This window comes from Paenisporosarcina indica (assembly GCF_001939075.1).
GTDB classification, from domain to species: domain Bacteria; phylum Bacillota; class Bacilli; order Bacillales_A; family Planococcaceae; genus Paenisporosarcina; species Paenisporosarcina indica.
The window spans coordinates 1-230686 of the sequence record NZ_MPTA01000003.1 but is presented as its reverse complement, the minus strand read 5'-3'; the positions used below and the strand labels follow the sequence as shown (position 1 = coordinate 230686).

General features: G+C 38.1%; 204 protein-coding genes, 5 pseudogenes, 2 riboswitches and 1 other annotated feature. Of the genes and pseudogenes, 140 read left to right on the top strand and 69 right to left on the bottom strand.

The features are described from left to right. The first annotated feature begins 62 nt into the window (after positions 1-62). The 7 genes from GY23_RS10405 (at position 63) to GY23_RS10375 (ending at position 5242) form a co-directional block, all read left to right on the top strand. A complete protein-coding gene (locus GY23_RS10405) occupies positions 63-575 on the top strand; it encodes a hypothetical protein (protein WP_161487595.1) in 513 nt (170 codons plus the stop codon). 32 nt (positions 576-607) lie between these two features. Continuing rightward, positions 608-1477 carry a protein kinase domain-containing protein gene (locus tag GY23_RS10400; RefSeq protein WP_075619154.1) on the top strand — a complete coding sequence of 290 codons (870 nt, stop codon included), beginning with the start codon at positions 608-610 and terminating at the stop codon, positions 1475-1477. A gap of 30 nt (positions 1478-1507) precedes the next feature. Next, positions 1508-2338, top strand: a complete 831-nt coding sequence (locus GY23_RS10395) for an alpha/beta hydrolase (RefSeq protein ID WP_075619242.1) — start codon at positions 1508-1510, stop codon at positions 2336-2338. A 55-nt stretch (positions 2339-2393) separates the two neighbouring features. Then, complete coding sequence (locus tag GY23_RS10390; protein ID WP_075619153.1) at positions 2394-2867, top strand: GNAT family N-acetyltransferase; 474 nt, start codon at positions 2394-2396, stop codon at positions 2865-2867. A gap of 32 nt (positions 2868-2899) precedes the next feature. After that, positions 2900-3640: an alpha/beta hydrolase family protein gene (locus tag GY23_RS10385; RefSeq protein ID WP_075619152.1), complete on the top strand. Its 741-nt coding sequence runs from the start codon at positions 2900-2902 to the stop codon at positions 3638-3640. 132 nt (positions 3641-3772) lie between these two features. After that, entirely contained in the window at positions 3773-4603 is an 831-nt protein-coding gene (locus tag GY23_RS10380) for a nucleotidyltransferase domain-containing protein (RefSeq protein WP_245827642.1), read from the top strand. Positions 4604-4678: 75 nt separating this feature from the next. After that, positions 4679-5242: an AAA family ATPase gene (locus tag GY23_RS10375; protein ID WP_075619150.1), complete on the top strand. Its 564-nt coding sequence runs from the start codon at positions 4679-4681 to the stop codon at positions 5240-5242. A gap of 178 nt (positions 5243-5420) precedes the next feature. On the opposite strand, the gene GY23_RS10370 is transcribed toward GY23_RS10375, so the two are convergent. Then, on the bottom strand, positions 5421-6881 hold the full coding sequence (locus tag GY23_RS10370) for a protein adenylyltransferase SelO (protein ID WP_075619149.1): 1461 nt from the start codon (positions 6879-6881) through the stop codon (positions 5421-5423). A gap of 298 nt (positions 6882-7179) precedes the next feature. Here GY23_RS10370 and GY23_RS10365 point away from each other — a divergent pair, with 298 nt between their 5' ends. From GY23_RS10365 to GY23_RS10330, 7 genes are all read left to right on the top strand, one after another. Continuing rightward, positions 7180-8160 (top strand): LCP family protein, encoded by a 981-nt coding sequence (locus tag GY23_RS10365; RefSeq protein WP_075619148.1) that lies wholly within the window; start codon positions 7180-7182, stop codon positions 8158-8160. 69 nt (positions 8161-8229) lie between these two features. Beyond that, a complete protein-coding gene (locus GY23_RS10360) occupies positions 8230-8844 on the top strand; it encodes an NUDIX hydrolase (protein WP_075619241.1) in 615 nt (204 codons plus the stop codon). 195 nt (positions 8845-9039) lie between these two features. Then, a complete protein-coding gene (locus GY23_RS10355; RefSeq protein ID WP_245827641.1) occupies positions 9040-9801 on the top strand; it encodes a class I SAM-dependent methyltransferase in 762 nt (253 codons plus the stop codon). Positions 9802-10321: 520 nt separating this feature from the next. Further along, positions 10322-19447 carry a carboxypeptidase regulatory-like domain-containing protein gene (locus tag GY23_RS10350; RefSeq protein ID WP_075619147.1) on the top strand — a complete coding sequence of 3042 codons (9126 nt, stop codon included), beginning with the start codon at positions 10322-10324 and terminating at the stop codon, positions 19445-19447. Between the two features lie 366 nt (positions 19448-19813). Further along, positions 19814-20083 (top strand): hypothetical protein, encoded by a 270-nt coding sequence (locus GY23_RS10345; RefSeq protein WP_075619146.1) that lies wholly within the window; start codon positions 19814-19816, stop codon positions 20081-20083. Positions 20084-20287: 204 nt separating this feature from the next. Continuing rightward, positions 20288-20713 carry a ferritin-like domain-containing protein gene (locus tag GY23_RS10335; protein ID WP_075619144.1) on the top strand — a complete coding sequence of 142 codons (426 nt, stop codon included), beginning with the start codon at positions 20288-20290 and terminating at the stop codon, positions 20711-20713. Positions 20714-20959: 246 nt separating this feature from the next. Continuing rightward, positions 20960-22630, top strand: a complete 1671-nt coding sequence (locus GY23_RS10330) for a M4 family metallopeptidase (RefSeq protein WP_075619143.1) — start codon at positions 20960-20962, stop codon at positions 22628-22630. 359 nt (positions 22631-22989) lie between these two features. Here the strand turns inward: GY23_RS10330 and GY23_RS10325 are convergent, their stop codons facing one another. Then, a complete protein-coding gene (locus tag GY23_RS10325; protein WP_075619142.1) occupies positions 22990-23808 on the bottom strand; it encodes a protein-glutamine gamma-glutamyltransferase in 819 nt (272 codons plus the stop codon). A gap of 439 nt (positions 23809-24247) precedes the next feature. On the opposite strand from GY23_RS10325, the gene GY23_RS10320 reads away from it, so the two are divergent. The 13 genes and pseudogenes from GY23_RS10320 to GY23_RS10265 all read left to right on the top strand — a co-directional run bounded on the left by GY23_RS10320 (position 24248) and on the right by GY23_RS10265 (position 39822). After that, positions 24248-25147: an acetamidase/formamidase family protein gene (locus GY23_RS10320; RefSeq protein WP_075619141.1), complete on the top strand. Its 900-nt coding sequence runs from the start codon at positions 24248-24250 to the stop codon at positions 25145-25147. A gap of 367 nt (positions 25148-25514) precedes the next feature. Beyond that, positions 25515-26090, top strand: coding sequence for a copper resistance CopC family protein (locus GY23_RS10315; RefSeq protein ID WP_075619140.1), 576 nt, complete (start codon positions 25515-25517; stop codon positions 26088-26090). Beyond that, positions 26087-27181: a copper resistance D family protein gene (locus GY23_RS10310; RefSeq protein ID WP_075619139.1), complete on the top strand. Its 1095-nt coding sequence runs from the start codon at positions 26087-26089 to the stop codon at positions 27179-27181. Before GY23_RS10315 ends, GY23_RS10310 begins: the two co-directional genes overlap by 4 nt. A 424-nt stretch (positions 27182-27605) precedes the next feature. Further along, positions 27606-29147 carry a sensor domain-containing diguanylate cyclase gene (locus GY23_RS10305; RefSeq protein ID WP_075619138.1) on the top strand — a complete coding sequence of 514 codons (1542 nt, stop codon included), beginning with the start codon at positions 27606-27608 and terminating at the stop codon, positions 29145-29147. Positions 29148-29778: 631 nt separating this feature from the next. After that, positions 29779-31713 carry an FUSC family protein gene (locus GY23_RS10300; RefSeq protein ID WP_245827640.1) on the top strand — a complete coding sequence of 645 codons (1935 nt, stop codon included), beginning with the start codon at positions 29779-29781 and terminating at the stop codon, positions 31711-31713. Positions 31714-32048: 335 nt separating this feature from the next. Then, positions 32049-32726: an LbetaH domain-containing protein gene (locus tag GY23_RS10295; protein WP_245827639.1), complete on the top strand. Its 678-nt coding sequence runs from the start codon at positions 32049-32051 to the stop codon at positions 32724-32726. A gap of 583 nt (positions 32727-33309) precedes the next feature. Then, positions 33310-34227, top strand: coding sequence for a fumarylacetoacetate hydrolase family protein (locus GY23_RS10290; protein WP_075619135.1), 918 nt, complete (start codon positions 33310-33312; stop codon positions 34225-34227). Between the two features lie 46 nt (positions 34228-34273). After that, positions 34274-35866 carry a Na+/H+ antiporter NhaC family protein gene (locus GY23_RS10285; protein ID WP_084544105.1) on the top strand — a complete coding sequence of 531 codons (1593 nt, stop codon included), beginning with the start codon at positions 34274-34276 and terminating at the stop codon, positions 35864-35866. 61 nt (positions 35867-35927) lie between these two features. Beyond that, positions 35928-36593, top strand: coding sequence for a FadR/GntR family transcriptional regulator (locus GY23_RS10280; RefSeq protein ID WP_245827638.1), 666 nt, complete (start codon positions 35928-35930; stop codon positions 36591-36593). A 448-nt stretch (positions 36594-37041) separates the two neighbouring features. Further along, the gene (locus GY23_RS10275; protein ID WP_075619132.1) at positions 37042-38373 is read left to right on the top strand and encodes an FAD-containing oxidoreductase; all 1332 of its coding nucleotides are present in this window, start codon (positions 37042-37044) and stop codon (positions 38371-38373) included. A gap of 40 nt (positions 38374-38413) precedes the next feature. Further along, positions 38414-38524: pseudogene (locus GY23_RS18750) on the top strand (hypothetical protein); the annotation flags it as partial. A gap of 173 nt (positions 38525-38697) precedes the next feature. Further along, complete coding sequence (locus tag GY23_RS10270) at positions 38698-39321, top strand: trimeric intracellular cation channel family protein (RefSeq protein ID WP_075619131.1); 624 nt, start codon at positions 38698-38700, stop codon at positions 39319-39321. A 267-nt stretch (positions 39322-39588) separates the two neighbouring features. Continuing rightward, positions 39589-39822: a hypothetical protein gene (locus tag GY23_RS10265; protein ID WP_075619130.1), complete on the top strand. Its 234-nt coding sequence runs from the start codon at positions 39589-39591 to the stop codon at positions 39820-39822. Positions 39823-39846: 24 nt separating this feature from the next. Here GY23_RS10265 and qoxD read toward each other — a convergent pair whose 3' ends face one another. The 4 genes from qoxD to qoxA all read right to left on the bottom strand — a co-directional run bounded on the left by qoxD (position 39847) and on the right by qoxA (position 43777). Next, on the bottom strand, positions 39847-40128 hold the full coding sequence (qoxD, locus tag GY23_RS10260; RefSeq protein ID WP_075619129.1) for a cytochrome aa3 quinol oxidase subunit IV: 282 nt from the start codon (positions 40126-40128) through the stop codon (positions 39847-39849). A 1-nt stretch (position 40129) separates the two neighbouring features. Next, complete coding sequence (gene qoxC, locus GY23_RS10255) at positions 40130-40726, bottom strand: cytochrome aa3 quinol oxidase subunit III (protein ID WP_075619128.1); 597 nt, start codon at positions 40724-40726, stop codon at positions 40130-40132. Continuing rightward, entirely contained in the window at positions 40723-42672 is a 1950-nt protein-coding gene (gene qoxB / locus GY23_RS10250) for a cytochrome aa3 quinol oxidase subunit I (RefSeq protein WP_075619127.1), read from the bottom strand. Before qoxB ends, qoxC begins: the two co-directional genes overlap by 4 nt. A 181-nt stretch (positions 42673-42853) precedes the next feature. Beyond that, on the bottom strand, positions 42854-43777 hold the full coding sequence (gene qoxA, locus GY23_RS10245) for a cytochrome aa3 quinol oxidase subunit II (protein ID WP_075619126.1): 924 nt from the start codon (positions 43775-43777) through the stop codon (positions 42854-42856). A 421-nt stretch (positions 43778-44198) separates the two neighbouring features. Between qoxA and GY23_RS10240 the strand changes: the two genes are divergently transcribed. Continuing rightward, on the top strand, positions 44199-45644 hold the full coding sequence (locus GY23_RS10240; protein WP_245827637.1) for a GMC oxidoreductase: 1446 nt from the start codon (positions 44199-44201) through the stop codon (positions 45642-45644). A gap of 99 nt (positions 45645-45743) precedes the next feature. Here GY23_RS10240 and GY23_RS10235 read toward each other — a convergent pair whose 3' ends face one another. Beyond that, entirely contained in the window at positions 45744-46520 is a 777-nt protein-coding gene (locus GY23_RS10235) for a 3-hydroxybutyrate dehydrogenase (RefSeq protein WP_075619124.1), read from the bottom strand. Positions 46521-47065: 545 nt separating this feature from the next. Beyond that, positions 47066-48475 carry a hypothetical protein gene (locus GY23_RS10230; protein ID WP_084544104.1) on the bottom strand — a complete coding sequence of 470 codons (1410 nt, stop codon included), beginning with the start codon at positions 48473-48475 and terminating at the stop codon, positions 47066-47068. A 912-nt stretch (positions 48476-49387) separates the two neighbouring features. On the opposite strand from GY23_RS10230, the gene GY23_RS10225 reads away from it, so the two are divergent. From GY23_RS10225 to GY23_RS18935, 5 genes are all read left to right on the top strand, one after another. Beyond that, entirely contained in the window at positions 49388-50371 is a 984-nt protein-coding gene (locus GY23_RS10225) for a ring-cleaving dioxygenase (RefSeq protein WP_075619122.1), read from the top strand. A gap of 18 nt (positions 50372-50389) precedes the next feature. Beyond that, entirely contained in the window at positions 50390-50995 is a 606-nt protein-coding gene (locus GY23_RS10220; RefSeq protein WP_075619121.1) for an NADPH-dependent FMN reductase, read from the top strand. A 162-nt stretch (positions 50996-51157) separates the two neighbouring features. Further along, entirely contained in the window at positions 51158-52099 is a 942-nt protein-coding gene (locus GY23_RS10215) for a ring-cleaving dioxygenase (RefSeq protein WP_139311108.1), read from the top strand. A 124-nt stretch (positions 52100-52223) separates the two neighbouring features. Beyond that, a complete protein-coding gene (locus tag GY23_RS10210) occupies positions 52224-53162 on the top strand; it encodes a ring-cleaving dioxygenase (RefSeq protein WP_075619120.1) in 939 nt (312 codons plus the stop codon). Then, entirely contained in the window at positions 53155-53277 is a 123-nt protein-coding gene (locus GY23_RS18935; protein ID WP_281251496.1) for a hypothetical protein, read from the top strand. Before GY23_RS10210 ends, GY23_RS18935 begins: the two co-directional genes overlap by 8 nt. 436 nt (positions 53278-53713) lie before the next feature. Here the strand turns inward: GY23_RS18935 and GY23_RS10205 are convergent, their stop codons facing one another. Next, positions 53714-54484, bottom strand: a complete 771-nt coding sequence (locus GY23_RS10205) for an SDR family NAD(P)-dependent oxidoreductase (protein ID WP_075619119.1) — start codon at positions 54482-54484, stop codon at positions 53714-53716. A gap of 628 nt (positions 54485-55112) precedes the next feature. Between GY23_RS10205 and GY23_RS10200 the strand changes: the two genes are divergently transcribed. Beyond that, positions 55113-55670 carry a TetR/AcrR family transcriptional regulator gene (locus GY23_RS10200; RefSeq protein ID WP_075619118.1) on the top strand — a complete coding sequence of 186 codons (558 nt, stop codon included), beginning with the start codon at positions 55113-55115 and terminating at the stop codon, positions 55668-55670. Between the two features lie 54 nt (positions 55671-55724). Then, positions 55725-56240: a DUF2798 domain-containing protein gene (locus GY23_RS10195; protein ID WP_075619117.1), complete on the top strand. Its 516-nt coding sequence runs from the start codon at positions 55725-55727 to the stop codon at positions 56238-56240. 147 nt (positions 56241-56387) lie between these two features. Here GY23_RS10195 and GY23_RS10190 read toward each other — a convergent pair whose 3' ends face one another. Beyond that, the gene (locus tag GY23_RS10190) at positions 56388-56759 is read right to left on the bottom strand and encodes a VOC family protein (RefSeq protein WP_075619116.1); all 372 of its coding nucleotides are present in this window, start codon (positions 56757-56759) and stop codon (positions 56388-56390) included. Between the two features lie 448 nt (positions 56760-57207). Here GY23_RS10190 and GY23_RS10185 point away from each other — a divergent pair, with 448 nt between their 5' ends. Continuing rightward, positions 57208-58260: a serine hydrolase domain-containing protein gene (locus GY23_RS10185; RefSeq protein WP_075619115.1), complete on the top strand. Its 1053-nt coding sequence runs from the start codon at positions 57208-57210 to the stop codon at positions 58258-58260. A 401-nt stretch (positions 58261-58661) separates the two neighbouring features. Next, positions 58662-58889 carry a hypothetical protein gene (locus tag GY23_RS18020; RefSeq protein ID WP_139311107.1) on the top strand — a complete coding sequence of 76 codons (228 nt, stop codon included), beginning with the start codon at positions 58662-58664 and terminating at the stop codon, positions 58887-58889. Positions 58890-59392: 503 nt separating this feature from the next. On the opposite strand, the gene GY23_RS10180 is transcribed toward GY23_RS18020, so the two are convergent. After that, on the bottom strand, positions 59393-60304 hold the full coding sequence (locus tag GY23_RS10180) for a LysR family transcriptional regulator (RefSeq protein ID WP_084544103.1): 912 nt from the start codon (positions 60302-60304) through the stop codon (positions 59393-59395). 130 nt (positions 60305-60434) lie between these two features. Here GY23_RS10180 and GY23_RS10175 point away from each other — a divergent pair, with 130 nt between their 5' ends. From GY23_RS10175 to GY23_RS10160, 4 genes are all read left to right on the top strand, one after another. Beyond that, positions 60435-60878: a lipocalin-like domain-containing protein gene (locus tag GY23_RS10175; RefSeq protein ID WP_075619114.1), complete on the top strand. Its 444-nt coding sequence runs from the start codon at positions 60435-60437 to the stop codon at positions 60876-60878. A 37-nt stretch (positions 60879-60915) separates the two neighbouring features. Continuing rightward, the gene (locus tag GY23_RS10170; protein ID WP_075619113.1) at positions 60916-62235 is read left to right on the top strand and encodes a GntP family permease; all 1320 of its coding nucleotides are present in this window, start codon (positions 60916-60918) and stop codon (positions 62233-62235) included. A 66-nt stretch (positions 62236-62301) separates the two neighbouring features. Then, positions 62302-63063: a 3-hydroxybutyrate dehydrogenase gene (locus GY23_RS10165; protein ID WP_075619112.1), complete on the top strand. Its 762-nt coding sequence runs from the start codon at positions 62302-62304 to the stop codon at positions 63061-63063. 369 nt (positions 63064-63432) lie between these two features. Continuing rightward, the gene (locus GY23_RS10160; protein WP_075619111.1) at positions 63433-65235 is read left to right on the top strand and encodes a M3 family oligoendopeptidase; all 1803 of its coding nucleotides are present in this window, start codon (positions 63433-63435) and stop codon (positions 65233-65235) included. A 649-nt stretch (positions 65236-65884) separates the two neighbouring features. On the opposite strand, the gene GY23_RS10155 is transcribed toward GY23_RS10160, so the two are convergent. The 6 genes from GY23_RS10155 to GY23_RS10130 form a co-directional block, all read right to left on the bottom strand. Next, positions 65885-66118, bottom strand: a complete 234-nt coding sequence (locus GY23_RS10155; protein WP_075619110.1) for a hypothetical protein — start codon at positions 66116-66118, stop codon at positions 65885-65887. A 135-nt stretch (positions 66119-66253) separates the two neighbouring features. After that, the gene (locus tag GY23_RS10150) at positions 66254-68209 is read right to left on the bottom strand and encodes an ABC transporter permease (RefSeq protein WP_075619109.1); all 1956 of its coding nucleotides are present in this window, start codon (positions 68207-68209) and stop codon (positions 66254-66256) included. Continuing rightward, positions 68199-68960: an ABC transporter ATP-binding protein gene (locus GY23_RS10145; protein WP_075619108.1), complete on the bottom strand. Its 762-nt coding sequence runs from the start codon at positions 68958-68960 to the stop codon at positions 68199-68201. The genes GY23_RS10150 and GY23_RS10145 overlap by 11 nt, the downstream gene beginning before the upstream one ends. A 106-nt stretch (positions 68961-69066) precedes the next feature. Beyond that, positions 69067-70071: a sensor histidine kinase gene (locus tag GY23_RS10140; RefSeq protein WP_075619107.1), complete on the bottom strand. Its 1005-nt coding sequence runs from the start codon at positions 70069-70071 to the stop codon at positions 69067-69069. Next, entirely contained in the window at positions 70061-70759 is a 699-nt protein-coding gene (locus GY23_RS10135) for a response regulator transcription factor (RefSeq protein WP_075619106.1), read from the bottom strand. The genes GY23_RS10140 and GY23_RS10135 overlap by 11 nt, the downstream gene beginning before the upstream one ends. 173 nt (positions 70760-70932) lie before the next feature. Next, positions 70933-71973, bottom strand: coding sequence for a glutathione S-transferase family protein (locus tag GY23_RS10130; protein WP_084544102.1), 1041 nt, complete (start codon positions 71971-71973; stop codon positions 70933-70935). Positions 71974-72466: 493 nt separating this feature from the next. Between GY23_RS10130 and GY23_RS10125 the strand changes: the two genes are divergently transcribed. Further along, positions 72467-73738 carry an ATP-binding protein gene (locus GY23_RS10125; RefSeq protein WP_075619105.1) on the top strand — a complete coding sequence of 424 codons (1272 nt, stop codon included), beginning with the start codon at positions 72467-72469 and terminating at the stop codon, positions 73736-73738. 211 nt (positions 73739-73949) lie between these two features. On the opposite strand, the gene GY23_RS10120 is transcribed toward GY23_RS10125, so the two are convergent. From GY23_RS10120 to GY23_RS10110, 3 genes are all read right to left on the bottom strand, one after another. Further along, on the bottom strand, positions 73950-74441 hold the full coding sequence (locus GY23_RS10120) for a hypothetical protein (RefSeq protein WP_075619104.1): 492 nt from the start codon (positions 74439-74441) through the stop codon (positions 73950-73952). 216 nt (positions 74442-74657) lie between these two features. Beyond that, complete coding sequence (locus tag GY23_RS10115; protein WP_075619103.1) at positions 74658-75518, bottom strand: YwqG family protein; 861 nt, start codon at positions 75516-75518, stop codon at positions 74658-74660. A 502-nt stretch (positions 75519-76020) separates the two neighbouring features. Continuing rightward, positions 76021-76599 (bottom strand): vWA domain-containing protein, encoded by a 579-nt coding sequence (locus GY23_RS10110; protein ID WP_245827645.1) that lies wholly within the window; start codon positions 76597-76599, stop codon positions 76021-76023. Between the two features lie 101 nt (positions 76600-76700). Between GY23_RS10110 and GY23_RS10105 the strand changes: the two genes are divergently transcribed. From GY23_RS10105 to GY23_RS10075, 8 genes and pseudogenes are all read left to right on the top strand, one after another. After that, positions 76701-77195 (top strand): hypothetical protein, encoded by a 495-nt coding sequence (locus GY23_RS10105; RefSeq protein ID WP_075619101.1) that lies wholly within the window; start codon positions 76701-76703, stop codon positions 77193-77195. A 127-nt stretch (positions 77196-77322) separates the two neighbouring features. Beyond that, positions 77323-78021 (top strand): nicotinamide riboside transporter PnuC, encoded by a 699-nt coding sequence (gene pnuC, locus GY23_RS10100; RefSeq protein ID WP_075619100.1) that lies wholly within the window; start codon positions 77323-77325, stop codon positions 78019-78021. A 79-nt stretch (positions 78022-78100) separates the two neighbouring features. Then, positions 78101-78619, top strand: coding sequence for a hypothetical protein (locus GY23_RS10095; RefSeq protein ID WP_075619099.1), 519 nt, complete (start codon positions 78101-78103; stop codon positions 78617-78619). Between the two features lie 96 nt (positions 78620-78715). Further along, a pseudogene (locus GY23_RS18745) lies at positions 78716-79054 on the top strand (VOC family protein); the annotation flags it as partial. Positions 79055-79408: 354 nt separating this feature from the next. Continuing rightward, the gene (locus tag GY23_RS18740; protein ID WP_245827644.1) at positions 79409-79783 is read left to right on the top strand and encodes a VOC family protein; all 375 of its coding nucleotides are present in this window, start codon (positions 79409-79411) and stop codon (positions 79781-79783) included. A 119-nt stretch (positions 79784-79902) separates the two neighbouring features. Then, on the top strand, positions 79903-80622 hold the full coding sequence (locus tag GY23_RS10085; RefSeq protein WP_075619097.1) for a 3-ketoacyl-ACP reductase: 720 nt from the start codon (positions 79903-79905) through the stop codon (positions 80620-80622). Positions 80623-80718: 96 nt separating this feature from the next. Further along, a complete protein-coding gene (locus GY23_RS10080; RefSeq protein WP_075619096.1) occupies positions 80719-81015 on the top strand; it encodes a DUF3219 family protein in 297 nt (98 codons plus the stop codon). 18 nt (positions 81016-81033) lie between these two features. Next, complete coding sequence (locus tag GY23_RS10075; protein WP_075619095.1) at positions 81034-82032, top strand: LLM class flavin-dependent oxidoreductase; 999 nt, start codon at positions 81034-81036, stop codon at positions 82030-82032. 158 nt (positions 82033-82190) lie between these two features. Here GY23_RS10075 and GY23_RS10070 read toward each other — a convergent pair whose 3' ends face one another. Next, positions 82191-82658, bottom strand: coding sequence for an SRPBCC family protein (locus tag GY23_RS10070; RefSeq protein WP_075619094.1), 468 nt, complete (start codon positions 82656-82658; stop codon positions 82191-82193). 1021 nt (positions 82659-83679) lie between these two features. On the opposite strand from GY23_RS10070, the gene GY23_RS10065 reads away from it, so the two are divergent. Beyond that, positions 83680-83889: a hypothetical protein gene (locus GY23_RS10065; protein ID WP_075619093.1), complete on the top strand. Its 210-nt coding sequence runs from the start codon at positions 83680-83682 to the stop codon at positions 83887-83889. Between the two features lie 398 nt (positions 83890-84287). On the opposite strand, the gene GY23_RS10060 is transcribed toward GY23_RS10065, so the two are convergent. From GY23_RS10060 to GY23_RS10040, 5 genes are all read right to left on the bottom strand, one after another. Next, positions 84288-85193 carry a glycine betaine ABC transporter substrate-binding protein gene (locus GY23_RS10060; protein WP_245827636.1) on the bottom strand — a complete coding sequence of 302 codons (906 nt, stop codon included), beginning with the start codon at positions 85191-85193 and terminating at the stop codon, positions 84288-84290. A gap of 31 nt (positions 85194-85224) precedes the next feature. Further along, on the bottom strand, positions 85225-85827 hold the full coding sequence (locus GY23_RS10055; protein WP_245827635.1) for an ABC transporter permease: 603 nt from the start codon (positions 85825-85827) through the stop codon (positions 85225-85227). Positions 85828-85966: 139 nt separating this feature from the next. Continuing rightward, entirely contained in the window at positions 85967-86959 is a 993-nt protein-coding gene (locus GY23_RS10050) for an ABC transporter ATP-binding protein (protein WP_075619091.1), read from the bottom strand. 18 nt (positions 86960-86977) lie between these two features. Next, the gene (locus GY23_RS10045; RefSeq protein ID WP_084544101.1) at positions 86978-87631 is read right to left on the bottom strand and encodes an ABC transporter permease; all 654 of its coding nucleotides are present in this window, start codon (positions 87629-87631) and stop codon (positions 86978-86980) included. 188 nt (positions 87632-87819) lie between these two features. Beyond that, positions 87820-88887: a DctP family TRAP transporter solute-binding subunit gene (locus GY23_RS10040; protein WP_075619089.1), complete on the bottom strand. Its 1068-nt coding sequence runs from the start codon at positions 88885-88887 to the stop codon at positions 87820-87822. Positions 88888-88963: 76 nt separating this feature from the next. Here GY23_RS10040 and GY23_RS10035 point away from each other — a divergent pair, with 76 nt between their 5' ends. From GY23_RS10035 to GY23_RS10020, 4 genes are all read left to right on the top strand, one after another. Next, positions 88964-90565, top strand: coding sequence for an ATP-binding protein (locus tag GY23_RS10035; RefSeq protein ID WP_075619088.1), 1602 nt, complete (start codon positions 88964-88966; stop codon positions 90563-90565). Next, a complete protein-coding gene (locus GY23_RS10030; protein ID WP_075619087.1) occupies positions 90555-91250 on the top strand; it encodes a response regulator in 696 nt (231 codons plus the stop codon). The genes GY23_RS10035 and GY23_RS10030 overlap by 11 nt, the downstream gene beginning before the upstream one ends. Before the next feature lie 119 nt (positions 91251-91369). Next, positions 91370-92653, top strand: a complete 1284-nt coding sequence (gene dctP, locus GY23_RS10025) for a C4-dicarboxylate transporter DctP (protein WP_075619086.1) — start codon at positions 91370-91372, stop codon at positions 92651-92653. Positions 92654-93003: 350 nt separating this feature from the next. Beyond that, the gene (locus GY23_RS10020) at positions 93004-93789 is read left to right on the top strand and encodes a DUF308 domain-containing protein (RefSeq protein ID WP_075619085.1); all 786 of its coding nucleotides are present in this window, start codon (positions 93004-93006) and stop codon (positions 93787-93789) included. 189 nt (positions 93790-93978) lie between these two features. Here the strand turns inward: GY23_RS10020 and GY23_RS10015 are convergent, their stop codons facing one another. Further along, positions 93979-94659 carry a hypothetical protein gene (locus tag GY23_RS10015; RefSeq protein ID WP_075619084.1) on the bottom strand — a complete coding sequence of 227 codons (681 nt, stop codon included), beginning with the start codon at positions 94657-94659 and terminating at the stop codon, positions 93979-93981. Between the two features lie 562 nt (positions 94660-95221). Here GY23_RS10015 and GY23_RS10010 point away from each other — a divergent pair. Further along, on the top strand, positions 95222-95977 hold the full coding sequence (locus GY23_RS10010; protein WP_075619083.1) for a SurA N-terminal domain-containing protein: 756 nt from the start codon (positions 95222-95224) through the stop codon (positions 95975-95977). Between the two features lie 60 nt (positions 95978-96037). Here the strand turns inward: GY23_RS10010 and GY23_RS10005 are convergent, their stop codons facing one another. Both GY23_RS10005 and GY23_RS10000 read right to left on the bottom strand, forming a co-directional pair. Then, complete coding sequence (locus GY23_RS10005; protein WP_075619082.1) at positions 96038-96274, bottom strand: small, acid-soluble spore protein tlp; 237 nt, start codon at positions 96272-96274, stop codon at positions 96038-96040. 116 nt (positions 96275-96390) lie between these two features. Beyond that, positions 96391-96687 (bottom strand): hypothetical protein, encoded by a 297-nt coding sequence (locus GY23_RS10000; protein WP_075619081.1) that lies wholly within the window; start codon positions 96685-96687, stop codon positions 96391-96393. Positions 96688-96861: 174 nt separating this feature from the next. On the opposite strand from GY23_RS10000, the gene GY23_RS09995 reads away from it, so the two are divergent. Beyond that, positions 96862-97785: a patatin-like phospholipase family protein gene (locus GY23_RS09995; RefSeq protein WP_075619080.1), complete on the top strand. Its 924-nt coding sequence runs from the start codon at positions 96862-96864 to the stop codon at positions 97783-97785. Positions 97786-97997: 212 nt separating this feature from the next. On the opposite strand, the gene GY23_RS09990 is transcribed toward GY23_RS09995, so the two are convergent. Beyond that, positions 97998-98597 carry an IclR family transcriptional regulator domain-containing protein gene (locus GY23_RS09990; protein ID WP_075619079.1) on the bottom strand — a complete coding sequence of 200 codons (600 nt, stop codon included), beginning with the start codon at positions 98595-98597 and terminating at the stop codon, positions 97998-98000. Between the two features lie 792 nt (positions 98598-99389). Between GY23_RS09990 and GY23_RS09985 the strand changes: the two are divergent. The 5 genes and pseudogenes from GY23_RS09985 to GY23_RS09965 all read left to right on the top strand — a co-directional run bounded on the left by GY23_RS09985 (position 99390) and on the right by GY23_RS09965 (position 104774). Continuing rightward, positions 99390-100469, top strand: a pseudogene (locus GY23_RS09985) (thiolase family protein). A gap of 21 nt (positions 100470-100490) precedes the next feature. Continuing rightward, the gene (locus GY23_RS09980) at positions 100491-101756 is read left to right on the top strand and encodes an Nramp family divalent metal transporter (RefSeq protein ID WP_342742404.1); all 1266 of its coding nucleotides are present in this window, start codon (positions 100491-100493) and stop codon (positions 101754-101756) included. Positions 101757-101882: 126 nt separating this feature from the next. Continuing rightward, on the top strand, positions 101883-102758 hold the full coding sequence (locus GY23_RS09975; protein ID WP_084544100.1) for a proline iminopeptidase-family hydrolase: 876 nt from the start codon (positions 101883-101885) through the stop codon (positions 102756-102758). Positions 102759-102982: 224 nt separating this feature from the next. Beyond that, positions 102983-104248 (top strand): MFS transporter, encoded by a 1266-nt coding sequence (locus GY23_RS09970; RefSeq protein WP_075619078.1) that lies wholly within the window; start codon positions 102983-102985, stop codon positions 104246-104248. Positions 104249-104462: 214 nt separating this feature from the next. Continuing rightward, positions 104463-104774: a GRAM domain-containing protein gene (locus GY23_RS09965; RefSeq protein ID WP_075619077.1), complete on the top strand. Its 312-nt coding sequence runs from the start codon at positions 104463-104465 to the stop codon at positions 104772-104774. Between the two features lie 162 nt (positions 104775-104936). Here the strand turns inward: GY23_RS09965 and GY23_RS09960 are convergent, their stop codons facing one another. After that, complete coding sequence (locus tag GY23_RS09960) at positions 104937-105263, bottom strand: YflT domain-containing protein (protein ID WP_075619076.1); 327 nt, start codon at positions 105261-105263, stop codon at positions 104937-104939. 192 nt (positions 105264-105455) lie between these two features. On the opposite strand from GY23_RS09960, the gene GY23_RS09955 reads away from it, so the two are divergent. After that, positions 105456-105701: a hypothetical protein gene (locus tag GY23_RS09955; RefSeq protein WP_075619075.1), complete on the top strand. Its 246-nt coding sequence runs from the start codon at positions 105456-105458 to the stop codon at positions 105699-105701. A gap of 98 nt (positions 105702-105799) precedes the next feature. On the opposite strand, the gene GY23_RS18480 is transcribed toward GY23_RS09955, so the two are convergent. Beyond that, positions 105800-105976, bottom strand: a complete 177-nt coding sequence (locus GY23_RS18480; protein ID WP_169834563.1) for a hypothetical protein — start codon at positions 105974-105976, stop codon at positions 105800-105802. Between the two features lie 387 nt (positions 105977-106363). Further along, a riboswitch (Lysine riboswitch) is annotated at positions 106364-106546 on the top strand. Between the two features lie 137 nt (positions 106547-106683). On the opposite strand from GY23_RS18480, the gene GY23_RS09950 reads away from it, so the two are divergent. The 3 genes from GY23_RS09950 (at position 106684) to GY23_RS09940 (ending at position 109142) form a co-directional block, all read left to right on the top strand. Next, complete coding sequence (locus GY23_RS09950; protein WP_075619074.1) at positions 106684-107520, top strand: transporter substrate-binding domain-containing protein; 837 nt, start codon at positions 106684-106686, stop codon at positions 107518-107520. 97 nt (positions 107521-107617) lie between these two features. Further along, positions 107618-108388: an amino acid ABC transporter permease gene (locus tag GY23_RS09945; protein ID WP_075619073.1), complete on the top strand. Its 771-nt coding sequence runs from the start codon at positions 107618-107620 to the stop codon at positions 108386-108388. 19 nt (positions 108389-108407) lie between these two features. Further along, complete coding sequence (locus tag GY23_RS09940) at positions 108408-109142, top strand: amino acid ABC transporter ATP-binding protein (protein WP_075619072.1); 735 nt, start codon at positions 108408-108410, stop codon at positions 109140-109142. 73 nt (positions 109143-109215) lie between these two features. Here the strand turns inward: GY23_RS09940 and GY23_RS09935 are convergent, their stop codons facing one another. Continuing rightward, positions 109216-110406 carry an SLC45 family MFS transporter gene (locus GY23_RS09935; protein ID WP_075619071.1) on the bottom strand — a complete coding sequence of 397 codons (1191 nt, stop codon included), beginning with the start codon at positions 110404-110406 and terminating at the stop codon, positions 109216-109218. Between the two features lie 274 nt (positions 110407-110680). Between GY23_RS09935 and GY23_RS09930 the strand changes: the two genes are divergently transcribed. Together GY23_RS09930 and GY23_RS09925 are read left to right on the top strand one after the other, a co-directional pair. Beyond that, complete coding sequence (locus tag GY23_RS09930; protein ID WP_075619070.1) at positions 110681-111886, top strand: MFS transporter; 1206 nt, start codon at positions 110681-110683, stop codon at positions 111884-111886. A gap of 56 nt (positions 111887-111942) precedes the next feature. Beyond that, the gene (locus GY23_RS09925) at positions 111943-113220 is read left to right on the top strand and encodes a purine/pyrimidine permease (RefSeq protein WP_075619069.1); all 1278 of its coding nucleotides are present in this window, start codon (positions 111943-111945) and stop codon (positions 113218-113220) included. A gap of 587 nt (positions 113221-113807) precedes the next feature. On the opposite strand, the gene sda is transcribed toward GY23_RS09925, so the two are convergent. Continuing rightward, positions 113808-113936 (bottom strand): sporulation histidine kinase inhibitor Sda, encoded by a 129-nt coding sequence (sda, locus tag GY23_RS09920; protein ID WP_075619068.1) that lies wholly within the window; start codon positions 113934-113936, stop codon positions 113808-113810. A 526-nt stretch (positions 113937-114462) separates the two neighbouring features. Here sda and GY23_RS09915 point away from each other — a divergent pair. From GY23_RS09915 to GY23_RS09865, 9 genes and pseudogenes are all read left to right on the top strand, one after another. After that, a complete protein-coding gene (locus GY23_RS09915; protein WP_075619067.1) occupies positions 114463-116358 on the top strand; it encodes a PrkA family serine protein kinase in 1896 nt (631 codons plus the stop codon). Positions 116359-116704: 346 nt separating this feature from the next. Further along, the gene (gene yhbH / locus GY23_RS09910) at positions 116705-117868 is read left to right on the top strand and encodes a sporulation protein YhbH (RefSeq protein ID WP_075619066.1); all 1164 of its coding nucleotides are present in this window, start codon (positions 116705-116707) and stop codon (positions 117866-117868) included. 54 nt (positions 117869-117922) lie between these two features. Next, on the top strand, positions 117923-119344 hold the full coding sequence (locus tag GY23_RS09905; RefSeq protein ID WP_075619065.1) for a SpoVR family protein: 1422 nt from the start codon (positions 117923-117925) through the stop codon (positions 119342-119344). 238 nt (positions 119345-119582) lie between these two features. Beyond that, positions 119583-119756, top strand: coding sequence for a hypothetical protein (locus tag GY23_RS18265; RefSeq protein WP_161487594.1), 174 nt, complete (start codon positions 119583-119585; stop codon positions 119754-119756). Positions 119757-119918: 162 nt separating this feature from the next. Then, entirely contained in the window at positions 119919-120503 is a 585-nt protein-coding gene (locus GY23_RS09900) for a YndM family protein (RefSeq protein WP_075619064.1), read from the top strand. Between the two features lie 311 nt (positions 120504-120814). Then, positions 120815-121905, top strand: a pseudogene (locus GY23_RS09895) (threonine aldolase family protein). A gap of 559 nt (positions 121906-122464) precedes the next feature. Next, positions 122465-127486, top strand: a complete 5022-nt coding sequence (locus GY23_RS18570; protein WP_084544098.1) for a S8 family serine peptidase — start codon at positions 122465-122467, stop codon at positions 127484-127486. A gap of 189 nt (positions 127487-127675) precedes the next feature. After that, on the top strand, positions 127676-129022 hold the full coding sequence (locus GY23_RS09870; protein WP_075619063.1) for a 3' terminal RNA ribose 2'-O-methyltransferase Hen1: 1347 nt from the start codon (positions 127676-127678) through the stop codon (positions 129020-129022). Positions 129023-129024: 2 nt separating this feature from the next. Then, a complete protein-coding gene (locus GY23_RS09865) occupies positions 129025-131616 on the top strand; it encodes a polynucleotide kinase-phosphatase (RefSeq protein ID WP_075619062.1) in 2592 nt (863 codons plus the stop codon). A gap of 317 nt (positions 131617-131933) precedes the next feature. Here the strand turns inward: GY23_RS09865 and GY23_RS09860 are convergent, their stop codons facing one another. Further along, positions 131934-132827 carry a DMT family transporter gene (locus GY23_RS09860; RefSeq protein WP_075619061.1) on the bottom strand — a complete coding sequence of 298 codons (894 nt, stop codon included), beginning with the start codon at positions 132825-132827 and terminating at the stop codon, positions 131934-131936. Between the two features lie 507 nt (positions 132828-133334). Here GY23_RS09860 and GY23_RS09855 point away from each other — a divergent pair. The 5 genes from GY23_RS09855 to GY23_RS09835 all read left to right on the top strand — a co-directional run bounded on the left by GY23_RS09855 (position 133335) and on the right by GY23_RS09835 (position 137741). Continuing rightward, entirely contained in the window at positions 133335-133679 is a 345-nt protein-coding gene (locus GY23_RS09855; protein WP_075619060.1) for a PadR family transcriptional regulator, read from the top strand. Further along, a complete protein-coding gene (locus GY23_RS09850; protein ID WP_075619059.1) occupies positions 133666-134337 on the top strand; it encodes a DUF1129 family protein in 672 nt (223 codons plus the stop codon). Before GY23_RS09855 ends, GY23_RS09850 begins: the two co-directional genes overlap by 14 nt. Before the next feature lie 52 nt (positions 134338-134389). Further along, entirely contained in the window at positions 134390-135199 is an 810-nt protein-coding gene (locus tag GY23_RS09845; protein ID WP_075619058.1) for a DUF2785 domain-containing protein, read from the top strand. A 138-nt stretch (positions 135200-135337) separates the two neighbouring features. Beyond that, positions 135338-135611: a binding site (T-box leader), on the top strand. 63 nt (positions 135612-135674) lie between these two features. Beyond that, complete coding sequence (locus GY23_RS09840; protein ID WP_075619057.1) at positions 135675-136889, top strand: MFS transporter; 1215 nt, start codon at positions 135675-135677, stop codon at positions 136887-136889. 48 nt (positions 136890-136937) lie between these two features. Continuing rightward, on the top strand, positions 136938-137741 hold the full coding sequence (locus GY23_RS09835) for a hypothetical protein (RefSeq protein WP_075619056.1): 804 nt from the start codon (positions 136938-136940) through the stop codon (positions 137739-137741). A gap of 171 nt (positions 137742-137912) precedes the next feature. Here GY23_RS09835 and GY23_RS09830 read toward each other — a convergent pair whose 3' ends face one another. The 4 genes and pseudogenes from GY23_RS09830 to GY23_RS09815 all read right to left on the bottom strand — a co-directional run bounded on the left by GY23_RS09830 (position 137913) and on the right by GY23_RS09815 (position 142968). Beyond that, positions 137913-138797 (bottom strand): DMT family transporter, encoded by an 885-nt coding sequence (locus GY23_RS09830; protein ID WP_075619055.1) that lies wholly within the window; start codon positions 138795-138797, stop codon positions 137913-137915. A gap of 88 nt (positions 138798-138885) precedes the next feature. Then, positions 138886-140100, bottom strand: coding sequence for an amidohydrolase (locus GY23_RS09825; RefSeq protein WP_075619054.1), 1215 nt, complete (start codon positions 140098-140100; stop codon positions 138886-138888). Continuing rightward, positions 140097-141338 (bottom strand): amidohydrolase family protein, encoded by a 1242-nt coding sequence (locus GY23_RS09820; RefSeq protein ID WP_075619053.1) that lies wholly within the window; start codon positions 141336-141338, stop codon positions 140097-140099. Before GY23_RS09820 ends, GY23_RS09825 begins: the two co-directional genes overlap by 4 nt. A 58-nt stretch (positions 141339-141396) precedes the next feature. Further along, positions 141397-142968: pseudogene (locus GY23_RS09815) on the bottom strand (glutathione ABC transporter substrate-binding protein). 196 nt (positions 142969-143164) lie between these two features. Here GY23_RS09815 and GY23_RS09810 point away from each other — a divergent pair. From GY23_RS09810 to GY23_RS09780, 7 genes are all read left to right on the top strand, one after another. Further along, positions 143165-144070, top strand: a complete 906-nt coding sequence (locus tag GY23_RS09810; protein ID WP_084544097.1) for an ABC transporter permease — start codon at positions 143165-143167, stop codon at positions 144068-144070. A 13-nt stretch (positions 144071-144083) separates the two neighbouring features. Further along, a complete protein-coding gene (nikB, locus tag GY23_RS09805) occupies positions 144084-145004 on the top strand; it encodes a nickel ABC transporter permease (protein WP_075619052.1) in 921 nt (306 codons plus the stop codon). Between the two features lie 11 nt (positions 145005-145015). Further along, positions 145016-146032, top strand: a complete 1017-nt coding sequence (locus GY23_RS09800) for an ABC transporter ATP-binding protein (RefSeq protein WP_075619051.1) — start codon at positions 145016-145018, stop codon at positions 146030-146032. Further along, entirely contained in the window at positions 146029-147027 is a 999-nt protein-coding gene (locus tag GY23_RS09795; protein WP_075619050.1) for an ABC transporter ATP-binding protein, read from the top strand. Before GY23_RS09800 ends, GY23_RS09795 begins: the two co-directional genes overlap by 4 nt. Positions 147028-147106: 79 nt before the next feature. Continuing rightward, positions 147107-147862, top strand: coding sequence for a sensor histidine kinase (locus GY23_RS09790; protein WP_139311105.1), 756 nt, complete (start codon positions 147107-147109; stop codon positions 147860-147862). Positions 147863-147884: 22 nt separating this feature from the next. After that, the gene (locus GY23_RS09785; protein WP_075619048.1) at positions 147885-148592 is read left to right on the top strand and encodes a response regulator transcription factor; all 708 of its coding nucleotides are present in this window, start codon (positions 147885-147887) and stop codon (positions 148590-148592) included. Beyond that, on the top strand, positions 148589-149896 hold the full coding sequence (locus GY23_RS09780; protein ID WP_075619047.1) for an SLC5/6 family protein: 1308 nt from the start codon (positions 148589-148591) through the stop codon (positions 149894-149896). Before GY23_RS09785 ends, GY23_RS09780 begins: the two co-directional genes overlap by 4 nt. Before the next feature lie 133 nt (positions 149897-150029). Here the strand turns inward: GY23_RS09780 and GY23_RS09775 are convergent, their stop codons facing one another. From GY23_RS09775 to GY23_RS09755, 5 genes are all read right to left on the bottom strand, one after another. Then, on the bottom strand, positions 150030-150305 hold the full coding sequence (locus GY23_RS09775; RefSeq protein WP_075619232.1) for a 2TM domain-containing protein: 276 nt from the start codon (positions 150303-150305) through the stop codon (positions 150030-150032). Positions 150306-150326: 21 nt separating this feature from the next. After that, positions 150327-151097: an amino acid ABC transporter ATP-binding protein gene (locus tag GY23_RS09770; protein ID WP_075619046.1), complete on the bottom strand. Its 771-nt coding sequence runs from the start codon at positions 151095-151097 to the stop codon at positions 150327-150329. A gap of 31 nt (positions 151098-151128) precedes the next feature. Beyond that, positions 151129-152328: an amino acid ABC transporter permease gene (locus GY23_RS09765; RefSeq protein WP_075619045.1), complete on the bottom strand. Its 1200-nt coding sequence runs from the start codon at positions 152326-152328 to the stop codon at positions 151129-151131. 5 nt (positions 152329-152333) lie between these two features. Beyond that, the gene (locus GY23_RS09760; protein WP_075619044.1) at positions 152334-153512 is read right to left on the bottom strand and encodes an amino acid ABC transporter permease; all 1179 of its coding nucleotides are present in this window, start codon (positions 153510-153512) and stop codon (positions 152334-152336) included. Between the two features lie 119 nt (positions 153513-153631). Beyond that, entirely contained in the window at positions 153632-154672 is a 1041-nt protein-coding gene (locus GY23_RS09755; protein ID WP_075619043.1) for an amino acid ABC transporter substrate-binding protein, read from the bottom strand. Between the two features lie 586 nt (positions 154673-155258). Between GY23_RS09755 and GY23_RS18015 the strand changes: the two genes are divergently transcribed. Further along, entirely contained in the window at positions 155259-155411 is a 153-nt protein-coding gene (locus GY23_RS18015; protein ID WP_075619042.1) for a YfhE family protein, read from the top strand. 53 nt (positions 155412-155464) lie between these two features. Here GY23_RS18015 and GY23_RS09745 read toward each other — a convergent pair whose 3' ends face one another. The 5 genes from GY23_RS09745 to GY23_RS09725 form a co-directional block, all read right to left on the bottom strand. Continuing rightward, positions 155465-156196: an ABC transporter ATP-binding protein gene (locus GY23_RS09745; protein WP_075619041.1), complete on the bottom strand. Its 732-nt coding sequence runs from the start codon at positions 156194-156196 to the stop codon at positions 155465-155467. Beyond that, complete coding sequence (locus tag GY23_RS09740) at positions 156189-156962, bottom strand: ABC transporter ATP-binding protein (RefSeq protein WP_075619040.1); 774 nt, start codon at positions 156960-156962, stop codon at positions 156189-156191. The genes GY23_RS09745 and GY23_RS09740 overlap by 8 nt, the downstream gene beginning before the upstream one ends. Then, positions 156934-157914: a branched-chain amino acid ABC transporter permease gene (locus GY23_RS09735; RefSeq protein ID WP_075619039.1), complete on the bottom strand. Its 981-nt coding sequence runs from the start codon at positions 157912-157914 to the stop codon at positions 156934-156936. Before GY23_RS09735 ends, GY23_RS09740 begins: the two co-directional genes overlap by 29 nt. Positions 157915-157918: 4 nt before the next feature. After that, positions 157919-158803 (bottom strand): branched-chain amino acid ABC transporter permease, encoded by an 885-nt coding sequence (locus GY23_RS09730; protein ID WP_075619038.1) that lies wholly within the window; start codon positions 158801-158803, stop codon positions 157919-157921. Between the two features lie 167 nt (positions 158804-158970). After that, positions 158971-160128, bottom strand: coding sequence for an ABC transporter substrate-binding protein (locus GY23_RS09725; RefSeq protein ID WP_075619037.1), 1158 nt, complete (start codon positions 160126-160128; stop codon positions 158971-158973). 427 nt (positions 160129-160555) lie between these two features. Here GY23_RS09725 and ilvE point away from each other — a divergent pair, with 427 nt between their 5' ends. The 11 genes from ilvE (at position 160556) to GY23_RS09670 (ending at position 170501) form a co-directional block, all read left to right on the top strand. Further along, positions 160556-161458 (top strand): branched-chain-amino-acid transaminase, encoded by a 903-nt coding sequence (ilvE, locus tag GY23_RS09720; RefSeq protein ID WP_075619036.1) that lies wholly within the window; start codon positions 160556-160558, stop codon positions 161456-161458. A gap of 275 nt (positions 161459-161733) precedes the next feature. Next, positions 161734-161925, top strand: coding sequence for a hypothetical protein (locus GY23_RS09715; protein ID WP_075619035.1), 192 nt, complete (start codon positions 161734-161736; stop codon positions 161923-161925). Positions 161926-162044: 119 nt separating this feature from the next. Then, positions 162045-163991, top strand: a complete 1947-nt coding sequence (locus GY23_RS09710; protein WP_075619034.1) for a GTP-binding protein — start codon at positions 162045-162047, stop codon at positions 163989-163991. A 15-nt stretch (positions 163992-164006) separates the two neighbouring features. After that, on the top strand, positions 164007-164618 hold the full coding sequence (locus tag GY23_RS09705) for an SAM-dependent methyltransferase (protein WP_075619033.1): 612 nt from the start codon (positions 164007-164009) through the stop codon (positions 164616-164618). A 55-nt stretch (positions 164619-164673) separates the two neighbouring features. Continuing rightward, positions 164674-164964, top strand: a complete 291-nt coding sequence (locus tag GY23_RS09700; protein ID WP_245827634.1) for a hypothetical protein — start codon at positions 164674-164676, stop codon at positions 164962-164964. Positions 164965-165002: 38 nt separating this feature from the next. Further along, positions 165003-165260, top strand: a complete 258-nt coding sequence (locus GY23_RS09695; RefSeq protein ID WP_075619032.1) for a zinc ribbon domain-containing protein — start codon at positions 165003-165005, stop codon at positions 165258-165260. Positions 165261-165416: 156 nt separating this feature from the next. Then, positions 165417-167090 carry a ribonuclease J gene (locus GY23_RS09690; protein ID WP_075619031.1) on the top strand — a complete coding sequence of 558 codons (1674 nt, stop codon included), beginning with the start codon at positions 165417-165419 and terminating at the stop codon, positions 167088-167090. Positions 167091-167306: 216 nt separating this feature from the next. Continuing rightward, the gene (locus GY23_RS09685) at positions 167307-168071 is read left to right on the top strand and encodes a GTP cyclohydrolase II (RefSeq protein WP_075619030.1); all 765 of its coding nucleotides are present in this window, start codon (positions 167307-167309) and stop codon (positions 168069-168071) included. Then, the gene (gene ribD, locus GY23_RS09680; protein WP_075619029.1) at positions 168058-169152 is read left to right on the top strand and encodes a bifunctional diaminohydroxyphosphoribosylaminopyrimidine deaminase/5-amino-6-(5-phosphoribosylamino)uracil reductase RibD; all 1095 of its coding nucleotides are present in this window, start codon (positions 168058-168060) and stop codon (positions 169150-169152) included. Before GY23_RS09685 ends, ribD begins: the two co-directional genes overlap by 14 nt. Positions 169153-169172: 20 nt before the next feature. Beyond that, the gene (locus tag GY23_RS09675; protein WP_075619028.1) at positions 169173-169733 is read left to right on the top strand and encodes a 5' nucleotidase, NT5C type; all 561 of its coding nucleotides are present in this window, start codon (positions 169173-169175) and stop codon (positions 169731-169733) included. 324 nt (positions 169734-170057) lie between these two features. Further along, positions 170058-170501 (top strand): HEAT repeat domain-containing protein, encoded by a 444-nt coding sequence (locus GY23_RS09670; RefSeq protein WP_075619027.1) that lies wholly within the window; start codon positions 170058-170060, stop codon positions 170499-170501. Positions 170502-170633: 132 nt separating this feature from the next. Here the strand turns inward: GY23_RS09670 and GY23_RS09665 are convergent, their stop codons facing one another. After that, positions 170634-171557, bottom strand: coding sequence for a S66 peptidase family protein (locus GY23_RS09665; protein WP_075619026.1), 924 nt, complete (start codon positions 171555-171557; stop codon positions 170634-170636). Positions 171558-171705: 148 nt separating this feature from the next. Between GY23_RS09665 and GY23_RS09660 the strand changes: the two genes are divergently transcribed. From GY23_RS09660 to GY23_RS09645, 4 genes are all read left to right on the top strand, one after another. After that, the gene (locus GY23_RS09660; protein WP_075619230.1) at positions 171706-172902 is read left to right on the top strand and encodes a class I SAM-dependent rRNA methyltransferase; all 1197 of its coding nucleotides are present in this window, start codon (positions 171706-171708) and stop codon (positions 172900-172902) included. Between the two features lie 185 nt (positions 172903-173087). After that, positions 173088-174173 carry a GGDEF domain-containing protein gene (locus tag GY23_RS09655; protein WP_075619025.1) on the top strand — a complete coding sequence of 362 codons (1086 nt, stop codon included), beginning with the start codon at positions 173088-173090 and terminating at the stop codon, positions 174171-174173. Between the two features lie 188 nt (positions 174174-174361). Then, positions 174362-175654 (top strand): sensor histidine kinase, encoded by a 1293-nt coding sequence (locus GY23_RS09650; protein WP_075619024.1) that lies wholly within the window; start codon positions 174362-174364, stop codon positions 175652-175654. Positions 175655-175745: 91 nt separating this feature from the next. Continuing rightward, positions 175746-177050 (top strand): S-layer homology domain-containing protein, encoded by a 1305-nt coding sequence (locus GY23_RS09645; RefSeq protein ID WP_075619023.1) that lies wholly within the window; start codon positions 175746-175748, stop codon positions 177048-177050. A 247-nt stretch (positions 177051-177297) separates the two neighbouring features. Here the strand turns inward: GY23_RS09645 and GY23_RS09640 are convergent, their stop codons facing one another. Further along, positions 177298-178440: a CAP domain-containing protein gene (locus GY23_RS09640; RefSeq protein WP_075619022.1), complete on the bottom strand. Its 1143-nt coding sequence runs from the start codon at positions 178438-178440 to the stop codon at positions 177298-177300. Between the two features lie 196 nt (positions 178441-178636). On the opposite strand from GY23_RS09640, the gene GY23_RS09635 reads away from it, so the two are divergent. The 6 genes from GY23_RS09635 to GY23_RS09610 all read left to right on the top strand — a co-directional run bounded on the left by GY23_RS09635 (position 178637) and on the right by GY23_RS09610 (position 184668). Beyond that, the gene (locus GY23_RS09635; protein WP_075619021.1) at positions 178637-179212 is read left to right on the top strand and encodes a VanZ family protein; all 576 of its coding nucleotides are present in this window, start codon (positions 178637-178639) and stop codon (positions 179210-179212) included. Positions 179213-179258: 46 nt separating this feature from the next. After that, positions 179259-179411: a Fur-regulated basic protein FbpA gene (locus GY23_RS09630; RefSeq protein ID WP_075619020.1), complete on the top strand. Its 153-nt coding sequence runs from the start codon at positions 179259-179261 to the stop codon at positions 179409-179411. A gap of 223 nt (positions 179412-179634) precedes the next feature. After that, positions 179635-181086, top strand: coding sequence for an amidase family protein (locus GY23_RS09625; protein WP_075619019.1), 1452 nt, complete (start codon positions 179635-179637; stop codon positions 181084-181086). 296 nt (positions 181087-181382) lie between these two features. Further along, positions 181383-182534: a DEAD/DEAH box helicase gene (locus GY23_RS09620; RefSeq protein ID WP_075619018.1), complete on the top strand. Its 1152-nt coding sequence runs from the start codon at positions 181383-181385 to the stop codon at positions 182532-182534. Continuing rightward, a complete protein-coding gene (locus GY23_RS09615) occupies positions 182531-183760 on the top strand; it encodes an aminopeptidase (protein ID WP_075619017.1) in 1230 nt (409 codons plus the stop codon). Before GY23_RS09620 ends, GY23_RS09615 begins: the two co-directional genes overlap by 4 nt. An 11-nt stretch (positions 183761-183771) precedes the next feature. Beyond that, entirely contained in the window at positions 183772-184668 is an 897-nt protein-coding gene (locus GY23_RS09610; protein WP_075619016.1) for an SGNH/GDSL hydrolase family protein, read from the top strand. 211 nt (positions 184669-184879) lie between these two features. On the opposite strand, the gene GY23_RS09605 is transcribed toward GY23_RS09610, so the two are convergent. After that, on the bottom strand, positions 184880-185233 hold the full coding sequence (locus GY23_RS09605; protein ID WP_075619015.1) for a magnetosome magnetite crystal formation protein family: 354 nt from the start codon (positions 185231-185233) through the stop codon (positions 184880-184882). A gap of 39 nt (positions 185234-185272) precedes the next feature. Beyond that, positions 185273-186361 (bottom strand): M20 family metallopeptidase, encoded by a 1089-nt coding sequence (locus tag GY23_RS09600; RefSeq protein ID WP_075619229.1) that lies wholly within the window; start codon positions 186359-186361, stop codon positions 185273-185275. A gap of 129 nt (positions 186362-186490) precedes the next feature. Further along, positions 186491-186595: riboswitch (TPP riboswitch) on the top strand. A 99-nt stretch (positions 186596-186694) separates the two neighbouring features. On the opposite strand from GY23_RS09600, the gene thiT reads away from it, so the two are divergent. Next, positions 186695-187279: an energy-coupled thiamine transporter ThiT gene (gene thiT / locus GY23_RS09595; protein WP_075619014.1), complete on the top strand. Its 585-nt coding sequence runs from the start codon at positions 186695-186697 to the stop codon at positions 187277-187279. A 330-nt stretch (positions 187280-187609) separates the two neighbouring features. Further along, positions 187610-188359, top strand: a complete 750-nt coding sequence (gene map / locus GY23_RS09590) for a type I methionyl aminopeptidase (RefSeq protein ID WP_075619013.1) — start codon at positions 187610-187612, stop codon at positions 188357-188359. A gap of 135 nt (positions 188360-188494) precedes the next feature. Here map and GY23_RS09585 read toward each other — a convergent pair whose 3' ends face one another. Continuing rightward, positions 188495-189220 (bottom strand): TspO/MBR family protein, encoded by a 726-nt coding sequence (locus GY23_RS09585; RefSeq protein ID WP_075619012.1) that lies wholly within the window; start codon positions 189218-189220, stop codon positions 188495-188497. 393 nt (positions 189221-189613) lie between these two features. Here GY23_RS09585 and GY23_RS09580 point away from each other — a divergent pair, with 393 nt between their 5' ends. Next, complete coding sequence (locus tag GY23_RS09580) at positions 189614-191416, top strand: M3 family oligoendopeptidase (protein WP_075619011.1); 1803 nt, start codon at positions 189614-189616, stop codon at positions 191414-191416. Positions 191417-191422: 6 nt separating this feature from the next. Continuing rightward, positions 191423-191968: a GNAT family N-acetyltransferase gene (locus GY23_RS09575; RefSeq protein ID WP_075619010.1), complete on the top strand. Its 546-nt coding sequence runs from the start codon at positions 191423-191425 to the stop codon at positions 191966-191968. Between the two features lie 228 nt (positions 191969-192196). Here the strand turns inward: GY23_RS09575 and GY23_RS09570 are convergent, their stop codons facing one another. From GY23_RS09570 to GY23_RS09560, 4 genes are all read right to left on the bottom strand, one after another. Next, complete coding sequence (locus tag GY23_RS09570; RefSeq protein WP_075619009.1) at positions 192197-192751, bottom strand: beta-class carbonic anhydrase; 555 nt, start codon at positions 192749-192751, stop codon at positions 192197-192199. 276 nt (positions 192752-193027) lie between these two features. Then, entirely contained in the window at positions 193028-194035 is a 1008-nt protein-coding gene (mreBH, locus tag GY23_RS09565) for a rod-share determining protein MreBH (RefSeq protein WP_075619008.1), read from the bottom strand. Positions 194036-194282: 247 nt separating this feature from the next. Next, on the bottom strand, positions 194283-194423 hold the full coding sequence (locus GY23_RS18465; RefSeq protein ID WP_169834562.1) for a hypothetical protein: 141 nt from the start codon (positions 194421-194423) through the stop codon (positions 194283-194285). A gap of 100 nt (positions 194424-194523) precedes the next feature. Beyond that, positions 194524-195756: an aminopeptidase gene (locus tag GY23_RS09560; protein WP_075619007.1), complete on the bottom strand. Its 1233-nt coding sequence runs from the start codon at positions 195754-195756 to the stop codon at positions 194524-194526. A 163-nt stretch (positions 195757-195919) separates the two neighbouring features. Here GY23_RS09560 and GY23_RS09555 point away from each other — a divergent pair, with 163 nt between their 5' ends. Beyond that, positions 195920-197014: a carbohydrate kinase gene (locus GY23_RS09555; RefSeq protein WP_075619006.1), complete on the top strand. Its 1095-nt coding sequence runs from the start codon at positions 195920-195922 to the stop codon at positions 197012-197014. Continuing rightward, entirely contained in the window at positions 197015-197929 is a 915-nt protein-coding gene (locus GY23_RS09550; RefSeq protein WP_075619005.1) for a pseudouridine-5'-phosphate glycosidase, read from the top strand. Between the two features lie 105 nt (positions 197930-198034). Here GY23_RS09550 and GY23_RS09545 read toward each other — a convergent pair whose 3' ends face one another. Continuing rightward, the gene (locus GY23_RS09545; RefSeq protein ID WP_075619004.1) at positions 198035-198256 is read right to left on the bottom strand and encodes a DUF1128 domain-containing protein; all 222 of its coding nucleotides are present in this window, start codon (positions 198254-198256) and stop codon (positions 198035-198037) included. A gap of 146 nt (positions 198257-198402) precedes the next feature. On the opposite strand from GY23_RS09545, the gene GY23_RS09540 reads away from it, so the two are divergent. After that, complete coding sequence (locus tag GY23_RS09540; RefSeq protein WP_245827632.1) at positions 198403-198897, top strand: YtxH domain-containing protein; 495 nt, start codon at positions 198403-198405, stop codon at positions 198895-198897. A gap of 18 nt (positions 198898-198915) precedes the next feature. Then, positions 198916-199890 carry a YihY/virulence factor BrkB family protein gene (locus GY23_RS09535; RefSeq protein ID WP_075619003.1) on the top strand — a complete coding sequence of 325 codons (975 nt, stop codon included), beginning with the start codon at positions 198916-198918 and terminating at the stop codon, positions 199888-199890. Positions 199891-199915: 25 nt separating this feature from the next. Here GY23_RS09535 and GY23_RS09530 read toward each other — a convergent pair whose 3' ends face one another. After that, positions 199916-201457: a fumarate hydratase gene (locus tag GY23_RS09530; protein ID WP_075619002.1), complete on the bottom strand. Its 1542-nt coding sequence runs from the start codon at positions 201455-201457 to the stop codon at positions 199916-199918. 169 nt (positions 201458-201626) lie between these two features. Beyond that, positions 201627-201812: an SE1561 family protein gene (locus GY23_RS09525; RefSeq protein WP_075619001.1), complete on the bottom strand. Its 186-nt coding sequence runs from the start codon at positions 201810-201812 to the stop codon at positions 201627-201629. A 470-nt stretch (positions 201813-202282) separates the two neighbouring features. On the opposite strand from GY23_RS09525, the gene GY23_RS09520 reads away from it, so the two are divergent. The 3 genes from GY23_RS09520 (at position 202283) to GY23_RS09510 (ending at position 206049) form a co-directional block, all read left to right on the top strand. Then, the gene (locus GY23_RS09520) at positions 202283-203461 is read left to right on the top strand and encodes an MFS transporter (RefSeq protein ID WP_075619000.1); all 1179 of its coding nucleotides are present in this window, start codon (positions 202283-202285) and stop codon (positions 203459-203461) included. 426 nt (positions 203462-203887) lie between these two features. After that, positions 203888-204976: an N-acetyltransferase DgcN family protein gene (locus GY23_RS09515; RefSeq protein WP_075618999.1), complete on the top strand. Its 1089-nt coding sequence runs from the start codon at positions 203888-203890 to the stop codon at positions 204974-204976. After that, a complete protein-coding gene (locus GY23_RS09510) occupies positions 204973-206049 on the top strand; it encodes an alanine/ornithine racemase family PLP-dependent enzyme (protein WP_211270665.1) in 1077 nt (358 codons plus the stop codon). The genes GY23_RS09515 and GY23_RS09510 overlap by 4 nt, the downstream gene beginning before the upstream one ends. A 234-nt stretch (positions 206050-206283) precedes the next feature. Here GY23_RS09510 and ypfJ read toward each other — a convergent pair whose 3' ends face one another. From ypfJ to GY23_RS09490, 4 genes are all read right to left on the bottom strand, one after another. Further along, a complete protein-coding gene (ypfJ, locus tag GY23_RS09505; RefSeq protein ID WP_075618998.1) occupies positions 206284-207138 on the bottom strand; it encodes a KPN_02809 family neutral zinc metallopeptidase in 855 nt (284 codons plus the stop codon). A 127-nt stretch (positions 207139-207265) separates the two neighbouring features. Next, positions 207266-208636 (bottom strand): 23S rRNA (uracil(1939)-C(5))-methyltransferase RlmD, encoded by a 1371-nt coding sequence (gene rlmD / locus GY23_RS09500; protein WP_075618997.1) that lies wholly within the window; start codon positions 208634-208636, stop codon positions 207266-207268. A 51-nt stretch (positions 208637-208687) separates the two neighbouring features. Further along, positions 208688-209491: a polysaccharide deacetylase family protein gene (locus GY23_RS09495; RefSeq protein ID WP_075618996.1), complete on the bottom strand. Its 804-nt coding sequence runs from the start codon at positions 209489-209491 to the stop codon at positions 208688-208690. 47 nt (positions 209492-209538) lie between these two features. Continuing rightward, on the bottom strand, positions 209539-210438 hold the full coding sequence (locus tag GY23_RS09490; protein ID WP_075618995.1) for a TIGR01777 family oxidoreductase: 900 nt from the start codon (positions 210436-210438) through the stop codon (positions 209539-209541). 123 nt (positions 210439-210561) lie between these two features. Here GY23_RS09490 and recX point away from each other — a divergent pair, with 123 nt between their 5' ends. The 3 genes from recX to GY23_RS09475 are packed head-to-tail and all read left to right on the top strand — an operon-like array spanning position 210562 to position 211967. Continuing rightward, positions 210562-211374, top strand: a complete 813-nt coding sequence (gene recX / locus GY23_RS09485; protein WP_211270664.1) for a recombination regulator RecX — start codon at positions 210562-210564, stop codon at positions 211372-211374. Continuing rightward, the gene (locus GY23_RS09480; RefSeq protein WP_075618994.1) at positions 211364-211696 is read left to right on the top strand and encodes a YfhH family protein; all 333 of its coding nucleotides are present in this window, start codon (positions 211364-211366) and stop codon (positions 211694-211696) included. The genes recX and GY23_RS09480 overlap by 11 nt, the downstream gene beginning before the upstream one ends. A gap of 1 nt (position 211697) precedes the next feature. Continuing rightward, the gene (locus tag GY23_RS09475; protein ID WP_075618993.1) at positions 211698-211967 is read left to right on the top strand and encodes a YfhJ family protein; all 270 of its coding nucleotides are present in this window, start codon (positions 211698-211700) and stop codon (positions 211965-211967) included. A gap of 63 nt (positions 211968-212030) precedes the next feature. Here the strand turns inward: GY23_RS09475 and GY23_RS09470 are convergent, their stop codons facing one another. Then, positions 212031-213011: a metal-dependent hydrolase gene (locus GY23_RS09470; RefSeq protein ID WP_075618992.1), complete on the bottom strand. Its 981-nt coding sequence runs from the start codon at positions 213009-213011 to the stop codon at positions 212031-212033. A 149-nt stretch (positions 213012-213160) separates the two neighbouring features. Between GY23_RS09470 and mutY the strand changes: the two genes are divergently transcribed. From mutY to GY23_RS09420, 10 genes are all read left to right on the top strand, one after another. After that, positions 213161-214261 (top strand): A/G-specific adenine glycosylase, encoded by a 1101-nt coding sequence (gene mutY / locus GY23_RS09465; protein ID WP_211270663.1) that lies wholly within the window; start codon positions 213161-213163, stop codon positions 214259-214261. Further along, a complete protein-coding gene (fabL, locus tag GY23_RS09460; RefSeq protein ID WP_075618991.1) occupies positions 214224-214970 on the top strand; it encodes an enoyl-[acyl-carrier-protein] reductase FabL in 747 nt (248 codons plus the stop codon). Before mutY ends, fabL begins: the two co-directional genes overlap by 38 nt. A 67-nt stretch (positions 214971-215037) precedes the next feature. Then, a complete protein-coding gene (locus tag GY23_RS09455; protein ID WP_075618990.1) occupies positions 215038-215355 on the top strand; it encodes a gamma-type small acid-soluble spore protein in 318 nt (105 codons plus the stop codon). Positions 215356-215494: 139 nt separating this feature from the next. Continuing rightward, entirely contained in the window at positions 215495-216040 is a 546-nt protein-coding gene (gene ntdP / locus GY23_RS09450; RefSeq protein ID WP_075618989.1) for a nucleoside tri-diphosphate phosphatase, read from the top strand. Positions 216041-216092: 52 nt separating this feature from the next. Further along, positions 216093-217844, top strand: coding sequence for an ABC transporter ATP-binding protein (locus GY23_RS09445; protein WP_075618988.1), 1752 nt, complete (start codon positions 216093-216095; stop codon positions 217842-217844). A 147-nt stretch (positions 217845-217991) separates the two neighbouring features. After that, a complete protein-coding gene (locus GY23_RS09440; protein ID WP_075618987.1) occupies positions 217992-219011 on the top strand; it encodes an ABC transporter ATP-binding protein in 1020 nt (339 codons plus the stop codon). Beyond that, complete coding sequence (locus tag GY23_RS09435) at positions 218986-219978, top strand: ABC transporter ATP-binding protein (protein ID WP_075618986.1); 993 nt, start codon at positions 218986-218988, stop codon at positions 219976-219978. The genes GY23_RS09440 and GY23_RS09435 overlap by 26 nt, the downstream gene beginning before the upstream one ends. 15 nt (positions 219979-219993) lie before the next feature. Next, positions 219994-221604 carry an ABC transporter substrate-binding protein gene (locus tag GY23_RS09430; protein WP_075618985.1) on the top strand — a complete coding sequence of 537 codons (1611 nt, stop codon included), beginning with the start codon at positions 219994-219996 and terminating at the stop codon, positions 221602-221604. A 236-nt stretch (positions 221605-221840) separates the two neighbouring features. Further along, positions 221841-222845 (top strand): ABC transporter permease, encoded by a 1005-nt coding sequence (locus GY23_RS09425; RefSeq protein WP_075618984.1) that lies wholly within the window; start codon positions 221841-221843, stop codon positions 222843-222845. A gap of 17 nt (positions 222846-222862) precedes the next feature. Beyond that, positions 222863-223756 carry an ABC transporter permease gene (locus GY23_RS09420; protein WP_084544096.1) on the top strand — a complete coding sequence of 298 codons (894 nt, stop codon included), beginning with the start codon at positions 222863-222865 and terminating at the stop codon, positions 223754-223756. 49 nt (positions 223757-223805) lie between these two features. Here the strand turns inward: GY23_RS09420 and GY23_RS09415 are convergent, their stop codons facing one another. Both GY23_RS09415 and GY23_RS09410 read right to left on the bottom strand, forming a co-directional pair. Next, positions 223806-224885 carry an FUSC family protein gene (locus GY23_RS09415; RefSeq protein ID WP_075618983.1) on the bottom strand — a complete coding sequence of 360 codons (1080 nt, stop codon included), beginning with the start codon at positions 224883-224885 and terminating at the stop codon, positions 223806-223808. A gap of 166 nt (positions 224886-225051) precedes the next feature. Beyond that, positions 225052-226341, bottom strand: a complete 1290-nt coding sequence (locus GY23_RS09410; protein ID WP_075618982.1) for a glutamate-1-semialdehyde 2,1-aminomutase — start codon at positions 226339-226341, stop codon at positions 225052-225054. A gap of 126 nt (positions 226342-226467) precedes the next feature. On the opposite strand from GY23_RS09410, the gene bcp reads away from it, so the two are divergent. The 4 genes from bcp to perR all read left to right on the top strand — a co-directional run bounded on the left by bcp (position 226468) and on the right by perR (position 228992). After that, positions 226468-226947 (top strand): thioredoxin-dependent thiol peroxidase, encoded by a 480-nt coding sequence (gene bcp, locus GY23_RS09405; protein WP_075618981.1) that lies wholly within the window; start codon positions 226468-226470, stop codon positions 226945-226947. After that, a complete protein-coding gene (locus tag GY23_RS09400) occupies positions 226944-227891 on the top strand; it encodes a D-2-hydroxyacid dehydrogenase (protein ID WP_075618980.1) in 948 nt (315 codons plus the stop codon). Before bcp ends, GY23_RS09400 begins: the two co-directional genes overlap by 4 nt. 1 nt (position 227892) lies before the next feature. Continuing rightward, positions 227893-228444, top strand: coding sequence for a cob(I)yrinic acid a,c-diamide adenosyltransferase (locus GY23_RS09395; RefSeq protein WP_075618979.1), 552 nt, complete (start codon positions 227893-227895; stop codon positions 228442-228444). 104 nt (positions 228445-228548) lie between these two features. Further along, entirely contained in the window at positions 228549-228992 is a 444-nt protein-coding gene (perR, locus tag GY23_RS09390) for a peroxide-responsive transcriptional repressor PerR (RefSeq protein ID WP_075618978.1), read from the top strand. An 80-nt stretch (positions 228993-229072) separates the two neighbouring features. Here perR and GY23_RS09385 read toward each other — a convergent pair whose 3' ends face one another. Continuing rightward, the gene (locus GY23_RS09385; RefSeq protein ID WP_075618977.1) at positions 229073-229420 is read right to left on the bottom strand and encodes a YgzB family protein; all 348 of its coding nucleotides are present in this window, start codon (positions 229418-229420) and stop codon (positions 229073-229075) included. 127 nt (positions 229421-229547) lie between these two features. On the opposite strand from GY23_RS09385, the gene GY23_RS09380 reads away from it, so the two are divergent. Beyond that, complete coding sequence (locus GY23_RS09380; RefSeq protein ID WP_075618976.1) at positions 229548-230432, top strand: nucleotidyltransferase-like protein; 885 nt, start codon at positions 229548-229550, stop codon at positions 230430-230432. Positions 230433-230686: the final 254 nt, after the last annotated feature.

Sequence of the window (230686 nt, the reverse complement as noted above, 5' to 3'; positions counted from 1 at the left end):
TCAAAATAAATGGCATATCACATTGGATAAAGGTTGAAGAATTTACATATGCTTTTCCAAATTTGATTAATAAAGTTGTTCTATCCGGTCCTAGTCTTATCGCTTTAAAGACACAATACATGATTCAAATATCAGGTTTTATGTCGATTGCAGATTTAGATTTGATGGAAAAAATTGAAAACATTCTGAGTGAAGATACCACGATTGAAAATAAATATGAAAAAGTGTGGGAGTCTGTTGATGAAGAAACAGTAAATCGCCTATTCTTTGAGAATCAGAATATCGCCAAAATGTTTCGACAGCTTGTCAAGGAGAGCAATCTTTCAAATACAGGGTTAATGCTAGAGGCCTTCCAAAACAATCCCGCAGATATTCCATTACAAGAACGTCTTGAAAACCTTCCACATAACACGTTAATTATTACAGGTGTTCATGACAGAAATACAGGAATTCCAATTTCAAAAATAATAAATCGAAACCTCCCCAATAGTAATGGATTTTGTTTAATAAAAGCGCTCATTTTCCAGAATCAGAGGAAACCGAATATTTTGTTCGTGAAGTATGTCGTTTTTTGAAAGATTAAACTCTTAATAGTGGGAGGATTTAAATGACCGGTTTGCAAGTAATCAGGTTAGATCATGTTTCATTTCAATTAAAAGAGAAACATGATTTTGAATGGCTTAAATGTCTTGGCGAAGTTTTTTGTGTCTTTGATGAACAAGATTCGGGGAATATATGTTTTGGGATTGAAAAAGGCGGGGTTAAAAAGTTTGTGAAATATGCAGGAGCGAAGACAGTAGAGTATTCCGGAAAACCTGAAGATGCCATAGCAAGACTAAAACGGTCTATTTCTCTATATGAGAATTTAAACCATCCACACTTGGTCAACTTAATAGAATGTTTTGATGTTGAAAATGGTTATGTTTCAGTATTTGAATGGGTTAATGGGGAGTGTCTACATTCTCCAGGTGCTTTTCCTCCTCCGCATAAATATAATCATCCTGATTCCCCTTTTTATCGATTTAAACAACTGCCGGTTGAATATCGACTGGAATCAATAAAGAGAATTTTTGAATTCCATGCTCATGTAGAAAAAATGAATTATGTAGCTGTCGATTTTTATGACGGCAGTATTTTATATGATTTCAAGAATCACATGACAAAGATTTGTGATATAGATTTATATATGGAAAAACCATTCAAGAATAATATGGGAAGACTTTGGGGTTCTTCAAGATTTATGTCACCAGAAGAATTTAAACTTGGTGCTGAAATAGATGAAAAGACAAACGTGTTTAATATGGGTTCAATTGCATTTGGTCTATTAGGTGGAGAACGTGATCATTCATTTTTAAAATGGGATGCAGGGCAGGAACTGTATGAAGTCGCGTTAAAAGCAGTTGAAGAAGATAGAAGTCTCAGGTATTCCTCAGTGGAGGAACTCCTAATTGCTTGGAGTTCTTTTTCAGGAAATTAAAATTCTTCAACTTAGGTGGTACTTATGGATATGAAAAGATATTTTATAAATAACGGTGAAATCGATGTACATATAACAGAATGGGGTCACCATAGTAATCCGGTAATTTTTTGTCTTCATGGATTAGGGAGTACTGGCCTTAGTTTTATAGAGATTGCAGAGGAATTAAAAGAAGAGTTTAGGTTCATTTCAATCGATGCTCCGGGCCACGGTAAAACTCCTTCTTTTGCAGAATCTGATAAATATGAATATCCAAATCTTGCTTTATGGCTGAATCGCATTCTAGATGTTCTTGAGATAAAGAAGTTCTATTTTCTATCGCATTCCTGGGGAAGTTTTGTATCACTCTATTATTTAGTGAAATTTCCCAAGAGAGTCATTAATACAATCCTCATCGATGGTGGATACCAAACAAAATGGCGTGGGGATAAAACTGTGGAGCAAGAAATCTCCTATTATGAAAAAGATTTCGAAGAATACGTTTTTAACAACTGGGATGATTTCTTCAAAACTGAAAAAGAATCATATTCCAGATGGTCTCCACTATTGGAAGTGGCCGTAGGGGACCTAGGAATAGAAGTGAATAATAGAGTAATCTGGCATGCGAGAGGAAAGACAGCGAGACATATTATTAAAGCGATGTACAAATACGAAACGGAAGACATTTACGAACAATTGCCGGAACATATCTTATTACTAAGGGCATCATTGCCAAAGGAATTGGATGAGAAAAGAACTATTACAGCAGAGATTTTTAAACAGAAAGCTAGGGGTCATGTCAAACTGATTGAGAATACAACACATATGTTACATTGGGATAATCCAAATGTTGTAGTTGAAGAAATTAGAAAAAACTGGTGAGAATTTATGGTTGTCAATAGATATTAAAAACTATCATGTACTGGAGAATTCGAAAATGAAAAATGTTAGTTTGGAAACTGCGATTGTCAAAGACGCAGCAAATATTTTTGATATTCAAGTCAAAGCATTTAGTCCACTATTGGAAAAGTATAAGGATTTCGATACAAGCCCAGCGAACGAATCTGTTGATCGGGTTATTGCTAGGATAACTAATCCTCAAGGCAAGTTTTATAAAATAATGTTAGATCAAGAACTTGTGGGTGCAATCTGTGTCCTTTGGAAAGAAAGTAATCATTATTGGATAAGTCCAATGTTTATTGATCCAGAGTATCAGGGTCAAGGGATAGCTCAAAAAGCGATACTTTTAGCTGAGGAAATGTATCCTAAGGCGATTAGTTGGGAGTTGGCAACAATCTTAGAGGAAGCAAGTAACTGCTATTTGTATGAAAAAATGGGTTATACCCAAACGGAAGAAAAGCGGAAAATCAATGATAATACGACCCTCGTTTATTATGAAAAATCTGTTTGAAAAATTAAGAGTAAAGAGATGAAGAGCTTAATATGAAAAAAGCGATAACGAAACAATTTGTAAGCCATATTTACAATTCGGAACAGAAAAGCGTCGGCAAAACTATCATGATATTTCATGGATGGGGTTCGAGTGTCAATAACTATATTGAACTAGCAAATCTTCTGTCAACGTTTGGTTTTCGGGTTATTCTTCCGGAAATCGTATTTCATGACAGCAGAAATAAACTAGGAAATCATTTCGCGAAAGAAGTTACGCAAGAATATTTTTGGAAAGTCATTATGAAAACGATTGATGAAGCCAACCATATTTTAGAGGAATTAGATATTCGCAAAGAAGAAGTGATACTTATGGGAGTCTCGATGGGAGGATTCATCGCAAATGGTATATTTGTGAATGGCCATAAGTTTGCAGGTTTAATCAATGTTAACGGTTCGGGATCATTTCTGTTGTCTGAAGAAATTTTCAGAGAAAATGATCATCGCCCAGAAATGACGACTGATGAGATAAACGTACTAAGGGAATATGATCCAAAAGGCAAAAAAACGAAATCATCCCCAATATTATTAATGCATGGCGAACAAGATACAGTGGTTTCAATTGAAGGTCAGAAAAATTACTTAACCTATTTAACTGAAGGCAATCGTATACATGATGTTGTTTTCAATACATACAAAGATGTGAATCATTCCTTTTCTGAAGAAATGATTGAAAACTTAATTCAATGGTTAATAAAGAAGTTTCATGTGGATAAAGGCGTTACCTATAATTAGTTCATCATGCGAAAATATACAATTTCATCAATCACTGGAGAAGATAGATTAGTTTAAGAAGGAATTCAACCCAATTCCACCGAATTTTAATACTAATATATCTGAGAGGATGATTAATAATGTGTGGGATTTGTGAGTAGACATTTAGAAAGAGATAATAATTTACCAAAGTATCGAGATACTCTTTTGAAAAATGCATTGATAGATTTAACAGCCGATTCGAATGTTTTGGCAATTTATCTAGGCGGTTCTTTAGCAAAAGGGAACTTTGACATATACTCTGATATTGATTTGCACATTATCGTGACTTCTGAACAGAAAACAGATTTCATAAAAGAGAAACGTAAGAGATCAAGTTCTTGGGGAGAAGTGTTATTTTATGAAGATTTCAATCCTCTTTCTCCTGTAATCGTGACTCACTATGATTGCTTTATTAAAGTGGACAGTTGGTATCACTCACCTGAAGAAGTCGTTCCTTCTATTTGGTTGAAAGATCTGGATGTTCTATATGCCCCCCATAACATAATAAGTGACGTGATAAAGGAATCTTCAATCAGGGAATATAAGCCATCAAAAGAGGAAGTAGAGTTTTGGAGAGGGAAGATCATTGCCTTCATTCACGAAAGCTACCGAGCTGTTATGAGAAATGAAATTTACTATGCCATATCAAATTTAGATCGAGTCCGGTGGCTGATTGCTTCAGGATGGTATATGGAAATAGAGCAACATTTAGACAGTTCCTATGGGGTCTGGTCAAAAGTTGAAGGCAATCGAAGCAAATTAAACAAGCAACAATTGTCCCTATTGGAAAGATGGTATTGTAGTCGTAATCCTCAGGACATTATGCAAACCATGGAAAAAATGATTCCGGAATTTCTTAGACTTAATAAGCTTCTAAGTGAGAGAGTTGAAATAGAGGAAAACGAAGAACATTTCAAAAAGATAATAGAAATGACGATTTAATTCTCAAACAACAGGTGATGGGTAAAAAACGTTGGGAAAGATTAAGCCGGAATTTTTGAGACTGGGGTTGTGTTCATGAGTCGGTTAGCAATTATGACAGTCGGTAAAACCCATAGTGGCAAAACTACATTTGCGAAAGCTTTAGAAAAAGAGCTGCCCAACTCAATTGTGATTGATCAAGATAACCATGCTGAATTCCTCCACACGTATTACCAAACATTATTACCAAAACAAGGAAATAATATGATTAAGTACGCTCTTACACAAACGATTGTTAATTATGCAGTCAATGAGACTAATTGCCACCTCATTCTGTGTAACTCGAATCGTAATCGTAAAGGTCGGTTGAAACTGCTCGAACATTTACATCATAATGGATTTACCAGCATTCTTGTTAATTTTGATTTCCCTGACCATGTTCTTAAAGAGCGGGTTTTGAAAAGCCAGCGTAGTACAACGATATTAAGAGTCGCTTCAAACTTTGAGGAAGTGCTTACCCGTCAGCAGGATGAAACTGATCTAGGGGATGTGATAGCGCCAATAGAAGGTGAAGCGGACCATTTATTTGTAATCGAAAACGCGGATGAAATACGGTCTGTTATTCGGAAAATTGTCAATTGTGCTCAAGTTGGTGAGTAGCGAAAAAATGTTGATTTGAAAAGTGAATTTCAAAATACGCGCGGTATCTTTTTTACCTTTCGTAGTGATTACAGTTGACCTTCACCAAATAGTAATAAACGTGCCTGTCACCGCCCGTACTTTGGATGATGACAGGTACGGTAAATCGTATTAAGCTGTATCAAGAATTCTATATAGATCAAGTACCACAAAAAGTTTGGTAAGAACCATCTGAATGCAAAGGCATAGTGCGGTAATCAGCTTGTTTGTTTGAATGTGCATAAGGATTTGAAAGCACATCAAGAAGCTGCTCCATTACACTATAATCTCCATTAACTGCGGCATCCAAAGCTTCTTCCACTCGGTGGTTACGAGGGATGACGGCAGGATTGCTGTTCTTCATTAGTTGCTGAGAGGCTTCTTTTGCTTCCTTTTGCTTGTCTAGTCTAGCCAGCCAAAGTTTTTCCCACTGAGCAAATTCTGTGCTGTTAAACAGGGCGAAATCTTCCCGCTTGTCAAAAGTAAGTGCACGGAAGGTATTGGTATAGTCTGCACTATACTCCTGCATCATCTTCAGTAAATCTTCAATAAGAGATTCATCCTCTTTTTCTTCATTGAAAATTCCTAATTTTGCTCTCATGCCTGCAAACCAATTAGCGTGATAAAGCTGATTAAATTCTGAGATTGCTTCCTGTGCGAGTTTGAGTGCTTGCTCTTGATCGTCATGTAGCAACGGAATCAGGCATTCAGCGAATCGAGCGAGATTCCATCCACCGATATATGGCTGATTTCCGTAGGCATAGCGACCTTGATGGTCAATGGAACTGAATACCGTTGCCGGATCATAGTCATCCATAAAAGCACATGGACCATAGTCGATGGTTTCGCCACTAATGGTCATGTTGTCGGTGTTCATTACCCCGTGGATAAAGCCAACTAGTTGCCATTTGGCAATGAGTGCCGCATGACGTTTGATTACTCCCTGAAGTAGGGAAAGGTATCGCTGATCATCCGCTTTTATGTCAGGATAATGACGGTCTATGGCATAGTCAGCCAGTATTTTGAGTTCCTCTATTGTGCCAAAATTAGCCGTGAATTGAAAAGTGCCGAATCGTAAATGACTGGCAGCCACTCGGGTAAGAATCGCACCAGGCAGGGCAGTTTCGCGATATACTGGCTCACCAGTTGTCACCACTGCTAGGCTACGTGTGGTAGGAATACCAAGGGCATGCATGGCTTCACTGATGATATATTCACGTAACATCGGTCCAAGTGCAGCTCGACCATCTCCACGACGGGAATAAGGCGTTGGGCCAGAACCTTTGAGTTGAATATCAAAACGTTCACCTGAAGGCGTGATTTGTTCGCCAAGTAGTACCGCACGACCATCCCCTAACATCGTGAAATTCCCAAATTGATGTCCTGCATAAGCTTGAGCAATCGGTGATGCCCCTTCTGGAATCTGATTTCCGCCAAGTTCCGTTACACCATATTGGCTTTTTAGTGAATCGACGTTTAATCCAAGTGATGTTGCTAAGGAATCATTGCTAATAACCAATTTCGGCGAGCTTACAGCGGTTGGGTTAACGGGCGTGAAAAATGAATTTGGCAGTCGTGTATAACTGTTGTCAAAGTTCCAACCAGTATTTTTATTTGTCATCATATTCCCTCCTTTTTCATTATGTTTTCATTTGACGCAGTCTAGTTATCTGCTTTCGCTTCGTATACAAGGCATCCTATTAATGTTTGCTATTGTCCATTTATTATACCCATGCTACACAGAGTTATCTTATTTCAACAATGCAAGAGTGAGTTTCTTGTTGTTTTTAACAATAACATACGAATGATTTTGAATATTGGAACTTTTGTGTTACATAGAACGTACTAATAATGGTAATTGTTTACTAGAATTAATCATCAAGCAGTAATATTTGAAAACGAACTAAAGGAGATTTCTTATGACTCGAAAAGAAGTTAAAACACAAAAAATAAAATCTAAAAAGTCCCTGATCCTAAAAATATCAGTACTTCTAGTAGCTGGAATTCTCATTAGTGGTTCAGCTTATGGATTTTATTTGGTGAAAAAAGCAAAGTCAGCTGCGGAAAAATCGTATGAAGCGGTTGAAAACCGTGATGGTTCCGTTCTTCGAACTAGTGAAGTTACGCCACTTGAAGATCATGTATCCATTCTGTTTATTGGAGTCGACGATAGTGAAACGCGCAATCAAGGAACAGACGAAAGTCGATCCGATGCGTTGATGTTAGCGACGCTAAACAATAATGAAAAAACCGTAAAATTGGTCAGCATCCCACGTGATTCATATGTCTATATCCCTGAAATTGGCTATGAAGATAAAATCAATCATGCCCTTGTCAAAGGTGGGTTAAAGGCGACGATTGAAACGGTTGAGGAGTTATTGGAAGTCCCAGTTGATTATTATGTACTGATGAATTTCAATGCCTTCATTGATGTTGTAGATGCTTTAGATGGGATTAACGTCAATGTACCGTACGATCGATTAGAGAAAGATGAAGAAGATAGATTCACGATTCAATTAAAAAAAGGATTTCAAAAACTCGATGGGCGAGAAGCACTTGCATTGGCTCGTACAAGAATGTTGGACAATGACATTGAACGCGGGAAACGACAACAAGAAATCCTATCTGCCATTGTAAAAAAAGCATCTTCAGCCTCTTCGTTTACGAAGTATGGGGATGTAATCGATGCTGTTGGTGACAACATGAAAACGGATATGACATTTGATGAGATGAAATCATTTTTATCCTATATAAAAGATGGAATGCCTCAAGTAGATTCAATGTACCTGAGTGGATATGATGATACATCAACTAAACCCTATTATTGGAGATTGGATAATGAATCGTTAACGGAAACGCAAAACATACTTAAAAGCCACCTAGAGCTTGTGGAGGATTGATAGCAAATAGCTTCTATTTTCATGATAACATGGGAGTATATGAAACGAAGCGAAGGGGGAGATGATTTCATGTTCTTGGATAAGTTGAAGAATGAGCTAAACCACAATCAACCTTTATTTATTGGAGAGGCGACAGCGATGCGTTCGGCTGTTCTGATTCCACTTATTCAAGTGAATGAAGAATGGCATGTCCTGTTTGAAGTACGTTCAATGACCATGCGAAGTCAACCTGGTGATATTAGTTTTCCAGGTGGGCGTATCGATCCAACAGATGCATCACCAATGGACGCAGCCATCCGAGAAACACATGAAGAGCTAGGGATTCCAATGGAAGCAATTCAAGTGCAGGGGCAAATGAGTGCCTTTATTCCAACGTCGTCATTTATTATCTATCCATTTGTAGCAACCATCGATCAATATCCAACCGATTCATTCAACAAACAAGAGGTAGAAGAGATCTTCACGATACCAGTCAATTGGCTGTTAGACCATGAGCCATATGTACATAAAGTACCCGTACAACCAATGCCCTTAACCGATTTCCCTTACGATAAGATTGCGAACGGCAATCAGTACCAATGGAAATCAAGAGTGATCGAGGAATGGTTCTATGATTACGAGCAATATACGATTTGGGGGTTAACTGCCCGGATCTTAAAACATTTTATTGAGACGATTAAATAAAAGAAAATAGAATCCAAAAAAGCCAGAGATTCAATAGGAATCTCTGGCTTGAGCTATTTATAAAAGAAGATATGCCTCTATCTACATGATACAAAAAAATTAATTATAAGTCTATTTCTTTTTGATTCTACATGTGAAAATTAGGTGTGCACAAAGAGCGTAACGTTACGAATTCAATTGAAATGAGGACGTAAAGTGAAGAAACAAATGACGACAGATGAAGCCATTCAAAGATGGGATCAGCATGCCGAAGTTTTCACCGTAAATTATAATGAACACGGAGATGTTCATCGAGAAGTTTTACTTAATCCTGCTATATTTTCGTTAATTGAACAAACTTCAGGAGTATCTATACTGGATGCAGGGTGTGGAGAAGGGTATTTGAGTAGAATACTTGCTCTACAAGGAGCCCGTATTACAGCAATTGATTACTCCAAGAAAATGCTTGAGATAGCGGAAAGAAAAACACCCACTGAACTTGGCGTTCAATTCTTTCATGGTAATTGTGAAAGGCTGGATGATCTAAAGAGTTGTACATTCGATATGATCGTATCCAATATGGTCATACAAGACTTGGCTGATTATGAAGCAGCATTTAGTGAAATGTATCGCCTCTTGAAAGAAGGGGGCTATTATATTTTTTCCATCCTGCATCCATGCTTTGTGACACCGAAAAGCGGGTGGATCAGAGATGAAAATGGGAAAAAAACGCATTGGAAAATAGATAACTATTTTTATGAAGGGGTGTATGAGCAACAGATTCCAGTTGATTCGGAAGAAAAAATTGTATTTTACCATCGTACATTAACGAGTTATTTTCAGGCTATTCAACAAGCAGGATTCATTGTGGAAGTGTTGGTTGAACCAAAACCATCACAAGAGATGCTTTCCAAGTACCCACATTTTGAAGAAGACTTTAATATTTCGAATTTTATCGTGTTTAAGTTAAGAAAGTAACCATTTTGTATAGTCCAATAAAGCATTTGTAGCATTAATCCAAGCATATAAACATGATAAATAACCTATCCTTGAGTTTACGCTCAGATGGGTTATCTCTATTTTAGCCACTCCCCTTGAAGGGAACCATCTGTTACGTTGACCGTTTGGATTAGACCCCCAAACGGTCTTTTTTATTGGACTCAAATTCTGATTTCATCAAACCAAAGGAATTTACGTGTATCAATCAATAGAGATAGTAGAGTTCAACTCATGGAAAGGACAAGCAACTCCACAGCTGCCAATGGTTTGCCAATAGGAAAAAGAGACGATCCAATTGATTCGATCACTTTTAATTTTAGGGAGAAAATATGTAGGACTCCACATTAAACCGTGTGTCTTTTATCCTTAACCAAATAGTTAAACTAGTACTATCGAGTCATCTTTATCTGAATAGTTTAAAAATTCAACAAATTATAAAGGTATATTTCAAATTTTGCAGTATTCCCTCTATAACATAATTTTTGGAGGTGCAAGATTATTGAAATGGTGTAAGAAGAAAAATGCACGGAAGTATTTTGCTGTACTGTTGGCCTTTCTATTAGTAGTTTCCACATTTGTCCCTGAGCTCGCATATGCAGCCGAAGAAAAGACGAAAAATTACTCTGAAGAAGAACTGTTGCTTGAGAAACAGCGCGAAAATGAATATGAATCGGGAGAGACTGTACAAGAATCAGATGAAGGTTATGAAGATAGTAGTGGACTCACCAACCTTCTAACAGGTTTGGGAATCGAAACGCCACCTCTTGATGGTGAATCGAAGCATAGTAATCCTAAAGGTGAGTCAGAATCGAAACTTTTAAAAGCTTTTGAAAAGGAAAAAGAGATTGATGTCATTATTAGGATGAAAGATCGACCTAATCTAGATAAGGTCTATGGGCAAGTAAAAGCAAAAACGAACCGTACTGAGAACATTACAACAATCAACAAACATCTGAAGGAAAAAGCAAACGCATCTCAAATAGGAATTCAGAAAGCATTAGCTGTCTTAGAAGGTAAAGGAAAAGCAAAAAAGAAAGAATCACTATGGATCATCAATGGGTTGACAGCTACAGTCACGAAAGATGCCTTGGATGAGTTGAAGAAGCGTGATGATGTTGCTGAGATTGTACTAGATGAAACATTGAGTCTGCCGGAGGTAACAGTTGAAAACAACCCGCCAAAACTTCCGCAATGGAGTCTTGAAAAAATATTAGCTCCAAAGGTATGGGGCCAATATGGATTGAAAGGGGAAGGTATTGTAGTCGGTATCATGGACTCCGGAGTGGATGGCAGCCATGAAGCGCTTAAGCAAAACTATCGAGGACGTGATGGCAACCATAAATATTCCTGGATTGATCTATCAGGACAAAATTACGCTACTCCGAATGATGGAAATGGTCATGGAACCCATGTAGCTGGAACGGCAGTTGGAGGAGGAGCGGGTGAACCCATAGGGGTAGCTCCTGAAGCAGAATGGATTGCTGCTAAAATCTTCAATGATAATGGCTCAACTAGCTTATCAACGATACACCAGGCGTTCCAATGGTTCTTGGCTCCAGGGGGCGACCCTTCCAAAGCGCCGCAAGTCGTCAATAATTCATGGGGCAACGCCAATACGTATAGTCTAGAATTCTATGATGATGTGAAAGCTTGGGTTTCAGCCGGTATTTTCCCATCGTTTGCGGCAGGCAATGACGGACCGGGAGTCCAAACAATTGGATCACCGGGAAGCTTCCCCGAAACCTTTGCTGTCGGCGCAACGGATATTTACGACCAGACAGCCTCCTTTTCAAGCCGAGGACCGGTATTTTGGGAACATAAGAATGGTGAAACCGAACGTCTGATCAAACCGGATATCTCTGCACCAGGCCATAACATTTACTCTGCTTGGCCTGCTAAGTTGAATAAAGGTAAATATAATACAATCAGCGGAACATCAATGGCCACGCCTCATGTAACAGGTGCAATCGCCCTTTTATATCAAGCAAATCCGAAACTAACGATTGATGATGTGAAAGAAACGTTAAAGGAAACTGTCAGCATAATGCCGCATATGGGGACATTACCAAATGATTCTTATGGAAGCGGGATTATCAACATTTATCAGGCAGTGACCGAAACAGCATTTGCCGGGGAACTGAAAGGAACATTAAAAAATAAACAGGGTGAGCCGATAACAGGAAGACTCGAAATTAATGGAGAAGGCCTCTCATATGACGTCTCTGAAAAAGGCGAATTCAATTTTAAAATTCGCGAGGGTATTCATAAAATAAGTATTAGCTCTTTTGGCTACAAGATTTACGAAAGCACCATTGAAATGACAAAGGGAGAAACCCTATCAGTTAATTGGGTGCTCGAAAATGCCCGAATTTATTCGATAAAAGGAAAAGTCTCAGATGAATCCGGAAAGGCAATTCCATATGCCTATGTCCGAGTAAAAGGAACTCCACTCTTACCATTAAGAACAGATGAAAAAGGGAATTTTGAAATAAATAGCATCCCTGAAGGTATGTATGACATGCAAGTAACGGGAGAAGGCATTAAGGGATTAATTAAAGAACTGGATGTTAACGAAAATAAGACAATCGAGTTGAAAACTAAACTGATAGAGTCTGCTTTCACGAGAGAATGGGGCATGGCAAACGGAAATATACATCGAAACGCAGTTTCCGCCAATGCCATAGATCTTCAAGGTCTAAAGAGCGGTTGGGCCTACACGGCTTCTGGTAAAGGAAGTATCTTGTTCTCAACTCCTGCAGCCGCGAACGATCGGGTTGTATTGGTGACGGACCGAGGCTATGTAGTTGCGTTAGACTCGACTAATGGGAAAGAAATATGGACAGTAAGGGTAGGAAACAAGAACCGTTCATCACCAACCATACAAGGAAATACGGTCTATCTTTCAGGTGGTGAGGATGGAAAAATCTATGCCTTGGACCTTGAATCCGGAGGCATCAAATGGATAACCCAGGTTGGTATCATGACCATCTATGAATCTCCAGTTGTCCAAGATGGAACACTGTTTGTTTCTTCTAATCTCACAAAGGATGCAAAGTTGACTGCACTTAACGCAGAGACTGGAGCGGAAATATGGAGTAGCCCGCTTGGGGCCGCGACATATTCTGGGCCAAGTGTCGGAGATGGAATGGTTTATATCGGCAGTTATGAAAATCATACAATTCGTGCCTTCCGCATTGAAGACGGTACGGAGGTATGGAGTAAGACACTTAAAAATGAAAGAATCACTTCGAAGACAGTATTTGATAATGGCACACTTTATTTTGCAGGATCCAATTTTGAAGCAGGTACAGGAACTCTTTACGCATTTGACGCCAAAACTGGTGAACAAAAGTGGAATGCTACGGGGATTGGTGACACCCAGGCCGGTTCACCGATTGTGTATGAGGAGATTGTCATAATCGGTTCAGCAACACTGCCAGTATTGCGGGCCTTTGACCGCACGACTGGTAAGGAACTATGGAATAACCGGTCTGTTGGAATGTCTTTAAATAACGGATCAGTATCTGCAAACGGACTGTTGTTTTACGCGGGGACAAACGGGAGTCTATCTGTGATTGATGTATATACTGGCGAACGCTTAAAGGATTTTAGTCTCCCGGATTACAGTACATCGGGTATCCCGCTACTGCCTGGACAGGTAATTGTTCCTCATCAATCAGGAGTCAGAAGCTATGATTCTCCTGGGATTTTATCAGGCGTATTAACAAATGAAAAAGGCCAGCCTGTTGAAGGGATGGTAACCATTGTTGAAACTGGAGAATCTATCACCTCGAATACAGATGGAAGTTACGAGTTAAAACACGCTCCTGGCGAATACACAATTCAAATCTATCAATATGGCAAGAAACAGGTCACTGAAAAATCAACATTTGTGTCCGGCTATAGTAAGACGAAAAATGTGGAGTTAAAAGATGCACAGTCAGGCTCAATTTCTATTACTGTAAAAGATAATAGGACGAAAAAACTGCTAGAAAATGTCGAAGTTACGCTAAAAGAAACGCCTGTAAAAGGGAATACCAACAGTTCTGGTGAATTTTTTAGTGAAGGGATTTTTGAAGGTACCTTTAAGGTCAGCTTCACATTAACAGGCTATAAAAATGGTGAGGGTGAAATCACTGTAAATCCTGGTGAAAAAGCGGACATCACATTGAATCTACAGCCGATTGACGTGGCTGTTTTGAACGATTATAAAGGTGAAATAACTCGATTTTTAGGAGCGAACGGTTATACAGCAGAGGAACGTGGCTGGGATGTGGGTGAAGATATCGGAAGCTACAAAGTGCTCTATCTCAATGGAGCATACGGGACAGGTGGTGTGCAGCCTACAAAAGAAGAATTCGATGCATTGATAAAAAAAGCAAAAGACCATGACGTCAGTGTCATATTTGCGGATCAATGGGGTTCTGGATACGGGTCGATTGAACATCTGAGGGATTTCGAGCAAAATCCAAAAGAAATTGGCCAGGATTATGGTGGTGGCGAAGTCAAGATTCAGGTAGAAGCAGAACATCCAATTCTAAAGGGATATAAAGCAGGCGATCGAATTAATGTATTGGTTAATGATGCGGACTTTGCATGGTTCAACCAATATTCAGGAAGAACGATTGGTAAGATTGGCAACACTGAACTAGGAATGGTTGGGTCGGGGATTGCTTATAATGCTGTTTCTGAAACAAGCGCACATCTATTGTTATCAAGCCACGCATCAGTACCGTGGGAGACGACGCAGGGCTGGTTAATAGGTCAACAACAGATCCTGCTGAATAGTCTTGACTATTTATACAGCTCAACATTCGGTGAAATTTCTGGTTCAGTTCAGAATTCAGCTGGGGAGCCTGTTGAAGCAAGTATTGAGGTCCTTGAAACAGGAGTGAAAACCACTAGTGATGAAAATGGAAGATTCGAACTTTTCCATGATGAAGGCTCATTTACAATTGAAGTACGTGCGAAAGGACTCGGTTCGAAAACAGTTGATGTAACGACTGCTTCAGGTATACCGGGCATTGTCAGTGTGACGCTTGGGAAATCAGAAAAAGGCATTCTAACAGGAGCGATTACTGATGCTCAATCAAGAATTAAGCTCAGTGGCGTTAAGGTAGAAGTGAAAAATGAATCAGGAGAAAAAGTTGCTGACACACAGACAACCACAAATGGTCGTTATGAAGTAACAGGGCTTGAAGAAGAAGTATACCAACTAAGCTTTACAAAAGAAGGGTACATTGGAAGCAATCAAACAGTTGATCTTGCTCACCTAGATGGTGACATCGACGTTACACTTCGTACGATGCCGTCAGTGGCGGTTGTGGGAGACTACACTACTTCTGGTCAAAACTTTAAAGCCATGTTGCAACAAGCGGGTATACCTGCAACAGATCTACAACCAGTAAATCTGGTAAATAGAATGCAAGAATTTGATGTTGTATTCTTTAATGAACCAAGCACAGCTACACTTACTAAAAAGGTATTCGATGAGATGATGATCGCTGCGGATAAGGCTGAGACAAGCTTGATTTTCGGAGATGCTTACTGGAGTGGATCAGGCATTAACCATCTCGTTCTTCATAGGAAAGATCCGAAAGAACGTGGGACAGTCAGAAACACCAATGCTTCTGCACAGTATAAAATCCTGGAAGACCACCCAATCTTCAGTGGTGCAAACCAGGGTGACTCAGTGGGGATATTAACTCCGGGAGCGAGTATCATCGGTTATTTTAATGATTACAGCGGCTATCCGCTAGCTGAAATCAAACATGAAGGTTCGGATACATCGCATGGGCTTGGAATAGCTTATAAACCTAGAACCTCCGGCAGCGTCGAATTGCTGATGAGCGGCCATGGCTTTAACATGTACCATTCATTAAAGGATTACACGGAGGAAGGCAAGGAGATGCTAGTCCAATCTGTTCTTTGGGCTACAGATGCAAAATTCCCAGTCATAAGTGGATCAGTATTGAATGAAAATGGGGAGCCATTACAGGCAGAAGTAAAGGTGAAAGATGAGAATTTTTCAACTAATTCAAACGGTGAAGACGGCGGTTTCTCCATTGCAATAGTAGAAGGTGACTATGAAGTAGAAATAAGTTCATATGGTTATAAAACTAAAGTTGTTCAAGTGAGTGCTGTTACGGGTAATAAGCCTTTGACCATTTCAATGGAGGGGGCTGACAACGTCGGTACATTTAAAGGAATTGTTGAAAATGAAAAAGATGGGAATGCGGTAGAGGGTGCCAAGGTTTCGATTATTGGCAAACCAAGAGAAACAATTACAAGTTTACAAGGACAATATAGCCTGACAAAAATAGAACCTGGCGACTATATAGTCCGTATCGAAAAAGAAGGATTTGTCAGAAAAGATGTTGAGCTGACGATTACTGAAGGGGTAAATGTGGACTTGAATGTCACGTTGAAACCAACCCCAACGATTGGGATCATTGTCGATTTAACCGCCTCCGGTACGAATCTTACGCAATATCTGGTGGAGCGGGGATATAAAGTAGAAAACATGACTTACAAGGACATTGATAAATTGGATCAAGTCGATTTAGTATTTGCCAATTCAGACTATGCACCAAACATGGTACCAAAAAAATCAGAGTTCGAAGCTTTCCAGAAAGCGTTGGATGAAAAGCGGGTTTCCGTTATTTGGACAGGTCAGGCAGGTGGAAGAGGCTCAATCGATTTCTTGAATGAATATCTTGATGACCCGACAACAATCTTCAAAGGAACGAATAAGTCAGGAACACAAGGTATCATCAAGGAGGAACACCCGATTACAGCTGGATTTGAAGTTGGTGACGTGTTCGAAATTCCTTCAAAATCGCGTTACTATTACGGATTTGAAGGATATTCTGGAAAAACGATCATTGATTTTTCCCAAACAATTACTGGTGAAAGTGGAAGCATGATCGCCTATAAAGGACGTACAATTGACTCGCTTGAAATCCTTATGGCAAATATGGTCATAAGCCAAGAGTTCAAGCCGGATTCATTTGATCCGGTAAGGGAGAGGCTCCTAAACAATGCGATAACTTGGGCGTTAGATGAAAAACCTGCGCTAGTTGGGGAATTACACGGAGTCGTCCAAAATGAAAATGGTCCGGTAAAAGGCGAAGTAACCATCAAAGAAACAGGCAAGAAGTATAATGCTGATGAAGCCGGCCAATTCTATACTGGGCTTGAAGCAGGGACATACACCGTTACAGTCGAGGCATTTGGACATCAGTCAAAAGATTTTACTGTCACGATTGAAAACGGACAAACCTTGAAAAAATCCTTCATCATACAATCTGAAAATTCTGGAACACTTGGTGGTAAAGTTGTCGATGTGGAAACTAAGCAGCCAATCTCCGGAGCAAGTATAGACATTGTTGGTACACCAGCGGGAGTGAAGACAACGGAACAAGGGGAATACCAGATTACCTTGCCAGCTGGAACATATGATGTACGCATTATGGCAACTGGCTACTCTCCAATCTATAAGACTGTCGAGATTATTGAAGGAGAAGCTGCGTCGTTAAACTTGTCGATGGTCGTTTCGAATAAAGTTGCTGTCCTTGCTAACCCGACAAATGAGGCTCGTATAGTACCGTTCCTTCAGGCAAATGGATATGAAGTAGATTTCTATCCATATGGAGAATTCGAATCTTTAATTGAAAATATACCCAATTTTAAATTGATTATTGCAAACGATATTTCCTACTCGATGAAGGAAGACCGTTTTAAAGCTATGGTCAATACGGCCAATGAAAATGAAGTAAGCATGATTTTCGCTGGACAAAGTAATTTTGGCACACTTGGAAATCTGTCAGTTGCATACGAGGATCCTAAACAAGTACTCTCAAGCTTTGCAGAAAAAGAAATTAAAATGCGAGTGGATGAAGAGCATCCAATTTTCCGCGGTTTCCAACAAGGTGATGAATTGTCACTGCTTGTGAATGCAAAAGGTGCTACACAATATCAAGTTTACGCTAATTATAGTGGGACGACCGTTGGATCACTCGGGCATGTGGTTAAAGGGGAACTTGGCAGTTCGGTTGGTTACAAATTTACTTCATCCAACAGTGTCCAAATCCTTCTTTCTACTCTGCATGTTGGAATATATGGAAACCCGAACGACCGCTGGACTGATCATGCTAAACAAATTTATTTGAATGCGGTAGATTTTGCCTTAACAGCAAGCCAAGGAGAAATCAAAGGTGAAGTAAAAGATGAACAAGGTAATCCAATAGCCGATGCACTTGTCACAATTCCGGATAAAAACTTGAAAACCACAACAAATGCGGAAGGGTTTTATCGCTTTAGCATCGGGGTTGGAAAATATGAAGTGAAAGTGAAAGCAAAAGGGTTTACAGACCAAATTAAACAAGTCAACGTTGCAGAAGTTGGCAACAGTGTTGACCTTCATTTTACACTGGAAGCAATCAACGGATCCGACCTTAAAGGCGTCATTGCTGACAAGAGTGGTGATGCTGTTGAAGGGGCGATCTTAACGCTCATTCCAAAAGATGACCCTGATTATAAAGATATAGTAGTAAGTGGTAAGGATGGTTTGTATACGTTTGAAAACCTTCTTCCCGGTGAATACATGCTTGAAGTGGTTGCCGCAGGGTATCTTCCAAAAACAGTTGAAGTATCCATTGGGAAAGAAAACGCGGAATATAATCTTAAATTGAGTGCCTATGAGGCAGCGGTCCTCGGAGACATGAATCAAGAGTTGACCAAGTTTTTGAACGAACAGAATATCCTTGCAGAAGAAAAGGACTGGAACATACTTGGAAACCTCTCTAAATATGAAGTAATTATCGTGAATACAAACAAAGGTACAAAAGAGCAAGTCCAACAGTTGATTAACGAGAGCGATGAACATCAAGTAAGCCTTGTATTCACTAGTACTTGGGGTCTAAATGAAGGCTCGATTCAATTGCTTAAAGAAGCTGAGGGAAGTCCGGAATTAGATAACCACGGTTATAATGAAGGTGCTGTTTTTGTAAGTGCAATAAATGAGCATCCATTGTTTACAGGAATTGAAGCAGATGAAAACAATCAAATTAAGATCCATACAGAAAAGAGTCCATACGCAACTTTTAAAAATTATAAGGGGATACCACTTGCTAATTTGATAGTAGACGGAATGGACAAAGGAAAATCGATCGCATACGAGTATAGAAGCAAAAATCACGTCCATTTACTTCTCTCCTCATTTGCGGTAACAAACATCATTGGACCTGAGCATGGCTGGACGAAAGAAGGGAAGCAGCTCTTTACAAATGCCATGCACTGGTCGATGGATACAGAACAACAGCTGCCACTAGTGCCAGTTTGGGACAATGAGGATCAAAAGGTAAAAGAAAATCAATTAACAGTCACGGGTACAGCAGAGTTAGGTACGACAATAAATATTTATGAAAAACATGGCAATAAACATACACTGCTGGGATCAGTTAAAACCGGACAAGATGGAATATTCTCCATTGAGCTTGACGTCGATAATGGTGCACATTTTTTGAAGGCAGAAGCTCAAAACTTTGCAGGTAAATCCAAAACGCTAGCGGAAATGAAACTCATCGTGACTGGCAAACCTAAGCGGAAAGACAAAGCAAGTTAAAAATAGTGAATAGGTTCATGATAGAGGCTTCCCATAGTGGAAGCCTCTTCGTGATATATATGGATTCGTTTCTTAAGTTTTATGAAAGATGGATGCATATGCCAAGCTGAATTGCTATACGCTTATTACGTGGGACCTCTGCATAAAGTAACTCATGTATGCTTTTATAAAAAATGGAGGAAACTGAATGATTCACAAAACTTACAAACCAATGCCACCACTCGTCAATGCCATTGTTGAATAGGGATTATATGCATTTGGCATGACAACAGTGGATTGAAGGTTTACCTAGTTATATCAAGGTTTATTTAATTTCACTGTGCGAAAGTTGAGATTAACCATTTTAATATAAAGGATGTGTAACTAATGAATTACGGAAATAATAATCAAAATGGTCAAAATACTGAATCACCAGAAATTTATGCTGCTAGGCTCTCATTAATCGGAACTGCACTTTCCACATTAGGTGATGGTCTCCAGACAGTCGCAGCAGGAATTACGCTACAAGAATTAGAAAACCCAAATACTCAAGATTCACAAAAACAATTAGATCTATCAAGTCAATTAGAATTAATGCAAAAGCAAATTGATCAATTATCTAGAAAAATAGATAAAATGGAACGAAAAAATAGGTGAAGAAATTATTTTGCTTAAAGTCTTTCCTCATTTTTTGATACTCAGCATCTCTATTATTAATTTGGGCAATGTAAAGGGTTATTCAACTGGTCAATTCCTAACAACAAATCTCAGCCAAACTATGACTAATTTTTTCAATAAAGCATCGGACAAGATTATTCTAAGTACATCCCTTCATAAACTGATAATGGAGGTGAAAACGAAATGAATCAAAACTCTATGCAGCCTTCTACTAATACGGAATTCATCAATGATATTTCTAAAACCCTTAATGGGGAATATCAAGCAATTTATTGTTATGAAATATTAGCCAATCAAGCTACGAATGCTGAGATAAAAAGCAGAATTCTCGAAATAAGAAATGATGAAATTAGGCACTTTCAAACTTTTTCTCACATTTATTTTTCATTAACAGGAAGTCAACCAACTCCAAAATTAACTAAACAGTGCCCGAATGATTATAAAAGTGGAATACTAGCTGCATTTACAGATGAACAGGAAACCGTAGATTTTTATCATGAAATCGCTAGAAAATACAGTAATGCTGTTATTAGAAATGCATTCACGCAAGCGTCTGCCGATGAGCAAAACCACGCAGTTTGGTTTTTGTATTTTATGAATCATCATTAAATTTGTATCCGCCGGCTTCCAGGTCGGTTTTTTTTTGTCAATTAGTTGTAAGGTGCTAAGTAAAGTTGTGAGTAGGTGCGAATCTATATACTACATATTAGGATAATATACCTACACAAACAAACCATTTAGGTATATTTTACATTATTTATAAAAATTATAAAATTTAAATAATTCTAAGTATTCATTCAAATCATTTTATACTAATCTATAATTAAAATTATCTAATGAAGGAGGTATAAAGTATTGAAGAAAAAGCTTATTGCACCTGTATTTCTGTCGTCTGCATTGTTGATTGGATCTATCCCAGTAAGTAGTGTATTTGCCCACTCGGTTGATTCTAGTGAGGTTAGTAGGGTACAAGCATCTAAGGAGTGGAATGAGAAAGCAAGCGTTCCATTATTTGTGAAGGAGCGATTTGAACAGAAATTCTCTACTAGCACCCCTACCAATGCATTAAATTATTTGAAGAAAAACCAAAGTAAAACTGGAATTACAAATCCGGATAAAAACCTAAAAGTGAAAAGTGTACAAAAAGATGAACTGGGTATGACTCACGTCCGTTTTAATCAAGCAATAAATGGAGTTAACGTAGAAGGATCCGAAGTTATTGTTCATTTTAATGAGAATAATGAATTAGTATCAGTGAACGGAAGAATAAATCAGACGATTGTCGAGCATGGGGTGGACACGACTGCCACTTTAAGTAGTGATGCTGCTCTAAAGGTGGCGTTAACCTCTGTCAATGCCACTGAAGAGCTGACATATGAACCAACTACTGAGCTTGTTGTCTATCCTTTTGACAAGGAAAATCATACAGCTTTTAAAGTGAATGTTAACTTCATGGGTGATGAACCTGGAAACTGGTTTGTGTTTGTGGATGCAAATACGGGTGAAGTAATCGATAAGTATAATGGCTTAATGCATGCACAAGAAAATAAAACACAAAAAGGCGTTGGAAAAGGCGTTCATGGCGAACACAGGGAATTGCATATTACCAAAGTGAAGGAACCGAAATCTGGAACTAAGTTTGCGTTAGCAGATTATTCTCATGAAAATCTTGAAGGTATTTTTACCTATGATGCTAAAAATGATGGAAGTTCAGGGAATGATACTCTATATGTTGGGAATTCAGCTTCATTTAAAGGCGACTATGATCGAGCTGCTGTCGATGCACACTATAATTCCGAGAAGGTATATGAGTATTTTCTTAATGAACATGGCCGTAATTCCCTGGATGGGGATGGAATGGCAATCGTTTCTAAAGTTCACTATGGCGAAAATTATAACAACGCATTTTGGAACGGCAGTTATATGACATATGGAGATGGTGACGGTGAGTTCTTTATTTCACTATCAGCAGGCCTTGATGTTGCTGCTCACGAAATGACTCACGGTGTCATCTCTAAGACTGCAAATTTAGTATACCGCCATCAATCTGGAGCCCTAAACGAATCATTTGCTGATGTTTTTGGTGTACTGGTTGACGATGAAGATTGGGAAGTGGGCGAGAATATTATGGCACCGGCTGCAAAAGCTGGAGGTGTAACAAGATTGCGGAGCTTAAGTGATCCAAACAGTGTTGTCGTTAGTAATGCGCAAAGAGCAGCATATGGCAGTGGGGTCTATCCGGCTCATATGGATGAATATTATAATATGCCAACTAATGTAGATAATGGCGGTGTCCATGTTAACTCCTCCATTACCAATCATGCTGCATACTTGATAGGTCTAGAAATTGGAAGGGAAAAATTAGGACAAATTTACTATCGTGCTTTAACTGTTTATTTATCCCCTAATTCAAACTTTAGCGACGCACGTCAAGCTATCGTTCAGTCTGCAATCGATATTTATGGTGAAGGCAGCGCAGAAGAAGTAGCAGTTCAATCTGGATTTGATGCGGTAGGAATTTACTAAGTAGATAATTGGAACGTATGCAGAAAAAATAAAAGTGTCTGTCCCCGGCCGCATTATTGCGGTAGTGAATAAGGGGACAGGCACTTTTTTTCGGCTGTACTAGTTGTAGTAGACCTTCAACTTCTGGGTGTATCTGGAATGGCTAAAATTTTCCCGGCAATCGTTTTTAGTTTGTGTTCTTCGCGTCAAAAATGGAAGATTCACGAAAAATAAAATGAGTCTAGATTTAGAAAAATAGGGATTATTATTGCAGAATTTATTCTTGTCCCTAGATAGGAAAGGAATTCTCGAAGTGCACTGGGAAATGTGGTAATTGATACTGTGTTTCACGGTATGTCTTAGCGGACGATGCGATTAAATTAGAGAACATAACGATCAATTGGAACCGAACTTTCGTTATGATGGACGATATATGGATATTTATTAAACGAATAACCTGGATTCGACATCAAAAGTGTCGCCAAATGTTTAAAAGATGGTCTTCCAACTATATTTGTCAGATAGGCTGATCGATTTGTCCCTGGACTTCTCGCTTGATTCAGAGCATGAATAATTTGTTCAGCTGTCATTATTCCCAACCCATGACCAAAATAAGTACCGTCTCCTAAAACAACAGCATTTTCTCCTCTCCAATATGGGGTTTGTGGGTTGAAGTCCGGGTTTTCAAAATAGATGACATCTCCAGGCAGAAAATGGGTTGTATAAATTGGTTTTATTCCGAGGTCAGAATCAGCATGCCAACTGTATAAGTAGATGTTTGGAAAAAATTGATTAAATAAGGCTTCTCCCATAGAGTTTAGGACCGCATGGTAAATGATAATTACCTTTGCTGTAGCACATTCAAAAGCATATTGTGAACTGTTCAAGTAGATATCCTGAATCGCATCAGATGGTTTTACTCCATGCCGCAGCAGGAATCCGCCGGTTCTAGTCAAATCCCAGTATTGAGGATTACAACGGGAATTTGCAAAACTTTCAAACCTTACATTGCTTTGATTCATGGCTCTTGCACTTAGAATAATATTTTTTCGCAAATTAACTTCAAACGATAATTCACCTATGGACTGATACGAGTAAACGGCTGTATCTTCATTCATCCGTTGAATAATCATTCTTTCTAAGCTCCCTGACGACCACAAGTCACTTTGTTGAAAGGGCAACCCCGATAGTTGAATCATAATAAACCTCTTTTCAAGATCGAGAATAAATTCATATTATTACCTAGCATATTCAAGAATCGTTTTATTGTGTAGCTTTCAAAAATTACCCGCTGAAATATGGTGGAAGATTTGTGACTTGAATTAAATGATTTTCATAGTAATTTATGTGCTGCCATAGTTTTGTTTTTATTAAGACCTTTTGAAATATCCGTGCTTCTTTATATCAGATTAATAGTTACGAGCCCCTGTCCAAAACAATCATGAACTTTTAAACAATCACAATAATTCAAACTAACGTGATTGTATTTGACACAGCAGACATTAAAGAAGAAATTAGTGCAATTAGAGGAATGGTTTATAACTCTAGATATTAATAATTATTAGTATAAGCTATAATAGAATTAATAGAGTATTATGATAATTAGCGAGATTATCATTCAGGAAATGAGGAATGAACATGGAGACATTGACACGTGAGTCGGGAATTATATATGAATTCAATAAAGAAAATACATATAACAAGAAAGTTGCATCTGGTACAACGATCAAAATTGAAACATATGATTGTTTTCAAAATCAAATTCAATCAGAAGAAACAGTTGTAGATGAAATAAATTGGAATAACATTAACCCAGCGACTGGTCCCATTTATGTTGAAGGCGCAATGCCAGGAGACGTATTGAAAGTGAAAATTGACGAAATTGAAATTGGTAATCAAGGTGTCATGGTAGTAGGTCCAAATTTGGGGGTCATGGGCCATCGAATTGAAAAGATGACAGCAAAGATTCTACCCATAGAAGGTGGAAAAGTCCGATTCAATCATATTGAAATTCCAGTAAACAAAATGATTGGTGTCATTGGTGTTGCTCCCGCAAACGAAGGCATAAATTGTGGGACACCAGGGCCACACGGTGGAAATATGGATAACAAAATGATTACAGAAGGAGCAACATTGTACTTCCCTGTATTCACCGAGGGTGCACTTTTTGGCTTGGGAGATTTGCATGCCGCTATGGGTGATGGAGAAGTCAGTGTTTCTGGAGTAGAAGTACCTGGGGTAGTTACGGTTTCGCTAGAAGTTATAAAAGGAGAGTCACTCCAACATCCAATGCTTGAAAATGAAGAGGTATTTACACAAATTGTTTCCGCTTCAACACTGGACGAGGCGGCAAAGGTAGCAACGGAAGAGATGATTCAACGAATCGTTCATAAATCCGAATTAACAGTAGATGAGATAACGATGTTAATGAGTGCTGCAGGGCATACCGAGATCTGTCAAATTGTCGATCCTTTGATGACGGCAAGATTTGTCGTCCCGAAGTGGTTACTGAAGCAGTTGAACGTAAAGTTAATTTAATTGACAAGCCAGACCTAAAACAATATAGGAAACCACAAGCGACCGAATCGTATTTCGGTCGCTTGTTTTGTATGATAGCAGCTCAACGAACACTATTTGTATACCTATTACCTGTTACAGAAACTATTCTGTACAAGTAAACTATGATGCATTCAATGGTCAAAGCGGGAGCGGGAAGAACTACTAAGGCTAGCCAAGGAAGTTTAATAAGCCGCTACATTTACTGGTTTTATTTATCATATGCTTAAGTAAAGTATTTTTTATGCATGAGTTGGTAGCCATCTCCACCAAAATGTCATAGGCTAATGGTTTAATCTGTTGAAATCTTGGTAGAATAAATGAATAGCTAGTAAATGGAGGTAACATAATGAAGAAGATTTTCTTAACGATTTTATTCTTTGTACTATTTTCAAATTCAGTTTCGGCCCACTCAACCATAATAAATTCCACTCCGTCTGATGGAGAGACGGTTAAGGAACAATTATCAGTGATAGATATGCAATTTAATACCAGTATTGAAAATATGAGTACATTTACATTGAAGGATGTAAGTGGGGGAGAAATCCCAGTAAATACTTCGGTGAATGGTGACCGACTTAGCGGGACAGTTGAATCTCCTCTTCAAAATGGAGAGTATACCGTAGACTGGAATATTATAGGGGATGATGGTCATCCAATCACGGGTTCATATTCCTTCTCGGTAGCACTTCCAGAATCACAAATATCCACTCCTGAGACATCAAAACCTGATGAAGAGAGTGCAATAATTGAAAATAAGGTCCCCGCAAATGATGAAGAGAGTGAAGCAATCGAAAACAAAGCTTCGGCAGATTCAGATAATGATGCAGGTTCATCGAATAATTTTATGACCATCGGGATTGTCGTGTTGGCTGCCATTGTAGTAATCACTTTATTTTCTATGGTTAGAAAAAGTAAGAAATGATTTGGGTTTATATTAGTGAGCTTTTGCTTTATCTTTCCTTTTCCATCTTAACTGGTACTTTAATTATTCAATTAGTCCCAAAGAGCTTGAAGCCCACGATCTTATTAAATAAACGGATAGTCCAATTATCGATTATCGGGATTATGGTGTTTTCAGCTGCACCAGTGTTACGACTTGTTCAAATCTTTTATAAAGACCAAGGTTTGCTTGAGGCAATGTTAAATGTCATTAGAAGTTTTGAAGTTGGAAGGGCGTGGAGTCTAACCGTAGTGATTGCCTTATTCTTCTTTCTACTTGTGACGTTTTTTCCTGTTTTTCAGAATCGAAAATTGACCATTCTCTCTATGGCTTATCTATTTGCTCTTATTCTTGTTTTCGCATGGGCAAGCCATTCTACTTCAATTGCTAATTGGTCTGGGTTTGTGTTTCATACACTACACTATGCAGCTGTCATAACATGGGTAGGAATCCTGTTGGTTGTAGGGTGGTTTTCGATAGATTCACGGAATTGGCTTCAATTCCTGAGCTGGTTTACATCAGTAGCAGTCATATGCCTGATGTTCATCTTTGGTTCGGGAATAATCCTTATGCAATTTGTGCTCGATACAAAGGATTATGGGAATGCTTGGGCGATTCCATATGGACAGGCTTTGTTAATCAAGCATCTCTTGATTTTACCCGTCTTGATCTTCGCTTTTATCAATGGCATTTGGGCGAAAAGGAAGTTGGAACAGAAAGAGAAAGTGAATCCACTTCCGTGGGTTAAAGTGGAAAGTGTGGCTCTGCTCTTGGTATTCGCTGCTACTGCCGTACTTGGACAGCAAGAACCGCCATTAAACATAGATCAAACACTTCTGAACAATGGACCATCTGCTCTTTTTGACTTCTTTTATGCAGGAACAATTGATACTGTTGAAAATATACAGATTAATTTTAGTAACATTAGTGTGATTTTGTTTATTTTATCTGCAATATTTGCGTTAATCATGTTATATGCATTCAAAATGAGAGCATCCACGGTCGTTTCCTTTGTAATGGGGCTTCTTTGTACGCTCTGCCTGTATCTTGGCTTCATGTCGAGTATTCAATAAACGGGTTTCACTAGAAGGAACTACACGTTACTAGGGTGAAAAAGGTCTAGCCAAAAAGCGCTTGAAAATATATATAAGAAAGGGGCTGTCCCAAAGGTCATAGAAAATGACTTTTAGGGCAGCTCTCTTCATATTTTATAAAAATCAAATTACAGGTAAGTTCAGCTGAATAATCTGAATGTTGTTTCAAATCCATTGGTAGCAAATACATTAACCTTTCCACTCACAAACAAAATTCTTAGCCGAATGTTTTTCGAAATGTATGGGTACCGATTTCTTTCCGTCTCACTTGTTTTGCAGTGTCACTTACTAGTTGTCACAATTATTACCTAATATGTGGGGAATTGAAAATAGAGAGTTACATTATTAAAAACTAATGCTATATTTTTATAATGAATAATTTTACTTTTAAGGATGTAATGAAATGAAAACTTTGCGATTTTGGATATTGCTACTGATTTCCGTTACCATGGTATGCATGTTAGGGATAGGTTTAATTTCAGCTTACTTTGTAATTAAAAATAACTTAGTTAATGATTCTCAAATAGTCAATAAGGAGTACTCTGAAAGTGTAGCTCAAAATACCGAAAAACTGTTTGACAGAATGCTATCAACCTTAACTATTGTTGCAGAACAAATTCCACATACTATGCATGATCCTACTCTTGTTGAAGAACGTTTGAAACGACTATTAATTAGTGGAAATCACTTCAATTCAATGTCCGTTGTAAATTCTGATGGTGTTGTCATTGCCACATCTCCTGATGTAGGAATAACGGGGGCAAAACTTAAATCTACTGGTACTCTGGAAGCCCTTGCTAACAGAATACCAACAGTTTCTAGTCCATATACGGCTACTACAGGACGTCTTATCATATTAGTCTCAGCCCCTTTATGGAGTGAAGAGCATGAATATTTGGGTTTTATTGCTGGAACTATTTATCTACAGGAGGAAAATTCTCTGCAAGAGGTTATTGGCACACACTTTGCTAATAACGGTTCATATATATGGGTAGTGGATGAAAAAGGAAATCTTATATATCATCCTTCAGAAGAAAGAGTCGGAGATCCTGTTAAAAATAACCCGATTACTCAAAAAGTACTCAGAGGTGAAAGTGGTTCTCAGCGTGTAACAAATACCTTAGACCAAGACTTTCTTGCAAGCTACACATATTTGCCAACGTCCAGGTGGGGAATCGTTTCACAGACTCCTTATGAAGTTGTCGTGAACCCGGTTGGAGGAATCATTCTTAAAATGTTTTGGCTTGCAATCCCACTTATCTTAATTACAATGGGACTCGCGGTTTATGTCGCAAATAAAATTGTTTTTCCAATACGAGATTTAGCATTTTTTTCACAACAATTAAGAGAGCATGGGTTAACCAAGAGACCAATTATTCCAACCTGGTATTATGAAGTTAAACAATTAGACGAAACTATCCATGCTTATGCCTTAGAGCAGAAAATTAAATTAGATAGATTCGAAGAAACTTCTCTTACAGACACTTTAACAGGATTAAAAAATAGAAGATTCATGGAAGACATCAAACGTAAATGGCTAGAAACCGAACAGGAATTCTCTGTGATTATGATTGATATTGATAAATTTAAACTTGTCAATGATACTTACGGACATCAAGTTGGAGATGAAGTTCTCCAATTTCTATCAAGACTGATGATTGATACAATAGCGAGCGAGGGATTCCCACTACGCATTGGGGGAGAAGAATTCCTAATTCTTTTGCCGGATAAAGATTTGGAAAAAGCAACAAGTATTGCGGAAACGTTGCGCCAACGTCTTGAAGTGACCGATAGCCCAACAGGTAGACCAATCAACATTTCAGTTGGTGTCGGCGAGTACTCTAAAGGAGAAAACTACTCAGATTTCCTTAACCGTATAGATCTCGCTCTTTATGTAGCAAAATCAAATGGCCGAAACCGAGTGGAACAATCAATCAATAAATAAAATAACTAGATTGGTCTCAGGTGTTGTTTTTTGTCTGAGAAATGGAACGTATTTTTTATTGAGTAGATGACTCAGTATTTTAGAGACCTTAAACAATATAAATAAAAAGACAGTGATTCAGGTGAAATACCTAAACCATTGTCTTTTTTAATTATAAATGGGATTAACGAAGTAAGTTCGAATGCTGTATTTGTTCTAAAAAAGAGCTTGGAACAAACAATTAATCGATGATTTCCATTCCATATTAATAGGTAATACAAATCAACTACCCGAAAATAATGGGTGGTTGATTTTCATTATTGCTCTTCTTTAAGCTCAGTTATATCGATTTCGGATCGTTCATCTAATAAATGTCTAAATGCACAGTCGCTGTTTTTTCATCTTCGTGGATTTGTACTTACGAAGCATTTTCTTTCAATAGGGATGATAAAATTATAGGACAGCGGCAAAATATTGCCCTTTCAAGATTCTTCGGTATAGTGTGACAAAAGTGATTATAACTGATCATGTAACATCCAAAAAAGGGATGCAGCCGTCATTAATTTGAATAGTTGCATTTCCCCTTGTTCATAATTTTTGTTATCACCCAGTTTCAGCGGTATAATTACTAATTAAAAAAGAGGAAATCCACTTGAGAAATATCCCTTCCGAATCCATCTTTTCCACACTTTTATTGACCATCAAACAAGCTTTTGCAGTAAACAAGATTCCCCTTCCTTGGATGAAGGCTTTTAGTGCAGGTATTTGTGCTGGTTTACCAGTACTAATCGGTTATTTGTTGGGTAGTTTAGAGTACGGACTTATTGCAGGTCTCGGAGGCTTAACGTATCTTTATGTATTTAACATTCCATATGCATTTCGAGCTAAAAAATTATTTTTTGCATTAATCGGATTATCGATTGCAATGGGGCTAGGCACGTTGTTTGCGCCTTATCCTTTTGTATCAGCGTTTGTAGTTGCGTTAATTGGATCGATTGGTACGTTCCTGTTTGGGGCTTTACGAATTACAGGCCCGGCGGCAATCTTTTTTGTTTTAGTTTTTTTAATGGGCACGGGAATGCCTGTGGATCCATCATTAGCCCCACTACGTGCAGGACTTGTTTTTCTAAGCGGAGCATTTTCTTGGGTCATTGGTATGATTGGCTGGTTTAACAACCCACATGGACCAGAGAAAGTGGCAGTGAAGAAAGTATACGCTGAACTTGCTGTTTTAATCGAATCGGCTGGAACTGAAGGTTTCGATGGTTCCAAGCAAAAAATCAAAGCTTCTTTAAAATCAGCAGAAGAACTTCTCTTGTCTGGATACATTCCTTGGCGGGTTTCGGAAACCTTTAAACGTCTTGTTTTATTGAACGAAGAGGCAAATAATATGTTTCTATATGTTCTCGAAAATGTTGGGAAGCTAGAAGGGAAATTGCCTAACGAAATTGGAGCGACCCTTCGATTTATTTCCGGTATCATTGACAAAAATGAGCAGGAAATTCTTCCATCACTTGAAGTGCCTAATAATCAGCTTGCCCGTTTGTATGAAATGGTAAATGAAGCTAGCATGCTTCTAAACGATCCATTATCCAATATCCACCACCGAGAGATAAGCATTTCGAAGTCTTCTCTTCGTGTCGTACTTGGGGGAGCATTCGATAAGAATTCTGTTGTGTTTTTGAATACAATACGTTACGGTTCAGTTCTTTTTGTAGCTGCAATTATTGCACAATCATTTGATTTTAATCGCTCGTATTGGGTAACTTTATCGTGTGCCGCTGTCTTATCAGGAGCAACTATTATGGGGACATTCCACCGAGCAATTCAGCGTTCACTTGGGACAATTGTTGGGATATTAACCGCTACAGCCATTCTCTATTTTCAACCAGATGGCTATGTCATTGTGATCGCTATTTTTCTTTTGACATTTTTGACAGAGCTAGCTATTGTTTTGAATTACGGAATTGCTGCATTATTTATTACTCCGAATGCATTATTGCTTGCAGAAAGTACGACAAAAATACATGATATCTCCTATTTTGCTTCTGCTCGTGTATTTGACGTACTCATCGGGTGTGCAATTGGTCTAATTGGGACTCTCGTCATGAACCGGAAAAGTGCAGCTAGCATAGTTCCCCATACAATGGCAAAAACAATTCGAAGTCAACAACAATTTTTTCTCACACTTTTTTCGAAAGAATCTAGTCTAATAAAACCTGAACATTCAAGAGAACTAAGCAAAATGCAGACAAACCTTACGAATTTAAAAATTGTCTATACGACTGCTTTAGGAGAAATTTCTAGAGATAAAGCACGACTGGATCTTCTATATCCTGCGATCCACTCGATTGAACAGCTTGGTTATTTACTAGATACCTCGGCTAAATATAAAGATCGGCCAATACTCCCTGATAGCGAACTTTCGCAAATGTTACTCGTTTTTGAGATGATGGCAAAATCAGCAGAACAGGAACTAGAATTTTCTAAAAAATCTATTCCTGAGATAAGAGGATTTAATAAAATACAAACGGAAGTCCATCGTCTGCAGGATTCACTGTATGCAAGTGGATTGAAGGTTAAATAGAATAGAAATAGGAGTGCAGGATTAGATGAACCCGTTACGAATCCTATCTCAAACATTGAAAATGCAATATTAAATGGCTATCAATTTGTATATAAATTGGATAGCCATTTATTGTTGATGTATAGGGATTTTAGTAATTTAAACTGCGTTGATAATCTGGTGATTAGTCCTTTAAATCTTATTGAGGATTCAACTATGGAGGCATATTGGTGGTGCATTCCTTCTGCATATAAGGATTGCTACCTAACATCATCTTTATTAATAATTGTCCATTCCTCACGCAATCTTCTGCATAAAATAAGTAGATGCCAATAGATTGTGAAGGAGGTGATTACGTGATAGAAAAAAATGAATCAAACTCCTCTTCTTATAACCATTCTCACTGTTTTGAACCATTCATTAGTCCCAACCCTAAAACTTCATTTAATCCTGTTCAAATTTTCCCTAAAATTGACAAAACCTCGTTTATAAGTCAGTTTTCCAGTGTCATAGGTGATGTTACCATTAGAAACAATGTATATGTAGCTCCTAATGTAAGCATACGTGCGGATGAAGGAACTCCTTTTTATATAGGTTCTAATACAAATATCCAGGACGGAGTAATTTTACATGGTTTATTAAATAAAAGGATTTCAGTTGGAGGAAAAAGGTATTCTATATTCATTGGAAATGAAGTGACCATCGCTCATGGTGCCCTTGTCCATGGTCCATGTTGTATCGATGACAAAGTATTTGTTGGTTTTAATGCCATTGTTTATAGAGCAATTATAGGCAGAGGCTCATTTATTTCTTATAATGCAGTAGTAACTAATGGTGTTCGAATTCCACCTAATAGGTTCGTCCCACCTGGAGCTAATATTGATTCTCAAGAAAAAGCGGATGCACTTTCACCAGTGCCAGAGGATAGTAATGAATTTGCACGTGAAGTTCAACGGGTCAATCAGGAATTCCCCGCATCTTATCATTTGTTATTTGGGAATAATCGTTGCTCATGTGGAATTGCCTATGACTAACATTTAAAGTGTGAAATGTATGCTCGTTCGAGTCCTTTTCGTAGAGGACTCTTAATAGAAATGCGAAGCTGTCATCGAGGCAGCTTTTCTTATTGTAAAGGGAAAGGGGCGTTGGAAAATGTACATAACATATGAGATTGTGAGCCCCTTGTCCGAAACAATCATGAATTTTACACAATCACGTAAGTTCAAACTTACGTGATCATTTTTGACTCAGGGGCGAAACACTCAGGAGATCTAGAATCCTCTTACCTGTCAGCACATCTAATCCTGATGTCGACCCATCAATCTAAAGAAGATTTATATTTTTTGAATTTTATCGTATTAAAGTTTAGAAATTAACTCTTCACTAAATGTGTTTTTGGAAACGAAGAAGGAGGGAAATTCTCCTTCTTTTTTGATGCGTTTTTTTCGCGGTTGATTTCAAGCAAGAACATTTTCACTGATTAATTTTTTAATCAATTCTTTATTACGGGTTATTTAAAAAAAGTGGAGGTTCTTAATTTAAATAAGCAAGAATATATTTTTTTAAATACGTGGTCTGACCGTAGGACCAGATTGATGTTAAGAAGGAGTGGGAGATTTGCGATTATGTTCATTCTGTTCATTCGTTGGTTCCGCTGAAGTAAAGTTAGGGGTTCGGACGGGGAGTGGTGTTGTGGATGTGGCTGCGACTGCAGCTAAGAGTGGATTGGTGGTTCCGAGTAGTCTTCAGGAATTGATTGAGGCTGGCGAAATTGGGTATAAGCAGCTGCAAACTGTGCTCGAAAAGGAGTTGGTAGTAGTCTCAGAAGAGAAACTTCAGTTTGCACCGCCGTTAAGCTCACCGGAAAAGGTGATTTGTGTAGGGTTGAATTATGAGAAGCATGCGAAAGAGGGCGAAATGCCAATTCCGGAGTATCCGATTTACTTTGCGAAGTATGCGAACAGCTTGGCCGGCCATAAGGAAGAGATTGTGCTGACAGAGTATGTGAAGAAAGTAGATTACGAGGTTGAGCTTATTGTCGTAATCGGCAAGGAAGCGAAGGATGTATCGAAGGAAGAGGCACTCGACTTTGTGTATGGTTATTCCACTGGAAATGACTACAGTGTCCGGGAGTTGCAAAGCCGCAATAGCCAGTGGATGTACGGAAAGGCGATTGACCAGTTTGCACCGTTCGGTCCTTATATCGTGACTGCCGATGAAGTTCTGGATCCGCAGGCTCTTGATTTGAAGCTTTGGGTGAATGGTGATCTTCGCCAAAACTCGAATACAGCAGATATGATCTTCACGGTTGCAGATATAGTGAGCGATTTGTCAAAAGTCATGACATTGAACCCGGGGGATGTCATTTTCACTGGAACGCCTGAAGGGGTAATTTTAGGAATGGAAGAGAAAGTGTGGTTGAAGGCAGGAGATAAAGTTGTTTGTGAAGTAGGTGACTTCGGACAATTGGAGAACGAATTAATCAGCCAAGAACAAGTGAAAGAAGTTTCGGAGGAATTAGTAGCCAAGACTTAAGGACAAAGGCTATTCATTTAATTGTAAGCGCTTTCTAAAGAGTCGGGTGGGTACGAAATGTGTTGCAATCAAAACGAAAAGGGGAATTAACTTGGAAGGTACGATTTTATCACTGTTACCGCCAGTCATTACGATTGCATTAACAATTTTAACAAAACGGATTGTTTTGTCCTTAGGGGTAGGGATTTTGTTCGGCGCCTTGACGGCAAATAGCTGGAACATTACCGGATCCGCCGGAACCATTTGGGAAATTGCACTCTCCGTGTTAGGTGAAGGTTGGATTTTGCTATTAGTGTTGCTCATTGGAGCATTGAATGCACTCATTTATATTTCCGGGGGGGTAAAATCCTTCGCTGAGTGGGCGATAAAGAGGGTGAAAACACCATTCCAGGCTCAGTTGGTCGCACTAGTGTTAGGTTTCTTCTGTTTCTTCGATGATGCGTTCAGTTGTTTATTCCGTGGAAGCTTGGTTCGCCCGGTGACGGACGAGCATAAGGTATCACGTTCGAAGCTGGCTTACTTGCTTCACTCGACATCGGCCCCAGTCATCATCATCACGCCGTTCTCTGCGTGGGCAGGTTTCATTGCTGCGCTGATTGGTACAATTTTAATTGATAACAACATTACCGAGTATGGTGCTTATCAGACGTACTTGATGACCATCCCAACAAACTATTATGCAATAACAACGATTCTTCTTGTGTTCGCTGTAGCATACTTCAAATTGAACATCGGTCAAATGAAGCGCGATGAAAAGCGTGCTTCTGAAGAAGGGATTCTGTTTGATACATCCAGAGGGGTAGTCCCTGGTCAAGAAGAAGGTGCTCTGAAGGTTCAACCAGGAGGTCGGCTTCGAGACCTAGTCATTCCTGTTGTAACGTTAGTTGGTTTGACGTTGATCTTTGCAACGTATATGGGGATTGTGAATACAGAAGGTACTATTACGCCTCTACAAGTATTGATGAATACTGACGTCATTCTTGCACTTGTGTATAGTGCAGTAATTGCTGTTGGGGTTGCGATCATCAGTTTATTCAGCAGAAAGATTGCTGGAAACGAAGTGGCAAAGGCAGTAGGTTCTGGAATGAAGGCTGTACTTCCAAGTGTAACAATTCTTTTCTTAGCTTTGATGACAGCAAATGTCATCAGTCTGTTGGGTGTAGGACAATATTTGGCATCTCTAATCAATAACAACATGTCCCTTGCATGGTTGCCTGTAATTTTCTTCGTCTTATCGGCATTCATGTCATTTTCAATGGGAAGCACATTCGGTACATTCGGACTCATGCTACCAATAGGTGCTGAGATTGTGGCGATTATCGATGTAACGTATTTGATTCCGGTATTTGGTGCAGTTTTGGCAGGCTGTATCTTCGGTGAACACAGTTCTCCTCTATCTGATACAACGATTCTTGCTTCAATCGGTGGAGGTGTGCATATGATGGACCACCTGTTGACGCAGATGCCTTATGCCATTATTTCAAGCGTAGTATCAATTGTAGGGTATGTAACCCTCGGTTTCACGAAGAGCATTACTGTCGGGTTCATTGCTACATTGGTAATGTTGATTGTTATGATTTTCTTGTTATTCAGAGCGAATAATCGAACGGTCGGCAAAGGAAGTGGCGCGACCGTTTAAGTTAGGATAGGTGATTCTGTTGATTGAGCCGGTGAAGAGATTGAAAGTCGGAGACCATATAGTGAACCAAATAAAAGACCTGTTCTTAAGCGGACACTTGAAGGCGGGAGATCGCCTTCCACCAGAGCGGGATATGATGGATATGTTCGAAGTCGGACGGACGACCTTACGTGAGGCGCTCAAAGGATTGGAATCAATCGGACTAATTGAGCGCTCACCGAAAGGTACTTTCATTTCCACAAACTTCAATAATGCCTACGCCGAATCGCTGGTCTATCAATTCTACGTATCCGAAGCTGAGTGGGATGAAATCTACGAAGCTCGGAGGATGATTGAGAAAGAAATGGCTTATCTCACAGCGCGGCGGTCAACGGAAGAAGAGTTGGCAGGAATTCGAATGACCGTCGAACTGATGGAAAAAGCTGTTTTGTCGGGTGACCAGGCTAACTATGTAGAGTCCAACGTCCTTTTTCACGAGCGGATAGCTAATGCTGCGGGAAATAAAGTACTTCTGGATATCTATCATTCCATCAGTAACTTAGTAGTCCAATCACAAAAGGTGCTTGGCATGCACCAGGAACAAACACTGGTCAAGAGTGTCATGAAGGATTCATTAGAATACCACCAGCAAATTTGTAAGGCACTGGAGGGGCGGAACGCTGAAGCAGCTCGTAAGTTGATGGAGGAGCATATAGGGATTGTTCAAGGGTATTTTAAGAAGGCATAAAGAAGATGCATCTCGTCTGAGGTGCATCTTTTTTTGAGGAGAATTTAGGGTGGTGAAGTAGTTCGGTTTTTTAACGGATTCAAGATCCCAAAGCTACCACATCTAAGCAATGTGCCTAGGTCTGCTCTGCTGATTTAATATGTTTTCTTATGGAGTAATAAAGGTTGATGACTTTCTACTCCGGATGTTATGTCAACTATATTCATTGCTTCATGAAAACTACATAAAATACCCATTAGTTGCCTTGGGACTTACCAATGCTATCCCAGCCAATGTTTCAGACTATAGACAAAGTTGGATACTATCGACTTCGTTTCAAGTCTTTTTGTTTATGATGCTTACCTCATCCATTAACAAGAAAACCGTTTGCTTACACCCCTTTAGGGTAAAGCTTATAGAAAACAAAATGTATATCCGAAACGACTTAAAGACGGAAAGGTGATTATTTATGATAACTTTTGATGCCCTCATTATCGGGTTTGGCAAAGCTGGCAAGACATTGGCCGGGGAACTTGCGGCAAAAGATTGGAAAGTGGCGCTGGTTGAAAAAGATTCTAAAATGTATGGCGGGACTTGTATCAATATCGCTTGCATCCCAACCAAAGTACTCGTCCATGATGGCTTGCACCAGGTGCCTTATGCAGATGCAATTGAACGGAAAAACGAAGTCGTGGAAAAACTCCGGAACAAGAACTACAAAAGCCTCGCAAATAATAAGCAGGTCACCATTTTCAATTCCACCGCAAAATTCCGCTCCGACAAAGAAGTTGAAATCACAGTTGACGGGCAGCAAGAAGTATTGACCGCTGAACATATCTTCATCAATACTGGCGCAACGAGCATTGTCCCACCGATCAAAGGAGATATCAAGTCGGATAAGGTCTACACCAGCACGACATTGATCGAACGGAAACAATTACCCGGAAAATTGGCCATTATCGGTGCCGGCTATATCGGCCTTGAATTTGCTTCAATGTACAATAATTTCGGTGCAGATGTCACATTGATTTCACCAGATGAAGAATTATTGCCCCACGAAGATCGGGAAATTATTGCCGAAATGCAAAAGGAAATGGAAATAAAAGGGATCCGCTTCATCTTCGGCAATCACGCCGAAGAAATAACGGAAAGCAGAAAAGACTCAGTCACTGTGGTTTTGTCAAACGGAGAAAACCTCAATACGAATGCGGTATTGCTTGCAACCGGCCGAAAACCGAATGTGGAACATCTGGGCCTTGAGAATACTACGATTGTACTGACAGAAAGAGATGCCATCAAAGTGGACGACCATCTCGAAACTACAGCAAAGAATGTCTGGGCGCTCGGTGACGTAAAGGGTGGCATGCAATTTACCTATATCTCACTCGACGACTCCCGCATCGTGATGGATAGCCTTTTTGGGGGGAAACAATATTCGCTAGCCAAACGGAAAAACGTTCCCTACTCTGTCTTTATCGATCCGCCTTTGTCGAGAATCGGATTAACGGCGCAAGAAGCAAAACAACAAGGTTTCGACATATTGGAAGGAAACCTCTCGATTGTGGATCATCCACGAGCGCATGTCATCAATGACTTGCGTGGAATCTTCAAAGTCGTCATCGATAAAAAAACAGATCAAATTTTAGGTGCTAGCTTATTCGGTCCGGAGTCTCCCGAATTAATCAATCTGGTGAAACTGGCGATGGATTTGAATGCTCCTTATACCTTCCTGAGAGACCAAATTTACAATCACCCAGTGATGAGTGAAACATTTAATACCCTATTCGATATCAACGTATGAGCGGAGCGGTTATGGGCATAACTTTTTTACTGACCTTACTTATACAATCATCGTCATCGTTGGATTTGCACTATTTGGTCTTGGACTTGGATTATATGCAACTCCAACGACAGATACATCAGTATCGAATGCTCCTGTTGACAAAGTCGGTGATGATGCCCTTATCGTGGTAGCAAACAGTAGGATATGTTGTTTGCGGTTATTATGAGTTAGATTAGAAAAAAGGATAGACTTGTTAGTTTGGTGTGGAATAGATGTCCACAGGCTTTGGTGTATTACGATTGAGTTTTTGACTATGGGACTATTGGGAAAGGAGGGTGCGCTTTGATATGGGACATTCTTAACATCATTGGTACCCTTGCTTTCGCTATAAGCGGTGCCCTTATCGCAAGGGAAGAAGATTATGATGTATTAGGAGTTTACTTTTTAGGGTTTACGACAGCATTCGGAGGAGGTCTTGTTCGCAATCTATTAATTGGAATACCTATTGAAAACATTTGGAAGCAAGATTATTTATTTGAATTTGCCTTTTTAGCTATTACCAGCGTTTTTATCTGGCCGAATAAATGGATTGGCCATTTGAAAAAGGGTGTGGTATTTTTTGATGCGATTGGTTTGGCGGCATTCGCCATTCAAGGTGCAAACTATGCGGTTTCGATTGATGCACCATTCATTGCCGTAATCGTAGCAGCTACCATGACAGGAGCAGGTGGTGGGATGATACGCGATATATTTGCAGGTCGAAAACCAATGATTTTCCGTTCGGAAATTTATGCCTTATGGGCAGCATTTGCGGGTTTTATCATTGGTTTAGATTTGATACGTGGACCCTATGCGACAATTTTTCTCTTAATCGTAATCGTTTTCTTTAGGATTTTATCAGTCTACTTTAAATGGAATTTACCACACAACATTCAAAATGATAATAATAGAAGTTTGGATAAATAAAAAAATCCACCCTTTTTGCAGGATATATATCTTGGAAAAGTTCAACGATCTTTAAACAGTTGTATTTATGGGTGGTTAACGTTTCCTTAAAGTAATGAGATGGATCCTAAAGTAGGTCATCAAGAACTTGATTTTGCGATTGCCTAAGTGATGATTATTTACGGTATAGTCCATAACCCCTTCATTTCTTGTTCACAAAACAGTCATAATTTGTTTGACAATATTGTGAACGAGGTGAATAATATAATAAAGGGAAGGGTGGTTAATATGGAATCAAATTCAAAAATGTTACAAGTTACAAGCTATATAGGTAGCGCACTATTAACTGTAGGAATTGTGATTTTTTTATATGGCGCTTTTGGAACTGGTTTAACTACTACAATTGGAATAGGTATTGGAACTGTCATGGGAGCTGTGTTTGTTTTTTTAATGGGTATTTTTCTTGTGGTTACAGAGGAAATGATTTTGAATTCTAGAAGTTGCAAAAAAGAGAGCGTCTAATAAAAGACACTCTCTTTTCATTTTTTACATATCCCAGACCATGACTAATAATGTACCGAAGATTGTAATTAAGGCAATAAGTACTCCGTAATATATATTAGTGTAAATTGACTTTTTATCATTTGTCTCTCCAGCATGCATGAATACAACTATTTGAAGACCAGCTTGTATAAATGCTGTCAGGAGAAGAATAGTCATGCCTAACGAGAATGACATATCAGTGAAGTAAGCTATTAGTGCCACTGCCGTGAGTACTAAAGAAAATACAAAGCCCATTACTTGTTTTAAAGGGAATAATTCTTTCATATTACATCATTCCTTTCAAGTAGATGAAGCTAAATATAAATATCCAAATGATATCTAAGAAATGCCAATATAGTGAGAAGATAAATGATTTATTGGCTGTTTCTGGCGTCAATCCACGTTTTTTAATCTGAATAAGGATAAATAATCCCCAGACTAAACCAAATGTTACATGTAAACCATGTGTTCCCAGTGTAGTTAACAGAATGGCAGTGAATGCACTTGTTTGTAAAGTTGCACCTACATGAACATAGTGTATAAATTCATATATTTCGAAGCCTAAAAATCCAGCACCCAGTAATAGGGTGATTGAAAAAAAGATCATCATTGCCTTTTTGTTACCTAACCGCATAGCATGAATCCCGAGACCAATAACGAAACTACTCGTTAAAAGTAAAATTGTTTCAACTAAGACTGGTGAGATCTCAAAAATTTCTGCACCAGAAGGGCCATTGCCTATACGATTTTCTAAAGTGAAATATGCAGTGAAAAGCGTTGCGAATAGCATGATTTCAGCACCTAGGAATATCCAAAAACCTAAGATTTTCAAGCTATTTTCTTCCGTACTATATTCAAGCGGAAGCGAGTTATCTACCTTCATTTTTTAGCACCTCGCAATTTTGCTTCAGTTTCTTCAATTTCCTCAACGGAGATATAGCGACCATGATCCTTTTCGAATGAACGATAAGTCAGACAAGCCAAAATACCGATCAAGGCGATAATCGCCACAGGCCATATGCTGAATACCATAGAGAATCCAAACACAAAGAAAATACAACTCATAATAAACGGTAACGGACTGTTATTTGGCATATGAATTTTTTCGATTTTACCTTTAAATAATTCATGTCCTTTTTTCTTGGAATCCCAAAATGCTTCTGTTGATGCTACTTCGGGAATAATTGCAAAGTTATATTCTGGTACTGGAGTGTGAGTAGCCCATTCAAGCGAGCGTGCATCCCAAGGGTCACTACCAATATCTCTAGAAGCATATCGAATACTATAGTAAATATTGTAAACAAGTAAAGCAAACGCAACTGCCATAATTGCAGCACCGATAAATGAAACCATATTTAACGTACTAAAACCAGTTGATTCAGAGTACGTATACATACGTCGTGCTTGACCATCTAATCCAGTAATATACATTGGTATAAAGGCTAATACAAAGCCGACTGAAAGTAGCCATGCAGTCCATTTACCCAGTTTTTCGTTTAGCATGAAGCCAAACATTTTAGGCCAGTAGAAAGTTAAACCAGCTATCATAGCGTAAACAACTCCAGGAATAATTACGTTATGGAAGTGGGCAACCAAGAACATTGTATTATGATATTGATAATCTGCAGCTGACATCGCGAGCATAACTCCTGTAACTCCACCTAATGTGAACAAAGGGATGAAGAGTATGGAGTATAACATTGGGGTTGTAAATACAATCTTCCCTTTCCAAAGCGTGAATAGCCAGTTAAATATTTTAACCCCGGTCGGAACAGCTATCGCCATTGTGGTGATAGAGAATATACTGTTAGTAAGTGGTCCTTGACCCATTGTAAAGAAATGGTGAGCCCAGACGAGAAATGAGAATATTGAGATGACGACCATAGATGCAACCATGGATTTATAGCCATAGAGATTACGACGTGCAAAGGTTGAAATGATCTCACTATACAGACCGAATGCAGGTAAGATTAAGATATACACCTCAGGATGTCCCCAAACCCAGAACAAGTTCGCCCATAGCATATCCATACCACCATTGTCAGTTGTAAAGAAATTAGTTCCGAATAGTCGATCCATTGTTCCCATTGCAAGAAGAACTGTTAAGACTGGGAAAGCGAAAACAACTATGACATTAGCAATAAATGCCGACCATGTGAACATTGGCATTTTCATTAATTTCATACCAGGTGCTCTCATTTTAAGAATAGTAGTTATAAAGTTTATACCAGTCATTAATGTACCCATACCAGCTATTTGAATAGCTATCATATAATAATTCGTACCTACTGATGTACTGAATTCATTGCCTGCAAGTGGGAAATAAGAAGTCCAACCTGAATCAGGTGATCCACCTACTACAAAGGACATATTAAATAGCATTGCACCCATAAAGAATAACCAGAAACTAAGTGCATTTAAACGAGGGAATGCTACATCACGAGCTCCAATTTGTAACGGAATAAGATAGTTAAAGAAGAACGTGATGAACGGCATAGCCATAAATAGGATCATGACGATCCCGTGTGTAGTGAAAACTTCGTTATAATGCTGTGAATCTAGAAATGTGTTATCAGGCATTGAAAGCTGATAGCGCATCATTATTGCATCTACTCCACCACGGAATAGCATAAGTAGAGCAACTATTAAATACATAATACCAATTCGCTTATGATCTACTGTAGTTAGCCATTCGCGCCAAAGGTATCCCCATTTCTTAAAGTAAGTGATTCCTACGACTACGGCTATCATTGCTATAGCAATAGAAACCATTGCTCCGTATATTAAAAAGCTTGGATGTGGTACGGCAAAGCGATTAAAGAAATCCATACTTTTGTAGCTCCTTTCAGGAATATGTTGCTTGTATCTTGAAGATTTAAGTTGGCAAGATTGTCTAACTTAAGCTTGCTGTTTTCCCCTCGAGGGAATAAGAATAATTGGTGAAAAACTTCAATACTCAATTATTCGTTTTACTCCTGTCGGGGCGGACAGATCTGTAATCGATTACTGATTAATGATTGTCATGATTTGTTTGCTTTCCAGATTCATGATCTGTATGATCTTCTTGTTTTGGTTCTTCAACTTCAGAATCAGTTGAGCCATGGTCATGTTCAGGAGCTGGTGAGAACTCTAAGTGAGTACCAGTATAAGTTGAACGACCAAGATGTCCTGGCTCTAATAACTCTTCAAATTTTTCATCTGTAAGTGGGTCAGCTGTTTCATGTACTTCGTCTACCCATTCATCAAAATCAGCCTGAGACATGGAAGTAACTTCAAATGTATTTTCCGCAAATCCAGCACCGCTGAAGTTTGCATTTCTACCCATAAATTCACCTTCTGCATCAGCTGCTAAATGTAAAGTAGTGACCATATCGGACATAGCATACTTTTGTCCACCCAATTGTGGAATCCAGAAGCTAGTAATTGGTCCATAGGAATACAATTTGAATTCAATTGCACGGTTTGCAGGAATGTATAAGTAATTAACTGTTTCGATATCCTGTTCGGGATAACTAAAATGCCATTTCCAGTTTGAAGAAGAAGCGTAAATGACAATTGGTTCTTGATCCTCATATCCTGCAGGAGTTGCCTCTACTTTATAGTTACTTTCCACAGAAACGATTGAAAGGAAAATAACGATAATAATTGGAATCCCAATACAGATTGCTTCTACAAGAGGACTTCCTTCAATATGTGGTGGTTCGTAATCTTCACTTTGATTAGAAGCACGGTATTTAATTAAAACAAATATTAATATCGCTAAAACGACAATGACTATAGCTGACATAAGCCAAATGGAAAGCATAATATCATCAGCCTGCGTTTTTGCTTGAGGACCTTTCGGATCTAAAACTAGCAATGGTTCACAACCAGCTAACACAGTGGCAATCGTACAAACTATCGTTAAATACATTAACTTCATTTTTATTCTCATAGTTGAACCCCTTTCTAATCTATTCATATATACATAGCTGTTTAGAGAAACGAAAAGCAAACAGATGTTTTCTCTCTGTGCCTCTATCATATTCTCGAAAATTAAATAAACATACCGATAAAATCTTACTTCACACAATGTTCATTAAGGTATGAACAAATTAACATAGTTCCGTTACACATTTGTGAACTTTAAAGATATATGTAAAAAATATACATATATACCATAGGATTGAATGAAAAATGTCCCAAAACAATTTTATATTGTTCTGGGACAAGACATTCTTTTATAGAAGAAACTCATGGGAAAAGAGTTAGGAAGTTCTTTGAAAAATTGTTTTTAATTATTGTCATTCAGGACAAACAGTAGAACATACCTTAAAAAGGATGTGAAATGTGAAGGGGTGTGCACGTCTACTGTGGTGAAATATAAGAATAATTGGATTCCAACCAAAACACTTGAAGAAATGGCAGGGACAAATTACGATGTTCTCATTGTGGGAAGCGGTCCTGGTGGAGGAGCGACCTTGCAGAGGCTTTGTGAACTGTGGAAAAATCAAGGTGCGAAAAAAATTGGAATTATTGAAATGGGAGATAAGTTATTTCATTCTCATTCACTTAACATCCCTACGCAGAATGTATATACTGCGAGAGACGAACTACTACCTGATAATTCAACTCCGATTGGTGAACGTTTACCACAATTTTCAGGAGCCAGAATGGTATACGCTCTTGGGGGAAGGTCATTATTTTGGAATGCGGCAACTCCAAGACCAATTCGAGAAGAGCTAAATAAATGGCCGATTCATCCTCGTGAAATTAATGTCTATTACGGGATGGCCGAGAAATTATTGCATGTAACAAACGATTATGCCAAGGGTTCATCATTGCAAAATACTCTTTTAAAGAGGCTCCATTCAGGTGGTGTACTCGAAGCAAATGATATGCCAGTTGCTTTTGACATGACACCTTCCGGACAAGGGGAAGTCCATTCAAATCCTTGGTTCAGTTCAATTAATGCGCTAGCTGCAGCCCTTTTTGATCGACCATATGATCTCGCTGTAAATGCCTTTGCCTCTCGAGTAATTGTTGAAAATGGAAAAACAGTTGGTGTGGAAGTATTTTCCTCGGATAAGAAAGCTCACATTATTCGGGCGAAAAATGTAGTAGTGTCTGCGAGTACTTTAGAGACTCCACGTCTATTGCTTAATTCTGGAATTCGGGGACTTGCTATTGGCCGTTATTTAACAGGGCATGTGTCCATCATCGCGGTTGGAACAATAAGTAGAAGTCAGTTTTCTGATAAACTCGGCAATTTATCTATTTTGAAATTTGAAACAAGGGAGTCTCCATATCAAATTCAAATTTTGGGTCCAGATCAATACTTTTCATACCAGCAATTTGAAGATAAAGTGCTAAAAGATACTCTTGGGGTCGCATACGCTGCCTTTGGTAGGGTTGAGCCTCGGGCTGAGAATAGAGTGTACATTGACCCATCTACAAGGGATGAATTTGGTGTACCTTTACAACAAGTTCAATATTCTTTAAGTAATAAAGACCGTCAAGTAGCTGAACAAGTTAAGCAAGGAATTATCCAATCTGCTGCCGCAATGGGAGTTACTTTAGATACTTCTTCTCTAACTCTTCGTCCACCTGGAAGTGACATGCACGAGGCTTCCACTTGCAGAATGGGTGACGATCCAAATACTTCAGCTACAAATCGCCACGGTCAGATACATGGTGTTCAAGGTTTATTCGTAGCTGACAACAGTGTTCTTCCTTCACTGACTGCAGCTGGACCTGTTCTTTCCAATGTTGCTTTAGCTATAAGGTTAGCAGATCACATTGTTCGTCAATCAGGGGAATAGTTCATTCTTTTTACCAAATCTATTTTTGTTCTGAAATAAAAAGTGAACCTTTCTGTCAATAAGTTATTTGACGGAAAGGTTCACTTTTTTATTTTTCAGTTATTGAGCTGTGTAACCACCATCAATTACAACAGCTTGCCCTGTAATACTCTTCGCTTTGTCACTTGCTAAGAACAATGCATAGTCAGCAATTTCACTAACATCTAATAAACGTTTTTGAGGAACTAAAGGAAGAAGAACTTCTGCTAATACATCCTCAATAGGTACATTACGAGTTTTGGCTAAATCAGCCATTTGCCCACGAACTAATGGAGTATCTACATAGCCAGGCGCAATCGCATTTACTGTAATGCCATGTTCAGCACCTTCTAATGCAGCAACTTTTGTTAAACCAATTACTCCGTGTTTTGCACTATTGTATGCTGCTTTACCTGCAAATCCGATTAAACCGTTTATTGAAGCAATGTTAATAACACGTCCAAATCCTTGTTCTTTCATAATTGGGAAGACTGTTTTTGTAAGAATGAAAGGAGCAGTCAACATGATTTTTATCATCAATTCGAATTTTGCTGTTGGAAATTCTTCGATTGGTGATACATGTTGTAAACCAGCATTGTTAATCACGATATCCACGCGACCATAAGTTTTTTTAGTTTCAGCGACTAAATTTTGAAGTTCTTCTTCATTTGTTACATCTGCTTTGATACCAATTACTTCATAACCAAGTTTTTTTAGTGATTCGGCCGATTCTTGTACCACTTCGTTATTAATGTCAGAAAGTACAACTTTTGCACCATCTGCAGCAAAATGTTTCCCGATTTCAAATCCAATACCACGTGCAGAACCAGTAATAATAACAACTTTATTTTCAACCATAATTATATTCCTCCAATTTAAATTTAAATTTTTATGTAAATCGGTTCTATTTATTAAACTAAACCGATACCTCCCATTATGATACCAATAATTACTGCAATTGTTCGTATTAAAAAAGCTACTATAAATTCATAGGGAACCAACTCTTCACAAATTCAACTGATCCACTCATTAATGCTACAACTCCAGTAGCTAAAGGAGCTACCCAAATAATGGACCATCCTAAATAAGCTAAAGCCATTAATAGTATTAAAACAACAACTATATTTAATAATTGAAATTACCTCATTTCAATTGTGATATGAATAATTTCATTTCTCTAGAATGTATGACTATGAGATCTTCTTTCAAAGTAGATTAAACTATATATTACTGAATTTATGAATATTTGAATAAAGTATCTTGAATACGAGATAATATTTTTCGTTTTGTTATGGAGCAGTCGGGAGACGGCTGTCCTTGTGTCATTCACAAATTGAGAAACACTTGAGTATGACACCGAGACTGTGAAAATGCTTATTTTTTATTATTTTCCAAATCAAAAATCATAAAAGAACCATCGTTTGAATAAACACTTGCACTAGAAAGTAAAATGCAATAGCAAATTTCAAATTGAACTGAATTCCATTCCTAATGCCTGTCAAGCCATTCACGCTGCTCAAAATAATGACCGGCATGACAAATGGCGATAGAATAATTGAAATGACACTTCCTGAAGTAATGGCCAGCACAATCAGTTCAGGGGGGTAAGGCAGTGCAACTCCATTTAATATCCCCGCTACTAAGACGATGACAGGCAAAGGCCCTAACCCAATAAACCCAAGGAAAATAACGATAAATGGGAGCAAGAAAAGAATATTGATTACCGGTACGATATCGGTTAAAAAGTTCATGCCGCCGATTACGTAAAGTCCAACAGGCGATTGGTTCAAGGAAAAAATCAGTAAACCAGCTGCCAGTAAAATACTAAATTGTTGTGCCTGTGTTGCAATCCCTTTTGAGAAATAAAATTTGTTATTCTTAAGCAAGCTCTTTTTTCGTCTCTTGATGAAAAAGTAAAGACAAGTCCACACAAGAATTACCAATGGAATTGCTAGTAAAAATTCCAATCCTGAAATTTCATGGACAAGGAAGATAGTTCCAAACAGCGAGACGAAAAGGAAAACAAATTCTGCTACATCCCGATTCCAATAGCCTCGATTGCGTGAGTTTCTTACTGCTTTATCGATTTCTAACTGTAGAGTAGTTGTGAAATCTGCATTGTATTCCTTTTCCTTAAAATAGGAAAAAACAACGGCAAGCAGTGTTCCTACAAACGCGAAAACAAAGCCCAACAGCATCGACTTCCACAGAGTTGCCCCCAGTGCTTCTACAGCAAATATAAAACTTGGAATGCTGACTACCCACATCGTAGATAAAGCAAAGCTGCGCAAAATGGCCGTTCCTTTAAAGTTTTCCCATGCTTCATCTTTATGTTCACTCAGAAAAGAATCGATGAAACGATACATCATCGGCACTGCTCCGAACAGTAAAAAGTGTGAAATTACTTGTGTCATGGCCATTATTCCAAAATAAAAACGTTGGCTTTTATTGAGCAGGTTATGGAAATAGCTCATGATTTCTTCTATATAAGGCTCTTCTTTTAATACCCAACTGATCATCGGTACAATGAGCAATAGCCCAATCAAATTGCGCATTTGTGTTAAGCCTTCAATTATATCGTTCAACATTGAATCACTAGTGAAAAAAAGTACAAGTAAAGCGACTGTAATTAGAAATAGCTGCAGTTGGAAATATTTCAATGGTAATAGCCAACAGGCAAAAACTAAGATAAGAATGCCGAAAACAGAAATCAAAAAAACCAAAAAGACAGCTTCATAGAAATATGTAATGAAGTGCATTAAAGCATAAATCGATACGGAAAAGGTAAATCCTCTAGATGCGAACAATTTCAAATGGAATCCCCCTTTAATAAGGCTATTCACGTTTGTTTCCATTTTACACCTTATTCCACTAGCATTGTATTAAATAATTCTAAAATTTAAGGTCCAATAGCAAGCAAAACTTTAAGCGGTCCTAAAGATAAAAAAACATTAATCGATGAAGAAAATCACATTTTAAATAGTTAAAATTGTTTCTTTTAAGAATTTCTTTATATTAAAGTATCCTTTTAAGGTAAGTATGTTTGACTAAGTTTCGGGTAAGTTAAAGAGATACACAGGACCTGTATATAAAATATTGAAATGAGATATCTTTACAAAGTCTCAAAACCCTTTTGATTTATCACCACTAAAAAGTGGGAAGTAACTAGGTGCCCGTCACCGTGCATCAATGGGTCCAAAAGATGGAATCCTCTTTCCGATAAGTGTTTCTAGCACTTTATTGTGAACTATTCATAAGAAATAAAAGATTAGCTTCTTGCTGATAAAGACGAGTTGGTTCTTTGTACTCTCAATACCATGCACTTGATAAACAGATGTCTCACAAGTTCTAGTAATGCCATCGATTAAATATTTTTCATCAAATGTTGACAAATGAAATGCATTCATGTTAAATTTACTTTGAATTAAAGATGTTTTAATTAAAGGTAATTTGGATGAGAGATACGATCGGAACAAGTTGCAATATGCTGAATGGTGTTGCAGTTATATTTTGTGCCTCCCAATCGATTCAATAAGTGATTAGAAAAGATGGAGCTTCTAATGAAGATCGAAGAATTTTTGAACTGTTAGGACATGAGGATAATGTTGAAGTTATCGAACCAGATAAATAAAATAGACAACCCTCAAAGTAATCATAAATTTTTTTATTTTAATATCTTGATTCGGAGATATATTAATTCAATATAAAATACAGGAGGAATCATTATGAATCATTTAAAAGGAATTCACCATGTAACAGCTATTACAAGTAGTGCAGAAAAAAACTACGAGTTTTTCACATACGTATTAGGAATGCGATTAGTTAAGAAAACAGTCAACCAAGATGATATTCAAACGTATCACTTATTCTTCGCAGACGATAAAGGTTCTGCAGGTACCGATATGACATTCTTTGATTTCCCAGGTATTCCAAAAGGAACACATGGAACGAATGAGATTTATAAAACTGGTTTCCGTGTGCCATCAGACGTTGCACTTGATTATTGGGTGAAACGCTTTGATAAGTACAAAGTGAAAAATTCGGGTATTAAAGAAGTATTTGGTAAGAAAACAATTTCATTCGTTGACTTTGATGATCAACAATATATGTTGGTCTCAGATGAATTTAATAAAGGTGTTGCATCTGGGACACCTTGGCAAAGTGGTCCAGTACCACTTGAATTTGCGATTACAGGTTTAGGGCCTATTTATGTTCGTATCTCACAATTTGATTATTTTAAAGAAGTATTGGAAAAAGTAATGTTAATGCGCGAAATCGCAAAAGAGGATTCACTGCACTTATTCGAAGTCGGCGAAGGCGGAAACGGCGCTCAAGTAATTGTGGAGCACAATACGATTTTACCAGCCGGTCGACAAGGCTACGGTACAGTTCATCACGCAGCATTTCGTGTGGAAGATACAAAAGTATTATATGAATGGATTGAACACATGCAAGGAGCTGGTTTCGGTACTTCAGGGTATGTTGATCGCTTCTTCTTTGAATCTTTATATGCACGGGTAGCACCTGGCATCCTTTTTGAATGGGCTACAGATGGTCCTGGCTTTATGGGAGACGAACCTTATGAAACAGTAGGGGAAATCTTGTCGTTACCTCCTTTCTTGGAAGGAAAACGCGAACAAATTGAGGCGTCGGTGCGACCGATTAACACAGTACGAAGCACATTGAAACTCGAAAAAGAGTACCTGTAAGGAGGTGAAATAGGAAAAATGGGATTTTTAAATAAATTATTTGGAAAACAACAACAACAACAAGAGGAGGAAATAACAATGACAAAATCAAATATTGGTATTATTTTAGGATCAACACGTGAAGGACGCGTAAGTCCACAAGTAGGGGCATGGGTAAAAGAATTAGCAGATAAACGTGGGGATGCAAACTACACGATTATCGATATCGCTGAATACAAATTACCACTGTTAGGTGAAGCTGGCGGCGACGCATCAGGTGCAGCAGCATGGTCAGAAATCATCGCAAAACAAGACGGATTCGTATTCATCGTTCAAGAATACAATCACTCCATTACAGGCGCACTAAAAAATGCTTTAGATTACTTACGTGATGAGTGGAACAACAAAGCTGCTGGTATCGTATCATACGGTTCAGTAGGAGGAGCTCGTGCAACAGAACATTTACGTGGCATTTTAAGTGAATTACTTGTAGCGCATGTTCGTGTACATCCCGCATTATCATTATTTACAGACTTCGAAAATGGTACAGACTTCAAACCAGCTGCTGTACAAGCAGATTCAGTAAACCAAATGTTAGACCAAGTTATCCCTTGGACAACTGCATTAAATACAGTACGTAAATAATATTGTAGTATGTGAATTTATTTTAAAAAACCAAAATGTGTATGAGAACATGCACATTTTGGTTTTTTAAATAAATAAATTTTGATTAAAACGCTATCAAGTAGATTGAAGGTTTTGCTCAGAATTTATATAAAAAAATTCGGATAGAAAGGAAGGATTAGATTGAACAAAATAGCAGGACATCATCATATTTCAATGATTACTAAAAAAGGACATCAAAATAATCAATTTTATCAAAAAGTGCTTGGTCTTCGCAGAGTGAAGAAAACGGTAAATCAAGATGATCCGACAATGTACCATCTGTTCTATGGAGATTTAACTGGTAGTGCTGGAACAGAGCTGTCCTTCTTTGAAATTCCGATGGCAGGTAGAACAACGCGTGGAACGAATGCCATTACACGAATTGGTCTACTCGTCCCGTCTTATGACAGTTTACTATACTGGAAGAAAAGATTTGAGATACTCGACGTGACCCATGGTGAGCTCACCATGTATGCCGGGCGTGAAGCACTTCATTTTGAAGATTGTGAGGGACTACGCCTTGTCCTTCTAAATAATAACGGGGAAGAAGTACCAGCATATTGGCAGTCTTGGGACGATTCTATCGTCTTAGAAGAACATCATATTCTTGGAATGGGTGCTGTGGAAATGACCGTGCAATCACTGGATAGCTTAGCTATCACATTAGAAAACTTGTTTGGCTATGAACTTGCTTCGCGCACAGAGAACGAGGCACTCTACCAATCTGTAAAAGGACAAGCTTTTGGTGAAATTCTGATAGTCGAGCAAGAAGGCCCAAATGAAAAACCCGGAAAAGGCAGTGTGCATCACGTAGCGATTCGTGTAAAAGACGGCGAGGAGCTGCGAGCATGGAAACAACGTATTCAAGATTTTGGTTTTAAGGTAATGAAAATAACAGACCGCTACTATTTCGAGAGTTTATATTTTAGGGAAGAAAACGGCATATTATTTGAGTTAGCAACAGAAGGTCCAGGCTTTACGGTAGATTCGTCCATCGAATCCCTGGGTAAAGAGCTAGACTTACCACCATTTTTAGAAGGCAAGCGAGCGGAAATCGAGGCGAAATTAGAACCGATTGAGTAAAGGTAAGAAGAAGTTGAATTAGTGATAACAATAGGAAAGAAAGAGAAAGTAGTAGATGTTTACGTGGTTAACGTATGCCAGTCAATGAATTTATGAAATTCATCTTACGAAGGAGGAAATAATAGTGAAAAAACAAACTGCGGGTATTCATCACATATCAGCAATAGTGGGTCATCCACAGGAAAATATTGATTTTTATGCAGGTGTATTAGGTTTACGTTTAGTCAAACAAACAGTGAACTTCGATGATCCTGGCACATACCATCTATACTTTGGAGATGGTGGAGGGAAACCAGGTACAATAATTACCTTTTTTCCTTGGGCAAATGCTTATCAAGGAAAAATTGGGGACGGTCAAGTCGGAGTTACAACGTATGTAGTGCCAACGGGAGCATTTAGTTTTTGGGTCAATCGTCTTGCAACATTTGCGGTTCCATTTACAAAAGCAGAGCGTTTTGGAGAACAAGTAATTCAATTTGACGATCCACATGGCTTACATCTTGAAATTGTAGAACGCGAAGCTGGAGAACAAAACGATTGGACATTTGGCGGAATAAAACCAGAAGTCGCTGTTAAAGGTTTTGGTGGGGCAACACTTTACTCAAGTAGACCAGAAGAAACTGCTAAAACATTAACTGATGTAATGGGGCTTGAACTGGTTGGAACTGATGGTGATTATACAAGATTTAAAGCTTCAGCTAATATAGGCAATATTATAGATTTAAAAATGATTACTGGAGAACTTGGCTCGATGGGTGTTGGAACCGTTCACCATATTGCATGGCGTGCAAATGATGATGCAGACCACCTGGAGTGGCAAGAATATGCAATGAATCACGGTCAACATGTAACGGAAGTGAAGGACCGTAACTATTTCAACGCATTGTACTTCCGTGAATCAGGCAAAATTCTATTTGAAATCGCAACAGACCCACCAGGATTTGCACATGATGAGTCACTTGAAACCATGGGTACTCAGTTGATGTTACCTGCACAATACGAACAACAGAGAGAGCAATTAGTTGACTCGCTTATTCCCATTCAAGTTCGTCCACTTGACTAAGAAAGAGGCTGGGGGAAATGGCTTCGAATCTGATTTAGCTTTAATGGCAATGGCAGCATTCTTAGCCATTGTGGGCAGTCAAATATATGCACTCGATCATCGTGTATTCAATTGATGAAATGTATTTTGTACTCAAGTTCTTATTAAATGGTCAGTTATCGAAATTAGTATTTAGATAACCCTACATTGAAACGTTAAATACTATCAAGTAGCTAAGCTGATCGGTAACCAATCCGGTTAGCTTTTTTATATTTTCAATTTAATCTTTTTAGTCGAGAGTGGAATTTTAAATAATGAAGCGCTCATAGTATCGTGAAAGTCTATAATGAAGTTTCTGGATGGTATGAGGATTTTTACCATCCAATGCCGATTTCCCATGGTACACCGGGTACCACCGACCCTTGTAGACTAGAAGCTACACCAAATAAATAAAGGTTAGAGAGTATGTATTATAAACAAAAAGACTATAAACAAAGTCAGTATTATCCAACTTTGTTTATAGTCTGAAACATTTTCATGTTCACATATACACTTAACTAATTAGTTTATACTTATACGTTATATAATGCCCCATCAATCGTGAATGATGATGAGCTGACGTATGACGCTTCGTCAGATAGTAAGAATGCAATTACATTCGCTACTTCTTCAGGTTCTCCATAACGTTTCATTGGTACAGCATCGTTATACGCTGATTGTGCTGCTTCAGCAGCTCCGGGTGCAACTTTAGCCTCTATATTACGCATCATTTGAGTATTAATAACGCCTGGGTTGACTGTATTAACACGTACATTAAATGGTGCTACTTCAAGTGCTGCAACTTTATTAATCCCCATAACCGCATGTTTCGATGAATTGTAAAGCATCATATTCGGCGAACCGATTAAACCAGCAACTGACGATGTATTAACAACAGATCCTGATTTTTGTTCCTTCATAACTGGTAATACATATTTTAAGCCAAAGAATACGCCTTTTACGTTGATACCGTAAACAAAGTCAAACTCTTTTTCTGTGATTTCTTCAAGATTTTTCGCTGGTCCTTCAACACCTGCATTGTTGACAAAACCATCAATACGACCGAATTTAGCTAATGTTTGGTCTACATAGTTTTTCACGTTTTCTTCATTTGAAACGTCTGCTTTTACGATTAAGCTATTTTCGTCCGTTAATTGAAGTTCTGTTTGAACAGCTTTAATAGCATCTTCGTTTAAATCGACTAGCACGACTTTTGCTTGTGCACTTGCTAATTTGCGTACAACTTCTTTCCCAATTCCACCTGCTGCACCTGTAACAATTACTACTTTGCTTGAAAAACTCATTTTACTCTCCTCCTATTGGATGGTTTCAAATACTGTTAAAAAGCCATGCAGATATCTCGAATTCATTTATCTTTAATTAAAGATATCTATATGATTATTCTATTCCTGTATTGTAATCAAGTCAAAGATATTGCTTTGGCTTAAAATAATCCTGCCCTATAATAATCTTCAAAGTTGCTGTCAAATTTTATAAATTGATTGAGTTTCTTCTCTCTATATATAGTTATACTGAAGTTCAATCTCTATTCTTTCTTTATTTCGTACCAGTTATTACTGCTATTAAGTAGAGAACTGATAGTTTATTCATTAAAGCATCAAGATATTGATTGAGGGGAACGGTATCCGGGATATTCGAAATGCCACTGTTTATGCTGCAAATTAGCCACAACATGTGGACGAGAATGAAATCCTCATTAGACCAACTGATCAATTAACATAATATAGAAAACAGAGTCCAGTGGGTCTATCTCTGGACTCCATTTATTTTCCCAGAAACAAGTCCACTCTGAAGTGTGTCTAAAATGTGAACTCGTTTTCAGCAAGAAAATAAAAAACACTTACATCATTGGTGCGAATTTTGTTATAGTGAAAAACAGACCGGTTGGTATGCTGGGAGGAATAATGAAAAATGGATACAAAATCTCTAATGGTCGACATAGCAACAAAGCTTTTCCAGCAAAAAGGATATAAAGGGGCAGGACTAAATGAAATATTAAAAGCTTGTAATATTACAAAAGGTGCCCTCTATCACCATTTTCCAAACGGCAAAGAAGAACTATTGATTGCTTGTCTGCAATCTTTGAATGAAGCGATTACAACGGATATCGAGTCGATTTTCCGGCAACATTCGTCAACACTAGAAGCAATGCATGCAACAATTGAAAAGTTAATTATGATCTTGGAAACAGAAGGGACGATTGCAGGCTATACGTTCAGCAGCATCGTGAGCGAAATGGCATCGTTAAGTGAACCCGTTAGAAATGCGTGTGGAGCACTTTATGAAAAAATCCAAGACATTTACCGTAACAAACTAATAGAAGATGGCTTTTCTATTGAATCGGCTGCATCTGTTTCATTATTCATGACAGCTTCCATCGAAGGAGCGATGCTGCTTTGTCTAACGCAAAAATCAGCGGATCCTTTAAAAACGATTAGCAAACTATTGCCAAATGTATTGATGCCGTAAAAATTTTAAACAAGAAATTAAATCTAAAATAAGCTTTTTGAAAGGAAGAAAAAAATGCAATTTGAAAAAAGGTTACCAAGAAACGGCAAGGAAGGCCTTTTGTACGGCACCATTATTTCTACATTGACGGTTATATTCATGACAACATTCAGTGTTATTCTCGCTGTCGGGGAATTTAATGGGGATGTTGCTTTAACCATCTTGAAGATGATGCCGATTATCTGGGTCATTGTTATGATTATTGAACCAGCTATTTTCGGTCGCATTGCAGAAGCTTTAGCTGCAAAATTCACACAACCAACGGATAGCTTCAATGCCAAAATATTATTCCGTATTCTTTTCACTGTACTAGGAATGTCAGCTGCAATGACGCTTATCGGCGATATTGTAGGAAACGGTTTTCATACTGAAATCTTCAGCAACTGGATACACAATTGGCCACGTAACTTTGTAATCGTCCTTATTGCAGAAAGTTTGGTCATTCAACCGATTGCCCGTTTTGCGATGGTTAAATTACATGAATCACAAGATAAAAAAGCTCAACTAGAAATAAATGCACAAATACAATAATTAAAAATAAGCTCTCAGACGAACGATTTGTCTGAGAGCTTTTATAGTTTATCTTACAACTGTTGCCAAATTAGGGAAAGAGAAGGAAATTTCATTATTCATGTGCAGCACTCTTGGATGCTTGATTTCAATCTGATTATATCTTCTTCATACGTGTTGATCAATAAGAATAGGATTTCCATCTGGATCTTCAATCGTAAAACTTGCAGGTCCAACGCTAGATTCATCTGCTTCAGTCAGCAGTTTGATTCCTTTTGCTTTAAGCTGCTTTTGTAGGTCTCGAATGTCGGTAAATGAATCGAGATTGTCAGCAGTTTGATTCCATCCTGGATTAAAAGTGAGAATGTTCTTTTCAAACATTCCTTGGAATAGTCCAATTACGCAACCTTCATTCCTCATTATCAGCCAGTTTTGAGTGATATCTCCTGCAAAGATTTGAAATCCTAAGTCTTCGTAAAATGATTTTGATTTATTAATGTCTTTTACACTTAAACTAACAGAAGATGCTCCTAGATTCATATTTTCTCCTCCATACAATATAATATTCAGAAACTTAAGTATAAATAAACAATTTTAAATATACAACATAAGCTGCTTTGTTATATAAGATTATAAAATTTGTTGGCCCATGCGGAACCTGCGCAAGCGCAAATATATGATTAATAAACTAGATAGTTTAACAAGGTATAAAGCAAAGAAAGCCCAGGAAATTCCCTGGGCTTTTGTCATGTAAAAAATGGCTGCACTTTCATTTTGAAAGGCAGCCAGCTAGATTTCGTGTTTCTGGCATTTCATTATGGTTGCAAACCGATGAATTGTGTACTTGCTGTTTTTAATGCAGCCTATTTAAATTGTGCTTGACATACGAACAGACGCAGGTAGTTGAACATAAATCTTATTATCCAAATATATGAAAAAGAACGTACATTCGTGTTAAGATTAATTTATATTACAAAAATAGGGGGATTTGGAATTGAAGAGTATAAACATTAGTGAGCGTATGAAACATTATAATGTTTCAGGTTTAAGTGTGACATTAATTGAGAATGGTCAAATTAAAATTACTGAAGATTATGGTTTGCTAGAGACCGGAACCAATAAAAGTGTAAGCAAAAATTCTATTTTTAGTGCTTGTTCAATCAGTAAGTTCCTAACGGCAATGCTAGTTATGAAATTATCGGAACAAGGTCTTCTTGATTTAGATGAGGATGTAAATAAAAGGCTTGTATCGTGGAAAGTACCTGATAATAATTTCACTAAAAATAAAAGAGTTACATTGCGAAACTTGTTAAGTCATCAATCTGGAATTATAGATCCTGAAGATAGTTTCTCTGAACTTAAGTCGACGTTAGATATTCCTTTAATGGTTGAAATATTAGAGGGGAAAACACCTTATTGTAAAGATCATATTGAAGTGAAATATGAACCTGAGAGTGAATTTCACTATTCAGATGCAGGCTATTGTATCATTCAGCAACTAATAGAAGATATTGCTAAAAAACCGTTCAAGCAAGTTATGAATGAACAAGTATTTAAACCATTAAAAATGGAAAACAGTATATTAGATACCACAATCTCAGAAACAAAAAGAGAAAATTTTTCTTGTGGTCATAACAGAAACGGTGAATTAATAGATGGGAAATATCCTATATATCCCTACCCAGCGGCTTCAGGACTGTGGACAACATCTTTAGATTTAGCTCAATTGGTCCTCGAATTATTAAATGCTTTAAAAGGAGAAAGCAAAATTGGAATTACGGCAATTAGAGCAAAAGAAATGATAACCCCACAAGGTAGGGAGTGGACGGGGCTTGGTGTGTTTTTAAATGGTTCAGAAAAAGAATTTGAAATTTCTTCCCTCGGTTGGGGAGTAGGTTTTCAATGTATGATGGTGGCGTTCCCTTATATAGAGAAAGGTGCAGTCATTATGACAAATGCGGATTTAGGTGTTCATCAAATGGAAGGGGTTATTGGAGAAATATATAAATCTCTTATAGCTACTGCATCTTTACCTAAATAATGAGCTAGTGGGATCAATGTGACTTCGTCACATGCTCCCACTAGCTTTTTAGATAAATGTAAGAAGTTACAACTTGTTTTGTAACTTCAAACACCACTGCGGCCACCAAAATAAAGAAAGTTGTGGGAGGTCAAAATTCATCTTTTGACCGATTGTTTGATAAAGGAAGCATCTATTCTCTAGCTGTCCAAATCAAATACACTTTGACAATACAGGTTGCAAAGGTGCGACGGACGTGCACCAGCAACAGGATGATTTGACAAAAGGGATGTGCGTCTAAAGCACTCTGGAATCCTTTAAGTTACAGTGATTAATTAAAAAAATGATCTGAAAAGAGAGGAAGGTGCAGAAATCAGGCAAACATAGCGACCTTAGAACCTGGATATGTAATTGGCATTTTGATGTACGATTTATCAATCAGCGCTGATAATCTTTTGCTCGCGTTTCTCGTATTTGTTTGTATTAATGCCATCCTACTAACAATCTCATCGGGCATTTATTCATTTTTCAATGAAATGAAAAGTCCGCTTGTTTTTTCAATTGTCATTTTTCAAGTGGTCATTTTCACCGGGGACTTTACCATGCCTGTCGAGAGTATGCCGGAATTTGTTCAATTCATGCCAATTTAAACCCTATATTTCATCTGAACCATCTGTTTGTCGCAGTCTGGAACAATGCATTTGAATTGAACAGCGATACAATTAAATCCATTTTCTACATTGCTGGTTTTGTGATTGTTTCATTATTCGCGCTGATGTGGAGAAGGAAGAGATAGTGAGATTGTGCAAGTTACAATTCGAAACATGAACTACAATCGTAAATAAATAAAAGGAAAACCTAGTAATCATTATATGGTTAGGTTTTCTTTTTGAATATCACAGTGCCAACCGATGAAACAACTCTGAAGTAGATAAGAAGGAAATGAATTACAATGTGCAAAAAAGAAAGATCTGTGAGTAAGTTTCAGCTCATAGATCCTTCTTTTTTGTATTAGAGACAGGCACTTCCGATCCCTAAGAAAGGGTAACGTTGAATAAATCGAACGTTGGTAAAATGAATAACGCCATAGGTATAGGATTAGAATCGATTCGCAAGGGTTTTATTCAAAGAAGCTGAATAAGTAGGGAACTCTTCAAATCACATGACTATCAAGAAGTTTTTCCTGCAAAAAATCGATCCATTTCCGAGTGGCAAGTGACACATATCCATTTTTCTGCCATCCGATGCCAATTTCCCAAAATACTTCGGGTGCTTCGAGCGGCACAACTTCGATGCCCTTGTGTTTAACTATGATTTTCGTCAATGTGCTTTGAGGCAAAACGGCGATACCCAAATTAAAGGACACAAGCTCCAAAATGAATTTCCACTGGGAGGTCTCACAAATGATTTGCGGTTCAAATCCTAGTTGCTTGGTTTCCCACATTATCATATCGTAAACGGTAAATCCTTCACGTAACATGATGAATTTTTCGTCTTTAAGTTCTACCCATTCGACAGTTTTTCTGTTTGCGAGGGTATGCCCTTCATGCACTAGAAGCTGCAAGTCTCCTTTCAAAAATGGAAATGATTCAAACTCTTCATTTGTAGGTAAATTCACTACCACCAAATCAAGTTCTCCTTGGATTAATGCTTTTTTTAAATGATCCGCACTATCTTCGACGAAGGTGATGTTGATGTCTGGGTAGATAACGTAAAAATCAGCCATAATTTTTGTTAGAATTTCCGTTCCGACAGAAGTAAAAACCCCCATTTTAATTGTCCCTTTCATACCTCTTTTAATATCATTCATTTCATCATGAAAATGTAGCAGGGAGTTTGTAAGGCTTTGACTATATTGATAGAGCAAACGACCGGCATCAGTCAATTCAAATTTCCGTGTCGTGCGAATAATTAATTTAGAATCCAGTTCGTTTTCCAAATCCTTCACCACATTGCTGATTGTAGGTTGAGATACAAATAAATGTTCTGCGGCTTTTGAAAAGCTGCCATGCTTAACAATTTCAGAAAAATAATGAATCTGTCGAAAATCCAGAATAATCACCACATTTATAAGTTTTTTGAATAAATATTATTAAAAACATGTATTTTTATTATAAAACAGTCAGGCTTACAATGGAAAGGTAAACGCATCGAAGAAACAAAGTGTGTAAGTTTATCGAAGGAGTGGATGAATAATGGAGTTTAAAAAAGAAATGGTGATCGGGGTTTGGAGCTTGGTGTCCTACCATGTAACGGATGCAGAAGGCAATAAAACATATCCGATGGGAGAAGACTGCACTGGTTATATCATGTATCACCATGAAGGGTTTATGTCAGCTCAGATGATGAGCCAAGGTCGCTCAGCGTACGCCTCAGGTGCTTTGCATACTGGGACGAAGGAAGAAATGGCAGCTGCAGCAGAGGGCTATCTTGCTTATTGCGGACCTTATGAAGTCGATGAAGAAAATAAAATTGTAACTCATCATATGGCGGTTAGTATGAACCCAACTTGGCTTGGAGATACACAGCCGCGCTATGTAAATCTAACAGATGACATTCTGGATATTTCTGCCCCACCGATTATCGTAGACGGCAAAGTACAGAATTCAAGTCTCGTGTGGAAACGTTTAAAGGTTTAATAAATAATATCAAAGCAGATATTTAGAGGAGAAACTCATGGAAATTATTCAACCGCTAGGAATTTTATTAGCGATTATAGTAATTATCGCTCTGGCAATGAAAGGTTACAGCATTCTAGTGGTGGCACCATTAGCGGCGATCATTGTCATTGTTACCAATCAAATGAACTTTTTCTCATCCCTTATTGGACAAGAAAATTCCTATATGACAGGTTTGACAGGATTTGTTGTCAATTTCTTTGCCGTATTTTTACTGGGCTCCGTTCTAGCGAAATATATGGAAACAAGTGGAGCAGCACAGTCCATTGCTAAAAAGATTTTAGAGAAGACGGGGACCGATAAGCCATTCCCTGTGCTCGTCGCTTTATTTGTCATCACCTCAATCCTCACATATGGTGGGATCAGTTTATTTGTGGTAATTTTTGTGCTTGTACCTTTGGCAAAACCATTGTTTAAAGAATTGAATATCGCCTGGAATTTGATTTCAATTCCAATCATGCTTGGATTGGGTACTTTTACGATGACGATGTTGCCTGGCGCACCTTCTATTCAAAACGTGATTCCGACTACGTATTTAGGAACGACATTAACTGCTGCTCCTCTACTAGGAATTATCGGCTCAGTAGTATCAATTGCTTTTGGACTTTGGTACATGTGTACAACTTTGAAAAAGAGCATAGCAAGGGGAGAGACTTTCGCTGATTTTAATGTCAGTAATACGAATCAGGAAGTAAAAACCAATATTCCCTCATTTTTCATAAGCATCCTGCCAATCCTAGTGTTAATTCTTATTATATTTGTGGGCAGTATGATGGAAGTACCAAACATTATCTTGATTGGGTTGGGAATTGCCATTGCCATATCGGCTGTAGTGTTCAGGAATTACATTCCGTCCCAAAAGTCCGTCATCAATGAAGGTGCGGTAGGTTCAATTATGCCTGTCTTCTTGACATCATCAGCGGTAGCATTCGGGATTATCGTTATGTTAGCACCGGGATTCACATACGTATCAGAACTAATTTTAGGCATGCCTGGAAATCCCTTGATCAGTCTGTCCATTGCTTCAGGGGCATTTGGAGCGATTACCGGATCCTCATCAGGCGCAATCGGAATTGTCATGGAAGCGTTTTCGCAAAACTATCTGGATATGGGGGTTTCTCCGGAAATTATTCATAAAGTTTCTTCCATTGCTTCATCCGTATTTACGATTATGCCACATACTGGTGTTGTCTTGACCTTCTTTGCATTAACAGGTCTAACGCACAAGAATGGATTTAAGTATACATTTATCGCTATGACAGTTGCCAATTTATTGGCATTGATTGCCGTTGTCATTGCAGCGATATTATTATATTAAAATATAGTCGATTATCAAATAGGTTTAGAAAATAAATGAATAAATCATTTAAGGAGGAAAATTAAAATGTCTACACAAAAAGATCGGACAGTTATCGTAACGGGAGCTGCACAAGGAATCGGATATGCAATCGCACAATCATTTATCGCGGAAGGTGATTTTGTGGCAGTGTTTGATTTGAATCTGGAAGCAGCGGAAAGTGCAGCTGCAAAATTAGGGAATGCTAAAGGCTTTCAAGTCAATGTGGCGAACGAAGAACAAGTGAAAAGTGCCATTGGTCAGTTAGTCGCGGAACGTGGAACTGTTGATGTCATAGTTAATAATGCTGGGCTTCAATACATTTCTCCTGTAGAAGATTTTCCATTGGAGAAATGGAATTTACTATTAGATGTGATTCTGACAGGTACGTTCCTTGTCACGAAACATGCCCTTCCAGTCATGAAAAAACAGCGTAAGGGACGCATCATCAATATTTCTTCTGCCCATGGTAGAATACCAGATGCTTATAAATCTGCCTATGTTGCTGCAAAATTCGGGGTCGTCGGTTTTACACAAACCGCAGCACTCGAAACGGCGAAGGACGGCATCACGGTGAACGCCATCATGCCTGGACCGGTGAGAACCGAGTTAATCGAAAAACAATTACCACAATTGGCAGCGCAAGACGGTACTTCAGTTGAACAAGCATTGAATCATCACATCCTTGGTAAACAGTGGATGAAACGTTTGCTCGAACCTTCTGAAATTGGTGCGACTGCAGTGTTTTTAGCATCAGACGGCGCAGCAGCAATCACTGGTGAGAGTATCGGAGTTACTGGTGGTATTTAATATAACAAATATCATATTGTTGTGATCTTTGAATTTCACCCCAGATAGTAGACACTTGAAAGAGTGTTTTCTATCTGGGGTTTTTGCATGTCTTTATTGTTTCGTACATAGTGGCGGGACTAATTATTTATCAAAAAGTGAAATAATAGAATATTTAATTTAATAGTGGATATATATGTTAAAATAAATTAGAGTTCGTTTAAGGTCAAGACCCTATTAAAGAGTTTCAAGAAGAGATTGAGCCTAATTTAATCATTAGCATTCTGTCGATATTTTCTTGAAATGATATTTTTTATTCAAAGAGACATCTAGAGTTTATCAATGATAACCAGATAAGTTAGAGGGTATTTAACTAGGAGGCCATTTGCGATGGAACAAACGATTAGTCAGAATTGGAATTTAGAATCTTTATATGCTGGTGGAAGCCAGTCGGAAAAACTCAAGGAGTTAATGACCCAACTAGCAAACAGAATCATATTGTTGACCAAAGAAATACAAATATTCAATGCTGCAAATACAAAAAAAGAATTACAACACCTAGTGGGAATTCTCCAGGATACACAGAATGTACTCAGTTGGTGGGAGGAAGTCGATGATTTCTTAATCTGTATCTATGCGCAGAATGTAAAAGATACTGAAGTGATGATTTTAATGGATGAAAGTGCTGTCATAAAATCAGAGTTGACGACTATACAGTCAGAGGTAGATCGAACACTAGCAAGTCTTTCAGAAGAAGCCTGGATTGATTTGTTAAGCCAAAATAAAGTTGAGAATTACTCTTTTTATATAAAAGAAAGAAGGCAGGCTGTTAAGGATCAACTGCCATTGGAATTGGAAAAAATGATCAATGTCCTATCCGTAAATGGATTTGATGGGTGGGAAAAGCATCATGATCAAATGCTAACTAGGTTGAGGATTCCACTTGAAATCGATGGGGAGAAGAAAGAAGTTTCCATTGGTCAAGCGCTAAATCAAGCGATTTATTCCACTGAACGGACCTTGCGTCAAAATGCTGCAAACGCCATTAAGGATGTGTGTGAAAAAAATGCTGACGTATTTGCTTCAGTTCTCAATCGAATAGTCGGGTTTAGACTGGATGTTTATCAACAGCGTGGGTGGCAAAACCTTTTAAAAGAAGCTTTAGAGCAAAACCGCATTAAAGAAGAAACGGTACATACAATGATTTCGGCAATCAATCAAAAGAAAGACTTATTAAGAGCTTATATTCAAAGGAAGATTGAACTGGAACAGTTAGATAGACCAACATGGAATGACCTAGAATTCCCGAGTTTTGCGACTACTAAGAAGATTTCTTATGAAAATGCAGTCGAAATAATCATTAAACAATTCCACAACTTCAGTGAAAAAGCAGGGAGCTTTGCCAAAAAGGCTTTTGAAGCTGGCTGGATTGAAGCTGAAAACCGACCTGACAAAGCGGAAGGGGGATTTTGTGCTTCCCTACCGATAGCTAAAGAAAGTAGAATTTTTTTGACCTTTCGAGAGAATTATCAGGATGTGATAACAATTGCCCATGAGTTGGGGCATGCTTACCATAACAATATATTGCATGAAGAACCCACTTTTGCACAAAAGAAAGGTACAAGTGTAGCAGAAACTGCGTCTACGTTTATGGAAAACTTAGTGCTAGATGCAGTGATTAATCAGACGACAGATGAGAAGGAAAAGCTTGCTTTGCTGGAACTTAAAATTTCTAATGGACTCAAGTACATAGGGACGGTTCCAAATATGTTCCAATTTGAACTGGAACTATATGAAAAGAGAAAAAAAGGAGTTCTGACTGCCGAAGAAATTAATAATTTGATGGCTGAAGCAGAAAAGGATCTGTACGAAGGTTTGATTGAAGAACTGAATGTTTATATGTGGATGTATATCTCTCATTTTTACGACACAGAAAAAGCTTTTTACAACATCCCTTACACGATTGGCTATTTATTTAGCAATGGGATATATGCATTAGCAAAGAGCAAAGGAAATGAATTTACCGAGCAATATGATGAATTATTGCGTAATTCAGGAAGAATGTCAGTAGAACAATTAGCCCATGAATACTTAGAACAAGACTTAACGAAAACTGAATTTTGGGAAGCGGCCTTGCAACCATTAACGGAGACTATTGAAGAGTATTTAAACATGACAGAAAAACTACTGTAGTCATTTTTGCTTTGACTTAACGTGCCCTCTGTAGAAAACTATTCTAAACAATTTTGACATTTATCTACAACTAACATGATTAGGTATGCGGTTAGAAGGTGTTTCATATCGGTTTATACTTCAATTAAATGTGGTTGACACCTCAAACTGGGAATTGTCTAGGGTTCAAATCGAAACTGTATAAGAAATACAAGAGCGGTCGAGATTGCATCTTCGGCCGCTATCTTTATGTATAATATTTTATCATCTTCGCGATGGACAATAATAAGAACAACATCCTCAGGTAGGGAAGCATGTTCAACATCTTTATGTAGTCATTCATTCCATAGAAAAAGCTCCAGCACTAAAAAACTGGAGCTTTTCCTATGCTCTTCTAAAGCTTGCTTAGTGGTTTGTTTCGAGTGAAAGACCGACAATGATCCGCATATCAGATTCAACATTGAATAGAATACATGACGCTAATCATTTGATAGGTGGCATTAGTGTAGTAGAAAGGAATACTAATGTCATGGCAGGCACTTAAATTGACCTCCGATTATGCTTTAAGGTGCATGCGTGGAAATCGAATATGTGGGGATGGTACGTCGGGCAGTTTAGTTTGATTTTGAAGTTATGGCTAGGTTAAACATAACTTCAGATTTCTTCGTCACTAATTACCACAAACCTCGGCAAAAGAAACAAGGATTAAAGCGACGTCCTCTACATGAGCATCTGGATCTGTTTGAAGAACGTTTATTAAACTTGCATTCGTTACGGTTGGAACTTTCATTCCTTTCATTCCTTTGGTCAGTAGGAAAGAACGTTCTTGAACAATTACAACGGTTATTATTGTGATGAATTGGTCGATTATGTCTTGAACAGTTGTTACACATTTAAAATTCACCTCCTTATACCCTATGTTATGAATATTTTTTCATAGTGTCTGGGGAGATTGATAGAATATTGATAGAATATCTATCGCTTTCATTTTTATGTTAAAAAGCTCCAGCGAAAACATACTGGAGCTTTTCCTATGTTCTTATAGTGCTTCCTTGATAACTTTTTTTGAGTATAGAACAGACAGGAGGCCAAAAATCGAATATAGAACGGTATAGATTCCCATAACGATGAACATCGGCGTCCAAAGTTGTGTTCCAAATAGGAACCAGCCTGATTGGACGGCAAAATAGCTGTGGCAAAGCCCAACGATCAAGGGAATGCCGAAATTGAATAATTGCTTGAGCTGTATGCCTTTCAATAAATCTCCTTGCGTGAAACCGAGCTTACGCAGAATCGTGTAGCTTGGTTTTTCCTCATCGCTTTCACCCATTTGTTTGAAGTATAGAATACACCCAGATGTAATGAGAAAGGCGAGTCCGAGAAAACCGACGATAAACATGACGAGACCCATGATGTTTTTTTGATTGTTACTGATGTCGAGTCTTGATTCAGAGTAAAATGGTTCGGATATAAGAAGTTGTTGAATTTTCGCAAACAGTTCATTTGCCTGTTCAAGCTTTTCTTCATCGACGATGTCAATACCAATATAGAGAATGGATTTTTTTTGAATATCCGGGTCCATATCATTTTTCAGTCGGTCGAAAACGGGCTCGTCAACGATGACGATGGGAACTCCACCATTCGTGAAGTATGAGGAAACGACGAACTCTTTTTCCACCCCGATAAAGTTTTGTGGGATGCGTTCTGTTTTCCCCAAAAGCTCGATTGTCCCTGAATCTTTTATCGTGATGATCCGTTCGAGTATATTGCTGGTGCCAGTGAAAAGAGTTTCTTCTGAAGAAACGTCAATGTCTTTGACACTTTTGTCACTGACGACAGGAAGTGTCATGGAATTAGCGTCCTCAACGATTGCTGGTAAATCTGACTCAATGATTTCTGATGCATTAATATCCACTTGAATCACGTCGATAAGAGTTTCGGTATAGTCAATGTCTGCCGTTTCCAAATCTTGCTTGAATTGTTTCGCAGTAGCCGTGTCCGTCAGCGCGAAATCTTCCGGGACATAATCCCTTGCAACCTTGTCCGCAGAATAGTATGAGATGTAACTCAAGGACAGCAAACCGATGGCAAGTGCGGAAACGGACGTGATGATGGTCAATAATAAAGCGTTTGACTTCAGTCGGAACTGGATTGAGGATAGCGATAAAACTTCATGGACGGCCAAATGTCCATCTTTCTTCTTTCTAATCATATTGGCAATGAAACTGACCGATCCTTTATAAAACAAGTAGGTTCCGATAATAACGGAAGCGAGCGTGTAGCCCATGGCAATGAACAATCCCGTCATCCCCGTGAAATCGCCATCGAATAATTGTGAGGACACGAAATAGCCTGATGCGATCAAAAACAACCCGGCAATTCCTATGATGATTTCCAACTTGGATGTTTTTTTGACGTTACTTTCAGTTGAAGAGATTAAATTGAACAACGATAAAATGCTTTGTTTTCTGATGAACAAATAATTCATCAACAGAATGAAGAGATAGATTCCACCGAAAACAACTAGTGTTTGAATGAGTGCATTTGATGAAAATTGAAGAGTAGCCTGCGTGTCCACCGCAGTCACTTTGAACAAAATCATCAGGATTAACTTCGAAAAAGAAAAGCCAATTATAATACCCACGACGACAGAACTAAAATAAAGAATGAAATTTTCGATACTCAGGATGCGGAAAATTTTAGTTTTGGTCATACCAATCAATTGGAACAAGCCGATTTCCCGGCTCCGTCGTTTGATGAAAATTGTATTGGCATATAACACAAAGATGGTGACAATGGCTACGAGTAGAATAGATGCTGCTCGTATCGATGCTCCGCCTTTAACCGAGCCTTTCGTTTCATCTAGCGCTGGATCATATTGAAGGGTAACGAATGAAAAGTACAGTGCCACACTGAAAAACAAAGCGAAAACATAGAGGTAATAATTTTTGAAATTCTTTTTTAGGTTGCGAAAGATGAGGACATTAATGTTCATGTTGCACGCCTCCAAGAACTCCTTGTGTTTTGATAATATCTTCGAAGAAAGTGCGTCTCGATTGCTCCCCTTTATGCAGGTGGGTATACACTTGACCATCCTTGATGAATATTATCCGGTCGCAATAGCTTGCTGCAGTTGGGTCATGCGTCACCATGACAATCGTAGCGTGTCGTTGACGATTTAGTTCGCTCAGCTTGTTCAAGAGGTCTGAAGCGGCTTTTGAATCGAGTGCACCAGTTGGTTCGTCCGCGAAAATGATGCTTGGTTCATGGATGAAGGCCCGTGCCGCAGATGTCCGTTGTTTTTGACCGCCAGATATTTCGTTTGGGTATTTATGTGCGATATCTAGAATGCCAAGTTCTTGTGTCAATGCCTTAAATTTATCTTCGGCCACCTGTTTTGGCATCTTAGTAATTGATAGAGGCAATAGGATATTTTCCTTGACCGTTAGGGTGTCCAGTAGATTGTATTCCTGGAAAATGAACCCCAAGTGATTTTTACGGAATTCAGCCAGTTGCTTCTCTTTCATCGTGGTCATTTCGCTGCCATTAATCGTAATGTTGCCCTGGCTTATCTGGTCGATGGTAGACAGGACGTTAAGCAAGGTTGTCTTGCCCGATCCTGAAGCACCCATAATGCTGACGAATTCACCTTTTTTGATGTTAATGTCAATGCTTTTCAATACTTCCTGTCTATTTGCCTTGTTGCCATAGCTTTTGTGAAGTTTTGTTGCTTCCAAAATGTTCATATGTCCGTACTCCTTTTGGTTTTAGTTGTTGTATTCATTATAGAAATGAATGGCGCTTTTTTCGTGTGATTGGTCGAACAAATGACAAAAGCGTGTGACACTTTTGTCACACGCTCTGTAAGTTAAGAAATTCATTTCTTTTTGGGAACGCTAGTGTGGCAGTTGTCCCTTGATGTAAGGTGGATTTGATGTCTATTTCGATGAGTAGAGGGATTGTGGCTTTTTTCGCCAAATATAGACCAATGCCTGTAGATGCCTGCTCGCGGTGATGGGTAGTCGACGTGAACCCTTTGTCAAAAATTCTTGATATGTCTTTCGGATCGATACCTCTTCCCATATCTGTTACGTCCAAGAATGTCTGGCCATCTTTAGCATAGCTTCGAATAATAATGTCTCGTTTCTCACTATATTTTATGGCATTGGTTACTAATTGCCGGGTGATGAAGGACAGCCACTTGGCATCACTCAACACGTCCGTTATCTCAAGTTGGATATCGAAACCAATCCCTTTTTGAATGCACCAAGATTGAACGGTTTTGATTTCACGGAAAACGATGGATTCAAGATTGATTTGCTCAATGTATAAGTCATTTTCGATGACAGTCAGCCGTTTTTGATGAAGTTGCTGGTCAAGCAGGAGGTGGATTCGCAGCCACTCATGGTTCAATTGGGCTTTCAGTGGTTCATTTTCGATTCGCCCGATCATCAACTGCATGGCGGTCAATGGGGTCTTGACCTCATGGATCCAGGACAGGAGATCATCTTTCTCCTGTTCCAGGGTGATGAGATTTGTCGACAACTCACTTTTCAACCAGGAGGTTTGTTCCGTGATGCTATGCTCCACAATCGTTTCAAATGGGCTGTTCGGTTCTGCCATTTCAGTAAAATCGAGATTGATTTCCCGTTCTATCAGACTTCTGTAAAATCGAGTTTCTTTGAAGTAGCGAGTGACCAGAAAGACAGTAAATAGAACGAGTGACAAAAATGAGACATATAGCATGGACCCGAATGGGATTGTGACGTCCACATAGGCCATGAACAGGCTCAAAACTTGCAAGGAAACGAACAGGAGAATCCAGCTACTTCTTTCTATCAAAAAGTTACGGATCATATGTCTTTGCCTCTTCTAACGCCATGTAACCAAGTCCCACTTTCGTATGTATGTAAATTCCCAGTCCTAGTTCATCAAGACGTTTGCGCAATCGGTTGACATTGACCGTCAACGTGTTATCGCCGATAAAGCGTTTGTCGTCCCAAAGGCTGTTCATCAACTGGTCCCTACTGACAATCTTGTTCTTCTGATCGATGAGAAGCTTCAGGATGAAACTTTCATTTTTGGTCAGTTCGATGGAACCCATTTCATTGGAGACTGTATTCTTTTCAAAATCAACCGCAGCCCCACACCATGTGTGAAGGCTTACCGGCTCGGCATTATAGTTATAGGCACGACGAAGAATCGCCTGGATTTTAGCGATGAGAACCTCGAAATGAAATGGCTTTTGAATAAAGTCATCCGCCCCAAGTTGCATGGACATTACCATGTCCGTTGGATGGTCGCGGGAGGATAAAAAGATAAGCGGAACATTCGAATGCGCCCGAATCAACCTACACCAATGAAAGCCATCGTACTTAGGCAATTGGATATCAATAATGACCAAATCAGGCTTTACGGTTATGAATTCTTCCATGACTTGATTAAAATCAACAATCCCCGAAACTTCGTAGGACCACTGTGAGAGCCTGTCCTTGATTTCGTTAAACAAGGAAGTATCGTCTTCTATCAACAATATTTTAAACAATGAAATCACCACATAACTTTTTAGTATGATATAAATTCTATAGTAAAATCTGCCAGCAGTTCAAAAGCCTATAAACGGTTACCATCTATTAGAAGAGGTATTGATTAATTTGTAGGTTAATGAAAAATATTTGATTTGCAGATGTTCACTGCAAATCAAAGCTTTTCACCTGTCTACTTCTTTTGAATAAGAAATTTCTCATCACTTTTATTTAACTGTTCCCGATGATGGGGTGTATTCCATATTGCTAGATTTGGTCCTTTTGGCAAGATGGTAGGTTCAGTCTTCTCGGGTGAAATGGTGATTGATAGATGGTAATGTCTCTTAATGGCATCAAAATCAGTGGTGTCGCCAAAGCCTGGAGTTTGGTACAAATCACGTGCGTAACCCCATAGACTTGGGAATTCACGAATTAGATTTCGATTCGTATTGAATGCTGAAAAATAGGCGGCATCGAAACGTACTAAAGTGGTGAACAGTCGTACATCTGAATCGGTAATAAAATCGCCGAACAAGAAACGTTGTTTAGATAGGCGGATCTCTAATTCATCCAGTCGATTAAACAGCGTATCATAGGCCTCTTCATATGCTTCCTGCGATTTGGCAAACCCACATTTGTACACGCCATTGTTCACTTCATTGAAGATGAGATTGTTCAGTTTATCGATTTCTTGCCGTAATCGTTCTGGATATAGATCTGGTGCATGTTCTTTATGGAACGGAGCCCAGGCTGTTTCAAAATGATTGGTTAGTTTGAGGTAATCATTATTCACGGCTTTTTGCAGTTTCGTATCGACCATAACTGGCACAGTAGGGCGTCCCAAATAATCGGGATCTGCTTTTTTATAAATTTCGCTCATATATCTGATCCCTAAAACAGGATCCACGCCCTTCTCATCCAATGAAAATTCCCAATCCACATGAGGGAGTCTCGGACGCATGGGGCTAGCAGTCCCTAGACTGATGACATGATCCAAACCCAATACTCTTCTGACAATGACAGAACGATGTGCCCATGGACAAGCGGCAGACCATAAAAGACGATAACGTCCGGCTTCAATTGGCAGTTCACCCGGGTTATTTCCAAAAGGTGTTGTAAAGGCATTGATTTGTCGATTAAAAGAACCATCCGCTGTAATTTCAGTTGATGTTTTTGAAGTACGGGTTGCAGCTTCACCAATCAGGCAGGTGTCTTGTTGTGTGTCTTGAGTCAATTTAAAACATCCTCTCACTTTTTGTATGTAGTTCTAGTATATAGTAGAAACTCTTTCGAGAGAGGTTAATTCTGTTTATTCGGTATTATCCATTTGTCTTCGTGAAAGTTTCATGGGATGGAGAGGAAAGACTTGTTGAGGGAAGTGCTGAAAAAAGAGACGAGCAAAGTAACCAGTGTCATCTCATTCGAATTCGACATGTTTCACGGGAAATGACGACTTTTGGCATATTTTCATGGGAAATAATTTGACAAATTAATGCCAATTTAGACAGAGAGGTATGTTCGGAGAGGGGGGAATTAAGAACTGAGGAAGCATTTGATTTGCAACTCAAAATATGAAATTTAAATGCGCACAAAAAATTGGGCACTATACATGAGATAATCGAAGGAGACCATGTTTTATTATTTTTTATATAATTCCAATTAAATTGCCGAATCATGATTTATATGCGAAAATAACTAATTACTATCTAATATTCTAAGGGGAAAATATGAAAAAAAGCATAGAAATGTTCCGAAAGATACCATATATCTATTTAATCATAGGACCATTTTGGATTCTTGGTACAGACTATTTAATAAGAATGTCAAACATGTCTGCTGAAAAAGTCTTTATCGTAGAAACAATCAAAGGTTTGTTATTCGTTTTCATCACAGCAATACTCTTATTTGTTCTTATAAAAAGTTTAAGCCATTCCAAACAAATTGAAGAAGAAAAAGAGAAGCTAACATTGTTAATTGATACCATGCCCGACTTTGTTTCGTTCAAAGATGGTGATGGAAAGTGGCTGCAAATAAATAAATTTGGTGCTCAGTTATTTGAATTAGAGAACGTCGATTACAAAGGGAAAACAGACGAAGAGGTAGCAAAATATACCGATTTTTATCATGATTCTTTAATTTACTGTATTGATACAGACGAGGAAGCGTGGAAGGAAGGAGGGGTAAGTCGGTGTGAAGAAATTATTCCTTTACGAGATGGTTCAAACAAAACATTTGATGCATTCAAAGTGCCAATTTTTAATAAAGATGGTTCCAGAAAAGCATTACTAGTGATTGGTAGAGATATTACTGATTTAAAAGAAACCGAGAGCATGTTAAGACAATCTGAAAAAATGGCGGTTTTAGGTGAATTAGCTGCGGGTATTGCACACGAAATACGAAACCCACTTACAACGATTAAAGGCTTTATGCAAATGCATCAAGAAAAATCAATTAAAATTGAGGATCATATTGACGTCTTAGTGAGTGAAATTGATCGGATTAATAGCATTTGTTCGGAACTATTACTTGTAGCAAAACCAACTGATATCAATTTTTCCAATCAAAACATAAATACGATTGTTAGGGAAGTTGTTCAATTGATGTCGACGGAAGCGTCGCTTCAAAACTCACAATTAAACTTGATTGAAGACAATCAATTCAATGCATATTGTAATGATAGTCAATTGAAACAAGTGTTTATAAATATAATTAAAAACGCGCTAGAAGCCATCTCTACAAATGGTGAAGTTACGATTACAATCTATGAGAAAAATGAGGATTACTTTGCCATTAAGTTTGAGGATAATGGATGTGGAATTGAAGAGACCCGTATAAAACACATTGGTGAACCTTTCTATAGCGTCAAAGAAAAAGGCATTGGGCTGGGAATGACTGTGAGCTTTCGCATTATAGGAACACACAAAGGTTCAATCCACATCACCAGCCAAGTGAAAATGGGAACTAGCGTTGAATTACTGTTACCAAAATCGAAACAATGATTTTCGGGTACTAATGTTATGATTGCACCCTGTGTTATAAAAAATCAGCCATGCCCCAGCCTGGCACCTTCTATGAAATTATTCGGGTACATAATGGATCGATAAATCAACCAATTGAAAATTTCATCATTATTACCTACTTTGTGAAAAACCCAGGAATATATAAAAACATATATATTTCTGAATTAGTCGTATGTCTACCATGTGGTTTCTAACACCAAACAATAATTTCATAAGGTGTAGTCTGGGCTGGTATGCTTCTGGTTGTCGGTCCATAAATCACAATTAGATTGCGGTTCGCAGGATTCCGTGTGAAGGCTTGCCCATTTATCAAAACGATTGGCGTGAAGGGTGAAAGATTCAATTTTAACTGCCCATCACGACTTTCCAACTGACTATTGAAGTAGTCTACTTTTACATTTTGATTTGGATTGTCTTTTACCATGACAAGTGCCCGATATTGGGGTGGGTAAATAAGGGGAACAGGGGCATTCCCATCATAATATCCAGTTACCCTGTCTCCTACTGAGACCATTACGTGGTCTACAAAATAAGTTGTGGGTGCCACCACGAAATTTACTGATGCCCCCATGCCGTTATCGACCGATAGTAATGTATAGCAACCCTCGTCTTCACCATTTGTACTTATCGGGAAATCACTGATCATGGTGATGGTCCCTTGAAAAGATTGAAAAAGTACCATACGCATTCCTCCATTGTTAATTTACACATATCCATATGCTATGCATACATGAGACTTCGGGTGAATTGTACGGTTTAGCATTCAGAATACTTTTCTTTAGCTGACGATTATCAGGTCGTGACTGTTACCTGTAAATGAAATTCAAAAGTGGCCGAAAATGCATCCTCCGGCCGTGTCAATACGAAAATAATACTTAAATTAATCCGGTATTGGGTATCAGTAACACTGGAGAATAAACTTTACTTGGTCAAATTGTTTTTTGATTAGGTCGGTTTTATATATACAAAAGTAAAGCATTCCTACATCGCCCCACATGACATCTAAATCCTCGTCACTGTCCATTTGAAATAGTAAGGTCATCTTCTTTCTTTTCGAGTCCATTTCAGCTGAATTCCATTCTATTTTTTCGTCATTCTCATAATAAATGACATCTTCCAATACGTTATTTTGTATGTTGAAAGGTTCACCTAGGAGGTAGTGTTTTGGAATAGCCGATTCCTCATCAAGTTCTTGATGGGTATTGTCTGTTTTACGAGGTTGCATGATTGCTTCCCTGAACTCAAAGTAATCATCCAACTCTGATTCGTCCAGTTCCAAGCCTACTGGATCTTCAGGAAAAGTCAGCATTTTTGTGAATTCCACTTTATGCGATGGTAATGGGTAATAGTCTTCCGTTATTTGAGGATAGGAAGTGCGAGATAAGTCATCTAAATCCCCATCGAAATAAAGAACCTTATAACTATCACTGTCTTCTTTTTCAAAGCCCCATGGTTGATTTACTACATCGTAAAAGAAATACAGCATTCCCGTTTTTGGCAACAAATCATCGGTTTCTGAAAATGTAAGATCTTTTAGGTTAAGTTGAGCTAAAAAAGATAAGGGGCCATTATGGTATTGGGGAAAAGAAAAGGAAGGTGGTAAATCAGGAAGTCCTCCAAATTTGGATCCACCAATTTGAATATTTTTATCGTCAGTTTTCTCTTTCAAAATACCAATTGATGAAGCCGCAATCTTTAATATGTCTTGCTTTTTATGAAGGAGGTTGTAATCTTCTACTATTGAATTGAATGTATGCATACCCTATTCATCCTCTCGAAAATTAATTTTTATTATTTCATTACTGAAATATTCTAGGCTGGAGCCTACAAATCCTTTTTTCAAAGATATGTATAACATTGGGGACTCCCCCGAATCCAGTATTCATAGCTTTTCCTATCATTATGGATGTCACTGAAAAAGACACCATTATAGACTGGACTAAGTATTCCCTATAATAATGCTCCGGCTAACACTTGAAAGGCGCCTGCGCTAGTTCTGCCTAGGCATATTGATACCATCTAAATCAGTGTGGTGTCTATAAAAAACTAACGAGTCCTCCCAGGATGTTATCGAGGGAAGACTCGCTTGTTTAGATTGAAAGGACTTTTTAGTAGTCAACTACCTTTTAAGGGGTATTTTTATGAAAGAAATTGGGTGATCGGGTAAAACAGAATGTAAGGGACAACGGACGCATATCCAGCGTAGGAAGGTCTGAAAACAGAGGGATGGGGGGAGTGATGAAGTCACCCGCCGATTGATACTAACGCCGTCGCCGTCTTCTTGACACATTTTCATTCACCATTTCAAACATGGACTCGACACCCACTTCTGATGCGACAAAGTTAAAGGCATTATCTGATTGTATCCCCATGCTGCTGGCTTCTTTTGCCGCATCCATGTTGGCTCCGATGAAAATGAACTCCCAGTTATGTTTCTCTTCCTGATGTTTAATACGTTCTTTCACTTTTTCATACGTGAATTCTCGACTGGCGTTTTCCATCCCGTCTGTGGTGATGACAAATATGACTTTTCCTGGTTTTTGATCAGCATGTGTATGAGTTAATCTGTGATTAACATCAAGTATTGATTTGCCGACTGCGTCTAACAAGGCAGTAGTACCTCTTACATAATAATTTTCATGCGTCAGCTTTGCGACTGATGCATCGATTCCGTTCCATAGGATTTCATATTGATCGTCAAATAGAACTGCCGTGAGTGACACTTTACCGAGTTGGCACTGCTTTGCAATAAATGCATTGAAACCGCCGATGGTATCACTTTCAAGTCCTGACATGGACCCGCTGCGATCGAGAAGGTAAATAATTTCGGTTACATTCACATTCAAAGTCATCATCCTCTTTCGTTTGTTGTTATGATAATACTAGCAATATCTCACCATGATATGGTCGCCTGCAAAGCGACATTTAGGGAGGCAAAACCATGCTCGATAAACAGACTCTGATTGATATACACGACTATATTCAGTCTCACTCGAATATTCAAGAACTGGGTGTTTTAAGCGAAAAAGCGATTTGCCAGGTGAATCAGCTTGAGTCGGAAATTTTCTTAACGACTGATTTGGAGGACTATATTGACAATCATCGCCAACCAACATTGAACGAAGAGTTGTTCCGATTAATCGACATTGCTGGTGTACAGGATACAGAAATCTATCAGAAGGCGGGTATCGATCGAAGACATTTTTCGAAAATCCGCAAACCGGACTATCGGCCAGGGAAAAATACAACTATTGCGCTTGCATTGGCCTTGCAGTTAGACAAAGAGGGAACCGATGCTTTGCTAAGTTCTGCTGGATATTCCTTATCGGGTAGCAGCACATTCGATTTAATCATCCAGTATTGTCTTAAGAATCGCATCCATGATATGCATGCAGTCAATGAAGCGTTGTACCATTTCAATCAAAAAACATTATAGGGATGAAACTCCGCAATATCATGCACACTTGTTTTAGGAAGATAAATAATGGCAAAAGTATTTTTTTTTTTTTCAATATTAAAGATACGTGACCGATTAATTTTTTCTTCCAAAAGGGAGAGTATGAATGTTAAAACGCATATGGCATGAGTGGACAACATTTGAAAAAATTTGGTTGGCAGTTTTTACGGCCATAAACATTTATTTGTTTTTTGCTTTGGGAGATTCTTTGATTGGTTTAATTTCTTCAATTACTGGAATGATTGCCGTAGTATTAATTGCCAAAGGGAAAATCTCAAATTATTTCTTCGGCATTATTCAATCGGGAACTTATTCATACATTTCATTTAGTTACGGTTTGTATGGTGAAGCGATGTTAAACGGACTTTTTTATTTCCCGTTTCAATTTATCGGTATGTATTTATGGAATAAAAACAAAACGCGAGAAAGTACAAAAGGCGAAGATGTGATTGTAAAACGACTAAATAAAAAACAATGGATTCAGTTATCTCTTGTTATTGTTGTTTCTTCTATTATTTATGCATATTTTTTACATTCATTGGGTGGCAAACAAGTTCGTATTGATTCAATCGCTGTTGTTTTGTCAGTGGTGGCACAACTATTATTGGTGAAACGTTATGTGGAACAATGGATTTTATGGATTGCCGTTAATGTTCTTTCAATTACATTATGGGCGATTATCTTGATGACATCTGGCGGAAACGATTGGTCCATGTTAGTCATGTGGTCTGCATTTCTCCTGAATAGTGTGTACGGCTACATTAACTGGATGAAAATCAGCAAAAAACAGCTGGCAAAACAATGAAGCTGTGAATGTTTGGAGGAAAGTTTCTTCACGCACAAAAAATAATGAGTGCACGGGAATATAATCTGGAGGAATCGATATGTATGATCCAACAATATTTGAAAACTTAAAAGTAGCAATAGAAAACCAGGTGTACGATTTAGATAATATAGATCGCAAAATTGCGATTACAAATAGGTTCGATCGAATGGATTTTTCTATCATTAAACGAGATTTTGGTATTCAATTTACACTGGTCGATCAGCAAGACGTGAAAGCAGAAATAATAATAGAAGCCTCTATTGAAGAACTGGCAGCAGAGATATTGGAGCAGCCTGGAAAAAGTCCGGGTTGTTCTATGTACTTGCGATTTTATAAGCGTATTCAAAACGTAACCAACCAGTGTAAAGAAATTGAGGAATCGCTAAACAAGATTTGGGAACCTGACCTCCCGATCACTCAAGCACTGAGTTTCGTATATGTAAAAGATTCACCACCAAGTTACCTGGACATTATTGAAGTGGCATTTAACCATAAAATTAATGAGGAGCATATGGGCGACATTAAAGATTTTCTGGAACATGTGATATCAACGTTGGAAGTGTTGAATGGTATTTAGCGAAATCCAGTATCGGTTTCATTGCTCATCCAAAAGATGTAGAAACCTTTCATCCTTTTGTACATATGGTTTGATTAAGGGCTCTAGTACAATTGAATGGAGGTGTTGAAAATGAAAATTCTTAGAATTGTATTAGAGACCGGTAACCTTGAAAAAATGAGAGAGTTCTATACTGAAATTTTGGAGATGCCAATCGTAAGGGCAAAGGATGGTTTTTTTACAGTACGAGCAGGAAATACTCATATTACGTTTTTACAATCTAGTGACAATGAAGTTCCTTTATACCATTTGGCATTAAGGACTAATCTTGCTTTCTATGACTATATGTTCAAGAAACTGATAGAGCGTCACGTTAATCTCTTACCTGATTCTGATGGTCAATTGAGTGGATATTGGAAGGGCAAGCAACTGTATTTTACCGATCCTAATGGAAACATTCTCGAGATTTTGGAGCGTACTATCCAAATTGGTGAAAATCATGTAGGTTGGGTTGATGTATGTGAGATCGGGCTCCCTTGTGAAAGTGTTGAGGAAATGAGTAAGTTCATGTCTCCAATTAAAAACGTGAATCATTCTTCATCTGATACATTTCGTTTTTATGGTGATGAGTCTGGAAATTTTGTCTTGGTCAAGGAAGGGCGGAATTGGTATCCGACAGATAGACCCGCTACAATCCATCCGCTAGTAGTTGAAGTAGAAGGGGAACACTTTCAAATTTTGAAACATTCGAGCTTACCTTTGACAGTCAAGGTGAAAAAGGCTTGGTCCAATGCACTTCCTGTCGTTCAAATGAGAATCGCAAGACCAACAGATCAACTTGAGAAGGTCATAGCGTTTTACGAAAAGGGTTTAGGGCTAAAGAGAATCGGTGAGTTCTGGGAACATAATGAATTTAATGGTGTCATGTATGGCATGCCTGACGCGAACGTTCACTTGGAGTTTACGAGTCATAGAGCAGGTACACCTTGCCCTGCTCCAACTAAAGACAATTTGCTCGTATTTTATTTACCGAATTGGGATATAATTTCCATCGTTGCTAGTAGGTTGAAGGAAATGGGATATCCTGAAGCTGAAGCAGAAAATCCTTATTGGGGAGACGCTGGAATTACGATTGAAGATCCGGATGGCTGGAGGATTGTCCTGTTTTGCTCGACTGGGTTGTAGTTCAGGTGCCAGTTTGAAGGTCATTGGTTTAAAGTCGACTTTGTTTCATCAATTGCCAGCTTAAGATATACTGACTTTGTGTTTGGAAATTACTTAAGCATTCAGAGGAGGGGAAGTTTATGAGCGTAACTTTAACAGGTAAAAACGCAATCATTACCGGTGCCGGGAGAGGGATCGGACGAGCGATCGCGCTTGCATTAGCTGCTGAAGGAGTGAATGTAGGTCTTTTAGCACAATCTGAAGAAACATTACTGAGTGTTGCGAAGGAAGTGGAAGCACTCGGTGTAAAAGCCTTTATTGCAAAAGCAGATGTATCATCTAATGATGAAGTGAATCTGGCGATCGATTCATTGACAATCGGACTGGGACAAGTGGACATTCTAATCAATAATGCTGGCATAGCGAAGTTCGGTAATTTCATGGACTTGGAAGTATCGGACTGGGAGAAAATCATTCAAGTGAATTTGATGGGTGTGTATTATGTGACTCGTGCTGTTCTTCCTGGAATGATCGAGCAGAAATCCGGCGATATTATTAATATTTCGTCTTCAGCAGGACAAAAAGGAGCGCCTTTGACAAGTGCGTACAGTACCTCCAAATTTGGCGTGTTCGGACTAACCGAGTCATTGGCGATGGAAGTGCGTAAGCATAACATTCGTGTGACAGCTCTAGCACCTAGTACCGTTGCAACGGATCTGGCCATCGAAAATAACTTAACGGACGGCAATCCGGACAGAGTGATGCAACCCGAAGATATTGCGGAGTTTATCGTCGCACAATTGAAACTGAACAAACGAATCTTTATTAAAGAAGCGGGACTTTGGTCCACGAATCCGTAATGCGTAGACAAATTAAATGATAAATGTGAAAGAGAGCATATAAAGTTGATGCTCTCTTTCTTCATCAAACTTAGCTAATGACGGAGGGAATCTAGTATGGATATTGAAGTGATATTGGATGAATTTGTACTCAACGTTTCAAATTTCAAAGAGAGTGTTATTAATAAAGTTGGCAAAGAATTAAGAACAATTCGTTTTGATTTCAAGGTAAGAGGCGGGACAGAATATCATGATGTCACTGTTCACTTATATAAAACAACCTTTGATGTGAAAGTACCGGAAAAAGAGTTGGCTTTTAAAGGAACAATCAATAATTACTCGACTTCCAGAAATGATTTTAAGGATGAACAAACTGTTGCAGATTTCCAACTGGAGCTCATTGAAACTAAGTAGTGATGGGGGGAAACTATCATGAGATTAAGCATATTAGACCAATCACCGGTATCTTTTGGGGCAACGGCAAGGCAGGCAATGGAAGCGTCCATGCAACTTGCACAAAGCGGGGAGAAAATGGGGTATACGCGTTACTGGATTGCTGAACACCATGACTTTTCAGGGCTTGCGTGTTCAGCACCTGAAGTCATGCTCGGATACATTGGAGCCAACACGGAAAAAATCCGCATCGGAGCTGGTGCCATTTTACTGCCACACTATAAACCATTAAAAGTGGCTGAAAGTTTCAATATGCTTGCCACTCTGTTTCCAGGTCGTATTGATCTTGGAATTGGCAGGGCTCCCGGTGGTTCTGCTGAAGTAACGATGGCTCTTTCGGATAATTTCCTGCAAAACGTATTTAACATGCCAGCCACTTTCAAGGAACTGCTTCATTTTATTAATGATGATTTTCCCTCTGAACATATGTACTCGAAAATCACTGCTGCACCCCTTCCCGTTATTTCACCTCAACCATGGATTCTGGGAACGAGTGGCAAGAGTGCAAAACTCGCAGCGGAGAATGGAACGGCCTACGCATTTGGCCATTTCATGAGCGATAAAGACGGGCCAGAAATAATGAAAAACTATATCGATCATTTCAAACCAAATGCCCAGTTGCGAAAACCCGAATCGATCGTGGCTGTGTCAATGATTTGTGCAGAAACGACGGAAAAAGCACAACAACTTGCATTAAGTGGATTCTTATGGAAAATCCAACTTGCAAAAGGTCAAGGTGTTGATGGAGTTCCTTCTATTGAAAAAGCTGAACAATATCCTTACTCCAGCGAAGATCTAAAGTCGTTGGAAGTGATGCGGAGTAAAACGGTGATTGGCAATCCAAAAGAAGTATTGTCAAAACTGACTAAATTACAAGCGTTGTATCAAAATGATGAATTCATGATTGTCACCATCACCCATTCCTACTCAGACCGAACCCGTTCGTATGAGTTGCTTGCCAACGAAGTTTTTACATAATAGCGGAGGTAATGTAAATGAGGCTATGGTAAAGAATGCTGTTGAAAATAAATGAAAAACGAGAGAGTTCATTTGCGCCTTGCATAAAAACAGTTCACAACGAAGCCACCGCATTCTTTTTCTCGGTGGCTTATTCAATTTACGAATACTATTTAAGATCAATAATTCACATTAGCATCCGGAGCTTTATCAGCTACAAGGTTCAAGACAATATTGTGTTCAAGAAGTGCCTTTAATCCGGAAAGAACAATTGTATATCCACCAGTTGAATCAATGACTTGCTCGACGATGGAATCTCGATCACCTGTAAAGCCTGTGTTGATAATCGTGACAAGAGTTTCGTTCTCTGCCCGAGGAGTGAAAATCCATTCGGCGGTGGTGTTGTTCTCAAAATGAATGAATATTCGTTTGTTAATCTCGACTTCTTTAACAACAAGAGTTGCAGAAACGCCGTACATTTCCCAATCCCACTTTACAGTTTTTCCCGTTTCTAATTTCCCACTACTTTTCGTGAACCAAAATTTCGTCGTAATCGCAGGATCGATAAAAGCCTCAAACACTTCTTCAACCGATTTTCTAATAAGCATTTCTACTTTTGCAGAAGGTAAATCATTCAGGGTTGTCATCATATATTCTCCTTAATTGTACAAGATTTCTGATTCCAGACGCATTTCAAAAACATATGTATGAAAACGTTGAATAGAGAGCTGGACATCACTAGTATTCTTAGATATTTAGATTATTGAGCAAGACTACCTTCAAATTGTATCATCGTACTTCAAGACTGAGTGATTCGATTCTCCTCTCTGTCTTTTGAACAATCATAACATTTAAAAAGTCTAAACATTATAATTATTTATAGAAAGACAAAAAGTAGCTAAAAAACTGTGATATTTTCTGGTTAAATCTAGGGAATATAAAGTCATTAACTTTGATTTAGTCGATGTTCGACTAGCTCAACCACATTGTCAATAGTTATAGCTGTTATATCCACGACTAGAACATCAATTTACTGCCCATAAGTTGTTACAATAACTATGTCGAAAGATATGTCATAACGTATAACTAGTGTGAGTAGAATGGCGTTTCCTGCCATTATTTCTCGGGAAATATTTTGACATTTATACGTAATATTAGACAAAATTAATCAATAAGTCACAATATAAGAAGTCGATTTAACATTTTTGACATTTATATCGACCCTAAAACTCATATGAAATTACATAGAATGTTCTTTTATTGCAAAATAAGAAAGATCACGTGGATTTCTCAAGGGTTCTCTTCTGAGGTGCGAAAACTTAAAACACAATATAAAAAGACTATCATTTTGAAATTGAGTTGGTAGTCCTTTGTTAGTGGATATATTAGCTTTTTCACTCTGAAATCTTAATTTTCCCTGTATAATTGGCAGCCGAATTGCATTACAATAAAAGTTGTAATGCAATTAATTATCTTGCTACTTGCAGTGCTAAACCATAGCTCTTTTTATTATCAGAAAATATTATTTTTTCGGTGAAAAAGGAGAGTGTCGGTACTATAAATATAAGAAGATTTTATTTTCTTATTGAACTAACTAGGAATGTTAGTGAAACCATGAAGAAGTGAATAATGTTATCTATTACAGTTACTTATAAGGGGGGATTTGAGATGCTGAGAACCAAGTTTGAATGGATTGGTTTTATTATCGTTGGCATTTCGCTATATGTTAATGGTGCTTTTCGTGCAGATGGTATTACAACTGGTACAGGAATAAACTTAAGCGTAATCGGAATAATTGTGGGAGCAATTCTTACTTTGACTTTCTTCTTTATTAGGATATTTGGAAAGAAAGAAGCACATAATAAATCGGTAAATTAACCTACTATTTTATATCGATTTCTTCACTAACTGATGCTATAGTCAGGTAGAGTAACGTCTTCTAAGACATTGCTCTTTTTACGTTTAAATGTACTTCTGATAATACTCCTTTAGCAGCCTTCCACTCAAGAGAACCCGTTAACGAATTTCAGCGTCCATAGAGAGAGTTCTTTCTTTCTAAAAAAGCGAGCCTTTCCTCGATAAAATCGCGGAAAGACTCGGTAGTTATTTGTATACACTGTAATAAATAGATGTAATTCACATACATAGGCAGGACCAGCGTAGGCACCTTTTAAGTGGTAGCCGAGTGATCTTTTACCTGGCTTCTCGCGGGGGCATCCACAAAGCACCGAAGCGGTATTATAGGAAATACTTAGTCCAGTCTATTTTAGGAATTATTATTCTTTCAACAACCCATTTTCAACAAGCCATTCGTAAGCAACAACTGAGACACTTTCTCCATCTATATCCACACGATAATTTAAGCTTCGCATAATATCACTATCTAGTTTTTCTGCTAATTTCGCGGTAATTTCCTCAATTTCAGGATATTTCTTAACTATTTCTTGGTTTATTGAAACAGCTGCACGATAAGGGGGGAAGAACTGTTTATCATCTTCCAAAATAACTAAATCGTATTGTTTAACGGTAGCATCTGTTTCGAGTGCTACAGAAACATCCACTTGCTCATTGTCTAGTGCACGTTGGGTTAAACCAGCATCCATTTGAATTACCTGATTGGCACCAAACTCAAAACCATAAGTGTGTTCTACACCCTTCAAACCGTCTGGACGGTGAGCAAATTCAGCATTTGCGGCTATCGTTAACTTGCCAGGATTTTTTTTGATATATTCCGCCAAATCACTGATGGATTGTAGCTCAAGTTCTTTTGATTTCTCACTTGTCACGGCTAGGGCGTATGTATTGTTGACATTGGACATGTTCATCCAGTGTATGCCATTCGAAGCATCGATTTCTTTGACCTTTTGAAAGGCTGCTTCAGGATCAGATATTACTTCTTCACCCATATAGGTGATAAGAGCTGTACCTGTATACTCCCACATCATATCCACTTGACCGTTTTCCAATGCAGAACGGAGAACACTGCTCCCAAGATTACTCATTTGATTCACTTTAAATCCTTCTTCTTTCAATAAAAAACCTGTCATTTCAGTTAATAAATATTGCTCCGTAAAGGTTTTGCCACCAATCGTAACTTCTTTTCCTGCAATGCCCAGACTGGAACAGGCTGAAAGTATGAGTGTCATGAGCAACAATGGGATAAGTTTGACTAATAGATTCACTAATGAAATACCTCCTTTCGATTGCAATATGTTACGTATTTGCTTCACGTCTTGAACCTTTTGGAACAAGCACATTTTCTAATTTGCGAAGTAAATAATCAGCCAAAATAGCCAGTAATGTAACGGGAATTGCTCCCGATAATAAATACCCATTATCAAATAGTTGAATTCCTGTAAAAATCCAGACACCTAAACCACCGCCGCCAATTACATAAGCTAGAGCAGCTGTGCCGATATTCAATACGACTGCTGTCCGAACGCCTGCAAGGATTGAATAAACCGCATTTGGAAGTTCGATCCGAAATAATATTTGGCTCGGTTTCATCCCCATCCCTTTTGCAGCATCAATCAAATTTTTATCAATCGAATCTAAGCCAGCTACTGTATTTCTGAAAATTGGCAAGATCGAGTAAAGGAAAAGTGCAAAGACCGCCGTTTTAAAACCAATGCCCAACACACTAATCATCAGAGCAAGAACTGCCAAATTGGGGATTGTTTGCAGGAAATTCACGATAATAGATACTACCCATTCAGCCTTCCTGAACTTGGGTCTTGTTATTAATATTCCAGCGGGTATTGCAATAATAATCGCGATTACTGAAGAAACAACGACAAGTTCAATATGCTGTCGCATTAGGACTAAAAAAGTACTGGATTCACTAAAGATATAATCAAAATAGTGATTTTTTATTATCCAACCAAAAAATAATATGACTAATGCATAGAGTACTAATCTTACACTGTAAGCTATTAACTTTTTACTATTCACCGAATCACCCTTCCTGGGATACGGATAGTTCCCCTTTTATTTCAAAATGAAGATATTTTTGTACATGATCAATCGTTATAGACCCAATATTCTCATCCTGATCGTTTGTTACAACGACTTGATCGGCTTCCTGATTCATTAGCATAGACAATGTGGTACGTAAGTCCTGGTGAACATGAATTGTTTTTGTATCTCGAATTGTTGCATCAATTGGAGCTAATCCGATGATATCTTGTAAATTTTTCACAGTATGTAAGCTTAAACTTTTAAGTGCTCGATCTTTTCCAAAGAACTTAGAAACATATTCGTTTTTAGGATGTGCCAGCATTTCTGAAGGTGTGTCGTATTGCATGATTTCTCCATCACGCATTAACACGATTTTATCCGCCATTTTTATTGCCTCATCGATATCATGACTAACAAATAGAATGGTCTTTTTTACTTCCCGTTGAATTTGCAAAAACTCATCCTGAATTTTTTCTCTAATGATAGGATCGAGTGCTCCGAATGGTTCATCCATTAACATAACAGGGGGGTCCGCTGCGAGTGCACGTATTACGCCTATCCGTTGTTGCTGTCCACCAGACAGTTCATGTGGATATCGTTTCCGGTAATCTTGGGCGTCCAGCCCAATGAGTTTCATTAAATAAGTGAATCGTTCGCGTTTTTTTTGCTTACTCCATCCAAGAAGATCTGGCACAATCATGACATTGTCTTCAATCGTCATATTCGGAAAAAGACCGTTACTTTGAATGACATAGCCAATATTTCTTCTTAATTCAATGGCATCAAGTTCCATGGAATTTTTATTATTAATCATGATTTCCCCGTTTGAAATGGACTCCAGTCGGTTGACCATCCTCAACAGAGTTGTTTTTCCGCAACCAGAAGGACCAAGCAAAACTACAATATGTCCTTTTTCAACGGTTAAATTAACATCTTTTACTGCTATATTGTCTTCACTAAATGATTTTGTCACATGATTGAACGCAATCATTCTTTCACCTCTTTCCAGTTAATTCACTATTTCTTTTGTCGTGAAACGTTTTTGTATCAGCAGTAAAATTGCATCAGCAACGATTGCTAATAAAGCAACAGCCAATGACCCGCTAATAATTAAATAGTTGTCACCTCTGCTGATTCCCTGCGTAATCAGAACGCCTAGTCCACCAGCACCAATATAGGCAGCGATTACGCCAATCCCAATGTTCAGCACCACCGCTGTTCGAATACCGGCCATAATGACAGGTAGAGCATTCGGGATCTCAACACGCAATAAACGTTGATGTGTTTTCATGCCCATTCCGATTGCAGCATCCCGCATGTTTGGATCTACGTTTTTTATTGCCGTATATGTATTGCGGATAATGGGGAGTTGGGAATATAGGACCAGTGCAACAAATGCGGGGAGGAATCCAATTCCTTGATTAATGAGAGAAAAAATGGGAATCATCAAGCCAAATAGTGCGATGCTTGGAATCGTCAATGTAATGGAAGCCGCTTGAAGAATTGTCCCGGCCAGGTATTCGTTCGTGGTTAAATAAATGCCCATTGGGACGCCGATTATTAATGCGACAACAATGGCGATGGTGACAAGCACCGCGTGATCTAATGTCAATTCCAAAATTCGAGGTGTATTTACCTCCAGAAACCTTAACCATTCCTCCAATGTAAAACCTCCTTCTAAGACTTGCATAGACAGGTAATATATACCCATTTTTTTGAAAGATAATCCTGCCAGTGAACTTAAACGTAGAAAAAGAGAGACGATTGAAGTGAACTAGTCACTTCAATCGTTCCTCTTTCAACTTATAGCAAGAAAAAATTGCATTTCTATATAAAAAACCCCACTTGCAACTACTGCTTTTCTACCTCGAAACGCATTCTTAATTCCTGCATTTCCCCCACTAATTCTTCGCCAATTGTTTTTGATAGCTCTTCATATATAGGATCAAGGTCCGTCTTCCATTTCTCTATTTCTGTCTTGGTCAGTTCATGTAACTGTATGGATGAGTTTTGTTTAATGAGTTCCAGTTGTTCTTCGTTTAGTTTGATGGAGTTGAGGTCGTTCCAGGTAGTCGTTTCATTCATTGCTTCAAGAAGGATCTTCTGAGTATTCTCAGTTTGCTGATCCCAAACTTTTTGGTCCATCATGACGGCATAGCCTAAATAACCATGGTTACTAAGTGTTAAATACTTTTGAACATTGTAGAATTTCTTGGAGTAGATATTGGAAATGGTGTTTTCTTCTCCATCCACCGTTCCAGCTTCAATCAAATTATAGGTAGAATTGAATGATTCCTGATGTGATTCGGCTCCTAATAAATCAAACTGGGCTTTGATGACGTCGCTTTGCATGATACGAAAAGTTTGTCCCCTCAGATCTTCTGGCACAACAATTGGTCCATTATTGGTGGTGAATTGCTTGAATCCATTTGACCAATGAGCAAGCCCTTTGATTCCTTCTTTTTCTAAAGAATTCAGCAGTTGATTTCCAATTTTCCCGTGGATTCCTTCTACCATTGCTTCATAATTGGGAAAGACGTATGGTAAATCTAGTACACCCCAATCTGTGGAGAGCATGCCAAGCTTAGAGGTGGAAGGTGCAATTATGTGGACTTGTCCATCTTTTAAGGCATTAATTTCTTCGATATCCGAGAATAAGCTTCCATTAGAAAAGACGACGATTTTAATCGTACCGTTTGAGTTTTTATCGACGAGCTCAGCAAATTTTGCTGCCGCTTGCCCTTTTGGCGTATTTTCCGCCACAACATGGCTAAACTTGAAAACTATTTGATCACTAAGTCCTTCTTGATCATCATCATAGGGAAGGGCGTTTTGAGGGAGTAGAGTGTGATACCCTATAAAGACAGCAAGCACAATTCCAATACTTATCATGAACAGATAAATCCTTGTTTTTTTCATAGGCGACCTCCTGTTGAAGCATTAGTGTAAGCATAAGCAGAAGATGGTTATTCGTAAAGGGAAAGGGGGACGAAACATGAGGCTGCTGCCTATTCGCTGGAAAATTATGATTCTATCCTATGCTATCGTGATTTTTTCCTTATTGATTGGTGGAGTCGTCATTGTAGCCAATATACAACAATCAGAGGAAACAGAATTAAGAATCCGATCGATGAATACTGCAAGAACTGTTGCTGAAATTTCGGAAGTGAAGAAAGCAGTCCAGCAATCAAACGGCTGGAATACTGTGAATCCCGTCGTAGAAGAAATAAGAATCATTAATGAAACAGATTATATTGTGGTCATGAATATGGATAAAATCCGCTATTCCCACCCGATTAAAGAAAAGAACGGCACTCCTTCGATGGGGGAGGATGAAGAACCAGCATTTGCCGAACATATTTATTTTTCTAAGGCAAAAGGAGAGATTGGCACCGTTATTCGGGCATTTGTTCCAATAAAGGATGCTGAGTTAAATCAAATTGGTGTAGTTGTCGTCGGAAATAAAATCCCAACTGTCACTGACATCATGTTGGGCTTAGCGAAAGAAACCCTGTTAATCGTAGTTTTAACGTTGCTGTTTGGCTTAATCGGTTCCATCTTACTTGCCAACCATATCAAAAATCAGATATTTCAGTTGGAGCCACTTGAAATCAAGAGAATGCATGAAGAGAGAACAGCTACATTCCATTCCATGAATGAAGGAGTCATCGCCATTGATAATAAGGAAATCATTACGATATTCAATGATAAAGCCAAAAAGATCTTTCGTGTGTCGGGGAATTTAGTGGGGCAACAGATACGCAACGTGTTAAGGGATACAAGGTTGCCGGAAATTGTAGAGAGAAATCAAGCGGTATATAATGAAGAAATTAAGGTGAGTGGGAAGGTCATTGTCAGTACACGTATTCCAATCAGAAAAGACAATGAATTGATTGGAGCAGTCGCGATCTTCCAGGATCGCACAGAAGTAACGAAATTGGCAGAGGAATTAACAGGTGTCAAAAACTTTGTAGAGGCATTACGGGTCCAAAGCCATGAACATATGAACAAACTACATACCATTGCAGGTTTGATCCAGCTAGGAAAACCAGAAAAAGCGTTACAGCTTGCCTATAATGTAACCGAAGAACAAGAAACGGTCACCAGCTTTTTGAATGAAAAAATCCAAAACGACGCGATAGCAGGTCTCCTCTTGAGCAAAGTAAGAAGAGGGAAAGAATTGGATATCCAGGTGGTGATAGACCCAAATAGCCAATTCGAAACATTCCCAAGTGAGTTGGACCAGCATGATTTTGTTGTGCTGTTTGGGAATCTGATTGAAAATGCATTCGGGGCATTTGAACATAGTGAGATTGAGCATAGACGAATTGATATTAGTATTGAACAAACAGAGGAACTGTGTGCCGTACTAGTTGAGGATAATGGATCGGGAATACTGGAAGAATATATGCCAAGAATATTTGACAAAGGCTTTACTATGAACAAATCACAAGGAACGGGTTACGGTTTATTCCTGGTTAAACAGATTGTTGAAAAAGGGAGAGGTCGAATTCAAGTTTCCTCTCTACCAAGTGAAGGAACTTCTTTCATAATTACCTTCCCAATGGAAGCGGAGGATGAATTGTATGAAGAATAAGAATCAAATAAATGTCCTGTTAATCGAAGATGATCCAATGGTTCGGGAAGTAAATAAAGAATTTATTGAAAGTGTCGAAGGGTTTCGTGTTGTGGAAGTGGCAAGCAATGGAGAGGAAGGTCTTTCTCTAGTGAAAAAGCTACATCCTGATCTCGTGATCTTGGATATTTTTATGCCCAAAAAAGATGGAATTAAGACCTTGCAAGAAATCAGGAAACAAAAATTGGAGACGGATGTTGTTGTCGTGTCAGCTGCAAAAGACAGTGAGACGATTAAACTCATGCTTCAAAATGGGGCAATGGATTATATTATCAAGCCCTTTAAGCTTCATCGAATCCAACAGGCTTTAGAGAAATACCGAAAATACAGAGTCAGCTTAAATAAAACGGAAACAGTATCACAAGAGCAGCTTGATTCTTTGTTGTATTCTGAGCATGTAAAAAATAGACCAGAAACTTTGTTGCCAAAAGGGTTGAATGAATTCACGTTAAATGAAATTAAAGTGTTTGTGCAGACACAAGAAGTTCCCAGGTCTGCAGAAGAAGTAGCAGGAGCTATTGGAATTGCCCGAGTAACAGCCCGACGTTATTTGGATTACTTGGAAAAAAGCGGTGTAATCACTCTCGATGTCCAATACGGAGGCGTGGGGCGACCGGTAAACCGTTATGTGAATATTGAAAAATAATGTAAGACCAAAATGACCAAAATATTCGTTATGACCATAAGCTTTTCCTCTTTCAATGAAAGCGTTATCATCTGAGAATAGAAAAGATGAATTACTATTCAGAAAAAGGAGGAGAAAAAATGAAAAAACAAATATACAAAAATTTAACCTTTCAAGTTTTAACGGCTATCATCATCGGTGTTTTAGTAGGATTGATTTGGCCGAATATCGGAAAAGAAATGAAGCCAATCGGCGATACATTTATCAATGCCATTAAAATGGTCATTGCTCCAATTATTTTCTTAACCATTGTACTAGGAATCGCGAAAATGGGTGATATGAAAAAAGTGGGAAAAGTCGGCGGTAAAGCCTTCATCTATTTTGAGGTGGTTACAACTTTCGCACTCCTAATCGGACTGATCGTTGTTAATGTGTTAAAACCTGGAGAGGGACTTAACTTTAATGAGCTTGAAAAAGGTGATGTGTCTCAATATACGGCTAATGGCGGTCAAAGTATTAACTGGATGGAGTTTGTCACACATATTGTTCCTTCTAATATGGTTGATGCATTTGCTAAAGGTGATATTTTACAAGTATTGTTCTTCTCGGTGTTATTTGGTGTAGGACTAGCGGCACTTGGAGAAAAAGGGAAACCAATCATTGACCTACTAGATCGACTTTCATTGGTCTTCTTTAAAATCATTGGTTATGTTATGAAAGCGGCTCCAATCGGTGCCTTTGCTGCCATGGCATATACAATCGGACATTTTGGGCTTACTTCACTTGTACCATTAGGTAAATTGATGATTTCTGTCTATATGACAATGTTCTTATTCATTTTCGTGGTTCTGAATATCATCTGTAAGATTTATGGGTTTAGTCTTTGGAACTACTTGAAGTTCATCAAAGATGAAATTCTAATTGTTTTGGGAACAAGTTCTTCGGAGTCTGTATTGCCACGAATGATGGATAAAATGGAACGCTATGGAGCATCCAAATCAGTTGTGGGACTAGTTATTCCAACTGGCTATTCATTCAACCTAGATGGTACATCTATTTATCTATCAATGGCTGTAGTCTTCTTGGCCCAGGTATTTGGTGTGGATTTATCAATCGCACAACAAATTACGATTATCTTGGTATTGATGTTAACGTCTAAAGGTGCAGCAGGTGTAACAGGAAGCGGATTTATCGTATTGGCATCTACATTATCTGCTCTGCAAGTAATTCCTCTTGAAGGATTGGCACTACTTCTTGGTGTGGATCGTTTCATGAGTGAAGGACGAGCAATCGTTAACCTAATTGGTAACGGAATTGCAACAATCGTAGTAGCGAAAAGTGTTAATGAGTTTGATGAAACGAAAAGCAAGGGAGCACTTACTGAACTAAAAGCTATGAAGGCACGCGAAGTCGAAGCGCTGTAAAAGGTAAGACTATTTAAGACAATTGATTGGAATCCAGTTACTTTACGATACTGGATTCCTTTTTATTTTTGTGGATTGTTATATCACCTTTCCTAATAACCTGTGATTTATTAGTAAAATCACGTTCTTTCGTCGATTCAATTAAAATCCATGTGGGCAAAAGTAGTTGGAAAGGAAAACTTTGCCTGTCACAATCTCGTAATCTTCTGTTACATAAATGCAATACACATGATAACATGTAATGGTTATATGTTACTCGAATTAAAACATAGGTCTAAATTATAACTTATTTTTGTAGATTCCTATTAAAATCAGAGGGTTAGGACTTACATAGAAAGAAGGACGTAGAAATGGATGCAATTTTTGGATTACTAGGTGTTCTAGGAATAATTATAGGTGTAATCATGTTGGTGGTTGCTTTATTTAAAAAGAGATCCAAAAAAATGGCCGGAATTGTAACAGTTCTTGGTTTGGTCTTTTTCATCATAGGTTTATCACTTCCTTCAAATGAAGTTGAAACTGTTTCCTCAGAAGAAGAAGCTGAAGATGTTCAGGAATCAGATGAAGAAACAGAGATGGCTGAAAAAGAGGCTGAAGAAGCAAAGGCCAAGGCAGATGCTGAGGCACTGGCTAAAGAAGAAGCGGATGCACAAGCCAAGGCAGAAGCTGAAGCACAGGCAATCGCGGATGCTAAGGCCAAAGAAGCCGCAGAGGTTGAAGCGAAAAAACAAGAAGAATCGACTAAATTCAGCAATGCAATACAAGCATTAGATAAAAGCTCAGTTGAAAAAGAAGTATTAGCCCAAGCAGAAATTGATTGGGATGGTGACTATGAAATGCAAGATTACCAGTACGAAAATCAAATGTCGGCGTACGCAAGCTTAGCTAACCTAACAATTGATGAAGAACATGAAGAAGTATTACTAAACAATGCGATTAATGATTGGGATAACGATTACGAAATGATTGTATATCAATACGATAATCAAATCGCTGCTTACAATTGGGTACAGGATCTAAATCTTGATACGGACGTGAAAAAGAATATTTTACAAGCGGCCCTTTCAAATTGGGGTAGTGACTATGAAATGGTTCAATATGAATATGAAAATCAATTAGAGGCATATGAAAACTAATATCTTGTAAAGAGCAAGAGAATCGAAGTGACACTCACTTCGATCCTCTTTTTCATTTCTTCATTCTTTTGGTGATAGGGATTTGTCTAGATATAATTAAAGCTTGTCCAGATATAATTAAACTAGTGGCTTGTGCAGATATCCACACTCTTTATCCAAATATCTCGAGGATTGGAATAATATATTCAATTACAGATTTGAAATTTCATCGTATCCAGTCATTGTATGCATATGGCTTGCAATCATTGCGATAATTGTGCTGGCCTCTTCCTTTGAAAAGGTGAAGGTACTTTCGTCTTCGACAAGCTCTTCGTCTTCAGTCCATACTCGGTTTACCCGTCGGAGAACACCATCGCCATTTGCGCTGTCTACTCCAAATTGATAGGTTACTTCAATTTCATCCTCGATTTGGAAAGCAGTGACTTCAGGGGTTTCCCATTCCACATCAATTACTTCAAGCGTTTCTTCATCGTCAATCACTTCACTTAAGTAATAGCCTTCGACTTCCTCATCCTCTAATATGTTTTCATCTTCATCCACATAATAAACTTCACTATCTTCGCTCATAAAATCATGGAAGCTATGATGGACAGCGTCAACAACCGCTTCAAAATCAGAAAGAATAACTCTTGTTGGCTGTTCGAGAGACAAATCAAAACTCTCAATGTAAAACTCTGTATTGTACGGATCAAAGAGGAGGGTGCAAAAGTAGTCTCTTTCGTCATCTTCTGTCTCAACAAAGAACTCAATTCGCGGATGTTTTGCACTTTGATTGATCGTCATATGACCAGTTTGGTCGTACTCTTCACAAATCGATTTTAAATGATCCTGAAGTTCACTAGTTACTCTGTTAAACCATTCCATGGACATAGCATAACCGCCTCTTGTTATTATTTATTCCTTTTTATCTTCTCCCAATTTTTATAATTATTACGTTCCATTTCTATCCAATTACTTAAAAGATTATCTCGCTTTCCTAGTCTAGAGGTGGCTTTGAGCGGATTAATCGTTTATTGAAATTTAATTCAACTCCTATTGCAAGCCGTGAGCGGAAACGGGCAGCGGTTCCTGCCCGTGGTTTCATGCTGCTGTTCATCAGCGCACTCCCATATAATTCTATATATAAACTGGAGTGAGACAACACATACTGATTAAGTAATCGTTATCACAAGATGAATCCTTATGGATAGTCAGACATTTCAAATGTTTTTTCCTTTACAGTTATAGAACGCTTCAACTTATGAGTTGGCAAATTTAGGATGACTTGTTACGTATATGACCTTCTGTTTTAGAATTGTTAACTAAATGACAAATAGATATTAATTTGATGTATTAGAAGGGTATGGGTTTATCTTTATATGAATATTCGTTATTATACAGAGTAGGCTTTATTAATATGAAGGTCTAAAGATTTGAAAGGGGTTTACATTGCATGAAATTCAAAAAATTATTATTGCCGTTTGCAGTTGGTGCATTAGCATTTACTTTAGCTGCTTGCGGAGACGAAGATAAAGCAACAAAAGAAGAAACACCAAAAGAGAAAACAACGCAAGAAGCAACAACGGATGAAAAAGAAATACAAGCCAAACTGGCTGAGCAACAAGTGGACGAGAGTGAAATTGTGGCAGTTGTTAATGATGAGGAACTGACAGGGTTAATGTATAATTCTGTGTTGTTTTCAATCCAAAGTGAAATGCAGCAAATGGGCCAAGACCCAACTAGCAAAGAAGCAGCCGAACAAATCAAAAAGACAACACTTGATTCGCTTGTAAGCCAAACCTTGATTGTTCAAAAAGCAAAAGAAGCTAATTTAACTGCATCAGAAGCTGAAATAGAAGAAAAATATGCGTCGATTCAAGAACAAATAGGTGGCGAGGAAGCGATGCAAAAATCACTCAAAGCCGAAAAAATGGATGAAAAAACATTGAAAGAACAAATTGGTGAGTCCATTCTATTTGAAAAATATCAAAACAAAGTAGTACCGGCAAAAGAAGTGACAGATAAAGAAATTCAAGAGTATTATGATCAAGCTGCAGCTCAGACTAAGGAAGCTGGACAAGAATTTCCTCCATTAGAAGAGGTCAGTGAAAAAATTAAAGGGTTACTTGTACAACAACAACAGCAAGAAGTATTTGTAAAACATCTTGAAGAGATCAAAGCAGATGCCAAAATTGAGTTGAAAATATAAATTTAGCGGTGAAAACACCTCCATTATTTCAAATAATGGAGGTGTTTTTTGTAAAAATATTTAGAGATACTCGTGATATCCGTTGATTCGAGATTCATTTTGTGTTTTTATTTCACTTTGCAATCCCTCAATACTTTCTTTACGTCGCGCGTTTGCCTTCTTAATTGACTCAAGTTCTTTTCCATCTGCGAATGCCATGGCCTCTTCTGCAGCTTCCATATTACCAATTGTATTCTCTAATCGTTCTTCATTATTAGCTGAATCATTCGGTTGTGGAGTAATTCTTCTATCTGACATTGTTCTACCTCCTTTATTTAACCTTCAAGAGATAGTATTCCCAAGTTCAAAAAAAGTATTTATTTCCGAAAATCAATACTTAGCAAAATCGGCTCATTATATGAAGACTGTTGTTGTTAGCCAGGGAAAGTCTCTAAAAATTCTTCATGACTAATATTAAAAATCCTTTGGTAATTAGTGACCGCGCTGATTCGTTCCACAACGAGTGGATCTGGTGTCATAAACAGTTTCATTTGATGGATTTCTTCTTTGTTTTCTAAATAATGTTTTTCGATTTTTTCGTAAGCAAAGCTAAATAACGTAATGATTTGCTCTTTTTTGTTCGTTGCAGGAATGAACACATAGTAAACATATTCATCTCGAATTCCTAAATATTCGCCTGAAGCGTCTTTAAAATATTTAAATAATAACATCTTATAGCCCCTTAAATTTAATACTATTATTGTAGTCATTTTATATATGATTTATTCCTTTGATGATAGGTAGAGGTATTTAAGAAAAGGTTACCCATTTATTCCGTTCAGGTTCTAATTCTTCGTCTTTCTTCTTAAAGTGTAACAACGACAAGAAAAGGGAGAGCGTAATGAATGTTAATTGATGGGGTGTTTTCAGGGGGAGGTTTAAAAGATTTTGCGCTAGTTGGGGCGTATCAAGTGTTGGAAGAAAAGGGATTCCGCTTTCAACGGGTAGCAGGAACGAGTGCCGGGGCCATACTTGCCTGTTTCATTGCAGCTGGATATACCGCTAAGGAAATGGAAAAGTTGTTGGATGATACAAATTTTAAGACACTCATTGATCCTCGCAAAACCATGCTACCGTTACCATTTATGAAATGGTTCTTTCTTTATTTTCGAATGGGCTTATATCAAGGGAAAGCTTTGGAAAATTGGTTCTTAGAAAAGTTGGCACTCAAAGGGGTTTACACATTTGGTGATTTGCCACCTGGTACATTGAAGCTTGTTGCTTCCGATTTAACGAATGGCAGAATGCTCATTCTTCCTGATGATTTGGTACATTACGGGATAGCGGCTGATACGTTCTCCATTGCTCGTGCTTTACGTATGAGTTGTGGGATTCCATTTTTTTTCGAACCGGTCAAATTGAAAGTTGGATCAGGTGAGAATATTGTTGTAGATGGAGGGGTATTAAGTAATTTTCCATTGTGGATATTTGATGATTCACAAGGAAAAAGAGAACGTCCAGTTCTTGGCTTGAAAATAACTCGAGGCTCTCAGAAATGGAAAAAACATAAAATCGACAATGGCCTGGAATTATTCGAAGCACTTTTTTCTACCATGCAGAATGCACATGATGAAAAGTATATTTCTCGAAAGTATGAAAAAGATATTGTTTTCATTCCTGTTACTGATGCGAGTGCGACTCAATTTGATCTTTCAGATGAGATGAAAACAGAATTAATGGAAAGAGGACGGAAAAGCACCATTCAATTTCTGAAAACCTGGCATGCTCCGGTTGATCAAAAAATCTATCAATGGATGTCTTCAAAATAATTTTCTTTATAAAGAAAAATAATCCCAGTAAGCATCTTCTGGGGTTTTTTTTAATATTGATTGGAAATTGTTACTTTATTGATATAACCAGTTTGCACATTGATTTTATTAACTTCTTCAAAAAGGGCGGGCAAGTAAGTTTCCGCTATTTGCTTTTCCGAGCTTCTCATCAAATTCGTGAAAATATTGATTGCTGCAATGGGTTCACCTTTTCAATTGAAAACAGGCATTGCAATAGAACGTAAGCCGACCTCCAGTTCATCATTACTCTCTGTGTAGCCTTGGGAACGGCATGTTGCCAAATGAGCTTCAAACTCTTCATAAGTAGTAATTGTCTTATTCGTAAATGCTTCGATGGTTGCTGAATCCCATATTTTTTTCTGTCCATTTTTGGGAGCCAAGGGACAAGCGCTTTCCCCAAAGAGGTTGCAAAGTAAGGGTAACCTTGATTCAACTCGTAAATTCGCTCCAATGATCCGCTCCGCAGCATTGACCCTCAATACATATACCACTTCCGGACCATCCAATATGGCCATGTTCGTAGATTCTTTCACTTTTCCAGCTATGTACTCAGGGACAGGTAATGCCAAATCGGGCAAGTTCAGAGATTCCAAGTAATTTGCACCCAACGCCAATACTCTTAGGCTCAGCTCAAATTTATTATCCGGTAAGAGATTGAGGTAGCCCAAATCGACTAATGTCAAAGCGAATTTCCTGACCGTGGCTTTATTGATTCCTGTTTTTATCTCCAAGTCCCGAAGCGACATATTGGTAGAATTCGAATCAAATGCCCGTAATACTTCAAATCCCATGGCAACAGAATTAGCAAAATATGGAGCGTTTTTTCATTTTCCAACAAATTCCCTTCTTTCTTTGTGTTCGATATTTTCTAAATTTTAGACGAGTGAGTATTCTAAATATTTGAGAAATGTCTTGAAAAATAACAATTATCTGTATATACTAAACAAATGGTACACATAACGTATTTTTGTACGCATAGTGTACATTTTATGAGGTGTTTTTCAACTAAATTACCGTTTTTGTATATAGTAATGTAAGGGTTTACATCGGCTCTAAATTAGGAGGATTTCTATTAAATAAGATTGTAACTTCGAATGAAGCAATTTCTCACATGAAAAGTGGTGATATCGTAGCTGTATGAGGTTTTGGATTAGTAGGTTGCCCGCTCCAACTAGTAGAAGCACTGTCCGAACTTTCGGTTTCAGGCTTGACTATTATCAATAATAATTTAGGTGGACCCGGTGGATGGCGAGCCGAAGGTTGTGGAGAGCTGTACGTATCCCGTGATGGCGAAAAATGTCGTAAGCACACTTATTTAGGAGCAGGATTCCGTTTTGTTGATAACAAAATGATATTGGAAGAACTGGCATAAGGTTTGACTGTTGAATGATTGAAAGAAATCACGCCTTCAGACTTTACAGTATCAAAATCATTGACCATCTATTAAACATTACCTAATACCTAAAAAGGAGTCTTGTGAAATGGAACATGAATATGTCATCGTAAGTGCCAATCGTACGGCAATTGGACGTTTTGGTGGACAGTTAAAGAATGTAACTTCAGGAGATTAAGCGGCCTCAGTAATGAAAGACGCAATCAAGAAGGCGGGTTTGACGGCAGACCAAATTAATGAAGTAATTTTGGGTGAAGTAAGACAGTCAACTGAGTCCTCAAACTTAGCTAGAGTGGCTTCATTAAAAGCAGGCATTACTTTGGAAGCTTCTGACTACACCGTGAACCGACTATGTGCTTCAGGTATGCAATCAGTGGTGTCAGGGGTTCAGTATCTGGCTTTTAATCCTGATGATATTGTCCTTGCTGGTGGTGCTGAAAATCTGAGTAGAGCACCTATCTATTTAAGAAACTCTAGATTTGGCGAAGGAAATCCATATTTAGTAGATTCGAATTTAGAGAACGGGCAACAGCCTACAGAAATGTATGGAAAAGACTTAGGAATGGGCATGACAGCTGAAAATGTCGCAAAACAATATGGCATTTCGAGAGAAGATTAAGACTTGTTCGCTTTGGAAAGCCAAAAACGGGCGAAAGCAGCTTGGGACAATGGAAAATTTGATTCCCAGATCGTACCGATTGAGATTAAGGCTAAAAAGGAAACGTTTGTGTTTGCAAAAGATGAACATATGCGCGAGACCACATTGGACAAGCTATCAAACTTGAAACCAGTATTCAAGAATGGCGGAACTTTTACAGCTGGTAATGCTTGTGGACGTAATGATGGTGCAAGTGCACTTATTATTATGACTGCCGAAAAAGCTCAAAAGCTTGGATTAAAACCGTTGGCAAAAATAAAAAATTGGCATGCTACAGGTGTTGATCCACGTTATATGGGAATCGGGCCTGTCCCAGCAATCGAGAAACTATTGCATAAAACAAGCCTTCAAATACAGGATATTGGGTTATTTGAGTTGAATGAAGCATTTGCCGCTCAGTCACTGGCAGTTATTCGTGAATCCAATATTGAAATGGACAAGGTGAATGTAAATGGTGGAGCAATTGCTTTAGGCCATCCACTAGGAGCGTCTGGTGCAGTTATACTTACAAAACTTTTGCATGAAATGAGAAACAGAAATGATCAATTCGGTATTGCAACGCTTTGTGTTGGTGGAGGCCAGGGGATGGCCGTACTGTTAGAAAATACTTAGAATTTTAAAGGGGGTAATACTTTGTCAAACATTAATAAAAATCTAATTCCACCTAAAACAATGGGTGAAAAGCTTAAACAGGTTGGACCTGGTCTTATTGTTGCAGCTACTGGTGTAGGAACAGCCGATTTGATTACATCGATTGTAATCGGTACATCATTTGGCATGACGTTTGTTTGGGCAATCATTGTCGGATCAATACTTAAATATTTCTTAAATGAAGGTGTAGGTAGATGGTATTTGGCCACTGGCAGAACCATATTGGATGGCTGGCATAGCCTGGGCAAATGGGCTACAGGGTATTTTGGAGTATACTCCATTATTTGGGGATTTGTATACGGAGCAGCAGCAGCGTCTACTTCTGGTATGGCCATGCATGCGATGTTTCCCATTATGCCGTTATGGGCATGGGCAATTATTCATTCGATTGGTGGATTTTTATTGATTTGGTCTGGCCGCTATCTTCTATTCGAAAGAGTCATGACCGTTTTAATTGGGGTTATGTTCATCACTATTATCGGGACAGCAGTGTTGTTCCTGCCAAGCATTGGTGACTTTGCAGGCGGTTTTGTACCGAGAATCCCTGATGGATCATTCATGATGATGATTGGATTAATTGGAGGTGTAGGTGGAACAATTACCATGGCTTCATATGGTTACTGGCTTGCAGAGAAAAACTGGAAAGGCAAAGAGTGGATTCCGACCATGCGTATTGATGCCAAGGTAGCTTACACACTGACGGCAATATTTACCTTGGCTGGTCTGGTAATCGGTGCTGAATTCTTAGGTGGCTCTGGTGTTAGTATTCGAGACGATCAAGGGTTACTTAAATTGGCAGATATGTTAGGTGAAGAATTCGGAACACCTATGAGATGGATGTTCTTAGTCGCATTTTGGTCAGCAGCATATACATCATTACTAGGTGTTTGGAATGGTGTTCCTTATCTATTTGCGGATTTCATTAAAACAGTGCGTAAAAAGAAAGCTCCAGGAAAGCAAATTGTATCGGTAACAGAACCAGCTTACCGTTTCTACTTAGCTTGGCTTACTTTCCCACCAATGATTTTATTCTACTTCGGAAAACCAGTAGAACTCATTATTATTTATGGAGCTTTAGGTTCACTATTTATGCCTTTCTTGGCTATTTCACTACTTCTTCTATTAAATTCAAAATCAGTGGCACAAGAATTGAGAAACAAATGGGTTGCCAATATTGTATTAGTGGGTTGCCTAATTATGTTTGTCTATCTAGGTGCAGATCAATTGATCAATATATTAATGAAATAAGTAAATCAAAAGACGATCGCTTACATAGGATCGTTTTTTGATTTAACTTGTAAAGGTATTTCATTAATAAGAAGGAAAAAATACTTTATAAGAAGAAATAGTCTTTATTAAGAAAGGTGACGATATATGATGCAAGTGCAAGAAGGGTTTATCCCGGTTACAGGAGGAAACGTATGGTACCGTAAGTCTGGGGATGGATCGGGTGTTCCTTTGCTCGTGTTGCATGGTGGTCCGGGTGGAAGTAGTAGTGATTACGATCCGATAAGGACACTAGGCGACGAAAGACCAGTGATTCATTATGATCAGCTCGGATGTGGGAAATCAGACCGTCCAACCGATCGTTCTTTGTGGACGGTGGAACGTTATGTGGAGGAATTGGAGCAAGTGAGGGCTGCCCTTGGGTTAGAAGAGCTTCATATCCTTGGTCACTCATGGGGAACGATGCTTGCTGCTGCCTATCTATTAAAAAAGCCAACAGGTGTAAAGAGTGTCATTTTTTCTGGTCCGTGCCTGAGTGCAAAAATTTGGGAACGTGATCAGCGGGAATATATGAAGCAGGACTTCCCTATAGAGACGCAGGAGCTCATTGAACGCTGTGAACGAGAAAAAGCCACAGACTCGGTTGAGTATCAGCAAGCGATGATTCAATTTTACGAACGACATGTATGCCGACTTCTTCCTTGGCCACAAGAACTGTTGGATGGGATGAAGAAAAATAACCACGAAATTTATAGCATGATGTGGGGAGCGTCGGAGTTTACCGTTACTGGAACTTTGAAGGAATTTGATGTAACTGATCGACTAAATGAGATTGTGATTCCAAGTCTCTTTACATGTGGTCGTTTTGATGAAGCAACTCCAGAAACAACGCAGTATTATGCAAGCTTTGTCCCCGGTTCGAAGTTTTATGTGTTTGAAAATTGCTCTCATATGCCAGGCGTTGAAGATCCGCAAGCATATGCCAACAAAATGCGTGAGTTCCTCCATCACCAATCACGCTAAACTTAAAACAAGTCCTTTGTGTTGAAATAAACGCGGAGGGCTTGTTTTTATTTATAGTGATGGCGTGTTGAAAACAAGACTGTTAAATTATGTCAAATTTACTACAAACACGAGTGAAGAAAGAACTTTATTAATCCAAACTTCAGAGAGAAAGACTTCTAAACCCACATGATCGAAAAAAGGAGTATACTATCAAAATAATATAAGGTATAGGAGTAGTGATATTGGAAAAGCAAAATAGTAAATATAGATGGGTAGTATTTGCGACCGTATTGTTTTCTTACCTCTTGATCGTGAGTCAAAGAACGGCACCAGGACTAATCTCGGATCAGTTGATGAGTGATTTTAGCGTGACGGCATCGACGATTGGATTGCTGACAAGTATTCAGTTTTTAGCATATGCTGGTTTACAAATACCCATTGGAATTTTATCTGATCGATTTGGTCCCAATATTTTTCTGATTTTAGGGACCATATTGAATGGTTTAGGGACTTTGATCTATAGCATTGCCCCAAATGAATCCGTTCTATTTCTTGCTCGATTTTTGGTAGGAGTGGGAGACGCGACCATTTGGGTCAATCTAGTTTTAATATTAAGCATCTGGTTTAAAGTAAGTGAATTTATTGGGTTGCTTGGTCTTGCAGGTATGACAGGGAGTCTCGGATTCTTGGTTGCGACGGTTCCGTTTTCGGCTTGGATTTCCTGGACAGGTTGGAGGGCTCCTTTTTTTACGGTGGGTATCGTATTAATTCTTTGGGGCTTACTTCTTTATTATATTCTTGTCAGAAAACCTAGACAAATGGATAAGAACGATATAACTAAAGAGAAAACTCCTGTAAAGGTAGCGATAAAACGTGAGAAAACACGTGTCATACTCCGTCGTATCTTTTCTGATCGACAAGCATGGGCGACGTTCTTATGTCACTTTGGAGCAGTTGGAACATATGTAGGGTTTATTGGTTCTTGGGCTGTTCCATATGGGATGAACATGTATGATATGACGCGATCACATGCCAGTCAATTCATTATGATTGGTCTAATTGGAGCGATCATTGGGGCTCCTTTAACCAGCTGGATTACAGGTCGTATCGGATCGATTAAGCGTCCATATATTATTGTTCATGTTATTATTTTAGTAAGTTGGTTAGCATTTATTTTGTTTGACGGTAAACCTCCTATAGCCGTACTGGCCATTCTCTTCTTTCTAATTGGATATGGGAATGGGGCCAGTGCGTTAACATTTATCATTGTTCGTAAATCTTTTGATATCAGAGTAGTTGGCGTGGTGTCTGGTTTTGCTAATACTGGCGGATTTTTGAGTGCCGTTTTATTACCAAGTATTTTCGGAAAAGTATTGGACCATTTTCAGTCGGCGGATCTTAGTATTGGCTACCATTATGGTTTCATCATACCTCTTATCTTCTCTATGATTGGCTTGGTCGGCGGATTCCTTATTATGGAGCAACGTCTACAAAAAGCACAGACATGAATAATTCCGCCACGACAGTAATTTGTCGTGGTTTTTTGATGTGCGCAGAACTTCTTGTTTTTTGGATAAAAAGGAGAATCAACGGTTTAAAGAGAATGAAGGGTGTTAAGATGGTATTAAATGTGATGTGCACGAAATAAAAAAGCACCATTATTGCATAAATTAATTCGTCTTAAGAAGTTAAGCGACCCCCAAAAAATAACTGGAGAGTGTCATGATAATGAAGCCTGAAACTAAGAAAAAAGAGTTGAATGTGCCTGCAAATTTATTTAGAGGGATTGAAGCGGTTGGTGGAAGAATGAAAATTACAGAAACAGAGATTGTCTTTCATCCACATAAAATCAACGTAAACCGTAATGATTTAACACTTAAGATGAGTGACATTAAAGAAGTTGGGAAACGAAATACACTCTATATTGTACCTAATGGCTTGAGAATTGTAGTGATTAGTGGAGAAGAGTATAAGTTTGTAGTTAATAATCGAAACAAATTAATCAAACGAATCAGTGAACAGATAAGTAAGTAGTTGAAATTAGCTGTAGCTGGTTCTTCCCTATACAACACAACAAACTGACCATTAGGTGTTCATTCACCTAATGGTCAGTTTGTGTATGGTTACATTTGTGTGAAGAAAAACGAAAAAAGGACATCTACGAAGATTACCGTAGATGTCCTATTACTTCTTCATTTATAGGTTTTTGTTGGCGATAATGACGAGTTTGCCTTTATCGAGTTCTTCTTCATATTGAGCAGCTTCTTGTTCTGATAAGCCAACAGATGCCAATTTTGTGCGCAGTTCATCTCCGCGAGATCTCGTCGTATTCTTCAAAGTGTCAAGGAAGCCTTGTTCTTTAAAGCCCACTTTTTCCACTTCCAAGGCATTTGTAATATCTTCCGAACGAGCTCTGTCGTGTGCGAAGATATAAATATCGTCATGTGTGAAACCCTGAGTCTCTAATTTCTCGATTTCTGTTTTGGCTTGTAATGCATTTTCTACTGTTAATTTTACTGTCATAGTAATCCCTCCATTATTGGTTCTTACTACTATGCATACCACCTGCACTGATTGATAAACAAATGAATTAAAATTGCATCCCAATCTTTTCCTTAGTGTACAAATACGGATTATTGGCATGCTAATGTTAAAATTCAACAACTTGGTGGCAATGTTCCGTTAGAAATTATATGATCCGAGGAGGTAATTGTCATGAAAGAATTCAAAATAACTTATTTCTTTGATGAAGAACATTATATCAGGAGATTTATCCATTTGGAGTCTTTTGAAAAAGCAGAAGAGCTGGTTCAAAGCGAGCGAGACCAATACATTGCGTTTCGAGATAGCAGAGATATATATCATGAGCTCAATACACGTAATGTCCGAGTCGTTCAAATATCTGAGTATCACCGAGTCGACAAATCAACTAAGAAATCGTCTGGTCCGAACGAGAGTTGATCAGATTCAGACGGAAGTTGATCAATTCCTGGCTAAAGTTGATGATGTCAGCCTGAAAGTTGATCAATCCGCCTCAAATTGTACGTTTTTGATATAAGTTAATCGTATGATTTCTCTTCTTGACTCTGTTCACGTTGATTTTGAGTCATTGGTTGATGTAAAGGCTTCAAATTCCCAAGCTCGGCTAACTCTAAAGAAATTTCTTCTTTTCCATTTTTTTGGACGGACATAGACCCTTTATTGTTAGTAGCTCCAGTATGATTGTCTCTTGTCATAAAAAAACCTCCTTTCAAACGATTTCCGTTCCTCCTTAACATGGTTTAAAACGTAGTAATAATGTATGTTTTAACTAATTTTATTAACTGTAGTCAATATTCTAATCAGAATCAGCGTAGCGTAGGTGCCTTTCCAGTGGTAGCCGGAGCGAGAAGAATGTCAGTAATTTTCTGTCTGGCTTCTGACAGGAGGCATCACAAATCGCCTTAGCGTGTATTATTGAGATTATTTAGCCCTGTCTAAAATGGTGAACTTATTCGGTGGTCACTTTACATATCAAGGGATAACATTAGCAAATGCTGAAATCCTCTATCTTAGAGTGGTTGACAGCTAGAATACATTATTGTAGAATATGAAACATAATTGAATATTAACCTCACTTTGATAGGTGAGGTAGAGGTGCGATATTTAACAGTCTTTAGAGGAGTTTGAGAAACTTTGATTCTAAGGAGAAGGAACTGTCGCCGAAGTTAGTAATATTTCTCGGTATTACTTGCTGGGTCTGTAGTTAAGAACTGCAGGACTGTCTCAATAGACTTCCCGGTTTATTGCGATGTGCTATCTCATTTGGGAAAAGAAGAGGATTTAGGGCAACTATACATATTGCGACCTGAGTTTATCTCAGGTCTTTTTTTGTGCAAGTTGGCCTTTTTAATATATTCAGATACTACTAATCATATATTTCAAAAAAAGGAGAGATTTACTCATGAGAAAGAATTCATACGTAGTTATTACCATGATTCTTGCTGCCATTTTGCTGTTGGCAGCATGTGGATCTGATACAGATAAAACGGGATCAACAGGAAATAAAGACACTTTCAAGGTTGGTTTAGAAGCAGGTTATGCACCATTCAACTGGACGCAAATGGATGATTCCAATGGTGCAGTGAAAATTGATGGCAATGCAGAATATGCAGGTGGATATGACGTGGAAATTGCTAAAAAAATTGCTGATGCGTTAGGCAAAGAATTAGTTATTGTGAAAACTGAATGGTCTGGTCTTCCTCCAGCATTAACTTCAGGGAAAATCGATGCCATTATTGCAGGTATGTCACCAACAGATGATCGTAAAGAATCAATCGACTTCTCAGACAACTACTATAAATCAAATTTAGTTATGGTTGTAAAAAAAGGTGGAAAATATGAAGGAGCTACTTCTATCCAAGACTTCAAGGGTGCAAAAGTAACTGCTCAAATAAACACTTTCCATTATTCTGTAATTGAGCAAATTGACGGTGTCATTCAAGAAACTGCTATGGACGACTTCCCGGCAATGCGAGTTGCGCTTGAATCAGGAATGATTGACGGATATGTATCAGAACGTCCAGAAGCTATTAGTGCTTCTGCTGCAAACGAAAACTTTGCAATGGTCGAATTTACTGAAGGATTTGTTGCATCCGACGATGATATTGCTGTTGCTGTCGGGTTAGAAAAAGGTAGTGATTTAGCAACGGAAATCAATGAAGCCTTAGCTGAAATCTCGGAAGAAGAGCGTCAAGACATTATGGATACTGCTATTATGAACCAACCTGCTGCACAATAATGTCTATGTGATACCGGTTGCAACTATCTGCAGTCGGTTTTATTTTGTAGGAAATCGAAATAAAGCGTTTAAAGCTTTTCTATATAGGAGGATTAAAATGAGTTTCGAATGGGTTGTAACGATCATTACAAATAACTGGCCAATGTTCCTGCGTGGAGCTGGTATGACTCTATTGATCTCAATGATTGGGACGATTGTGGGTGCAATTGTTGGGTTATTAATTGGAATTATTCATACCATTCCAGTGCCTGAACGTGGTGTTAAAAGAATCTTACTCAAAATAGTAAATGCGATTCTTTCCGTTTATATCGAGTTTTTCCGAGGTACACCTATGATTGTACAAGCTATGGTCATTTATTATGGTTCGGCTATGGCATTCGGAATAAATATGAATCAATTAGTCGCGGCACTCTTTATTGTGTCGATTAATACTGGTGCCTATATGGCAGAAATTGTGCGAGGTGGGATTGTGTCGGTCGACAAAGGACAATTCGAATCTGCACAAGCGATTGGGATGAATCATTTTCAAGCGATGATGCATATTGTATTGCCACAGGTTGTCAGAAACATTTTGCCGGCGACAGGAAATCAATTTGTAATCAATATTAAAGATACTTCCGTTCTGAACGTCATCGGGGTAACCGAATTATACTTCCAAACAAAGTCAGTTGCGGGAAATAACTTCAGATATTTCGAGTCATTCTTTATCGCCTGTGTCTTGTACTTCATCATGACTTTTACCGTCACATGCATTTTGCGCTATATTGAGAGAAGATTAGATGGACCGAAAAACTATAGTATGATTGGTCAACCACCCGTGCAAGTAGAGACTCTAGTAAGTACTAAAGGTAGAAATGACCAACAATAAAAACGAAGGAGGAGGTCACATGGAAAAAGTAATTGATATACAACATTTAAGCAAATCCTTTGGAACTCATGAAGTATTAAAAGACATCGATTTTTCGGTGCATAAAGGTGAAGTTGTCTGTGTCATCGGTTCTTCTGGATCGGGTAAGTCTACCCTTCTTCGTTGTGTGAATCTATTAGAAAAACCAAGCGGTGGACAAATTATATACCAAGGTGAAAATATCTTGGACCACAAACATGACATTCATGCATACCGTACAAAGTTAGGTATGGTTTTCCAACAATTTAACTTATTTAATAATCACAATGTATTAAACAATTGTGTCGTGGGACAAGTGAAAGTGTTAAAGCGTTCAAAAATCGAAGCTGAAAAGGTAGCGATGAATTATTTGAAACTTGTTGGGATGGACCAATATGTAAACGCCAAACCAAGCCATTTGTCTGGTGGTCAGAAACAACGTGTTGCAATTGCTAGGGCACTCTCGATGAATCCCGATGTCATGTTGTTTGATGAACCAACATCAGCCCTTGATCCAGAGATGGTTGGAGAGGTTCTTAAAGTCATGAAGGAACTTGCTAATTCAGGACTTACCATGTTAATCGTCACACATGAAATGGAATTTGCTAAGGAAGTTTCAGACCGTGTGGTGTTTATGGATAAAGGGGTAATTGTTGAAGAAGGAAAACCAGAGCAAATCTTCAATCATCCAACCCATGAACGTACAAGAGAATTCCTGAAACGCACTTTAAAGTAGATTAAAAAACGTAAAAACAACCCGCTAGTCAGCCAGTTTATACTGTGCAAACTAGCGGGTTGTTTTGTTATTTCTAGAGAGTTAGGGGCAATTTTCCAAAAGTCGTTTCATCATGTTTAACCTTAAGCATACAAGTTAATGCAAAGAGCATACTCACTGCGGTCGCATTAAACAGTATGCCAAAACCGAATAAGTCGATAAATAACCCTAAAGTTGGTGGAGAAATGATGGCCGCCAATGAGGATACCAAATAATATAAGCCGGTTCTAGTACCAAAACTGTGTTCACTTCCCATGGAAACAATTAAAGGATATGAATTGATATTAATACATGCCCAAAACATACCGCCTACTAATAAAAGAGAGCGTAACGAAACGACCGATTCTATCCAATTTAATAGGAAGAAGACTAGAAATAATCCGATGATGCCGATTATTATCATTTTCTTCTTGCCGAATTTTGCACCTAATAGTCCACATGGTATGGCTGCAAGGACAAAACTTAGTGAAAAGAAAGCTAAAGAGAAGGCCGAAGCACCTTTAGATAACCCTAGCTCATTTACTCCATATAAAGTGAATAATGCTTCCATTCCCTGGATTGCCATAAACCAGAAGAAGATAGCAGCTAACAGAAAAACGGTCGGTGTGGTTAATTCCTTTTTGTAATTAATTTTCGGCGTTGTAGTTGAAATAGTAAAAGGTATGCCATCCCTGTTCTCCTTAATATGGATGTAGATAACCCATAATGCGACAAAGAAAATAGCGGACACCACTAAAAAGGGCAAGGATTCTTCAATATCAAATAAGTAAGCTCCGACGCTAAATGCTAATATTCCTCCACAGCCACCCATGAAATTAATAACGCCGTTTGCTTTTGTGCGTTTAGATTCTGGGGTAATATCTGGCATTAAGGCGATGGTCGGGGAACGGAAAATGGCCATTGATAAGTTCATGCATACCATGAAAATGATTAATGTAACTAAACTGTTATGAAAGGGAATGAGAGCATAGAATATTGCGGCCAGGGGTATTCCGATAAGTAAATAAGGCATTCGTCGACCAAAGCGGGTAGAGGTTCGATCACTGCGGTTTCCGATATATGGTTGCAAAAAAAGAGCGAAATAATTATCAATTGTCATCAGAAAACCAATTAAAGCTGTGCTAGTAAGATAGTTATCAAGAAAGAATGGAACGAATCCATTGTAAAGCGACCACCCTAAACTGATGCTAAAGAACCCAAACCCTAACAGCCATATCTTTTTCATCGCATTTCTCCCTCGTGATGGATTGTTTGAAAATGCCAATCATAAGAACCAGGAATGACACAGTTATTTAGGCGATTTTAAGCAACACTCTTCCATTTTATGAAAAATAAAAATGAATTAGCATCGTATTTTAAAAATCGTGGAATAGCGATAACTTTGTTATGGTAACATTAGTTTAGAAATGATTAATTTGTTAATCAAAACAATGTATGTAGAAGTTAATCAGAAGCCGCAAGAGCCTATAACGTGAGACTCAAGTAAGGGGAAATAATCAATGCAATCCCAATGGAAAAAGACATTCGCACTCATATTTAGTGGACAAATATTTTCTATACTAACCTCATCCATGGTACAGTTCGCAATTATTTGGCATTTAACAGCTACAACAGAGTCAGCCATCGTGTTAATGATTGCTGCATTGGCAGGTTTTTTACCACAAGCACTACTAGGTCCTTTTATCGGCGTTTGGCTAGATCGCTGGAATCGTAAGAAAACGATGATGCTGGCGGATAGTGCCATTGCATTTTTTAGTTTAGTGCTTGGGTTGTACTTCTTTTTCGGTGAACCAAGTTTAGCGTTTGTCTATCTTATTTTAGTGATTCGATCGGTTGCGTCATCATTTCATGCACCAGCATTCCAGGCTGCCATTCCATTGATTGCACCAGAGGATGAGCTGACACGTGTAGCAGGTTGGCAACAAATGGTCTTTTCGTTTTCAAATATTATCGGTCCTGCACTAGGCATAGCCGTATACTCTACGACCTCATTAGGCGTCGTTTTGTTTTTAGATGTTTTGGGTGCATTGATCGCCAATATCATGTTGTTGTTTGTATCAATCAATCAACCGAAAATAGAAAAACAAGAAGTTCCCTCATTTATTAATGAGTTCAAACTGGGGTGGAACACTTTTATTGAAGTAAAACCAATTGTATTGGTCACCATTGGGATAGCCATTTTTGGTATTGCTTTCATGCCACTGGCCACATTATTTCCGTTCATGACCCTCCAACATTTTGAACGTGGAGGTTTTGGTGCAAGTGTTGTGGAAGCATTTTTTGGGGTTGGAATGATTCTAGGTGGAGTGTTGCTTTCCATAGTCGCTTCGAAATGGAAAGACATTACGTATATGTTTCTGTCACTCGTCGTCATGGGGTTGACCTGTGTCATTAGTGGTGTTCTTACTAAGGACGCTTTTGTTATATTTTTGGTATTATGTTTTGTCATGGGTTTAAGTGCTCCGTTCTTCAATGGTCCATATATGGCAATGATTCAACGGGCTTATGCACCAGAGATGCTGGGGCGAGTCATCTCCATTGTCACGAGTGTGATGTTGTTGGCATCTCCAATAGGACTAGCTATAGCAGGACCAATCGTTGATGCATATGGGGTGCAAATCTGGTTTTTCTGGTCAGGCATTGTAACCATTTTGACTGGGTTCTTTATTTTCATTCAATATAAGAGAATGCACGCAGATATTTAAGAAATGAAATGAAACTAAGTAAGTACTATTATTGCTTAAGAAGGACTGTGGTAAGTATGAAAAATTTAGCGGGTGGTTTGCAATGGGCAGTATTTCTGATTGCATCGTCAATTGCAGCTCCGATCGCAATTGCTCAAGTGTTTGGGATGGATGGAACAGAAACAGCCCTCTTTATACAACGGACGATTTTTACCCTTGGCATTGCTTGTCTTATTCAGTCATTCATTGGGCACCGTTTACCAATCAATGAGGGGGCTGCCGGATTGTGGTGGGGGATCTTCGTTGTGTATGCCGGAATGGTAGGCGTTATATACCCAACTGCTAAAGACTCTTTGCAGGCACTTCAAAGTGGGATGCTGTACAGTGGAGTTCTCTTCATTATATTAGCCTTATTCGGTTTTGTTTCAAAAATGAAGAAACTTTTTACACCGACAATTACGTTTACGTATCTGATGTTACTGATCTTGCAATTGAGCGGGACGTTTGTTAATGGGATGTTTGGGCTCAAAGAAAAAGGGGATCATTTAGATGGAATAGTTGTTGTAGGAAGTATGGTTGTTGTCTTCATAACATTTATAACCATGAACCATAAAATAAAATGGGTTGCGAAGTATTCGGTACTGCTATCAATTGGGTCAGGCTGGATACTATTTCTTTTACTAGGGAAGACTCCTGTTTATACTTCCCATACGACACAGCTGATCGAACTGCCAAGTATGCTGGTTTATGGAAGACCGGTGTGGGACAGTGGAATCCTTGTAACTTCAATCTTTATTACATTACTGTTGATTGCGAACATGATGGCGTCCATCCGTGTGATGGAAAGCGTATTAAAACATTCGTTTTCGATTGAAGTACAAAGCCGTGTGAAAGAGGGGGGAATTGCCTCGGGAATGAATCAACTGGTTGCTGGATTATTCTCTTCGATAGGGCCTGTCCCCATATCTGGTGCAGCTGGTTTTGTCAGTGCGACGAGAATGGTATCGATGAAACCGTTTATTTTAGGAAGCATCATCGTCGTGGCAATCACGATCTTTCCAGACATTATGTCGGTATTCGCGACTCTTCCAGCTGCGGTAGCCTGTGCGGTTACTTTTGTCATTTTTACGAAAATGGTTGAAATGGCCTTTAAGGAATTGGCAATGGAACCGAATCAAGTTCAGGCATTTAAAGTCATAGGCCTGGGGTTAATGATTGGTGTCGGGCTGATGTTCGTCCCTACTGAAAGTTTGGTTGGGTTGCCGAATATTCTTGTGTCCATCCTATCGAACGGGTTGATTACGGGGACAATTGTCGCGATTGTCTTGGAACAGTTTTTATTATGGAAAAAGTAATACAGAAGCATGTTGGCAAATTATTGTCACTTGGTCAAGCAGATATTGTGTATACCCAGTTAAAAGCTGGTGAAGGGATTCTAGAACGTGATTCAAAACGTTGATTTCCTAATTGTGATTCGAAAGGTGTGGTCATGTTCACTGGAGAAAATAAGGAGTATCAATTACAGGAGAATAATTGCCTACATATTGAACCATCCGAAAAGCATACATTGAATGCGGTTGAAGAGATGGACAAATTAGTGTTTCAAATTTAGAAAAAAATGAGATTGCCCAATCAGACTGACTGATGAGGACAGTCTCATTTTTTTATACAATATAAAATTCTGCTAATTGTTAACAAAAATCGCAGCTATCACATCATTGAGTTTTTATTTAGTATCCCATTCTTGAGACTTAACTAGGAACTGTAACTAATTATTACTCAGTAGATCATGTTCACAAATCCAAAAAATAAAAAAGAGACACCACAATCTACCGTTAAGCTGATTGTGGGTGTCTCTTTTATGGTTAATCGACTATCTGAATGCTATTTAATCTATTCACAGTGTCTGGAAAATAGATCAGGCATATAACAATGCTATGATCTATTGAGTGACGGTTAGAGAACGTTTGCGAATTTCAGTTTCTAATAAAGAGATAAATTCTGGACAAAGCTTTAACTCTTTTGCCTTCAGATAGGACTCGATTAATAGTTCAGATGACATTTTACCCATAATTGAATGAACCTCCATTTTTATAAAAAAGCATCATTAGCATCTTTAAATGAAAAAATTATGACTCAAGGACGACTCTATTTTTACGTAGCTTTGCTATATATTTAATCTATCAGATAGTTTTGTTGAGAACAACCGTTCTCTTATTCACAGTGTGCGGTGGATAATCTGTGACTAACTTGTGCATATCTCTTAAAATCATATGCTGAATAGTCGGTATAATGTGAATAACCTTATCCACAGTTAAGAAAAAGTGAAAAATTTGTCGAAACATTTTTTGGGGATTAGATTTATTTGCCTTCGGTCAATAAATTAAATGGAATTACCATTTGAAGAAAAATTGTTAATTCGCTTGTTAGAAAAGTTAGAGAAGATAAACCATAAAGAATTGTAGTAAACAGTGCGAACTACTTATTCGTAAGACTACATATGTGAAAAAGGAATAAAGATGTTCATGTAATAACGGGAATCATAAATACTCTCCTTTCATACTATGTATAAAATACGCCCTGAATGGAGGGGAATAATGGATATATTAAATAAGGTGAGAAGCTACCGTGAAGAAGAAGATAAGATCAAATGGGAAGGTACATTTGCGGAATATTTAGACATTGTAAAGAGAAGACCAGAAGTTGCCCAAACTGCTCATTCGCGCGTTTATAACATGATTAAAAGCTCCGGTTTAACTGAAAGAAACGGCCAGAAATTGTACCATTTTTTCGGAGAGGAAATCTTCGGTCTTGAGGACTCAATTGAACGATTAGTGGAGGAGTACTTTCACCCGGCAGCAAAAAGACTAGATGTACGAAAACGTATTTTATTATTAATGGGGCCAGTTAGTGGTGGGAAATCTTCCATTGTGACATTGCTAAAACGTGGTTTTGAACAATATTCCAAAACTGATGCGGGTGCGGTTTATGCCATAAAAGGCTGTCCGATGCATGAAGATCCACTTCATCTGATTCCGAACCATTTACGTGACGACTTTTTTGAGGAGTATGGAATCCGTATTGAGGGCAGTTTGTCGCCACTAAGTACGATGAGATTAGAACGGGAATACAATGGACGTATAGAAGATGTATTAGTAGAACGTATTTTTTTCTCGGAGGACAAACGAGTAGGTATCGGAACATTTACCCCATCCGATCCTAAATCACAGGACATCGCTGATTTGACGGGAAGTATCGATTTTTCGACGATTGCCGAGTTTGGGTCTGAATCGGATCCGCGTGCCTATCGTTTTGATGGTGAGTTTAATAAAGCCAACCGCGGTATGATGGAATTTCAAGAGATGCTGAAACTAGATGAAAAGTTTCTGTGGCATTTATTATCATTGACACAGGAAGGGAACTTCAAGGCAGGAAGATTTGCATTAATCAGTGCGGATGAGCTAATTGTAGCTCATACAAACGAAACCGAGTATCGCTCTTTTATTTCAAATAAAAAGAATGAAGCACTTCACTCCAGAATTATCGTCATGCCTATTCCTTACAATTTAAAAGTGAGTCAGGAAGAACGTATATATCAAAAAATGATCAGAGAAAGTGATATGAAACATGTTCATGTTGCTCCACATGCCCTGCGAGCAGCTGCTATATTTTCAATTTTGACAAGGCTGGAAACACCAAACAAACAAGGTGTTGACCTTGTGAAGAAAATGCGACTTTATGATGGAGAAAGTGTGGAAGGGTTTAATCAAATGGACGTGGAGGAACTTCAGAAGGAGTTTACGAACGAAGGAATGAAAGGAATTGATCCTCGTTATGTAATCAACCGAATTTCTTCAGCTATCATTCGTAAAGAAGTTCCTTCGATTAATGCACTGGACGTGTTGCGAGCGCTGAAGGATGGACTTGACCAACATGCCTCCATTTCACAAGAAGACCGAGATAAATACATGAATTATATTGCCATCGCAAGAAAAGAATATGATGAGATTGCCAAGAAAGAAATTCAAAAAGCTTTCGTTTACTCTTACGAAGAATCAGCAATCACGTTAATGGATAATTATTTAGATAATGTTGAGGCATTTTGTAACAAAAATAAAATTAGGGACCCGCTTACTGGAGAAGAAATGAATCCAGATGAAAAACTAATGCGTTCGATTGAAGAGCAAATTGGCGTTTCTGAAAATGCGAAAAAGGCATTCAGAGAAGAAATTCTCATTCGAATTTCCGCTTATGCAAGAAAAGGAAAACGTTTTGATTACAATTCCCATGATCGACTACGTGAAGCCATTCAAAAGAAACTGTTTGCTGATTTAAAAGATGTTGTCAAAATTACGACATCATCTAAAACGCCAGATGAATCACAACTTAAAAAGGTAAACGAAGTGGTAGCCAGATTAATTGATGAACATGGTTATAATTCCACTTCCGCCAATGAATTATTACGATATGTCGGAAGCCTGCTTAATCGATAAAGTCATTTTTAAATAAGAAACAAGACTGATACTTTTCCATTAGTCTTGTTTTTTTATAGGCAATGTTAAAGAAAGCTGGCCGATATTTAATGAGACACAAATGAGTGCATTTGCGCTTAGCATATCTATTCTGCGACGAGCTTGCGCAGGAGCAAACCTCAATAGTGTGAAGCGTGTGACCCTCAAGCATGTGGTTTCATGCTTGTTGGCCCATGCTGAACATGTGGCCAATCGCAAATGTGCGATAAAGAGCAATAGGTTCCGTTAAAAGGACGTTTTCCGCATTTCATGCAATAACTTGTTCGTCACCGCATATGATAAAAAAATTAGATAGGTGTGGAAGATTATGAACGAAAAAAGCAATCGTTTTGTCATCTCACAGGAAAACTGGTCCCTCCATCGGAAAGGGCACCAAGATCAGCAACGTCATATGGACAAAGTAAAGGAAGCCATTACAAATAATTTGCCTGATTTGATTAGTGAGGAAAGCATCGTTATGTCCAATGGAAAAGATGTTATAAAGATTCCCATTCGTTCGTTGGATGAATACAAAATTCGCTACAACCACGATAAATCTAAACATGTAGGGCAAGGGAATGGTGATAGTCAAGTTGGAGATGTGATTGCTCGTGGTCCTGGTAATGAACAACCCGCTTCGGGGCAAGGGAAAGAAGCAGGTGATAAAGCAGGTGAAGATTATTCGGAGGCAGAGGTAACCATTGCCGAACTAGAGGAAGTTCTTTTCAAACAATTGGAGTTACCCAATTTGGAACAAAAAGAACAAGCTGAAATATCCACAGATAAAATTGAATTTAATGATATTCGTAAAATTGGGTTGATGGGAAACATTGACAAAAAACAAACAATATTAACAGCTATTAAACGAAATGCAATCAAAGGGAAAGCTGAAATCGCACCCATTCACAATGATGACTTACGCTTTAAAACATGGAATGAAGTGATAAAGCCGGAGTCTAAAGCAGTAGTATTAGCGATGATGGATACGAGTGCATCCATGGGGAATTTTGAAAAATATATGGCTAGGAGTTTCTTCTTCTGGATGACGAAATTTTTGCGGACCAAATATGAAACAGTAGAAATTGAATTTATTGCTCATCATACAGAAGCAAAAGTTGTAACCGAAGAAGACTTTTTTTCAAAAGGGGAGAGCGGGGGAACCATATGTTCATCTGCCTATCAAAAAGCTCTAGAGTTGATTGAAACTAAATACAATCCTGCTCGCTTCAATATTTACCCAGTTCATTTTTCAGATGGGGAAAACATGCCGAGAGATAATGAGAGATGTATCAAGCTTGTTAATGATCTAATGGACGTATCCAGAATGTTTGGATATGGTGAAGTGAATGAACACAGCCGTTACTCAACATTAATGTCTTCCTATAAAAAAATTGATAATCAAAAGTTCCGCCATTATATTTTAAAAGATAAAAAAGACGTTTATCATGCATTGAAAAGTTTTTTCCAAAAAGAAGTAGCTTCTTCTGATTGATCGGATTGATACCAGGTAACCATCACTCAAAAAACTTAGGAGAGGAATCAATTTATGGAAAGAAAGCTTCATCGTGCAATTGACGAAATAACTGAGATTGCGTCTGGCTTTGGTCTTGATTTTTTTCCAATGCGTTATGAAATTTGTCCAGCTGATATTATTTATACATTTGGTGCGTATGGTATGCCAACACGATTTACCCACTGGAGTTTTGGGAAACAATTTCATAAAATGAAGCTGCAATATGACTTTGGATTAAGTCAAATCTACGAGCTTGTCATAAACTCGAATCCTTGTTATGCATTTTTGCTTGATACGAATAGCCTGATCCAAAATAAGCTGATTATTGCACATGTACTTGCCCATTGTGACTTTTTTAAAAACAATGTTCGCTTTTCGAACACACGACGAGATATGGTGGAAAGTATGACTGCTACTGCAGAACGGATTTCAAATTATGAAATGTTACATGGCAAAGATGAAGTAGAACGTTTTATTGATGCTGTTTTAGCCATTCAAGAGCATATTGATCCATCAATTTTAAGACCTAAATTACCAGAGTATGATTTAAATGAGGAAAGTGAAAAGACAAAAATTGTTCGAGTGACACCTTATGATGATTTATGGAATATAGATCAAAAGGAAACTGAAAACAAGTCAACCAGCACACCAAAGCGAAAAAAATTCCCTCCGAATCCCGAAAAAGATTTATTGCTTTTTATTGAAGAATACAGTCGTGAATTAAAAGATTGGCAACGTGACATATTAACGATGATGCGTGAGGAAATGCTTTATTTTTGGCCACAGTTAGAGACCAAAATTATGAACGAGGGATGGGCCTCTTATTGGCATCAACGCATCTTAAGAGAACTGGAATTAACGACTGCTGAAACCATTGAGTTTGCATCATTAAATGCAAATGTTGTTCAACCATCTAAAACATCCATCAATCCATATTATCTAGGATTGAAAATTTATGAAGACATTGAAAGAAGATACAATGACCCGACGGAAGAGATGCGAAAATTAGGGGTGAAGCCAAATTCAGGCAAAGAAAAAATGTTTGAAGTTAGAGAAATGGATTCAGACATATCCTTTATTCGGAATTACTTAACAAAAGATTTGGTAAAGCAGGAAGATCTGTATTTGTTTGAGAAAAAGAATGGAAATTATCAAGTGACGGATAAAGACTATGAAAATGTTAGAGATCAACTTGTCTCTATGAGGGTAAATGGAGGCTTTCCATACATTGTAGTTGATAATGGGGATTATTCCCGAAATGGTGAACTGTATGTAACCCATCAATATGAAGGAACAGAATTGGATCCTCATTATTTGGAGCATGTGCTCCCATATATGTATCAACTATGGGGAAGACCCGTGCATATGGAAACGGTTATTGAAAATAAGCCAATTCTCTATTCATATGATGGGAAAAAGGTAACTCGTCGTGCACTTGGAAATGACTGGAATTAAAATGTCTTAGTAGTCTAGCCTGTTATTTATCGTACATTTACTCTTGCCGCAAATGCACTTTTCCGTTTTATCTTAATTATTTGTAGCTTTCTTTAACTTATCCCCAAAAAAGTGAGTCTGGAGATCATCAAGTGATTTCCAGACTCTTTTTTTATGTTGAACTGAATCTTGAAAGCGATAGGAATAATAAATCGGATTTGACTAAAGATAATGAAAAACGATTGGTGGTGTTTTTCTTATGGAAAAAAGTAGGAATGATCAAGATTTATATACAATTGCTGGGACCAGTATTGATGACGTAATAAGCCAAAATGAACGATCGGGTTTGACATTCAATGAATTAAATAAAATATTTGAAGACGAAGAAATTATTGGGCAACATGTGGATGACAAACGGAAAAATCAACAATAAGTATTAGTATAATGAACCCGCCAATATCTTGTAATTTTTGGTTTTTTTTAATTATGAAATTTTTAGGGGATAGATGTTGCGTACCAGAGAGTCGGATAGAAAATATAATAATGGTTAAGATAAGTGCGATTTCAAAAATGAAGAAAGGAGTTGAGTGCTGATATGAAATCATTCTTAATTAAATGGATAATGGTTTTGGCCGTCTTGTGGATTGTTTTGGGATGGTTTTACGGGGTATCCTTTACTGATATTTTATTTACAAGTGTTGTACTAACAGTAGTAGCATATGTAGCCGATGTTTACATTTTACCCCGAGTTGGTAATGTTTTTGCAGCAATATTGGATTTTATTCTGGCGATGGCCGTAATCTGGTTTATGGGTTCATTTTTATTCGAAGGACCAATTGCCCTAGGAACTGCATCTTTTATTTCTGCAATCATTATCACAATTGGAGAGTTGATGTTCCATCGGTATATGAAAAACCAAGTTTTTGATAAGGAACCTGAACGTACTGAAACAGACAGTACCTATTATGGACGACCTTCAAATCTTCAGACTGAGTTTGGGTCGGAAATTGATGTGGATGCAGCTAAAAAAGCAAGTGAGCAAGGCAGAAACGATGACAATATTCAAAGTTCAAATCTAAGAAATGAGTTTGGATCGGAAGTTGAAATCGTTGAAGTTAAAAGACCAAAAAACAAAAATCAACCCAGTACCAAAAACAAGAACAAAAGGAAAAAGAAATAACCATACAGTAGTATTGGAAAAAGATGGGGACTAAAAGTCCTTTCATTCTTAAATAAACAAGCCTTTCCTTGATAAAATTGAGGAAAGGCTCGTTTATTATTTGTATAGACTGTGCTAGGCAATACCAGCGAAGTCGCCATTCAAGGGGTAGCTGGCTTGTCGCGGAGGTAGGAAATACTTAGTCCAGTCTATAATGGTTCACTTTTTCCGTGGTCCCATTAATCCTTGTTTTTATATTTAGAGCAATTTGAATAAAACATGCTATTATTTATATTGAAAGTATTTTCAGAAAATGATTGGAGTTACATACAATGGTTGAAAAGAAAAATCTAGAGATAGCATACAAACACACTGATTTTCAGGTAGCAGGACACGGAAAACGAGATGTTCAAATACTAAAAGATGCACTACTGGCATATGACGGGGACCAAAATAGTGATATGTATGGTAAAGGGAAAATAATTGAAGATTTTCAAGATAAAATGGCGGAGTATTTAGGAAAAGAATCTGCCGTATTTTTCCCAAGTGGAACGATGGCACAACAAATAGCATTACGGATTTGGTGTGATCAAAAAGATTTAAGGAAAGTAGCCTATCATCCACTAAGTCATTTAGAGATTCATGAGGAAGATGGACTGAAGCAATTGCATCAGATTGAAACGATTTTACTGGCTGATAAAAACCGAGTGATTGAACTAGAAGATGTCTTGAGCATGGAGGAAGAAGTAGCATGCTTATTACTTGAATTGCCCCAACGAGAAATTGGTGGTCAATTACCAGACTACGAAACGCTCGAAGAGATTTCTAGTTATTGTCGTAATAAAGGAATTAAATTGCATTTAGATGGTGCAAGGCTACTTGAAATTCTGCCATATTATCAGAAATCGGCTTCCCAGATTTGTAGTCTTTTTGATAGTGTATATATTTCAGTGTACAAAGGGATTGGTGGAATTGCCGGAGCTATTCTTGCGGGTGACGAAGCGTTTACTAAGGAATCAAAAGTATGGAAAAGGCGCCACGGTGGGGATCTAATCAGTCTATATCCGTATATTATTAGTGCTGATTATTATTTTGATCTGAGATCAGAAAAAATGGGACAGTATTACAAAGAAGCGAAAGAGCTTGCTGAACTTTTCAATTCATGTCATGGAGTTTCAACAATGCCATTAATGCCTGTATCGAATATGTTCCACGTTCATTTCCATGCACCTAAAGAGGAAATGGAATCTTTACTTGTTGAAATTTATGAGGAGACTGGTATCGGATTAACTAGCTACTTAAGAGAAACTAGTAACTTGGCATGCAATTACGAAGTAAGTATAGGCGATCAGTATGCAATGGTTCCAAAAGAAAAATAAAACAGGTATTTGAATTGCTACATAAAAAAATGATGTCCAAGTAGGTACAAGAGTAGTTAGCGAATCTGATAATCATATAGAAAATGAAGTTACCTCCAATCAAGATAACGATGGAGGTGGCTTCATTTTTTTCTAATTACAATACAAGTTCGTATGCCGATTGATAATTCATTTTGGTATTGTGGACTGAGACCATGTGATTGGCATGAATTTTCAACAACTGTCGTTCGACCCATTAATTATGATGGTGTATAAGGATTAATTACATTATTATCGACTAAATTTGGTTGTATTTACTGTAAATTGCCTCCAGAAATATTGAGAATGATGAAATCACCAGAATCCATCTTCATTTCGCCTCATAAATAAATGATGAAAATAGCAGTTCTCTTATCACTATTGAATAGTTAATAGATCATAAGAAAAAGGGAAAATGGACCAATTATTACTCTATTTAAGGGTGTAGGTTATAAATATAGTTAATTATCTTTTTAAACTAAATATTCAGATGGTTCTATATATTTATATTAGTATTGTGTATAATTGGTAATGCCACACTATTTATCCAAGTGTGAAATCAAAGGGAAAAAGGGGAAATGAGATTTGAAGAAAAGTAAGTTCACGAAATACTTCAGTAGTATTCTTGCTTTCGTCATGGTTCTTTCGCTACTAACACCGTTCTCGGTATCTGCAGCAAACACGAGCCAAGAAAAACCATTTAAGCCTAGTGGTCAAAGCGAAAGTACGATGCAATTGAAGTCAGCTATCGCGGAACAGTTGAATGTATTGGAAGGAAAACCCCAGTTACACGAAGCTCTACTTGGTCAATCAGGGAAACAGGAAGTGAATGTTATCGTTCATTTATCTAAAAAACCCGTAGCGCTTGAACAAGGAATCAGTGAATTGGCAGGAAAAACTTTCACTAGTGCACAAGCAGCTCAAGTAGAAGCTGATGTAAAAGCACAACAAACATTCGTGAAGAAAGAAATTAGTACAAAAGGCATTTCAATGAAAGAAGGGTTTACATTCCATACAGTTTTAAACGGCTTTGCTGCAACTGTTAAAGGGGATGACCTTAAAAAACTTCTGACAGTTAAAGGCGTGACACTTGTTGAACCAGATACAACCGTTTACGCATTGGAAGACCCAAAACCAACTACAACAACGACATCATCTGAATTAATTAAAAAAGATGACCAATTGGAAGCAGCGATGAACACAAGCCTTTCATTCTTAGGGATTGAAAGACTTTGGAATGAAGGATATAAAGGGCGTGGAATTAAGGTCGCTGTACTTGATACAGGGATTGATAAACACCACCCGGAATTTGCTGGAATTTTCAAAGGCGGCAAAAACTTTATCCCGAACTCAGCAACATACACTAGAGCAAGAGCTATAGACGATGTCTCTGAGACATTGCCATCTGAACGTCCTGTTGGATCACCTGAATTTAACTCGAACGGCAGTTCATTCTATACATCTCACGGTACTCACGTAGCAGGTACAATTGCTGCTATTGGTGCTAACGAATTCGGCATCAGTGGCATTGCCCCTGAAGTGGACCTATACGCATACCGCGTACTTGGCGCATACGGTAGTGGTTCTACATCAGGTATCATTGCAGCAATCGAAGAAGCGGTAGTACAAAAAATGGATATTATCAATCTATCACTTGGCGGTGGAACGAACACTGAGACGGACAGCGGATCATTTGCAATCAATAACGCGATGATGGCTGGAACAATCGGAGTTCTTGCTACTGGTAACTCAGGTCCTGACCGTGGAACATTGGGTACACCAGCAAGTGCACGTTTAGGGATTGGTGTAGGTAATTCGACTAACCCTGAAACTATGCATAATGGTCAAGTCAATGTAACTGTTGGAAGCTACAATCTTTCTAAACAATTACAATTGATGGGAACTACTTTCGGTAAAGACGTGGCAACACAACTTCAAGGTAATTTCGACTTGGTCGCAGTTCCTGGAAATGGTACTCTAGCTGACTATGCTGGCCTTAACGTTAAAGGAAAAGTGGTACTCGTTTCACGTGGTGCAATCGCATTTGTCGATAAAATTGCAGCTGCAAAAGAGAAAGGTGCAGTTGGGATGCTCATCCACAACTTTGCTGGTGGCACAAATGCTCCAAAAGAATCAGGGACATTCCTTGGTGACTCATTTGCATTCATCCCGACGTTCGATGTGTCTCAAACAGACGGAGATGCAATCCGAGCAGCATTGGCAAGCAAAGCAGGGACAATTTCATTCGGTGACTTTAAATCCGTAAAAACAACTGGAGACGAAGTAAATGAATCAAGTTCTCGTGGACCATCCACTCCGAACTTTGATATCAAACCGGATGTTACAGCACCTGGTACAAACATTATGTCATCAATCGCTATGTATAAAGAGGATTTCCCAAATGTTTCATATGATGAAGCATACGATCGCTATACTGGGACATCAATGGCAACACCACACATCGCTGGAATCGCGGCTCTAGTATTACAGGCAAACCCTGAATGGAACGCGTTCGACGTGAAAGTGGCACTTTCTAACACGGCCAAAGTTCTTGATACAGAAGAATACGATGTCTTCTCTCAAGGTGCTGGTCGAGTTGATGCCTACGCAGCGGCACATCCTGATGCACTTGCATATGCAATCGACGAAGCAGTTCGTGATGCAAGTGGAGCAGTTGTTGAAAACTTGAAAGGGACTGTAACATTCGGTCCACAATCACTTGAAGAAAACCTTTCGGTAACGAAACAAATTCGTGTTAAAGATGTTAAAGGCGACGGAGGAAATTTCAAAGTAACAGTTGATGTTACGAAATCGTTCGGCGATGCAAAAGTGACGGTGGACAAACCAACATTCACTTTGAATGGCGAGCAAATATTGAACATGACTTTGACAGCTTCAGCAGCTGATGCACCAGCTGGTTCGGAACTTCTTGGTTATATCCACATCACTGGTGGGGAAACAGAAATTTCATTACCATTCGCTGCAGAATTTGGTGGAGAATCACTACCAGAAGTTACAAATATGAATATCACTGAAACTGATCTTTCGTTTGATGGTGACGGGGTAAATGACGAAGCTGAACTGACATTCACATTAACTGGTGATGTTTCAGACAACTACATCGAACTTTGGGATATCATGAATCCTGAAGGTGGAGTGTTTGAAGACGGTTATATCGGTTATTTGCATGCAGGTGAATCCCTTGCCGCAGGATCTTACAGATTACCGATTGATGGTATTTACCAACCATGGAGCGATGAGCCTGAAACAACGATTCCTGATGGTTTATATACAGTTGACTTCACAGGATGGGTTGGTGAAGAAAACATCGGTGATTATGTTGGACCGATTGTTGTTAAAACAACAAAACCTGTAATTTCTGGTTCTGTTGCAAGCGGGCAAGTAACAGGTAAAGTAACAGATAAATATTTAGTCTACAATGAAGAGTTATGGTGGTATGATCTGGATTTTGATTTAAATGACAAACTATTTGCTTCATATGTAGTAACTAAAAATGGTGTAGCAGGACAACCTGTATCATTTGATTTAGAACAAGATGGAACATTTGCATTCCCTGTATCAGAATTGAATGTGGAAACAGACTCAGTAAAAGTCATCATTGAAGATGCAGCTGGGAATGTTGGAGAAAAAGTAATCTTCGGTACTGAAGTGGTTAAACCAGAGTTACCAATCGAAGTAACACCTATAACTCCGATTCCATCTAAACCGATTGGCAACTCAAATCCATTCGTAAAATCATTCGGATTTGATAGCATTGCAATCTCTCCTAATGGAGACGGTGTAATGGATTCAACAGGATTCTCATTTGAATTCAAACAACAACCAAAATGGGGCGTAGGCGTCTTCGTTAAGGATCCAGCAGAATTCTCTGGCATACCGGACGAGTATGGCGACATTGGAGTTATCCATTGGGATTCCGCAAAACCAAAAATTGGAACTGGTACATTTGACGGTTCGTACACAACAACTGATGATGATGCCGGTGAATTAAATGACGGCGTATATGGCATGGAACTATATTCTGCTACCGATTCTGAAGATATGATTAGTTTACTAGAACCGATCTTTGTTAAATCAACTGACCCAGTAATCACTGGTGAAGATGCAACTGAGGTTGATGGTACTGAGTTTACATTGGACGGTACAGTAGAAGACCAATTCTTTGAATTTAAATCTGCATTAGTTGCCGACTACGGGGTTACAAACTTCGATATTAACAACTATCTAAAAGGTTCATATGTAGTACAAAACAATGACACAACAGTTGATGAAGGTACATTCACTATCAATGCGGATGGCACTTACTCAGTCAACTTAACAAACCTTGAAAAAGGTAAATCGTATAAAGTGTATGTAATTGTACAAGATATCGCAGGCAACACGGCTGTTGAAACAAATATAGTTACAACAGTTGCGGCACCTGAAGTTGAAGTAACACTTTCTGTAGACCAATCAGAACTTGATTTGAATACAGGCGATACTGCAACTCTTACAGTTACACAAACAACAACTGTTGAAGGTAAAGCAACAACGGAAGACGTAACTGATGAAGCAACATATACAGTTGCGGATGAAGAAATTGTAACAGTTACTAAAGGTGTAGTAACAGCTGTAGCTGAAGGTTCTACAACAATCACTGTTTCTTACGGTGAAAATGAAGTAACGGTTGAAGTAACTGTTACAGACGAAGTAGTAGTACCAGAACCAGTTGTAACATTAACTGTAGACAAAACAAACCTTAATATAACAACTGGATCAAATTCTCAAATTACGGTTAAACAAGTAACAACACCTCAAGATAGTGAAGCTACTGAAAAAGATGTAACTAAAGAAGCTACGTATGTAGTAGCAAATGATAAAGTTGCAACAGTTGCTAAAGGATTAGTAACTGCTAAAGCAAAAGGTACAACAACAGTTACCGTTTCTTATGGTGGTAAAAATGTGACTGTCAATGTGTCAGTGGCAGATCCTGTTATCGTTAATCCACCAGTAGATCCAAAACCAGTGGACCCTAAACCAGTAACACCACCAGTATTCTCGGATATTACAAATATTTTCGCTAAAAAAGAGATTAATATTCTTGCAGCGAAAGGAATTATCCAAGGGAAAACTGAAACTAACTTTGCACCAAACGCACAAATTACACGGGCCGAGTTCGCTGTATTGCTTGCTCGTGCACTAAACCTTCCATTAAATGCTTATGAAGGCACGTTTAATGACGTCAACACAAGCAAGAAGTGGGCATTCGCTGCCATTGAAGCTGCTGCTAAAGCAGGAATCGTTAACGGAACAACGAATGGTTCATTCAATCCGGACGCTCCAATCAAACGAGAAGAGATTGCGGCAATGGTCGTACGAGCAGTTGAATATCAAAACAAAGCAAAACTTGACAACCTTGAAACACCAGCTAACTTTAAGGACCATGGTTCAATTGGTGCATTTGCCATTGAATCCGTCTACAAAGCAACTGCACTTGGTGTAATTCTAGGGAATGAAGGTCAGTTCAATCCTAAGAACAATGCAACACGTGCTGAAGCAGCAGTAATGCTTTACCGTGCATTGGACAAACTTGAACTGCTAAAATAATTTCGAGAAAGAGCCGAATTCATTTCGGCTCTTTTTTTGTGCAAAAAAACTTGAGAGCCACTTCTTCATCTAAAAGTTGTTGGAAAATTGGAAGTAATTCTAGTTAATATCCGAGGGTTTGTCGACAATGTATTATGCTATATTAAACTAAAAGATTAATGGATAGAATGTGCGAAAGGAGTGTTTACTATGCAATTAACGATAAAAGCCACTGGTGAAAATGTGAAAGCCATTTCTTATTTGCTATCAAAGAACCCTGATAATGTATATGAGAGGAATCACAAAGGCCATTTAGTGCGCCTATTCTATAGCAAGTTTACAGAAACAGAGCTAGAAGTGACCATCTTTGTTACACCGGATCCAATAGAATTGATCAAGAGTAGCTCAAATTCCTATGACATTACCCATTACATAAATGATCGGGAATTTGCTGTTAGTAGTATTTTTTGTTCGTTTATTCGTTCTGCATTGGGAACGGCATTAAACGGACAGCCCAAGGAAGAATATATAGATTGGGTCAATCATCTTTTCCCATTCGAGTTTGAATTTGGTCCAGTAGTTTCAACCATTTCTGATGAGGTTTTAAATGAGTTGTTTGAGCCGATAGGTTATCAAGTGACGATTACCCGTCCGGAAATTGACTATTCTTTTCAAATGAAAGAGAAAAGCTCAGTAAGTTATATTTCCCTAAAAGGAACGAAAACGCTACAAGATGGATTAAGACAGCTATTTATCTTAATTCCGGTCATCGATAACTACAAGCATTATTTCATTGACGAAAAAGAAATTGAAAAACTGGAGCGCTATGGGGAAGGCTGGCTTGAAGCGCATCCAATGCGAGACATGATCTACCGCCAGGCACTTAGGTTTAAAGAAGTTTATAGTCAAGTCGAGAACACGAATTTAGAGGAGAAAATCGAAGAACCAAGTGAGAAAATTCGACTCAATGATCTTCGTTACGAAAGAATCGTTGAAACTGTCAGCCTTATGAAGCCAAAAAGCATCGTAGATTTTGGATCAGGTGAAGGAAAGCTTTCAGTACGCCTTGGTTTTGTGACTGGAGTAAAAGAAATTTTGGCGGTAGAGCCATCAGAATCTGCCACTCTCAAAGCATTACGCCGATTCGAAAAAGTGACGAATAAAGAAGGTTTTGTAGTTCCTGAAACACTTTGGGGTTCTCTTTTTTACTACGATGAAAGATTAAAGGGCAAGGATGTCATGATTTTATGTGAGGTGATCGAGCATATCGATGAGTACAGACTACCCAAAGTACTAGATACAATTTTGCATGATTATCAGCCGGGTGCACTAATCATTACAACGCCAAACCGTGAATATAACATGGTATATGATATGGACGATCATTTCCGGCACAATGATCATCGTTTCGAGTGGACGAGAGCGGAATTTTATCAGTGGTGTAATGAGCGAAATCTCCGCGAATCATATGACCTTCATTTTGATGGGATTGGTGAAGAGCATGAAACACAAGGTTTCCCAACACAAATGTGTGTGTTCAAAAGGAAGGTGAATTAACGATGCAAATCAGAATACCATACGCAGGAATTATCTTGTTGGTTGGCCCTTCTAATAGTGGGAAATCTACCATGTTAAAAAATATGATAGATAAGAAAGAAATCCAAGAATCCGAGGTCATCAGTTCAGATGAATTTCGCGTCTTGGTCAGCGATATTGAATTTATGGACTGGGATGGTAGACCTAAGGATGAAGCTGACACATTAATGGACGAATATCATGAGATTTCGAAAGAAGCTTTCGCTATGATGGATTCTGTCATTAATGCTAGATGTCGTTTAAATAAATGCACGTTTGTAGATGCAACTCACCTCCATCCAGATGATCGTAAGAGATACCTGTCAATCGCAAGGGAAAATAATGTACCCATCCTATCCCTCGTTCTTGATACCCCTGAAGAAGAGCTGCTGACAAGGGATGAACAAAGAGACAATCCTAGAGGGAAGAAACGAATTAAACAGCAATACCAGACTTTTAAACGAGAAAAACGTTACCTGAAAAAAGAAGGATACGATTCCGTTTATACCATTAAGGAAACACAAGACCTAGAGTTCGTAAGACAGGCAAACCCTATTGAAAAGGATGTTCAACACGGGATTGACATAATTGGAGATATTCATGGCTGTTACGAGGAAATGATTCTTTTACTTGAAAAGTTAGGCTATCAAAAAAATCACGAAGGACTCTATCTCCATCCTGATGGACGTAAGTTTGTTTCCATTGGAGACGTCATGAGTAGAGGACCTCAATCACTTAAAACGATGCTCTTTTACTACGAACATGTACAACAAAATCTAGCCTACATGATTGACAGCAATCACGGCTGGAAAATTGCCAGATGGTTGGATGGAAGAGACGTTACACTCCACCACGGGGATGAAAAAGTAGAAGAAGAATTCAAAGAATACGAATTACAAGTTGGAAGTGAAAAAGCACAGGAAACGAGACGAGCTTTACGAGATTTTCTCCTACATGCACCTGCTCACTATGTATTTACAAAGAATGGAGTACAAACCTTAGTTTGTGCACATGCAGGAATCAAAGACGAATATATCGGAAAACAATCGCAAGCCATTCGCGATTTTTGCCGTTACGGCGATACCGATGGATTTGATGAGAAAGGAAAGCCGGTCCGGAAAGATTGGTCGATCTCACACAATAAGAGTTCACTTATTGTATGGGGACACGACCCAAAGCCACGCCCATTGCTAATTAATAATACGATTAACATCGATCAAGGAGTTGTCTTTGGTGGAGCACTGACTGCTTACCGCTATCCAGAAGGAGAATTCATCTCGGTTCAAGCAAAACAAGATTACTCGGGAGCGGACGACAATCCGTTGGTAGAGTGGAAGATGAACCGTTTGAATATGCCGAATATCGGCAAATTCATTAATGGATATTCAGTACTTACGGAAGATTTGGGAGAAGTTAAAATTCATCAAGATACCGTAAAACCTGCGATTGATACAGTATCACATTTCACGATTCCTATTGAACAATTAATCTATATCCCGCCAACCATGAGCCCAACTCCTACTCCATCTTCTTTAGATGATTACTTAGAACATCCAAAGGAAGCCATGGATTACTACAGAAAAAATGGGGTCCAGACTATGATTGCTGAAAAGAAACATATGGGTAGTCGAGCCGTTCTTTTGCTGTTTAAAGATCAAGAAGCCTCTAAAAAGCATACTGGGATTGAATCACTAGGAGTTATTTATACAAGAACAGGAAGACGATTCTTTGAACCAAACACTGAGAAAAAATTAATGTTGAAAATCAATCAAGAGTTGCATGATCACGCCTATTTTAAACAATACGAAACGGACTATGTGCTCCTGGATGCTGAAATCATGCCTTGGAATCTGAAAGCAAAAGAATTAATCAGTAGCCAATATGCACACGTATCAGAGAATGCAATACTTGATCGAACCAAGCTGAAGGAGAAAATTAAGTCAGCTAATGGTGGTAATGAAGAATTGAAGGCTTGGTTAGAAGAATATAATCAAAAGCTGAAAAACGCACATACATTCAAAGAAGTGTTCCAAAAATATTGTTGGGAAATTGAAGACGTGAATTCCATTCAAATTGCACCATTCCATGTACTGGCTCATAGCAATCAAACATTCTTTGATCAACCGCATACATGGCATATGGAAATGAACCGTCAGTTTGCAAGTCAATCAAGTCTGTTTGTCGAGACAGAATTCAAAATCATCAAGGGCGAAACAAGCGAAAATGAAGTTATTAAATGGTGGCAGGACATAACAAGTGAAGGTCATGAAGGCATTGTCATCAAACCTGAATTTTATATTGCCAGGAATAGGGGCAAGTTGTTGCAACCTGCAATTAAGGTTAGAGGAAGGAAGTACCTGAACATTATTTATGGGATGGACTACTTGCTGCCGAAAAACCTTGAGAGACTTAAAAATAGAAATACAGGTAAAAAACAAAAATTGGCACTTAAAGAATTTGCACTCGGAGTTGAAGGGATCAATAGGTATGTCAATGAAGAATCGATTGAAAGAGTCCATGAATGTGTACTTGCAACACTGGCAATGGAATCTGACCCTGTAGATCCTAGGTTATAGGAAATAAAAAACACCTTCAAAAATCTTCACTTAAGCTAAGTGTTGATTCCGAAGGTGTTTTTTTCTATTTTGAAGAGTTACTAGACACTTAAAAGGGCATAACCATGGTGTAGAAGTAAAGCGTCCAAAGCATCTGGAATGCTATATGTGTCAGTGTATGATAAAAGCTCTTTAAGGCATGTTGCAGCAATCAGCCATCTATAGAGACCTGAGAACCTGGATGTAAAAGTGATCATTATCAGTTTTCAATTACAATGAGAGACTTGCGACATTTTGCCAGGCTTTTCTTATGGAAGAAATCACATAAAGAAAAACTCTCATCTGTCACCGACTAAATTCTTTGTTTTTGTTCGTAGTGATATGGAAACACCTATAACAATTACTAATGCTCCGACTAATTGAAGGGTTTGAATACTATGCCCCAATATAGGGAGAGCGAAAACCATAGCTATGAATGGTTCCAAATTCAACAGAAGTGCAGCTTTTGTAGCACCGACTTTATAAATGGAATGATTCCACAAGTAAGTACATAACCCATGCATAATGATTGCTGTAAGAATAAGTAACATCCAATAAGAAAATGGAACGGACAATACAAGATGAGTATTTTTCCACGGTACGAATGGAAGTATGCCGATCAGTCCGAAAACATTACTATACCAAGTGATGGTTGCAGGATGAATCGATTTGGATAAATGTTGTACAAAGACGAGGAAAACTGAAAATGATAGCATTGTTAAACCGATTAATAGCTCACCTTTTCCTACACTAGGTACAAGTAATGACCCTTTTGTGATTACTAACCAAACACCTAACAGAGCGACGAATGATCCAACCCAAAATTGAAAAGTTTTCCTCTCTTTAAACCAATAAGAAGAAATTAGGGCAGTGACTATCGGTGACAAAGCAAGGATTAATGCAGCTGTTACCGGTTCGGTGAATTGAAGGCTTGCATAAAAGCTCCATTGGTTCAACGATATTCCGATAAAACCTGCAATCGCTAACCATATAAAGTTGTGTATATTTAACTTCGTACGATAAACGGTTCGAAATGTCATGAAAAATAGGAATATAAGTATAAAAATTAGCCTGAAAAATGCGATTATGCTTGGATCGAATACACGAACCAAAATTGAGCCGAAAACAAAATTGCTTCCCCAAGCAACTACACAAAATAAAAGGATTAAGTATGTGAACCACTGTTTATTCATCAAGTATAAAATTCCTGCCTTTCAGATGGATGAGATAATAGAAGAAGAAAGTGGGAGTCACTTTCTCTTTTTATTATAAAGTAAATTCATATGTCATTTTAATAATTCACCATTAATCATAACTAAACGGCTATTCGAATTTCTAGCAACGACTACTGCTGAGGAAGTTGCATGTAGTAGATGAATATCGACCTCTGCATTATAACGGACTTCTGATCGAACTTAAATTGATTGATAAATGAAAGCCCTTCCTTTAGAGATGTTACCTATTGGGGAATAGATATGAGAAATGTCGGTTACGGATACATATACACGAATAAGAAGAGCGGCAACTTAAACATGATTTCGTCTTTCAAGGCACTGCTCTTTTTCGTGTTTTATGAACTTTATTGGTTGACTAAAGTACCTTTAGAAACATATACTAATGACAACTACTTTGTAAAACAAGGTAGTTAGTTTTTAAATAGCTACCTTGTTTTACAAAATACTGAGAAATGGAGAGGTTCTATGTCATTACGAAGTCAGTTACTAAAAGGAATATTGGATGGATGTGTGCTGGCTGTGATTGAAAAAGAGCTTGTTTATGGTTACGAATTATCACGAAAGTTACAACAGGTAGGCTTATCAGATGTTAGTGAAGGAACCATATATCCAGTATTACTTCGATTACAAAAAAATGGGCTGATTCGAGGGGTGATGAAGCCATCTGAATCGGGTCCCAATCGCAAATACTACTCGTTGACCACAGCAGGTGAGGAAGCGTTGAAAGTGATTTCAGAAGAATGGAAACAAGTGTCGGTTCCGATCAATGCACTTTTATGGAAAGGGGAAGATCTACATGAAAGCGAATGAATTAATTGAACAGAACAATCAGAAGAGAGAATTGCTCACGGAAGAAAATGAGATGTATTACTCTAAGTTATTGATGTATATACGAACAAAATTGAGCTTATCTGAACAGCAATCTGAAGAAGTATTGATGGAAATGTTAGATCATTTACTTGAGGGTCAAGATGAAGGTAAAAGTGCTCGGGAAATCTTTGGAGATGATCCTAAAGGCTATGCAGATGAAATCATCGAACAATTGCCAACAGAAGAAAAGCGGGATATGGTGAAGTTTTTAGGGCAACTCAGCTTTAATTTGATGGGATGGTTTTTGGTTATCCGTGGATTCACATTGCTTCTTTTCTCAATATTTGTAGATGTAAGTGACACGGTTTATATCCTGCCGACAATCATTATTTTAGGATTAATAGCACTTAGTGTATCTTTTGGGGTGAAAGTGATTCTTGGTTTAATTCATCAGTCTTTATTTAATGAAAAATCCAGCGAGAAGAAGGATATGTTAAAAGCTGGACTTTATGGCGCAGGAAGTTTTGCTATTATTTTGGCAGCTAATTATTTCATCCGCGAATTCGGACCATCATTCGAATTTCCTTGGACTGCGTCTCTTGGGTCTGGCGGAATGCTCTTATTAATTTCCTGGTTAATGAAGAGAAAAGTGTTGTAATGGGTGAATTTATAAGTTAACTAACAGAACAAAGAGGAGTGGGAAAAAGAAAATGACAGAGTTGACAAGTGCATTGAAAAATATTCTAAATGGCAAAGAAGAGAGTATTACAAAGGACATTCTTAATGACATGATTGAAAATATAGGTTCAACGGATCCAGTACTAAGGGACCAGCTAATATATAGTGCATTTTGTAAATTAGTAGATCGTCTAAGCAAACAGCAATTGGAATATGTACTAAATCTATTATTATATAAGCAACTACTAACACTAGATATTGAGAAACCTATGACAGATTCCGTTTTCACACGTTCTTTCACGGCTCTTTTCTTTGCGGCAATAGTAGAAAATGATGCTACCAATCAAATAATCGATGCAAAGATCATACGAAAAGTAATGGATGAAGCACACGAATATATGGCAATAGAACAAGATTTAAGAGGATTTGTAGAGCATAAGGGGTGGGCACACGCCGCTGCTCATGGAGCAGATTTGTTAGACTCATTAATAAAACACCCATTATCGACTGAGGAAGATGCTAAAAAAGTTCTCGAAAATATATTCCGGTTAATCTCGATTGCCGAGGGCTACAAGGATGATGAAGAGGAGCGTATAGCTCGTGCGTTTGTTACTTTGACAAAGCATCATCTCACAGAATCACTAATAATCGATTGGTTATTAAAAAGCGAGCAATTCTTTCTTGAAAGGAAAGCATCTTACAAAGGAGATCTTCAGCCATACTACACTCAACTAGCATTTAAGAATTTCTTGAAATCCTCTTACTTTTTATTAGAAAAAGAAGCTATTCAGAAACCGTTGCAAGAAGCAATTAAAAAAATTGTGGTTAGACTGATTTATTAAATGGATGTGTTTAGTGCTTCGAAAAATGAAATATAGCTCGATGTGTGTACGTACGAATATAATTACGATTTTAAATAACTGAGTAATTAAAATTTTGTTATATACATATAGATTTTCTTTATGGTATGATAACCAAAATCATTAGCGATGAAGAGAAGAGTAAGTAATCCGATTTCTTTAACAGAGAGTCCCGGTAGCTGCAAAGGGGCAAGAAAAAGATTATTGAAACAAGTCTCTGAGCTTCACATGGGAACCTTAAAAGGGAAATTACCTGAAGGGGGATTGTGTGACAGGTGCTCCTGTTATCGAGCTATAGTATAAGCATGAAATTTATGCCGTACTTGAAAAGGTGCTGATGGTGACATCAGAACAAACTGGGGTGGTACCACGACATGTTAATCTCGTCCCCAAGACAATTGTCTTGGAGGTGGGATTTTTTTATTTGTTTCAATAAAACATGTCGGAGGTTAAACGTATGAACAAGTTGAAATGGAAGTTTCCGGTCCTTTATTTGAGTGCAGTCGGTATTGCCAATATCGGAGGATGGATATATTTATTAGCGATTAATTTAATGGTTCTTGAAATGACAGGGTCAGCTTTGGCTGTAGCGGGACTCTATATGATTAAACCCGTTGCCCATATGTTAGTGGGGGTATGGGCAGGCAGTTTGATTGACCGGGCTTCAACTAAGCATTTGATGATTAGTTTGGATTTATTAAGAGCAGCTTTCATCCTGATGCTTCCTTTTATGGAGTCCATCTTTCTTATCTATTCAGTTGTCATGATCATTCAAATGGCTGGGGCGATGTTTGAGCCTGCATCTTTTAAATACATGACATTGCTGTTGCCAAAACATGACCGTAAAAGATTCAATGCTTTACTAAGTTTTGTACATTCGGGAGCATTTGTATTGGGACCAGCAGTGGCGGGTTTGTTGTTTATGTTAGGGTCACTTGAAATGGCTTTATTTGTGAATGTTGGAACGTTTGTGATCTCAGGTGGATTAACACTCTTTCTTCCAACTCAATTAACTGTCAGCACTACTGAGAAAACAGGCATAACTTTACATGATATCAAAAATGATTGGAACATAGTTTGGGCTTTTAGTAGGCAGGCGATGCCTTTTGTGCTTGTATATATGGGTTTTCAAGGAGTTATGTTGCTAACAGCTGCTCTTGACTCAATGGAAGTAGCGTTTGCGAAGGAAGTCCTTACCTTATCCGACTCAGCGTATGGTTCGTTGGTTAGTGTGGCAGGAATCGGATTTTTAATGGGTGCAGTATGTACAAACATGCTAATTAGATTCACTTCAGCAAAACAATTAATGGCAATTGGTTCTCTCTTTGTCGCAGTCGGTTATGTCATTTACAGTGTATCGACAACCTATCTAGTTGCCGGTATTGGATGTTTCATCCTCTCGTGTTTTCTTTCCTTTGCCAATACTGGGTTCATGACATTTATCCAATCAACTATTCCTGTCGATATTATGGGGAGAATCTCGAGTTTATATGGGATGGTATCTAGTTCGATTCAATTGTCTGCTGTTCTTTTATTTGGATTTGCTGCACAGTTATTTTCAATAAAGATAGTAGTTATGGGTGGATCCATCCTAATGTTTTTAGTTGCATGTGTTTTACTTGCTACTTTAATTAATTCCAAGTCTTCGTCACAGCTCCAAGTCGATAGTTGAAACTTATTTTAAAAATAAGCGTAATTCAGTGGTAAGGGGGTGAGTGAAGTGAAGAATTTATATGCCAGATATTCTACTTATTCTTTTCGAGCAGGAATTCTTGCAAGTATTGCAGTCCCATTGATTGCATTTTTAACCTATATTAAATTTTTTTCTGATCTCCAACCGCTAATAAATGTACTATTAGTAGGTTTTATTTCTTTTGGAAGTTCAACCTATTTCAAAAAGGCAAGTCGAAAACTTTCAGAAACCATGACAAATACCGAAACTCATGATTTCTCCGTAAATGAATTCAACTTTCAAACAGATATTTCTTTTCATTCTCGCTTGTATCTAGTTTCACACGAAGGTGAGCAATTGTTTGTGGTGGAACCAACAAAGCAAAAACCGATTTCAAGGTATTTGACAGTCTTCTCTCTTGTATCATCGGGTCTTATCATACCGATTACTTACGATGTGATGTCGCTTAATCGTTCTAAGGTTTTTTCATTTACCATGAAAAATGAATGGAAACAATTTCGAGTGACAGTCACGAATGAACAAGATGTAATAATTGGTGAGTACATCCAGCCATGGAGAACTAGCACATTCAAAAATAAAGGTATTTTATATCTCGGTAATCTAAAACTTCCGAGGAAAATCGAATCTAAAAATATGACTGGGGATATTGATATTCATGATGAGGACTCCCTACTAACCGCATCTTATCGTTTTGGAATATTCCCATACGCATTGCATCCAGCGTTTCAAGCCATTTCAACTAATACACATATTAAACTTGGCCCTCATATTTCTACCGATGAGCGTAAAGTCTATCTTGCTATTTTTTATTTTTGGCTGTACGGTAGATGATTTAATTTAAGTCTATAACCGAAAAATCAGTTGTTAAATGTACTGGTTTTCTTTTGATTACCAACCAAAGAAAACCAAAAAGAGGTGGAGAAAAACGATTCGTTTTCCTCCACCTCTTTTATTTCAGGACTTATGTATCCCACAGGGCACTTAAGTTAATTATGCTTCATTTTATCTACTTGCCATGGATTGCGTCCGAAATGACAGTGTAATTCCTACAACAATGATCAGTGCCCCAATCAATTGTAAGGTTTTAATTCCATGCCCTAGTATCACCAAAGCGAAAACCATAGCTATAAAAGGTTCGAGATTTAATAATAAAGCTGCTTTAGTAGCCCCAACTTTATATATAGAATTATTCCACAAATAAGTACATAAACCATGCATGATGATGGCTGTTAGGATAAGGAGTAACCAATAAGAATAGGGAATATCCCATACAAGATAAGTATTCCTCCAAGGTATAAAAGGTAGCAAGCCAACTAATCCAAAAACATTACTATACCAAGTGATTGTAGCAGGATGAATTGATTTAGATAATTGTTGAACAAAGACTAGGAATATTGAAAATGAAAGCATTGTTAAACCGATTAATAGTTCACCTTTTCCTATACTTGGCACTAGTAGTGAACCTTTTGTGATGACTAACCAAACTCCCAGCAAAGCGACGAAAGAGCCCGACCAAAAATGAAAGCTTTTCTTTTCTTGAAACCAATATGTTGAAAGTAAAGCTGTGACAATTGGTGATAAGGCGAGGATTAAGGCAGCAGAGACGGGTTCAGTATATTGAAGGCTGGCATAAAAACTCCATTGGTTTATAGATATACCGATAAAACCTGCAACGGCTAACCATAACCAATGGTGCATGTTAAGCTTGGATTCTTTTACAGTTCGGAATGTCATAAAAATAAGGAAAATCAGAATAAAAATTAACCGGAAAAATGCGATTAAGCTGGGATCAAACTTATTGACCAAAATCGAGCCGAAAACAAAATTACTACCCCATGCAACTACGCAAAATAAAAGAATCAAGTATGTAATCCAATTTCTATTCATTTAATTCCAGCCTTTCATTTTCGGTGCATAATAAAAAGAGAAAGAGGGGACTTCTTTCTCTTTTTATTTGCCTCATATTTCGGTGACGTTATACCAATTCACCATGTATCATAACTAATCGGTCACTTGGTTTTCTTGCAATAACTTCCGCGGAAGAAGCTGCTTCAAAAAATACGAAACTTGCCTCATCTTGGATATTTGGCCAAACTTTATGACCATCAGCATTTAGAGGAACAATCCCGCCTGTGACCCATTTAAGCGAATTTCTTAGCGATTTTTCGTCGATTTTACGTGTAAGTTCACAGAAACGAGAAGCTTTTTCTAATACATCACCCGTTCCATAAGGGCTCCACGAATCATAAAAGCCATCACAACCAAAATGTACTTTCACCCCATGGTCATCTAATAAATCGATTGGTGGTATGACTCTACCAAGATTTATTGGAATGGTAGACATGATGGCCACATCTTCTTCTGCAAGACGGCTTGCGACTAATTTTTGCTGGGCAACCGGAATATCACCTAGACAAAAAGAGTGACTTAAAGCTGAACGCCCTTGGTATTTTGCATCTTTTACAATGTCAATCCATTTATCGGTTGTATAGTATCCAACAAACCCACCGTCATGAAGATGAATGTCGACATCCGCATTAAATTCATTTGCAATGTCCATGATTTCATAAAGTGATTTTTCAATTGCGTTATCAATACCTGCAGGATCTAAACCACCAACCATTGTAGCACCACTTCTCATAGCTTCACGCATTAAGGTTGGAACGGATTCGCGTAAAAGCCCGTGTTGTGGAAAGGCGATGATATCAGCGGTCACTTTACCTTTAAAATTATCAAGTGCTGCAATTACACCTTCTAAGTTCTTTAAACCAATATAAGGATCAATGTTAACATGTGTACGAATATGAGTAGATCCATTTTCAAGAAGAGTCTCTATCATTTTTGTAGCTCTTTGTTGAGTTGTATCTGATAATAAAGTTAACTCGGCAGCTTCAAAAGTTAATCGTTCTTTTAAATTTGCTACAGGTGTGCAGGCTTTCCAATCCAGCGTCATATACGTTTTATCAAGATGGTTATGCATTTCTTTAAACGTAGGAAGGGCAAGTTTTTGTTTCATGTTAATTACTTCTTGTCCAGCTGGAATGGGTTCTTTGACATCTAGCTGTTCAACGATTTTTCCATTTTCAATTTTCAGGTGAAAGATCGCAGTTTCAGTTTCGACTGTCCCATTTTCTAATAATTTTTCTCCGGTTTCTAGCTTAACATTGGATAGCCACTTAATTTTACTCATTTTAAAACCTCCTTCTTAAGAGATTCACCATTATGAAACACTACATTCCCTTGCGATACTACATGTGTAATAGGGCGTCTTCGTGCAATTGCATGAGCTGAGCATTCTGCATCAAGTAAAAGGACATTCGCGAGATCCCCCTTTTGTGGCCACATGACTTCCCCCTTATCACTAAGAGGCATGATCCCTCCAGACGCGTACTTCCAACAACGATTTAATGAATACTCATCAATATATTTAAATCTTTGAGCTAATAGACTGAGTTTTTCGATGGTATCACCAGTTCCAAAAGGTGACCAGTGATCGGTCAAACTATCATGGCCAATAGAAACTGAAACCCCGTTTTCATGCAAGTAAGGGATTGGGATGGTTGGACGATTGATTGGCACAGTTGTCGTAACATCGATTTTGGCTTCAGCCAGTGCCGATACCATTTCTTCTAATTCTTTCCCATATAAATCGCCTAACGCGATAGCATGGCTTATTGTGACCTGGCCTTGTTTATTTGCTTGATTGGTTAACTCGGCAAGTTTATAAAATTCAAATGCACCCAATGAGTTAGGATCATGAATATGAATATCGATTCCTTTTCCGGACTCAACCGCGATATCCATTGTTAAGTTTAAAGAACGATCGATATCACGATCAATTACTGAAGGGTCAACGCCTCCAACTAATGTTGCGCCCATTCTCATCGCTTCTCGAATTAAAGGCTCTACTTTTGATCGTAATAAACCATGTTGAGGGAATGCAACGATGTCATATGTAACCTGTTCCTCAAACTTTTTGAATGCTGCCTTTGTAAGTTCAATATGTTGAGTACCAATTTGTGGATCAACATTACAATGTGAACGAATATGCGTATGACCTTGTGAGATTAACCATTGAATCATATTTTCTGCACGATCTTGAGCATAGGGAAGTTGATTGGGAAGAAGTACCTGTTCCTCTTCGATTCTTGTGAGAATCCCGTTCGTAATCGGTTTACATGCTTTCCATGGACCACTGAAATAGGTTTTATCAACATGAATATGCATTTCTCTAAAAGAAGGCATTAATAATTTCCCATCAGCGTCTAATACTTCATAACTAGATTGCGGTATGTTCTTTTCTATTTCTACAATTATTCCGTCTTTGATTAATACATCATATATGCTTGTCTCTGTACCAACAATACGTGTATTTTCAAAAATAAAGCCTGTTTCAAGACGTGCATTTTTGATTAGTAATGAACACATTCAATGACCTCCAAATTGGATAAAAGAGACCGAGGTTAAGTCAGTCTCTCATCCATTATTATTTTACTGTAACTTCATTCAAAAGAAGGTAATTAGAAGCATCTAAATAGAAGTTGTCTACATTATTATTATAGATCGCTAGATGTTCATAGTTACGAATAGGAATGTACACTGCTTCATCCATTTCAACTTGCATAGCTTGCTTATAAATTTCTTCTCGTTGTTTAGGGTCTGTCTCAACTCGACCTTGTTCAATTAATTTATCTACTGCAGGATTTTGGTAATAGAAATGGTTCCCGGGAGAACCGACAGATGCAGAGTGGAACAAGTTATATTGATTGTAATCTCCATCACCTGTTGCATTACCCCAACCGCCGATAAACATTTGATGCTCACCACTATTAACTTGTTCGATATAAGAACCATATTCCATTACCTGAATCTCTACATCCACACCTATACCTTTTAGTTGGGATTGAATGACTTCAGCCATATTAATTCGTTCTTTTCGATCGCTCGTTAAGAGATTGATTTTCATCCCATTATCAAAACCAGCTTCTTTTAGTAAGGCTTTGGCTTTGTTGACGTCATAAGGATATGCTTCTACATCCTTACTGTATCCAAATACTTTAGGGCTCATCGCTACATTGGCAAGAGTACCGACGTTATTGTAAACCCCATCAATAATTGCTTCTCTTTCAATTGCATAACTGACAGCCTGACGGACCTTAACATTATCGAATGGAGCTTTAGTTGTATTGAAGCCTACATACTCAACTGCTAATCCTTCAGTTCTGAAAAGGTTTAACGAATCAGAGCTTTCAATTCGATCGATCTCTGTTACTGGAACTTGATCGGATATGTGTGCTTCACCGCTTTCAATCATTGCCAGTCGTGTCGCATCCTCAGGAACAACCTTAAATTCAACGGTATCAATTTTGACCTTTTCACCCCAATAATCATCGTTCTTACTTAATGTAATTTGTTGACCTGATTTCCAGGAATCAAATACAAATGGACCCGTTCCTACTGGATGTGTCGCTAATTCTCCAGGACTTTCTTAAATTGATTTAGGGCTGATGATACTACCTTCATTACTAGCTAAAATTGATAGTAATGGAGCATAAGGCTGGGATAATTTAATCGTAACGTGTGTATCGTCTTTTACGATGATTTCAGAAATCATTCCCAGTTTATCTTTTTGTGGAGAACCTGTTGCTGGATCTAGTAAACGTTCAAGCGTTATTTTAACGGCTTCTGCATTAAAAGGAGTGCCGTCGTGGAATTTAACACCTTCTTGTAAGGTGAATTCCCATGTTAGATCATCCAATTGTTTATATTCAGTAGCCAGGCGCGGTTTAATCTTCATGTCCTTGTCAAAAGCAACAAGTGTTTCATAAACTTTGCCGTGAACAACATTTGCTGAAGGTATATCTGTTATGAAATGCGGATCAAGGCCAGTTGCATCCGACAAACGAACAACTACCAAAGTTCCACCCGTTCCATCCCCATTTTCAGTTTTCTTACTTCCTTCATTTGCGTCTCCTGCCGAACCTGTGGAGCACGCTTGCATAAGTAACATCAGAATAGCCACTATAGCAAACCATTTCACCCATTTTATTTTCTTCATAACCTTTCCCCTCCAAAACCGTTATTTGTCTTTCTAAATTGAAGTATAAAGAAAATGAATTGTAAATATTTTCGAAATATTTACATGTTTTTTAAATTTTATGACTAATCATTCTATTTCTATTTACTTTCGTTCTTTTCTTTTCTATCTTGAGATTACCTTATTACGAAAAGGAAGAACCAAGGAGGGGTATTAAATGACAGTAAATGCATCATTAGTGGTGGATACAGCAGAATTGTTGTTGGCTAGAAGGCAAGTTCGAAGCGAGAAACGTAAAGCGTTTTTTTCCGCTATCGGTCAAAATAAAGCGGCTGTTGTAGGAGGGATTATTATCCTTCTATATATTTCAATGACTTTTTTGGCGCCAATCTTGGCTCCATATGATCCCTATGAAATTAATTTGAAGGATAAATTACAGAGCCCATCAGGTGACCATTGGATGGGAACGGATGATAAAGGCCGAGATATACTAAGTCGAATCCTATACGGTTCACGTTTATCTTTAGGTGTAGGTTTTTCTTCCGTCTTTTTCGGGGCAAGTATTGGAATTATTCTAGGACTAGTCGCTGGTTATTATGGTAAGTGGATTGATACAATCATCAGCCGCTGTTTGGATGTCATGTTAGCATTCCCAGGAATTTTATTAGCATTAGCAATCATTAGTGCACTTGGGCCAAGTTTAATTAATGTCACAGTTGCAGTAGGTGTGTTCTCTATCCCTCTATTTGCAAGAATTGTTCGAGGTTCCACGATGGAAGTAAAGCAATTGGAGTATATTGATGCAATCAGAACCTTGGGTGCAAATGATTTCATCATCATTTTCCGTCACATTTTCCCAAACATATTATCACCAATTATTGTTCAAGGCACGATGCGCCTTGCGACTGCTATTCTATCAGCCGCAGGCTTGTCCTTTTTGGGGTTAGGCGCACAACCACCATCTCCTGAATGGGGAGCAATGTTATCAAGCGGGCGTGATTTTATTTTCAGTGCTCCTTATATGGCCATTTTTCCAGGTTTAATGATATCAGTTTTAGTTTTAGGTTTTAACTTATTTGGGGACGGATTACGCGATGCCCTGGATCCAAGAATGAAGAAATAGAAGGAGGATTCTTATGTTCTTATTTATTTTAAAACGTTTAGCACAAATTGTCCCTGTCATTTTGGGAGTCACTTTAGTCGTGTTCTTGATAATGCAAATGGTTCCTGGAGATTCAGCCGTTATATTAGCAGGTGAAGGAGCTTCGATTGAAACCGTTGAAGAATTGAGAGAGAATTTAGGTTTAAATAAGCCTCTATATGAACAGTACTTTTCCTATATTGCAAATGTGTTCCAAGGTGATTTTGGTAATTCTTTGAAAAATAACCAACCTGTTTTGGATGAAATTATGATTCGTTTACCAATAACGATGGAACTAGCATTCTTCAGTATATTGATAACCATTGTTCTTGGGTTGATCGCTGGAATCATCTCAGCAATACGTCCCTATTCACTTTCTGATATAGGGGTCATGGTTGTTGCCTTATTGGGTATTTCTCTTCCAAGTTTTTGGTTAGGATTACTTCTAATGTATGTATTCTCTATTAAATTGCAATGGTTACCTGTTGCAGGCTGGGATAGTGCAGCTCATATTATTTTGCCAGCGATTACACTTGGTGCAGGTGGAGCGGCAATTGTTGCACGGATGACCCGCTCAAGTATGCTGGAAGTTGTAGGGCAGGACTATGTTCGAACTGCACGTGCAAAAGGGCTTAAAGAACATGTGATTATTTATAAACATGCTTTAAGAAATGCATTAATCCCTGTCATCACCGTAGTAGGATTACAGTTTGGTAGTTTATTGGGAGGAACAGTTCTAGTAGAATCAGTATTTGCTATAAATGGAATAGGACGAATGATTGTAGACGCGATTCGCACGAGAGATATCCCAATGGTACAAGGCGGCGTTCTAATAGCCTCATTAGTATTTGTGTTCGTGAATCTGCTGGTTGATATCATGTATAGAGTTTTCAATAAACGAATCGATTTGAACTAGGAGGTATAACGATGAAAAATGAGGTTGTCTTGGAAGTGAAAAATTTAAAAACACATTTCATTTCGAAAAAGGGAATTGCAAAAGCTGTTGATGGTATCGATTTTGTTTTAAGAAGAGGAGAGACTCTTGGAATTGTTGGGGAGTCCGGTTGCGGAAAATCTATGACATCTTTATCAATTTTGCGTCTGATTCCATCACCTCCCGGGAAAATTGTAGATGGTGAAATACTCTTGAATGGCAAAGATTTAGTCAAGATGTCCAATGAGGAGTTACGTAAAATCAGAGGAAATCAAATTTCGATGATTTTTCAGGAGCCTATGACAAGCTTAAATCCAGTCATTCCTGTAGGAGAACAAATTGCTGAAGCATTGAGATTGCACCAAGGGTTATCTAAAAGACAGGCTTGGGATAAATCAGTTGAAATGATTGGTTTAGTCGGGATACCTTCTCCCGAAAAGAGAGCGAAGCAGGAACCTTTTCAACTTAGTGGGGGAATGAGACAGCGAATCATGATTGCCATGGCTTTAGCTTGTACCCCGGAAGTCTTAATTGCAGATGAACCAACAACTGCATTGGATGTAACCATTCAGGCACAAATTTTGGAGATCATGAAAGATCTCCAAAAGAAAATTGGAATGGGGATTATCTTTATTACGCATGACTTAGGCGTAGTAGCTGAGATGTGCGATCAAGTAGGAGTTATGTATGCTGGGCAAATTGTTGAGCACCAAAACTCAGCTACTCTTTTTAGAAATCCATTACATCCATATACACAAGGATTAATTGGTTCACTTCCCAAATTGTACGAAAATCAAGAGGAACTTCAAATTATTGAAGGAACCGTGCCAAGTCCATATGACTATCCAGACGGATGCCGTTTCGCGGAAAGATGTCCTTTCGCACAAAAAATGTGTATCGAAAAGCAACCAGAGTTAATCCAATACGATGAAGACATGAAGGTAAGATGTTGGAAGTATACCGCTCAATGGCAAGAAGAGAGTTCATCAAGAGAGATGGTGACACAATGAAAACTACCGAGATAGAGAAACAACCAATCTTGCAAGTTAGTGGATTGAAGCAGCATTTTGTGTTGAAAAAAGAAGTGATATTTCAGTCCAAACAAGTTGTAAAAGCAGTGGATGGAATCAGTTTTGACCTGTTTCCAGGGGAAACACTAAGCATAGTGGGAGAGTCTGGATGCGGTAAATCAACAACGGGAAGATCAATCTTACGATTAGACGAACCTACAGAGGGAAATGTGTTATTTAAAGGTCAATCTCTCACGAAAATGAATAAAAGAGAATTACGTAATATTCGAGGCGATATTCAAGTGATTTTCCAGGATCCATATGCTTCGTTAAATCCGAGAAGAACGATTCGTCAAATGCTGGAAGAAGCAATGGCTATTCAAAAAGTTCTCCCGCCGAATCAGAGGGAATCCCGTATGCTGGAACTGATGAAGCATGTGGGCTTGAGACCAGAGTATCTTGAACGCTATCCACATGAATTTTCAGGTGGTCAAAGGCAACGTATAGGCATTGCGAGAGCACTGGCTGTCAATCCTAAAATCATTATCTGTGACGAGGCAGTTTCTGCACTGGATGTATCCATTCAAGCTCAAATTTTGAACTTGCTCAAAAAACTTCAAAAGGATTTTGATTTGACCTTTTTATTTATTTCCCACGACTTAAGTGTAGTCCGACATATTTCTGACAGAGTGATGGTTATGTATTTAGGAAAGATAGTAGAGCTTTCGGATACAGCATCACTATTTAAGAATCCACTGCATCCATATACAAAAGCACTATTGTCGGCTATTCCAGTAACAGATCAAACACAAAGGAAAGAACGAATCATTCTGAAAGGTGATGTTCCATCGCCAATAAATCCCCCAGCTGGATGCAGGTTCCATACGCGTTGTCCTTTTGCAACAGATCTTTGTCAGAGCGAAGAACCGATATTAAGAGAATCGCAAAATCAGCATTTTGTTGCTTGTCACTACGCTGAGAATTTATCTTCTTAAGATTTAGATATCGTGTTATATTCAGTCTAGGTAAATTAGTATTGGAAGAAAAATTGTTAAGATTAGAAAGGACGTATGCATGATGATGCCATTGGAATCTTTTTCATTATACGTCTTGATTTGCGTATTAGCTCCTCTAGTAGGGGCTTTTACACTTTCATTTGTCATGATTTTCGAGAGGCAGATAGATAATCTACCAAAAGAAGCGACCAAACTTGAGATGGAAAAGGAATTGCAAAATGCGCATTACGATCAGTTGAATCAGCAAATTCAGCCACATTTTTTCTTTAATACTCTAAATACGATGCTAAGCTTGGCACGTCTAGATAGAAAAGATGAACTGATCAAGGGATTAGAAGTTATGGCCAAGTTCTTTAAGTTTAAGTATATTAACCATCCTTCGCTTATTAAACTGGAAGTTGAATTGACATATGTGAAAAATTATTTAGAAATACAAAGATTGAGATTTGGAGAACGTCTCACGTTGACCCAGGATATTGAAGAGCAATGTGGAACATCTCTATTACCTCCATTTATCATTCAGACCATTGTGGAAAATGCCTTTAAACACGGTTTTGAAAAATATAGTGGCCCTGCTATGTTAAGGATAAATATCTATCATTCTGAAGGGTTTCTATATATCGAGGTTTGGAATACACATCTTATTCAGCCAATTAATGAGAAAATAGACTATAAACCACGCGAAGAAGGTTATGGGATAAGAAATATACAAAAACGACTGGAATTGTTATTTCCTGAACAAGTGACATCATTAGTCATGAGACACATTGGAAATGAAACCGTAGTTGAAGTGAAATTTCCACTTACCAAATAATTAGAGTGGGAGGAGGGTGTACTTGAATATTCTACTTGTGGACGATGAGGCATTGGAATTAGATCAACTAGAATATATTATGAAAGCCCATTTTTCAAATTGGACATTTTATAAGGCAGTGGATGCTTCAATTGCTATTCAGTTAGCTAAAAAAGTCAAAATATCTTTGGCTTTTCTGGATATTCAAATGCCTGGTAAAAATGGGTTGGAACTCGCAAAGGAATTAAAGAAGAACTATGAGATGGATATTATTATTGTTACGGCGTTTCAATCGTTTGAATATGCACAGTCTTCTTTAAGAATTGGTGTTAATGATTATTTAACAAAACCTATAGTGGAAAGTGAACTATTGATGTTTCTTGAAAAGTATAGGAAATGGAGCACGCAGAACGACTCCATTCAAGAAGTTTTACATATTATTCGTGAAGAGTTTCATGAAAAATTAAGTCTAGGTTTAATTGCCAATCGCATTCATATGAATGCTACCTATTTAAGTCGAAAGTTTTATGAGGAAATTGGTATCGGTTTTGCAGATTATTTAAATACGTACAGACTTGAGAATGCAAAGAAATTATTAATTGAAAATAAGAATTTAAGTATGTCGGTTATAGCAGAAAAAACGGGCTTTAATAGTCAACATTATTTTAGTGCAATTTTTAAAAAGCAATTTGGTATGACTCCTTCTGAATATCGTACAAATCCAAAAAGAAAAAAAGACCATATCACATGAAAACCTATCAACACTATATTACTGGTTCGTTAATCTTTGGTGTGTCCACAGGCATGATCAGTCTCTTAGCACGATGGATAACAGGGAATGCCATACTATCATCTCCAGAATCGCTTGTTAAATATGGGCTGTTGGGGGGCATTGGTTATTCACTAGTAGGGGCAATGTCCATTTTTTCTTTTGGGATTATGGCAACAAAAATAAGAAATAGATTTCCTGACTTTGAAACGATTGGCGATTTATTTCAACAACGACTAAAAAAAGATGGATATTGGATTATGACTATCATCGTTCTTTTTCTTGGTTTAGATTCTCTGTTCATGCAAGCAGTTGGGGCGGCCGTGTTGTTTGATTTGTTGTTCGAGATTCCTTTTACAGTTTCTCTTTTTTTATTCTTCCTATATTGTTTTGTTATTGCCGGATTAGGAGGAATGAAATGGATTCACAGATTTGAAGGGGTTTCCGTATTCTTTATCTTTGCCGCCATCATCTTTATTCCGCTATATTTCTTTATACAAGAAGGTGCATTTGCAGTATACGATGGCATTCGCTTATACCATCCATATTTATTGTTCACTAAAAACCAAGAAGGTTATTTATTTATTGTTACGTTCATGTTAGTTGCATTTGGACAAATTTTGACGGACCGTGCTACTTGGCAAAGGCTTTATATGATTGAACAGAAAAAATTACGTATGACTTTCTGGTCTACAGCATTTGTATGGAGTACCATACCAATGGCACTATCAGCGATGTTGATGATTGTTATATTCGACGGTCCTTTTGATGCAACATACTCTCTTTTGTTTCAATTAATAACAAAAATCGATCCAGTGTTCCTATCAGTTCTGTTTTTCTTATTTTTTTTCGGTACTTTATCCACGACGATTCATGCAGAGCTGCATGCGACGACGATTCACGTTGTTAAGCACATCCGGCTCCCATTTAAAAAAGGGATGACGGACAGAAAAATGAGACAGGAATCCTATGTGTTTTCAGGGGTTTTACTAATGTGCCTCTTAATTATTACTCATTTTGTTCAATTCAACTTACTGGAATTTCTTTTTTTCTATGGTCATCTTTATGCTGCCGCGATACCTGTCATGCTAACAATTCTATTATCAAAACGTGTGATTTCCAGGATGCTACCGTATTCAATCATAATTGGGTGGACTTTGGGCGTCACCGTATTTAACGAGTTCAGTCCCCTGCAAACAATATGGATTAGTTTTGCAATTTCATCATTTGTTTCAGTGCTATCGATGTTGTTTGCAGAAGTGGAATTATACGTGAGAAAAAATTAATGGGAAAAATGTTAAAAATAATCACGTGGTTATGTAGTGCTAATTCCCGCCAATACAAAAATATTTGATAATACCGTTCATACTGGCCATAATTCACCCCCCCTCAGGAGCTGAAGGGGGGAATTGTGTTTAATTAGTATTTTTTCTTGTCTTTCTCCATGTATTCCTTGATCTTTCTTGATTCCCAATCAGATCCGAATCCACTTGCAAATGTTGTTAAACCATGTATAAATAGCCCGACTCCCCAGCCGCCAAGTGGATATAAAAACCACCAAATTTCAGGATTGGTCAATAAGTTGATAGCCAAAAGTAGCATATTCACAAAAATATAAACCGTTAAATGAATATAAAATGCTTTTAACATCTCCATCTTTTTTTTTGCTCGTACATACTTCTGGTCTTTTTCTATCTTCATCAGCTCCATTAAACTTTATAAAATCTGAGATAGGAAAAGCTTGGTTCTTTCATGTTTTGGATTGTCAAACAATTCATTAGGAGTGCCAATTTCAATGATTTCTCCAAAATCAAATAGCACAATCCGATCGGCAACTTCACGAGCGAAGTTCATTTCATGCGTAACGACCAACATCGTTATTCCAGATCCGGCTAATGTTTTTATAACATCCAATACTTCCTTTATCATTTCAGGATCTAATGCTGACGTCGGTTCATCAAATAACATGATTTTAGGTTGCATGGCTAATGCTCTGGCAATGGCAACCCGTTGTTGTTGACCACCTGAGAGCTGCCCAGGATATTTATGGGCCTGTTCAGGAATACCCACACGTTCGAGCAATTCCATCGCAACTTTTTCAGCCTTGGCTTTCGGCCATTTCCGAACCCAAATAGGTGCCAAGGTGATATTCTTTAAAATGGTCATATGAGGGAACAGATTGAAAGATTGAAAGACCATTCCTGTTTCTTTACGTATGGATTCGATATCAGCAATATCGTTGGATAAAGGAATTCCGTCAACCGTTATCGAACCTTTTTGAATTTCTTCTAGCCCATTAACCGTGCGGATAAATGTGGACTTTCCGGAACCAGAAGGTCCTAATATTACCACGACTTCTCCTTGTTTCACATTTAGGGAGACATCTTTTAATACATGGAGACTGCCGAACCATTTATTCAATTGATTACAAATGACTATATCTTGTCTCTGATCGAGAGGGGTATCTGATTTGAATTTTTCTAACATACACGTACCTCCTTGGATTGAGTTATTCTACTTATCGTTTGCCAACGCCAAGAGATTGTTCAATTCTGCGGCTGGCGTAAGACATTAAATTACAGAAGATAAGGAAGACGAGTGCAACGAAAATAAATACTTCCATCTGGGTGCCTAAAAACTCCGGATTGGAAATGATGTTCTTACCCATACCGAGTAAATCTGTTAATCCTACAATTGCTACGAGTGAAGTATCTTTAAATATTCCTATAAATGACCCAACCATAGCGGGTATAACAGCTCGCAATGCTTGAGGTAAGATAATAAATGTCATCTTAATCGTGGTATTCAAGCCAAGAGCTTCTGCTGCTTCAAATTGACCCCGAGGGATAGATTGCAACCCACCACGGATATTTTCTGCTAAATAGGCTGCGGTAAATAGCGTGAATCCTACCATGGCTCTGAAGACATTATCGATGTCTATCCCGTTGCCCAAAAACAGAGGTAACATCAATTGAGCTACAAATAATATTGTAATCAATGGAACACCGCGAATTAATTCGATATACCCAATACTGAACCATCGTACGATTGGCAGTTTACTCCTTCTTCCTAAAGCGAGTAACAGACCTATAGGGAAGGAGAAAACAATCGCAACGATAGCAATCAGTAATGTTAGTAAGAACCCCCCCCAAAGATTCGACCCCACATGATTGAGTACGCCAAATCCATTGAGTAGAAATATAGTAATGGGGAACATCAGGAACCATCCAATGAGTGTGGATTTCTTTAACTTTGACCATTTTTTTCCTACTGCATAAGTAGCTCCTATTACTGCAATATTTATGAGCAACCATATGCGGGTTTCCATCAGGATAAAAGGTAAGCAACCTACAATGAAATACATACTAGTCACAGCAATTGTTAGATGACCCATCGTTCCTTTCCATAATCCCCAGGAAAGTCCGATTAGAAAAGAAACAAGAGTTAAACAAATCCAAACTCGCCACAATTCTGCAATCGGGTATTGACCGACTATTAGCAATCTGAAGTTGGCAGAAATAACATGCCAATTGGCCGTTAAGAATATCCATTTTACAGAACCTATTCCAATAAACGTAATAATCGTGGCAAATACAAATGTCAAAATCGTGTTTAACCAACTACTGAATAAGTTTTTCTTTAGCCAATCTAGAGTCCCAGTTGATGGATGATAAGGTGATTTTTGAGGTTTCTTTGTTAGTAATTTATTTTTATCCATATCGATCACCTCTCTACCAGTTGAGAGTATTTGTTAAATATATTCATCAAGAGTGATGTCAATAAGCTCATTGATAAGTAAACGAGAATGACGATTGAAATGACTTCAACACTTTTTCCTGTTTGACTGAGTATCGTAATTCCAACTCCAAATATTTCTGGGTAAGCAACCGCTGCAGCTAAACTTGAATTTTTAATAAGATTTAAATATTGACTCGTTAGTGGTGGAATAATGATTCGAATAGCCTGAGGTAGAATTATGAGCCTGAGTATGGTGGAACTCTTCAGACCCAACGCTTTTGCTGCTTCGACTTGTCCTTTTGAAACGGCCAAAATGCCGCCACGAACAATTTCGGCAATATAAGAAGCGGTGTACATGACAAGGGCTACTAAAAGTGCACAAAATCCTGGTCCAATCGTATAACCACCAACAAACCCACGACCGACGATTTCTGGGATGCTTAGAAGAAGCGGCAATTCGAATGTAATCAACCATGCAATGGCTAATGAGCTAATAAATGAACCGATTGACCAGAAAAATGGGTATTTGTTCTGTCCAGTTTCTACTTGTTGATTGAGTTTAATCTTCCATACAATAACCGATAGAATGAGACCCGCAATGAGGAAAAGGAACCAAACAAATGAAGATGAAGTTAACTCAAACCACGGAATGACTGTCCCTCTATTGCTAAAGAAGAATAATCCAAATGAATTTAAGCTTTTTTCAATAGTAGGAAAGCTTAAGAATACAGCATAAAACCAAATGAAAATTTGGACTAGAAGAGGAGTATTACGGAAAACTTCAACATATACAGAAGCCACTGATCTTGCTAGCCAGTTGTTGGATAATCGAGCAACACCTACGATGAATCCTAGAATTGTAGCAAAGATTATTCCAATAAAGGCCACTCTTATCGTATTTAATATCCCTACAAAAAAAGCCTTGCCATAGGTATCGGTCGAGGAAAACGAAACTATCTTGTCACCTATGTCGAATTGAGCCATCTTGCTTAGAAAGTCATAGCCAAAACTAATTCCGATTTGTCTCATGCTTTCAACGGCATTCAATAAAAAGATGGTTCCAATCAAAATAACAATCATGGCAAATATGGCCTGAAGAAGGAGTGGAATCACTCGTTTATCGCGCCAAAAGGGAGTGGTCATCAAAGTAGAATGTTTTTTCATGTATGGTTCACCTCACATACGAATTTTATTGAAAATAATAGGCCTGCTCCTTCATTCAACAAGGTGTGCAGGCCTTATTTACTTGAAACTACAACTGGTAGTTACACATGAAATGGAATTTATCGGAAAGGTGGTGAATAATGTAGACCACCCTCTGTCCAAAGGCTGTTGAGGCCACGCTCTAAATCAAATATTGTATCTGGTCCAAGATGACGATTATATACTTCTCCATAGTTACCAACAGCCTTGATCACTTGTACAGCAAAGTCCTTAGGTAATCCGAGTTGCTCTCCCAAGTCCCCTTCAACACCCAGGAAGCGACGGATTTCAGGATCTTCGCTATCCAGGAACGTATCAACATTATCTTGGGTAATGCCATACTCTTCAGCTTGAATTAACGTGTAGACGGTCCATGTCACAACGCCTTGCCATTTAGAGTCGCCATCTTTTACGGATGGAGCAAGAGGTTCTTTCGATATGACCTCAGATAAAATAACATGATCATCTGGAACGGATAGGGTAGTTCTGCGTGAAACAAGTGCAGAGCGATCTGTTGTATATGCATCTACACTACCTTGCTCATAAGCAGCAACCGCAGCATCCTGACTATCAAATACGACAGGTTCATAACTGATACCTAATTTACGCATTTGGTCAGCCAGATTGAGTTCCGTTGTAGTGCCGGACTCAACCGAAATACGGGCTCCTTCCAAATCCTCCAAACTTTCAATTCCACTATCTTTACGAACAATCATCCCTTGCCCGTCATAAAACGTAACAGGTGCAAAAGCAAGTCCTACAGACGCATCCCGTGAAGTAGTAAGAGTCGTGTTTCTTGCCAATACATCGACTTCACCTGTTTGAACAGCAATGAATCGTTCTTCCGCGGATAAAGGTCTGAATTCAACAGCGGTTGCATCTCCAAAGACCGCGGCTGCAATTGCTTTTGTAATATCCACATCCATACCTGAATAACTACCATCTGATTCTACATAGCCAAAACCAGGTATATCAGCGTTGACACCGCCAACTACTTTACCACGTTCCTTGATCACCTCAAGTCGTGACTTAGTTACCTTGGCCTCTTTTTCTGAACATCCAGCTAACACAACCGAAAATACGAGTAAAAAACTTAGTAATGCGATTAATCTTCTTCTCATGTGATGCCCCCCATTTTTGTTTGTCTGCACAGTAACTATTTTTCTATTAATCTGTTATCGATTTGTTGGACAAGTAGATTAATAAACCTAGTTAAAACAATAGTATGTTTACAAATGAAAGATAATTCTGAATATTTAATCCGAATCCCGAAATATCAACTGTTTCAATACTCATATCCACACCCAAACACTAAATTTGTTCACAGATTAATGTTTAAGCTGCTAGATAACTTCTATAAAGAATTGTTGGATTAGTAGGTAGCGGCAGAAGAAATATTCAGCGGATTTCTTTTTATTAAAAGCAATGTTATATTATGCGGTTTTTAATCGTACATTTGCGCTAGCCGCCGTTGCGCATGAACATTCAAGTATGAAAATCACATACTTGTGGGCTTCCTGCTGTGCGCACTTTCTTTTTTTTATTCAACATCAACAACACTCCTTAACAAGTCTATAAAATGAAAAAGTAGGGAACTAATGCATTAATTATCCAAAGATATAAATATTTTTTAGAATTCCACTGTATAAAAATGCCGATTGATTGAAGACTAATTATCATTCTGGAATTTTGAAAGGAGCAAAGAAGATGAAGCCGAAGAAAGAACCGCATGAACAGTTGACCACAAAAAACAATGGACTTTCTGCTACGCAAGAAGTTTTGTATGACGAGGAATTCAGAAAATCTGATAAAGCTAATAAAGTTCAGGACAAAGAGGGAAATGAAAAAAGAAATTTATAAAGCAATTTATAGCATGCCAAAAGCCCTCTATTAAGAGGGCTTCTGAATTTACATTATGAACGGACACTTTCAACTGTACTTGCTCTTTTCCCAAGATAAGCTTCCACAATTCTTGGGTCTTCCAATAAATCTTTAGCCTCACCGTTGAAAATTACTTTTCCTGTTTCCATTACATAGCCATAATCAGCAACTTTAAGTGCTTGTTTGGCATTTTGTTCTACCAACAATACCGTCGTTCCATTGTTTTTTATTTCTCTGATCAATTTAAAAATGTCTGCTACGATAAGCGGGGCCAAACCCATGGAAGGCTCATCCAGCAACAATAGCTTCGGTTTTGAAAGCAATGCACGCGCTATTGCCAGCATTTGCTGTTGTCCACCTGAAAGGGTACCACCTAGCTGTTCTCTTCTTTCCTCCAATATAGGAAATTGAGCCATTACAGATTCGATGTCTTTCTTAATTTCATTATCTTTGCGATGATACGCGCCCATTTCCAGGTTCTCATATACAGACATGCTTGAAAGGATTGCACGACCTTCGGGAACAAGTGCAATTCCTTTTCTGAGAAGCTGATCGGGTCTTAGTCCTGTAATATCTTCTCCAAGGAACTCGACTTTTCCGAGTTTCGGTTTTAATAAACCAGAGATGGTTTTCATGGTTGTTGTTTTACCGGCACCATTTGCACCGAGTAGGGTTACTACTTGACCTTCATTTACTTCCAGGCTGATGCCTTTCAAGGCTTGGATTTTCCCGTAATAAGTTTCGATACCTGATACTTTAAGCAATCTGATCCTCCTCCTCCGATCCGAGGTATGCTTCAATGACAGCTTGATTGTTCTGAATTTCCTCTGGTGTTCCTTCAGCCAGTTTTTTACCGAAGTTCAATACAGCAATCCGGTCACAGAGCTTCATGACGAAGGGCATATCATGTTCGATTAATAGCACAGTTACGCCTCTTTTTTGCACTTTTTTAATCAGGTCGAATAGGTCGTCTGTTTCGGACTCGTTCATTCCTGCAGCCGGTTCATCCAACAATAATAATTTAGGATTACTCGCTAACGCACGCGCTATTTCCAGTCTTCTTTGTTGACCGTAGGACAAGTTTTCCGCAATGGTATCTCGGTAATCGGCTAACCCCACCAATTCCAATAGCTCTAGTGATTTTGCATGCATTTCATTTTCTTCATTGCATTGTTTCTTAGTTCGAAACACACTGTGCAGGACACCTGATTTACTTCGGCAATGACCTCCAACCAAAACGTTTTCTAAGACAGACATTTGTGAAAAAAGACGAATATTCTGGAATGTTCGACATATTCCTTTTTCGGTAATTTTATGTGGCTTTATCCCAGAGATGTTTTCGCCTAGAAAACTGATTTCCCCGGAAGTGGGGAGGAACATGTTAGTGATAATATTGAACATGGTCGTTTTACCAGCTCCATTCGGACCGATTAATCCGAAAATCTGTCCTTGTTCAATTTTGAAAGAAACATCGGTTAAGGCAGAGATACCACCAAAGTTCTTAGTTATTTTTGTTAATTCTAGTACCATGGTTGGTCCCCCTTTTCGATTTCAAATTCTTCTTGAACCAATTTAAAACTGACGCATCGATGATCCCTTGTGGTCGGAATGCCATCATCAATACGAGGATAGCACCATAAATCATATAACGATATTCACTGATAAAACGTAATGCTTCTGGTAAAAGTGTTAGGAAAGTGGCTCCAAAGACAGCACCCAATATGACTTCACTACCTCCGAAGACGGAAAAGATCAGGATTTCAATAGCACGGTGATAAGCAAAATCGGCAGGACTGATATAAGCGAGAACATGAGCATATAAAGCTCCTGCAAAACCAGCTAAAACAGCTCCTTGTGCAAAAGATAATACTTTATAGTACGTAATATTCAATCCCATGGCCTCCGCTGCTTTTTCATCCATTTTGATGGCAGCAAAAGCACGTCCAATACGAGATTTGTTTTGTCTTGTAAAGAACCAAATGAGGATAATATTAATTAGAACTAAAATGAGGAGAACGAGTAAATAAATGAACTGATTATTCTTTAAGCCAATCATGTCAGGATCAAAGCCGATATCCTTGAAGAATCTCAGGAGTTCTCTGCCCATATGGGGGATACCAGATAATCCAATTGATCCACGTGTTACGGATTCCCAGTTTACGAAGATGATACGCACGACTTCACCAAAGCCCAGAGTTGCAATTGCCAGGTATACTCCTTGCAATCGTAGGGCAGGAATTCCGATTAAAATACCAATAATACCGGCAACCACGGCACCTGCGAGTATACCGACAATGATTGGCAATTCAAAATGGATGGTCAGTAAAGCAGAAGTGTACGCGCCAATCCCCATAAATCCGGCGCTTCCCAAGGAGAGTTGCCCCGAGGAGAGTGTTATGTAAATGCTGATTGCCAGAATGATATTGATCATGATAAAAGCAGCGACTTGTAAATAATATGGATTTAATATTTCTCCTAACATATGATCACCTTCCTGCCTCAGCTGTCTTTTTACCGAATAAACCTTGAGGTCTCAAGAGAAGGATGAATATGATGGTAATGAAGGCAACTGCGTCACGATAGCCCGAATCCCCGTAAGCCACGATGCCTGTCTCCGCAACCCCAAGAAGTAGACCACCTGCCATAGCTCCTTTGACATTTCCCATACCCCCTAAGATAATAATCGCAAGTCCCTTAAGTCCCATAGACAAGCCCATTTGAGGGTTAACTGAGTTAAATGCCATTCCGACCAAAATACCGGCAATACCGCCCATTGCTGAAGCAATGATGACTGTTGTAGTTATTGTTCGTTTCGTATTGACTCCAAGCAGACTGGCAGTTTCCAGGTTTTCTGCTGTTGCACGAAGAGCTTTTCCTGCTTTGGTTTTTGAAAGCCAGAAGGAAAGAGTTAGCATGAGTGCAATTGATATGACAAATATTAATATTTGTACGAGATAAACCGTAATTGAACCGATTTGAAACTGAATGTCTGCAAATGCATTTCGGAAAGGTTGGTTACCTGCTCCAAATAAATGGTGTGAGAGATTTTCCAGGATAATGGATACACCGATTGTGCTAATTAAAGGGGCAAGATGAGAGACGCCTTGTTTCCCGCGAAGAGGGCGTAAAGCAATACGCTCTAGCAGGTATCCTAAAGCTGCAGTGACCCCAATTGCCGCGATAAATGCAATCCAAAGAGGCAATCCCAACACGCTGGTTGTCACAACTCCGATAAAAGCACCGATCATAAAAATTTCACCATGGGCCATGTTTATGATACCAAGTACCCCAAAAACCAGAGTGAATCCAAGTGCCACGATGGCATAGATACTTCCCAGTGTTATTCCATTGATTAATTGCTCTATTAACATGACATCACTTCCTCAGATTGATAGATTGACGGGGATAGATTCCCTTTAAAAGTTAAGGCAACCAATACACACAGTTAGGAAGTGACAATTAAATTGGCACTGTTAACATTGTGTATAAGTTGCCGTTACCTAACTAGTACTATTTGTGTTTTAACAACATATTAAATTTACTCGAATATTTGGAACTTCCCGTCCTTGATTATAAGAACTGTAGGATCCATAATTACATCGCCATCTTTATCAAACGAGAACTCGCCGAGAATTCCTTCAAGGCCTTTTATTTCTGCAAGACTATCACGGAAAGCATCTCGATCGGCTTCACCTGCATTTTTCAATGCTTCCGCATAAATATAAAGCGCATCATATGCTTGTGCTGCAAATTGGTCAGGAGCCATCCCGTATTTCGCTTTATATTTTTCAACGAACGCTTGTACTTTTGAATTTTCTTTCTCTGCAAACCAAGGAGTTGCTACAATCAGTCCATCAGCTGCTTCACCAGCAATTTCGATTACTTTTGGAGAGTTGAATCCGTTACCACCTAGGAAAGGAGTATCGATTCCCATTTTTCTTGCTTGACCCATAATAACGGCGCCTTCGTTATAAAGTGCAGAAGCTAAAATGAGGTCAGGTTGAAGATCCTTAATTTTAGTTAATTGTGCATTATAGTCAGATTGACCTTTTTGGAACGTTTCAATCGTAACGATTTCAAGATTCATGTCTTCAGCTACTTTTTTCATCGTGTCAAAACCGGACTGAGTAAAGAGATCGTCATTTCCGTAAAGAATAGCAACTTTTTTAACGTCATAAGCAGCTACTGCTTTTTCCAAAGCTGCTGGAATTGCCAAAGACTCAGGAATTGAGTTTCTAAAAACGTAATCACCAATTTGAGGAATTCCTGCAGCCGTCGTAGAAGTACCAAGAATCGAAATTCCATTTATATCAGCTTCAGGTGCAACAACATTCATTTCAGTACTTAAAGTTGGTCCCAATATCGCAACAATCTCATCGTCACTCATTAATTTTTGAGAAACAGTCAAAGCTTGTTCTTGCTTTCCTGCTGAATCTTCCACAACAAGTTCAATGTTTACATCGCCTTTTTCATTCACTTCTTCCAATGCTAAATTAAAACCATTCGTGATTGCTTCACCATACGCGGCCCCAGGACCGGTTAAATAAGAGATGACTCCAATCTTTGCTGATACAGGACCATCGGAACTTCCTTTACTATCAGCACTACCGCTGCCACTACCCTCACCGCATGCTGCTAATAAAACTAGCATTAATGCAGTAATTACTAGATATGACTTTTTAATGACTCTTCTCATCTCTCTACCCCCATAATTGTTAGAATTTTTTAACTATAGGATATATTTTGATTATTGTAAAGGTCTTAAATAGCTTTAAAGGTTTTAAATAGTGTAATAAGAATTATTTGTGAATAATCCTTATTCGCTATTTTAAAAAAAGAGAGAAATTAAGAGATTTGAAATTTTTGAAAATAAAAATCTAACTTATACTGAAAATATTAATTACCGATATATCAACAATGAAAACGTTATCAAAATTTAGGATTAATCAATTACTAGTACCTATTATAAAAATGGTGGTTGATTCTAAAATTATTTGTTGTAATATTAACGACAATATCCAATTTGTACTTTTCAGAATATTTCTCAAAGTTCACTTTTTTCTACATGAGGAATGATTTAGAGAGTCGAAGATGGATCCATTTACAGACAGGAGCGGTTGAATATGAGTAATCAATGGATTTTTTCAGGTGGACAATTCGTATCTAAAGAGGACGCAGTTGTTTCTGTGTACGATCATGGTTTTTTATACGGAGATGGAATATTTGAAGGTATTCGTGTTTATAGTGGCAATATTTTCAAACTCGAAGAACACCTAAAAAGGTTATATGAATCTGCACAATCCATTATGTTAAACATTCCATATACAAAAGAGGAATTGGAACAAATAATTGTTGAAACCATTCGAAAGAATGAACTCCTCAGTGCTTATATTCGTGTTGTTGTATCTCGTGGAATGGGGAATCTTGGACTTGATCCATCGGCTTGTTCGCAACCAAGAGTGATTGTCATTGCGGAAGCTCTTACCATGTTTCCGCAGGAATTATATGAGCGGGGTCTTCGAATTGCATCTGTAGCAACTCGTAGAAATCGACCAGATGTTCTTAGCCCACAAGTTAAATCATTGAATTATCTTAATAATATTCTCGTAAAACTAGAAGCAAATCAGGCGGGTGTCGATGAAGCCCTAATGTTAAATGATCAGGGTTATGTAACCGAAGGGTCGGCAGACAATATTTTTATCGTGAAAAACAATACGATTATTACTCCTCCAGTATACCTAGGCGCTTTGGAAGGAATTACTCGAAATGCCATTATTGATTTAGCAAAGAAAAACGGATACGAGCTTAAAGAATCACCATTTACAAGGCATGATGTGTATGTAGCAGATGAAGTTTTCTTGACTGGTACAGCAATTGAGGTTATTGCTGTTATTGAAGTAGATCAAAGGAAAATAAGCGATGGGAAACCAGGCAAAGTAACAAATCATCTGTTAACCGAATTTAGACAATTGGTCACTACAGATGGGGTTCAATGCTATACTCATAGTCACGCTGTAAGCAGTTAAGTAACATTATAAAGAAGATAATCAATCATAAAATAGAAAAGAGTCTCAATGCACATTGGGACTCTTTCTATTTTGCCAATTTTTATATAGTAGGAAATTGTAAGTCAGAGGAATGAAAGTACTGGACTTGAACATAATAAATCAAATGTTAGTGTAGGAATTTAAAAGTGTAATACTCAAACAAATAACGATTTAAAAATTCTAACGGCAACACTAGCCGTTAGGATTTATAAAATGAACTTTAATGAATTGATAATGGTCGGAGGTGAATTTAATTGGGGAATTTTCAGAAGCCGGACGGATTTACGGTGGTTGGAACAAATATTGATGAAGTGAAAAGAAATAATGAAAACTCAGGCCTGACTTATAATGAAGTAAAGGAATTGCTCGCTAAAACAACAGGAACTCGAGATGAAGGCAGCTATAGTCAAACTGACATTGCGGCTATGAAAAAGATACATGACTAGTTTATGTAACAGGATTGGCTAATTTTAATCTATTTAATGATGCAGGTACCTATTTTTTGGGTATCTGCTTTTATATTTACTGGATTCTAGGATAGTATGAAGGTATGTGAGGTGTCAGTATGAATAAAACAATTGGGGTATTTGCACATGTTGATGCGGGGAAAACCACCTTTGCAGAACAAATTCTATTCCATACCAAGAGTATTAAGCAAAGAGGTAGAGTGGATCATAAAGATACCTTTCTTGATAGTCATGAAATAGAAAGACAAAGAGGGATTACCGTATTTGCAGATCAAGCAACCTTTTCTTATCTAGATTCTACCTATTATTTAATTGATAATCCTGGACATGTGGATTTTTCTCCTGAAATGGAGCGTTCTGTCCAGGTGATGGACTATGCCATTATTATTATTAGTGCTGTCGAAGGGGTTGAAGGGCATACTACCACGATATGGCAGCTGCTGCAAAAACACCAAGTGCCGACTTTTTTCTTTATAAACAAAACAGATCGAGTAGGTGCAGATGTTAAAAGGGTGCTAGATGAAATACGTTCAGAATTAACTGCTAATGTTTGTCATTTAACTGATTCATTTAAACAGGGTGAAATGAATGAGGACCTTATTGAATTTGTAGCTGAGCGCAATGAAATCCTTTTAGAGCACTATATGGTAGAGGGTTATCAAAAGGATTTGTGGTTAAAAACCATGATTGAGTTGACTGCTGAAAAGAAAGTCTTTCCTTGTTCAAGTGGCTCTGCACTCCTAGATATTGGAATCCTCGATTTCTTGAATCAATTCCATCAATTAACCGTTACGAATTACGAATCTAGCGAAGCATTTTCTGGTCGCGTTTATAAAATTCGACATGATGATAAAGGGGCTAGAGTTACTTTTATTAAAGCTCTAAGTGGAACAATGAGTGTACGGGATGTAATAACCTATAATGGAAACACTGAAAAAATCACGCAAATAAGAGTGTATAATGGGAAAAAATACAAGACAGTGGAGCAGGTAATAGCAGGTGAATTATTTGCGGTTATCGGATTATCCTTTGCAGCGATTGGTGATGGATTAGGCACGATCCAAGAAAAAGCAGTGTATGAAATGGTCCCAACCTTAAAGTCCAAGGTAGTCATTGACCCAACCGTGCATATCAAAGAAGCCTTACGCTGCTTTCAACTATTGGATGTGGAAGATCCATCATTAAATGTCACATGGGAAGAACGTTTACAAGAGATTCATATACATGTGATGGGCACAATCCAATTAGAAGTCTTGAAACCACTCATAAAAGAAAGGTTTCGTTTTGACGTCACTTTTGAAGAACCTGAGATTCTTTATAAAGAAACAATTGCCTCAACGGTGACTGGATATGGTCATTTTGAGCCACTGAAACATTACGCAGAAGTTCATCTTAAGTTGGAAGCAGGCAACAGAAATAGTGGAATCACATTTGATAATTCTTGTCATGCCAATGATTTATCGATAGGAAATCAAAACTTAGTACGGAATCATCTTTTTGAGAAATCTCATAATGGCTTACTAACTGGCTCACCTTTAACAGATGTGAAAGTCACTCTTCTAACAGGAAGAGCAGATATTAAGCATACATCTGGCGGCGATTTCCGCGAAGCTACCTACCGAGCATTGAGACAAGGAATGGAAAAAACTACAAACTACTTGTTGGAACCATTCTACAATTTCAAAGTGAAAGTAGACTTGGATCTGATGGGAAAAGTGCTATCTGATATCCAAGTCGCTCATGGATTTTTCGACTCTCCAAAAACAGAAGGAGATAAGGCAATATTGACGGGGAAAGTACCCGTTGCAACATTCATGAATTACGCATCTGAGCTGGCTTCTTTTACACAGGGAAAAGGGGTGCTCAACCTCGTTTTTGGCGGTTACGAGCGATGCCATAACGAAGAAGAGGTTATTGAAAGATTGGCTTATAATAAAGATGCAGATCCCGAATATAGCTCATCATCGATTTTTTGCTCCAAAGGTAAAGGGTACACGGTTTCTTGGGATAAGGCAGAAACTGAAATGCACTGTATAGTGAGATAAGAATAGAGGGTCAACATGAATGAGAAAGAATACGATCAATTTCTTCGTATCAGGACAGTGGGCACGCTGGAGTTACTAAGTCAATCGGTCCACAATAATCGGTATGAAGCAACTCCTTACCAGGCATTGGATGCACTTTTTAATGATTATGAACTTACAAAAATGGATCATGTTGTGGATTATGGATGTGGCAAAGGACGTCTCTCTTTTTATCTTCATCATCATTTTCGTGCATCAGTTACTGGGATTGAGATGAGTGTACGACTGCATCAGGATGCGAATAATAATTTAAATAGCTACTTGAAAACGGCTAAGCAATCAAGCGATACGATAGAATTTGAAAATTGTCTGGCTCAAGATTATGAAGTTAGATCTACCGATAGTATTTTTTATTTTTTTAATCCGTTTTCCATTCAGATCTTCATGAAAGTGGTCGAAAATATTCTTCGCTCAGTCGATTTGCATTTGAGAGCGGTGGATTTAATTCTTTACTATCCCACTACAGAATATATCCAGTTTCTTGAAACTCGAACCACATTCGAATTCTTGAAAGAAGTGAAGGTTCACGGACTTTATGAACATAATGAAAATGAACGGTTTTTGATTTTTCGATTGTGGAAGGTCTGAAAATAATAGAGTATAGTTGAATATATTCCAAATTAATGAAAAGAGGACTATGACAATGACAATGAATGTACCTACTGAACTGGATGGAGCTAAAGTATTAAAGCATACTCCAAATGATGCAAGCAAAAAATTAAGTCTAATGTTTTTTGAAGAAAAAGGTGGGTCAACCACTGAAGTTGCAATCACTGCTTTAGCAATTGCCCAGTATGAAGAAGATAACACGTACTATTTATTTATGTGTGATAAGGATTGGACAATACAAGATGATCAACAACTGGAAACTATTGAAGAAGCCGAAGCGTGGGCTGAAAAGAACTTCGATGTTAGTGAAAAAGATTGGAACTAGGATTGATTTATTAAAGATAAAGAAGGGGGATAGTGTTCATGAAATCAAATAAAAATTGTCAAAGTTGTGGAATGCCTCTTTCAAGGGACGATGAAGGGGGAGGTACAGAACAGAATGGGAGCAAGAGTTCAACGTATTGTAGCCATTGTTTTCAGAATGGTGTCTTTACTTCCCCAGACTTGACTGTAGATGAAATGAAGGAAAGGGTAAAAGCCAAATTGATTGAATTTAAAATTCCAAAGGTCTTTACTGGATTCTTTACTAGAAATATTCATAAACTCGAACGTTGGAAATAAAGAAAAGCTATTTTAAATATTTCATTCATAAATTATGTAAGAGTTGACCCATACAAAGGGCCAACTCTTTTTTTGAAAATTAATACATTCCGTATAATAAAAGATAGTTAAAAGGGAATACTCTGCATAGTAATTGAAAGTGGGAGGATTCTAAAATTGAGTACAACAGAAAATGCATTGTCAGTGTTCGCTTTAGGTGGCATTAATGAAATCGGAAAGAATATGTATGTTTTACAATATGAAGAGGATATTTTTGTAATCGACTGTGGGTCGAAATTTCCTGATGAGAGTCAATTAGGTATCGATTTGATTATTCAAGATATTTCTTACTTACAGGATAATCAAGATAAGATTAAAGCCTTGATTGTTACGCATGGACATGAAGATCATATCGGTGGCATTCCCTATTTATTAAAACAATTGAATATGCCAGTTTATGCAACCAGATTCACGAATGGATTAATTGAACTGAAGTTAAAAGAACATGGATTGATCAGAGATACAAAGCTAGTTAACATCACGTCTGATTCAGACTTGGAGTTTGGACCGGTGAGATTAACTTTTTTCAAAACGAATCACAGTATACCCGATTGTTTAGGAATTGTTTTTCACACGCCAGAAGGTGCCGTTGTTCATACAGGTGATTTTAAGTTTGATTTAACTCCCGTCAACAATGAATATCCTGAAATTCATAAAATGGCAGAAATAGGGATGAACGGTGTCTTGCTTTTATTATCTGAAAGTACCAATGCAGAACGTCCTGGCTTTAATCCCTCTGAAAAACGGATAGGCGGTCTGATTGAAGAAGAATTCCGCAAAGCGAATCGAAAAGTGTTTATCTCAACCTTTGCTTCTAATGTTCATCGTGTACAGCAAGTCGTAGATGCTGCCCAAAAAACAAATCGCAAGCTAGCATTGCTTGGCCGCAGTATGGTCAACGTGGTTACGGTTGCTACGGAACTAGGTTATTTGGATCTTCCTGAAGGGATGTTAATTGATGCAAATGATGTCAGAGGGATGGACCCGGAGAGGGTGGCTATTCTATGTACGGGAAGTCAAGGTGAGCCTATGGCGGCTCTATCCCGTTTATCCAGTTCAAACTTTCGTCAATTAGAAGTCCTACCCGAAGACACCGTGATTTTTGCTTCATCACCAATACCTGGAAATGAAAAAAGTGTTGCTCGCATTATTGATAATCTATTCCAATTGGGTGCGAACGTAATTTATGGTTCGGGAAGTGTAACTGGTATGCATGTTTCAGGACATGCTTGTCAGGAAGAGCTGAAATTAATGCTGACACTGATGAAACCCAAATACTTTATTCCCATTCATGGTGAATTTAGAATGCTGCGTCAGCACCAATTTTTAGCAGAATCTGTGGGAGTTGAGAAAGAAAACATCTTTATTATTAACAATGGGGATGTAGTGGATATTAACGACAAAATAGCTCGTCAGACACGAAAAGTACAAGCAGGTCACGTTTTCGTAGACGGTACTGGAATTGGTGATGTCGGAAATATTGTGATGCGGGATCGTAAACTACTTTCTGAGGATGGAATGTTAGTTATTGTTGTTACGATGAATAAATCGGATGGCAAGATTATTACAGGTCCTGATACGATATCTCGTGGGTTTGTCTACGCACGCGATTCCGAGGAACTCTTAAAAGAAGTAGATCGTATCGTTGTCACAACCATTACTAATTTACAACGAGGAAATGGACCTCAACGTAATATCCAAAAACAAAGCATAAAAGATTCAGTTGGAAAGTATTTATTTGCACAAACCAAACGCAGACCAATGATCATTCCAATCATAATTGAAGTCTAAAATAGAGCGAATTCCAAACGTCAGGAATTCGCTTCTTTAAATAAGCGGGTTACAATCGTAAAATGGTACAATAATACGAAAATAAGGCGAACGTTCTTGACAAATTTAAGTTACAAAAATATAATTACTTACATAAAGTAACTAACAAACGAATTGTTACCTAAATTTATGCGTTTAACTAACGAGAAGAAAAGATAAAAAAAGGGGAAGTTAATAATGAGTAAAACACAGATAGTTCCACAAGAAGCTTTATCTGTTTTGAAAAATAAAATTAAATTAATAAAATTAAATGAGGGTGCCATATATTTAGTAGGACCCATTCGACTACCTGTTAATTTGTATGGGGAGACTGTCGTATTCCAATGGTACTGCTGGTTAAATGCCAAGGAAGAAAGTGAAAATATTCAACAAGTCATCGATAATTTATCTTCAGCAAATTTAGCTGAGTATCAACAATCAAGTGTTCTTGTTTATGGTGATTTTGAACACGAAGAAGAGGCACTCATGAGAATGCACTCGATTTGTCATACGGGTGATATATTCGGCAGCAAACGATGTGATTGTGGTTATCAACTGAAACAGTCGATGCAAATGATTGTTGATCATGGAACAGGAGCTTTGTTCTATTTAGCTAACCATGAAGGCAGAGGAATCGGCCTATTTAGTAAAGCAATGGCTTATATCCTCCAGGAAAATGGCTATGACACAGTTGAGGCAAATGAAAAGCTAGGATTTGTCGATGATTCAAGAAATTATCATGATGCAATACAAGTGCTGAAAGAATTACGTTCAAAACCGGTAACACTTTTAACAAATAATCCTAAAAAGCTTGCTGCATTAATGGATGCAGGACTCCCAGTTTCTGGACGAACACCATTATGGGGAGATGTTTCCGAATTCAATGAGGGTTATTTACAAACCAAAATTAATCGATCAGGTCATTTAAAGGATGAAGGGAAAAATCCACATGACGAATCATGACTTTTATATGGACCTTGCAATAAAAAATGCACAAGCAATGAAAGGTCAGACTGATCCGAATCCTTTGGTGGGTTCAGTAATAGTCAATGACAACCGTATTGTTGGAGTTGGAACACACTTGAAAGCTGGGGAGCCTCATGCAGAAATTCACGCGATTCGCATGGCTGGCGACAAAGCAAATGGTGGAACGATTTACGTCACACTTGAACCTTGTTCTCATCATGGGAGAACAGGCCCTTGTGCCGTGGCAATTGTCGAAGCGGGGATCAAGAAAGTTGTTATAGCGACGCTTGATCCAAATCCGGTTGTTTCAGGCAGAGGTGTCCAGATTTTAGAGGATGCAGGTATTGAAGTAGTGATTGGCGTTCATGAAGAAACATCCCAAAAAATGAATGAAGTTTTTAATAAGTTTATTGTTGAAAACAAACCTTTTGTCACTTTGAAATCCGGTATCACGTTGGATGGGAAAATTGCGTCACATACTTCACATAGTAAATGGATTACATCTGAAGAAGCAAGATATGATGTCCATCGCCTACGAAATGAGAATATGGCGATTTTGGTTGGCGTAAATACAGTAATTGCGGACAATCCAGAGTTAACAACCAGAATACCGAATGGCCGCAATCCCATTCGAATTATTTTGGATTCAACGTTAAAAATTCCTTTAGATGCTAAGGTTGTGACAGACAAACTAGCAGATACATGGGTTTTTACTAGTATGAACTATAATCTAGAGAAGAGAACAGCTTTAGAAAATCTAGGGATTTCTGTTTTCCACACGAGTGGGAAGAAGGTAGTTGATCCTGTAGATGTCGTTCGAATTTTAGGTGAAAAATTGATTTCATCTGTATTAATCGAAGGTGGCGGGACAATCAACGCTGCATTTTTAGAAAACCAATTAATTGATAAGGTCATCCTTTATATCGCACCGAAATTAATCGGTGGTCGACTTGCTCCTACTTTCTTGGAAGGGCAAGGCATTGATCACATGAGTGATGCAGTAGAACTGTTGGAGACTGATATCGTGAAAATAGGAAAAGATTTTAAATTTATTGGCTACCCGAGTTACAAAAATTAGTTGATAGTTGAGGGATTATTATGAAATTTGGATTTGATATAGACGATACACTCATCAATTTAAGAGAACATGCCTTTCATATTTATAATAGGAATTTGAAACAAAATGTTCCAATCGAAGTTTTTCATGAAATAAAACGTGTGGAAATACATGAAGCGTTTGGACTTACAGAAGTCCAGGGCTCTGCTATGTGGAACGACACATTAGAAGAAATCTATTACACATCTTGTCCAGCATATCCTGATGCGGTGGAGACTTTGCAGGAACTGAGCGAGCAAGGTCATGAGGTTTATTATATTACTGCCAGACCGAGTGAACATGGGGCACGTACGAAAGTCTGGTTGAAGGAACAAGGATTTCCTGTGCAGGATGACAGATTTTTTAGCGGAATGAAAGATCAAGAAAAAGTGGGAATTATTCAAGCATTACAATTGGATTATTATTTTGATGATAAGCCAGATGTTTTGAATACACTGTCCGATGATACGCTGAAAGTTTATGTGAGGAATCAACCGTATAACCAACACTTAGAAATTCCACGAATCACCAATTGGTCGGAACTGAAATCAATTATAAAATAGGGAAAAAAGTGAATGGCAAAAAAACTTCGAGCATATTGTATCGAAGTTTTTTAGCGTTTTTATCCCTAGGATGAAGAAATGAGAAGAATAAAACATAAATAGATGAGGATAAGACGTAAATCCTTGTTATAATGATTATTAATCATGATTAATAAATCGTTCTCGTTAAACTCTATTAAGCGGTGGTTTGATAGTGAGTGTATATTTAATAAGCAGCAATTTCTGTAGATTAGTTATATATCTGAGCAGTTCTCTAGGTTACACATTCAATAAAAGGGAATAATAAGAACACGTATTAAATTATGAAAAAGGAGAATGGAATATATGACACAACAAGAATCAAAGAATGAACTACCAGAAAATTATGAGGAACTGAAAAAAGAAGCAAATCGCTCATCTAGTTGGAGAGCTCGTTATGATGCAGTAGAAGAGCTAGGGAAACATAAGCATAGTAAAATTATTGATGTGCTGACATCAAGAATGACTCAAGATCCTGTGTTTAAAGTACAGGAAGCAGCATATCGTCAGCTAAAAGGTTTTGGTGAGGAAGTTGATAAACCAAAACAAACCAAGTTTGACATCATAAAAGGGACATCTAAAATCTTGTTACGCATTAAGAAAAGTCTTCCAGCAGATCATTCTTATGAAGAATTTAAAGAGAAGTTCAAGAAAATGCGTCTTGATGTGTATGATGCGTATGAAGGTGAAAAAGGCGATGACTTTGATAAATGGCTTGAAAACGAATGGAATTCTTTATTGAAAAAGTAAACTTCTCATAAAAAAACCGATTGCATCATTGTGCAATCGGTTTTTTCGATATGTGATACTTGTTACAACAACCTAATTTAGCAATATGGGTTATATTGGTAAAATAACTGATTTGTTTAATAAATAACTGATTCAAGGCCTGACCGTGGATTCCATGACGGTTATTGTCAAGTTTTGAGTATTCAAATTTACAGTTGCACCAATAGGAACAGCGGCTTTATACGTACCATGCCCCGATGCGAAATTTGTCATTAATGGCTTTCCTAAAGGGACAAGAAATTCATCAATGAGTTGAGCATAAGTCACACCATATGCAGGCGCACAATTTGTACATTCTCCCATAATAATTCCAATACAATCGTTAAATTTTCCAGCTAATCGAAGTCTATTTAAGTAACGATAGACGGTATTTATGGGTTCATGTGTTTCTTCCAATAACAAAATCTTCCCTGCGGTATTGACTTCAAATGATGTGCCTAATGTATCTGAAAATGATGTGAGATTACCCCCGACAATTGGACCAGTGACGTTGCCAGGCACTTTGCTGATGAGTTGTAATTCAGGCGGGTTGTTAATTTGCCATGGAACGGTCCTTACAGAGGTGGCACCAAAAAATTGGTTATAATTATAGACTGGCGTATTTAAATTGAAATCCAGAAGGAGTAAACTGTGTAACGTGATTACATTTGCATATTCGTAAATTGCATTGAGCAACACTGTAATGTCACTGTATCCTGAAACTAGTTTAGGATTTGAACGAATGACTGAAAAGTTAAGATATGGAAGAATACCAGCAACACCAACACCACCCCTTGATGGTAGGATTAATTTTACAGCATCATTTTCAACCATTCTCATGAAATCTGCTGCTCGTTCTTGAGGTGTGCCTGCAAGAAATCCATTTTCTACATATACTGAACTTCCAGTAATGACGTTAAACCCTAAACCTTCCAGCGTTTTAATGCCTTCATTAATGACACTTGCTTCGAGCGGACTTCCTAAAGTAACAATTCCAATGGTATCACCTGGTAGAAGTTGAGGTGGTTTGATGGCCATTTTCAAGCTCCTTTCAATGAGAATACGAGCATACAGTGTAGTATATTTATAATAAATAGATGTTAGTACAATACTTATGAAGTAAAGAAACTTCATGTTGCATGACAACACATGTAGAATAAAGAAAAATACTTGAATGGGTGATGACATGAAACAACACATAAAATTAATTGTAAAACCAACTTTTATAAAAAACCTTAAAGCGGGATATCCACTCATCATGGAAGATGCTATTCAAAATAAGAATGATGTAGTAAAAGAAGGGTCTATTATCGAACTTGTTGATGAAAATTCTCGTTTTATTGCAAAAGGGTATTATGGAATTCAAAACAAGGGAAGAGGTTGGGTATTAAGTCGAAATCAACAAGAAGAGTTCAATCAAATGTTTTTTGATTTAAAGCTACAAAAAGCAATCGCCCATCGCTCCTCGCTATTTAATGATCCAAACACCACTGCATTTCGTGTATTTAATGGCGAAGGAGATGGAATAGGCGGATTTACAATTGATTTCTTTGAAGGCTATTATGTCATCAGTTGGTATAGTGAAGGGATCTATCAGTTTAAGGACCTCATTATTGCAGCCCTCAATAAACAAATGGATGTAAAAGGATTGTATGAGAAAAAACGATTTGCATCCAAAGGGATGTATGTAGATGACAATGATTTCATTTTTGGCCAAGAAGCACCATCCCCGTTAATCGTAAAAGAGAATGGCATGAATTTTGCGGTGTATTTGAATGACGGAGCGATGGTCGGGATTTTTCTGGATCAACGGGATGTTAGAAAAACGATACGCAATAAATATTCAAGCGGAAAAACAGTGTTGAATACATTCTCTTATACGGGCGCGTTTTCCGTAGCTGCAGCACTGGGTGGGTCAATAAAAACAACGAGTGTCGACCTTGCCAATCGGAGTAAAAGTAAAACAATCGAACAGTTTAGCGTAAATGCCATCGACTTCGAAGCTCAAGATATTATTGTCGAAGACGTATTTAATTATTTCAAATACGCCGTTCGAAAAGAACTGAAATTCGACTTGGTCATTCTTGATCCGCCAAGCTTTGCTCGTTCAAAAAAACACACGTTTAGTGCAGGTAAAGACTATCCGGAATTACTACAGCAAGCGATTGCCATTACTGAAAAAAATGGAATTATAGTAGCTTCATCCAATTGTAGTACTTTCAGCATGGAAAAATTTAAAGGGTTTATCGACAAAGCATTTAAAGCCACCAAAGGGAAATATAAAATTCATGAAGAATTTTCTCTTCCTCAAGATTTTAAAACGATTGAAGAATTTAAAGAAGGTAACTACCTAAAGGTTGTTTTTGTAGAAAAATTGGTCTAATTACAACGATCCACTGATATCTGAGAAGATACTTTTTTCTTAGATATCAGTTTTTTTGTGGGTTAATACACCCAATTAGCATGAAGGGTTTAGGGAATAAGTATTGAGTCAAATGGTTTACTGAACAGGAAAAAGGGAATAGATGTAACGCTGCAGTCTTTAAATTATCAATAAGGGGGCTAGTAATGATAAGCATCAAGGAGTATCTAATTAACTTTTCCATATTGTTGAGCATTATTTATGTAAGCGGTTTTCTATACAAGCAATTTCTTGTCAATTCAAAGAAAAAATTTATCGAATATACGCTAGTTCTTATTGGTATATTTGCTGGATGGTGCTCGATGATTTTTGGAATTCACATAACTCATGCTGCGATTTTTGATCTTAGGTTAATACCGGTTATTATAGCGGCCATGTATTCACCAAACCTCTTTTACATACTTGTTATTGGATCAGGAATAGGTTTAACCAGGTTTTCATTTGGCGCAACCCCAGCAGCAACCAATGGACTTTATATCATGATCATCATTTCCGTGATTGCCATGTTGCTATCGTGGATATCAAGAGAATGGACGCGTACGAACAAAATGATTTTTCTTGTGGTTGCTTTGAATATTATCAACACGATTCTCATTGCACTCATCGGGGTTGTACCATTCAATATATATATAAGTGTCATTGTCCCTACGGTTTTCCCGGTCAACATAATTTTGAGTTTTGTTCTCTTATGGATGGTAAAGGATTTGAGTGATGAGTACCTCAACAAGATTAATTTATTGAATTCGTCGAGGAAAGATCCGCTTACTCAACTATATAATCGACGTGCTTTCATGACCTATTTTGAAAAATTCACATCCGGAAAAATGGATGCATATCCTCTCTCAATAGTGTTTGTGGATATTGATCATTTTAAGCAAGTCAATGATCGGCACGGACATTTGGTTGGCGATATTGTCTTGCAAAAAGTAAGTCAGGTCCTTTCAAATAATCTTAGAAGCATTGATGTGATTGCTCGCTACGGTGGGGAAGAATTTGTCATTATTTTCCCGAAATGTAATCAAACAGAAGTTCTTCATGTTATTGAAAGAATACGAAAGATTACGGAAGAAACACCATTCATAGTTAACGATCGTCACATCCAGCTTACATTGTCAGCAGGGGTTGCGACAGCACCTGAAATAAAAGCTAGTCAATTACTTAAGAAAGCAGATGAAGCGCTATATATAGCAAAAGGAAATGGGAGAAATCAAATTCAATATGCTACTACCTAAGATTGCTTAATGTCATGAAAGGCACACCAACAATTCGCATTGTTGATGTGCCTTTTTTTGGTTGGAATTTGTTAATTAAAAAGATAGAATAATAGTTAATAGAATTATTTAAACAATGCAAAAAAATAGTGTATAGTATTATTTAAAAGGTAGAATATACCTATAAATCAACTAAAAGAGGTATTCATGTGGAACTAACCATGCATTTTTTATTTAATCTATCTCTATTGATTGTTTTACTCTTTTTTTGTTTACTAGGAGTGGAAAAATCAAACAGTCATCGCGTGTACAAAATAACCGCTGTTCTATATTTTGTTGTTGCCTTAATTATTTGTAATATCTTTAGTTATCGATTAAATGATGAAATGGTATTAGATTTACGTATTGTGCCTTTTTTGATAGGTAGTCTCTATATGGGATTGAGTCCCCTATTGGGTCTAGTATTGGTAAGTATTCGCGGATTGCACGGAATTGATCTTGGATTTTTTGCAGGTTTAATATTTTATGGTTTATTTAGCTTTTTGATCTGGCGTATCTCTCCCTGGTTTTACAAACGTACCTCCAAGCAGCGAATTCTATATTCAGTAAGTACCACAATAGTAGTTAGTTTGATGATCTTAATTGGAATTGAAATTCTTAACGTTCCCATACAAACATTTGACGTTTGGTTTGCATATATGGTAGTCCCCCCACTTGGAGTTGCAATGATTTCATGTAGCATAGAAATTATTAATAAAAACCTTTTAATTCGTAATCACCTTGTTAAATCAAAAAAATTAGAAGTAGTTGAGCAGATGGGAGCAGCGATTTCTCATGAGATACGAAATCCTTTAACATCTGCAATTGGTTTTGTGCAACTAATGGAAGATGATTCGCTTGAGAAAGAAACAAGAGCCCAGTACCTCGCAATCCTCAAAGAAGAACTAGAGTCTGCTGAAAGAGTCATACAAGATTATTTAACTTTTTCAAAACCAGAACTAGAATCGTTGGAAAAACTTAATGTCAATGAAGAACTCAGCAATGTATTAAAGCTATTGTATCCATTAGCAAATCGAAATTCAGTCGAGTTTACTTCGAATTTTTCTGCTGTGGGATTAATTGAAGGAAATCGACAGAAGTTTCTACAATGCTTTATTAATGTAATGAAAAACGCAATTGAATCGATGCCCAGTGGTGGTGTATTGTCTATCAAAACTGAATCCACAACACAAAACATTACAATTATCATCCAAGATACAGGCATGGGTATGACGAAGGAACAAGTCAGTCGTTTAGGTGAACCATACTACACAACCAAAGGTGGTGGTGGTACTGGTCTTGGTATGATGGTTGTTTTTAGTATCGTGAGGGCAATGAAGGGTACTGTCCATGTAAATAGTGATATCGGCACTGGATCAGTTTTTGAATTTTCTTTTAAGCTATGTAAGCCAGAAACCCAGGAAAGTTATGATGAATCAACAGTTTTTTTGGGTAATAGATAAATGTCCATTAATCTAGAGTATTAATTGTAGAGTACAAATTTTTAAATTTAGTATACTTCAACACTCTTCTACATACATTTAGAGGTGCAAAATGAAATGGAGAGTGGCAATCATAATGAGAGAAACATGGAAAAGAAGAATAATCAGTGTGACTTTACTGTTTGTATTAGTACTATCGCTTGTTGTGCCAAATGCATCTGCAAATGCAGGCACAGTGAATTATTTGGCGTTGGGTGATTCACTGGCCGCAGGGTCGACCCCATATAAAACGCTTGATAATGGGTATTCGGATTTTACAGCAGCTGCTTTAAAAGAGAAAAATCTTCTTGGTAGTTATTCGAAGGCATTTGCTGTACCTGGAGATAAAACCAATGATGTGTTAGAAGACTTAACGACGAATGTACAAGTCAGAGAAGCTGTCAAAAGTTCGAATACGATTACTATTTCTGCAGGTGCAATTGATTTGCTGAAAGACGCTAAGCTAGATTCCGAGAAAAAAGTGCTCGTTCTTGATGAGACGAAAATACCTGGAAACTTAAAGAATGTAGCAGTAAATTACTCATTAATATTAAATGCAATTAAAGAATTGAATCCACAAGCACAAGTCTACGTTATGGGATATTATTTCCCTTTTCCTTATGTAGCGGATGTACAAAAGCCTAAATTGATCGAGTTAACACATACGTTGAATAAAACGATTGAAAGTGTTGCAGTTTCACAAGGTGCAACATTTGTGTCTGTATACGAAAAGTTTGGGAATGATCCGAAAGCGTATTTGCCAAACCCATTAGATATCCATCCAAATACGGAAGGATATAAGTTAATGAGTGAAGCCTTATTAGAAAGTTTAGCCAAACGACAAGTAGTTGCGAAAGATGTTCCAGCAGGTCACTGGGCTGAGAAGGAATTGAATTTGTTGCTCGCTAGCAAAGTTTATAATCTAGATGAAAAAGGCAATGTTTATCCTGAACAAGCCATAACGCGTGGTGAAGTAGCCAATATATTGTTCGGATTAATTCCATTAACTAAAAGTATTCCAGTCAACCCAGGATACAAAGATGTATCAGAAACGCATCCATTTTACATGGCGATTGCTAAATTAACAGAAGCGGGAGTATTCACGAAAGATACAAACTTCAATCCTGATGCTCCCTTGACTCGAGTTCAATTGGCAAAAGTTGTTGCACTGGCGTTCCAATTAAAAGGGGATGGCACAACTCCAGCATACAAAGACATTAGCAAATCGTACTGGGCAACTCCATACATCAGTGCGTTGACTTCAACTAAAATTATGAATGGTTATTCAAATGGTGCATTTGGATTACATGACAAGACGACTAAAGCACAATTTGCCGTCATTTTAGTTCGAATACAAGCTAAAACTACTGCACAATAAAAAAACATTATCACATAGGTTTTCGGGAGCTTTGCAAAGCTCCGCACCTTTAAAATGGGAGCAATGTGACTTTGTCACATGCTCCCATTTTGCTTTTTCAGTTAATACTGCATTCAAACCATTTTCTACCCGGTTACACGCGAAGGCATCCCAAAAGTGCCGAAGCGTGTATTAGAGGGAAAACTTAGTCCAGTTTATAATAATGACTTTTTTTAGTGACCTCATATGTCAGTACTCGTTCTTTTCCTCAAGGCTTATAAAAATTCTCCGTATAATACGGTTGATTCTCATCATTAAACGCGACCCCTACACCAAGAAACGTAAAATCGCTTTTCAATAAATTTTTGCGATGGCCAATAGAATTCATTAATCCCTCATGCGCAAAAATACTACTAGATTGTCCATATGCTAAATTCTCACCTGCAACTGAATAGTCAATGCCATCCGAACTCATACGATCAAAAGGAGACTGACCTTCTAAGTTTGTATGATTAAAATAATTTTGTTCAGCCATGTCTAGACTATGCTTATAAGCAGTCCCTCGAATGGTGGATTCCCATCTGACAGGTGGGATGTTATGGTGAACACGTGCGGCATTTGTTAAATCAAATAACTGAAATTCAAAACCTTGTTGTAATGTCTCGCTTGTTTCCCCATAAAGAGCTGGTTTTTGGTTCTCGAGTGATTCAGAAATAATTTGAATCGCAGTTACCGTATTGCTTTCGTGAATGTCATAAAAAACCGTCACAAAGACATTTTCAATTAAGAAAGTATCCATTTCTCCATCATTATTCAAAATATAATTGACGTTGCCTTTCATGATGTGTTTGATCGGATCTCCAAGTGCTTCTTGCACACTTGATTTTGAACTACTTAACTTAATGCCGTAGGTTGACGCAATTAAATCATTATTAGTAAATAAGCCATTCACACGAGAAGATTCATCAAATGAAACCATTAGAAAGTTTTGATAATCTGTGTGGAAGGTGTGCCACTGTGTGCCATATTCGTTCGTTGTAATTCGTTGTGCCTTTCCCAGTTCAGCATTTACTTCGCTCATTGCATCACCAATTTGAACGTTATGTACTGAAAATAAACCGTCAGTTGGGGTTGCTAAAGTGGGTTTATCTACTTTTTTTACAGGCTCATAAAGTGTTTCCCCTGGTTGCAATGTCAACTTTGCAGGAATCGTTGCAACTGTATTTGAAAAGTCATTTAATGTTTTCTCGATAAATGGTTGGTCTTTTATAAAGTTATATCCTTTAATTACTTGAGCATCAATGGCATCTAAAAATGACACATCCACAAATTCACTTGCTGGTTTTTCCCAGAGCGGGCTTGTTAAGTATGCGACAAAAAGTAAACTAAGGATTGTGCTAATGTATCGCATAAATTGCCTCCTTATTTGACTTGCACCATAATTAGTGCGAGTTTGTACCTTGAAAAAGCTTTTATACTATTATAGTATCCATGTATCGATAGTTGAATACGTACTTAAGTTCAATTTGTTTCAAACTTAAATTTTCATTCTCTAGCGAAACACATTAGAATAAGAGTACTATATGAAAGATATTAGGTGTGCTTCTATGAATTCAATTCTGCGATATATCCAAGAAATGGGTTTCTACATGTTATTGATCTTACCCCTCATTATAATCGTAAGGTTTTTCCGAATAAAACGTAAGAAAATCAGGACGACACTTTTACATGAATTCGGCATTGCCGGTTTTTTTATGTTTTTAACCGGTTTGTTATCACAAACAATCTTACCATCCGTATACACGAATGGGGGAGAGGTAATATTTGTAAATGGAAATCACCAAGCGATAAACCTCGAACTTTTCAGAGTGTTTACCTATACGTTTAACGCCATCAAATACTTGGATTTGTGGCAACCATTTGTAATAAATTTTTTAGGGAATATTGTGATTTTTATTCCGATTGGATTTTTACTTCCCTTACTGTGGAAAAAGTATGATCGAGCATGGCGAACGATTGGAATAGGATTCCTTTTGTCATTAACCATTGAGATTCTACAGCTTCCTCAAATGAGAAGTAGTGATATAGACGATTTGTGGCTCAATTCTTTAGGTACAAGTGTTGGATATATAGTGTATAAAAACTTTCCTACAGTAATTAAGGACCGTTTTAAATTGAGATGAGTCGGGTATACAGGATGTGAATCTAATTTTTAAGGAGTTTTACATCATGTTTGTGCCAACAGAAACGAAAATGGATAATAAAAAAATGACCGTTATTGAAGATTTAGTAGAACAAGGTGTTTTTAAAATTGAGGGAAAACAATTATATGAACTAACTTTATATGAATTAATAAAAGAACATCTAGAAATAGAAGAGTAAGAAAGCGTCAGAGTAACAGGGAAACTCCTGATATTCTGATTTTTTTTCGATTATTTTTATGCTACAAAATACACTGAAAATAAACTAAACGACATATGATTTGAAATAGGTTTTACGGAGAAAATAATATTCAGAAATATGAATGTAAAAGCCGAATCACTCGGTAGTTTCAGCTAGAATAACTTACTATAGGTATTAACAAATTCGTAGTGGAGGAAATCACATGAATCAAGCAAAACGTAAAAAATTAATGGAAGAATGGTTAGATGAAGCAACGATTGCACAAATGCAAGAAAAAATGGCTACAAATGAAATGACATCAGAAGATTTAGTCTTCATGTATTTAGAGATAATTGCGGAAAGAAATCCAAATATTAATGCAGTACTTGAAGTTAACTCAAAGGTGATTCAGATTGCACAAGCACTAGATGATGAACGACTAGAAAAAGGTCCCCGTTCGATGCTTCACGGGATTCCTATCCTTATCAAAGATAATATCGATACTGCGGATGATTTACATACAAGCGCCGGTTCTTTATCACTCGCCAACCACTATGCATTGAAAGACGCTACACTTGTGAAAAAGTTACGGGATTCGGGTGCCATTATTTTAGGGAAAACAAATATGACAGAATGGGCCAATTTCATGTCAGACCGAATGACAAATGGTTATAGTTCACGAGGAGGACAAGTGAAAAATCCTTACGGTCCGTTTGACGTAGGTGGTTCAAGTTCAGGATCCGCAGCGGCGATTGCAGCGAATTTGGCTGCAGCGGCTATTGGGACAGAAACATCTGGATCAATACTCAACCCTGCTGCGCAAAATGGATTGGTAGGCTTGAAACCTACTGTAGGTGCAATAAGCAGAACAGGTATTATTCCATTGGCTCATACACAAGATACTGCGGGACCTATGACACGCACCGTAGAGGATGCTGTACATGTGTTTTCGAGCATAATAGGAAAAGATGAATTCGATTCGATTACGCGTAAAAGCAGGCATTTGGATAAGGTTGACTGGATCAATTGTTTGGATTTGAACGCATTACGTGGGAAAAGGATTGGAATCGCTCGTTCCATTTTTGACAGGGAAGTAACAACGGAACGTGCTGAACTGTTCGATAAACAAGTAACGGTATTACGTGAACTTGGTGCAGATATCGTGGACAATGTTGACCTTGCATGCCTGGAAGATGATTTAGGGTACGCTGTTCTTACACATGAATTTAAAGCGGATTTAAATTCATATTTAGGAAAGACGCGTCCATCTAATCCGATACGTTCACTTGCAGACGTTATAAACTTTAATAAGCAACATTCAAAGGAAACACTTCCGTATGGACAGGTATTGCTTGAGAAATCGGAACGTACTACAGGGACATTAATAGAAAAAGAATATATTGAAGCTTTGGAACGCAATCGTTATTTAGCGGGTGAAATTGGATTGAGTAAATCACTAGATGATCTGGAACTTGATGCACTAGTTTTCCCTCAGGACCATGGATGTAGTATTGGAGCAGCGGCAGGTTGCCCATCTATAACAGTTCCAGCTGGTTTTTCCCAAGCTGGCGAACCATTTGGCCTCACATTTTCCGGGAGAGCATGGAGTGAACCTTTGCTCATATCCATAGCCTATGCATTTGAACAAAGAGTACAAGCACGGAGAAAACCATAAGTTAAAGCATTAAGATAAGTTTTAAAATGCAGGATGATCTGAAAAAGAGAGGGGATGCGAAGTCACATTCGTGCCCCTCTTTCTTCTTAGATCATGGTGCAGCATTTAGGCATCCATAGTGACCTGGGAGTCTGGATGTGTCAATGATCATTATCAGTTTTCAATCATAAACAAGGACCTGGTACACTTTGCCTGGTTTATCTTATATTTTGAAACGAATCGTTTTCACATAAAAAGGCTTAAATAAGCGAATTATGTTAAACTAAAATCACGTATGTATAAAGGTGGAATCGACCATGTCATTTATCGAAAACTTAAAACCAGAACTCCAAAATAAATGGAAATTTGATTATGAAATGCCTGTGCAAACGCAGTTAATCCCAAGCATGCTTGAAGGGAAAGACATCGTTGCACAATCTCCAACAGGGTCTGGTAAAACATTAGCTTTCGTTTTACCGATACTCAACCAAGTGGAAGGCTCATTGCAAAAAACACAAGCACTTATTGTTGCACCGTCACAAGAATTATCAATGCAAATTGTTGAAGTTTTGCGTGAGTGGACTGCTGACACGGATATTACAATTGCTCAATTAATTGGTGGGGCCAACATGGCACGCCAACTAGAAAAATTAAAGAAAAAACCTACGATTGTAGTGGGAACTCCTGGTCGATTAAATGAATTAATGAAATCGAAAAAGCTTAAACTGCACGAAATTCGTCATATAGTATTAGACGAAGGCGACCAACTTTTAGCAAGAGAACATCGCAATATTGTTAAATCACTTATAGACGGTTCAAACCATGACCGTCAAATCGTAGTTGTTTCTGCTACAATTACGGAAGAAATCGAGTTAGTAGCAAACCGAATAATGAAAGAACCGGTTCGTATTCACATTACACACGAAGAATTACCTGCCCAAGGAAAGGTTGTTCATTCATTCGTTAAAGTTGAAGAGCGAGACAAAACCGATTTACTAAGACGTTTAGCATACGTCGAGGGATTAAAAGGGTTGGCTTTTGTTAACAATTTAGATCAGTTACTGATGAAGGAAGCGAAATTGAAATTCCGTGAAGCTAAGATCGTTGCGCTACATTCAGATATGAAGAAAGAAGAGCGTAAGCAAGCATTATCGTCGTTCCGAAAGGGAGAAGTAAGTATATTAATTGCTACCGATATTGCAGCACGTGGGCTTGACATTGAAGGATTGACACATGTAATACATGTTGATGTTCCACACGCGATTGAACCGTATCTACATCGTTCTGGGCGAACAGGTCGAGCAGGTGCAGATGGGGAAGTGTTGTCATTATTAACATACACAGATGAAAAAAATTATAAAAAGTGGACAAAAGAATTGCCTTCGAAACCTGTACAGAAAGTATGGGATCAAGGCCATTTAGTTGAAGGCTCTTCCAAAACACTTCAACAAAGGGGGAAAAAAAGATGACATTCGACGAAAAATTGGCTGAATACGCTGATTTAGCAGTGCGTGTCGGACTCAATGTTCAATCTGGACAATACGTGTTAATTAACACAACAACCGATACTCTTGATTTTACGCGAGTAGTTGTTCAAAAAGCGTATGAAGCAGGAGCGAGACGTGTCCATGTAAACTTCACAGATGGAACAATCAGTCGAGCTTTTTATGATATGGCACCGGATTCCGAAATGAATGAATTCCCTGCTTGGATGGTGGCACAACGCGAAGAATTAATAGAGCAACAAGGTGCTCTTTTATGGATTGATGCAGAGGATCCAGATTTATTATCTGGAGTTCCTGCCAAACGGATTTCTACTCAACAAAAAGTTGCTGGACGTGCTTTGGAAAAATATCGTGCAGCAGTCATGTCCGACAAAATCGCTTGGTCAATTATAGCCATTCCTTCTGAAAAATGGGCAGCAAAGGTATTCCCGAATTTGCCAAAAGATGAACAAATCAGCTCTCTATGGGAAGCCATCTTTAAAACAGTGCGAATTGGTGAAGGTACGGCATTGGAGAAATGGAAAACTCATATAGAAGAGTTAGAGTCCCGTGCCACTACCCTAAATAACAAACGCTATAAAAAAATCATTTATAAAGCTCCTGGTACAGAGTTATCAATTGAACTTCCGGAAAAGCACTTATGGATTTCTGGAGCCAGCAGAACTCCTGACCAAACGGCGTTTATTGCTAATATGCCAACAGAAGAAGTATATACTGCACCATTAAAATTAGGTGTAAATGGATATGTACGCAACACAAAACCTTTTGTCTATTCAGGCAATGTCATTGATGGATTTACATTAACGTTTGAAAACGGGAAGATTGTTAAAGCTCTAGCAGATGTAGGTAATGACTTACTTCAAGAACTCATTCAAAACGATGAAGGTTCAGCTTATTTAGGAGAAATTGCATTGGTTCCTCATGAATCACCGATTTCTTCTTCGGGTATCCTATTTTATAATACATTGTTTGATGAAAATGCTTCGAATCATTTAGCAATTGGGGAAGCCTATCCTACATGTGTAGAGGGTGCTCGTGATTTAGAAGAAGCACAACTTCAAGCATTGGGAATCAATACATCCATCACTCATGAAGACTTTATGATTGGCTCTGCCGAAATGGATATTGATGGTGAACATGAGGATGGAACAACAGAACCTATTTTCCGCAAAGGAAACTGGGCATTTTAGAAGGGGATATCATGTTAAATAAACAAGTGGCTATTATACTGATGATCTCTATAATGTTTTTTGCACCTCTTCAAACGAGTGCTCAAGTATATGGGCCTGTTTCGTATGTAGCAATTGGTGATTCCCTTGCTGCTGGTCAAACGCCGAATCGTGAAATTGATACCGGCTATAGTGATTTAATAGCTCAAGAAATTGCACAACATCAACGACTCGTGTTTTTTTCAAAAGATTTAGCATTTCCAGGGTTTACTACTACCGATGTCCTACAACGTGTGCAATCTAAAGAGGCAAAACCCTTGCTCCAAAAGGCAAATGTCATCACGGTTTCAGCAGGAGCCAATGATTTACTGAGGCTGATTGATTCGAATGCGAGGTCTGGATCATTGTCCTTCCAGCAAGTCCCGGCAGACTTCTCGCTAAACGTTGTTAGGAAAAACATGCAGATACTACTTGCCGACTTAAAAGAAAGTGCCCCAAAAGCAGAAATATATGTCATGGGTTATTACTTTGCATACCCTCATGCACGTGATTCTCAAAAAGTAGGGACAGCTAAACAATTAGATCTATTGAATGAAATACTTGAGAAGGTCGCCAAAGAAGCTGGAGTTGCTTTTGTATCGGTTGACGCAGGGTTTGGCGACAAAGCCATAGAAAAGATTCCAAATCCTTCTGATGTTCATCCAAATGCAGAGGGTTACCGAACCATGGCAAATAGTTTCTTCAATGTCTATGCGAAAGGCAAAATGCAAGTTCTACGAGATGAAATCCCACCAGCGAATCCGATATCATTTGAGCAAATCATTGCGCAGCAGAGTGCAACAGATGAGGGAGATGAATCTGCCGTATTGCCATCATCATTCTTAGCAGATGAGTTTTTAGCTTTAACTGAATTAAAACCTGTCATATAAAAAGTTGGAACTCGGGTATGAGTTCCAACTTTTTATTTCCCTGAATATGTGGTTTTTGAGCTCTTCTTAGAATTCATAACTTTTTTTACAATAGGAATTATGATAGGTGCAAACTTGATCGCGGATTTAATTAGTTTACCAATTTTCATGTATATCGCTCCAGTCAGTGTTGATCTATCATTGTAATTCCCGTTTTAAGGTCTAGTTAAACCTAACGAAGCACTTTAATGCCTTGAACGATGTTCCAAATCAATACAATGATTGACAGAATTGCGTAAAGTAACATAAATAATAAAGGCAATCCAGCACTAAGGAAATCAAAAGATGAACTTTGACCAGTTGTGAAATTTGTTGAAATACTATACCTAGAAAATGAACCAATTATTAATACAATAAAACCAATTATCCCAAGTCCAACTGGAATCAGATGCGATATTATCGACCGTTTTGCATGATACTTTACTTCTTTATCAGGGGAAACAAAATAAACGATTATTGGTAATAAGAAAGGAGCAAATAATACACTGAAATAACATAAAGCAGACAAGACTCGACTATTCTCCATTTTATCCCTCCTACAAAAACCTAATTCCTATTAATACGACTAAATGTTCAAATGGTTTCTAGTTAATGCATGTTTCGTCAAAATATCTGCATACTGTTTAACTGAAGAAATTACTACATACTCCTCGGGGCCATGCCAATCATCACCACTAGGACCAAATTCAATGGCCCCTGCACCAGTTTTTGCATAATAGCGAGTATCTGCAGCTCCATGCTGCCCAAACAATATGGCTTCCTTCTGTGTGACATCAGCTGTTATTCTAGCCAAAGTCTGAACGAAGGAATTATCTTCAGTTGTCGTAATGGCTGGACTTTTCCCGCGAACTTTCACGGTATTTAATGGGTTTATTGATCGAGCTAAATCCGTCATTTGTTGTAAAATGTCTTGCCATTTTTGACCTGGTACAAAGCGGATATCATAACCAACTTCGCAATGGTCTGGAACGACGTTATAGCGATCCCCTGCCTGGATTTTAGCCAAATTAATAGAAGGATATTCATAATATGAATTGCTTGCTGTTGTGAATGGTAAAGTCATAAGTTTTTCATGGAAAGCGTAAGATGCTTCAATTGCATTATTTCCTTCCCATGGACGTGAGCCATGTGCAGCTTTTCCTAAGAATGTGATATTTATCTGCACAATTCCTTTTGATTGAACGCTTAATTTTAAGTGAGTAGGTTCCCCGCAAATGACAAAGTCTCCTGAATGACCCAGCTCCACAAGATGACCCGATGTTTTTCGTCCACCGGTTTCTTCATCCGTTACAATGTGCAAGACGATGCGTTGCTGTAATTGATCTTTTAAAGACGAAATGCGACGGAAGGCCTCCATCATAGCGGCCACACCAGCTTTCATATCAGCTGTTCCTCGTCCGTATAATCGATCACCTTCTATATAAGGATTGAATTGTTCGATTTTTCCAGGTACTACATCCACATGACCATTCCAAACGATGGTAGTGGAACCTTGGCCTATCTCAGCATGAATCATGAGTCGACCATCGTTCTCGATTACCTGATGTGGAATATCATGACTTGTCAACCAAGTCGAACAATAACGAAGGGCTTCATTGGCTCCTGACTCAGTATCACTTTTTATTGCGACTAAATTCTTCAACATTTCGATCATGTACACTTCACAGCCTTCCCAAAATGCATTTATCCTAGTATACTACTTCCAAATTCAAAGAACTATCGAATGTTCTTGATTACCTTTCCCTATTTGGGTACAATTAACACGTTAGAATAAATTAGATGTAAGTACCACAAGGGGAGCCTGTAACGGCTGAGAGTGAACGAGAAAAGTTCTAACCCTTAGAACCTGTAAGTTAATGCTTGCGCAGGGATGTGGATAGAAACCGACACCAACGATGTCAGGCTCTGTCCTGGATATCGTTTTTTTTGTTGTTTTTTTTCACCCCCGACATGCGATTTACAGTACATCGCAAGAGGAGGAAGAAAGATGAGGAATCAGAAAGTTTTATTACTAGTAGAGATCTCGATCTTTGCTGCGTTAGGATTTGTATTGGATTTTGTTGCTTTCAAAATGCCACAAGGGGGATCAGTCAGTTTAGTGATGATTCCGATTGTATTAATGGCATTCCGTAGAGGCGTATTTGCTGGCGTACTAACAGGAGTATTAGTGGGATTGTTGCAGATTGTATCAGGATTAATATCTGTAACTCCATTATCATTTAGTTTTGTTGTCATGCAAGTAATATTAGATTACATAATCGCTTATGCAGTAGTAGGATTGGCTGCTCTACTTCGTTCACAATACATCAGTAATGCCCGCAATAATAATCGTGGGAAATTGATTTTCTCGATTGTGATTGCTGTCTTATTTGGATCTTTTTTACGATATATCACGCATGTCATTACTGGCATTTTCTTTTTTGATATGTATGCAGATGAAGGTGCTAATGTGATAATCTATTCAATTGTTTATAATGCGACGTATATGATTCCTGTATTCTTACTTACAGCTTTCATCTGCTCGTTACTATTCTTAGCTGCACCACGTTTACTCGAACCCAAAAAGATTTAAGAAGATACTAGAAAAAACAGAAATGAAACTAACCTGTTGGTTATCGTGCATTTGCGCTGCCGCAGGTTCCGCATGAGCCTACAAGTATGAAGAGTACATACTTGTAGGCTCATTTTCTTCACGCTCCTGCGCAAGCTCGTCGCAGAAAAGTTGTGTTAGCCGTAAATACACTCTTTTGTTTTTTATTTATGTTCAACAGCATTCAATTATGTGGGCCATTATAACAAGATTGGTTTCGTAATGTTCAGAATGATTTTGATGAATGGGAATACGCACTTTCTTATGGTATAGTATGTGGTAGATATTTTGAGAAAGAAGGATTTAACGCATATGATTGCCAAAACCACAGAAGACTTTGAGACGTTAAAAAAAATTGGTCGTATCGTCGCTGAAATTCGAGATGCGATGCGTGCAGCTACAAAACCAGGTGTAACAACGAAGGAACTTGATGAGATTGGTGGACGCATGTTTGAAGAAAAAGGGGCGATTTCAGGACCTAAAGGTGAGTATGATTTCCCTGGATTCACATGCATTAGCATAAATGAAGAAGTAGCTCACGGCATCCCAGGTAAACGCGTAATAAAAAAAGGGGACATCGTGAACATCGATGTGTCTGGATCATATAATGGCTATTTTGCCGACACAGGCATTTCTTTTGTAGTAGGTGAAGGATACGAGAAAAAGGAAAAACTTTGTGAAGTAGCTGAAAGTGCATTTAACCGAGCAATGTTGAAAGTAAAAGCTGGTGCTCGCTTAAATCAAATTGGTAAAGCAGTTGAAAAAGAAGCCAAGCAAAATGGTTTTACAGTCATCATGAACTTAACGGGGCATGGTATTGGGAAATCACTTCATGAAGCACCTTCGCATATTTTGAACTATTTCGATGCATGGGAACCAACCATTTTAAAAGAAGGCATGGTTTTAGCAGTTGAACCGTTTATATCGGAAAAAGCAGAACATATCGTAGAATCTGGCGATGGCTGGACATTTTTAACACCAGACAAATCACTTGTAGCTCAAATTGAACATACAGTTATCGTGACAAAAGGTGCCCCAATATTAATAACAAAAATTGATTGATAGAAAAGCGGAAAGCGCCACTCTAGCCCGACGCCGGCTGCTTGCAGGATGAAAGGCGAAAACTCCGCCTTTCTGACCCCATAAAGAGGCCCGCGGGCTGGCGCCTGGAGCTAGACATACGAAAAGACCAACTGCCTAGGCAGTTGGTCTTTTTTTTATGAAAATTATTCCTACCAGCATCACTGCACACAAGAATAAGGAAGCAGTTGAAACTAGTAATTCATCTAATCCATTGTGCACAATAATACCGATGTATGCCCAAATAAAAACGTATACAACCCAAACATCAAAATAATGGAACCGAATATGTAAAGCAACAGCAGTTCCTATTGTCATCATAATGACAGCCCATAGTGGATCACTTAAACCCCAACCATCCCATTGATAAACGGTTAAGACATAGCTAATATTCACAATCGTCGCTACAAAGATCCATCCTAAATAAATGGATATAGGTAGACGACTCAAAAGATGTTGGTCCGTTATGGGATAAGATAGATAAAGTATAAGTAAGGTAATGAGGAAGCCAATCATAATCACAACTGTTAATAAAAATTGTTCATAATGCCAAAAGTAAATCCATGCAATATTTAAAATACAACTAATGACAAACAGATTTGATTGCTTTTGATAGGAAGCATCACGTTGCTTATTCTTTTTCCACATGCCCATTAACCATATAACTAACAATACATAGATCACAATCCAGATTGAAAAGACATAACCAGCGGGTTTAAATAAGACTGGAAGTCGATTGGAAATGTCCCCAGTAGTTTGATTATTTATAGGTAAGATATTCGCTAGTGCATTAACTACGATTACACCAATCAGAGAAATGACCATAAGTGCGAAACGACCCATAGCGTTCACCTCCTAATTTTAGTATAACGTCATGTGAAGGTAACAACAAATGACGATTTTACGAAATTTTCTGTAAAAACGGTAACAAATGAATAGATTATATGGGTTATTTTCGATTAAATGCACTTTTTATTGAACATAGTTAGGAAGATAAGAAAGACACTCAGCTACTACCAAACGATATATTAAACCCACAACCTTTTAATATCAACCAAAATGTGGAATTTTTATTGATATATCAGTAATAAATAAAATGATTCAACATATTATGCGAGTATATGTGAAATAAGCATATAGTTTGTAAAACGCATATCGATGTTTCGCATGCCGAATAACCATGATATAATTACTTAGTATTTTCGGAAAATTTAGATAGACTATGGGGGAAATAAATTGACTACAAAAACTTACGCGGAAGTTTGGGATCTAGATATATTTTTTAAAGGGGGAAGTTCATCTCCTGAACTTCGAGAGCATTTAGAATCCTTAAAAATAAAACTTGATGCATTTGAACACAGTTTATCTGGATTTAATATACCACAAAGTGAACTGGACGCACCTAAAATAGCTACTATTATCGAGGAAACAAAACAAGTAGCAGAAAACTTATCTCAAGCAGGAGCAGTAGTCGGTTGTTATTTAGCCCAAGATACTACAGATAAACAAGCGAAACTTTTACAAGGTGAGATTGGCTCATTAGGCGCTCGCTTTTCATCGTCAATGCTTGTGGTTCAACAACAATTGTCAAAAACTGATTCCAATGTATGGCAGTCATTGATGGAAGATAAACAGTTAAAAGAATTTTCATTTGTATTAAATGAATGGCGAGATGAAGCTAAGGAAATGCTGTCTGAAAAAGAAGAAGATATGATAACTGCTCTTGGTGTGGATGGGTATCAAGCCTGGGGCCAACTTTATGATTTATTAGTTGGTGATGTAAAGGTCCGTGTAACAGTGGATGGGAAAGAAAAAGAGTTCTCTGTTGGTCAAGCAAGTAACTTAAGTTCACACGCTGATGCAAATGTGCGCAAAGAATCATTTGAAGCACTTGAGCAAGCCTGGACAGATAAGGAAGAGTTTTTTGCCAAAACACTAAATCATATGGCTGGTTTCCGATTAGCGGTGTATAAAAAGCGTGGGTGGGATTCGGTTCTTAGAGAACCATTACAAATCAATCGAATGAAACAAGAAACTTTAGATGCTATGTGGGGGGCGATTAGTGCACATAAAGCGCCTTTTGTTAAATACTTAAAGCGTAAATCCGAATTAGTTGGTGCAGAATCAATGCACTGGTACGACTTAGATGCACCTGTAACTGAATCAACAGAGAAAGTTTCATACCAAGAAGGTGCGGAATTTATTTTGAAGCATTTTGGTAAATTTGGACCTGAGCTAGAGAAATTTTCACGTCAAGCATTTGAGGATGAGTGGATTGAAGCGGAAGATCGCCCAAATAAACGTCCTGGTGGGTTCTGTACAGGCATGCCCTTGTCACAACAATCACGAATTTTCATGACGTATAGCGGAACAATGTCAAATGTTGCAACATTGGCACATGAACTAGGTCATGCTTTCCATTCATATGCACTTCGTCCCGTACATTGGATGAATCGACAATATGCCATGGGGGTTGCTGAAACGGCTTCGACATTTGCTGAAATGATTGTTGCGGATGCTGCAGTTAAAGAAGCAAAGAGTGCGGAGGAGAAATTAGCACTACTGGAAGACAAGATTCAACGAAGTGTAGCATTCTTTATGAACATTCATGCTCGTTTCTTATTCGAAACTCGTTTCTATGAGGAACGCAAAAAAGGGTTTGTGCCAGCTGCTCGTTTAAATAGCTTAATGGAAGAGGCTCAACGTGAAGCTTTTGGAGATGGATTAGGAGAAGTTCATCCTCATTTTTGGGCGTCTAAACTACACTTCTATATTACTGGAGTGCCATTCTATAACTTCCCGTATACTTTCGGATACCTTTTCAGTTTGAGTATTTATGCTAAAGCAATTGAAGAAGGTAGAAGCTTTGAAGAAAAGTACATTTCCTTACTGCGTGATACAGCGATTATGTCTGTAGAAGACTTAGCTAAGAAACATTTAAATGAAGATATTACACAACATGCATTCTGGGAAAAAGGCATCGCACTTTGTGTCAAAGATGTAGAAGAGTTTCTTGAGTTAACTTCATCTAAAGGGTGAACATACATGATTTTACTTGATGGTCAAACATGTTTTTTACGAACATTAAAAGAAGAGGATGCTTCGGATCTAGCAGGTCTTGTTTATCGAAATCGACATTATTGGTCGATTTATGAACCGAAACATCAAGATTCTTATTTTACCGCTGCAGTCCAGCGTGAGAAAATACTAGAATCTTTGCACAATATGAAAAATCATCGAGAATATAGTTATGGGATATATCATAGTGAGTCACATTCTCTTATTGGACATATTTCAATGTACAGCGTTAAAAGACTTCCTTTTTCTAGTGCATTTATCGGTTATTCGATTGATGAAAATTATGTAGGACAAGGAATTGCGACAGAAGCCGTCAAACTAGTGGTTAAACATGGTATGGAAGTTGTCGGTCTTCATCGTATTGAGGCGTATGTTTCACCGCGTAATATCGGCTCCATTCGTGTTTTGGAGAAGGCAAAGTTACAACGTGAGGGATTACTTCGACAATTATTATTCATTAATGGAGAATGGGAAGACCATTATCTGTATTCCATTTTAGAAAATGACTATTGAAAAGGTAAGACCGCATGGCGGAAATGGCGTAAAATGTTGAAAAGCTGGTTTCTCTTTTGAGAGACCAGCTTTTCTGTCGATTTCCCGGGAAATAAGCCGAGAAAATGTTGTTGTCTGATTTGATAAATAAAACCTTCATAATAAAATTTGCATCTAAACTACAACGATATTTTAAAAGCAGAATGGTGGAATGCTAAAAAGCTAAACATGAGCTCTTTATGCAGTTATTCATTTATCTTCTACGATATCCAGTCTTCCGGTAGCGGGGTCAATTACTAAACCATGAACGGGAAAATTTTTCAAAATTAATGGATGATTTCGAACCATATCTACACTATGTCTAACTGCTTCATGAACATCATCAAACCCGCGTAACCACATATTAATATCAACCCCAGAATGGTTCAACATATTAATGGTCTCATGAGCAATCCCTCTATTCACCATTTTTTGTATCATTTCATCAGGCTTAATCGCACTCATACCGCAGTCATAGTGTCCGATTATGTATATTTCGTCTACTTTTAACTCGTAGATTGCTACTAACAAGCTTCTCATAACTGCACCGAATGGATGGTTAATAACGGCACCTGCACTTTTGATGATTTTCACATCACCGTTTTTAAAATTCATTGCCTTTGGCAAGAGTTCAAATAAACGTGCATCCATACATGTTAGTATCGCAATTTTCTTGTCAGGGAATTTGGTTGTTATGTAGGGCTCATATTGTTTTTCGGATACGAATCTTTCATTAAAAGCAAGAATTTCATTTAAATAAGTCATTATTAGTTCCTCCTGAGCTGTAGTTCCTCTACTTATTGTAAATGAAATTCATAAGAACTTGCCACTTTTATGTTACAAAGCTAAAAATGGTGTATTTTAATTAACACTTACTCATCGAGAGGAATTACTATTTTTTATTAACTTTGGAGATGTACATATAGAAAAAGAGTGAATCAAATCATGAAGAATTGTCGCCCAAATTAAATAGACCCCACAACAAAAAATAAGCAAGATGATAGAATCATCTCGCTTATTAGGAGGTTACCAGTGTAGGAATTAACGGGCGATTTTTTGTAATTTGTCCAACATGACAAGTGAGCGACCTGTTCCAATCGCTACTGATTCAAGAGGATGAGGAGCAATGTGAACAGGAACTGAAATTTCGTTGGATAACCATTCTTGCATCCCTTTCAGTAATGCACCGCCACCGGTTAGAACTACCCCTTGATCAACAATATCTCCTGAAAGTTCAGGTGGACAGCTTTCAAGTGTTGCTCGAATGGCTTCTAATATCGATAATAATGATTCCTTTAATGTTTCTTGGACATCTGTAGAACTGATATTAATTGTTTTTGGTAGACCCGTTACCACATCACGACCGCGTACTTCCATTATTTCTGGTGTATGAGGTACAAGTGCGTAGCCAACTTCCATTTTAATTCTTTCCGCTGTACGTTCACCAATTAATACATTAAATTGTTTACGAACGAAATGAGTAATATCTTCATCCATGCGATCTCCTGCAACTTTTACAGTGTTCGAAGAGACAACTCCACCGAATGAAATGATTCCAATTTCCGTCGTACCTCCACCTATATCTACAATTACACTTGCAATTGGTTCACTAACAGGCAAGTCTGCTCCAATAGCAGCTGCAACAGGTTCTTCGATCAAATGAACTTCTTTCGCTCCACTGTTTTTAACCGCGTCATGAATCGCACGTCTCTCTACAGAAGTTGCTCCAGAAGGTGTACACACCATCACGTTTGGTTTGCGTACAGAACTACCTAATGATTTGCCTATTTTCTTCATGACCATTCGTAACATATCAGTTGTGACATCAAAGTCAGCAATAACACCATCTTTTAGTGGGCGAATGACAGTGATTGATCCGGGCGTTTTACCGATCATACTTTTTGCCTCTTCACCAAAAGCGATAACTTGTCTTGTGCGTGTATCAACTGCAACTACCGATGGTTCATTTAATATGATGCCTTTATTTTTAGTATATACAAGGATATTAGCTGTTCCTAAATCTATTCCTAAATCAATACTTGAAAACATGCGGATTCCTCCTTATAAAGCTTGCTACATCATTATAGAGGATAAAACGTGCTATGCCATGTGGTACTTAATGGGAGTTTTCAATTATTGCAGTAATTTGTGAGTCTAAAGAAGTAGATCTAGTCTTGAAAATAAGCAGAAAGTAAGAAGGTGTCATAATTTTGTCATGCTGGTGTATTAAAAGTGTAAACAAAACGATATGAGGTAACAAAAAAAGCAATCGTCCTAAGACGACTGCTTTTCTATATTAGAATTGATTTTTTGGTTTTGGGTCAATTATTTCTGATTCATGAGCAGGTAATGCTTTTCCAATGAAATGCATAACTGCCATTCCAACGATGCCTAGAATAACTATAAAACCCACGACTGTTATTACTCCGATAGCCATTAGAATTCCCCTTTCTACTAACCTATTTGTACAATACTATTAGTATACATGAAATAAGAGAATTTAGAAGTCCTAACAACTAACTGGTTAATATTGACGATTAAAACGCCCAGTTGCCGCCACGGAATATAGGTTCTTTCGAGCCGTCTTCTTTAATACCATCAATATCCATTTGGTCAGAGCCAATCATAAAGTCAACGTGTGTGATACTTTGGTTTAACCCATTTTCTTTTAGTTCTTCTTGTGACATTTTTTTGCCGCCTTCTAAACAGAATGCATACGCACTCCCGATTGCTAAATGGTTTGAAGCATTTTCATCAAATAGTGTGTTGTAAAAAAGTAATCCTGATTGAGAAATAGCTGATTCATGAGGAACTAAAGCAACTTCTCCTAAGTATTTCGACCCTTCATCAGTATCCACCAATTGTTGCAATACTTCTTGTCCTTCTTCAGCCTTAACGCTAACAATGCGTCCAGCCTCAAATGTGACTTGGAAGTTATCAATTATATTGCCACCATAGCTTAATGGTTTCGTGCTAGATACAACCCCATTTACCCCAGTTTTCAAAGGCACGGTAAACACTTCTTCGGTAGGCATATTTGCCATGAATGTTTCGCCTTTTTCATTCACACTACCAGCACCACACCATAGATGTCCACTAGGTAATTCAATAGTCAAGTCAGTTCCTGGTGCTGTGTAGTGAAGTTTGTGATATTTCTTCTCGTTCAAGTAATGGACTTTTTCATGAAGTGTTTCATCATGTTTCAACCAAGCATCGATTGGAGATTCTAAATCTGCACGTACAGCTTTAAAAATAGCTTCCCATAAAGCTGAAACTTGTTTTTCTTCTGGCAATTCTGGGAATACTTTAGAGGCCCAAGCTTTCGAAGGAGCAGCAATAACTGTCCAGCTAATTTTATCTGATTGAACATATTGACGATATTTATTGAGTGCTGTTCCAGCTGCTTTTTGGAAAGCAGCAATACGAGAGGACTCAATTCCTTTTAAAAGATCAGGACTTGAAGATACCACACTCATAAATGCAGCACCTTGTTCTGCCAGTTGTTCACGCTCTTGAACTTTCCAAGCTGGAAACTCACTGAATGAATCACTTGGTGCTAATTCATAACGTGTACGTGAAATAACGTCATCAGACCAATCTACAAATACTTGTTTTGCACCTACTTCATAGGCAATCTTCGTTAATAAACGAACAAATTCAGGATTGTCGATAGAGGCAGCGATGTATAAACTTTGCCCTGGCTGAATGTTTACTCCTACTTTTACAGCTAATTCAGCGTATTTCGTTAATTTCTCATTAAAAGTTGTCATTTGTAAGTCTCCTTCTATACAGTCTATTCCTATAGTAGCAATATTCGAAGGAGTAAATCAATTACAAAATTCGTAAGACGAAAGAACTTTGTAATGAAATTAAGAGTTGCAAAATTCCTAACAAAAGTTTATATTATAAACAAATGTTAAAAAAGGTGATGTAATGAATGAAAAAGAGAAGGCAATCATGGATATGATTGGCCAAAATCCATTTTTGTCACAAAAAGAAATGTCTGAAGCATTAAACATCTCAAGGCCTGCATTAGCCAATTTAATATCCGGTTTAATGAAGCAAGGGAAAATTGCCGGACGGGCCTACATTTTACAAGAAGAAAAAGAAATTCATTGTATTGGTGGAGCAAACGTTGATCGGAAATTTCATTTGCAACAGAATGTTCAGCATGGTACTTCTAACCCCGCAAATGTAACTGAAAGCGTTGGAGGAGTTGCTCGAAATATTGGTGAGAACTTAGGCCGTCTTGGACATAAAGTACGATTATTTACAACAGCAGGAAAAGATGCTGATTGGCAAACGATTGAAACTGCTTCGCAGGGTTTTATAAATTTGCAATCGATTAATCAACTATCCAATCACGGTACAGGTTCTTATTCGGCTGTACTAGATCCAACGGGTGAATTGGTACTCGCAATGGCGAACATGGGTGTATATGAGGAATTAACACCTGCCTACCTTCAAAGATATGAAATGATTTTAAGTGGTTCTACTCTTATAATAATCGACTTAAACTGTCCGAAAGAAACTGTGATGTTCATGAAGGAGTTTGCTCTTTCAAAACAAATTCCATTTGCCATTGTACCCGTTTCATCGCCAAAAATGGATAGAATGCCGGACGATTTGCAAGGAGTGACGTGGCTTATATGCAATCGTGACGAAGCGGAAACTGCTTTGCAAATGAAGATAGATAAGACTGAACATTTTAATCAAGCAGTTATTGCTTTCCTGGAAAAGGGTGTAGAAAATGTTGTAATCACAGCAGGGGGCAATGGGGTTTATGTTGGTACTTCAAATGAAGATGTATTCCATATGCCAGCCCATAAAACATCCTTGATTGAAGATGTTACAGGTGCAGGAGACGCGTTTGTTGGAGCAACACTTCATGGATGGTTAGCAGGAATGCCGGTTAGACAAGCCATTCAGGCGGGACTTATGAACGCATCTAAAACGTTATCTTCGCCTTATACAGTAAGAACTGAACTATCAGCAACACGTTTGAAATTAGAAATGGAGGAATTATAAATGAAACAATATATTTCATATTCAACAGAGGTTAAGGAAGCATTAGAATCAGGCAAAGCCATCGTAGCACTTGAATCGACAATTATTTCACACGGAATGCCATATCCACAAAACGTTATAACTGCAAGAGAAGTGGAACAGATTATTCGTGACAACGGTGCAGTGCCTGCAACCATTGCTATTTTGGATGGTCAAATAAAAATTGGCCTATCAGATGAAGAACTAGAAGTGCTAGGAAATAGCCCAGATGTGGCAAAAGCTTCACGCCGTGACCTAGGTTACTTATTAGCAACTAAACAAAAGGGTGCCACGACAGTTGCTGCTACCATGATTTGTGCAGATTTAGCTGGTATTCGCGTGTTCGTAACGGGCGGTATTGGTGGTGTACATCGTGGTGCTGAAACGACGATGGATATTTCAGCTGATTTAGAAGAATTGGCTCAAACAAATGTAGCTGTTATCTGTGCAGGTGCAAAATCGATTTTGGATATTGGACTAACACTTGAATTTTTAGAAACGAAAGGTGTTCCAGTAGTTGGATACCAAACTGACGCGCTACCAGCATTCTACACACGCACAAGCCCATTTGATGTAAACTTCCGTGCAGATGATGCGGAAACAGTTGCGGCTATGTTAAAAGCGAAATGGGATTTAAAATTACAGGGTGGTGTAGTTATCGCCAATCCAATTCGCGTTGAAGATGCAATGGAGGAGTCTTTTATTACAAATATCATTGAAAAAGCTTTGGCTGAAGCTGATGAAAAAGGTATTGCGGGTAAAAATGTTACTCCTTTCTTACTTGGAAAAGTAAAAGAATTAACAGAAGGAAAGAGCCTAGTTGCAAACATTGCTCTTGTAAAACATAATGCGGTAGTGGGATCAGGAATTGCTGTTGCATATCAAAAGCTTATTTAAATTTTTTACAGTGACTTGTGTAAAACCACTTGCAAAATTTTAGTATATCCAAAAAAGTGAAAAAGAGTGACCCAAATATTTGGGTCACTCTTTTTTTATTTGCATTTATTTACGTAAAGATCCTAATTCAACTGCAATTGCCTGCATTTCACTTGGACTAAATGTATTGCGCTTCATAACCATGGTATATAAATAGTGTAAATCATCATACTGAGTATCATCAAAGTGTTCTGATTTCATTGCGTCTACATTAACCATGCGCAATTTATCTTTGATTTGTTCAATCATATATTCAACATTTTCTTGAGAAGGCTGTATTAAATTCATTTCATTTCCTACCTTTCGAACCATTTGGTCAATCATTTCACTTACCAGAAAATTTGTCAAATTAATATTCGATCTAGTTTTAAAAACGAAAAATTGGGTATATTAAAGCACATTGACGTATCAAAATAATTTTGGGAGGTATTATGATGACTGTAAGCAAAAATGTAAACACGCATGCAAACAAAAATGAAAAAACGAATGCCAGCAAAAATGAAAACAAAAAATCAAATAAGTTTGTAAAAGGTATGGCTTTTGGGGCAATTGCAGGAGCAGGTATCAGCTTATTAGACAAATCAACACGTAGCGAAATGATGAATAAAGTTAAATCGGCTTCAACATATGTTAAATATTATGTACAAAACCCTGAAGACTTAAAAGCAAAAGTTCAAGAAAAAACGGATAAACTAACATCCATGTATACGCAGTTTTCGCTAGACGCAAAAACTTTTTCAGAAAAAGTAAATGAATTTAAAACATTAACACCACAAGTGAAAACTTTAGTAACAGATACGAAAGATGCTTTTACACAATCAAAAGAAGAATATAAAACACTGGTTAAAGACGAAGAAAAACCAAAAGAAGATGCCTTCTTAATGCCAATAATTCCTGAGCAATTGTTTGCAAACAATCATCTCAACTAAGAAAGGGGATGTATATATATGGCAAACGAGGGCGAACCGATTCAACCGAGAGGGAGCCAAAAGTCCCGTTCCAAATTCAATTTTTTAAGTAAGTTAAAACTGATGAATTTTAAGAAGAAAAATAAATCTGATGATCCTTTTGATGTAACCACATCAAAAGGATTCTTTCAGGAATTGTTGGCTAATATACAACATGTAGACGTAACTGCACTTGGTGCCCAATTAGCATTTTTTTTCTTGTTGGCATTATTTCCTCTACTCATTTTCATGGTAACACTTTTGCCTTATTTAAATTTGCCCGAAGAACAGTTATTTAGTTTTTTACTTACATATGCACCCGAAGAAGTTTATCTATTAATTGAAAATACATTAGATGAAGTACTTGATTCGCGCCAAGGTGGGCTATTATCCATCGGGTTTTTAGCAACAATTTGGTCCGCTTCAAATGGGATGAATGCTTTAATCAAATCACTAAATCGTTCTTATGATATAGAAGAAACACGACCTTTTATTATAGCTCGAGGCATTTCTGTAATCTTTACTTTACTATTAATCTTATTGTTTATCATTGCGTTAATACTACCTATCTTTGGAAAACAAATTGGATCAATTTTGTTTTCATATTTAGGATATGAATCTGGGTTTCTCGAGGTGTGGGGAAACATTCGTTGGACCATTCCCCCGATAATGATTTTTATTGTATTCATGTTGCTGTATTGGATAGCTCCAAACCGTAAATTATATTTAAAGAGTGTAATACCTGGGGCTATCTTTGCAACACTCGGATGGATTCTCGTTTCCTATGCATTTTCATTGTATGTTAGTAGTTTTGCCAACTATTCGGCCACTTATGGAAGTATCGGAGGAATCATTGTTCTCATGATGTGGCTTTATTTCTCAGGAATCATCCTAATGGTGGGTGGGCAAATAAATGCGGTTATGCAACAGCGAAAAGAAAAATTAGCGATGAAAAAAGCAGGAGCCGTCGTATAGACGCTCCTGCTTTCTTTAACCAATCTTATTTATATACTCGTTCGCTATATTGTGATAGTTTTTCCAATGAAGATTTATCTACATCTGCATGTAAACTGTTGCCGTGAGAATCCATCGTAACTACTGCTGTGAAGTCTTCTACACGTAAATGCCACATTGCTTCAGGAATACCAAACTGCATTAAATCGACACCTTCAACGCCTTTTATGCAATCTGCATAGTATTGAGCAGCACCACCGATAGCGTTCAAGTACACACCGCCATGCTCATGAAGTGCAGCCAGTGTTTTTGGTCCCATTCCGCCTTTACCCATAACGGCACGGATGCCGAATTTTTTCATGATGTCACCTTGGTAAGGTTCCTCACGAATTGATGTAGTTGGACCTGCCGCTTTAATTTGCCAATTGCCTTCTTCATCTTTTGCAACAACCGGACCACAGTGATAAATAATTTGCCCATTTAAATCAAGAGGTGCGTCGTGATCAGATAAGTAACTATGAATCGCATCACGACCTGTGTACATCATCCCACTAATTTTGACAACATCGCCAACATGTAATTGACGAATTTCTTCTTCACTGATTGGAGCACGAAGTTCAACAATTCGAGATGCTGCTTCTTCGACAGAATCATCTGCACCATCGTTATTAAATTCAACTTTCTCGCCTTCTTGGTATTGCCATTCATTGATTTCACCAGTTGTAGGGTTAATGTTAATCCCTAAACGACGGTAAGCCCAACAATTATAGGCAACAGAAACAAAGAAACTTGCAGGGATTCGGTGCATTACACCAATCTTGCAACCTAGTAAAGTAGCTTCTCCACCAAAGCCCATTGTTCCAATACCTAATGTGTTTGCTTTTTCGACAATATACTCTTCGAGTTCTGCAAGTTGAGCATGTGGGTTCACATCATCAACTGAGCGGAATAATTGCTCTTTAGCTAAATCATATCCTGAAGAACGATCGCCTCCAATTCCTACACCGATAAATCCAGCTGAACAACCTTGTCCTTGGGCTTGATAGACAGAGTGAAGGATACATTTACGAATTCCATCCAGGTTACGTCCAGCTTTTCCGATTCCTTCTAAATCAGCAGGAAGGCTATATTGAATATTCTTGTTTTCGCAACCGCCACCCTTAAGGATTAGCTTCATATCTATGTAATCTTTTTCCCATTGTTCAAACTTTACGACTGGAAGTCCAACACCTAAGTTATCACCACTGTTTTCCCCAGTCAGCGAATCTACTGCGTTAGGACGTAACTTTGCATTTTTAGTAGCTGTAATCATTGCGCGTTTTATTGCAGCTTTAATTTCTAGTTGATTAACCCCAATTGGTGTCTTGATTTTAAAAGTAGGGAGACCAGTATCTTGGCAAATAGGTGAAACGTTTTCTTCGGCCATTTGGATATTATTTGTAATTGTGTCTAAACTCATCGCAGCTCGTGTTCCAGCATTTTCTGCTGCTTTTGCTTTTCGAACTACACGGCGCACATCTTTAGGTAAGTTCGTCGATGTTTCGGTAATCAACTCATAAATGCTTTTTTCTAATATTTCTAAGTACATGTTTGTGGAGCTCCTCTCATTAAATGCTTAGTAATATTTCCATCCTCCATTATACTCTTTTCACTACTAAATAAAAGGAATGGATTACTCGGAGGGAAGATAGAAGGAGGAGGAGAGGGTTCTGTGATGCTATAGAAAAAGAGAGCGCCAAAGGGCACCCTCTACACGGTCATTCAGAGTCGTTTTTAAATTGTTCCATTTTTTCTTCTAATTCATCCATCATCGCGATGAGACGATCAATATCTTCAAGTTCAGTCGTTTCTGGTTCAATTGAATCTAATACTTCTAAGAAGATGTGTAGACGTTCTTTTAAGTAAGTGACTTGTTGATCTTTGTTTGAAATAGCCTTGCCCATGTGAGAACACCTCGCTTTACACATACATCGTAGCTCATTTCCTTGGGATTTTCAACTCCGAGTAGGACATAAGAAACATTTTAAAGAAAAGTGTATTTTGAATATTTACAAAATTTAAAATGCGTGATAAAGTAAACTTACTTCAACAAGAAAAGGAGGTTGTAGCTAACCGTCGAAAACATTGATCAGTCAGAAGGAGGGGGTTCGGACATTTCACCGGCACAACAGCCGTGAATCGATATATGGATACTCAATTCGAAATTAGTGATATTTAGAAGGCTCAGCCAATCATCTGTTCGCAGATCTTAGACTGAGCCTTTTATATTGTCTAAAAGTTTTCTAGCTTTCTAGAGGTTCAATTACATTCTTATCCAAGTTAATGCACCGATTCTTTTTTTATTATGCTAAAATTGTATCGAACGAAATCAAAAGACATCACTCTTTCGATTTAACGGTACAGGAGGCATCTTATGAATCATTTTACTTCAATGGAAAAAAGACGTTTTATTATTCTTGTCATTATTGTATCCATTTCAGGATTTTCTCAAGGCATGTTGTTGCCACTAATCTCGATTATTTTTGAGCAAGATGGATTATCATCTGCATTAAATGGATTAAATGCAACTGGTTTATACATAGGAACAATATTAATCTCACCATTTATGGAGCAACCCTTACGGAAGTTTGGGTACAAACCAATCATCGTTGTGGGAGGTCTATTAGTTTTTGTCTCACTCTTATTATTTCCTTTATGGAAAAGCGTTATATTTTGGTTTATTTTACGATTGCTAATAGGAATCGGAGACCATGCACTTCATTTTTCAACGCAAACATGGATCACAAGTTTTTCGTCTAAAGAGCGTTTAGGGAGAAACATTGCTTTGTACGGTTTATCTTTTGGTGTGGGGTTTGCAGCAGGCCCTTTATTTGTACCTCTCGTGAATGTTTTTGAGGGATTACCATTTATCGTATCAGGTGTTCTATGTTTGTCTGCCTGGTCACTTGTATTTTTCCTGGACAATGATTTTCCAGGGCATATGCATGAAACCTCAACAATGCGAGGGACGTGGGCTCGTTTTGGGGCAACGATTGGATTTGCATGGATAGCGTTCATTCCTCCTTTTGGATATGGTTTTTTGGAGTCTAGCCTACATGCTATTTTCCCGGTATATGCTTTAAGAAATGAAGTCGATGTGTCGATGGTGTCAATGATTCTGGCAGCATTTTCGACAGGTGGAATTTTATCGCAGTTACCACTAGGTGCTTTGAGTGATCGAATCGGCCGAAAAAAAGTGATACTCTTTGCGTTATTTGGTGGTGCTTTTTCCTTTGGTGGAGCGGCACTCCTAGAAAATAATATGTGGACACTTATTGGGGCGTTTTTACTCGCTGGTTTATGTGTAGGTTCTACATTTTCCCTTGGAATTTCCTATATGACCGATTTAACCCCAAAAACATTATTACCAACGGGGAATTTATTATGTGGGATTTTCTTCAGTCTAGGTAGTCTATCGGGTCCATTTATGGGTGGACTATTTTTGGAGCTGGTTGAAGGAGTCAGTTTTTTATGGCTCGTATCTTTGTTTTTACTGACATTAAGTCTACTTAGTTTGGCGCAACCGAAAAAAAAGCAAATTCAATTGATGTGAAAATCAATTTAGAAATTTAGTAATAGATACTGGAAAGCAGAAGAGAATTGTGAATTAATATGTCTTCAAACTATCTAAGTAACCAGGTGAATTTAAATTACTTGGTAATGAATAAATATGAATAGGTATTGGGATCCTACTTAGTGTCGTGGACAGATTCATAGGAACGGGAAACTGCTAAAGAAGAATGACGAGGATGGTTAGTTCCCGAATACTACAGAATTCTTCTAAGCAACCAAACTGTAACTGTGCTATAATAATTATATGGAAACAACTGTATATCATGGAAAATACCTTGCATTTTTTAGAATCTTTGCCGATTGGCTGTCTGTGTTCTAGAAATTATATAGGTATTTTTTTATTTCCAACGATATTCAACTTTCTTCCTAGAACGTGGACGGAAAAAGAATGATTGGAGGAAAAATGATGAAAAAAACTGCGCTTATTTATTGTGAAAACAATTTTGGAGATATGGATGGAAAAACCGCGAACGGACTAATACGAACTTCAGGTAAATATGAAATAGTCGGGGTTATTGATAGTACGAAGGCAGGAATGGATTCTGGAGAATTTTTAGAAGGTGTAAATAACGGGATCCCAATTTTTGTGAGTTTGGAAAATGCTCTGCAAAAACTTAAGCAAGTACCTAACAAGTTCATCTATGGCATTGCACCTGCGGACGCTTTTCTAAAAGAAACTGAGAGAGAAATCATTCTTAAAGCCATGAAACAAGGCATGAACATTGTAAATCCAATGCATGAGTTTCTAACAGAAGATGAGGAATTCATGGCATCTGCTGCTATGTATGGAGTCCATATTGAGGATGTTCGGATGCCGCCATTGAAAAAAGATTTACATCTATTTTCTGGTCGGATTCTGCATATTCATACCCCAATAGTAGCAGTACTTGGGACGGATGGAGCGGTAGGAAAGAGAACGACATCAGTCATACTTGAAAGTGCATTGAGAGACAAAGGATTGACCGTGGCGTTCATAGCGACCGGACAAACGGGATTGATTCAGGGAGCGAAATATGGTGTAGCCATCGACGCTATTCCTTCGCAATATATAACCGGTGAGATTGAAAATGAAATAATGAAAGCCCATGACGAAGAAAATCCGGACATCATCATCGTGGAAGGACAGGGAGCTTTAAGTCATCCAGCCTATATCAGTTCAAGCGGAATTCTTAAGGGTTCAAGACCGGGAGCCGTCATCGTTCAGCATCCGCCAAAACGAAAAAACCTTGGAGATTTCCCTTTCATGCCTATGCCGACTATAAAAAGTGAAATTGAGCTAATCGAAAGTTTTTCAGGTTCCAAAGTCGTGGCAATTACAATCAATCACGAAAACATGTCGGATAAAGAAATCAATAACGTAGTTAGAGAGTATGAACAGCAACTCGGTCTGCCGACTATGGATGTGTTAAAACATGGCAGTGAAAAGCTTGTAGAAAGTATTTTTGAAGTCTTTCCTTCCCTCGCGAGCCAACAAAAGAACGTACTTGTCAATTGATCCGAAACGTTGCACCAAGGATTGAAATCAATCTGGCAAAAATCGCACATAATGCTGATATTCTTTTGAACCTTTACGACTCAAAAGGAGTGGGGCTCATGGCAGTGACAAAAGGTGTTTGCGGGAGTCCAAAAATTGCACGAGTTTTGGTCGCTCAGGGCATACAGATTCTTGGGGACTCCAAACTGAAAAACCTGAAGAAAATGCGTGATGCAAAAATTGGTGCCGAATATGTATTGTTGAGGTCACCGGCTCTAAGTGAAGTTGAATCCGTCGTCGACTATGCGGATATCAGCCTGAACACGGAGCTCGTAATCATCAAAAGACTTTCAGACATCGCACTAAATCGAAAAAAAATGCACAAAATCATTTTGATGGTGGAAATGGGTGATTTAAGAGAAGGAATAATGCCAGAGGATTTGGAATCGTTCATCCAAAAAGTATTGGAGTTACCCGGAATCGATCTCGTGGGCATCGGCGCAAACTATGCATGTTTTGGTGGGGTCAAGCCCGACGAAGACAAGATGAAGAAGCTTTCTTCTCTTGCTGTCCAAATTGAGGAGAGATTCTCTTTGTCCCTTTCTTTTGTATCCGGTGGTAATTCAGCCAATCACAGTTGGCTGATGGCGACCGAAAGTTCTGGACGCATTAACAATCTAAGATTGGGCGAAGCCATCCTCCTTGGAAGGGAAACCCTTTCTCGGAAAGCCATCGCGGGTCTTTACACCGATGCGTTCACCTTTGTCTCCGAAGTCATCGAATCAAAGATTAAGCCTTCAGTGCCTTATGGTGAAATTGCCCAGAATGTCTTGGGAATCTTCCCACAGTTTGAAGAGCGAGGCAACATTCGCAGGGCTATTTTGGGCGTTGGGTTTCAGGATGCACTTATTTCAGGGCTGACACCTAAGCTGGACTTGGACATACTTGGTTCTAGCAGCGATCATACAGTTCTGGACGCGAAAAAAGTGAATCTATTAGTGGGTGATGAAGTCGCATTTTTCGTCAATTACGGTGCAATGCTTTCAGTCATGTCCTCCCCAAATATTTTCAAGAAATATATTTATACCTTATAAGAGAGAATCAACGTCGATAACTTTTAAAATATATTTTGAAGTTTAATAATCTTCGATTTCTCCCTCTTTTATCACATCTTATATTCCTCTTAATCCTAAGATACCCCCAAACAGTTAAGTAACTGATTGGAGGTATCTTTTATTTGATTACTCAAGTTACATTGAAAAGACATTTGATAAACAATACAAGTACACCGTTTGAACTTGCTGCATTATTTAGGGGAATTTATATGATCATAAATTTTTCGCTTTAAAAGTATCCCCATCCTTGATTGTGCCGGATTCGAATCCTTTCTTGAACCATCGCATACGTTGTTCAGAAGTACCATGTGTAAAACTTTCAGGGACTACATAGCCTTGAGCTTTCTTTTGGATATTGTCGTCACCGACGGCGCTTGCTGCAGTGATCGCTTCCTCAATATCCCCAACTTCAAGATAACCCCGGCCTTCAGCATAGTGGGCAAATACTCCGGCAAAATAGTCTGCCTGTAACTCAAGACGAATTAAGTACTGATTAAACTCTTCTTCGCTGAGTTTGTTACGCAGGTCATTTACTTTTTGATTGGTTCCCAGCAATGTCTGAACGTGATGGCCGACTTCATGAGCGACAACATAAGCCATCGCAAAGTCACCAGGAGCATTGAAATTTTGTTCCAACTCATCATAAAAACTAAGATCAATATATAGTTTATAATCACCTGGACAATAAAATGGACCTACAGAAGCCCCAGCAGTGCCACAAGCGGACTGGACCTGATCGTTATATAAAACCATTACAGGTACTTGATAATCTATCCCTTGTTGAGTAAAAAGCTCACTCCACACGACTTCGGTATCAGCCAATACAACTGATACGAAATCTGCTAATTCTTTTTCTTGTTCACTTTCCTCATAGGGAATTTCTGTATTGTTACTGGTGCCTTGGATGTTGTTCAGTATATCTCCTGGATTGCCTCCACCAATTAATGTCATGATAATCACTATGACTAAGCCAATCCCACCACCAGCAATTCCTATTCCACCTAAACCTCCACGTCGACCACGGCGGTCCTCGACGTTGGCGCTTTGCCCTCGACCTTTCCACTTCATCGAAATACCTCCCATAAGCCTTTTCATTACTAATTTACTTATTGACGTTATTCCCTACAATGAATCAAACTAATCCTAGATAAACGAAAAAAGCTGATTGGAATGATATGACATTCCGATCAGCTTTTTATTTTCGAACTAATAGAGTGACGCTTTCAATTTGTGCGGTTTGAGGGAACATGTCAACCGGTTGGATATACTCAATATCATACACTTTGGATAATGTCATTAAATCTTTTCCAAGTGTGGAAGGATTACATGATGTATAGACAAATCGCTTTGGTCGCACATTGATAATTGTCTGCAAGAGACTATCAGCTAATCCAGTACGCGGTGGATCGACTGTTAGGACGTCTGCTGAGAATCCATCACGACTCCATTTAGCCAGCCACTCTTCAGCTGTCCCGACTTCATAGGTAGCGTGTGTAAAGCCATGTTGTTCAGCATTTTTCTTAGCATCGAAAATACTATCAGAATTGATATCCATTCCACGTACCTCTTTTGCTTGATCCGCTAACCATAAACCGATTGTTCCTACGCCACAGTAAGCATCTACAATCGTTTCCTGACCGGTTAAGGCAGCAGCAGATTTAATTTCATTATACAAACGTACGGTTTGGGTAGGATTCAATTGGAAAAAGGCCCTAGCTGACAAATCAAATGACAGTTCACCTAGTTCTTCATGCAGTGTTTTTTTACCATGAAGAACAATTGTGCGATCTCCAAAAATCAACGAAGTTTGTTTAGGATTAACGTTTTGGACAATCGATACAATTGTAGGATCAATTGCAGCTAATTTATCGATAAGCAACTGACGTTTTGGCAATTCGGCAAGAGTGGTAACAAGCACTAACTGGATTTCACCAGTTTGGATACCAGTTCGCACCACAATTGTTTTGACTAAACCATTACGTGTTTCTTCGTCATAAATGGGTATTTTAAGCTTTTCCAAAATGCGTTTCACTTCATTGGTTACTCGAGTCGTGTTTGGATGTTGAACTCTACACTCGTCTATGTTTAAAAGTTCGTGGGTTCCTTCAGAATAAAGTCCCGCGTGTACTTTTTTGCCTTCTTTACGGACTTGGAACTGGCTTTTGTTACGGTAATGCCATGGGTTTTCCATACCTATTGTTGGACGAACGTCGATATGAGGAGCTAAGTCCTTAACATAACGTTCAAGTGATTGAACAATTAAATCACGTTTTTCAATCAGTTGTTGCTCATACGTCATATGTTGCAACTGACAACCTCCACATGTCTCGTAAACAGCACAAGGTGCCGCTTGTCGATGTGGGGAAGCTTTGCGAATCTGCAGTACTTTTGCTTCTGCAAAATTATGTTTTACAACTTGTACTTGAGCGGTAATTTCTTCTCCTGGAAGTGCCCCTTTTACAAAGACTACATTGCGTTTAAAATAGCCAATGCCTTCTCCGTTTATTCCAAGTCGCTTAATTGTCAAAGGGAATTTTTGACCGACTTCTATTAGTGTTTGTGACAAATTTCTTCACGTCCTTTACTACTTGTGACTATAGTATATAGGACAATGTGGTTAATGAAAAGAAACCGGGAAATCCATTGCTTTATTATAAAGAGATTCTATCGATGAGAATGTATACCCTTTAGCTTTTGCATCGCGAATAAAATCGGGTAGAGCTTGTGCATTATCTGGAGAAACAGTATGCATCAAAATAATAGCTCCCGGATGTATTTGACTCATTAAATGGTTATATGCATATGCTTTCCCTTGGGGGCGATCAGCATGCCAATCAACAAATGCTACTGACCAAAATACATGTCGATACCCAAGTTCATTTCCATAGGCAAGTAGATTTTCACTAAATACACCAGCAGGAGGGCGTACAAATCGTGTGCGCTCTATATTGGTGTTCTCTGCTAAGAGTTGATCGAATTTTTCCCATTCCTCTTTCATTCGGGCTTCTGACAAATTTGCCATGTTCGGATGACCATAGGAATGGTTACCAATTTCATGCCCTTCTTTTATCATTCGCTTCACCAAATCATCCGCACTGCGTAAATAATGACCCGTTAGAAAAAAAGTAACGGGCACTTTTTCTTTTTTTAACGTATCTAGTATGGTTGCCGTATATCCATTTTCAAAACCACTATCAAAAGTCAGGTACAGTACTTTTTCGTCCGGGGAACCTTTATAAAATGCACCATATTTTTTTAAGATTCCATCGAATGCACTACCAGCTTGGGCTTGTTGTTCCTGCTTGGCTTTTTGGAATCCCCAATGAAGTGATTCAGCCTCCACTTTGAATGGATTAAACATCAATCCTAGTACTATGATTAATACTGAAGTTGTAATTGCTAATAAATGTTTCCACCACATAAAAACGCAACCTTTCTTTTCTCATAGGTTGCGTTGTCTTCTAAGAATTATGCATAAATGTTTTGTAGAGCATTGCGTAAATCAGGAAAAGTAAATTTAAATCCATGAGTCAATAATTTTTCAGGCAAAACATGTTGACCTTCTAATACAAGTTGACTTTTATCTCCTAATGCTAGTTTCAAGGCAAAGGATGGAACTGGCATCCAATGCGGTCGATGTAAAACATCACCTAAAATTGTTCCAAATTCATTCATTTGTTTTGGGTCTGGAGAGGTTACATTAAACGGACCTTTAAAATCCTTATGTTCAATCACAAATAAAATTGCTTTTGCGACATCGGTTACATGCACCCAAGATACCCATTGTTTTCCTGATCCGACTCGACCACCAACCCCCATTTTATAGGGAAGTGCCATCAATGGAAGTGCCCCACTTTCTTTTCCTAGGATGATGCCAAAGCGTCCAGATGCCACACGTATCCCGAATTTCTCGGCTACAGAAGCTTTTTCTTCCCAATCCGTCACTGTTTTTGCTAGGAAATCTGTCCCATGTTGTAGTGAATTTTCAGTATAAGTAGCATGTTCGGAAGGTGGATAAATACCTATGGCACTAGCATTTACTAAAACAGAGGGTTTCTGTTTAACTTTTTCCAGCAAATAAAGCACTTCATCTGTAGCTTTCATCCGACTGTCGTAAATGTTTAGTTTTTGTTGTTCTGTCCAGCGACCCTCATTAATCGAAACGCCTGCTAAATTAATCCACGCATCAATTCCATTTAAATATTGTTCTGGATTCGCGTCATCTGATAACCATTTCACCATATGTATTGGTGCGTTTGAAGGATGATTAGATCGCGTGAGGATATAAACTTCATGGCCATTTTCTGTCAATTGTTTGGTTAGCTCTTGTCCGACAAATCCACTTCCTCCAGTAATTGCTACTTTCATTTTTAGTCCTCCTTCATTCATCTTGTTATTTGTATAGTACCCGAATATACGCGAGTGTAGGCTAATGAATGTCTCAACAAATACGTGTATACTGTTAGAAGTAAAGAACACGAGGTGATAAGTTTGCCGATTATAACCAAAATTACACGTCAAAAAAACAATCCGGAACGTTATAACATTTATATAGAAGAAAACTATGCGTTTGCAGTGGATGAATCGTTGTTGATTAAATATCAATTGTCTAAAGACAAAGTTTTAGAGGACTGGGAACGCGACGAAATTTTATTTGATGATGAGGTACGAAAAGCTTTTAATAAAGCTCTGCATTTTCTAAGCTTTCGTATGCGAAGCGAACATGAAGTGAAAAAGAAACTAATAGATGCAGAGTATGGTGAAGCGGTCGTTTTAGAGGCAATTCAAAAATTGTATCAATTAGGATTTTTAAATGATGAATCTTTTTCAAGAGCATTACTCGAAACGCAAAAAAAGACCGGTAAAAAAGGACCGCGTGTGATTCAACAAGAGTTGAAGAAAAAGGGTATCAAAAAATCTCTACAAGAGGAAGTGCTTGAAACGTACACTGAAGAAGATCAAACTCAGATTGCACAAGGATTGGCTGATAAAATTGCCAACCAACAATCATCCAATACCCCAAGGCAAGTGAAACAAAAAATACAAGATACCTTGTTGCGCAAGGGGTACAACTATGCCATTATAAGCAAGGTTATTGCTGAAATTAACTTTGAGACAGAGACAGAAGAGTGGGAAGAAATGATCGCAAAACAAGGCGATAAAATCTGGAGAACCACCTCTTCTAAATACAAAGGATATGACCGTGTAAGAAGAGTCAAACAAGCCCTTTACCAAAAAGGATTCCCTTCTGAACAAATAGATATCTTTATTGAAAAAAAGGAGTTAGAAGAAGATGGCAATTGAAAAAAAATATAGTGAAATGACTGAACCAGAGTTGCGTCAAGAAATTGCGAATTTACTTGAAAAAGCAAGAAAGGCAAGTCAACTCGGTCACGTGAATGAATTTGCAGTTTTTGAAAGAAAAGCAGTAATGGCACAAGCCTATTTAGTAGATCCAGCTCAATTTGTGGCTGGAGAAGTTTACCGAATCGAGGGAGACCCGGGAGTCTTTTTCCAAGTGGATTATTTAAAAGGTAGATTTGCGTGGGGTTATCGAATGGGTGGAGAGAAGTATGCTGAAGCATTGCCGATTTCCATGTTAAAGCCATTAAAGGAGGGCAAATAGTATGGAAGAGCGTATCGAACTACTAGTACAAGAACTACTCGAAAAAAACGAAGTATTATCCGAATCTAAAGCACGGGTTTGGATTGAGTTATTATGGTCCGATTTTGAATCATCTTATGCAAAAGCTGGATATGATTATAAAGGTGCGGAAGTATCCGAAAAAATTATTCGCCAATGGATTGCAAGCTATGGAGATCGAATACATGAGTTTGCTGGGAATAATCCGAAATATGTACACTTATTAAATGTGGAAGACGATACCCTTAAGTGAGAAAGACGTCGCTCTTATTCAATAAAAAAACTTCAGCCTGCATGATAGCAGACTGAGGTTTTTCTAGTTGGACATAAAATCCATTTTTTTTCTGAGTTTATCTTCACTGAATATCCATCCAGTGTAGGAATTAAGTATTTCTAGTTCTTCATTTAGATGGACTACTGCAACAAATGGATAGTAATCATTACTTCGATAGCGAAGATCAATTAAACGTACTTCGTGTATATGGTCATGTTTTGCCATTTCCCAACGGTAAATAGGCGAAAAAGAGGTGAAAGCTTCCATGTTTTTATCTTTCAAAGCAGCACGTACTAAAGGAGAGTCAGGAATTTCCTTACGTTCAAATCGATCATAAATATTAATTGAACGCCCATAAGCTCGTCCTACATAATGATGGGAATCAGAAATAGCAGCAATACGCCATTGGAAAAATCGCATAGTTGGTGCAATAATGATTTCCTCTGCCGTTGGAATCGTATTTCTGACAGCGTGTCTGACAGCATTTTGAACCGCAAACCTCAGTACGTAATAGACAATAACGAGAGCGTATAATATAAGCATCGTTAATACTGAGTTTGAACCAAATGCCCAAAATAGCAAGGCTACTACGTGTAGTCCGAAAATAATGGGATCAAACGTATTGATTACTCCTAAAGCAACCCATTTATTTGAAAATGGACGCAAAGCTTGTGTTCCATACGCATTGAAAATATCGACAAATACATGTAGGAATACACCTAAAAATGTCCACAACCATAAATGTAGCAAATTGGCTTCAGGTATAATCAAATGAAGCACACCAGAAATAGCTAATGGCCATAATAAGACAGCTGGAATTGAATGTGTAATCCCACGATGGTGACGGATATATACCGCATTATTCCTTAATTTTAACACGGTATCTACGTCAGGTGCTAAGGATCCAACAATTACACCTGCTACTACGGCTGTTGAAGTCATCGTATGATTGGCAACGACCGGATCAATCATAGCGAGTCCCCCGATTGCAATGCCCATGACGATATGAGTTCCTGTATCCAATTGTTTCAACTCCTTTGAGGAGGGTTCCAAAATAATTTTAATCATCATTTTATAATAACAACGATGAATAAATATCAGTTTGATTGCTTTCTATCATTTGGTATACCCCAATTTTGTAGCATGTAATCAATAGAATGTAGGTGAAAGATTTGATTAAATTTAATAAACTCACATTTCGCCAGCAGTTAATCGAATGGTATTTGGCAGAAAAACGGAATCTGCCATGGAGAAATACATCTGATCCATATAAGATTTGGATATCGGAAATTATGCTGCAGCAAACTCGAGTGGATACAGTTATCCCATATTATAATCGATTCATAGACGCCTTTCCTACCATGTTAGATTTAGCAAATGCCAAAGAAGAACATTTGCTAAAACAATGGGAAGGGCTTGGCTACTATTCACGAGCAAGAAATTTACAAGCAGGCGTAAAAGAAGTAGTGGAGACCTATAACAGTGAGGTTCCAAAAACGAGAGAAGAAATTTCATCTTTGAAGGGTGTAGGTCCATATACAGCAGGTGCGATTTTAAGTATTGCTTATGGACGACCTGAACATGCTGTTGATGGAAATGTCATGCGTGTGCTGTCCCGCATTCTTCTTATAAAAGAAGATATTGCGAAACCCAAAACACGAAAAGTATTTGAACAAGCAGTTACTGAAATTATTGACCACGAGGATCCCTCCTCATTTAATCAGGGACTTATGGAATTAGGCGCAATCATTTGTACGCCAACATCACCAAAATGTTTGCTATGTCCTGTACGTGAAAACTGTGCTGCATTTTATGCAGGTGAGCAAGATCATTTGCCAATTAAAACAAAGAACAAAAAAACAAAAGCACTCCAGTATGATGTTTATATTACCCAAAACAGCAACAAACATTTATTAATGGAAAAAAGACCTGAAACAGGTCTCTTAGCGAACATGTGGCAGTTCCCAATGATTGAACGGTCTAATCATGAAATGGATACAATTCCAAAATTGCAAGATCAGTATTTTATACATTTTAACAAGGAAAATGAACTAGGTACTTTTAAACACATTTTTTCCCATTTAACATGGGAAATGAACTGTTTTGTAGGACATGCAGAGGAAGTAAGTCTGCCTGATCACTGTCAATGGTTATCGTTTGATGAAATAAAAGAAGTGCCAATGCCAGTATCAATGTTAAAAATTTGGCGAGCTTATGTTGAAAGGGGAAAAACACATGACATCGAACAAAGTAGCATTAGTGACAGGAAGTAGTAGAGGTTTAGGGAAAGCATTAGCCATTGAACTTGCAAAAAACGGATATGATATTGTAGTTAACTACGCACGAAGCAAAAACGCAGCACTTGAAACGGTGAAAGAAATCGAAGCACTCGGTCAAAAAGCATTGCTTGTACGTGCTAACGTAGGAGACGTTGAAAAATTAAAAGCCATGTTTGACACCATTCGTGAAGAATTTGGCCGTTTGGATGTATTTGTTAGCAACGCCGCTTCAGGAGTACTTCGTCCAGTAATGGAACTAGAAGAAACTCACTGGGACTGGACAATGAATATCAACGCAAAGGCCATGTTATTTGGTGCACAAGAAGCTGCAAAATTAATGGACCGTGGTGGAAAAATTGTGGGAATCAGTTCACTCGGCTCCATACGTTATTTAAAAAATTATACGACAGTTGGCGTATCTAAAGCAGCAATTGAATCACTTACTCGTTATTTGGCAGTGGAATTAGCTATAAAAGGAATTGCTGTTAATACGGTTTCGGGTGGTGCACTTGATACAGACGCCTTAAAACATTTCCCGAATCGCGAAGAATTATTAGAAGATGCGAGACAAAATACACCTGCTGGACGTATGGTGGAAATCGAAGATATGGTGAAAACAGCCATGTTCTTGATATCAGATGGGTCTGATATGATTCGTGGACAAACAATCATTGTGGACGGTGGACGTTCAATCGTTATGTGAAAAATTTTTATGAGAATAAGATTTCACTTACTTGCACACATTAATGAGCATGGAGGTGAAAACACACATGCCAAATAAAAATAACAGCAACCAACCAACTAACGCAGCTGAAGTAAGAAAACAAAATCAACAATCTTCACAAAAAGGTACAGCAGGAGCTAATCGTGCCGAGTTCGGATCAGAATTCGGAACTGAGTTCGCGTCACAAACAAATCCTTCAAAAACAAATGCATCTGAAGTGAGAAAACAAAACCAACAATCTGCACAAGGTCGCACTGAGTTCGGTTCTGAGTTCGCATCACAAACAAATGCACAAGAAGTACAAAAACAAAATCAACAATCTGCACAAAAAGCTCAAAATCGCTCAACAAATAATAATAAATAATTGGCTAAACACCACGAATCAGCGAGGGCATAATGCCTTCGCTGATTTTTTGCTATAGTTTTTCCCAAGAGGTTGTTATAATGAGTACATAATGCAAGTTGTATATACACTGTGCTTTGACGAAAAGGTGGGCTTAGGCATGTCAATACCAGCAGAAGGAGAAATGATTCAGATTCACAGTTACAAACATAACGGAAAAATCCACCGTGTCTGGCAAGAAACAATGGTTCTGAAAGGGACAAGAAATATTGTCATCGGCGGCAACGAACGCACTCTTGTTACCGAGTCTGACGGACGAACTTGGTTAACACGTGAACCATCTATTTGTTATTTTCATGCGGAACATTGGTTCAATATCATTTGTATGTTACGTGAAGATGGTGTGTACTATTACTGTAATATCAGTTCACCATTTATTTACGATAACCAATCTTTAAAATACATTGATTACGACTTAGATGTAAAAGTCTTTCCAGATATGACGTATACGATTCTGGATGAAGACGAATTTGAAGAGCATAAACAACAAATGAATTATCCTGAGGCCATTGATACGATTTTACATCGCAATGTAGATAAACTAATTAGTTGGATCAAACAACGTAAAGGACCATTTGCGCCCGACTTTATAGAAGTGTGGACGAACCGTTATCTGTTTCACAAGCAACTTCGAATACGTGAGTGAATGACACCTGTTGATTTCCAACAGGTTTTTCATTTGGAAAGGATGTAGTTGTATGAGTAGTACGAAAAGATATATGAAATTTGTTAAACCATATAAATGGCAAATTGTATTAACGGTTGTAATTGGTATTGTTAAATTTGCAATTCCTTTGTTCATTCCTTTGTTAATTAAAATTGTCATCGATGACATCATTACTGCAGACACTTTAAGTGATAGCGAAAAAACGCGTCAACTATTTTATTGGTTAGGGGGAACGGCGTTAGTGTTCTTCATTGTACGCCCCCCAATTGAGTATTATCGACAATATTACGCGCAATTAGTGAGTAACAAAATATTGTACGACATACGTCAAGACCTTTATGGGCACCTGCAACGCCTCAGTTTAAAATTTTATTCAAACACACGAGTGGGTGAAGTCATTTCCCGTGTAATAAATGACGTGGAACAAACTAAAAACTTCGTCATGATTGGGTTAATGAATTTATGGCTGGACTTGGTAACCATCCTAATTGCGGTGGCCATTATGCTTACAATGGACGTGCCTTTAACACTTGTCACACTACTTGCATTCCCATTTTATGCGGTTAGTGTAAAGTACTTCTTTGGACGCTTACGAGACTTAACCCGAGAACGCTCACAAGCTCTTGCAGGAGTTCAAAGTTATTTACACGAACGCGTTCAAGGCATGAGTATCATAAAAAGTTTTACTTTAGAAAAACATGAACAAAACATTTTTGATAAAGCAAATGGTGAATTTTTAGATAAGGCAGTGGATCATACGAAATGGAATGCCAAAGCCTTTGCGGTCGTTAACACCATTACAGATGTTGCCCCACTATTGGTTATTGCTTATGCAGGATATCAAGTGATTAATGGCGATTTAACAGTCGGAACGATGGTAGCATTCATCGCATATATTGAAAGACTCTATAATCCTTTAAGACGTTTAGTGAACTCATCTACAACACTTACGCAAGCATTCGCATCGATGGATCGCGTGTTTGAATTAATGGATGAGAAATACGATATTCAGGACCAACCTCATGCAAAGGAAATGCCTGCAATTAAAGGGAAGCTGCAATTTGATAAAGTGTCTTTCCAATATGAAAAAGAAAATAACACGGTGTTAAACAATATGAGTTTTACCGTAGACCCAGGACAGACTGTCGCTTTTGTCGGAATGAGTGGTGGAGGAAAGTCTACCATTATCAGTATGATTCCTCGTTTTTATGATGCGACGAGCGGGGAAGTCAAAATTGATGACATAGATATTAAAGATGTGAAAATTCATTCGTTACGAGAGCAAATCGGAATAGTATTGCAAGATAATATCCTGTTTAGTGATTCTGTTAAAGCAAATATTTTAATGGGAAGACCAGATGCTACGGATGACGAAGTATTTGAAGCGGCAAAGGCGGCCAATGCTCATGACTTTATCATTGCACTTCCGGAAGGCTATGAAACAAAAGTAGGGGAACGTGGAGTGAAACTATCTGGTGGTCAAAAACAACGTGTGGCAATCGCTCGAGTGTTCTTGAAAAACCCGCCAATTTTAGTATTAGATGAAGCAACTTCTGCTCTTGATTTAGAGAGCGAATCGTTGATACAAGACTCTTTGGAGCGGTTAGCACATAACCGTACAACGATAATTGTTGCCCATCGATTATCCACAATTACTCATGCCAATCAAATCTTTGTTATCGATCACGGTGAACTAAAAGAACAAGGAACACATGAGCAATTAATGAACTCAAAAGGTATTTATTATAGCTTATATCAAGTACAACAATTGGATATTAATTAAAAGGTTCTCCTCTATGGGAGAACCTTTTTTTATTACCTAAAAAACATAAAGTCTAAAAGACTATTGCAATTATCATTATAATTCGTATAATAAAGAACATATCTAATTTTCTGAATAATAACATAATAGTGTAACAGGAGGGACAGGATGAGTGAACGTAAAGCGATTCTTCAAGTAAAAGGTCTTCGAACATCCTTTTTCACAGATGACGGTGAAATACCTGCTGTAGACAATATTGACTTTTCTGTACACGAAGGAGAAGTACTGGGCATCGTAGGCGAATCAGGCTGTGGGAAAAGTGTAACCTCACTATCTATTATGGGATTGGTGCCAAGCCCACCAGGAAAAATAACTGGGGGAGAAATTCTTTTCGAAAACCAGGATTTAACGAAATTAAGTGATAAAGAGATGCGTATGGTAAGAGGGAACGATGTGGCGATGATTTTCCAAGAGCCAATGACCTCTTTAAATCCTCTTTTTTCAATTGGTAATCAATTAATGGAAGCAATCCTTATCCATAGAAAAGATTGGTCAAAAAAGCAAGCCAAAAATCGTGCAATTGAAATGTTGAATCTGGTTGGTCTACCACGTGCAGATGAATTGATGAAAGATTATCCACATCAACTATCTGGTGGGATGAGACAACGGGTCATGATTGCGATGGCACTTGTGTGTGATCCGAGGGTATTAATTGCGGATGAACCGACAACTGCTTTGGATGTGACGATTCAAGCTCAAATATTGCAACTTATGAAGGATTTAAATGAGCGATTAAATACAGCCGTTCTGCTAATCACTCATGATCTAGGAGTTGTAGCTGAAACATGTGAACGAGTTGTTGTTATGTATGCCGGTCAAGTGGTAGAGGAAGGTCCTGTTCAAACGATTTTCAAAGACCCTCAACATCCATATACGAAAGGTCTATTACAGTCAGTTCCGGATATGCGTTTCAAAAAGCAAAGGCTTTATTCAATTCCTGGGAACGTGCCTAAACCAGGATCCATACGAACGGGGTGTCGTTTTGCAGCACGCTGTGAGTTCGCCTTTGATAAGTGCTTGACCGAAAACCCGGATTTGTATCAAACATCATCAGTACATAAAACAAGATGCTTCTTATACAAAAATCAGGAGGTATCAGCGAATGACAGAACCCTTGTTGAAAGTTGAAGGGCTTAAAAAATATTTCCCCATTCGTAAAGGTGTACTCAGCCGTGTCTCTGGATATGTAAAGGCTGTTGATGACGTGTCGTTTTTCGTTAATAAAGGGGAAACACTTGGAATCGTGGGAGAATCTGGTTGTGGAAAATCCACAACGGGTCGTATGCTCATGAGATTGTTAGAACCGACAGAAGGCAAAGTCGTTTTTGATGGGAAAGAATTGACCAATATTTCGAATGATGATATGCGTAAGGCACGTCGTGAAATCCAAATGGTGTTCCAAGATCCTTATGCCTCATTAAATCCGAGACATACCATTGAAAAAATTCTAGAGGAGCCTCTTATTGTTCACGGACTAGGGGATGCCAAATCTCGTAAAAAGAAAGTTCGAGAACTCCTGGAAATCGTCGGTCTTAGTAGTTATCATGCGAAACGCTATCCTCACCAATTCAGTGGTGGGCAACGTCAACGTATTGGAATTGCGAGAGCGTTAATGACCAATCCGAAACTCATTATTGCGGACGAACCGGTTTCAGCACTAGATGTTTCCATCCAGTCACAGGTATTGAACTTGATGCAGGATTTACAAAAGGATCTACAACTAACGTATATCTTTATAGCACATGATTTAGGTGTTGTGCGACACATTAGTGATCGTGTAGGCGTCATGTATCTTGGAAAAATGGTCGAGATAACTGAAAGCGAGTTGTTATATGACAAGCCTTTGCATCCATACACCCAGGCGTTATTGTCTGCAGTTCCGGTACCGGATCCCAACTTCGTGAGGGATCAAATCCTGATTAAAGGGGATATTCCTAGCCCGTCAAATCCACCATCTGGTTGTACATTCCACACACGTTGTCCTTTTAAAATGGATGTGTGTACAACAGTTGTTCCAAAATTAGAAGAAGCAGAACCTGGTCATTTTGTTGCCTGCCATTTATATGGTGAACGTGCAGCATTGATAAATAGATGATATGGAGGGGTTAATTTGGGAAAAAAGAAACTGTGGTCGCTCGCTGTATTAGTCATGTTAGTTTTCTCAACGATTTTAGCGGCTTGTACATCCGATAATGGTGAAAAGGGTGGAGAAAAAGGGGAAGAAAACTCCGAACCTAAAATCTTGGTATTTGGACGTGGTGGGGATTCAGTATTTTTAGATCCTGCAGCTGCAACTGATGGAGAATCATTTAAAGTAACTAAAAACCTATTTGAGACACTTGTAAACTTTGGTGATCAAGATACTGAAATTCACGAAGGTCTTGCGAAGTCTTGGGTACCTTCTGAAGATGGATTATCTTATACCTTCCAGTTGGAAGAAGGAGTAAAATTCCACGATGGCACTGATTTCAATGCAGAAGCAGTTGTAAAGAACTTTGATCGCTGGATGAATGGATCAGAAGACAAATTCCCTTACTACTCTTCTATGTTTGGTGGTTTTAAAGGTGACGAAGGGCATGTCATTGATTCGGTAACTGCTGATGGTGATTACACTGTTGTAATTAAACTTAATCGCTCACAAGCACCGTTCTTGAAAAATCTTGCAATGAGCCCATTTGCTATTTCAAGCCCAACTGCATTTGAAAAACATGGAGACAAATTTAGTGAGAACCCTGTTGGTACAGGTCCATTCAAATTTGTAGAATGGAAACGCAATGATTCAATTACGATTGAAAAAAATGAAGAGTATCGCATTGACGGTCTGCCTAAACTTGATAAAGTTATTTTCCGTTCAATTCCAGATAACTCAGCTCGTTTAAATGCACTAAATACAGGTGAAATTGATCTAGCTGACGGAGTTAACCCATCTGACGGAGCTAACATTGAAGCAAATAGCAAACTACAATTATACGAGCGTCCTTCAATGAACATTGGTTACTTAGGATTAACATCTACTCGTCCTCCTTTCGATCAGAAAGAAGTTCGTCAAGCAATTAACCATGCGATTGATAAGCAAGCAATCGTGGACGCATTCTTCGAAGGCCGTGCAGACGTTGCGAAAAACCCAATGCCACCAGTTATTAGTGGCTACAATGAGGATATTGCTGGATATGATTATAACCCAGAAAAAGCAAAAGAATTATTAGCAGCAGCGGGTCTTCCTGATGGTTTCGAAATGGACCTTTGGGCAATGCCGGTACCACGTCCGTACATGCCAGATGGTGCGAAAGTTGCTGAAGCAATTCAAGCAAACTTAGCTGATGTTGGAATTAAAGCTAATATCGTTACGTACGAGTGGGCTACTTATTTAGAAAAAGCTAAAAATGGAGAAGCTGATGCATTCTTACTTGGTTGGACAGGTGATAATGGAGACGCAGATAACTTCCTATACGTACTGCTTGATGAAGACAATATTGGAAGCAACAACTATTCTTTCTATAAAAATGATGAAACTCATAACATCCTGATTGAAGCACAAACAGAAGTTGATGAAGCGAAGCGTAATGCACTTTACGCTAAAGCTCAAGAACTTATTTTTGAAGACGCTCCGTGGGTTCCATTGGCTCACTCAACGCCACTTCTTGCAGGAAGAGCAGATTTACTAAACTTCTTACCTCATCCGACTGGTTCTGATAAGTTAGAAACTGTGGACTTCAAGTAATAAACTAACTGTTGGGGGGAAGTCTTCGTGATTTCTCCCCATAATTTTTTAAAATATATGAATGTATAACTACTCGGTGATACTATGTCTAGCTCCAAGCGCCAGCCTGCACCTAAGCTTCAGACCCTCATTCGAAAGCAGGCTTTCGATTCAGTCCTGCAAGCAACCGGTGTCAGGCTAAGCAGGCGCTTTCCGCTTTTCGTATACATAATGCTTTAGATGGAGGGGTGAAGAAGATGCTTCACTATATCGGAAGAAGACTCTTGCAATTAATCCCTGTTTTACTTGGTATGACGTTTATCGTCTTTCTGATTATTCGTGCCATCCCAGGAGACCCTGCACAAGTTATTTTAGGTCAAACAGCATCAAAAGAAGCAATGGAAGCATTGCGAGCAAGCCTCGGATTGGACAATCCATGGTATATCCAATATTTCGAATACTTAGGTGGGTTATTAAAAGGGGATTTGGGTGAGTCCTTGCGTACGACTGCACCTGTATCTGAAGAAATATGGCCCTATTTGGCCGCGACATTTGAATTGTCATTATTCGCGATTCTAATTGCAGTTATCGTTGGAGTAAATGCCGGTATTATTTCTGCATGGTTTCAAAATTCATGGTTCGACTATACGGCTATGATCTTGGCCTTAGTTGGTGTTTCCATGCCGATTTTCTGGCTAGGTCTCATGTTCCAATACATTTTTGGGATAGAACTCGGAATCTTACCTACCGGAGGTCGGGAAGAAGTTCGAAATCCGATAGAATCCATAACCAATCTCTATGTCTTAGATACCATTTTGCAAGGAAGATTCGATCAATTAGGTATTGTACTTAAACATTTAGTATTACCAGGAATTGCACTTGCGACAATACCAATGGCTATCATTGCACGAATGACTCGTTCAAGCATGCTTGAAGTAATGCGCTCGGATTATGTGCGAACAGCACGAGCGAAAGGTCAAAAGATGTTTTGGGTTGTTTATAAACACGCGTTGAAAAATGCAATTATTCCCGTACTGACTATTATCGGTCTACAAATGGGACTACTACTTGGGGGAGCCATTTTAACCGAATCAATTTTCTCCTGGCCGGGAGTAGGACGTTATATTTATGAAGCGATCGGTTTCCGTGACTATCCAGTCATTCAATCAGGAATTCTGGTAGTGGCATTTATTTTCGTCATGATCAACTTATTCATTGATGTGCTCTACAGTTTGATTGATCCGCGTATTAAATATGATTAAGAAGGAGGCAGCTCAACGTGGTTGGATTTGCACCTAAACAAACAGATATTTTAGCAAAGGAAGATAAAGTGGCAGGTCCATGGAAAGAAGCATGGCGAAGCTTCAAGAAAAACAAAGTAGCTGTTGTGGGAGCGGGAATAGTCCTCTTCTTTACCATCTTGGCATTGATAGGACCGTGGATCGCACCGCAAGGACTAAATGAACAAGACCTACCGAATCGGTTACTTAAACCATCAAGCGAGTTTTGGTTAGGAACTGATCACTTGGGACGTGATATTTTATCTCGCATTATTCACGGTGCCCGCATTTCCTTATCAGTTGGTTTCTTTTCAGTCATTGGTTCGGTTGTAGTGGGGAGTATTTTGGGGATTATAGCCGGCTATTATGGTAAGTGGATTGATACAATTATTTCACGTATTTTTGATATCATGCTGGCATTTCCAAGCATTTTATTAGCGATTGCAGTTGTTTCAGTATTAGGACCGTCTTTGCAAAATGCGTTAATTGCCATCGCGGTCATTAATATTCCAAACTTTGGCCGACTGATTCGCTCAAAAGTTTTGAGCATTAAGGAAGAGGAATACATCACTTCAGCAAAAGCAATTGGGATGAGAGATGTTCGAATTTTGTTTTCTCATATCCTGCCAAATTCCATGGCACCAGTTATTGTACAAGGAACATTAGCAATCGCATCAGCAATTATTGAAGCGGCCGCTCTTGGATTCTTAGGACTTGGTGCACAAGCTCCCTCAGCGGAATGGGGTAAAATGCTTGCGGATGCCCGTGTGAATTTCATTAATGCACCATGGACAATGATTTTCCCTGGAATTGCCATCATGTTAACCGTATTAGGATTTAATTTAATGGGGGATGGGATGCTAGACGCACTCGATCCACGTATGAAGAATTGAACATAAAAGAGCCAACCTTATCCTCAAAGGAAAAGGTTGGCTCTTTACATTAATAATCATCTTCCAGTTCTACTTTGATTTCTTCACCATGATAATTTTGATGGGAAATGATCAAAGTATCCAAGTGTTCAAGTTGTTCTTCGTAATCCAGCACGGCAGATAGCACATGCAGTAAATGGTAGGATGAAAAAATTTCATCTTCTTTTGCAATCGCAATTTCTTTCGCGAAGATCTCCATCACTTCATGACGATTGAGCATTACTGCATTTCCTGCCCACTCGGAGTGTTCAGGTTTTAATTTACCCGTGTATTTCAAGTGAAGTTGTTCATGATACGTCAATAGAAAATCGAGTCTTTCTTGAATCATGTGTCGGAAATGTTCAGGCAAACTGACTAGTTCATTTTCGTGTAAATGCAGTCGCTTTAGAACTTCCCAACTTTTATTGGCCGTAGAAATCATTTGTCGGTACACAACAAGTTTACGGGCTTTTGAACGTTTTTCATTGCGGAAATAGCTACGTTCTTCTTTATAAAACAAGTAGAATTGATCGACTTTTATTAAGCGTTCTCGAAGTTTCTCGAGTGCTTGTTTAGTAGCGTTATGCTCTGATGCTTGACGAACCGCTAATCTAGTCCATCTAATTAAATCATCTGTTGTCAAATGGATTAATTGAAATAATTTTGTTTCGTACCTTGGTGGCATAAATACTAAGTTCACAACAAATGCAGACAGTACACCTACAACAATCGTGGTAAAACGAATGAGAGCAAATAATAAGAAGTCGTCACTTTGACCTTCCATTATGGCAATAATGGTGACAAGTGCCAGTGAAACCGACTTTTCCAACTTTAGCTTCAGCATAATAGCGATCGCGATGACAGCCGCCAATCCAACCGCGACATAATGATGACCAAAGATCAGAGAAAAAACAACGGCAATAACTGCACCGATTAAATTCCCTTGTATTTGTTCAATGATTGTTAAATACGATCGATATATAGATGGCTGAATCGCAAAAATTGCAGCAATCCCAGCAAAAACAGGTGAAGGTAAATGCAATAAATCAGCCATGAAAAGAGCAAAAACAATTGCGACACCAGTTTTAACGATTCGTGCACCAAATTTCATATAGTTTGAAATTCCTTTCCCATTTCTTTAAAAAATCACTTTTCGAATTTCAATGTCTAGCTACAAGCGCCAGCTCGCAGGCCCCTTCATGGGGTCAGAAAGGCGGAGTATTCGCCTTTCATCCTTCCAGCACCGGCGTCGAGCTAGAATGGCGCTTTCCGCATTTCTAGACAAGTTGTGAAAATGCTTTATTAACTGCTACTAAAGATTGTTTCACATCTTCTTCAGTGTGAGCAGTTGTTAGGAACCAAGCTTCATATTTAGATGGAGCCAAGTTAATCCCTTGCGCCAACATGAGTTTAAAGAATCGACCGAAAATTTCTCCGTCACTAGCTTCAGCTTGATCGTAGTTTTCAACTTTTACATCCGTGAAGTAAATGGTTAAAGCACCTTTTAAGCGGTTAACCGTAATTGTCACATTATAATCAGCAGCTGCTTGTAGTATACCCTCTTCTAATAGAGCGCCTAAACGATCCATTTCTTCATAGACTCCTGGTTGCTTTAATACTTCTAAACAAGCAATTCCTGATAACATGGACGCAGGATTACCAGCCATAGTTCCCGCTTGATACGCTGGTCCTAGTGGGGCAACTTGCTCCATGATCTCTTTACGACCACCATAAGCACCAATCGGTAAGCCTCCCCCAATAATTTTTCCTAATGCTGTCAAGTCGGGAGTTAAACCAAGTAAGTCTTGTGCGCCGCCGTAATGGAATCGGAACGCTGTAATCACTTCATCGTATACAATGAGTGCTCCTTGTTGTTTCGCAATTTCATGGACGAGTGGCAAGAAACCTTCTTTCGGTTCAACAATTCCAAAATTCCCAACAATTGGTTCAACTAAAATACACGCAATTTCATCTCCCCATAGTTCCATTGCATCTTGAAATGCTTTAGGGTCGTTAAATGGGATTGTGATCACTTCTTTTGCAATGGATGCTGGCACACCTGCCGAATCGGGGGTGCCGAGTGTTGCTGGTCCTGAACCAGCTGCAACTAACACCAAATCAGAATGCCCATGGTAGCAGCCTGCGAATTTCATGATTTTTGTTCGTCCTGTGTAGGCACGTGATACACGAATTGTGGTCATTACGGCTTCAGTACCTGAATTCACAAAACGTACTTTATCCATACCAGGCATTGCTTCTTTTAGCATTTTAGCAAATTTTACTTCATGAGGTGTTGGTGTTCCGTAGAGCAAGCCATTTTCGGCAGCTGTTGTTATGGCTTTTGTTATATGGGGATGTGCATGCCCCGTAATGATTGGACCATATGCTGCTAGATAATCAATGTATTTGTTTCCATCTACATCCCAAAAGTATGCTCCTTGTGCTCTTTCCATTACAGTGGGAGCTCCGCCGCCAACCGCTTTGTACGAACGTGAAGGACTGTTTACCCCTCCCACAATATGTTTTTGTGCTTCTTCATGTATGGTTTCTGAATTTACTCTGTTCATATATATTTCCTCCGTTCAATTTCTTCCATTCTTTATAATAGACATAAATGATATAGAACGCCAAGAAAATTGAAACTGAGGCTATTCTTAGGTACGATTAGTTTAAAGACAGAGGAGGGAATTTTCATGACTACGCTTGAAGGTATGCATGCGCCAAATTTCACATTGAAAAACGAAAGAGGAAACGATGTGTCACTTCGTGATTTTGCTGGAGAAAAGTATGTTCTCCTTTATTTTTATCCAAAAGATGCCACACCAGGATGTACAACAGAGGCATGTGATTTCAGAGATGCACATGAGTCATTTAGTGACTTAAATGCTGTTATTTTAGGTGTAAGCCCTGATGGGGAAAAAGCACATACAAAGTTTATTGAAAAACATGGATTGCCATTTTCACTATTAATTGATGAAGATCATGAAGTATCAAAAGAATATGGAGTCTGGTTATTGAAAAAAATGTATGGTAAAGAATTTATGGGGATTGAACGCTCGACATTTTTAATTGATCCAACCGGAACTGTCATAAAAGAGTGGAGAAAAGTAAAAGTGAAAGGGCACGTTGAAGAGACTTTGGAAACTTTACGTGAATTAGTAAAGTCAAAATGACCAATATCCTTTTTACGTTTTCTGTCAAAGAAAAGTTAATCGAGCAATTACAAGCTGAGTTTCGTGAAGTGGAATTTACGTTTTCTTCTATTGAAGATGTTGATGCACTAAGAAAAGCAGAAATCATCGTCACATATGGAGAAGATCTTACTAAAGAAACGTTGGACCAGGCACTGGCGTTAAAATGGCTGATGGTTGCTTCGGCCGGATTAGAAAAAATGCCGCTTTCTGAAATAGGAGAGCGCAATATTTTTATGACGAACGTCAAAGGTATTCATAAAATTCCTATGGCTGAGTCGGTGATGGCTCATTTATTGGCACTAAAACGTGCGATACCCTGGATATATTCACAACAAGTAAAACACGAATGGATCAAACGCTCTGGTTCCACCGAGCTCTTTGGAAGCACAGCGATTGTCCTTGGTCCTGGTGCAATAGGAAGTGAAATTGGCCGTTTATTGCAAGCATTTGGCGTTAAAACAATCGGATGCAATCGGTCGGGTGTAGACGCGCCACATATGGATGACATGATTTCTTTTGAGCAATTGGCGGATGCGTTACCTAAAGCAGATATTATTATTTCTGTTTTGCCGAGCACACGAGAAACAAGCAGTCTCCTTACATACGAACATTTTGTTTTAATGAAGGAAGATGGGATATTCATGAACTTTGGACGAGGTGACTTGGTAAAAGAAGAAGACTTATTAAAAGCCATGAAGGAGAACCAAATTGCGTATGCTGTATTGGATGTCTTCGAAAATGAACCATTGAGTGAAAATCATCCATTATGGGATATGGAAGGTGTCATTGTTTCACCGCATGTATCAAGTCATTCTTCAGAGTATGTGCCTAGAGCATTGGAGATTTTCACGCACAATTTACATGAATGGTTAAAAGGCGGAACAGATTTTCAAAATGTCATTGATGTAGAAAAGGGGTATTGACATGAAAATTTATACAAAAACAGGGGACAAGGGGAAGACTTCACTTATTTATGGATCACGTGTTGCAAAAAATGATGCACTGGTAGAGGCGTACGGTACATGTGATGAGGCAAACTCGATGATTGGGCTTGCAGTGAGTCATTTACAGAACGAATTTTTTGAAGAAAAAGAAGATGTGCAACAAGCGTTTCATCAAATACAAACCACACTCTTTCATGTTGGAGCAGAGCTAGCAACTCCAAAAGGGAAAGAAGTAAAATGGAAGCTAGAAGAAAGTGAAATTACAAGACTAGAAACGTGGATTGATAAATGGGATGCTCAATTGCCAGTACTTACGAACTTTATTTTACCGAGCGGTCATCCTGCTGGAGCAACACTTCATGTCGCACGAACAATTGTACGTCGTGCCGAACGTTCAACAGTGAGCATTGGTGAAGACGTATCTCCTCAAGTCTTAGCCTATTTAAACCGTTTATCAGACTTTTTATTTGTTGCCGCTCGTTTCATTAATTTAAGGCTAGGTCAAAAAGAAAAAGGCTTGCATGCGGAGTGACGTCATGACACATTAGGTATTTTGTTGACTTTTCCCTTACTTCTTCCTTATACTAATTATAACGATTATAAAATAAGAATCTTTATGAAGTGAGGTGCATGACGATGACTGAAATGCATTTACGCGACGCATTGGATACTTTGAAATCTACAGGAGTTCGAATTACACCACAGCGTCATGCGATTTTAGAATTTCTCATTCAATCCATGATCCATCCAACTGCAGATGATATATATAGAGCACTTGAAGAAAAGTTCCCTAACATGAGTGTAGCAACTGTCTACAATAATCTTCGGGTTTTTAGAGAAGCGGGATTAGTAAAAGAATTAACATATGGTGATTCATCGAGTCGATTTGATTTCGTGACAAATGACCATTACCATATTATTTGCGATTTATGTGGAAAGATTGTTGATTTTCATTATCCTGGTTTAGATGAAGTTGAACAATTAGCTGCTCACGTAACAGGATTCCAAGTAAATGGTCACCGTATGGAAATTCACGGTACATGTCCTACCTGTGAATTACAAGCAACTAAAATACAATAATTGAAGAGAGCAGTTCGTAGCTCTTTTTTTTTTGTGAAAAAAAGAGCTAACACTCTAATGCGAATGTCAGCTCCATCTATTTACGGTTGTTTACGATTTAACTTCACATCAAATTCTTGACCTTCCAAAGTTGAATCTAATGTTAATGGCTCACGGCAATACATACACATATCAACACGACCCAAGACTTTTGTGTGTTTGCCACAGTTTGGACAAACGACTTGAACTGCTTTAGTGGAGAGCATACCAATCCAAGCATAAACACCGGTACTGCCCAAAATAGCTAGAAGTCCTAATAGCATAAACAATGTCATTATGATTTGATGTTCACGGAAAAAGATTCCGATATACATAATGACAAAACCGATGAAGATTAGTGATAATGCAAACGAACGAATTCGATTTATTTTATTTTTATAAGGTTTCATATTGCGTTCCTCCTTAATCAAGTTTACTATACCATAATTGATAGTGTAATTCGTTTGAAGGAATCTAACAATGTTTGTCGAAAAAAGTACTTATACCATTATGATTTTTAAATGAGGGGGATTACCGTTGGAACAAATTCTGCGTCCTATTTATCAGGAACGAGCGAGCCAACCAAATACACTTGGCGTGATCTTAGTTGAGAAACGTGAAAAGGTTAGTCAAATAACCGATACATTCGATTCCATCCTATTAATCTTAGTAAAAGACGCAAACCAACCTGTGTTCACAAAACATTATACGTATAATGATAAAAAAGCAGCGATGCATCTTGTTACTGAAAAACAATTACGTAAATGGTTATTACTCGGAACCAATCGGAAAATTGTGGATTGGATTTTTTATGGTCGTGTTATGTTCGACCGTAATGAATTTGTTCAAGAATTAAAATTGGAACTTAAAGACTTTCCATTCTATGGTCGAAAGATTAAGATGGGGATCGAGTTCGCTAAACTCATTCGTCGTTATTTAGAAGCAAAAGTTTTCTTTGAACAAAAAAACTATATGGATGCTTACAATCACATAGTGGATTCATTGCACCATCTTGCGCGATTGGCTGTATTTGAAAATGGGATGCATCCAGAAGTAACTGTTTGGTCGCAAGTCAAAGTAATTGAACCGGCTATTTATAAACTGTACGAAGAATTACTATCAAGTGATGAACCCATTGATAAAAGATTAGAACTCTTGATTTTAGCAAGTGAATTTTTGATTCATTCAAGAACCAAAGATGGATCGCAACATATTTTAGAAGTCATGAGCCATAAAAACCATTGGATGATTCAAGAGTTGCATGAACAGGATGAGCTTCGTAATTATTCGGTTAACTTAGAGGTATTCATCGAATTTCTTGTGGAAAAGGGTTATATTCAAGTAGATCAGATAGAAACAAAGAGCAATAAGATTTATCACCGTTACTATAAAGTAGAACAAATAGAAGAAGGATCCTTGTAAATGAGACGCTTGAAAAAAGCGTTTCATTTTTTTGTTGACACTTTACATACGAAGTGTTTATAATAATAGACGTCGCAAAGATAGTTTAGTAGAAAAAAGAATTAAAAGTGCTTGACTCTCTTAATTTACGATGCTAAATTAGAGAAGTCGCAAAAACAAGACGACAAAGAAAAAACAAAATAACATTTTTTCTGTTGACATTAACAAGAGGATTTGTTAAGATATAAAAGTTGTCGCAAGAGCGACCAACACAT

Excerpts from the sequence above, each read along its gene's own strand:
- GY23_RS10400 (WP_075619154.1), top strand. The coding sequence starts at position 608 with ATGACCGGTTTGCAAGTAATCAGGTTAGATCATGTTTCATTTCAATTA.
- GY23_RS10395 (WP_075619242.1), top strand. The coding sequence starts at position 1,508 with ATGAAAAGATATTTTATAAATAACGGTGAAATCGATGTACATATAACA.
- GY23_RS10390 (WP_075619153.1), top strand. The coding sequence starts at position 2,394 with ATGAAAAATGTTAGTTTGGAAACTGCGATTGTCAAAGACGCAGCAAAT.
- GY23_RS10385 (WP_075619152.1), top strand. The coding sequence starts at position 2,900 with ATGAAAAAAGCGATAACGAAACAATTTGTAAGCCATATTTACAATTCG.
- GY23_RS10375 (WP_075619150.1), top strand. The coding sequence starts at position 4,679 with ATGAGTCGGTTAGCAATTATGACAGTCGGTAAAACCCATAGTGGCAAA.
- GY23_RS10370 (WP_075619149.1), bottom strand. The coding sequence starts at position 6,881 with ATGACAAATAAAAATACTGGTTGGAACTTTGACAACAGTTATACACGA.
- GY23_RS10365 (WP_075619148.1), top strand. The coding sequence starts at position 7,180 with ATGACTCGAAAAGAAGTTAAAACACAAAAAATAAAATCTAAAAAGTCC.
- GY23_RS10360 (WP_075619241.1), top strand. The coding sequence starts at position 8,230 with ATGTTCTTGGATAAGTTGAAGAATGAGCTAAACCACAATCAACCTTTA.
- GY23_RS10345 (WP_075619146.1), top strand. The coding sequence starts at position 19,814 with ATGAATTACGGAAATAATAATCAAAATGGTCAAAATACTGAATCACCA.
- GY23_RS10335 (WP_075619144.1), top strand. The coding sequence starts at position 20,288 with ATGAATCAAAACTCTATGCAGCCTTCTACTAATACGGAATTCATCAAT.
- GY23_RS10325 (WP_075619142.1), bottom strand. The coding sequence starts at position 23,808 with ATGATTCAACTATCGGGGTTGCCCTTTCAACAAAGTGACTTGTGGTCG.
- GY23_RS10320 (WP_075619141.1), top strand. The coding sequence starts at position 24,248 with ATGGAGACATTGACACGTGAGTCGGGAATTATATATGAATTCAATAAA.
- GY23_RS10315 (WP_075619140.1), top strand. The coding sequence starts at position 25,515 with ATGAAGAAGATTTTCTTAACGATTTTATTCTTTGTACTATTTTCAAAT.
- GY23_RS10310 (WP_075619139.1), top strand. The coding sequence starts at position 26,087 with ATGATTTGGGTTTATATTAGTGAGCTTTTGCTTTATCTTTCCTTTTCC.
- GY23_RS10305 (WP_075619138.1), top strand. The coding sequence starts at position 27,606 with ATGAAAACTTTGCGATTTTGGATATTGCTACTGATTTCCGTTACCATG.
- GY23_RS10275 (WP_075619132.1), top strand. The coding sequence starts at position 37,042 with ATGATAACTTTTGATGCCCTCATTATCGGGTTTGGCAAAGCTGGCAAG.
- GY23_RS10265 (WP_075619130.1), top strand. The coding sequence starts at position 39,589 with ATGGAATCAAATTCAAAAATGTTACAAGTTACAAGCTATATAGGTAGC.
- qoxD (WP_075619129.1), bottom strand. The coding sequence starts at position 40,128 with ATGAAAGAATTATTCCCTTTAAAACAAGTAATGGGCTTTGTATTTTCT.
- qoxC (WP_075619128.1), bottom strand. The coding sequence starts at position 40,726 with ATGAAGGTAGATAACTCGCTTCCGCTTGAATATAGTACGGAAGAAAAT.
- qoxB (WP_075619127.1), bottom strand. The coding sequence starts at position 42,672 with ATGGATTTCTTTAATCGCTTTGCCGTACCACATCCAAGCTTTTTAATA.
- qoxA (WP_075619126.1), bottom strand. The coding sequence starts at position 43,777 with ATGAGAATAAAAATGAAGTTAATGTATTTAACGATAGTTTGTACGATT.
- GY23_RS10235 (WP_075619124.1), bottom strand. The coding sequence starts at position 46,520 with ATGGTTGAAAATAAAGTTGTTATTATTACTGGTTCTGCACGTGGTATT.
- GY23_RS10225 (WP_075619122.1), top strand. The coding sequence starts at position 49,388 with ATGAATCATTTAAAAGGAATTCACCATGTAACAGCTATTACAAGTAGT.
- GY23_RS10220 (WP_075619121.1), top strand. The coding sequence starts at position 50,390 with ATGGGATTTTTAAATAAATTATTTGGAAAACAACAACAACAACAAGAG.
- GY23_RS10205 (WP_075619119.1), bottom strand. The coding sequence starts at position 54,484 with ATGAGTTTTTCAAGCAAAGTAGTAATTGTTACAGGTGCAGCAGGTGGA.
- GY23_RS10200 (WP_075619118.1), top strand. The coding sequence starts at position 55,113 with ATGGATACAAAATCTCTAATGGTCGACATAGCAACAAAGCTTTTCCAG.
- GY23_RS10195 (WP_075619117.1), top strand. The coding sequence starts at position 55,725 with ATGCAATTTGAAAAAAGGTTACCAAGAAACGGCAAGGAAGGCCTTTTG.
- GY23_RS10190 (WP_075619116.1), bottom strand. The coding sequence starts at position 56,759 with ATGAATCTAGGAGCATCTTCTGTTAGTTTAAGTGTAAAAGACATTAAT.
- GY23_RS18020 (WP_139311107.1), top strand. The coding sequence starts at position 58,662 with ATGTACGATTTATCAATCAGCGCTGATAATCTTTTGCTCGCGTTTCTC.
- GY23_RS10175 (WP_075619114.1), top strand. The coding sequence starts at position 60,435 with ATGGAGTTTAAAAAAGAAATGGTGATCGGGGTTTGGAGCTTGGTGTCC.
- GY23_RS10170 (WP_075619113.1), top strand. The coding sequence starts at position 60,916 with ATGGAAATTATTCAACCGCTAGGAATTTTATTAGCGATTATAGTAATT.
- GY23_RS10165 (WP_075619112.1), top strand. The coding sequence starts at position 62,302 with ATGTCTACACAAAAAGATCGGACAGTTATCGTAACGGGAGCTGCACAA.
- GY23_RS10160 (WP_075619111.1), top strand. The coding sequence starts at position 63,433 with ATGGAACAAACGATTAGTCAGAATTGGAATTTAGAATCTTTATATGCT.
- GY23_RS10150 (WP_075619109.1), bottom strand. The coding sequence starts at position 68,209 with ATGAACATTAATGTCCTCATCTTTCGCAACCTAAAAAAGAATTTCAAA.
- GY23_RS10145 (WP_075619108.1), bottom strand. The coding sequence starts at position 68,960 with ATGAACATTTTGGAAGCAACAAAACTTCACAAAAGCTATGGCAACAAG.
- GY23_RS10140 (WP_075619107.1), bottom strand. The coding sequence starts at position 70,071 with ATGATCCGTAACTTTTTGATAGAAAGAAGTAGCTGGATTCTCCTGTTC.
- GY23_RS10125 (WP_075619105.1), top strand. The coding sequence starts at position 72,467 with ATGAAAAAAAGCATAGAAATGTTCCGAAAGATACCATATATCTATTTA.
- GY23_RS10120 (WP_075619104.1), bottom strand. The coding sequence starts at position 74,441 with ATGGTACTTTTTCAATCTTTTCAAGGGACCATCACCATGATCAGTGAT.
- GY23_RS10115 (WP_075619103.1), bottom strand. The coding sequence starts at position 75,518 with ATGCATACATTCAATTCAATAGTAGAAGATTACAACCTCCTTCATAAA.
- GY23_RS10105 (WP_075619101.1), top strand. The coding sequence starts at position 76,701 with ATGCTCGATAAACAGACTCTGATTGATATACACGACTATATTCAGTCT.
- pnuC (WP_075619100.1), top strand. The coding sequence starts at position 77,323 with ATGTTAAAACGCATATGGCATGAGTGGACAACATTTGAAAAAATTTGG.
- GY23_RS10095 (WP_075619099.1), top strand. The coding sequence starts at position 78,101 with ATGTATGATCCAACAATATTTGAAAACTTAAAAGTAGCAATAGAAAAC.
- GY23_RS18740 (WP_245827644.1), top strand. The coding sequence starts at position 79,409 with ATGAGAATCGCAAGACCAACAGATCAACTTGAGAAGGTCATAGCGTTT.
- GY23_RS10085 (WP_075619097.1), top strand. The coding sequence starts at position 79,903 with ATGAGCGTAACTTTAACAGGTAAAAACGCAATCATTACCGGTGCCGGG.
- GY23_RS10080 (WP_075619096.1), top strand. The coding sequence starts at position 80,719 with ATGGATATTGAAGTGATATTGGATGAATTTGTACTCAACGTTTCAAAT.
- GY23_RS10075 (WP_075619095.1), top strand. The coding sequence starts at position 81,034 with ATGAGATTAAGCATATTAGACCAATCACCGGTATCTTTTGGGGCAACG.
- GY23_RS10070 (WP_075619094.1), bottom strand. The coding sequence starts at position 82,658 with ATGACAACCCTGAATGATTTACCTTCTGCAAAAGTAGAAATGCTTATT.
- GY23_RS10065 (WP_075619093.1), top strand. The coding sequence starts at position 83,680 with ATGCTGAGAACCAAGTTTGAATGGATTGGTTTTATTATCGTTGGCATT.
- GY23_RS10055 (WP_245827635.1), bottom strand. The coding sequence starts at position 85,827 with ATGCGACAGCATATTGAACTTGTCGTTGTTTCTTCAGTAATCGCGATT.
- GY23_RS10050 (WP_075619091.1), bottom strand. The coding sequence starts at position 86,959 with ATGATTGCGTTCAATCATGTGACAAAATCATTTAGTGAAGACAATATA.
- GY23_RS10040 (WP_075619089.1), bottom strand. The coding sequence starts at position 88,887 with ATGAAAAAAACAAGGATTTATCTGTTCATGATAAGTATTGGAATTGTG.
- GY23_RS10035 (WP_075619088.1), top strand. The coding sequence starts at position 88,964 with ATGAGGCTGCTGCCTATTCGCTGGAAAATTATGATTCTATCCTATGCT.
- GY23_RS10030 (WP_075619087.1), top strand. The coding sequence starts at position 90,555 with ATGAAGAATAAGAATCAAATAAATGTCCTGTTAATCGAAGATGATCCA.
- dctP (WP_075619086.1), top strand. The coding sequence starts at position 91,370 with ATGAAAAAACAAATATACAAAAATTTAACCTTTCAAGTTTTAACGGCT.
- GY23_RS10020 (WP_075619085.1), top strand. The coding sequence starts at position 93,004 with ATGGATGCAATTTTTGGATTACTAGGTGTTCTAGGAATAATTATAGGT.
- GY23_RS10015 (WP_075619084.1), bottom strand. The coding sequence starts at position 94,659 with ATGTCCATGGAATGGTTTAACAGAGTAACTAGTGAACTTCAGGATCAT.
- GY23_RS10010 (WP_075619083.1), top strand. The coding sequence starts at position 95,222 with ATGAAATTCAAAAAATTATTATTGCCGTTTGCAGTTGGTGCATTAGCA.
- GY23_RS10005 (WP_075619082.1), bottom strand. The coding sequence starts at position 96,274 with ATGTCAGATAGAAGAATTACTCCACAACCGAATGATTCAGCTAATAAT.
- GY23_RS10000 (WP_075619081.1), bottom strand. The coding sequence starts at position 96,687 with ATGTTATTATTTAAATATTTTAAAGACGCTTCAGGCGAATATTTAGGA.
- GY23_RS09995 (WP_075619080.1), top strand. The coding sequence starts at position 96,862 with ATGTTAATTGATGGGGTGTTTTCAGGGGGAGGTTTAAAAGATTTTGCG.
- GY23_RS09990 (WP_075619079.1), bottom strand. The coding sequence starts at position 98,597 with ATGGGATTTGAAGTATTACGGGCATTTGATTCGAATTCTACCAATATG.
- GY23_RS09975 (WP_084544100.1), top strand. The coding sequence starts at position 101,883 with ATGATGCAAGTGCAAGAAGGGTTTATCCCGGTTACAGGAGGAAACGTA.
- GY23_RS09965 (WP_075619077.1), top strand. The coding sequence starts at position 104,463 with ATGATAATGAAGCCTGAAACTAAGAAAAAAGAGTTGAATGTGCCTGCA.
- GY23_RS09960 (WP_075619076.1), bottom strand. The coding sequence starts at position 105,263 with ATGACAGTAAAATTAACAGTAGAAAATGCATTACAAGCCAAAACAGAA.
- GY23_RS09955 (WP_075619075.1), top strand. The coding sequence starts at position 105,456 with ATGAAAGAATTCAAAATAACTTATTTCTTTGATGAAGAACATTATATC.
- GY23_RS18480 (WP_169834563.1), bottom strand. The coding sequence starts at position 105,976 with ATGACAAGAGACAATCATACTGGAGCTACTAACAATAAAGGGTCTATG.
- GY23_RS09950 (WP_075619074.1), top strand. The coding sequence starts at position 106,684 with ATGAGAAAGAATTCATACGTAGTTATTACCATGATTCTTGCTGCCATT.
- GY23_RS09945 (WP_075619073.1), top strand. The coding sequence starts at position 107,618 with ATGAGTTTCGAATGGGTTGTAACGATCATTACAAATAACTGGCCAATG.
- GY23_RS09940 (WP_075619072.1), top strand. The coding sequence starts at position 108,408 with ATGGAAAAAGTAATTGATATACAACATTTAAGCAAATCCTTTGGAACT.
- GY23_RS09935 (WP_075619071.1), bottom strand. The coding sequence starts at position 110,406 with ATGAAAAAGATATGGCTGTTAGGGTTTGGGTTCTTTAGCATCAGTTTA.
- GY23_RS09930 (WP_075619070.1), top strand. The coding sequence starts at position 110,681 with ATGCAATCCCAATGGAAAAAGACATTCGCACTCATATTTAGTGGACAA.
- GY23_RS09925 (WP_075619069.1), top strand. The coding sequence starts at position 111,943 with ATGAAAAATTTAGCGGGTGGTTTGCAATGGGCAGTATTTCTGATTGCA.
- sda (WP_075619068.1), bottom strand. The coding sequence starts at position 113,936 with ATGGGTAAAATGTCATCTGAACTATTAATCGAGTCCTATCTGAAGGCA.
- GY23_RS09915 (WP_075619067.1), top strand. The coding sequence starts at position 114,463 with ATGGATATATTAAATAAGGTGAGAAGCTACCGTGAAGAAGAAGATAAG.
- yhbH (WP_075619066.1), top strand. The coding sequence starts at position 116,705 with ATGAACGAAAAAAGCAATCGTTTTGTCATCTCACAGGAAAACTGGTCC.
- GY23_RS09905 (WP_075619065.1), top strand. The coding sequence starts at position 117,923 with ATGGAAAGAAAGCTTCATCGTGCAATTGACGAAATAACTGAGATTGCG.
- GY23_RS18265 (WP_161487594.1), top strand. The coding sequence starts at position 119,583 with ATGGAAAAAAGTAGGAATGATCAAGATTTATATACAATTGCTGGGACC.
- GY23_RS09900 (WP_075619064.1), top strand. The coding sequence starts at position 119,919 with ATGAAATCATTCTTAATTAAATGGATAATGGTTTTGGCCGTCTTGTGG.
- GY23_RS09870 (WP_075619063.1), top strand. The coding sequence starts at position 127,676 with ATGCAATTAACGATAAAAGCCACTGGTGAAAATGTGAAAGCCATTTCT.
- GY23_RS09865 (WP_075619062.1), top strand. The coding sequence starts at position 129,025 with ATGCAAATCAGAATACCATACGCAGGAATTATCTTGTTGGTTGGCCCT.
- GY23_RS09860 (WP_075619061.1), bottom strand. The coding sequence starts at position 132,827 with ATGAATAAACAGTGGTTCACATACTTAATCCTTTTATTTTGTGTAGTT.
- GY23_RS09855 (WP_075619060.1), top strand. The coding sequence starts at position 133,335 with ATGTCATTACGAAGTCAGTTACTAAAAGGAATATTGGATGGATGTGTG.
- GY23_RS09850 (WP_075619059.1), top strand. The coding sequence starts at position 133,666 with ATGAAAGCGAATGAATTAATTGAACAGAACAATCAGAAGAGAGAATTG.
- GY23_RS09845 (WP_075619058.1), top strand. The coding sequence starts at position 134,390 with ATGACAGAGTTGACAAGTGCATTGAAAAATATTCTAAATGGCAAAGAA.
- GY23_RS09840 (WP_075619057.1), top strand. The coding sequence starts at position 135,675 with ATGAACAAGTTGAAATGGAAGTTTCCGGTCCTTTATTTGAGTGCAGTC.
- GY23_RS09830 (WP_075619055.1), bottom strand. The coding sequence starts at position 138,797 with ATGAATAGAAATTGGATTACATACTTGATTCTTTTATTTTGCGTAGTT.
- GY23_RS09825 (WP_075619054.1), bottom strand. The coding sequence starts at position 140,100 with ATGAGTAAAATTAAGTGGCTATCCAATGTTAAGCTAGAAACCGGAGAA.
- GY23_RS09820 (WP_075619053.1), bottom strand. The coding sequence starts at position 141,338 with ATGTGTTCATTACTAATCAAAAATGCACGTCTTGAAACAGGCTTTATT.
- GY23_RS09810 (WP_084544097.1), top strand. The coding sequence starts at position 143,165 with ATGACAGTAAATGCATCATTAGTGGTGGATACAGCAGAATTGTTGTTG.
- nikB (WP_075619052.1), top strand. The coding sequence starts at position 144,084 with ATGTTCTTATTTATTTTAAAACGTTTAGCACAAATTGTCCCTGTCATT.
- GY23_RS09800 (WP_075619051.1), top strand. The coding sequence starts at position 145,016 with ATGAAAAATGAGGTTGTCTTGGAAGTGAAAAATTTAAAAACACATTTC.
- GY23_RS09795 (WP_075619050.1), top strand. The coding sequence starts at position 146,029 with ATGAAAACTACCGAGATAGAGAAACAACCAATCTTGCAAGTTAGTGGA.
- GY23_RS09790 (WP_139311105.1), top strand. The coding sequence starts at position 147,107 with ATGATGATGCCATTGGAATCTTTTTCATTATACGTCTTGATTTGCGTA.
- GY23_RS09780 (WP_075619047.1), top strand. The coding sequence starts at position 148,589 with ATGAAAACCTATCAACACTATATTACTGGTTCGTTAATCTTTGGTGTG.
- GY23_RS09770 (WP_075619046.1), bottom strand. The coding sequence starts at position 151,097 with ATGTTAGAAAAATTCAAATCAGATACCCCTCTCGATCAGAGACAAGAT.
- GY23_RS09765 (WP_075619045.1), bottom strand. The coding sequence starts at position 152,328 with ATGGATAAAAATAAATTACTAACAAAGAAACCTCAAAAATCACCTTAT.
- GY23_RS09760 (WP_075619044.1), bottom strand. The coding sequence starts at position 153,512 with ATGAAAAAACATTCTACTTTGATGACCACTCCCTTTTGGCGCGATAAA.
- GY23_RS09755 (WP_075619043.1), bottom strand. The coding sequence starts at position 154,672 with ATGAGAAGAAGATTAATCGCATTACTAAGTTTTTTACTCGTATTTTCG.
- GY23_RS18015 (WP_075619042.1), top strand. The coding sequence starts at position 155,259 with ATGAAGCCGAAGAAAGAACCGCATGAACAGTTGACCACAAAAAACAAT.
- GY23_RS09740 (WP_075619040.1), bottom strand. The coding sequence starts at position 156,962 with ATGGTACTAGAATTAACAAAAATAACTAAGAACTTTGGTGGTATCTCT.
- GY23_RS09735 (WP_075619039.1), bottom strand. The coding sequence starts at position 157,914 with ATGTTAGGAGAAATATTAAATCCATATTATTTACAAGTCGCTGCTTTT.
- GY23_RS09730 (WP_075619038.1), bottom strand. The coding sequence starts at position 158,803 with ATGTTAATAGAGCAATTAATCAATGGAATAACACTGGGAAGTATCTAT.
- GY23_RS09725 (WP_075619037.1), bottom strand. The coding sequence starts at position 160,128 with ATGAGAAGAGTCATTAAAAAGTCATATCTAGTAATTACTGCATTAATG.
- ilvE (WP_075619036.1), top strand. The coding sequence starts at position 160,556 with ATGAGTAATCAATGGATTTTTTCAGGTGGACAATTCGTATCTAAAGAG.
- GY23_RS09710 (WP_075619034.1), top strand. The coding sequence starts at position 162,045 with ATGAATAAAACAATTGGGGTATTTGCACATGTTGATGCGGGGAAAACC.
- GY23_RS09705 (WP_075619033.1), top strand. The coding sequence starts at position 164,007 with ATGAATGAGAAAGAATACGATCAATTTCTTCGTATCAGGACAGTGGGC.
- GY23_RS09700 (WP_245827634.1), top strand. The coding sequence starts at position 164,674 with ATGACAATGAATGTACCTACTGAACTGGATGGAGCTAAAGTATTAAAG.
- GY23_RS09695 (WP_075619032.1), top strand. The coding sequence starts at position 165,003 with ATGAAATCAAATAAAAATTGTCAAAGTTGTGGAATGCCTCTTTCAAGG.
- GY23_RS09685 (WP_075619030.1), top strand. The coding sequence starts at position 167,307 with ATGAGTAAAACACAGATAGTTCCACAAGAAGCTTTATCTGTTTTGAAA.
- ribD (WP_075619029.1), top strand. The coding sequence starts at position 168,058 with ATGACGAATCATGACTTTTATATGGACCTTGCAATAAAAAATGCACAA.
- GY23_RS09675 (WP_075619028.1), top strand. The coding sequence starts at position 169,173 with ATGAAATTTGGATTTGATATAGACGATACACTCATCAATTTAAGAGAA.
- GY23_RS09670 (WP_075619027.1), top strand. The coding sequence starts at position 170,058 with ATGACACAACAAGAATCAAAGAATGAACTACCAGAAAATTATGAGGAA.
- GY23_RS09665 (WP_075619026.1), bottom strand. The coding sequence starts at position 171,557 with ATGGCCATCAAACCACCTCAACTTCTACCAGGTGATACCATTGGAATT.
- GY23_RS09660 (WP_075619230.1), top strand. The coding sequence starts at position 171,706 with ATGAAACAACACATAAAATTAATTGTAAAACCAACTTTTATAAAAAAC.
- GY23_RS09655 (WP_075619025.1), top strand. The coding sequence starts at position 173,088 with ATGATAAGCATCAAGGAGTATCTAATTAACTTTTCCATATTGTTGAGC.
- GY23_RS09645 (WP_075619023.1), top strand. The coding sequence starts at position 175,746 with ATGAAATGGAGAGTGGCAATCATAATGAGAGAAACATGGAAAAGAAGA.
- GY23_RS09640 (WP_075619022.1), bottom strand. The coding sequence starts at position 178,440 with ATGCGATACATTAGCACAATCCTTAGTTTACTTTTTGTCGCATACTTA.
- GY23_RS09635 (WP_075619021.1), top strand. The coding sequence starts at position 178,637 with ATGAATTCAATTCTGCGATATATCCAAGAAATGGGTTTCTACATGTTA.
- GY23_RS09630 (WP_075619020.1), top strand. The coding sequence starts at position 179,259 with ATGTTTGTGCCAACAGAAACGAAAATGGATAATAAAAAAATGACCGTT.
- GY23_RS09625 (WP_075619019.1), top strand. The coding sequence starts at position 179,635 with ATGAATCAAGCAAAACGTAAAAAATTAATGGAAGAATGGTTAGATGAA.
- GY23_RS09620 (WP_075619018.1), top strand. The coding sequence starts at position 181,383 with ATGTCATTTATCGAAAACTTAAAACCAGAACTCCAAAATAAATGGAAA.
- GY23_RS09615 (WP_075619017.1), top strand. The coding sequence starts at position 182,531 with ATGACATTCGACGAAAAATTGGCTGAATACGCTGATTTAGCAGTGCGT.
- GY23_RS09610 (WP_075619016.1), top strand. The coding sequence starts at position 183,772 with ATGTTAAATAAACAAGTGGCTATTATACTGATGATCTCTATAATGTTT.
- GY23_RS09605 (WP_075619015.1), bottom strand. The coding sequence starts at position 185,233 with ATGGAGAATAGTCGAGTCTTGTCTGCTTTATGTTATTTCAGTGTATTA.
- GY23_RS09600 (WP_075619229.1), bottom strand. The coding sequence starts at position 186,361 with ATGATCGAAATGTTGAAGAATTTAGTCGCAATAAAAAGTGATACTGAG.
- thiT (WP_075619014.1), top strand. The coding sequence starts at position 186,695 with ATGAGGAATCAGAAAGTTTTATTACTAGTAGAGATCTCGATCTTTGCT.
- map (WP_075619013.1), top strand. The coding sequence starts at position 187,610 with ATGATTGCCAAAACCACAGAAGACTTTGAGACGTTAAAAAAAATTGGT.
- GY23_RS09585 (WP_075619012.1), bottom strand. The coding sequence starts at position 189,220 with ATGGGTCGTTTCGCACTTATGGTCATTTCTCTGATTGGTGTAATCGTA.
- GY23_RS09575 (WP_075619010.1), top strand. The coding sequence starts at position 191,423 with ATGATTTTACTTGATGGTCAAACATGTTTTTTACGAACATTAAAAGAA.
- GY23_RS09570 (WP_075619009.1), bottom strand. The coding sequence starts at position 192,751 with ATGACTTATTTAAATGAAATTCTTGCTTTTAATGAAAGATTCGTATCC.
- mreBH (WP_075619008.1), bottom strand. The coding sequence starts at position 194,035 with ATGTTTTCAAGTATTGATTTAGGAATAGATTTAGGAACAGCTAATATC.
- GY23_RS18465 (WP_169834562.1), bottom strand. The coding sequence starts at position 194,423 with ATGGCTATCGGAGTAATAACAGTCGTGGGTTTTATAGTTATTCTAGGC.
- GY23_RS09560 (WP_075619007.1), bottom strand. The coding sequence starts at position 195,756 with ATGACAACTTTTAATGAGAAATTAACGAAATACGCTGAATTAGCTGTA.
- GY23_RS09555 (WP_075619006.1), top strand. The coding sequence starts at position 195,920 with ATGAATGAAAAAGAGAAGGCAATCATGGATATGATTGGCCAAAATCCA.
- GY23_RS09550 (WP_075619005.1), top strand. The coding sequence starts at position 197,015 with ATGAAACAATATATTTCATATTCAACAGAGGTTAAGGAAGCATTAGAA.
- GY23_RS09545 (WP_075619004.1), bottom strand. The coding sequence starts at position 198,256 with ATGAATTTAATACAGCCTTCTCAAGAAAATGTTGAATATATGATTGAA.
- GY23_RS09540 (WP_245827632.1), top strand. The coding sequence starts at position 198,403 with ATGACTGTAAGCAAAAATGTAAACACGCATGCAAACAAAAATGAAAAA.
- GY23_RS09535 (WP_075619003.1), top strand. The coding sequence starts at position 198,916 with ATGGCAAACGAGGGCGAACCGATTCAACCGAGAGGGAGCCAAAAGTCC.
- GY23_RS09530 (WP_075619002.1), bottom strand. The coding sequence starts at position 201,457 with ATGTACTTAGAAATATTAGAAAAAAGCATTTATGAGTTGATTACCGAA.
- GY23_RS09525 (WP_075619001.1), bottom strand. The coding sequence starts at position 201,812 with ATGGGCAAGGCTATTTCAAACAAAGATCAACAAGTCACTTACTTAAAA.
- GY23_RS09520 (WP_075619000.1), top strand. The coding sequence starts at position 202,283 with ATGAATCATTTTACTTCAATGGAAAAAAGACGTTTTATTATTCTTGTC.
- GY23_RS09515 (WP_075618999.1), top strand. The coding sequence starts at position 203,888 with ATGAAAAAAACTGCGCTTATTTATTGTGAAAACAATTTTGGAGATATG.
- ypfJ (WP_075618998.1), bottom strand. The coding sequence starts at position 207,138 with ATGAAGTGGAAAGGTCGAGGGCAAAGCGCCAACGTCGAGGACCGCCGT.
- GY23_RS09495 (WP_075618996.1), bottom strand. The coding sequence starts at position 209,491 with ATGTGGTGGAAACATTTATTAGCAATTACAACTTCAGTATTAATCATA.
- GY23_RS09490 (WP_075618995.1), bottom strand. The coding sequence starts at position 210,438 with ATGAAAGTAGCAATTACTGGAGGAAGTGGATTTGTCGGACAAGAGCTA.
- GY23_RS09480 (WP_075618994.1), top strand. The coding sequence starts at position 211,364 with ATGGCAATTGAAAAAAAATATAGTGAAATGACTGAACCAGAGTTGCGT.
- GY23_RS09475 (WP_075618993.1), top strand. The coding sequence starts at position 211,698 with ATGGAAGAGCGTATCGAACTACTAGTACAAGAACTACTCGAAAAAAAC.
- fabL (WP_075618991.1), top strand. The coding sequence starts at position 214,224 with ATGACATCGAACAAAGTAGCATTAGTGACAGGAAGTAGTAGAGGTTTA.
- GY23_RS09455 (WP_075618990.1), top strand. The coding sequence starts at position 215,038 with ATGCCAAATAAAAATAACAGCAACCAACCAACTAACGCAGCTGAAGTA.
- ntdP (WP_075618989.1), top strand. The coding sequence starts at position 215,495 with ATGTCAATACCAGCAGAAGGAGAAATGATTCAGATTCACAGTTACAAA.
- GY23_RS09445 (WP_075618988.1), top strand. The coding sequence starts at position 216,093 with ATGAGTAGTACGAAAAGATATATGAAATTTGTTAAACCATATAAATGG.
- GY23_RS09440 (WP_075618987.1), top strand. The coding sequence starts at position 217,992 with ATGAGTGAACGTAAAGCGATTCTTCAAGTAAAAGGTCTTCGAACATCC.
- GY23_RS09435 (WP_075618986.1), top strand. The coding sequence starts at position 218,986 with ATGACAGAACCCTTGTTGAAAGTTGAAGGGCTTAAAAAATATTTCCCC.
- GY23_RS09425 (WP_075618984.1), top strand. The coding sequence starts at position 221,841 with ATGCTTCACTATATCGGAAGAAGACTCTTGCAATTAATCCCTGTTTTA.
- GY23_RS09415 (WP_075618983.1), bottom strand. The coding sequence starts at position 224,885 with ATGAAATTTGGTGCACGAATCGTTAAAACTGGTGTCGCAATTGTTTTT.
- GY23_RS09410 (WP_075618982.1), bottom strand. The coding sequence starts at position 226,341 with ATGAACAGAGTAAATTCAGAAACCATACATGAAGAAGCACAAAAACAT.
- bcp (WP_075618981.1), top strand. The coding sequence starts at position 226,468 with ATGACTACGCTTGAAGGTATGCATGCGCCAAATTTCACATTGAAAAAC.
- GY23_RS09400 (WP_075618980.1), top strand. The coding sequence starts at position 226,944 with ATGACCAATATCCTTTTTACGTTTTCTGTCAAAGAAAAGTTAATCGAG.
- GY23_RS09395 (WP_075618979.1), top strand. The coding sequence starts at position 227,893 with ATGAAAATTTATACAAAAACAGGGGACAAGGGGAAGACTTCACTTATT.
- perR (WP_075618978.1), top strand. The coding sequence starts at position 228,549 with ATGACTGAAATGCATTTACGCGACGCATTGGATACTTTGAAATCTACA.
- GY23_RS09385 (WP_075618977.1), bottom strand. The coding sequence starts at position 229,420 with ATGAAACCTTATAAAAATAAAATAAATCGAATTCGTTCGTTTGCATTA.